At 37.9% G+C, this 228,269-nt stretch carries 157 protein-coding genes, 2 tRNA genes, 1 other RNA gene and 2 pseudogenes (1 of these 162 only partly in view); 103 read left to right on the forward strand and 59 right to left on the reverse strand.

Annotated elements, in window-relative coordinates; all coding sequences use genetic code 11:
- Positions 1-1,994, reverse strand: partial view of a ribonuclease E gene (rne, locus tag ABVT42_RS05890; protein ID WP_353896059.1) — the 5' portion only. 1,306 nt of this gene lie to the left of the window's left edge; 1,994 of the gene's 3,300 nt are visible here — the first part of the coding sequence; it begins with the start codon at positions 1,992-1,994; its stop codon lies off the left edge, out of view.
- Between the two features lie 1,203 nt (positions 1,995-3,197).
- On the opposite strand from rne, the gene ABVT42_RS05895 reads away from it, so the two are divergent.
- Both ABVT42_RS05895 and ABVT42_RS05900 read left to right on the forward strand, forming a co-directional pair.
- Positions 3,198-3,488: a DUF1315 family protein gene (locus ABVT42_RS05895; RefSeq protein ID WP_353896060.1), complete on the forward strand. Its 291-nt coding sequence runs from the start codon at positions 3,198-3,200 to the stop codon at positions 3,486-3,488.
- A 2-nt stretch (positions 3,489-3,490) separates the two neighbouring features.
- On the forward strand, positions 3,491-4,768 hold the full coding sequence (locus ABVT42_RS05900; protein ID WP_353896061.1) for a Rossmann-fold NAD(P)-binding domain-containing protein: 1,278 nt from the start codon (positions 3,491-3,493) through the stop codon (positions 4,766-4,768).
- 206 nt (positions 4,769-4,974) lie between these two features.
- Here the strand turns inward: ABVT42_RS05900 and ABVT42_RS05905 are convergent, their stop codons facing one another.
- Together ABVT42_RS05905 and ABVT42_RS05910 are read right to left on the reverse strand one after the other, a co-directional pair.
- A complete protein-coding gene (locus ABVT42_RS05905; protein ID WP_353896062.1) occupies positions 4,975-5,223 on the reverse strand; it encodes a hypothetical protein in 249 nt (82 codons plus the stop codon).
- 246 nt (positions 5,224-5,469) lie between these two features.
- Positions 5,470-6,114 carry a hypothetical protein gene (locus ABVT42_RS05910; RefSeq protein WP_353896063.1) on the reverse strand — a complete coding sequence of 215 codons (645 nt, stop codon included), beginning with the start codon at positions 6,112-6,114 and terminating at the stop codon, positions 5,470-5,472.
- A gap of 777 nt (positions 6,115-6,891) precedes the next feature.
- Between ABVT42_RS05910 and ABVT42_RS05915 the strand changes: the two genes are divergently transcribed.
- Positions 6,892-7,677: a hypothetical protein gene (locus ABVT42_RS05915; RefSeq protein WP_353896064.1), complete on the forward strand. Its 786-nt coding sequence runs from the start codon at positions 6,892-6,894 to the stop codon at positions 7,675-7,677.
- 125 nt (positions 7,678-7,802) lie between these two features.
- Here the strand turns inward: ABVT42_RS05915 and ABVT42_RS05920 are convergent, their stop codons facing one another.
- The 5 genes from ABVT42_RS05920 to ABVT42_RS05940 form a co-directional block, all read right to left on the reverse strand.
- Positions 7,803-8,093 (reverse strand): IS30 family transposase, encoded by a 291-nt coding sequence (locus ABVT42_RS05920; protein WP_353896065.1) that lies wholly within the window; start codon positions 8,091-8,093, stop codon positions 7,803-7,805.
- Positions 8,094-8,218: 125 nt separating this feature from the next.
- Positions 8,219-11,320: an error-prone DNA polymerase gene (locus ABVT42_RS05925; RefSeq protein ID WP_353896066.1), complete on the reverse strand. Its 3,102-nt coding sequence runs from the start codon at positions 11,318-11,320 to the stop codon at positions 8,219-8,221.
- A gap of 48 nt (positions 11,321-11,368) precedes the next feature.
- Entirely contained in the window at positions 11,369-12,811 is a 1,443-nt protein-coding gene (locus tag ABVT42_RS05930) for a Y-family DNA polymerase (protein ID WP_353896067.1), read from the reverse strand.
- 87 nt (positions 12,812-12,898) lie between these two features.
- Positions 12,899-13,789 (reverse strand): translesion DNA synthesis-associated protein ImuA, encoded by an 891-nt coding sequence (imuA, locus tag ABVT42_RS05935; protein WP_353896068.1) that lies wholly within the window; start codon positions 13,787-13,789, stop codon positions 12,899-12,901.
- Positions 13,790-13,938: 149 nt separating this feature from the next.
- A complete protein-coding gene (locus tag ABVT42_RS05940; protein WP_353896069.1) occupies positions 13,939-18,096 on the reverse strand; it encodes a two-component regulator propeller domain-containing protein in 4,158 nt (1,385 codons plus the stop codon).
- Between the two features lie 745 nt (positions 18,097-18,841).
- Here ABVT42_RS05940 and ABVT42_RS05945 point away from each other — a divergent pair.
- Positions 18,842-19,339 carry an NHL repeat-containing protein gene (locus ABVT42_RS05945; RefSeq protein ID WP_353896070.1) on the forward strand — a complete coding sequence of 166 codons (498 nt, stop codon included), beginning with the start codon at positions 18,842-18,844 and terminating at the stop codon, positions 19,337-19,339.
- A gap of 53 nt (positions 19,340-19,392) precedes the next feature.
- Complete coding sequence (locus ABVT42_RS05950; RefSeq protein ID WP_353896071.1) at positions 19,393-21,069, forward strand: NHL repeat-containing protein; 1,677 nt, start codon at positions 19,393-19,395, stop codon at positions 21,067-21,069.
- A 306-nt stretch (positions 21,070-21,375) separates the two neighbouring features.
- Here ABVT42_RS05950 and fdxA read toward each other — a convergent pair whose 3' ends face one another.
- A complete protein-coding gene (fdxA, locus tag ABVT42_RS05955) occupies positions 21,376-21,699 on the reverse strand; it encodes a ferredoxin FdxA (protein ID WP_353896072.1) in 324 nt (107 codons plus the stop codon).
- Positions 21,700-21,851: 152 nt separating this feature from the next.
- Positions 21,852-24,437: a DNA mismatch repair protein MutS gene (gene mutS, locus ABVT42_RS05960; RefSeq protein ID WP_353896073.1), complete on the reverse strand. Its 2,586-nt coding sequence runs from the start codon at positions 24,435-24,437 to the stop codon at positions 21,852-21,854.
- Positions 24,438-24,541: 104 nt separating this feature from the next.
- On the opposite strand from mutS, the gene ABVT42_RS05965 reads away from it, so the two are divergent.
- A complete protein-coding gene (locus tag ABVT42_RS05965) occupies positions 24,542-25,021 on the forward strand; it encodes a CinA family protein (protein ID WP_353896074.1) in 480 nt (159 codons plus the stop codon).
- Between the two features lie 12 nt (positions 25,022-25,033).
- Positions 25,034-25,585, forward strand: a complete 552-nt coding sequence (locus tag ABVT42_RS05970) for a lipid-binding SYLF domain-containing protein (RefSeq protein ID WP_353896075.1) — start codon at positions 25,034-25,036, stop codon at positions 25,583-25,585.
- A gap of 256 nt (positions 25,586-25,841) precedes the next feature.
- Here the strand turns inward: ABVT42_RS05970 and ABVT42_RS05975 are convergent, their stop codons facing one another.
- Together ABVT42_RS05975 and amaB are read right to left on the reverse strand one after the other, a co-directional pair.
- On the reverse strand, positions 25,842-26,882 hold the full coding sequence (locus ABVT42_RS05975; RefSeq protein WP_353896076.1) for a Leu/Phe/Val dehydrogenase: 1,041 nt from the start codon (positions 26,880-26,882) through the stop codon (positions 25,842-25,844).
- 107 nt (positions 26,883-26,989) lie between these two features.
- Positions 26,990-28,510: an L-piperidine-6-carboxylate dehydrogenase gene (amaB, locus tag ABVT42_RS05980; protein WP_353896077.1), complete on the reverse strand. Its 1,521-nt coding sequence runs from the start codon at positions 28,508-28,510 to the stop codon at positions 26,990-26,992.
- A gap of 650 nt (positions 28,511-29,160) precedes the next feature.
- Between amaB and ABVT42_RS05985 the strand changes: the two genes are divergently transcribed.
- Positions 29,161-29,643 carry a DUF4826 family protein gene (locus ABVT42_RS05985; protein WP_353896078.1) on the forward strand — a complete coding sequence of 161 codons (483 nt, stop codon included), beginning with the start codon at positions 29,161-29,163 and terminating at the stop codon, positions 29,641-29,643.
- Between the two features lie 116 nt (positions 29,644-29,759).
- On the opposite strand, the gene ABVT42_RS05990 is transcribed toward ABVT42_RS05985, so the two are convergent.
- From ABVT42_RS05990 to ABVT42_RS06010, 5 genes are all read right to left on the reverse strand, one after another.
- Positions 29,760-30,008 carry an EF-hand domain-containing protein gene (locus tag ABVT42_RS05990; RefSeq protein WP_353896079.1) on the reverse strand — a complete coding sequence of 83 codons (249 nt, stop codon included), beginning with the start codon at positions 30,006-30,008 and terminating at the stop codon, positions 29,760-29,762.
- 202 nt (positions 30,009-30,210) lie between these two features.
- Positions 30,211-31,347 carry a saccharopine dehydrogenase family protein gene (locus ABVT42_RS05995; RefSeq protein WP_353896080.1) on the reverse strand — a complete coding sequence of 379 codons (1,137 nt, stop codon included), beginning with the start codon at positions 31,345-31,347 and terminating at the stop codon, positions 30,211-30,213.
- Between the two features lie 38 nt (positions 31,348-31,385).
- The gene (locus ABVT42_RS06000; RefSeq protein ID WP_353896081.1) at positions 31,386-32,873 is read right to left on the reverse strand and encodes a CsiV family protein; all 1,488 of its coding nucleotides are present in this window, start codon (positions 32,871-32,873) and stop codon (positions 31,386-31,388) included.
- Between the two features lie 29 nt (positions 32,874-32,902).
- A complete protein-coding gene (gene mfd / locus ABVT42_RS06005; protein ID WP_353896082.1) occupies positions 32,903-36,358 on the reverse strand; it encodes a transcription-repair coupling factor in 3,456 nt (1,151 codons plus the stop codon).
- 505 nt (positions 36,359-36,863) lie between these two features.
- Positions 36,864-39,659, reverse strand: coding sequence for a LuxR C-terminal-related transcriptional regulator (locus ABVT42_RS06010; RefSeq protein ID WP_353896083.1), 2,796 nt, complete (start codon positions 39,657-39,659; stop codon positions 36,864-36,866).
- A 1,018-nt stretch (positions 39,660-40,677) separates the two neighbouring features.
- Between ABVT42_RS06010 and ABVT42_RS06015 the strand changes: the two genes are divergently transcribed.
- From ABVT42_RS06015 to ABVT42_RS06110, 20 genes are all read left to right on the forward strand, one after another.
- Positions 40,678-41,520, forward strand: coding sequence for a 3-hydroxyacyl-CoA dehydrogenase family protein (locus tag ABVT42_RS06015; protein ID WP_353896084.1), 843 nt, complete (start codon positions 40,678-40,680; stop codon positions 41,518-41,520).
- Between the two features lie 91 nt (positions 41,521-41,611).
- Positions 41,612-42,697, forward strand: a complete 1,086-nt coding sequence (locus ABVT42_RS06020) for an HAD-IIIC family phosphatase (protein WP_353896085.1) — start codon at positions 41,612-41,614, stop codon at positions 42,695-42,697.
- Between the two features lie 59 nt (positions 42,698-42,756).
- Positions 42,757-43,026 carry an acyl carrier protein gene (locus ABVT42_RS06025; protein WP_353896086.1) on the forward strand — a complete coding sequence of 90 codons (270 nt, stop codon included), beginning with the start codon at positions 42,757-42,759 and terminating at the stop codon, positions 43,024-43,026.
- Positions 43,026-44,174 (forward strand): acyl-CoA dehydrogenase family protein, encoded by a 1,149-nt coding sequence (locus tag ABVT42_RS06030; RefSeq protein ID WP_353896087.1) that lies wholly within the window; start codon positions 43,026-43,028, stop codon positions 44,172-44,174. Before ABVT42_RS06025 ends, ABVT42_RS06030 begins: the two co-directional genes overlap by 1 nt.
- A 75-nt stretch (positions 44,175-44,249) precedes the next feature.
- Positions 44,250-55,214, forward strand: a complete 10,965-nt coding sequence (locus ABVT42_RS06035; protein WP_353896088.1) for a non-ribosomal peptide synthetase/type I polyketide synthase — start codon at positions 44,250-44,252, stop codon at positions 55,212-55,214.
- 14 nt (positions 55,215-55,228) lie between these two features.
- The gene (fabD, locus tag ABVT42_RS06040; protein ID WP_353896089.1) at positions 55,229-56,500 is read left to right on the forward strand and encodes an ACP S-malonyltransferase; all 1,272 of its coding nucleotides are present in this window, start codon (positions 55,229-55,231) and stop codon (positions 56,498-56,500) included.
- 56 nt (positions 56,501-56,556) lie between these two features.
- Positions 56,557-61,446: an SDR family NAD(P)-dependent oxidoreductase gene (locus ABVT42_RS06045; protein ID WP_353896090.1), complete on the forward strand. Its 4,890-nt coding sequence runs from the start codon at positions 56,557-56,559 to the stop codon at positions 61,444-61,446.
- Between the two features lie 32 nt (positions 61,447-61,478).
- Positions 61,479-66,266: an SDR family NAD(P)-dependent oxidoreductase gene (locus ABVT42_RS06050; RefSeq protein WP_353896091.1), complete on the forward strand. Its 4,788-nt coding sequence runs from the start codon at positions 61,479-61,481 to the stop codon at positions 66,264-66,266.
- A 34-nt stretch (positions 66,267-66,300) separates the two neighbouring features.
- Complete coding sequence (locus ABVT42_RS06055) at positions 66,301-73,359, forward strand: amino acid adenylation domain-containing protein (protein WP_353896092.1); 7,059 nt, start codon at positions 66,301-66,303, stop codon at positions 73,357-73,359.
- Positions 73,360-73,460: 101 nt separating this feature from the next.
- Positions 73,461-76,715 carry a non-ribosomal peptide synthetase gene (locus tag ABVT42_RS06060; protein ID WP_353896093.1) on the forward strand — a complete coding sequence of 1,085 codons (3,255 nt, stop codon included), beginning with the start codon at positions 73,461-73,463 and terminating at the stop codon, positions 76,713-76,715.
- A complete protein-coding gene (locus ABVT42_RS06065) occupies positions 76,702-83,097 on the forward strand; it encodes a beta-ketoacyl synthase N-terminal-like domain-containing protein (RefSeq protein WP_353896094.1) in 6,396 nt (2,131 codons plus the stop codon). The genes ABVT42_RS06060 and ABVT42_RS06065 overlap by 14 nt, the downstream gene beginning before the upstream one ends.
- 49 nt (positions 83,098-83,146) lie before the next feature.
- Complete coding sequence (locus ABVT42_RS06070; RefSeq protein ID WP_353896095.1) at positions 83,147-84,415, forward strand: ABC transporter permease; 1,269 nt, start codon at positions 83,147-83,149, stop codon at positions 84,413-84,415.
- 18 nt (positions 84,416-84,433) lie between these two features.
- Positions 84,434-85,684 carry an ABC transporter permease gene (locus ABVT42_RS06075; protein WP_353896096.1) on the forward strand — a complete coding sequence of 417 codons (1,251 nt, stop codon included), beginning with the start codon at positions 84,434-84,436 and terminating at the stop codon, positions 85,682-85,684.
- 11 nt (positions 85,685-85,695) lie between these two features.
- Positions 85,696-86,622: an SDR family NAD(P)-dependent oxidoreductase gene (locus ABVT42_RS06080; protein ID WP_353896097.1), complete on the forward strand. Its 927-nt coding sequence runs from the start codon at positions 85,696-85,698 to the stop codon at positions 86,620-86,622.
- Between the two features lie 28 nt (positions 86,623-86,650).
- Entirely contained in the window at positions 86,651-87,397 is a 747-nt protein-coding gene (locus tag ABVT42_RS06085; protein ID WP_353896098.1) for an ABC transporter ATP-binding protein, read from the forward strand.
- Between the two features lie 123 nt (positions 87,398-87,520).
- Entirely contained in the window at positions 87,521-88,519 is a 999-nt protein-coding gene (locus ABVT42_RS06090; RefSeq protein WP_353896099.1) for an outer membrane lipoprotein-sorting protein, read from the forward strand.
- Between the two features lie 139 nt (positions 88,520-88,658).
- The gene (locus tag ABVT42_RS06095) at positions 88,659-89,969 is read left to right on the forward strand and encodes a hypothetical protein (protein WP_353896100.1); all 1,311 of its coding nucleotides are present in this window, start codon (positions 88,659-88,661) and stop codon (positions 89,967-89,969) included.
- Positions 89,970-90,097: 128 nt separating this feature from the next.
- A complete protein-coding gene (locus ABVT42_RS06100; RefSeq protein WP_353896101.1) occupies positions 90,098-90,823 on the forward strand; it encodes a thioesterase II family protein in 726 nt (241 codons plus the stop codon).
- Between the two features lie 90 nt (positions 90,824-90,913).
- The gene (locus ABVT42_RS06105; RefSeq protein WP_353896102.1) at positions 90,914-91,240 is read left to right on the forward strand and encodes a CZB domain-containing protein; all 327 of its coding nucleotides are present in this window, start codon (positions 90,914-90,916) and stop codon (positions 91,238-91,240) included.
- 170 nt (positions 91,241-91,410) lie between these two features.
- A complete protein-coding gene (locus tag ABVT42_RS06110; protein ID WP_353896103.1) occupies positions 91,411-91,857 on the forward strand; it encodes a hypothetical protein in 447 nt (148 codons plus the stop codon).
- A gap of 16 nt (positions 91,858-91,873) precedes the next feature.
- On the opposite strand, the gene katG is transcribed toward ABVT42_RS06110, so the two are convergent.
- Positions 91,874-94,060: a catalase/peroxidase HPI gene (katG, locus tag ABVT42_RS06115; protein WP_353896104.1), complete on the reverse strand. Its 2,187-nt coding sequence runs from the start codon at positions 94,058-94,060 to the stop codon at positions 91,874-91,876.
- Positions 94,061-94,752: 692 nt separating this feature from the next.
- On the opposite strand from katG, the gene ABVT42_RS06120 reads away from it, so the two are divergent.
- Positions 94,753-95,283, forward strand: coding sequence for a DUF6531 domain-containing protein (locus tag ABVT42_RS06120; protein WP_465251080.1), 531 nt, complete (start codon positions 94,753-94,755; stop codon positions 95,281-95,283).
- A 63-nt stretch (positions 95,284-95,346) separates the two neighbouring features.
- Here ABVT42_RS06120 and ABVT42_RS06125 read toward each other — a convergent pair whose 3' ends face one another.
- The 4 genes and pseudogenes from ABVT42_RS06125 to ABVT42_RS06140 all read right to left on the reverse strand — a co-directional run.
- Positions 95,347-96,405, reverse strand: coding sequence for a bifunctional transcriptional activator/DNA repair enzyme AdaA (locus tag ABVT42_RS06125; RefSeq protein WP_353896209.1), 1,059 nt, complete (start codon positions 96,403-96,405; stop codon positions 95,347-95,349).
- Between the two features lies 1 nt (position 96,406).
- The gene (locus ABVT42_RS06130; protein WP_353896208.1) at positions 96,407-97,162 is read right to left on the reverse strand and encodes an isocitrate lyase/PEP mutase family protein; all 756 of its coding nucleotides are present in this window, start codon (positions 97,160-97,162) and stop codon (positions 96,407-96,409) included.
- Between the two features lie 247 nt (positions 97,163-97,409).
- The gene (locus ABVT42_RS06135) at positions 97,410-97,919 is read right to left on the reverse strand and encodes a helix-turn-helix domain-containing protein (protein ID WP_367023524.1); all 510 of its coding nucleotides are present in this window, start codon (positions 97,917-97,919) and stop codon (positions 97,410-97,412) included.
- A 604-nt stretch (positions 97,920-98,523) separates the two neighbouring features.
- Positions 98,524-98,791, reverse strand: a pseudogene (locus tag ABVT42_RS06140) (transposase); the annotation flags it as partial.
- 8 nt (positions 98,792-98,799) lie between these two features.
- Between ABVT42_RS06140 and ABVT42_RS22450 the strand changes: the two are divergent.
- The gene (locus ABVT42_RS22450; protein ID WP_367023525.1) at positions 98,800-99,096 is read left to right on the forward strand and encodes an RHS repeat domain-containing protein; all 297 of its coding nucleotides are present in this window, start codon (positions 98,800-98,802) and stop codon (positions 99,094-99,096) included.
- 132 nt (positions 99,097-99,228) lie between these two features.
- On the opposite strand, the gene lon is transcribed toward ABVT42_RS22450, so the two are convergent.
- Entirely contained in the window at positions 99,229-101,595 is a 2,367-nt protein-coding gene (gene lon, locus ABVT42_RS06150; RefSeq protein WP_353896207.1) for an endopeptidase La, read from the reverse strand.
- 375 nt (positions 101,596-101,970) lie between these two features.
- Here lon and ABVT42_RS06155 point away from each other — a divergent pair, with 375 nt between their 5' ends.
- From ABVT42_RS06155 to ABVT42_RS06175, 5 genes are all read left to right on the forward strand, one after another.
- Positions 101,971-102,300: a hypothetical protein gene (locus ABVT42_RS06155; protein ID WP_353896206.1), complete on the forward strand. Its 330-nt coding sequence runs from the start codon at positions 101,971-101,973 to the stop codon at positions 102,298-102,300.
- A gap of 209 nt (positions 102,301-102,509) precedes the next feature.
- Positions 102,510-102,977 (forward strand): hypothetical protein, encoded by a 468-nt coding sequence (locus ABVT42_RS06160; RefSeq protein WP_353896205.1) that lies wholly within the window; start codon positions 102,510-102,512, stop codon positions 102,975-102,977.
- A complete protein-coding gene (locus tag ABVT42_RS06165) occupies positions 102,974-104,974 on the forward strand; it encodes an ATP-dependent DNA helicase (protein ID WP_353896204.1) in 2,001 nt (666 codons plus the stop codon). Before ABVT42_RS06160 ends, ABVT42_RS06165 begins: the two co-directional genes overlap by 4 nt.
- 24 nt (positions 104,975-104,998) lie before the next feature.
- Positions 104,999-105,760: a tRNA (adenosine(37)-N6)-threonylcarbamoyltransferase complex dimerization subunit type 1 TsaB gene (gene tsaB, locus ABVT42_RS06170; protein ID WP_353896203.1), complete on the forward strand. Its 762-nt coding sequence runs from the start codon at positions 104,999-105,001 to the stop codon at positions 105,758-105,760.
- Between the two features lie 159 nt (positions 105,761-105,919).
- Positions 105,920-106,213: a hypothetical protein gene (locus ABVT42_RS06175; RefSeq protein ID WP_353896202.1), complete on the forward strand. Its 294-nt coding sequence runs from the start codon at positions 105,920-105,922 to the stop codon at positions 106,211-106,213.
- Positions 106,214-106,359: 146 nt separating this feature from the next.
- Here the strand turns inward: ABVT42_RS06175 and ABVT42_RS06180 are convergent, their stop codons facing one another.
- The gene (locus ABVT42_RS06180; protein ID WP_353896201.1) at positions 106,360-106,779 is read right to left on the reverse strand and encodes a hypothetical protein; all 420 of its coding nucleotides are present in this window, start codon (positions 106,777-106,779) and stop codon (positions 106,360-106,362) included.
- 449 nt (positions 106,780-107,228) lie between these two features.
- Entirely contained in the window at positions 107,229-108,158 is a 930-nt protein-coding gene (locus tag ABVT42_RS06185) for an exopolyphosphatase (protein ID WP_353896200.1), read from the reverse strand.
- Between the two features lie 583 nt (positions 108,159-108,741).
- On the opposite strand from ABVT42_RS06185, the gene ABVT42_RS06190 reads away from it, so the two are divergent.
- The 14 genes and pseudogenes from ABVT42_RS06190 (at position 108,742) to ggt (ending at position 132,671) form a co-directional block, all read left to right on the forward strand.
- Positions 108,742-109,458 (forward strand): YceH family protein, encoded by a 717-nt coding sequence (locus tag ABVT42_RS06190; RefSeq protein ID WP_353896199.1) that lies wholly within the window; start codon positions 108,742-108,744, stop codon positions 109,456-109,458.
- Positions 109,455-111,995 (forward strand): DNA polymerase II, encoded by a 2,541-nt coding sequence (locus ABVT42_RS06195; RefSeq protein ID WP_353896198.1) that lies wholly within the window; start codon positions 109,455-109,457, stop codon positions 111,993-111,995. The genes ABVT42_RS06190 and ABVT42_RS06195 overlap by 4 nt, the downstream gene beginning before the upstream one ends.
- A 115-nt stretch (positions 111,996-112,110) precedes the next feature.
- Positions 112,111-112,944 carry an SDR family oxidoreductase gene (locus ABVT42_RS06200; RefSeq protein WP_353896197.1) on the forward strand — a complete coding sequence of 278 codons (834 nt, stop codon included), beginning with the start codon at positions 112,111-112,113 and terminating at the stop codon, positions 112,942-112,944.
- 605 nt (positions 112,945-113,549) lie between these two features.
- A complete protein-coding gene (locus tag ABVT42_RS06205) occupies positions 113,550-116,684 on the forward strand; it encodes a TonB-dependent receptor domain-containing protein (protein WP_353896196.1) in 3,135 nt (1,044 codons plus the stop codon).
- A gap of 383 nt (positions 116,685-117,067) precedes the next feature.
- Positions 117,068-119,689: a phosphoenolpyruvate carboxylase gene (gene ppc, locus ABVT42_RS06210; protein WP_353896195.1), complete on the forward strand. Its 2,622-nt coding sequence runs from the start codon at positions 117,068-117,070 to the stop codon at positions 119,687-119,689.
- 326 nt (positions 119,690-120,015) lie between these two features.
- On the forward strand, positions 120,016-122,601 hold the full coding sequence (gene acnB / locus ABVT42_RS06215) for a bifunctional aconitate hydratase 2/2-methylisocitrate dehydratase (protein WP_353896194.1): 2,586 nt from the start codon (positions 120,016-120,018) through the stop codon (positions 122,599-122,601).
- 164 nt (positions 122,602-122,765) lie between these two features.
- Positions 122,766-124,025, forward strand: coding sequence for a bifunctional folylpolyglutamate synthase/dihydrofolate synthase (locus tag ABVT42_RS06220; RefSeq protein WP_353896193.1), 1,260 nt, complete (start codon positions 122,766-122,768; stop codon positions 124,023-124,025).
- Between the two features lie 29 nt (positions 124,026-124,054).
- The gene (locus ABVT42_RS06225) at positions 124,055-124,831 is read left to right on the forward strand and encodes an SPOR domain-containing protein (protein ID WP_353896192.1); all 777 of its coding nucleotides are present in this window, start codon (positions 124,055-124,057) and stop codon (positions 124,829-124,831) included.
- A gap of 91 nt (positions 124,832-124,922) precedes the next feature.
- Positions 124,923-125,435, forward strand: a complete 513-nt coding sequence (locus ABVT42_RS06230; protein WP_353896191.1) for a CvpA family protein — start codon at positions 124,923-124,925, stop codon at positions 125,433-125,435.
- 24 nt (positions 125,436-125,459) lie between these two features.
- Positions 125,460-127,010, forward strand: a complete 1,551-nt coding sequence (gene purF / locus ABVT42_RS06235; RefSeq protein WP_353896190.1) for an amidophosphoribosyltransferase — start codon at positions 125,460-125,462, stop codon at positions 127,008-127,010.
- Positions 127,011-127,598 carry a lysophospholipid acyltransferase family protein gene (locus tag ABVT42_RS06240; RefSeq protein WP_353896189.1) on the forward strand — a complete coding sequence of 196 codons (588 nt, stop codon included), beginning with the start codon at positions 127,011-127,013 and terminating at the stop codon, positions 127,596-127,598.
- Positions 127,599-127,689: 91 nt separating this feature from the next.
- Positions 127,690-127,857: pseudogene (locus ABVT42_RS06245) on the forward strand (hypothetical protein); the annotation flags it as partial.
- A gap of 60 nt (positions 127,858-127,917) precedes the next feature.
- On the forward strand, positions 127,918-130,917 hold the full coding sequence (locus ABVT42_RS06250) for a ligand-binding sensor domain-containing protein (protein WP_367023541.1): 3,000 nt from the start codon (positions 127,918-127,920) through the stop codon (positions 130,915-130,917).
- A 14-nt stretch (positions 130,918-130,931) separates the two neighbouring features.
- Positions 130,932-132,671 carry a gamma-glutamyltransferase gene (ggt, locus tag ABVT42_RS06255; RefSeq protein ID WP_353896188.1) on the forward strand — a complete coding sequence of 580 codons (1,740 nt, stop codon included), beginning with the start codon at positions 130,932-130,934 and terminating at the stop codon, positions 132,669-132,671.
- Between the two features lie 53 nt (positions 132,672-132,724).
- Here the strand turns inward: ggt and ABVT42_RS06260 are convergent, their stop codons facing one another.
- From ABVT42_RS06260 to ABVT42_RS06285, 6 genes are all read right to left on the reverse strand, one after another.
- On the reverse strand, positions 132,725-133,363 hold the full coding sequence (locus ABVT42_RS06260) for a hypothetical protein (RefSeq protein ID WP_353896187.1): 639 nt from the start codon (positions 133,361-133,363) through the stop codon (positions 132,725-132,727).
- Between the two features lie 422 nt (positions 133,364-133,785).
- Positions 133,786-135,150, reverse strand: coding sequence for a sigma-54-dependent transcriptional regulator (locus ABVT42_RS06265; RefSeq protein WP_353896186.1), 1,365 nt, complete (start codon positions 135,148-135,150; stop codon positions 133,786-133,788).
- Positions 135,151-135,154: 4 nt separating this feature from the next.
- Positions 135,155-136,468 carry a HAMP domain-containing sensor histidine kinase gene (locus ABVT42_RS06270; protein ID WP_367023526.1) on the reverse strand — a complete coding sequence of 438 codons (1,314 nt, stop codon included), beginning with the start codon at positions 136,466-136,468 and terminating at the stop codon, positions 135,155-135,157.
- Between the two features lie 384 nt (positions 136,469-136,852).
- Positions 136,853-137,797 (reverse strand): ZIP family metal transporter, encoded by a 945-nt coding sequence (locus tag ABVT42_RS06275; protein ID WP_353896184.1) that lies wholly within the window; start codon positions 137,795-137,797, stop codon positions 136,853-136,855.
- Entirely contained in the window at positions 137,797-139,179 is a 1,383-nt protein-coding gene (locus ABVT42_RS06280; RefSeq protein WP_417281473.1) for an FAD-binding oxidoreductase, read from the reverse strand. The genes ABVT42_RS06275 and ABVT42_RS06280 overlap by 1 nt, the downstream gene beginning before the upstream one ends.
- Before the next feature lie 457 nt (positions 139,180-139,636).
- A tRNA-Val gene (locus ABVT42_RS06285) sits at positions 139,637-139,712 on the reverse strand.
- A 131-nt stretch (positions 139,713-139,843) separates the two neighbouring features.
- Between ABVT42_RS06285 and gltX the strand changes: the two genes are divergently transcribed.
- The 5 genes from gltX (at position 139,844) to ABVT42_RS06310 (ending at position 144,854) form a co-directional block, all read left to right on the forward strand.
- Positions 139,844-141,265 (forward strand): glutamate--tRNA ligase, encoded by a 1,422-nt coding sequence (gene gltX / locus ABVT42_RS06290; protein WP_353896183.1) that lies wholly within the window; start codon positions 139,844-139,846, stop codon positions 141,263-141,265.
- Positions 141,266-141,303: 38 nt separating this feature from the next.
- On the forward strand, positions 141,304-142,128 hold the full coding sequence (locus tag ABVT42_RS06295; RefSeq protein ID WP_353896182.1) for a M23 family metallopeptidase: 825 nt from the start codon (positions 141,304-141,306) through the stop codon (positions 142,126-142,128).
- A 14-nt stretch (positions 142,129-142,142) separates the two neighbouring features.
- A complete protein-coding gene (gene astE / locus ABVT42_RS06300) occupies positions 142,143-143,162 on the forward strand; it encodes a succinylglutamate desuccinylase (RefSeq protein WP_353896181.1) in 1,020 nt (339 codons plus the stop codon).
- Between the two features lie 92 nt (positions 143,163-143,254).
- Positions 143,255-144,445 (forward strand): hypothetical protein, encoded by a 1,191-nt coding sequence (locus ABVT42_RS06305; protein WP_353896180.1) that lies wholly within the window; start codon positions 143,255-143,257, stop codon positions 144,443-144,445.
- A 37-nt stretch (positions 144,446-144,482) separates the two neighbouring features.
- On the forward strand, positions 144,483-144,854 hold the full coding sequence (locus ABVT42_RS06310; RefSeq protein ID WP_353896179.1) for an MmcQ/YjbR family DNA-binding protein: 372 nt from the start codon (positions 144,483-144,485) through the stop codon (positions 144,852-144,854).
- A gap of 31 nt (positions 144,855-144,885) precedes the next feature.
- On the opposite strand, the gene lpxL is transcribed toward ABVT42_RS06310, so the two are convergent.
- The gene (lpxL, locus tag ABVT42_RS06315) at positions 144,886-145,830 is read right to left on the reverse strand and encodes an LpxL/LpxP family Kdo(2)-lipid IV(A) lauroyl/palmitoleoyl acyltransferase (RefSeq protein WP_353896178.1); all 945 of its coding nucleotides are present in this window, start codon (positions 145,828-145,830) and stop codon (positions 144,886-144,888) included.
- Between the two features lie 58 nt (positions 145,831-145,888).
- A complete protein-coding gene (locus tag ABVT42_RS06320; protein WP_353896177.1) occupies positions 145,889-147,445 on the reverse strand; it encodes a SulP family inorganic anion transporter in 1,557 nt (518 codons plus the stop codon).
- Positions 147,446-147,871: 426 nt separating this feature from the next.
- On the opposite strand from ABVT42_RS06320, the gene rmf reads away from it, so the two are divergent.
- Together rmf and nadA are read left to right on the forward strand one after the other, a co-directional pair.
- Entirely contained in the window at positions 147,872-148,045 is a 174-nt protein-coding gene (rmf, locus tag ABVT42_RS06325) for a ribosome modulation factor (RefSeq protein ID WP_353896176.1), read from the forward strand.
- Positions 148,046-148,241: 196 nt separating this feature from the next.
- Complete coding sequence (gene nadA, locus ABVT42_RS06330) at positions 148,242-149,264, forward strand: quinolinate synthase NadA (protein WP_353896175.1); 1,023 nt, start codon at positions 148,242-148,244, stop codon at positions 149,262-149,264.
- 127 nt (positions 149,265-149,391) lie between these two features.
- On the opposite strand, the gene ABVT42_RS06335 is transcribed toward nadA, so the two are convergent.
- Entirely contained in the window at positions 149,392-150,528 is a 1,137-nt protein-coding gene (locus ABVT42_RS06335; protein ID WP_353896174.1) for a PilT/PilU family type 4a pilus ATPase, read from the reverse strand.
- Between the two features lie 319 nt (positions 150,529-150,847).
- Here ABVT42_RS06335 and ABVT42_RS06340 point away from each other — a divergent pair.
- From ABVT42_RS06340 to recR, 5 genes are all read left to right on the forward strand, one after another.
- Positions 150,848-150,937, forward strand: a tRNA-Ser gene (locus ABVT42_RS06340).
- 179 nt (positions 150,938-151,116) lie between these two features.
- An RNA gene (gene ffs, locus ABVT42_RS06345) (signal recognition particle sRNA small type) lies at positions 151,117-151,213 on the forward strand.
- Positions 151,214-151,479: 266 nt separating this feature from the next.
- A complete protein-coding gene (dnaX, locus tag ABVT42_RS06350; RefSeq protein ID WP_353896173.1) occupies positions 151,480-153,579 on the forward strand; it encodes a DNA polymerase III subunit gamma/tau in 2,100 nt (699 codons plus the stop codon).
- A gap of 27 nt (positions 153,580-153,606) precedes the next feature.
- Positions 153,607-153,927: a YbaB/EbfC family nucleoid-associated protein gene (locus tag ABVT42_RS06355; RefSeq protein ID WP_353896172.1), complete on the forward strand. Its 321-nt coding sequence runs from the start codon at positions 153,607-153,609 to the stop codon at positions 153,925-153,927.
- 12 nt (positions 153,928-153,939) lie between these two features.
- Positions 153,940-154,548 carry a recombination mediator RecR gene (gene recR, locus ABVT42_RS06360; RefSeq protein WP_353896171.1) on the forward strand — a complete coding sequence of 203 codons (609 nt, stop codon included), beginning with the start codon at positions 153,940-153,942 and terminating at the stop codon, positions 154,546-154,548.
- Positions 154,549-154,559: 11 nt separating this feature from the next.
- Here the strand turns inward: recR and ansA are convergent, their stop codons facing one another.
- Both ansA and sppA read right to left on the reverse strand, forming a co-directional pair.
- Positions 154,560-155,591, reverse strand: coding sequence for an asparaginase (gene ansA / locus ABVT42_RS06365; protein WP_353896170.1), 1,032 nt, complete (start codon positions 155,589-155,591; stop codon positions 154,560-154,562).
- Positions 155,592-155,707: 116 nt separating this feature from the next.
- A complete protein-coding gene (gene sppA / locus ABVT42_RS06370) occupies positions 155,708-157,552 on the reverse strand; it encodes a signal peptide peptidase SppA (RefSeq protein ID WP_353896169.1) in 1,845 nt (614 codons plus the stop codon).
- A gap of 268 nt (positions 157,553-157,820) precedes the next feature.
- On the opposite strand from sppA, the gene ABVT42_RS06375 reads away from it, so the two are divergent.
- From ABVT42_RS06375 to ABVT42_RS06395, 5 genes are all read left to right on the forward strand, one after another.
- Entirely contained in the window at positions 157,821-159,866 is a 2,046-nt protein-coding gene (locus ABVT42_RS06375; protein ID WP_353896168.1) for an FAD-dependent oxidoreductase, read from the forward strand.
- A gap of 174 nt (positions 159,867-160,040) precedes the next feature.
- Positions 160,041-160,385, forward strand: a complete 345-nt coding sequence (locus tag ABVT42_RS06380) for a hypothetical protein (protein ID WP_353896167.1) — start codon at positions 160,041-160,043, stop codon at positions 160,383-160,385.
- A 277-nt stretch (positions 160,386-160,662) separates the two neighbouring features.
- Positions 160,663-161,616, forward strand: coding sequence for a 23S rRNA pseudouridine(955/2504/2580) synthase RluC (gene rluC / locus ABVT42_RS06385; RefSeq protein WP_353896166.1), 954 nt, complete (start codon positions 160,663-160,665; stop codon positions 161,614-161,616).
- Positions 161,617-161,626: 10 nt separating this feature from the next.
- Positions 161,627-162,289, forward strand: a complete 663-nt coding sequence (locus ABVT42_RS06390; RefSeq protein ID WP_353896165.1) for an HAD-IA family hydrolase — start codon at positions 161,627-161,629, stop codon at positions 162,287-162,289.
- 80 nt (positions 162,290-162,369) lie between these two features.
- Positions 162,370-163,263, forward strand: a complete 894-nt coding sequence (locus tag ABVT42_RS06395; RefSeq protein WP_353896164.1) for a DMT family transporter — start codon at positions 162,370-162,372, stop codon at positions 163,261-163,263.
- Here the strand turns inward: ABVT42_RS06395 and ABVT42_RS06400 are convergent.
- The gene (locus ABVT42_RS06400) at positions 163,244-163,852 is read right to left on the reverse strand and encodes a Maf family protein (protein ID WP_353896163.1); all 609 of its coding nucleotides are present in this window, start codon (positions 163,850-163,852) and stop codon (positions 163,244-163,246) included. The genes ABVT42_RS06395 and ABVT42_RS06400 overlap by 20 nt on opposite strands.
- Positions 163,849-165,747 (reverse strand): ABCB family ABC transporter ATP-binding protein/permease, encoded by a 1,899-nt coding sequence (locus tag ABVT42_RS06405; RefSeq protein ID WP_353896162.1) that lies wholly within the window; start codon positions 165,745-165,747, stop codon positions 163,849-163,851. The genes ABVT42_RS06400 and ABVT42_RS06405 overlap by 4 nt, the downstream gene beginning before the upstream one ends.
- 180 nt (positions 165,748-165,927) lie before the next feature.
- Between ABVT42_RS06405 and ABVT42_RS06410 the strand changes: the two genes are divergently transcribed.
- The 15 genes from ABVT42_RS06410 (at position 165,928) to ABVT42_RS06480 (ending at position 178,345) form a co-directional block, all read left to right on the forward strand.
- Entirely contained in the window at positions 165,928-166,284 is a 357-nt protein-coding gene (locus ABVT42_RS06410; RefSeq protein ID WP_353896161.1) for a DUF2750 domain-containing protein, read from the forward strand.
- A gap of 158 nt (positions 166,285-166,442) precedes the next feature.
- Positions 166,443-166,967 carry a YceD family protein gene (locus ABVT42_RS06415; RefSeq protein WP_353896160.1) on the forward strand — a complete coding sequence of 175 codons (525 nt, stop codon included), beginning with the start codon at positions 166,443-166,445 and terminating at the stop codon, positions 166,965-166,967.
- Positions 166,968-166,983: 16 nt separating this feature from the next.
- Positions 166,984-167,154, forward strand: a complete 171-nt coding sequence (gene rpmF, locus ABVT42_RS06420; protein ID WP_353896159.1) for a 50S ribosomal protein L32 — start codon at positions 166,984-166,986, stop codon at positions 167,152-167,154.
- Between the two features lie 76 nt (positions 167,155-167,230).
- Positions 167,231-168,256 (forward strand): phosphate acyltransferase PlsX, encoded by a 1,026-nt coding sequence (plsX, locus tag ABVT42_RS06425; RefSeq protein WP_353896158.1) that lies wholly within the window; start codon positions 167,231-167,233, stop codon positions 168,254-168,256.
- 37 nt (positions 168,257-168,293) lie between these two features.
- Entirely contained in the window at positions 168,294-169,229 is a 936-nt protein-coding gene (gene fabD, locus ABVT42_RS06430; RefSeq protein WP_353896157.1) for an ACP S-malonyltransferase, read from the forward strand.
- A 128-nt stretch (positions 169,230-169,357) separates the two neighbouring features.
- On the forward strand, positions 169,358-170,104 hold the full coding sequence (gene fabG, locus ABVT42_RS06435) for a 3-oxoacyl-ACP reductase FabG (protein WP_353896156.1): 747 nt from the start codon (positions 169,358-169,360) through the stop codon (positions 170,102-170,104).
- 267 nt (positions 170,105-170,371) lie between these two features.
- Positions 170,372-170,614, forward strand: coding sequence for an acyl carrier protein (gene acpP, locus ABVT42_RS06440; protein ID WP_353896155.1), 243 nt, complete (start codon positions 170,372-170,374; stop codon positions 170,612-170,614).
- 182 nt (positions 170,615-170,796) lie between these two features.
- The gene (gene fabF / locus ABVT42_RS06445) at positions 170,797-172,038 is read left to right on the forward strand and encodes a beta-ketoacyl-ACP synthase II (protein ID WP_353896154.1); all 1,242 of its coding nucleotides are present in this window, start codon (positions 170,797-170,799) and stop codon (positions 172,036-172,038) included.
- A 42-nt stretch (positions 172,039-172,080) separates the two neighbouring features.
- The gene (gene pabC / locus ABVT42_RS06450; protein WP_353896153.1) at positions 172,081-172,878 is read left to right on the forward strand and encodes an aminodeoxychorismate lyase; all 798 of its coding nucleotides are present in this window, start codon (positions 172,081-172,083) and stop codon (positions 172,876-172,878) included.
- A gap of 7 nt (positions 172,879-172,885) precedes the next feature.
- On the forward strand, positions 172,886-173,914 hold the full coding sequence (mltG, locus tag ABVT42_RS06455; protein WP_353896152.1) for an endolytic transglycosylase MltG: 1,029 nt from the start codon (positions 172,886-172,888) through the stop codon (positions 173,912-173,914).
- 119 nt (positions 173,915-174,033) lie between these two features.
- Complete coding sequence (tmk, locus tag ABVT42_RS06460) at positions 174,034-174,672, forward strand: dTMP kinase (protein WP_353896151.1); 639 nt, start codon at positions 174,034-174,036, stop codon at positions 174,670-174,672.
- 31 nt (positions 174,673-174,703) lie between these two features.
- A complete protein-coding gene (locus tag ABVT42_RS06465; protein WP_367023530.1) occupies positions 174,704-175,684 on the forward strand; it encodes a DNA polymerase III subunit in 981 nt (326 codons plus the stop codon).
- 116 nt (positions 175,685-175,800) lie between these two features.
- Complete coding sequence (locus ABVT42_RS06470; protein ID WP_353896149.1) at positions 175,801-176,154, forward strand: PilZ domain-containing protein; 354 nt, start codon at positions 175,801-175,803, stop codon at positions 176,152-176,154.
- 147 nt (positions 176,155-176,301) lie between these two features.
- Positions 176,302-177,084, forward strand: coding sequence for a TatD family hydrolase (locus ABVT42_RS06475; protein WP_353896210.1), 783 nt, complete (start codon positions 176,302-176,304; stop codon positions 177,082-177,084).
- Positions 177,085-177,400: 316 nt separating this feature from the next.
- On the forward strand, positions 177,401-178,345 hold the full coding sequence (locus tag ABVT42_RS06480; RefSeq protein ID WP_353896148.1) for a universal stress protein: 945 nt from the start codon (positions 177,401-177,403) through the stop codon (positions 178,343-178,345).
- Between the two features lie 548 nt (positions 178,346-178,893).
- Here ABVT42_RS06480 and ABVT42_RS06485 read toward each other — a convergent pair.
- On the reverse strand, positions 178,894-179,697 hold the full coding sequence (locus tag ABVT42_RS06485) for a YiiX/YebB-like N1pC/P60 family cysteine hydrolase (protein ID WP_353896147.1): 804 nt from the start codon (positions 179,695-179,697) through the stop codon (positions 178,894-178,896).
- Positions 179,698-179,882: 185 nt separating this feature from the next.
- Between ABVT42_RS06485 and ABVT42_RS06490 the strand changes: the two genes are divergently transcribed.
- The 7 genes from ABVT42_RS06490 (at position 179,883) to ABVT42_RS06520 (ending at position 189,331) form a co-directional block, all read left to right on the forward strand.
- Positions 179,883-181,052, forward strand: a complete 1,170-nt coding sequence (locus ABVT42_RS06490) for an acyl-CoA dehydrogenase (RefSeq protein WP_353896146.1) — start codon at positions 179,883-179,885, stop codon at positions 181,050-181,052.
- A 430-nt stretch (positions 181,053-181,482) separates the two neighbouring features.
- Positions 181,483-183,597: a carboxy terminal-processing peptidase gene (locus ABVT42_RS06495; protein WP_353896145.1), complete on the forward strand. Its 2,115-nt coding sequence runs from the start codon at positions 181,483-181,485 to the stop codon at positions 183,595-183,597.
- Positions 183,598-183,768: 171 nt separating this feature from the next.
- The gene (dapA, locus tag ABVT42_RS06500; protein ID WP_353896144.1) at positions 183,769-184,683 is read left to right on the forward strand and encodes a 4-hydroxy-tetrahydrodipicolinate synthase; all 915 of its coding nucleotides are present in this window, start codon (positions 183,769-183,771) and stop codon (positions 184,681-184,683) included.
- Between the two features lie 377 nt (positions 184,684-185,060).
- Positions 185,061-185,762: a 4'-phosphopantetheinyl transferase family protein gene (locus ABVT42_RS06505; protein ID WP_353896143.1), complete on the forward strand. Its 702-nt coding sequence runs from the start codon at positions 185,061-185,063 to the stop codon at positions 185,760-185,762.
- Between the two features lie 387 nt (positions 185,763-186,149).
- Positions 186,150-187,970 (forward strand): di-heme-cytochrome C peroxidase, encoded by a 1,821-nt coding sequence (locus ABVT42_RS06510; protein WP_353896142.1) that lies wholly within the window; start codon positions 186,150-186,152, stop codon positions 187,968-187,970.
- A gap of 525 nt (positions 187,971-188,495) precedes the next feature.
- On the forward strand, positions 188,496-188,900 hold the full coding sequence (locus tag ABVT42_RS06515; protein WP_353896141.1) for a hypothetical protein: 405 nt from the start codon (positions 188,496-188,498) through the stop codon (positions 188,898-188,900).
- Positions 188,900-189,331 carry a hypothetical protein gene (locus ABVT42_RS06520; RefSeq protein WP_353896140.1) on the forward strand — a complete coding sequence of 144 codons (432 nt, stop codon included), beginning with the start codon at positions 188,900-188,902 and terminating at the stop codon, positions 189,329-189,331. The genes ABVT42_RS06515 and ABVT42_RS06520 overlap by 1 nt, the downstream gene beginning before the upstream one ends.
- A 23-nt stretch (positions 189,332-189,354) precedes the next feature.
- Here the strand turns inward: ABVT42_RS06520 and ABVT42_RS06525 are convergent, their stop codons facing one another.
- Positions 189,355-189,528 (reverse strand): hypothetical protein, encoded by a 174-nt coding sequence (locus tag ABVT42_RS06525; protein WP_353896139.1) that lies wholly within the window; start codon positions 189,526-189,528, stop codon positions 189,355-189,357.
- Positions 189,529-189,735: 207 nt separating this feature from the next.
- Here ABVT42_RS06525 and ABVT42_RS06530 point away from each other — a divergent pair, with 207 nt between their 5' ends.
- Positions 189,736-190,032: a hypothetical protein gene (locus ABVT42_RS06530; RefSeq protein ID WP_353896138.1), complete on the forward strand. Its 297-nt coding sequence runs from the start codon at positions 189,736-189,738 to the stop codon at positions 190,030-190,032.
- A 111-nt stretch (positions 190,033-190,143) separates the two neighbouring features.
- On the opposite strand, the gene ABVT42_RS06535 is transcribed toward ABVT42_RS06530, so the two are convergent.
- The 3 genes from ABVT42_RS06535 to ABVT42_RS06545 form a co-directional block, all read right to left on the reverse strand.
- Entirely contained in the window at positions 190,144-191,046 is a 903-nt protein-coding gene (locus ABVT42_RS06535; RefSeq protein WP_353896137.1) for a DsbA family protein, read from the reverse strand.
- A gap of 1 nt (position 191,047) precedes the next feature.
- Positions 191,048-192,235 carry a pyridoxal phosphate-dependent aminotransferase gene (locus ABVT42_RS06540; protein WP_353896136.1) on the reverse strand — a complete coding sequence of 396 codons (1,188 nt, stop codon included), beginning with the start codon at positions 192,233-192,235 and terminating at the stop codon, positions 191,048-191,050.
- Positions 192,236-192,346: 111 nt separating this feature from the next.
- Positions 192,347-193,456, reverse strand: a complete 1,110-nt coding sequence (locus ABVT42_RS06545) for an FAD-dependent oxidoreductase (RefSeq protein WP_353896135.1) — start codon at positions 193,454-193,456, stop codon at positions 192,347-192,349.
- Positions 193,457-193,734: 278 nt separating this feature from the next.
- Here ABVT42_RS06545 and ABVT42_RS06550 point away from each other — a divergent pair, with 278 nt between their 5' ends.
- The 11 genes from ABVT42_RS06550 (at position 193,735) to ABVT42_RS06600 (ending at position 206,661) form a co-directional block, all read left to right on the forward strand.
- Complete coding sequence (locus ABVT42_RS06550; protein ID WP_353896134.1) at positions 193,735-194,622, forward strand: LysR family transcriptional regulator; 888 nt, start codon at positions 193,735-193,737, stop codon at positions 194,620-194,622.
- A 184-nt stretch (positions 194,623-194,806) separates the two neighbouring features.
- Positions 194,807-195,304, forward strand: a complete 498-nt coding sequence (locus ABVT42_RS06555) for a MarR family winged helix-turn-helix transcriptional regulator (RefSeq protein ID WP_353896133.1) — start codon at positions 194,807-194,809, stop codon at positions 195,302-195,304.
- A gap of 537 nt (positions 195,305-195,841) precedes the next feature.
- Positions 195,842-196,171: a hypothetical protein gene (locus ABVT42_RS06560; protein WP_353896132.1), complete on the forward strand. Its 330-nt coding sequence runs from the start codon at positions 195,842-195,844 to the stop codon at positions 196,169-196,171.
- A 4-nt stretch (positions 196,172-196,175) separates the two neighbouring features.
- A complete protein-coding gene (locus tag ABVT42_RS06565) occupies positions 196,176-197,633 on the forward strand; it encodes a sodium:solute symporter family protein (RefSeq protein ID WP_353896131.1) in 1,458 nt (485 codons plus the stop codon).
- 127 nt (positions 197,634-197,760) lie between these two features.
- Positions 197,761-198,831, forward strand: coding sequence for an aspartate/ornithine carbamoyltransferase family protein (locus tag ABVT42_RS06570; RefSeq protein WP_353896130.1), 1,071 nt, complete (start codon positions 197,761-197,763; stop codon positions 198,829-198,831).
- A 127-nt stretch (positions 198,832-198,958) separates the two neighbouring features.
- Positions 198,959-200,974, forward strand: a complete 2,016-nt coding sequence (gene asnB / locus ABVT42_RS06575; protein ID WP_353896129.1) for an asparagine synthase (glutamine-hydrolyzing) — start codon at positions 198,959-198,961, stop codon at positions 200,972-200,974.
- A gap of 96 nt (positions 200,975-201,070) precedes the next feature.
- Positions 201,071-202,315, forward strand: a complete 1,245-nt coding sequence (locus tag ABVT42_RS06580) for a Zn-dependent hydrolase (RefSeq protein ID WP_353896128.1) — start codon at positions 201,071-201,073, stop codon at positions 202,313-202,315.
- Positions 202,316-202,601: 286 nt separating this feature from the next.
- On the forward strand, positions 202,602-202,802 hold the full coding sequence (locus tag ABVT42_RS06585; RefSeq protein ID WP_353896127.1) for a CZB domain-containing protein: 201 nt from the start codon (positions 202,602-202,604) through the stop codon (positions 202,800-202,802).
- Between the two features lie 207 nt (positions 202,803-203,009).
- Positions 203,010-205,409 (forward strand): RHS repeat-associated core domain-containing protein, encoded by a 2,400-nt coding sequence (locus ABVT42_RS06590; RefSeq protein WP_353896126.1) that lies wholly within the window; start codon positions 203,010-203,012, stop codon positions 205,407-205,409.
- 19 nt (positions 205,410-205,428) lie between these two features.
- The gene (locus tag ABVT42_RS06595; RefSeq protein ID WP_353896125.1) at positions 205,429-206,226 is read left to right on the forward strand and encodes a response regulator; all 798 of its coding nucleotides are present in this window, start codon (positions 205,429-205,431) and stop codon (positions 206,224-206,226) included.
- A 171-nt stretch (positions 206,227-206,397) separates the two neighbouring features.
- The gene (locus ABVT42_RS06600) at positions 206,398-206,661 is read left to right on the forward strand and encodes a hypothetical protein (RefSeq protein WP_353896124.1); all 264 of its coding nucleotides are present in this window, start codon (positions 206,398-206,400) and stop codon (positions 206,659-206,661) included.
- Positions 206,662-206,719: 58 nt separating this feature from the next.
- Here ABVT42_RS06600 and ABVT42_RS06605 read toward each other — a convergent pair whose 3' ends face one another.
- The 9 genes from ABVT42_RS06605 to ABVT42_RS06645 form a co-directional block, all read right to left on the reverse strand.
- Positions 206,720-207,406 (reverse strand): Fe2+-dependent dioxygenase, encoded by a 687-nt coding sequence (locus tag ABVT42_RS06605; protein ID WP_353896123.1) that lies wholly within the window; start codon positions 207,404-207,406, stop codon positions 206,720-206,722.
- Positions 207,407-207,421: 15 nt separating this feature from the next.
- Positions 207,422-208,525: an alpha-hydroxy acid oxidase gene (locus ABVT42_RS06610; protein ID WP_353896122.1), complete on the reverse strand. Its 1,104-nt coding sequence runs from the start codon at positions 208,523-208,525 to the stop codon at positions 207,422-207,424.
- Between the two features lie 71 nt (positions 208,526-208,596).
- Positions 208,597-210,957 (reverse strand): TonB-dependent receptor, encoded by a 2,361-nt coding sequence (locus ABVT42_RS06615; protein ID WP_353896121.1) that lies wholly within the window; start codon positions 210,955-210,957, stop codon positions 208,597-208,599.
- Positions 210,958-210,982: 25 nt separating this feature from the next.
- On the reverse strand, positions 210,983-211,441 hold the full coding sequence (locus ABVT42_RS06620) for an energy transducer TonB (RefSeq protein WP_353896120.1): 459 nt from the start codon (positions 211,439-211,441) through the stop codon (positions 210,983-210,985).
- Positions 211,442-211,443: 2 nt separating this feature from the next.
- A complete protein-coding gene (locus ABVT42_RS06625) occupies positions 211,444-211,836 on the reverse strand; it encodes a hypothetical protein (RefSeq protein ID WP_353896119.1) in 393 nt (130 codons plus the stop codon).
- A 2-nt stretch (positions 211,837-211,838) separates the two neighbouring features.
- A complete protein-coding gene (locus ABVT42_RS06630; RefSeq protein WP_353896118.1) occupies positions 211,839-212,267 on the reverse strand; it encodes an ExbD/TolR family protein in 429 nt (142 codons plus the stop codon).
- A complete protein-coding gene (locus ABVT42_RS06635) occupies positions 212,257-212,691 on the reverse strand; it encodes an ExbD/TolR family protein (protein ID WP_353896117.1) in 435 nt (144 codons plus the stop codon). Before ABVT42_RS06635 ends, ABVT42_RS06630 begins: the two co-directional genes overlap by 11 nt.
- A 16-nt stretch (positions 212,692-212,707) precedes the next feature.
- A complete protein-coding gene (locus ABVT42_RS06640) occupies positions 212,708-213,340 on the reverse strand; it encodes a MotA/TolQ/ExbB proton channel family protein (protein ID WP_353896116.1) in 633 nt (210 codons plus the stop codon).
- Positions 213,341-213,610: 270 nt separating this feature from the next.
- Positions 213,611-214,159 carry a hypothetical protein gene (locus tag ABVT42_RS06645; RefSeq protein WP_353896115.1) on the reverse strand — a complete coding sequence of 183 codons (549 nt, stop codon included), beginning with the start codon at positions 214,157-214,159 and terminating at the stop codon, positions 213,611-213,613.
- A gap of 578 nt (positions 214,160-214,737) precedes the next feature.
- Here ABVT42_RS06645 and ABVT42_RS06650 point away from each other — a divergent pair.
- Positions 214,738-215,613 carry a hypothetical protein gene (locus ABVT42_RS06650; protein WP_353896114.1) on the forward strand — a complete coding sequence of 292 codons (876 nt, stop codon included), beginning with the start codon at positions 214,738-214,740 and terminating at the stop codon, positions 215,611-215,613.
- A 183-nt stretch (positions 215,614-215,796) separates the two neighbouring features.
- On the opposite strand, the gene ABVT42_RS06655 is transcribed toward ABVT42_RS06650, so the two are convergent.
- The 7 genes from ABVT42_RS06655 to ABVT42_RS06685 form a co-directional block, all read right to left on the reverse strand.
- Entirely contained in the window at positions 215,797-217,065 is a 1,269-nt protein-coding gene (locus tag ABVT42_RS06655) for a type III PLP-dependent enzyme (RefSeq protein ID WP_353896113.1), read from the reverse strand.
- A complete protein-coding gene (locus tag ABVT42_RS06660) occupies positions 217,065-218,891 on the reverse strand; it encodes an IucA/IucC family protein (protein WP_353896112.1) in 1,827 nt (608 codons plus the stop codon). Before ABVT42_RS06660 ends, ABVT42_RS06655 begins: the two co-directional genes overlap by 1 nt.
- Positions 218,888-220,057, reverse strand: coding sequence for an MFS transporter (locus ABVT42_RS06665; protein ID WP_353896111.1), 1,170 nt, complete (start codon positions 220,055-220,057; stop codon positions 218,888-218,890). Before ABVT42_RS06665 ends, ABVT42_RS06660 begins: the two co-directional genes overlap by 4 nt.
- Complete coding sequence (locus ABVT42_RS06670) at positions 220,054-221,901, reverse strand: IucA/IucC family protein (protein WP_353896110.1); 1,848 nt, start codon at positions 221,899-221,901, stop codon at positions 220,054-220,056. Before ABVT42_RS06670 ends, ABVT42_RS06665 begins: the two co-directional genes overlap by 4 nt.
- Positions 221,901-223,112: an ATP-grasp domain-containing protein gene (locus tag ABVT42_RS06675; protein ID WP_353896109.1), complete on the reverse strand. Its 1,212-nt coding sequence runs from the start codon at positions 223,110-223,112 to the stop codon at positions 221,901-221,903. Before ABVT42_RS06675 ends, ABVT42_RS06670 begins: the two co-directional genes overlap by 1 nt.
- Positions 223,113-223,194: 82 nt before the next feature.
- Complete coding sequence (locus ABVT42_RS06680) at positions 223,195-225,285, reverse strand: TonB-dependent receptor family protein (RefSeq protein ID WP_353896108.1); 2,091 nt, start codon at positions 225,283-225,285, stop codon at positions 223,195-223,197.
- Between the two features lie 25 nt (positions 225,286-225,310).
- The gene (locus ABVT42_RS06685) at positions 225,311-226,081 is read right to left on the reverse strand and encodes an HpcH/HpaI aldolase family protein (RefSeq protein WP_353896107.1); all 771 of its coding nucleotides are present in this window, start codon (positions 226,079-226,081) and stop codon (positions 225,311-225,313) included.
- A 234-nt stretch (positions 226,082-226,315) separates the two neighbouring features.
- Here ABVT42_RS06685 and ABVT42_RS06690 point away from each other — a divergent pair, with 234 nt between their 5' ends.
- A complete protein-coding gene (locus tag ABVT42_RS06690) occupies positions 226,316-227,395 on the forward strand; it encodes a PepSY-associated TM helix domain-containing protein (protein WP_353896106.1) in 1,080 nt (359 codons plus the stop codon).
- Positions 227,396-227,608: 213 nt separating this feature from the next.
- The gene (locus ABVT42_RS06695; RefSeq protein ID WP_353896105.1) at positions 227,609-227,824 is read left to right on the forward strand and encodes a BlaI/MecI/CopY family transcriptional regulator; all 216 of its coding nucleotides are present in this window, start codon (positions 227,609-227,611) and stop codon (positions 227,822-227,824) included.
- The last annotated feature ends 445 nt before the right edge of the window (positions 227,825-228,269 follow it).

Genomic DNA, 228,269 nt, shown 5'->3' on the forward strand with positions numbered 1-228,269 from the left:
GCCTGAACCGTTTGGCGCTCTTCGCGTGATTGTCTTGGTGGACGATCTTTTCGCTTACGCTGTGGTTTAGATTGTTGTTCATTTACCGCTGTCGATGTAGCATTCTGATTCTTTTGATTCTGTTGATTGCGTTTAGTATTCGACCGTTTCTCACCTTTAGGAGAACGTGTCGAATCATCTTTACTTTCTTTATTATCTTGTTTATTGCGTGGCTTACCTTTGCGATTATTACGCGAACGATTTTTGTCAAATCTCTGACCATTCCGGCGGTTATGCTTGCGACCTTTTTGGTTTTTCTTCGAATCTTGACCGTCTTTATCACCAAATAGTGCCTGCCATAGACGACTGAAAAAGCCTGGTTTCGACTCTGTCTTTTTCACATGTACTGGTGCTGGTTGTACACCAATATTATTCACTGTGACTGCCGCTTGCTCAGTGGTTTCAGTCTGTGTTGGTGCGGTTGGAGTATAGACTTCAAGCTGTGGTTTATTGACGACTTCATGCGTAGCCGTTTCTAGTTTTTCTTCACCACGCATACGGGTAATTTCATAACTGGGGGTGTCCATGTACGGGTTTGGAATAATATAGATTTTTACTTTTAAACGTTTTTCAATTGCATGAATGATTTTACGTTTTTCATTTAGTAAAAAGGTGGCAACTTTTACAGGCAGTAGTGCTTGAACGGCAGTCGTCAACTCTTTGGTTGCTTCTTCTTCAATTAACCTTAGTACCGATAAAGCTAATGACTCAATACCCCTAACTGTTCCTGTTCCGCTGCAACGTGGGCAAACATTATGAGCTGATTCTTCAAGTGAAGGTTTTAAGCGTTGGCGTGACATTTCCAGTAAGCCAAAGCGAGATATTTTACCTACCTGAACACGTGCTCTATCACGCGTTAGCGCATCCTTAAGTACAGACTCAACTTCTCGCTGATTTTTAGCAGGTGACATATCAATAAAGTCGATAACAATCAAACCTCCCATATCTCTCAAACGTAATTGCCGCGCAATTTCCTGAGCTGCTTCTTTGTTGGTTTGCAGCGCAGTTTCTTCAATATCTGCACCTTTGGTTGCTCTGGCTGAGTTGATATCGATTGAGACTAATGCTTCGGTTGGATCAATAACAATCGAACCACCCGAGGGGAGTCTGACTTCACGCTGATAGGCTGTTTCAATTTGTGATTCAATCTGGTAGCGGGTAAATAGTGGAATTTCGCGATCTTCGTTTAGCTTGATGCGATTTTCAAAAGTTGGGCGAATAAATAGGATTTGGCGCTTAACTTTGTCAAAAACTTCGCGTTTATCGACAATTATCTCACCAATATCTGATCGTAGATAATCTCTTAACGCGCGAATAATGACGTCACTTTCCTGATGAATGAGAAAGGGGGCGGGGCGCTCTTCTGCTGCATTTTGAATGGCAGACCAAAGGTTCTGTAAAACCGACATATCCCATTCGAGCTCTTCGGCATTACGGCCAACTCCAGCTGTTCTAACAATACAGCCCATACCTTTTGGGACTTGAATATTACGCATCGCATTACGCAACTCTTCGCGTTCTTCCCCTTCAATTCTTCTCGAAATTCCACCAGCCCGAGGATTATTTGGCATTAAGACAATGTAGCAACCGGCGAGACTGATAAAGGTAGTTAATGCTGCACCTTTACTGCCGCGTTCTTCTTTATCAATTTGTACGATGACTTCCTGGCCTTCATTTAATACATCTTTTATATTTGGACGGCCACGAAAGTTCTTTTTGGTGAAGTATTCTCTGGAGATTTCTTTGAGTGGTAAAAAGCCGTGTCGTTCGGCACCATAATCGACAAATGCAGCTTCAAGGCTAGGTTCAATTCGAGTAATTTTTCCTTTATAAATATTGGCTTTCTTTTGTTCTTTTCCAACCAGTTCAATATCTAAATCGAATAATTTTTGCCCATCAACTAAAGCAACGCGAATTTCTTCAGGTTGCGTTGCATTGATTAACATACGTTTCATATTTGCTTCTCTTATTGTTGTAATAAAGCAAAGCAAATCAGCGAAGAACTATATTGAGGGGTAATAAACTGAGTATGCAATAAACAGTTAACAGACTCGTACAACAATAGGAACCAATATTTTCTGGCTATTTATTTATCGTTTTAAAATGCAAAAAAGTATAATAAAAATTTCTTTTAAATCAATATGTTAACCGATTCTTGTGATGCTTCTATGAGCGTTTATCAGGTTTAACTAAGCCTAAAAGTGTTCTCAATTAATTGCTAGTCTATCGCTACAATATCTGTAGCCCATTGTATTACATAGTATGGATCTTTATTAAGGATCTTTTATTACCGTTCTTTATAACCTAATAATTCAAATTCTTTTGCTAATTTGGCCTTTGCCTAAATTTTATACTGAGCGTTATTTAAAAATTTTAATAAAGCTCTAAATATCATTGTTATTTATTTAACAATGGATTCATATTGATTCGTTAAGCAGGTTCTATAGAACCTGAGTCGTAGTCTATTTATTGTTTTCGATCTTACCCTGTTAACCGTTGGTAGTATGTCGAATGAAAACTTTTACTGAGTGAGGTTTTTAAAAAGTTAAATTGTCCTTTCAATAAAAGATTGTCTGGCGGGTTAATTGGTTTGAAATTTACCTGCTGTATAAAACAGCACTTAATTTAGCACTTTAAAATTTGGGTATCTTAAAGTGCTTATACTTAACTCTCATTGTGATATTTGTGCAATCTGCAATAAGCGTTCAGCATTACCCTGTAAATCACTTAACCTGTTGGACAATATTTTTGTCAATAAATAGTTCTACAAGTCCTGTACAGTATTATCTACAAGCCTGAATTCAATGGCCTTTTATATCAACTGTCAGTGGTTGAACTATAGCAATAAATATTAGTAGCAGCAATTTTTAACCGAATTTTGTTCAAAATATTAATGCTTTACAAGGTTTTTGATTCTTTTTTATACAAGTGATTCTTTTTTTATAATCATTATTGGATTTATTTGCCTAACACCATTATCAATATTTAAGAGTTTCTCTTGTTAAGCTTTGAGCGCCGATTGCTTGTCATTTTGAATTTACCTATAATTTTGCGGCCATTGAGATGAATTTTTGTCACTCATGGCATTAAATATTTCTCACTTTGTACTTAAGTATTAACTCGCGCCGATATGAATTGGCATTTTTGGAGTATTTTTCGTGGACTATTCACAAACCGTTGCAAACCTTAACCCTGAACTAATTTCTAAACTGAAAGAGGCGATAGAACTTGGTCGTTGGGAAAATGGTGACAAACTGACATCAGAACAGGTCGAGTCAGCTATGCAGGCGGTAATGCTCTGGGAATCCAAACATCGAAATAATGACGACGCTGAGCCCTTTGTTATTGGTACAGATGGTGAGTTATATACTGGAAAGGGGGAGAGTCATAAACTTCCTCAGTCTTCAAAATACGATGATGAACAGGTCATTATCAAAAATAAGGTTTAGATATGTTAACAACAGTCGTTCGTAAAGAACATAAAAATGACTGGGAAAGGCGAACTGCGCTTTCTCCGTCAGATGCTGCTGATTTGGTTGAAAAAGGTTTCCCAATCAGTGTCGAGTCAAGTGGAATTAGAGTTTTTCCCGATGCTGACTATCAGTCACTTAATGTGCCTATAGTTGACTCACCTTTAGCCAGTGAATTTGTTGTCGGTATTAAGGAGCCGCCAGTCAATTCAATTCAGCCAAATCAGGTTCATCTTGCTTTTTCACATACGTTTAAAGGGCAAGCTTATAACATGGGATTGTTACAAAAATTTATCGATCAAAAAGCAACGTTGATTGATTATGAACCAATTACTGATAGTCAGGGTAAACGACTCATTGCGTTTGGTCGATTTGCAGGAATAGCCGGAGCAATTGACAGCTTGCATATTGCTGGACAAAAATTTCAGGTGAGAGAACAAAAGAGTGCTTTGAGTCAAATTAAGCAAACTTGTCAGTATCACTCAATTGATGAAATTAAACAGCATTTTCAGCAAATTGACTTAAACTCGGGTGAACCTGTACGAGTTTTAATCGTTGGCTCTGGCAATGTTGGTCAGGGTAGCGAAGAGGTTTGTCAGTGGTTGGGACTACCTAAAATTGACATTCAACGTCTGCACAATCAACAAACACCTGAAGGAAGCTGGTATGCGGTTGCTAAAAGTGGGGATCTGCATCAGCATAAAAATGGTAAAGCATTTTCGATGTCAGAATTTATCGAAGCGGGAGCGACGACTTATGAGAGTACTTTCGATCGTTTGCTTGGTCAGTTTGACATTTTATTACAAACACCTTACTGGACTGAAAAATATCCAAAACATCTAACCATCGAAAGAATGCGTGAACACCTGGATAAATTACCGCTGGTGATTGCCGATATCAGCTGTGATATTAACGGTTCGCTAGAGTGTACGACCCAATTGTCTGATGTCGGCTCTCCGGCTTATACCTTTGATGTGGTATCTGCGACTTCCAGTGAAGGCGTTCAAGCTGAGGGAATTACTGTGATTGCAATTGATAACTTGCCTTGCGAATTGTCATATGATGCATCAATTCACTTTTCGAAGATATTAAAAAACTATTTGCATAACTTAATGTCAGTTGATTTAAGTCAGCCCTTTGAAAGTTGCGGTTTTTCACCTGAAATTATGAAAGCGGTTATTGTTTATCGAGGTGAACTAACACCTAATTTTACCTATTTACAAAAATTTCTTGATAAGCACGCGACGAGTCAAAAATAAATAAATGTTGTTCGCACCTGTTGATTGATAAAGATCAATTGATAGGTGCTGTGATTATCTGTAAATATGTTGTCTCTTTTTCCTGTATATAACTCACTTAAATAACTCGCTTAAATTACTTATATCGTTCATTTACATTACCCATTGATTTCGGCCTTGCGCTTTGGCTAAGTATAATTTTTCGTCGGCTCGTTTCAGTAACTGTTCTATAGACTGATCGTCTGTTGCTTTTTTTCTTTGTTTAATTTGGCTTGCTGGAGTGCATTTTCTTGAGTTAAAAGCTGTGCTTTCGCATTTTTTTCATCAATATCAAATTGTACTTTTAAAATATTTAAGGAACGTTTTCGGCGTGAAAAAATAAAGGCTTCATTAGCTTGGTAAAATTTCTTGTAATGATTTACTGACTTGGCATAATCAGCTTGTTTCTCATAAAATAGACTTAAGGTATATTCCATATCCAATTCAACATTTTTGACCTTATTTGAGAAATAACTTCCTTATCTGCTCAAATTTCCCTATTACTGAGAAGTAAGCCACCAATATTCTCAATAAAAGCCATTTTTGAACTATGTTACAGCCAGTTAAATCAAATTCTTTAGACCAAACTTGATGGTTGGTAGGTTCTCCCTGTCAGCTTGCCCTCTGAGTTTATTGGTGTCTAGAATCTCAATGAGGGCAAACATATTATAAAATTAAGTATCTTAAAAACCACCCATACCGGTTAAGACACAAACGGTTCTGCCAGAACTAGCACGATAGCAAGTAACTCTTGCTCCCTCCGGAACATCACCATTAACTGTAATGGGTGCTCCTGCTCGTCGTAGCGCGTCAATATAGCTTTGATAATTGTCCGAGCCTGTACCCCCAGCAAAATCAGCACCTCCACCACTAGGAGAAGGGCTGTCATTGATTATTATTACTAATTTGTTGCCCTCTCCATCTTTGGAATTTTCAAAGTCAACTTCATATACTCCTTGGACCCAACTATCATTTACTCTAGAAAGTTTAAATTTAAGAGAAATTGTTGAACCATCAGCTAAAGTCACTGTCAGTCTTATTGCGATATTAATATTGGTTAATCCTAGAGTATCCGATAAAACATTAAAAATATTCGCCCAATCCTGACCATTAGTAGGGTTATTATATACATATTCCAGTAATGCATTTTGGCAGGAGTTACAAGCGTATAAGTCCCAACCTGAATCAACAATATCTGAAGGAATTGTGCTCGAGTTTACATTTGATTGTAGAGTATTGACTAGGGCTTTTGTAGTGTAAAACTTCTGTTGTATGTAAGATGATGTTTGTATCTTTGTTGCTGTAATAGTGCCCATACCTGGCTGCATTCCACCCATACCTGTATTATTAGGGTCCCAATTAATAACTATCTACTTTTGAATATTCAAAATTAAATACGTGAATAACTGTCGAAGTACTTAGTATAGCATTAGCTAAAGCAGCATTTTTTGTTTGAAAATCTGTACATCCTTCGCAACGTATTAACTTATCCGCTTTGGAATGAAATGATAATAATAATAGCGCGATCATATAAAGCTTTTTCTTAAACATAAATAAAATCCATTAGTAAATTTTTTGTTAAAACTATTAGCTAGGTATAAATAAAATACCTATAATCTCGTCCCTTCATATATGAAAGAAACGTAGTTTGATGCTATCAAGAATAAGTATGTTAGAGAAATTATTTAAATTTATAACTTGCTTCATGACATTTTTATCGCTTTAGCTATAATAAAGAATCCTTGCAAAACGAGTTAAATTTTTATGTTTAGACTCTTAGTGGTTATATTTATTATTTTTATTGTCGTATTATTTATAACTCAAATAACATTTCAAATTTCATCAAATTTGGAAGATTCAAAGGCTCCTGTCTTAATCGATTCACATCAAAAAAATAAAGCAAGACCAAAAATTGGAAAGTTGTAAAAATCTAGAATTAAAGCTTAGAATCCAACGGCGAAACTGGCTAGATCAGTCAGAAACTAATTTATTCTTGAGTGATAATTTAAGCTTAGATAAAGCAACAGCTATTCTAAGTAAAAAAAATTTACGTTAAAGAAATAATGAGATGGAGAGCTAATCAGCTAAGAAAAAACACAGAATCAATGAATAAAAATATTCAAGCACAGGCTATACTAGATCAACTTATTGGCTACTTTAATAATAAAAATAACAACTCTTTCAAAGTAAGTATAAATTACCCTAGAGAAAAGTTTAGCAATATCCCCAACCTTACTTTTGAAGAAAAAATCAAATTGCTAGAGGTTCATTCTCCAAGTGTAGATGATGTAGCAGCTTTTATTAAATCAAAGCAGTTAAATGATTCAGACTTAATTTTATTAACCAAATATACAAAAAATATAGATAGCATAATCGGTTTTGATGAGATGTCTACTCACTTAAATCTTTTAGACTATGCTGTTGCATATGGGCATTATGATCTATTCGAACACTTAATATCACTTCAAGTATTCCCTGTTGACGATAATTATTTAAATAATACGCTTGAGTTAGCGTTAGGCAATCTTAAAACGCTTTTAAATATTAAAGAGTTCGATGAAGAATTAGAAATCCCCGATAAATTAATTAATATAATAAATAAACTAATAAGTTATGGGTATGGTGCAGATATTTACAATAGTGAAAAAAACTTAAATTTGTTAAAATTAAATTTAACGAATTGGACAGCAACTTTTAATAAAAAAGAAATAGATATGATTCTGCACAACCATAAACTAGACTTATACTCAATAAGTAGAAGAGATAAATTGGACACTTCAATAGTTGATAGTTCTGATATTGACTCGGTTGAAGGTGATTTTGAGCAATATTTAATTGAAAATAATTTGGAATATTTATTAGCAGCTAAAAATAACTGTAAAAAGGATTAATTGTTACGTGATTTTAGATAATAACCGCGAAATCAACCCATAAGTGCAATTTTTAAATAAGTGGCACAAATTGATTATTAAATATCTGGTTTGGTGTTAAATAGTTTCTTGTCTTTCTTGGTCGATTATTTAAATTTTCTATAGCCGCTTTTACTTGATGCCAGGTCACTTTTTTTAAAGTCAGTTTTTTTTGGAAAAAACTGCCTAATCAAACCATTCGTATTTTCATTAATTGGTCTCTCCCAGGAGGCATAGGGATGAGCAAAATAGGTTTCTGCTTCTAATATTCGACCCACTTTTTCATGCTCTACAAATTCAGTGCCATTATCAAAAGTTAGTGTCAGTACTTTATCTTGATAAGGCTTTAAAAGGCGAATATGGACAATATTAGAACAAATACCAGTTTTTAAATACAATTACCTTGATGAATCAATCATTTGTATTACTTACGGATTAATTTTTTTGAGAGTGCACAAGACTTTCACTGGCAGTTATATTTGATAATTGAGTTTAATATTACTTTTTAATGCCTCTTTAGTTATTAGTGAAAGTCTCGGGATTTTTTATTAAAGTTGGGTAAATAGTGACTGATATCTTCTAGATGACCAGCAATAATATGTACTACATTTTTTTTCCGCTCAATTTTACCTTTAATCTGAATAATCTGACTGTTTAAAATGGCCGCTCTGAAGTTTGCTAGTGTTGAATTCCAAATAATGATATTCATATTGCCTGTTTCATCTTCTACCGTCATAAAGATTACTCCAGTTGCTGTTCCGGGGCGTTGCCGTCCGGTTACCAAGCCGGCTACCTGCACAAATTGCCCGTGCCTGAGTTGATAAAGATCTTTGGCAAGGTGACAGCGAGCAAGTTTTTTTTGTTCACGTAATAGTGCAATAGGGTGAATATTTAGCGTCAGTCCCAGACTTTGATAGTCGGCAAGCAAATTATCAGTTGTTGTTGGGGGCGCTAATGCTGCGTGAGTGTATGGTGTTTCAATTGGAAGTAATGGTCTTATGGGTTCTATAGCTAGATTATTCCATTGTGCCTGATAACGATTTTTAGCCAGACGGGGGAGTGCGTTGGCCTGAATAAGTGCTTGTCTTTCCTGTTGGTTGAGGCCAGCTCTGTTGGTTAAATCTTGTAAGCAGGTAAATTTTTTTATTTGTCTTAGCTGGGTAATACGCTTGGCGGCTTGTTGATTAAAGCCTTTAATCAAATGCATGCCTAATCTTAAATGAAATATTTTTTGAGGTATGACTGTAACAAGGCTGGATTGCCAGTTACTTGAATCAATATCAACAGGCAAAACAACAATCTGATGTCGTCTGGCATCTTGTATTAATTGAGAGACAGAATAAAATCCCATCGGTTGACTGTTTAATAGGGCACAATAAAATGCCGCAGGGTGATGACGCTTAAACCAGGCAGAAAAATAAGCTAAAATAGCAAAGCTGGCAGAATGAGACTCAGGAAAACCATAACTGCCAAAGCCTTTCATTTGTTCAAATAGACGGTCTGAAAACTCATTTGAATAGCCTTTTTTAAACATACCGACAATTAGTTTTTCTTTAAACTGATATAAATCACCGTTACGCCCCCAAGTTGCCATTGCCCGACGAAGTTGATCGGCTTCGCCACCAGTAAAGCCTGCCGCAACCATAGCCAGTTTAATAACCTGTTCCTGAAAAATAGGCACACCAAGAGTTCGTTGTAATACGGCTTCAATTTCTTTATTAGGGTATTGGGGTAGTGTCTCTCCATTGCGTCTTTTTAAATAGGGATGCACCATATTTCCTTGAATTGGTCCAGGCCGAACGATGGCAATTTGGATGACTAAATCATAGAAACTTTGTGGACGCAATCTAGGGAGCATACTCATTTGTGCGCGTGATTCTATTTGAAAAACACCAATGGTATCTGCCTGGCAAATCATCTGATAAGTTGCGGGATCCTCTTTAGGAATATCCGCGAGCGATTGAATTGATGAATAATTTTTTACCATATGCAAACAGCGTTGAATCATACTCAGCATACCTAGTCCTAAAATATCCACTTTGAGTAGGCTTAAGGCTTCTATATCATATTTATCCCATTGAATAATGGTACGGTCCGGCATACTGGCATTTTCTACAGGTACAATTGAGGTGAGAGATGATTGAGTAATAATAAAACCTCCGACATGTTGTGATAGATGTCGTGGAAATCCCAGTATTTCTTTTACTAACTGATAAAAATGTTCAATGATTGTATTGTCTAATTGATGGTTTTGTTGAATATAACTTTTTAACGAGTCAACTTTATCCCACCAGGCTAAAGATTTTGTTAAATAATTTAAAATGGCCTGATCGATTCTTAGTGCTTTGCCAACATCACGAATTGCACTTTTTACCCGATAAGTTATCACTGTAGCCGTTAAAGCTGCTCGATCACGAGAATATTTTTTATAAATGTATTGAATGACTTCTTCGCGTCGTTGGTGCTCAAAGTCGATATCAATATCGGGTGGTTCGTTTCTTTCTTTGGAAATAAAACGTTCAAATAGCAGGCTGGCTTGCTCAGGGTTGACTTCGGTAATAAAAAGGCAATAACACACAATTGAATTAGCAGCTGAACCGCGCCCCTGACAAAGAATATTTTGTGCGCGTGCAAATTGTACAATATCGTATACGGTTAAAAAGTAATGTTCATAAGTTAAAGCGGCGATTGCATCTAATTCAACTTTAATTTGCTGAGTGAACTTCTCTGGAATACCATTGGGCCAACGCTTTTTTGCCCCCTGAAAGACCAGTTTTTTTAAATATTGGGTTGCTGAAATATTAGCTGGCAACACTTCGCTAGGGTATTCATAACGAATTTGATCCAAGGTAAATTGACAGAGTTCAGCAATGACTTGGGTTTCTGCTAATAGTTTGAGGGGGTAGAGCTGGTTAAGGCGTGTGAGCGTACGTAAATGCTGCTCGGCATTGCTATTCAGGGTTTGTCCAAGTGACTGAACCGGTTTGTTATGAGCAATGGCTGTTAAGCAATGTAGTAGTTTCAAACGTTTTTTATCGTGCATCAGAATATGATTTTGTGCAACTATGGGCAGTTCAAATTGCACACTTAATGCCAGTATCTGCATATAGCTGGCATAATCATTCTGCTGTAATAAACGTTGATAACCAATCCATATTCTTGATTTAAAATGCTGCTTTAGGGCTGTTAATTGCTGCTCATTTTGTTGCTGACTTTCGGTCGGAATAAATATTGCGAGACAGCGTGATAAATATAAAGAAAGATCATTAATTTTTACTTGATATTCTCCTTTGGCACTACGTCGCCTTGCTCGAGTAATCAACTGGCAGAGTTCGGCATAAGCTTGTTTGTCGGGGCACAGTAGTACCAGCTGTATTTTTTGATGATGATCATTTTGCTTAAAATCAACTTTTAAAGAACTACCGATAATTAATTTGAAATTATGAGCTTTTTGTTTTTTTAAGGCCACATAAGCTCTAACGATTCCTGCCATGGAGCATTCATCAGTTATTGCCAGACCGGAATATTTTAAGTCAATAGCTCGCTTAACCAGTTCTTCTGGATGTGATGCGCCTTGTAAAAAGGAAAAATTACTTTTTGCGTGAAGTTCAAAAAAATTAATCATCAAAATTTTACTGTTTGCTTTTGTCTTTAGCTTGCTGTTGTAATCGAGTTAACAAAAGATGCCATGCACAAACCATGACTTCTTTTTGTGGTCAAAAAAAACCCAGTAATAAACGCCGCTTTCATGGTAAGCGACATAGTAATCTCGACTTTCAGCCTGTTCCCACCAGTCACTGCTAATTCTTTCAACCGTTGAAATGATCGTCATTTTGCCGTGCCAGGCTAGTTGCTTCTGGATAATATAAGCCGCTTGTGGCTTTGCGAAAAGCCAGCTTGGTCTTGGCTTCTTAGGTGATGACAACTCGGATTTACTGGTGTTGGTTATGAGGTTTTCAGCAGTTTCAAGCGAGTTAATCAGTGGGGTGAGCGACTGTTTTTTTTCGGGTAAGTGTTGGTTGTTAATCTGCCAGTGATAACAGCTATTTTCTCCTAGTTTGGATTGTATTTTATTAATGAAATGATGACTTTTCAGAAAGCTTTCTTGTTGAAAAAATTCGTTTGATGAGCCATTCAATTCACAGAACTTTTCTACTTTTAACGCAATTGCTTCAATAGGTGAGTGTAAGGTGAAACGCTCTAGACTCAATTGAGTCAATTCAATATAACCAGGTTGATTAATTTGTGCATGAGTGAGTAATACTTGAAAACCTAAGGTTTGCTTTTCTGTATCAAAGAGTAGCCAGTTAAGTTGCTGAGCACTTTGTTGGTGTACTCTTAAAAAGCGACAAAGTTGTTTAATAAGTAGAACTATCGCTTGGGTTAAGCCATTTTTATAATAAATCACATCGCTAAACGCTTGTTTTTGGTAAAAGTGAAGTGGTGGTGAAAAGTAATTAATAGGCTGGCTTTTTTTTTGGTAAAGCTGTTTTAAATACTTGGCAACTTTAATACCAAATCGCTTGTTGATGGCATGATTTTCAATTTTTTTTAATTCACCTATTTTTTTTATGCCAACAGATAATATTTTTTCAATACAGTATTCCGGTAAATTTAAGTATTCAATGGAGAGTTGTTCAAGTTGTTTTAAACTGTGTTGATAAATAATGTTTTTATTATCGGTAATCGGATGATCAATTGCTTGCGGTAAAGTCTGTTGATATTGCGTATGAAATGATAAAACTTCTGCTGCCTCTATAGTACAGGCCAGGGCAAGTTGATATTGATAAGAATGTTGAGTCAGCTGGGATATAATTTGTGCTAATAGTGGTAATAGTCCGTTATACAAGGTTTGACTTTTACCAACTTCTGCAAAAATAACTTGCTCCGCTTGAATAACTACTTGACTGGAATATTGATAAATCATTAATGCAATTTTTTCTAGTGCTTGTAATTCGGTTTTGGTCTGCCGTTCGAAGATAGTTAAGTTTTCACAAAGCGAATAAGCACTACTGAGATTCATGCCTGATTGAATACCCACCTGTTGTGCGGTCAAATTGGCACACACGACTTGATTGGCTTGAATTACTATTGCTGCTGTTTGTGATAGTTGCATTGAACTATGCTGACTTTGTGTAAACAGCAGGCATTCATAGATAAGATAAGGAAATCGTATTGCAAGCCACATAGTGATAGTCAATATTTAATGATAAAACCGGAATTGTGGCGAAGGAGTGTCTGTAAGAGCTGATTGCTCTGCGTGTTGCTTTGCATGTTGTTCTGTGTGCAATGAGTCAGGTATTACCTGTGTTGCAGACTTATCAGATGCAGTATGCCCATCTTTGTGAGTTTTCTGTGTCTTATAAACCGTTGTGTGAATACTTTGTTGTTCTGTAACTTCGGCTTTAACTTCGGAATTATTGGTTACCACTGGCCACTGATTAACTGCCAATGCGCGCCAATAAATCTTTTCGGGAAATAAATTTAATTTTGCTTTTTGGCCACTCCAACCGCCAGGCTGCTTAATGATTTCAATAAGCTGCTGGTGTTGGCTCGTACTAAGTTTGAGTCTTAATGCTGATGGGCTCGGTTGCTCAGTAAATTGTTGTTGTCGAAAAACAATTCCCCAGCAGTGCCCAGCTTTAGTTGCCAGTGATAATTTACGCAACTGCTTATTGGTCGTTTGTTGTGACAACCAGATAAAAACGCCTGAACATTCTTGTGAAGCAAGTGCTTGTTGGGCAGCCCAGATAGTATCAACATGTTGTGTTGTCTGCACCATAATCTGCTTTTCCGGTGCAATATGTTGTTGCAGCAGAGCTGGCATATAAAGTGGGTAAGGGGGATTTATCCAGCAGATATGGGCATTTTGTTGAATTAATCGGTAAAGTAATGGTAATAAAAGGCGAATTTCACCAACACCATGATGGGGTAATAAAATTTCTGACAACTTGCCTTGTGGCCAACCACCGTAATGCAACTGCTGATCGAGTACTCGATAACCGGTACTGAGCGTCGGGCAAGTGTGAGATTGGCTCGATGCCTGCCAAACGCTGCTACTGTTGATTAATTGTTTAATAATAGGAGATGACATAATAACTAACCATTCAAATACTATTTACATAAGTAGCATTTTATTGGTTGAAATACCAGATTTTTTTTAATGGTTATTATTAAGTAATTGAATCATAAAATATTATTTTTTAGTCTAATAAATCGACAGTTTATGGGATAAGACTATTGTTAACGATTAATACAGTTACTGAGACAGTCTTTTAAGGAAGATAATGTGAAGGGTTTAATTAATACATCCTGTACAACATCGTGGTGGTTGGGCAAATCGGTTAAATCAACAACATTAGATGATGAAATGATAATTCTCAGCTCTTCTTTGCTCCATTGCTTGCGTAATTCAAGTGCCGCATCGAGTCCATTCATTTCGGGCATTTGTTGATCGGTCAGTAGCAGGTCATAACGCTTTAATTTTGTTGCATTAAGAATTTCTTTACCATTCGATACAATATCTGGTTGATAGCCCAGTTTTCGAAAGCTGTGCAGCAATATTTTTTGATTAACGGCATTATCTTCTGCTACCAGTATATTCATAGGGTTCGCTTTGGCGAATGCGTCGCTTAAATCATTCTCAAGTGTTTCTTGTGGTTCATTTTGGGATAAAAATAGTGAGGCCAGATTTTCGGTAAAATGAACCAGTTTTAGTGGCTTACTAATAATCAGGTTGTACAGTTCGGCCAGTTCACTTTTATACTGAATGGCCGTGAGTGGGGTACACACCAGTACTTTGGAAATATTACTCAGACGACAGTGATTATTGGCGTAAATTAAAAATGATTTCAGTTCGTCTAATGGAAAATTGGTATTAATGATAATCAAGTCTGGTTGGTAATCGAGCAGCTCATTTTTTGCGGTTGCCAGTCCGGTGACATTCTTATGTTTACCAAGCAACGGATTAAACAGTGTTTGATAAAAAAGTGTTAAATAGCGATCGCTATTAACGGTAAAGATTTTTTTCTTATTGAGAATGGATGAAGCCTGAAAGGTATTTATTTTAGTGGTTGATTCGGGTAAATCAACAGTAATGCAAAAGTGAAAGGTTGTACCTGAATGGCCGTCACTTTCAATAGTAATTTCACCGCCAAGGCTGTTAATAATCTTTTGACTAATCGTTAAGCCAAGCCCTGTTCCGCCAAAATTTTTGGCAATACTTTCATCAGCCTGCTTAAATGCTTTGAATATTAATGATTGTTTTTCTTTTGGAATGCCTACACCCGTATCTTCAACAGAAAATTTTAACTGGCATTGATGATGATTAACGGGTGTGCAATGAATAAAAATTGTAATATTGCCTTTTTCAGTAAATTTAATGGAGTTACCCACTAGATTAACAATAACCTGACGTAGTCGAGTAGCATCAGAAAGAATAGATTGGGGGACATTATCATCACAAATTAATAGTAACTCGACTTGTTTTTCATCAATCTCCTTAATGAAAATATCTAAAGCACTTTCAATACAATCACGTAAATTAAATTTCGCTTTTTCTAGAGAAAGCTCGCCAGCTTCAATTTTTGAGAGATCTAAAATATCGTTAACAATATATAGCAGGTTTTCTCCACAATCCTTAATAATATTGGCATAGCTCCGCTGTTCGTTAGTCAGCTTTAAATCGCTTAGTATACCGACTGTACCAATAACACCATTAATTGGTGTCCTAATTTCATGGCTCATCATAGCTAAAAAGTTTGATTTTGCCTGATTAGATTTTTCTGCCATTCTGCTTTTCTGTTCAGCAATACTTTGTTGTTGTCGAGCAAGTTCTGTTTTATGTTTTTGGATCAGAATTCTTTTTCGTTGATAATAAAATAAATAAATCAATGAAAGGCCACTAATGAGGTAAATGCTATAGGCCCACCATGACTTCCAGGGTGCAGGTTTGATTGTTAGCTGAATAGAGGCCGGAATGCTGCTCCAGACACCGTTTTTTTGGCTGGCCTTAATGTAAAACGTATAGTTTCCTGGATCGAGGTTGGTATAAGTAGCAAAGCGTTTGTTAGCAGGCGTATAAATCCAATTATCATTAAAGCCTTGCATTTTATAAGCGTATTGGTTTCTTTCCGGATCCAGATAATCGAGAGAAGTAAAACTGAAGCCAAAAATATTTTGATTATGATTAAGTGTAACTTGTTGGGTATAATGAATATTTTTTGATAAAATATTCTGGTTTTGTGTGGTAGGAAAAATATCTTCATTAAATAACGAAAAAGCATTCAGTCTGACCGATGGCTCAGTTCGGTTAACACTGATATCCTGTGGGTTAAAGTAGGTGATTCCTTGAAGTCCGGCAATGTATAAGTTGTTTTTTCCTTTAAATTGTGCGCCTAGTAAATACTCTGAAGGCATTGCCCCATCATATACATCAAATAAAAATATTTCTTTGTTTTGTGGATTAAATCGGCTTATCCCCTGAACTGTAGTGAACCAGAGGATATCGTTATCATCAATCAACAAGTTATCTATGGATAATGAAGGAAAACCATGAGAAATATTATAGTTAGTCAGCTTATATTGATTTTTTTGTGGACTAAGCTTGTCAATTCCACCTCCATAAGTTGCAACCCATATATTGCCTTGTTTATCTTTACTTAAAGCACCAATCATATTGTGAGAAATTTTATGGTGACTGGCCGCCTGAGTAAACTGTGTAATTTCGTCATTTTGTGTGTTTATGCGATTAACGCCAAAACCAATTGTACCAAACCAGATATTTAAATCGTCATCTAATAATATGGAGTTGGGAGCTAAAGTATTTGAAGTAATCGTTTTGGAGTCACCAGGGATATGTTGAAAGTGCCGATATTCATCTGTTTGAATATTTAAGTGTGATAAGCCTCCACCGCGTGTGGCTATCCACATATATCCTTTAGGGTACTCTAAAAAAGAAGCAATACTGTTATTTCGAATACTTTGAGTATTGTTTTTTTGATACTCATAGTGTTTAAAGGCGTGGGTATTTAAATTAAAAGTATAAGCGCCACTTTTTAAGGTGCCAATCCATAAACTGTTTTGCGAGTCGACGTAAATTGTAGCAATTAAAACTTGCTGGAGTTTTTTTTGTAACGGTTGAGGAAAGGCTATTGGAATAAATTGATTGGACTGTTTTTGCCAGCGATAAACACCTGCTTTTTCTGTACCAATTAATAACTGGTGTTGACTATCTTCGGCTAATGCTGCAACCATGCTATTTGGAAAACCATCATTAACTATCGGATTATGTTTTAGCCAGCCAAATTTTTGAGAGTTAAGAGAAAGTTTGTTGAGTCCATTCCACCAGGTACCAACCCAAAGATTATGTTCATCCTTTAGTAACGAAAAAACATAAGTATTATTGAGTCCGGTGTGATTTGATGGATTGTGTTTATAATCAGTAAAGGTTTTCTGTTGAATATCAAAATAACTAAGACGACCTTTTGCACCATCATTTGCTAGCCATAAGCCATTTTTATCTGCTTTGATAATTGCCGTAATCGTGCGATCGGTTTGTTGCTCTTGTTGATATTGTGGATCGGGGTAGTGAGTAAACTGTTGGGTTGCTTGATTAAAAAAATTCAGCCCGGCTAAATCGGTACCAATCCATAGATTATCCTGTTTATCAACATACAGACTTAATGCGTTGTCACTGGTAAGGCTATTGTTATTATTGGGATCATGTTTAAAGTTGGTAAACTTTTCTGTAGTCGGATTAAATTTTGAGATTCCGGCTGCTTTTTCAAATGAAATAGGATAGCCCGACAAAGCCAACCATATATGACCTTTACTATCTTCAACAATACTACGAATGGTATTGCTGCTAATGCTTTCTGGATTGTCAGGATTATGTGTAAAGTGTTTAAACTGCTGCTTTTTAGGATAAAAAAGGTTTAATCCGCCACTATTTGTACCAATCCAAAAGCGATTCTGTTTATCGATTAACAAGCTGGTCACATTATTGGAGCTGATTGAGTGAGGATTACTTTCGTCGTTTAAATAGCTGATGAATTGATTGGTTTGGGGATCCAAACGACTTAAACCGCCATTATGTGTTCCGACCCATATATAACCTTGGGCATCTTCGGTAATTGCTTGAATAAAATCGTTTTTTAGGCTGTTGGAATCATTGGCAATGGCCTTAAAGGTATGAAACTGATAACCATCAAACCAGCTTAAGCCAGCTTGTGTACCAACCCATATTCGCCCATCAGATGACTTATAAATACACAAAATGGTTGCTTGCGGGAGCCCTTGCTTAATTCCAAAATGTTTAAATTTTAATGAATTAGCAATCACTCCTGTAGCAAACACTAACAGACAAAGGAATAATAAATTTTTTAAAATTTCTCTTATCATAAGTTATTCAAGTAACACAATAACTGACAGGAGACCTATCTCAATTTGCTTTACATGAGTTAAGTATAGATGAGTTTTATATAAGTATTAGGAACTTAATCAATAAAATATATCATATTGAAATATATGGCATTTTTAAAATAATATAATTGAATATTTTGATTTGCCTAATATCTAAAGGTTTTCCCTTGCGGCAATAAGTATTATTTCAGGTTAATTCAGGCTTGTTGAGATTAATCATAAGATTAATGCAAGGTTTGGTTGTAACCTATGTTTGTTTGGCTGTTTTTGCAAATTACCGAGTCGGCTAGCGTACTTTGAAATAAATGACTGGTGGCTGATAAAAATTGGCCTGTGCTAATAAATACATTTTAGTCTTTAATGACTATGGATTTGGTAAAACCTATATAAGGTAATTTCCTCTAAAACCATTTCAGACATCTCTTTGATAGCTTCAAGTTATTTTATTAGAAAAATGATTAAATTATTTAGAAAAAATTAAAGCTCTATGTTTTGTCATCAAATTACTCAATAAAGTGTGATGAATACTTGTTTAATGGAAAGGTAAAATAGATGACTTCTTGCTATTGGAACAATCCCCTAATTTAAAAATTATTAAACCAAAAGTTTATCAGTACGATTTGATACGATTAATTGGTATACTAGCGCCTGTTTTCAAATTGGCAATATCACTTCTGTTTAAAATGCAACCAGCCAATCAAACTATATAAAAGTAAGTAAGAACATGGATTTAACGGAATATACCAAACGTACATTTTGGGTAAGTTTACTAGGGGCAGTAATACTGATGTTGAGTAGTCACTGTTTGATGGCTGATACTATAGCGCATTTAGAGCTAGATAAAAACTTTGGCGTTAATGGATTTGCATCACTGAATGTCTCTGAGTCAGATAATAAAAATCAAGGCGCTACAACTAGTTTTGAACAAGCCGATGGTAAGTTGCTCATTGCTGTTAATACCATAGGTGGGCAACTTGTATTAATGCGATTATTAGTCGATGGCTCACTAGATACTTCGTTTAATACTACCGGTAAACTTTACATGACTAATGCAGATGATGTGATAGCTTTTTCATTGCAAAAGTTGCAAGATGGAAAATTGTTATTGGGCTATTTAGATTATGATCAAAGTAAATATCGCTTACTATTTAACAGATTCAGCATGAATGGTGATTTTGATAAAATAGCTTTGGAATACAAGGTAGTGTCGAATTTGAGGTAGATGGTTCTAATTATTTTCCATTAGACATGTTTGTGCTCTCAGATGGGAAGATAATGTTTTCAACAGATTACTCTAATAAATGGATGCGCATAGATACAAATGGCGAGTTAGAGGCTAATTATGAATTAAAAAGTACAAACGGAATTATTGAATTTATTGAAGCCCCACAAAATAAATTACTTGCCATTACTAGAGGCGGTACTAACTCATTAGTCTCGATCGCTCAATATAATATTGAGGATGGTAAGTTAGATGCCGGTTTTGGTAATAATGGCCTCATTGTTGTTTCAAAAGATAAATATCTGGATGACTCCAGTTATATTGCAAATATAAATATTTTAGCGGATGGCAATATACTATTAACAGGCTCAATATACTCAAAAGAAGTACAAGAGGGAAAATTGGGAACAGGTGATTTATTAGCGGTTAAACTAAGTTTAAATGGAAGCTTGATCTATGGGTTCGGTGAGCAGGGATATATTAGGTATAGTGACAATAATTCACCGGATAAAATTATTGATATGTTTCAGCTTAAGAATGGTCAATTGCTCATATTGGGCATAAGTTATGACGAACTGATTGTCACTAAATTCGATGAAAAAGGCAATAAAGTAAATAGTTATGGTGATAATGGAATATTTCGCTATCAGATTTCTGCAGGAAAATATATAAAATCCGTTTATGGAGAAATACAAACAGATGAGAAGTTACTTGTAGGATTTGAAAGGGGTTATGACAAGGGAATTTTACGCTTAAATACTGATGGCAATTTAGATTATTCATTTGCAGAATTAGGCGTGAAGCTATTTACTGGATTAGAGGATAACTTTATTTATTTTGATTTTTCACTACAGTCAAACAATAAAGCTATTTTACTTGGTGTAATGAATCGATTTCCTTATAATTTTGCTGTTGATCGCTTGACTTTGGATGGTCACAAAGATCCCTCATTTCAAAGAGTCGAATTTGGTGAATATTTTGAACTTGATCGTTCAAAAATACTAATAGGTAATAACAACGAAGTCTTTATTTATGGTGGCGTTGTTACATTAGAAGAGGCGGTCATTAAAGTCACAAAAATACTGCCTGATGGAAATCTTGATCAATCTTTTGCGTCGAATGGTTTGGCAGAAATTGAATCACAAAATGACTGGCTATATTTGAGCTCAATGTATCAACAAGCAGATAATAAGTTAGTGTTAATTGGGTTTCGGGAAAATCAGCTTGAAGAGTCAAGAAGAAATAGAGATATATTTGTCAGTAGACTTAATTTAGATGGCTCATTAGATGAGAGCTTTGCGAATGCTGGTATGTTATTCATTGGAGAAAATGATAAGAACGAATTGGCAAAGAGTATTATTCAAATTGAAGATTCATTTTGGTTGCTTGGTAAGCGAATTGATGGGCAACGTAGTAAAGTTTCAATAACCCAGCTTGATCTAAATGGTAATATTGTTAGCGGCTTTGCAATCAACGGTGTTTATACATTACCTGATGAAGCAGATTTAGATTTTGCTCGACGAAGTTTAGCAATGACCTATGATGAAAGTGAGCCAGCATTTTATATACCACTTAATCGAAATATGGATATTACAGTGGCAAAATTAATATCATTTCAATCCAAACTCAACTCCGATAAAGAAGAATCAAAAAGCGGCGGCGGGGCATTTATCTTTTTGTTAGGTTTTATGCTGATGTTGAATCTGGTGAGTTTAAAACATCAGAGCTAATTTAAAGTGAAGATCCTTTCGTTATTTCTAAATAACAGGAAAGGTTTCAAAAAATAATTAATGATATCGTACCACACATTAGTTAATAAACTGATGTGTGGTAAAAGGCTTAAAAGTTTAAGGGTTTAATTATCAGTTATAAAAAGCCAATAAAAAGAGATTACTTAAAGGAGTAATGATAAGGAAATTTACCAAAATATAACCGCCCAAAATTGATAAAGCTATAATATTTGACGGTTATTTATAATAATGAAAATAGAGCGTAACTCAAAATAGATTTGAATAAATACAATAAAAAAAACAGGGTTACTTTTCGAGATACTTGAGCTTTTCTTTAACACCATCCCATTTTTCAGCTTCAGGCAACTGTTCTTTCTTTTCTGTAATATTATCCCATTCAGGCGCAAGCTCCGCATTTAATTCAATAAAATGTTTTTGATCGGCAGGGACATCATCTTCAGAAAAAATGGCTTCGGCAGGGCATTCTGGTTCACACAATGCACAATCTATACATTCGTCAGGATCAATGACCAAAAAGTTTGGGCCTTCGTAAAAACAGTCAACAGGACAGACTTCAACACAATCTGTGTATTTACATAAAATACAATTATCCGTTACGACAAATGCCATGAGATTCTCCAATAAATTTACAAATTTGGCTTGTATATTCTGCCCGATATTTTATCGAATAATGACAAAAGGGTGAACTGATTAATCAAAAATTTTAGACCTAATATCCAAAAAACAATAATAGTTTGTTTTGGTTAAAGGTTAGTTGATTGTTAGCCGCTAACTTTGTTTTCCTGGGTTAATTGATAAATCAAATCTAAAGCTTGCTTAGGAGTCAACTCGTCGGCATTAATTGAATCAAGTAACTCAATGCGACTATCAGTAATAGTTGTAGACGAAGCGGTAATCTGTTCAATATCTTCAATACTGGGTTTTTCACCCGTATCATGGTGTTTCCCTTGCTCTAAATGTTGTTGATAGGCGTTAGCCAAATCAATAACTTGCCGTGGGACACCAGCTAACTGTGCTACATGAATACCATAGCTTTTGCTTGTTGGGCCTTCATGTATTTGATGATCTAAAACCAGTTTATCGCCGTGCATAATAGCACCAAAATGCAGATTTTTAATTTGAGGGTTAGATTGGTTGATTTGTGTCAATTCAAAGTAGTGTGTTGCAAACAGTGTTAATGGGTTGATTTTTTTCGAAAGATAATCCAGAGTTGACCAAGCTAAGGCTAAACCATCGTAAGTGCTTGTTCCACGGCCAATTTCATCTAAAATCACTAGGCTGTTACTGGTTGCGTTATTCAATATGTTTGCCGTTTCGCTCATTTCAACCATAAAAGTTGAGCGTCCACCAGAAAGATCATCTGAAGCGCCAATTCGTGTAAAAATCGCATCAAGAATACCTATTTGTGCACTTTCTGCTGGAACATAACAACCTGCATGAGCCATTAACGCAATGATTGCGGTCATTCTCATGTAAGTTGATTTACCTCCCATATTGGGGCCAGTAATAATTAAACTTTTTTGCTGTGGATTAATAATGACGTCATTGGCAATAAAAGGATCACGTTGAAACGATTCTACAACCGGGTGACGACCGGCAGTAATATGTAAGCCGGGCTTATCGGTGATTTCAGGACGTATATAATTGGCTTGGCTGGCAATTTCAGCAAAACTTTGTAGTACATCAAGCTGAGCGACCTGAGTTGCCGTTAATTGTAGTGACTCGACTTCAGGTGAAAGCTTTTCAATAAGTGCCTGATAGAGCTGCTTTTCGAGTGCCAGCGCTTTAGACTGACTGGAGAGCACTTTTTCTTCCAGTGTTTTAAGTTCAGGGGTGATAAAACGTTCAGCATTTTTAAGTGTCTGCCGCCGAGTATAGGTTATGGGCGCATTATCTGATTGGGCCTTGGAAATTTCGATATAGAAGCCATGGATCTTGTTATAACCCACCTTTAGTGTCGAAATACCCGTCGCCGCTTTTTCTCTTTCTTCCATGTCAGCTAATAAATCCGTCGCGTTATTTGATAAATAACGCAACTCATCCAACTCTTGATGGTAGCCGTCACGAATTACATTGCCATCGCGAATAACAACTGGTGGATTATCAAATATTGCACTGTTTAATAAATCAAATATGGACTCATGTAAATTTAACTGTTGGGCAATATCGGTTAAGTAAGATGACTGTTGCGCAGATAGCCAGTTTTGTAAAGCAGGTAACACAGCCAGTGATTCCTTAATGCCAGTAAGGTCTCTGGGGCGCGCAGTACCCAGTGCGATACGGGTAAACATTCGTTGCATATCTTTAATAGGTGTAAATATCTCACGAAGCTCAGTTAAATCCTGTGAGTCGATTAGGGCAGTAACAATATCCAGTCGATAATTAATCGCCTGTGGGTCGATTAATGGTGCATGTAACCAGCTTCTCAGTAGACGACAACCCATTGCAGTTTTCGTACGGTTGATTACAGTAAAAAGTGACTTTTCCTGCTCACCAAACAAATTCTCACTGATTTCAAGATGTTTGCGGGTATGTGCATTTAGTTGCAAGATTTTTTGGTTATCAAACACCTTAATATGATTTAAATGGCCCAGCAAACTTTGTTGCGTTAGTCGGGCATAGTTTAATGCCGCGCCAGCGGTACAAATGGCTGCTCGCATTGATTCGCAGCCAAATCCGTCCAGGTTTTTTACTTGAAAGTGTTTGAGTAGTGTTTGATAGTTTTGTTGATAATCAAATTGCCAGTCTTCCAACAATTTAGTGACATATCCCAATTGCTGAAGGGTTTCTTGATAGTCTTGAGTTACCAGTGTTTCAGCTGGTTTTAACCGAGTCAGTTCACTAAATAATTCGCTCTCGCTAATAAATTGATTGCAGTAAAACTGGCCACCAGCAAGATCAATCCAAGCAATAGCATATTGAGCCTGCTGTTTAGATTTTTTTAAATGATACACAGCTGCAAGCAAATTTTCTTGATGTGATTCAAGCAAGCTTTCTTCACTGAGTGTGCCTGGGGTAATGACTCTGACTACCTTTCGTTCAACTGGCCCCTTGCTGGTTGCTGGATCGCCTATTTGTTCACAAATAGCAACCGATTTACCTTGTTTTACCAATCTTGCCAGGTAATTATCAACAGCATGAAAAGGAACGCCTGCCATAGGAATTGGTGCGCCATTGCTCTTGCCACGATGAGTCAGCGTTATACCAAGCCAGTCAGCCGCTTTTTGTGCATCTTCGAAAAACAGTTCGTAAAAATCGCCCATTCGATAAAACAGTAAAATATTGGGATATTCCTGCTTAATTTCCAAATATTGGCGCATCATTGGCGTATGTGTAGAATGACTCAAAATTACCCTGACGTTGATGTGTTTGATGTTAAAATGATTGGCAAGAGATTCTACAAGAAATATTGTATAAACTAAAATATAAATGTCTTTAAGCAGAGGATGTTATGCAGCAATTAATTGAACAATTAAGCGAAAAATTATTGGCATCGCAGCAAATGGCTGTCACCGTAGAGTCTTGTACGGGGGGGGGAATTGGTAAAGCGTTAACCGATGTCGCTGGTAGTTCTGCCTGGTTTGCGGGAGGATTAATTACCTACACTAACGAGAGTAAAACACAATTAGCTGGTGTTTCCGCTACACTTATTCAAGAAAATGGCGCAGTATCACAATTAGTCGCCGAAGCAATGGCGCAAGGTGCGCTTCAACATTTTCATAATACCGTCAGTGTCGCGGTGAGTGGTGTCGCAGGTCCGGGGGGGGGTACACCCGACAAACCAGTAGGCACTGTGTGTATAGCTACCTGCGCAAATCAACAGGTGTTTTCCAAACGATTTCTGTTTGATGGTGATCGACAGCAAATTCGTGAGCAAACGATAGAACAAGCTATTGTCATGTTAATAGAAGCGCTCTCTTCAACCAAATAAGGGGAATTCAAAATGCCAAAGTTATTGGTTTTTATATTTGCAGTATTCATGTCTGGTTGTGCCAGTATGGGGCAGTCAGATGCACAGCAGCGTCAAAACATTCTATCGATGAAAAATGAAGTGCTTACTGAACTATTTAAACAAAAGCCCAGTGTAAGAACACAAATAAAACAAGTCCCCGGATACGCCGTATTTAGTAATGTTAATGTGAATGTTATTTTAGCCAGCTTTGGTGGAGGACATGGCGTGGCGAAAAGTAATACCACGGGTAAACAAACATTTATGAAAATGGGTGAGGTGGGCATTGGACTGGGGGCAGGTGTTAAAGATTTTCGTGTAGTTATGCTCTTTCATACGCAACAAGCCTTTGATCGCTTTATTGAATATGGCTGGTCTTTTGGCGGGCAAGCCGATGCTGCCGCTAAAGCCAGTGAAAAAGGTGCTGCTGTCGGTGGCGAAGCGGTGATTGATAATGTTACGGTGTATCAGTTAACGGAAAGTGGATTAGCTTTACAAGCAACATTAAAAGGCACAAAGTACTGGAAAGATACGGATTTAAATTAAATGTGGTTATACACACGCATCAAAAATTAATTAAAGAAGTGATGGAAAGCTATCTGAGAAAATTAATTCAGAATTAATGATGTGAAAATATTAGATATTAAAAAGCGAGACTAAAAATATTCCGTCCCGCTTTTTTATGCTGTGATTTATAGCCTTTAAGCCAATATTATAAATTTGATATCGATAAATTTGATATCAAAAAAATCGACACCAAAAAATATTTAAATTTAATGATTGTCATTTTAATGTAAATTAATTATTTAGCTTCTTCAATGCGTTTTCTGGCTAGTTCATCGGCCACAACGTTTGTTGTTTTTTCTTCTTTATCTGCAGCTTGAAAAACTTCAGTGAGCGTACCATAAATTTCGCTAACTTTATCTAATGCTGTTTGTCGATTGTATTCACCGCCATCTTGCTCAAAAGACACATTGATAATACCGCCCGCATTTATAACATAGTCAGGCGAATATAAAATGCCTTTTTGTTTTAACACTTCACCATGACGATCTTCAGCCAGTTGATTATTGGCCGCGCCTGCTACCACTGAACATTGTAGTTTAGGAATGGTAGTATCATTAATGGTTGCACCCAATGCACAAGGTGCATAAACATCAACTGCTTGTGAATATATTTCATCTTTATCTACAGCTGTTGCATTAAAATCATTGACCACTCGTTCAATAGATTCGCGGTGAATGTCAGTAACAAAAAGTTCAGCGCCTTCTTCACTTAAATGCTGACACAAATAATAACCGACATGACCAAGCCCTTGAACAGCGACTTTGATTCCTGCCAGAGAGTCTCGTCCTAATCGATGTTTAACAGCTGCTTTCATCCCTTGATAAACACCAAATGCAGTAAGAGGAGAAGGGTCACCGCTTTTTCCTTCAAGACCCATAACGAAGTCTGTTTTACGATTTACAATGGCCATATCTGCAGTAGTAATACCGACATCTTCTGCAGAATAATAGGAACCATTCAGGTTATTTAAGAACTCACCAAATGCTTCAAATAATGCTTCAGACTTTTGCGTTTTAGGGTTACCGATAATAACCGACTTCCCACCTCCCATACGCAAACCTGCCATTGCATTTTTATAACTCATGCCCCTGGAAAGTCTTAACGCATCAATCAATGCGCCTTCATCTGAATTATATTCCCACATACGACAACCGCCCACAGCCGGGCCTAGTGCAGTGGAATGAACGCAGATAATTGCACTCAAGCCTGATTCTTTATCACGGCAAAAAACCACTTGCTCATGATCATCGTAAGCACGTAAATTAAATACAGCCATTCGTTTTCTCCTAATGAGCTTAAACCCCGCTATATATCCCATTAAGGATAATAGCGTATGCCATACTCATCTTATCAGTTATAACAAAGTTACATCGTCCAATAAGTCTAGCCGATGTTAAAGGTAATACCTTGGGCTAATGTTGGTTTATCACCCCAAAAGATAGTATTAGTCTGACGACGCATGTATGATTTCCATGAGTCAGAACCGGCTTCACGACCACCACCGGTATCTTTTTCACCACCAAAAGCTCCCCCAATTTCAGCACCAGAAGTACCAATATTGACGTTGGCAATGCCACAATCGCTACCTGCATAAGAAAGGAATTTTTCAGCATTGCTTAAGTTTTGAGTAAACATAGCAGACGATAACCCTTGACGAACGCCATTGTTAAGAGCAATCGCTTCTTCAATAGTTTTAAAGGTCATCACATATAAAATGGGGGCGAAAGTTTCGTGTTGTACCACTGGCCAGTCATTCTCAGCACGGATAATCGTTGGTTCGACATAAAAGCCAGGTCTGTCTAACTTATTACCACCAAACAAAATTTCACCACCTTGTTCCTTAGCATTCTGGATAGTTTGCTCAAAGTTGGCGACTGCGGTGGCATCAATAAGTGGACCCATTAAGTTATTGGTATCTAATGGATCACCAATTGTCACCTGCTTGTAGGCATTAACCAGTGAATCAATGACTTTATCGACAATAGATTCGTGCACAATAAGGCGTCGAGTGGTTGTACATCTTTGTCCTGCAGTACCTACGGCACCAAAAACGACAGCCGGGATTGCGTGTTCCAGTTTAGCACTTTCATCGAGAATCAGCGCATTGTTTCCAGCCAGCTCCAATAAACTTTTGCCCATTCTCTCGGCAACTTTTACACCAACCATTTTGCCTACTACCGATGAACCGGTAAAAGAGAGCTTTTTGACTCGCTTATCTTCAATAAAGCGATTAGCCAGCTGATTGGATTCTGAATCAACAAAGGTATAAAAAATCGGTTTATAACCCGCATCGGCCAATACTTCGTTACAAATATTTTGTACGGCTATCGCTGTTAAAGGGGTTTTAGGGCTGGGTTTCCAAATAGTGACGTTGCCACAAATCGCAGCAATAAAGGCATTCCATGACCATACGGCGACAGGAAAGTTAAATGCTGAAATAACACCTACCAGACCCAGTGGTTGCCATTGTTCGTACATTCGGTGTTGTGGGCGCTCAGAATGCATGGTTTTGCCGTATAACATGCGAGACTGACCAACTGAAAAATCAGCCATATCAATCATTTCCTGCACTTCACCATCGCCTTCGGCTTTGCTTTTACCCATTTCTAATGAAACAAGACTGCCGAGGGCATCTTTTTTCTGGCGTAAAGCATCACCAATTTTGCGAACTAGTTCGCCACGTAGTGGGGCTGGGACCGCGCGCCATTCTATGAAGGCTTCTTCAGCGGCGCTGATAATTGTTTCGTAATCTTGCTCCGATGCGGCATAGACTTTGGCAATTTCTTCGCCATTGGCTGGGCTAATAGAAGTGATCAGTTCTGACTGGTTTTTTGACCATTGGTCAACTCCCCAGCAAGCACCTGAATTTAAAGGGTTAATGCTAAGTTCAGCTAATATATCCATTGGGTTCCTCTCTTAAGTAATGGTAATCTAAGTTTGGAATGTTGGAAGTTGATTCTCGAAAACCTGTAGTCGAGCTAAATCAAACCAATATAAGATAGACAGAAAAACGCTAAATGGACTAATCAAGATCAGCGTTTTGTCTCATCTTAAGTATTCCTCACTCAAATATCTACGAATGCAGATGGAAAATGTGGCGCAAAGATACCACTGCTTCAAAGCAAATACCAGCTTATTTAGATTGTTTTCATATAAACTCGTTTGTCATTAAAAATTATTCACAAAATGTCAATAAATGCTTACAAAATAAGTGTATTGAGATTTTTTCACGGGATTAATTTATAGGATAAACCAAGACGTTACGGCAGTCGTATTTAGCAAAATAAACTGCTAACTGAGGTTATGAATAAATGGATTTAAAATCTCGAATTCTTAAACAATTCAGCCATGCGAATCCAATTTATCTTGAACAAAGACGAGAAATCCCTTAGTTTATGCGCTGTTTTTTTGAAGTAATCCTTAAAATAGACTAGCTTATGTTACTGCAATTGCTCAGTAAGCTTTGGAATGTGGTCTTACTGGATTAAATTAGTCTTAGCGGAATAATTAGTTGTTCCTGAAATAAAGAGTGGTTCAAATAGAAAAGGTTTAATATGACAGCACAAAGACAAGAAAATAACACTGCTGAAACAGAGAATAATCAACAGGAAAAAATTAATCAATGGAACCAGAGTGAACTGGTTAAAATTCAAAAATTTTGTTTTTCAAAGGGCATTCAAATAGCAGAGTTTAAACGCGAACGTTGTCTGTCTATTCCGCCAGTAATCGGCATTTGGTATATCAAATCAAAAAAGCAAAACGAAGACTTTTGGATCATAAGTGGTGAATTTCCAACGGACGTAGCTCCGGTCAATGTGGCAAAAGATGAAAGAGATGTTATTCGGTATTTTTCGATGTCATGGCATTTGAAAGCGGCAAGAATCGAAGAAGCCTTAGCCGAAGGAAAACAAATTGGTGATAGAGAAACCCAACAAAAATTTGTTAAAGAGTTGATTGAAAAAGCCGAGCAGCTTTCGTTAATTCACCGTGATGAAAAGCTTTGGGCAAACAGTGGATTAAATATATCAAACAAATAAAGCACTTGACTGTCGATTAAATCATTAAGTATAAAGTCAATATATTTTAGAAAGCCTGCAATAAGCAGGCTTTTTATTATCGAAATTTTGAAGGGGCTAACTGAAAAAAGCGCGGATTAAAACTCCCACCAGCAAGTTTGCCACCAGGCAATGAACTCTTCTAAATCAATATGCCCATCTCTGTTTTCATCAACAATAGCAAAGCCTTTTTCACCTTGCTCGACAGTCGATTGAGGTGAGATGACTTTTAAAAGCTTAACAAATTCAGCTTCATCAATTTGACCATTGTTGTCACTATCAAAAAAATCAAAGTTTTCTTTAATTTCAGCTAATTGCTCTACGGGAATTTGACGAATCTCTGACATATTGTTTAACCTGCTTGAATGAAATCGTTAGCGATAAATAAGTTAACGATTATGTTGATAAATATTTTGTTCTTAACTCTAATTTAATTTTAAAACGTTTAATTCTAATATTGTCAATTCTATTGTATCTGGTTTTAGAATCTTGGTTTATATGGTGTTTGTGGATATAAATTTCAACCCAGATGACTTCCTTATCCAGACATTACTCCAAAGTAAACTGTTCGATACGATACTCTACATTTCGTTGTTTTAAATAATCCAAAATAAATTGATAAGCATCTTCTATTGCACCAATCGATTCGGGGGCATAAACGCCAGGCTCTAATTTATTATTAACAATAAAGTTGACGATAGCTGTCGCTGTATAACCGGTTGTACGTGCCATTGATGTGGTTTTAGTCTGTTCGCAGGTTTTATCTAACATGCGGAAAATATAACGACGACGTTTGCCATTTTCTTCACCTTCAATGGTAATTCGAATGACGGTAAATTCTTCATCAGAGGTTTTCAACTTCCAGTTGCTCTCTAGTATTTTTGCTGTAATGTCGATTGGACGGAAAGAAATACCATCAATTTCCAACGGCTCTTCAGAGAAAAAGCCCGATTTTTGTAAGACTTTAATATATTCAGCATGTCCAGGATAACGCAAGGTTTTTTCCTTCATAAAAGGGATATGATCCATAGTATGAATTAAAGTTCGTAGTCCATCGGTGTTAAATGCTTCCAGTGTGCCAACACGTTGAATATCCATTAGCTCACAATCCGATAATGGTGCGCGGGTGACAACTTCGCCATTTTCAACATAGCGAGCAGGGCGGGTATATTCTTCCAGCACATCTACCGGTGAAAAAGGGGCTTTATAATTAAATGGCCACTCTCTTTTACTGGGTAGACCGCCAACCAAACACTCAAAACTTTTCACTTCAATTTTGGTATCCATATGGCCCAGAATAATATTCCCCATACCAGGTGCAACACCGCAATCAGTAATAGCAAAGACTTTGTTCTTTTTGGCTAGGTAATCTAAATCAAAACAATTCTCTGGAAAGAAAGAAATGTCGACAACATTTTTTTGTGCTAACAATATTTTTTTGAGCGTTTCAAATCCCATAAATCCAGGAACTGCGCAAACTATTAAATCAAAAGGCGCCAGAATTGTTTTGAAATCTTCTGTTTCTCTGAAGTCTAATGTTTGTATTTTTATATTATTATTTTGCTTATTGATTTTAGTTAATGCATGCTTGTTTTTATCAATAGCAGTTACTTGAAAGTTTGTTGCCAAATCGAGTGCAATGGCACTTCCAATCATTCCTGCACCTAAGACAGCTATCTTTTCCATTGTTCTACTCCGATTTCACTCACTGCTTAATTTTAATTTTATAAAGATGATGAAGTTAGTGCTGGGATTTCATCGGTATTTTGTTGTTCGCGAGAATAAGGTTTTATCATAATCAAAACACCCAATAATGGATGATCAAAAAAATGCAACTCACCACTTTTTACTCGACGTGATTGTCGTAATGAATAATTAAATAGTCGCTCAATATAAATTTTTTCAGATTCCGTTTCTAAAAAGTCATCGCCAATTTCCCAGCTAAACTGTGAACCTTGCTTAACCGAAAGTGTTGAGCTGAATTGATTTTCGAAATTGTTATTCGTTAAAACGTCACTGGATTGAGTGGTGGATTGGTTGTTCGACGTTAATAAGCTATCGAGTGGGTTATTATTAGCAGGCTCAAGTTGAAAATTAGTCGAAGAGGTAAACACATTATTGCTTTGTGCTAAAGTGTTTGCTTGATTACCTGGTATTTCGTTTCGATTAGTTTGAAACATATCTAAGTTAATGACTTCTACTTCTTCTTTGTCTGGTCGACGTAAATACAAGTTGGTCTTAATGTGTAAGTAACGTTGAACATGAATTGTAATATCACCATCAAGCTCTGGCACCCAAGGAACCGGTTTTAAAGGTGTTGTCGTTAAAGTGGATTGATTAACCGGGTTATTAAGGTCTGATTGAGTATTTGTGTTGGTATTAATTTCTGTCGGTTGCAGGACGTTATCACCGATATTTTGCTGTAAACCATTGATTGGATTATCTATCAAATTTTCTTGAGTATTTATGACTTCGTTAACTAAAGAATGATTTTCCTGCTTAAAATTTTCTAAAGATTCATTCTCACCTGTTGATGAAAGCTGATCAGCGATATCCATCTCACCTTGCTTTTTATTACCGTTATACCAGTAGTCGTGGCTGAAATTCTGTCCACCAGCAATCCGAATACTTGCCGCCTCGTCGGGTCCGTAAACAGGTTGTCGCCAGGCTAAATGGGTTAACACCTGATAGTCTGGATGGCGGGCAATGCTGCGCGCTTCGTTGGCAAGTTGTAATTGTTCTTCTGGGAGTAATTTAAATGGTTGTTCCTGTTCAGTTACAGCAATTGCCGTCACATTAGTAGTATCTTTACTTGAGTTGGTAGCGGCAGGATTTGCAGTATCTGAGTTTGACCCGTCTATGGTATTGCTGGCTGGTTCAGTATTGTTTATGGCGAGCTCAGTTAATTCAATTGGTTCGGCATCTTTTTCTTCTTGTGTATTTTGTATTGCTTCAAACGGTTGTAAAAAATCAACCAGGTTTTTCGCTGGCGTTAACTGAGTATCTTTTGCCCAGGATTCCGCGTATAGTCCTGTTGAACTGGTTGTTTTGTATACTATTATCTCAATTTCAAACCAACGAGGTTCTTCTACATCTGCCGCCCGGGCGATAGGATAAAAGCCCGTCAATAGTAGTGTGGTTGCCAATTTGCAGGCTATTTTTGTATATTTAATTGTCATTAATTTGCTTATCAATGCTTTTACTTCGACCATAAAAATAATCACTTTATAAATACTAACCCTTAGCAGGTGAGGGTTTCAATCAAAGAATCAATTTGTTGCTTGCGTTCGTGTATCGATTCACTTTTGTGGCTGACTTTTAGTCGAGTGCCGTGTTGTAACTGGTAACATTTGGGTTGCTGTTGTATCAATTCGATTAACTTTGCCGTATTAATATTAGGTTCAGCTCTAAAATCGATGGTAAAACCACTGTCGTTGGCATCCAGCTTGCTGATTCCAAGTGCTGATAACTGCTGTTTTAGTGCTGTCGATTCAAATAAGGCTTTGGCTTCATCCGGCAATAAACCGAAACGGTCAATCAATTCTACCTGTATATCCCTTAGCTGATTTTCATTTTTAGCATTGGCAATGCGTTTGTAGAGCGATAAGCGTATTGCTACATCGGGAATATAGCTCTCTGGCAGCAAGGCTGATTCTCCTAAGTTAACTTCGGTTTGTTCGTCAGGGGTTAATTCCAGTGCGGGTTCGTTACCTTCTTTCAGTGAGGCAACGGCTCTATCAAGGAGTTCCATATATAGACTAAAACCAATTGTCTGCATATGACCACTTTGTTCATCACCTAGTAGTTCACCCGCACCACGAATCTCTAAATCATGTGTCGCTAAAATAAAACCAGCGCCCAGATCTTCGAGATTTTCAATCGCTTCTAAACGCTTTTTGGCATCTTTAGTCATAGATTTTGGGGGTGGGGTGAGTAAATAGGCATATGCTTGATGATGCGAACGTCCTACGCGACCGCGTAATTGATGCAGTTGTGCCAAACCTAATTTATCGGCGCGCTCCATGATTATGGTATTGGCTGTGGGAATATCAATACCCGTTTCAATAATTGTGGTACACACCAGTACATGATAGCGCTGGTGGTAAAATTGACGCATAACTTCTTCTAACTCTCGCTCACGCATTTGTCCGTGGGCCACGGCAACCTGCAGCTCGGGCATCAGCTCTCGAATATCTTGCGCGGTTTTATCGATGGATTCTACCGCATTGTGTAAATAATAAACCTGTCCACCTCGACGGATTTCACGTTGTATTGCTTCTTTAATTAATGGCGTATTAAACTGACGAACAAAAGTTTTAATTGCTAAACGTTTAGCTGGTGGCGTTGCTATAATTGATAAATCACGCATTCCTGACATCGACATGTTCAAGGTACGCGGAATAGGGGTGGCCGTTAATGTCAGTATATCCACTTTTGCTTTAAAGGATTTTAAAATTTCTTTTTGTCTGACACCAAAACGATGCTCTTCATCGATCAACAACAATCCTAAATTTTTAAAATGCGGTTTTCCTGTTAACAGTCGATGGGTACCAATTACAATATCAACTTGTCCGTCGGCTAATTGAGCCAGTAAAGTTTCTTGTTCTTTCTTGCTCTGAAAGCGAGATAACACGCCAATATTAACTGGCCATTGTGAAAAGCGATCTTGAAATGAATTAAAGTGCTGTTGCGCCAATAAAGTTGTCGGGACTAACATGGCAACTTGCATTCCACTTTGAATAGCAATGTAAGCAGCGTGCATGGCAACTTCGGTTTTGCCAAAACCTACATCACCACACACCAGTCTATCCATTGGTGTTGATGCTTGCATATCTTTAACGACAGCATTAATTGCATTTTGTTGATCAGGGGTCGCTTCAAATGGAAACTCGGCAGCAAACTTATCATAGTCTAATTGATTTAATTGATGTTTGATTCCCTTGGCCGTCGCTCTGCGAGCATACAAATCTAATAGCTCTGCTGCGGTATCTCTGGCTTTTTTCAGCGCTTTGCTTTTGGCTTTGCTCCATGATTCGCTACCGAGTTTATGCCAAGGGGCCATTTCGGGATTGGTGCCCGAAAAGCGATGAATCAAATGCAGTGATTGAACAGGAACATAAAGTTTATCGCCGCCTGAATATTCGAGCGTTAAAAATTCACTGACAATACCGCCCGCATCAATCGTTTGTAAACCCAAGTACCGCCCAACACCCTGATCAACATGAACAACCGGATCACCCGTTTTTAATTCTGCCAAGCTATGAATTAATTGATCAGGTGAAACTTCTTTACTGTGACGACGTCTGGACTGCAATACCTGATGCCCAAACAAGTTGCTTTCACAAACTACCAAATAATTTTTTGCGGTGTAGCCTTGTTGAATTGGTGCTGTTGTTAAAGCAACCTGAGTTTTCGTCTGAGCGGAAGGTTGTATAAAGTCATTCCAATTACTTACCGCTTGCAATTTAATTTTATTTTTACTTAACAGATCTCTGAGCACTTCTTGTCGGCCAGAAGATTCAGCACAGATTAAAACCTTTTGATGAGTATTAATCTGTTCTATTAATTTATTTAAAGGTTGGTCGGCTTTATGATCGACAAACACCTCGGGGCAAGCAGCAAAGCCGAGCGAAATACTGTGGTCTTTTACCGCTTTGGCAGTTAAAGCAATGGTTGGAAACCGGTTGATATGCTGATTAAATTCAGCTGGATTGATAAACAGACTCTCTGGTTTCACAATTGGGCGCTCGATGTCATGTCCGTATTGTTCATATCGCTCATTTAGTTCGTGCCAGAAAGTCTCCACTGGTTGCTGTATATTTAACTGGTGAACCAGCGTCACCTTTTGAGCATCAATAAAATCAAACAGCGTCGATAATCCATCGAAAAATAACGGTAAATAATATTCGATACCTGCTGTAAAAATCTGATTGCTTACATCTCGGTATATGGTGGACTCACGCAAGTTACTATCAAAAGTTGCTCGCCAGTTCTGCCGAAAACGAGTAATCGCTTCATTGTCTGTTGGGTATTCTCTAGCAGGTAATAAATTGATTTCATTGACTTTCTCGGTCGTAAGCTGGGTTTCAGTATCAAAGTAGCGTAGCGATTCTATTTCATCATCAAATAGCTCAATACGAATTGGTTGTTCTGTACCCATCGGAAACAAATCAATAATCGAGCCTCGTACTGCATATTCTCCATGTTCCATCACATTGGTAACTAAAGCGTATCCATTATTAAAAAGGCGCTCTTTTAAAGTGGCTAATTCGATAGATTGACCTACAGTAAGCGATAGACATTGTAATTCGATGTATTTTCTTGCAGGCAAACGCTGCAAGGCCGAGGTCACTGGTAATAATAATATGCCCTGTTCAAGTCTGGGTAATTGATAAAGTGTTTGTAATCGCTCAGAAACAATATCTTGATGTGGTGAAAAATAGTCGTACGGCAGGGTTTCCCAATCAGGCAAAGTGACCACTGGAATTGATGAATTTTCACCCAAATAGAACAAAATTTCTTGTTTAACAGGCTGAGTTGTTGCGGCATCGGGGAGTAGGACTATTAAAATACCCGGATTACTCTTGGCTATTTCAGCAATACTCAGGGTAAATGAACCACCATAAATGCCGTCAAAATAATTGATAAATCCAGCTTTATCTGAGCTATGTTTGATGACTTGATTAAGACTATTCATGCCAACTTATCATTAATAATGTAAATGCAGCCAATTATACCTTAGCTGATAGAAAAATTGTCACTAAGTATCTCGAGTAATCGAGTATCTAAGGGCCTTAAGCATTCAAAAACTATACTTTTATCCATTTATGTATAAACAAACATATTTAACATCATCATTATTGTGCTGGTTGAATTTTAATCATTGATGACAATAAAAGCTAACAGGCGTAAAAATACTAACTAGATTTTATTAAAATTACTGACCTTTGGCATATACTGAGTGCTTATAAATTGAGATTAAAAATTATTCGATAAAGCTATCCATTGCGCAATTAATTGATCAAAAAGATGAAATGTATCAATTGGACTTTGAGGTTATATCAATGCTGTCTTAAGCAGTACTGTCCCGGTAAATCAGTTGGAAAGAATGCAAGCCTACTAAGCTGGAAATCGTAGGTTCGTATCTTGCTCGGGACACCATGTTAATTCTCTTATGGTTAATTTAAAAGTGATGTTGCGTGTTATTCATTTTGATTTTGATTTTCTGAAAAGAAAACTTGATGACTTTCCATCCATAATATCGCCTCAACCCGATTTTTGACATTAATTTTCGAAAAAATATTGTGAATATGTCGTTTAACGGTACCTTCTGAAATAAATATCTTTTTGGCAATCTTCTTGTTAGATAACCCTTGTTTAATTAATAATAAAACTTCTTTTTCTCGTTTGGTTAACGTATCGTTAGGTCCACCCCAGATATAATGAGAAGTAGTGTTTTCCATACCAATATTATTACCTTGACTTTCATGGTGTGGTTGAACGGAATTTTCAAATGTGATTACTTGCGATTGAGACTCTATTAAAATGGGAGCAGAGTAGGAGGCACAATCTTGCTGAATGTTAGTATCAAATTTATTACTAAAAATATGAAAGCCATGTTCATGACACAAGTCTTTTATTTGCGCGATATTTTCCTGAATGAATTCGCGAATTTTAGTGTTTTTAGAGGATTTGCAAAGCAGTAAAAATAATTTAATTCTTAGGAAAATACGTTTGTTTTGATAAGTGTGTCGTAAAACAAGCGAAGCTGTTTCAATTGCTTTGTTCATTTTTTCTTGAGATAAAAGAATGCTTAGATGAGCCAGCTTTTCTTGTTCATCAAGTTGATTTAATATGAGGTTATTATCGCTCTTTTTCTCATGCTTAAATGGTGGAGAAACCAAACGCTTTGGTGTATTTTCACGTTTAAAGTAAGTTTCATCTGAAGTGTTAAATGCATCAGATAAATATTTAAATTGAGTGATTGCTGCTTCTAAATAACGTTGTCCAGAAACAGATGCAACCTTATTTCTCAATAGGCAAAGTTGTTGAAAGGCTTTTTCAATTTTAATTTGATCTTGAGTAAAAAATTGAATTTCAAAATTAAGTATATAGGCTTTGATTAAAGTAATAATTTCAATATTCTTTTTGTCACCAAGTAAGAAAAAGTTAATATACCTTTCTGACTCGCTTAAATTACCTTCTAAATAGTTAACTTGCGCAAGAATAATATTTAAATAATTCGCATAAGAATGGTGTAGCAAATTAACCTGTTTGAGCTGTGAAAGTTTTTCTGAGCAGAGCTCGCCTGCTTCAGTTAATTTGCCTGAATCTATTAGGTTAAATGCCAGCTGACAAGTGGAAAGCGTTGCACCGTGGTAGAATCGGCATTTCTCAAAAATTTCTATACTTTTTTCAAGGTAAAGTGCGCCTTTTTCTTTTTCAAATAAATATAAATAAGCGTTTGCCAAATTATAATAATTTGCACCAATAATTAATAATTCAGAATTTTGTAAAAATTCGAGTGATTTTAAACTAAATTTAATGGCTTCATTGAAGTTACCTTGATCGGTTAAAAGATAACCGTTTATTGCGTATACATGTGCATGAATAATATGTTTATCTTCTTTATCGCGAAAACGATTTTGATAAATGTTAATTGCTGTATCGAGTTTTTTGCGAACATTAAAGTGATCATATTGGTGATTAAAAAGCATCACCCAGGCAGACCAGATACTTGCCATATAAGAGGCTGGATTTAATTGATTTACTTTTGCGCCCCATAATTGTAAATCTCGAAATTGCTCTCGTTGAATGATGTCGATAAAATACTTGTTGATTTGATTTTCATCACACTCTTTTAACGCCAGCTGAAAGGCTGTATTAACGCTCTTGCATTTTTCATAATAAGAGTAAATATAATGAAAGCACTCTTTCTTTTTATCGAGCCCCAAGTTATTACTAAACCAATAGCTTAAATAACTTGCTACTAAAGGTTGAATTTTGAACGTATCAGCAGCGCTGTTAGCACGCACCACAATTGCTCGATTGTTAATAAATTCACGTAGTTCATCACAAGGCAAATCACAGCCAATTAAGTCGGCACAGGTTGAAACGGTAAACTTTTTAACAATCGATAAATAGACGAGTAAATTCCAGTATTTCGATCCCTGTGCTGGTAAGACTTCTTCGGTAAGATACTGCTCAATGATAGAGTTGGTAAAATTAAAATGTTTAAGTTGAGTAATACTGAAACCTTCCTGGCGATAAAGAATTGTCAACATCTTAACCGCAGCAGGCCAACCCTGAGTATAATAATAAATCTGCTCAAGCTCTTCCTGATTTAAAAATATACCTTCATGTTGTTCAAAATAGTGTTTGATTTCATTAAAGTGAAACTTGAGTTGGTTTTCATTAATTTCTACAACTTGATCATAAATATAATACTTACCAAGTTTTAAATGGGTTTTCTTACGGCTGGAAATAATAACGGATAAATTTTTAGGGGCGTAATCAATCAGCGATTGAATGAATTGAATAATCTCCTTATTTTCAGCAACCAAATGAAAATTATCTAGAATAATACATATCTTTTTGCGAGTTGAAGAGAGACGGCTTAAAATAAAAGAAGGTGTTATCTTTTCGTCCAACTCACTTTCAGCATAATCTTTCGAGTCTTCACCAATTAAATTGGTTGCATATTTGAGTGACGCAACTAAATAGATTTTAAAGTAATGGAGTGAATTATCATCTTGAGCGATTCGATATACACAGTTCACATATTCATTATTAGAGGCAAGTTTCTCTATCAACGCACTTTTACCATAACCTGCTGGTGCATTAATAAACACCACTCGCTTAAGTTTTAAATTAATAAATTTGTCAGAATAAAAGTAATTCGCGGATTGACTACAAAAATTTTCGTTTTCGATCTTTTTGATTAATAAATCTTCTGCGACAAATTGTTTTTTATTATTATTTTCTTGAGAAAGAATCATTAATTATTTTATAACCTCGCCAAGACTTTCATTAATATTGTTTTGCATAAACTTTCTGCAATAGGTTGCTGTTCTATGAACTGTGTCACTTTTAGGATGTGAACATAATACAACAATTATATTATTAATATGTTAATAGATATACATAAAAATGCACAAAGGTGTACATCTTGAGTGATAAGCAGCGGTCTTTGCTTTTGACTTAAAACAACTAAATATATTAATGAGATTATTCGCATAAGTTGTTGACTTCTGCTGTAAAAAATTTAGCTTATTAATACAAAAAATCTCATATTAGATAAATTTAAATAACAGAATCATGTAGTTGATTGTGCCTTGCCGTTTAAAAACCAACCAGCTTGATTGAAATTTGATTTCTTTTCTAAATGATTTTTACTAAAAATAGTTGTTACTATGTATCTAAAGGTGTATCTATCACACGTTAAATTAATCGACAATAATTTTGGGATAAACAGTGAAGTTCGTCGCATTTTCAATTTAATAAAGTCTACATCGTCCTTTTTGAGTCCGAGTGTTATAAAAATTTACTTTTGTTATTAAGATTTTTCAATTCTTAACTACATCTTTTGCAGGCATAAAAATATAACTTACTACACATAGACGCGTTTAATAAAAATTGGTCAAATATATACATCTATTTTGAAGCGCTCATGTTGAACATTACGGTTGTTAAGCGAAAGACTTCTTTAGATAAAAACTATTGATGGCAATTGGCTTACATTTTTTAACAAATTGATCATTTGTTAAACGTTTGAAATATTTTTGTACAATCCTACTAATTTTAGTAGCTAATAAATTAGTCAAAAATAATTTAGATTTCCAATTTTTTTAATGGTTGCCTGAATAATAAAAATCGAATGAGTCTTTATAACTGATTTAAAAAATTGATGATTTTAAATCAGCTAAGTTCCAATAGTGAACAGAAGCTATCACCGATTGGGTGTACAAGCATGATGCATCTGACAATAAATAATAAATTGCTTAAAGGGGAATCACGTTGAAAATTGGAATTATCGGTGCTGGTGTTATGGGGGTTGATACAGCAATTTCATGTATTGCTGCTGGACACTCGGTTATATTAGTTGACCGTGATGAGTCAATTATTCAGAACGTTGAGAAAAATCTGCTTCGAAACTTGAGACCTTATAAAATGGTCTTACCAAGCTTGCGTGATCTTGATAACGATAAGCTATGTCAACAAATTCAATATACTACCGATCTAAAAGATCTAGCAGACACTCACTGGATTATTGAAAATGCCAGTGAAGAGTGGGAAACCAAAAAGCAAATTTATCAAAATTTAAGTACTATCTGTAGTGCTTCAACTTACATTGGTGTTAACACCAGTTGTATTTCTATTACAAAAATTGGCGCATTGCTTAAGCATCCTGAGAATATTATCGGTATGCATTTTATGAATCCGGTTCCCATTAAAACCTGTGTAGAACTGATTAAAGGATTCCATACTGCGGAAAATACCATTAATGCTGCAAACGAGTTGTTATCGACACTGAATAAAAAAGGTGTTCTTGTTGAAGACCTGCCTGGTTTTGTTTCAAACCGTTTATCCCATCTCTTTATGAACGAAGCAGCGTTTCTGGTCCAGGATGGTGTTGCCAGTGCAGCAAATATCGACAAGATATTTAAGGATGGATATGGCCACACTATGGGCCCATTGGAAACTGCTGACCTGATTGGTTTAGATACAGTAGTTAACTCGCTTAAAGTTCTCTACGAAAGTTATCAGGACTCCAAATTCAGATGTTGTCCATTACTTCAAAAGATGGTCGATGCTGGCTTATTAGGTCGTAAGAGTGGACAAGGTTTTTATCAATATTAATTGAGCTTTCAATAAGAAAACATACAGCAACATTAACAAACGTTTACTAGTAATACGATTTGAAAAGTTTTAATCCAGCTGAGGAATAAAAATGGAAACAGTAATAGAAAAAGCATCCCAGGCTCAGGACAAAATTGATCCAATGACGTCAACTAAGCCGGTTAAATGTGTTATTTGGGATCTGGATAACACGATGTGGGAAGGTATTTTAGTTGAAGGGGATGATGTTAAACTAAAACCTGGCATTGTTGACATTATAAAAGCACTGGATAGCAAAGGTATTTTGCAGTCAATTGCCAGTAAAAATAATGCCGAAGATGCAATTAAAAAGCTCGAGGAGTTTTCGATTGCAGAATACTTCCTTTATCCAGAAATTCACTGGAACTCAAAGTCTTATTCTGTTGGTAAAATAGCTGAATCACTCAATATTGCAACCGATACTTTTGTTTTTATTGACGACCAAATATTTGAACGAGATGAAGTGAACGACGTTCACCCAGAAGTACTGACTATCGATGCTCTGGAGTATCAAGGCCTGTTATCATTAGACCGTATTGGTAATATGGAAATTTCCGATGACGCAAGCAAGCGACGTGTACGTTATTTAGAAGATATGACTCGTAAACAGTCTGAAGAAGAGTTCAGTGGAACACCAGAAGAATTTCTCTCTAAACTTGATATGAAGTTTCAAATTAGCCGAGCAGAAGAAGCCGACTTATTAAGAGCTGAAGAATTAACTTTACGTACCAACCAACTTAACTCAACCGGTATCACTTACGACAGAGATGACTTGCAAAAATACATGAATTCCTCTGATCATGATTTATGGATTTGTGAGCTATCAGATACTTATGGTTCTTACGGAAAAATTGGCTTGGCCTTAGTTGAATACAAAGCAGATCACGACTTAATCAAATTATTATTGATGTCATGCCGCACGGTATCTCGAGGTGTGGGAGGTGTTTTATTAAGCTTTTTAATGAATGAAGCGGCCGCTAAAGGTAACACGCTAAGAGCTGATTTCCGCAGAACGGATCGTAATAGACAAATGTTTACTACTTATCAGTTTGCCAACTTTAAAGAGATTTCTAAAAACGACAATACTTATTTATTCGAAAATGATCTATCGCAAATAGCGCCTTATCCAAGCTATATCGATATTGTTATCAATAAATAATGAATGATTAACCAGATAGTGATGGGTAAAACCAACAGGAAGAATTTTAGGACAGTAATATGAACGTATCAGTTGATTCTCCAGCAGCACCAATTCGCAAGTTTCTCGAAGAAAATATTATGAACCTGGATGATGACGATATCATCCTGGAAGACGATACAGATATCTTTAAAAAAGGTCTTGTCAACTCGTTATTTGCCATGCGATTACTAAATTTTATTGAAGACAAATTTGGTGTAATGGTTCCTGATGAAGATATTGCCTTAAAAAACTTTCGCACAATTAATGCGATGGAATCTTTGGTTAATCGATTGAGAGACGCAGGATAATGGCTGAATTACACCCATTGGTTGAAAAAGCGACCGAGTTTAGCAACGAAGTTTTAAGACCCAATGCAACTACTTATGATCAACAAGGTGCAGTACCTCGTGAAATTATTGACCAAATGTCAACACTGGGTTTTACAGGTGCTATCTTGCCTAAAGAGTTTGGCGGTTCTGGTATTGATGCACTGTCATATGGATTGATCACACAAGAGATCAGTAAAGGGTGTAACTCGACAAGAGCGTTACTGACGGTACATTCTAGCCTGGTTGGCGAAACGCTGGTGAAGTTTGCTAATCAAGCACAAAAAGAAAAATACTTGCCCGACTTAGCTAGCGGCAAGCGTATTGCCTGTTTTTCTCTTTCTGAACCAAATATTGGTACTGATGCAAATTCATTAGAGACAACTTATCAAGAGTTTGATGATCATTTTATTTTAAATGGACATAAAAAGTGGATCACTTATGGTGGTATTGCCGACATATTTTTGGTTTTCGCCAACGGTGAAAATGGTATTACTGCTTTTATTATGGAAAGAGGAATGGAAGGCCTATCAACTGAAGCAATGACTGGTTTGATGGCAAATCGTGGTGCTTATATGGCTGAAATAAAATTTGAAAATGTTATTGTGCCTAAAACTCAGTTACTCGGTCGTATGGGACTTGGCTTTAATTTTGTCGCTAGTACCGCATTATTTTATGGTAGATACAGTATTGCCTGGGCAGGTGTTGGTATTATTCTAGCTGCACTTGAAGAAATGGTGACTTATGCCAGAAAGCGTCATCAATTTGGACAAAAGATAGCTCAGCACCAATTAATTCAAGGACTCATTGCCGAAGCTGCAACCGCATATTATATGGCTCGTTCACAATGTGAAAAAATTGGTTATTTACGTAATGACAATAATGAAGAAGCAGTTATGGAAACCAATATTGCCAAGTATTTTACTGCAACATCTGCAATGCAGGTTACCCAAAATGCCATTCAGGTATTAGGTGGAAATGGACTACACAGCAAGTATCCAACCGAAAGGTTATTTCGTGAAGCTAAAGTATTAGAAATAATCGAAGGAACTAACCAGATACAGCAAACCCTGATTGCTAACCATGCGCTGAGAAAACATTTTCGAAAAGCGTCTGTGGTTAGTAGCTAAATCGCAGTAAACAGCTGTTAAAAATTGGTTAGCAAGCTCATTTTGGATTAAACAATAACAAGCGCGGTAAGTACGGTGAATAAGAATCTCGTTCAATCTTTGGTACAGTGTTCTGAAACAGAAAAAGGTATTACTTTTGTTAAAGCACGTGCTGAAGATGAATTTTTATCCTATAAAGATTTATACCAGCAAGCCTGTCATACTTTGCAGTACCTTTCCGATAATGGTGTTGAGCAAGGTGATGAAGTTATTCTGCAATGCACGGATTTAAAAAAGCTCATTGTTACTTTTTGGGCATGTATTTTAGGCGGGTTTGTTCCTGTACCACTGGCGCTTGCTGATTATGGTGAAAAAGCCAAAAAGGTTTTTATTGTCTATGACATTTTGAAAAAGCCATTTCTTGTGGTTGATAATGAAAAAATTCTAGATAAATTAACCGCACACTTAAAAGATGATGACCCAATTATTTGGAATGCTGTTTCAAAACGAATTATTTCTTATCCGGAAAATACAGAATTCTTTACTCAAGCATTAGAAAATATCCCAGAGTTCTACGCGGCCAAACCCGATGATCTGGCTTTTATTCAATTTTCATCGGGTTCAACCGGTACACCTAAAGGTGTAAAAATCACCCATCAAAATTTATTATCTAATATTAACGATATATTTAAGTCAATTGAACTGACAGAAGACGATTCTTTTTTAAGCTGGAAACCCATATCCCATGATTTTGGTATGATTGCTTTTCACATAGCACCAATTGTCGGTCAGTCCAATCAATATCGTATTGATACCGATGCTTATATTTGGACGCCAGCTTTATGGATGGAAGCTGTCAATAAATATCGTGCAACAATATTGGGTTCGCCAAATTTTGGATATCGACATTTTCTAAAACTTTACAAGCGTGGTAACAAAAAAGGTTTTGCTTGGGATTTAAGTTGTATCAAAGTGATAATTAATGGTGCTGAACCTATATCTGTCTCACTGTGTCATGAATTTTATGATGAACTTAAATCATATGGTTTAAAACAAACGGCTATGAGATTAGGCTACGGATTAGCTGAAGGCACTTTAATTGTTTCCCTCATTGAGCCCGGTGATAAAATTAATCAATTAACGGTTGATCGACAAAATTTACAAGTCGGCGATGAAGTTAAAATGGTTGAACTATCTTCTCCTGATGCTGTGCAGTTTGCTGATTGTGGTCCTGCCTATCCTAATACTCAAGTTAGAATTACTAATCAAAACCGAAATAAACTCGGTGAGTTAAAGGTTGGTAATATTGAGATTCGTGGTAGTAGTGTTACCGCTGGTTACTATTTGAATCCAGAAGAAACGAATAAAATTATTACCAAATCGGGTTGGTTAAATACTGGTGACCTTGGTTTTCTCTACCAAGACCGAGTTTATGTTGTTGGAAGAACTAAAGAATTAATTATTATCAATGGATTAAACTATGTGCCGCACGATATTGAACAGGCCATTATTCATCGCTCAAATGATAATAACTTAAATCGATTTGTCGCTTGTGGAGTTAAAAATAAAGAAACCTCAAGTGAGTCGTTGGTTATTTTTGTATATCATAAAAAAGATATCGAAAGCTTTGTCGACATCGTTCCTTTTGTTAAGGATGCTGTGAATCAGGATATTGGTATTCCTGTTGCTTATGTTATACCAATTAAAAAAATCCCTAAAACCACCAGTGGGAAAATTCAGCGCGTTTCATTATCAAAACGTTTTGAAGCCGGTGAGTTTGATAAAGAAATTCAACAAATTGCTGAAATTTTAGATAAACAAGAGTTAGGTGAGCAGCAATTTGGTGAACAGAGAACAGTAGAAACCACGAACAAATTAACCAATGAGCAAGCAACCAATGAGCGTGCCGCTGTTACACAAGTTGTATCTGTAAGTAATCAGCAAAAATCATCTCTACAACAAGCGTCTACACAAAGACAACCTGGTCAACGTAAACTAATTCAATCTTTAGATAGTATTATTTTACAAGCAATTAAAAAGGTTGCTGGTAATAAAGTTATTGATAAGCAAAAGACTCTGTTTGATCAGGGGCTCGATTCAATGACTTTGGTCAATATTCAAGATGAAATTGAAACAGCGCTGAATATTGAATTACCCGGCACGACAATTCTTGATCATCCGACTGTTAATGCACTGGCAACTTACCTGAATGAACTGGTCAATGAAGTACCACAAGACTCATTGTTAACTTATACCAATGCAACGACTGATGATACCCGCAGCAATGCATCAGTCTCTACTAATGGCGAAATTGCCATTGTTAGTTTGGCGTGTCGTTTTCCAGGACAAGCAAACTCACCAGAAGCTTACTGGGATTTATTAGTCAATCAAGTCGACCCAGTGGATACCCAAGTAGAAAACCGTTGGCAACATGATCCGCAGTATAATGTGCCATTGACTACTTATGCTGGTGGCTATTTACAAGATGTTGATCAATTCGACCCTTACTTTTTTGCAATTCCACCTAAAGAAGCGACCTATATTGACCCTCAGCAGCGTTTATTATTAGAGGTCTGTCAGCAACTACTTGAAAACAGTTTGTTGAGTCGAACTGAAATAGAAGGTAGCAACACTGGCGTATTTTTAGGCATTTCTGGCAATGACTATTTAGGTGTTATTAAACAAAGTTCTGAGGAAACAGGACCCTATGATTTAACAGGGAATATGTTCAATACGGCAGCAGGTCGAATTGCTTTTACTTTTGATTTAAAAGGCCCTTGTATAGCGATTGATACCGCATGCTCATCATCTTTAATTGCAGTTCATCAGGCTTGTAATGAGTTAAAAAATAATATTTGTGACAACGCGATTGTCGCTGCCGTGAATTTAATGTTAAAACCCGATGGCCATATAAGTTTTTCAAAACTCGATGCTCTGGCACATTCTTCACGTTGCCGTAGTTTTGATGATGGTGCCGATGGTTATATTCGCAGTGAGGGTGCCGCGGCAGTTTTATTAAAACGCTTGGATGATGCGCTAGCTAATAATGATAATATTTATGCTATCGTTAAGGGTAGTGCAATTAATCATAATGGTCAAAGTGGCGGCTTAACTGTACCGAGTGGCATAGCGCAGGAGCGTTTAATTCGACGAGCACAGCAAGCAGCAGGAGTGACGCCCGATCAAATCAGTTATATTGAAGCGCATGGCTCGGGTACAAAGTTAGGTGATCCACAAGAGTTATCGGCAATTCATCGAGTCTTTGGCGATCGCCAAAAACCATTACTCATTGGCTCGGTGAAATCTAATATTGGTCATTTAGAAGCCGCGGCTGGCATGGCAAGTTTGCTAAAAGTTGTACTGTCTCTCAAAAATGAATATATTCCAGCTAACTTGCATTTTAACAAAGCAAACTCTCGTTTTAACTGGCATTCAAATCAAATCGAAGTAGTCAGTCGCTCGACTCGCTGGCCCCAAGCAGATAGTTTAATCGCTGGGATCACTTCACTTGGTATTAATGGGTCTAATGCTCATTTAATTTTACAGCGTTTTGATGAAAACCAATTTCGAAATAACACAGGAAATCAAAACGAACAAGCATTACCAAATACTGAAGCACCATATTTATTTACATTATCTTCGAGAACACCCGCAAGTTTAAATTTATCATTGCAGGCAATTCAATTGCAGTTAAACAGTAATGAGCCAATTTTCAATGATACACAATTACCAGAATTATGTAGAACTTTGCAATTAACCCGCAGTGACTATGTTAGTCGATTTGCTTGTCTTGCAAATAGTAGCGAACAGTTAAACAAGAAATTAACTAAATATCTTGAACAATCTTTAGCAGAAAAAAATAGCAATTTTCCTCAAGAATTATCTCTAACACAAAATCCTGATGTTATCTTTTTGTTTACAGGACAGGGCTCACAATACCGTGGAATGGGACAGTCTCTTTATCAAAACAGTAAATATTACAAAGAGGCGATTGATGCTTGTCATGAATTATTTTTGCAAGAATCGGGGCTCGATTTAATTGATGCGCTGTTTAGCGAAGAAGAATTATCGCTTGATAAAAATGATCAGGCTCAAGCAATGATTTTTGCGGTTGAGTATGCACTGGCGAAATTCTGGATCGCAATGGGAATTCAACCTGCTGGTGTATTAGGACATAGTATTGGTGAATATGCTGCTGCATGTATTGCCGGCGTGGTGAGTTTACAAAATGCAATAAAAATGGTGTCATTAAGAATACAAATTATGCGTGATAGCCAAATTGATGGTCGCATGATGAATGTATTTTGTAGCCGACAACGCATCGATGAAATTATTGCACAATATCCAGCTCAATTTAATCATGTTTATATTGCTGCTGAAAATAGTCCGGAAAATACCACTATTTGTGGACTTACTAACGAAATTGAAGCATTACTACCGATTATTAAAAAGCAGCGTGTATTTACCGAGCTTCTTCCTATACCTGGCGCTTATCATTCGCCGTTGATGCAACACAGTGCCTTACAACTTAGTGATGCTTTTAAAGCGATTGAATTTAATCAACCCAAGATTGCTTTTTATTCGAGTAAAACTGGCCGATTAATCGCCGATGCGGCACAAATTGATGCCGATTACTGGGCAGAACATTTATCTTGTTCGGTACTTTTCCAACAAGCTTTTGAAACTGCTTTAGCTGAAAATCCTGGTGCATTGATTGAAATTGGTGGTAATGCGACGTTACTCGGTTTTGCTGCACAAATTAATCAAAATACTACGGCGGTTTTAGTGCCGTCATTACGACCAGCCAGAGAAGCATGGGAGCAAATTAATCAGTCAATTAGCGCATTATATAAAGCTGGCGCAACAATTAATTGGCGTAATTATAACCATGCAAATACTCAACGTATGAATAATATTCCACATCTAGTTATGAATAAGAATCGTGTCTGGTGTGATATTCAACAACCAGCGATTACAAACTCTCAACATGGTGGCGCCGTGGTGAATCCAAATACAACACAAACGTTTGCAGCTGTATCAATAGATACTGCCGCTAAACAGGGTGTTTATCAAAATAATGGCTTAGTCCAACAGTCCGCAATTGTGAATCAAACCCATATGGTTACAGAAACCATCGAAAAAGATGTGTTAGCTGAAATTAAAGAAATGATCAGCGATATTGTTGGTGTTCCCCTTGAGCAACTGGAAGACGATGCGCATTTATTTTCATTAGGTATTGATTCGTTGATGTTTGTTCAGCTTGATAGAAAATTAAAGAAAAACTACGCGATTGAAATATCATTAAACGAATTCTTCCGCTCAATACATTCGCCACAAAAAATTGCCGATTATATTTATCAGCACGCACCTAAAGAAAACCTGGTAATTGAAACTGCTAAGAGTGTTTCAACTGAAACAGGGCAAGCATATACTGATACCGCAAATAACAATCCACACTTAAGCAACCAGAGTCTGCAACCCGGTAGTGAGCAACAAAATTCTCATTCCGTTAACCCAGTCATCAATCAGTCTGTAGTGAATACTACAGATAATGCTGTTGCGCTAATTATGCAGCAGCAACTTGAAGTAATGAAACAACAACTGCAAGTACTTGGTTCGGGTCAGGCTAATTCCTTGGCATCGCAGGCGGCATCCAGTTTAACGGCTAGCAATACGCCGCAGCCTGCATCATCAAGCAACACACAACCAGCTCCTCTAGCAAGTACACCAGAAGCAGCAAAGAAAGCACTATCTGGCAAGCAAGTGACTAAAAATATTCGTGATATTTCTCAATTTAAAGAATCACTGACGAACGAGCAAACGTTATTCTTAAAAGATTTGGCTCAACAGATTAATGCTAAAACACCTGCATCCAAACAATTTGCTAATGATTATCGCTATGGACTGGCAGACTGGATTGCGACGTTAAACTTTAGTCTAAATACCAAAGAAATGATGTATCCATTTGTTGCGGAACGTTCAAAAGGTGCTTATTTCTGGGACATTGATGGTAATGAATATTTAGATACCGCTATGGGGTATGGCGTCAACCTCTTTGGACACAATCCTGAATTTATTACTGATGAAATAAAAGCACAGCTCGATTCTGGTATGGCGCTTGGTCCACAATCAAAGGTGGCCGGAGAAGTTGCTGAATTAATTCGTGAACTGACTCATGTAGATAGGGTGGCTTTTGTTAACTCGGGAACAGAAGCTGTTATGGCATCACTGCGCTTGGCTAGAGCCTATACCAAGAGAGAAAAAATCGTTCGCTTCAATACCGCATACCACGGTTCATTTGATAGTATTTTAGCCGAGCAGGGTGTTGATGGTGTTGAACCTATGGCCGCGGGTGTGGTGCCTTCGATGGTAGAAGATACATTAGTACTAACCTATGCTAGTGAAGATTCGCTAAAACAAATTGAGCAAAATGCCCATCAGATTGCTGCGGTCTTAGTTGAACCGGTACAAAGTCGTAACCCGTCATTACAACCCAAAGTCTACCTCGAACGACTTAGAGAACTGACTAAACAACATGGTATCGTTTTAATCTTTGACGAAATGATAGTTGGATTTCGTTGCCATATCGGTGGTGGTCAAGCCTACTTTGATGTTAAAGCTGATTTAGTCACCTATGGTAAAGTTGTTGGTGGAGGCATGCCAATTGGTGTCGTCGGTGGCAATGAAGAAATAATGGATTACATCGATGGTGGTGCCTGGCAATTCGGTGATGAAAGCGGGCCATTTTCAGAAACCACCTTCTTTGCTGGTACATTCTGTAAGCATCCATTAGCGATGGCAGCCTCTAAAGCCGTACTGAGCAAATTAAAACAAGAAGGCAAACAAATTATTGACCACTGTTCAACGCTCACTGCTGATTTTGCGAAAAAGATTAACCAGTATTTTACAGAAAACCATGTTCCCATCAGCTTGAAATACTTTGCATCGATGTATCGATTTGAACCGATTGCTTCAACCAATATGCTGACGCTCGGTTTAGAAATGAATATTTTATTTAAATTGATGCAATTAAAAGGTGTATTTGTCTGGGAACGTCGGGTTTGCTTTTTCTGCTATGACCATACTCAACAAGATGCTGAAAGAATTATCGAAGTTGTTAAAAGTGCCGTTGAGCAAATGCGTGCAGGTGGCTTCGAGTTTAAGTCAGTTACTCAAATTCATCATTCAAGCAGTACCGAATCGACTGATAGTCATTTGCAAGTTTCAAAACAAACGGTAGCTCAGTCATTAACAAAATATACTGATGAAGATACGTTACCACTGACTTCAGAAGAGCGACGGATGTATATTTTAAGTCGCATGAAAGGTGGTGAGGAAGCCTATCGAATATCCGGTGCATTTTTAGTAAGTGGCCAGTTAAATAAAGAAAAACTGGTTGCGGCATTCGAAGAAATTGCCGCACAGCATACCAATTTAAGGAGTCAATATGTAGCGACTGATGATGGCGTTAAAAAACTAATCACTCCCGTTGACCAATTTAAGTTAGCGATAAAGTGGCATCAAAATAAAACGCTAGAAGAAGTCAAACAAAACACTGCGCAGCCTTATCAATTAGATCAGGCTCCATTATGGCAAGTAAATATTATTGAGCAAAACCATGAACAATGGATTATTTGGCTCGATTTACATCATTTAATTGCCGATGGTATTTCTGCTTCTATTATTATGGCGCATTTTTTATCGCTTTATATTGAGCAAACCCCAAAAATAGCAACTGATGAGTATGTTCGATTTATTGATAATGAAGAAGCATTTACCCAATCTCAAGATTTTTCACAGCAACAAAATTATTGGTTGAATAAATTTTCTATACTGCCCACACCGCTAGAATTACCCGGTGATGTGGCACGCCCTGATATCATCAATTATCAGGGTAGTGCGGTGCATTTTTATATTGAAGAAGAACAAACTACCAAAATTAGAGAAGCGGCAAAAACACTGCGTTGTACACCATTTAATTATTTATTTGCTTGTTACTATGTGTTTTTGTATCAGCTCTCGGGTAATACTAATATTTGTATAGGTACTCCATTTGATCGAAGAAAAAATGGTAACTTTGAATTTACTGTTGGCATGTTTGCACAGACCTTACCTATTTTAACGCCTTTGGATAAACAACAAAGTTTTGCCAGTTTTGTTGAAGCATTAACCTCAACATGTTTTGACGCTTATGAAAACAGTGACTATCCGCTAGAAACGCTCATTAATAGGCTAGAAATTTCTCGCGAGCTGAGTCGAGCACCGTTATTCGATACCATGTTTATCTATGAGAATGGAGATGGACGCCTATTTGAAAGCGATGCATTTAAGGTGACATCTGTGCCTTACCCATTATCCTCATCGGCATTCGATCTAACCCTGGAAATCACTCAGGAAAATAATCGCTTGCGTTGTGCATTTATTTATTCAACTCAGCTGTTTGACCAAGTCATTGTGAATCAATGGGCACAATGTTATCAAAATCTGCTAGCGCAAGTGGTTGTGAATAATCAGCAGCCTATCAGTGAAATTCCGTTAATTGGTCCTGCTGATAAACAACTATTAGTAGAAAAGTTTAATCAGACTCAACAAGATTATCAAATTAATCAAAGTATTAATCAGTTAATCGAAGAAGTCGCAAATAAAAATCCACAAAGTGTTGCGGTAACAGCCAGTAATGGACAATTGACTTATGCCCAATTAATCAATCAAGTTGATTGCTTGGCGGTTGAGTTAATCAAGCAAGGTGTGCAAAGACAGCAAGCGGTTGGCATTTTACTAAATCGCGATACTTCACTGATTGTCGCAGTTTTGGCTGTTCTCAAAGCGGGCGCTATCTATATTCCAATGGATGTGAGTTATCCCGTTCAACGCCTTAATCAAATGATAGATACGGGTGAAATTCATTGCTTAATTTCGCAGCAATCAATCATACAAAGTCTAAATACGACTGCTCAAGCTTCACCTGTACTCGAATTTGATGGTTTACTCATAGATGTTGAACAACTAGTCGATTCAACCACTCACAAAACGCTCACTGATGACGAACATCAACTGTTGAATATTGCTGATAATGCCTGGCAGGCTACTCAGTTGGCCTATATTACCTTTACTTCAGGCACAAGCGGTCAGCCGAAAGGCGTTATGATTGAACAGCGCAGTTTGCTTAACTTCATTTACGCCATAACAGATGCTGTTAAATTTCCCTCTGGCGTAGGCGTTTTAAGCTTAACCAATTTTACTTTTGATATCTTCGGTCTCGAACTATTTGTCACGTTAGCCAATGCCGGTAACATGGTTTTAGTGAGTGAATCAGAGCAACTGTCAGCCGAGCGTATTATCGACAAAATTAAACAATATCAGATTAAGTTAGTACAAATTACGCCTAGTCGATTACAAGTACTATTAATGCAACATACACCACAACAGGTGTTTGAATCTGTATCGCATTTATTGGTTGGTGGTGAGAGCTTTCCTGAACAAATGCTAAATACCTTACAACAGGTTACAACACTAAATATTTATAATGTGTATGGTCCAACCGAAACAACTATTTGGTCGGCAACTGCCGAATTAACTCAGGCCAATCATGTTCATCTTGGCTTACCTATTGGTAATACGCAAATCTATATTTTCAATGACAATATGCAATTACTACCCATAGGTATTGCTGGTCAGGTGTTTATTGGTGGAGATGGTTTGGCGCGAGGTTATTTACAAGATCCACAAAAAACGCAACAACAATTTATTGATAATCCTTTTGTCGCGGGTGAAAAGCTCTATGCAACGGGGGATATGGCAAAATGGAATTCTCATGGTGAACTTGTATATCTTGGTCGCAGTGATAACCAAATTAAATTGCGAGGATATCGAATTGAGTTACAAGAAATAGAGCATGCGCTTAATCAATCTGACTGGGTCGCTAATGCCGCAGCTTGCATACGTGAGTATCCAGAAAGTAATCCAGTGATTGTTGCATTTATTCAACTGAAATCTGATGTAAGCAAACAGCAATTTGATATGAACTTATGTAAGCGTGAGTTGGCACAAAAGATTCCTGAATATATGGTCCCATCCTATTTTATTGTATTACCTGAACTGCCCTTGTCGACCAGTGGTAAATTAGCACGTAAAGCTTTACCACAGTCGATAGCTGAGTATATTAACTTAACACAAGCAACTCAGTCTGATGTTCTGACGAATGATGCGGTTGTTGCCGACGAAATATTACAAGCAATCGTAATAATCTGGCAGAAAATACTTGGTCGAACAGATTTTAGCGTAAATACTAATTTCTTTGATGCAGGTGGAACTTCATACTCGTTGATAAAAATGCATGTTGCAATCGACAAGCAGTTTCCTGATTGCATTGATGTTACTGATATATTCTCTCATCCTACTGTTATTCAACTGGCACAATTAATTGAAGAAAGTCATCAGCAGGAAACTTCGGTTGAAGTGAAAGAGCTAATGTTTCCTGAGGAATTTTTTGAGAAAAATAATACATCGCAAAGTGTCGAATATCTGCAGGTAAGTTTGGATACCGAATATTCGAAAAAAGTGAACTTGCTGGCAGAGAAGTACTCCGCAACAGTTAACGATATTCTATTAGCTTTGCATGCCATTTATTTAAATAAAACCTTAGCGCAAGACCAAGTTTACTTATACAGCAGTCTTGGAGAGGTTGATGCAGGCTTTGCCATAATTACGCTTGATTTTAGCTCTCTAAAGCAAATTGGGGATGTTATAAAGTCAGTAAAGCAGCAACGCGAAACTATCGTTAAAAACTTGCAGCAAGGTAAATCAGATAGCAATCGAGTGAGTAACATGCCGTCTGTAATGAGAAAATCCAAGAATGGTCTTGTGTCATTGTTTAACTTTTCGGGTCTAGCTAATGATAAACAAGCTGACCATTTTGATATTGTTTATAACTTTGAGAATAAAAATTCTCAAGTGAGTTTAAAAATTGATGTTAACCGAGTTAAGTTGAAACAAGATAAAATGAAAAACTTTATTAATAACTATATCAACTTACTTAAGAAAGTCGTACAAGTTTGCTGAAATTGGAGAATGCAATGAAGCGTGTAGCAATATTATTTTCCGGACAAGGTTCCCAATATGTTGGCATGGGTAAAAGAATCTATGACAACTATTCAATTGTTAAAGACTGTTTTACACAGGCTAGTGATATTTTGGGGACCGACATGGCTCGGTTATGTTTCGAAAGTGACAAACATGAACTTAACAGTACTGAAAATACACAGCCAGCGCTGTTATTAACCAGTGTTGCTGCTTATCAGTTGTTACAGTCACAAACTGATATTCGTCCTGACTATATGGCGGGCCATAGTTTAGGTGAACTGTCAGCATTAGTTTGCAGTGGTGTTTTAACTTTTGAAGATGGGTTAAAACTTGCGCGAGCCAGAGGTTTGGCAATGGCAAATTGCGGTAACGACCAGGTAACTGGCATGTATGCAATCACCAAATTGAACAAAGAACAGGTTATCAGTGTGTGTAATCAGTCAGCTGAGTTTGGTAAAAAGTTTATTATTGCTAACTACAACGCGCCAGAACAACATATTTTGTCAGGTGATATAGGAACAATTGCTGAACTGACAGATAACGTAAAAGAATTAGGTGGTGCGTTAATTAAATTGAATGTGAGTGGTGCATTTCACTCGCCTTATATGCAGCAAGCAGCAGATGATTTTAAACAAGTATTAAGCGATATTCAATTAAGTGAAATGAATGTGCCGGTAATCGCTAATATTAAAGCCGCACCTTATTTTGATCTTAATGAAATCAAAGATTCATTAGTGCAGCAAATTATTAGTCCGGTTCGTTGGTCTGAATCGGTTAACTATTTATTGAATCATGGTATGACCGCATTTATCGAAGCAGGTCCAAAAGACGTATTGAAAAAAATCAACCAAACGATTGCACCAGAACTATCGGCTTATGCTCTCGATTCAGAAGAAGATAGTGAAAAGTTAACTCAAGAATTAGCCGATGAAATTGCTGCCTGGAAAAATAAGCCAGATTTAATCGGAAAATTAATGGCTACTGCGGTTAGCACGCGTAATAAAAATTGGGACGAAACTGAATATAACAATGGTGTGGTTGCCTCTTACCAACAAATGAAAGAAATTTATGAGCAAACAACTGAGCAAAATAAAGTGCCTAGTGATGCCCAGATTCAGCAAGCTTTCGAACTGCTGGTAAAAATAATGGATACGAAACAAGTCGATAAACAAGAACAATATCAACGAGTTCATCAAGTCATTCGTAGCGCTGGATTTGAGCAAAGCGTTGAACAGATCCTACCTCAATTGGCTAATGCTAAATAAGTAATTGTAAATAATGGCGAGGTTTTAATTGAGTAATCAACGAGCAAGGTAAACAAATGGACATAGATGATATTGACTTAAATTCACTTGTGATTGATAGCGCACAAGATGATAACCATATTGAAATAGTCACAGAGCGATCGCATGAAAATCAGATTGCCATTATTGGTATGTCTACTCAAATTGGTTCGGCTGAAAACAGTGATGCATTCTGGCAACAGCTAATTAGTCAGAAAACTGGTATTCGTCATTTCCCTAAAGTGCGTCAAAAGGATGTAGAGTCTTTAGTTAGCGCAAAGGGCATAGCATTTAATGATCTTTCTGAACAATTTTTGTCATCTAGTTACCTTTCGCAAATTGATGAATTCGATTACGCCTTTTTTGGGTTATCACGTTCTGAAGCTGATGTGATGGATCCCAATCAGCGTATATTGTTACAAACGGCTTGGAGTGCATTAGAAAATGCTGGTTATGCCTGCGAAGAAATAAAAGGTAGCAATACCGGCGTTTTTATTGGCTTTAGCCAGGATTTTGGTGATGGATATGACCAATTTATTAATACCCATGTTCCTCATGCCTCTGAAATTGCAGTGGTTGGAAATATTAAATCCATCATTGCGAGTCGTATTGCTTATCAATTGGATTTGGTTGGTCCATCTATGATGATCGATACGGCTTGCTCATCATCATTGGTTGCAGTTTATCAGGCAAGTCAGGCGATTCGCAGTGGACAATGCGACATGGCATTAGCTGGTGGTATCAAGATCGATTTTGTCCCATTACTTCATAGTAAGCACCTGGGTGATGTGGGCGTTAGAGACATTAAAGAAAATCTTGCGGCCGATGGCAAAAATAAAACCTTCGACAACGATTGTGACGGTATGACCATCGGTGAAGGAACTGGGATTTTTGTCTTGAAATCTTATGCAAAAGCCAAAGCGGATGGTGATTTTATTTATGCAACAATTTTGGGTGGTGCAATCAACCAAGATGGCAGCTCAGTTGGTATTACTGCCCCAAATAGTGCCGCTCAAGAAAAACTGATTTTAAAAGCTATGCAAGATGCAGGTATTACTGCTGAAGATTATCGCTATATTGAAGCGCATGGTACGGCAACAAAGTTGGGTGATCCGGTGGAGCTTAAAGGTCTCGAGAAAGCTTTTCAGCATTACACAAATAAAAACCAGTTTTGTGCAATAGGTAGCGTTAAAAGCAATGTAGGTCATCTCGATAATGCGGCTGGTATTTCTGGCTTGAGCAAAGTGATTTTAGCCATGCAGCATAATACTATTCCGGCCAGTTTACACTTTAATGTACCTAATCAAGCGATTAGTTTTATTGATTCGCCTTTTTATGTTGCCGCAAATGCTGAACCTTTAGATGCGGCGGCTAACGAATCTTGGATAGCCGGTATCAATTCATTTGGTTTGAGCGGTACCAATTGTCATTTGATTTTACGTTCAGAAAAAAACCTGTCACAGCATTATATTAGCAACAAAAGTGAATCGAATAATCCTGATGAATCATTTGAGAAGAGCGCCCATCAAGTATCTCATTGCTTGGTGATGTCGGCCAAAAATAATCGTAGTTTGGCTCAGTTAGTCCAGCTATATTACGAATATGTGTTACAACACGGGCAAACAATAGATACAACATTGATTAATCAATGGCTTGGTGATGTTTGCTATACGGCAGCAGTTGGCCGTTTTCATTTCGAAAAGCGTTTGGTTTTCACTTTTAAACAAGTCGATCAACTTCTCGATTTGCTGACTCAGGTGTCGCGTTGTTTTATTCTGCAAAATAAAGATCAATTCGAGCAGTTGCTTAAATCTGTTGAGGGTGTTTATTATTCTGCTGCTATATATCCTTCGTTAGAACAAAAATTACCAGCAAAAATAACTAACGAAAATTCGATTCTTGTCAGCTATCTTGAGCAGCAAGATGTTGATTGGCGACAATATTATAGTTCAAATAAAAATGCCCTTGATGCGAAATCTTTAAATCGCATACCTTTGCCTGTTTATCCATTCGATAAAACACGGTGTTGGGTTAAACATCAAGGTGATAATGTCATCCGTCATGGCTACCAACAAATATTGAGCAGTCCTTTACTACAAGGTCAATTATTAAACTCTCACCATATTCGTGTTTTCGAAAGTGTGTTATCTGTAGATACCCACTGGGAACTGGCCGATCATAAAGTTAAAGGCAGTCATATTTTACCGGGTACTTGTTATGTAGAAATGATGTTACAAGCATTTCAAGCTTGTCAGCTTGAGAGCTTTAAATCGCTCCATTTTAATAAAGTGCAGTTTTTTTCGCCGTTGGTTGTTGATTCAAAGGAGCAACGTCGCGTGCATGTTCAGTTAAAACTGAATCATCAAATTATTGAAGTTGAAATCAGTAGTCAGTTGATTAATCAGAATGCATCTACTGCGCAACTTAATCAGCTTCTTGAAAATGACGAGTGGATCACTCACGCCGCTGCAACTATCGATCTTAACTATGATGAGCATCAAGCAACATTAGCCAGTCAGATTAATATACAAAGAATAATGACCGGTGAAGCTTTCCATTTCGATGCAAATGAAGATAAGTCTCGAGGTTTGGAAATCGGTGATCGCTGGAATAAATGTGCAGAAATGGGGTGGTATGATGATACCCAAAATGCTGCTACTCGCTCAGTACTGGTAAAACTACATTTGCCTGAAGAATTTAAAAGTGATGAAGGGTTATATTTTTATCATCCTTCATTGTTTGATACTGCAGTTAACTCTGCTATTCATTTAATTAAAAGTGAAGGACTTTATTTACCATTATCTTATACTGATTTTGTTGTTTATGCACAACTGCCCAGTGTGTTTTATGTCTATATACAGCCGATTGAATCAAAAACCAATGATTTAGCAAAATTTTCGATACACTTTTTAGATAGTGAAGCCAATGTTGTTGCCTCGGTTGCAGAATATAATGTGAAATATGTTCCGGAAGCTGAAAAATTTACACAGCCAAAGACCAGAATTGATGCTTTTACTATAGGCTCTAAACCATTTAATCCGGACGCAGTAGACTTTGATTTGAACGCGTTTAATGAGCGTGTCTCTCCGGGGCAACTGAGTAATAAGCAGGTGTTGCTGGTTAGTAATCAACCGCAACTAAACGACGAAATACTCACTCAGTTACATGTTGCTGGTGTAAGTAGTCAGTTATTAAATCTGAATGATAAGTCGGTAGAAAAAATCGAAGCTGAACTCACTGAAATTCTGTCACAGCAAGTTAATAAGGGATTGGATGATATTATTATCCTCAGTGAGCTGGCATTGAATGAAACTAGTGTTGAGCAATCGAATCAATCACTTTATCAATTAGTGAGTTTAATTAATAACATTGTTAAATCGCGAATTGCATTGTCTGGGAGAATTTTGTTTGTCACTCAGAGTACATTACAGAATGATCATAAAGGAATGGTTAATCCAATTAATTTGGCCGCGCGCGAATTGATTCAGATTTTACAACTGGAAAATCCACAATTAAAAATTCAGATTATTGATTTTTATAAACAACTGGAAAGCCAAAGAATCCTTTCGGCGTTAGCTTCCGGTGTTGATTATCCGATGATTAGTTTAACCAGTAAAAAAGTTAATCGAGAAAGATTACGTTATACCCGTTTAGATCAGTTTGCAAAAAATGATGAAAGTTACTATCAACCGGGTGATGTGTATTTGATAACTGGCGGCGTCGGCGCTTTGGCGCTTGAACTGGCGGTACATATCGCCAAACAGGCGAAAGTTAAGTTTGCTTTATTAGTCCACCGTCAGTTACCAGCAGAATCAGACTGGAATCTGGCTATCGATAGCGATGCAACAGACGGAAAACTAAAAAGACAACTAGAAAAGTTGCTCGAGATTCGTCAATTAGGTAGTGAAGTAAGAATTTTTAGCGGTAACATTGCTGATGCAAATTTTGTTGCGCAATCAATTAATACAATCAAACAAGAGTTTCACCAAATCGATGGTATTGTTCATGCAGCGGGTCGAGCTGGCGACGGATTTGCGTTAACCAAAACCAGCGAAGTTTTTTCTCAAGTAGTTGACCCTAAAATAAAAGGTGGCTGGCATTTACACCAGTTAACCTTACAAGAACCATTGAAGTTTTTCATTTGCTATTCTTCGGTTGCGACTATTTTAAGAGCCGCAGGACAAAGTGATTACACTGCGGCAAATGCCTTTTTAGATGGTTTGGCACAGTATCGCCGAGAACAGGGTTTACCGGGTGTTTCGGTTGGTTGGCCCGCATGGCGTGAAGTAGGAATAGCGGTCGAATACAATGCGGTCGATGAAAATGAAATATTTAAACCTATTAATACTAAAGATGCTTTGGCAGCTATTGATCAGGTCTTATTTCACACCAATGAATTACCGTCGGCTATTGTTTTATCCGAGTTAAATACACAAGCTGACCCAGATGTATTTACTCGTCAAGGATTAACAATTTCTGATCAGCTTGGTAAACGATTTAAGCACCAGGCACTTAAAAATAAAGCGGCGGGCGAAGGTGAACAGTCATCTACGGTCACCAAGGTGACACTTGTTGATGGCGATGATGCAGATAAATATTTAACACAAGTCGCTGGTATCTGGGCAAAAGTTCTAGGTGTTGGTGAACTAAGTCGTGACTCTCAATTTAATGAACTTGGAGGCAACTCCGTATTGACTATCGAACTGTTTAGAGAATATGAAAGCCTATATCCCAATACTATTGATATGGCAGATCTGTTTACTCATACAACGGTAGATAGTCAAGCTGGTTTCTTTAGAAATAAATTTGAAGATAACCAAAAAGAGAGTCAACAACCTGATATTCAGGAAGATAAAAATATTGATGATATTTTAGAAAAAATTGCTCGCGGTGAAATATCAGTCGAAGCAGCTCAACAATATTTTTAATGAACCCAACCGTTTAAGTAGGAAATAATTAAATGGCTTCTCAACAGCAAGCATCGTTAAAAAGCTTTATATTAAAACAACTGGCAAGCAACACTATTTCTCAAAGTGAAGCAAAGCAGTATTTGGCAGAATTGACAACTCAGGCGAGCCAACAAAATCAGGAAATCGCAGTTATTGGTATGTCGGGGCAATTCCCGATGTCTGATAATGTTGACGAATTCTGGAACCTGGTTAGAAGTGGCGTAAATTGTATTCGAGATTTTCCTCTGGAACGTAAACGTGATTTTACAGACTTTGTGTGCAATCCTCATTTTATGGAGCTGTTGAAAGGCAAAGCGGTTGAACCTGATGAATATGATGAGCTTTACGCCAAGGCGGGTTATTTAAATAATATTGATAAATTTGATAACGAGTTTTTTGGTTTACCACCAACAGAAGCAACTTACATGGATCCGCAACAGCGGATCGCACTAGAAACAGCTTGGGCAACGATTGAAGATGCAGGATATGGGGCTGGACAATTAAATGGCACAAGTACCGGCGTATATATTGGTAAAGAGACCACTAACTTCTCTTTATATCGATATTATGCTGAACCCGATCCAATGCAGCTAACCGGGTCGTGGGAAAGTATTATAGCAAGCCGAATTTCTTATTTGTTTAATTTCCGCGGGCCGTGCATGATGGTCGACACCGCTTGCTCTGCAGGTTTGGTATCAATTCATATGGCCGCAACTGCGCTGAAAGATGGTGAGTGTGACCTGGCCATAGCTGGTGGAATTAATGTTGTGATGTCGGGTGAGTTCAGCTCGAGCCAACAAGTCATTATGAATATGGATTCTGTTGAATCTCACGATGGTATTGTGCGTACTTTTGATAATGCTGCCAACGGGACAGTTTGGGGTGAAGGTATCGGTTTTGTCATGTTAAAACCTTTATCTAAAGCGTTGCGCGATAGTGATAATATTCATGCGGTAATCAAAGGCAGCGCCATTAATAATGACGGTGCATCAAATGGTTTAACCGCGCCCAATGCTGATGCACAAGAAGAGGTTATTGTTAGAGCATGGAAAAATGCTGATATCAATCCAGAGACATTATCTTATATTGAGGCACATGGAACAGGTACTGTATTGGGTGACCCTATTGAAATTAAAGGATTGACCAGCGCATTTAGACAATTTACCGATAGGAAGCAATTTTGTGCGATAGGTACTTTAAAACCCAATATGGGGCATCTGGTAAGTGCTTCTGGTTCAGCCGGTTTATTTAAAATTATTTTGGCGATGAAGCACAAAGAATTACCGCCTATGATCAATTTTAATGCACCTAATCCGTATATTAATTTTATTTATTCGCCTTTATACGTATCTAATGATAGACAGCCCTGGGAAACTGGCGGCATACCAAGACGTGCTGGAATTAACTCATTCGGTTTTAGTCATACCAATTGTCATATGGTCGTTGAAGAAGCGCCGGTAAGAGAAACTTTAGCGTCTGCTCAAGCTCAATATTGTTTACCCGTTTCGGCCAAAAAACTTTCGCTATTAGGTGACTATATTGAACGCTATATCAGTTATTGTAATGAAAAAAGCTGGGAGCTGGCTGACTTATGTTATACCGCTGCAACAGGTCGAAGTCATTATGAATATCGAGTGGCAATTGTTGCTAGTACTCAAGCTGAAATTATCGATGGGTTAATGACTGCAAAACAACTGATCGAAAGTGGTGAAAGCCAATTGGTCGGAAATGTTGCTTTTGGCTTTCATCAAATTGTTAGCGATAAGAAAAAGCAACTTGACGCTGGTGAGATCACTGAAAAAAATAAAAAAGAACTCACCGATAAAGCAAACCAGTCGTTAACCAGCTTTTTGAATAGTCAAGATAAACAATTGTTAACTTCTATTGCAGAAAATTATGCAAATAGCGCTGAAGTTAACTGGCGTGATATCTATCAACAAGAAAAACGTCAGCGTATTTCTGTACCAACATACCCCTTTGAAAGAAAAAGATTCTGGGCGAAAGATAAGAAAAGCAGTTATGTTGATGTTATTCAAAAACTCCATCCGTTAATTGATCGGTGCACCGAGCAAGCAGAAAATAAGTGGACATATGAAGCGGTATTCCGCAGTGAAAAACTCTGGGTATTAACTGATCATAAAATCATGCATGACAGTGTAATACCTGGTACCACATATATTGAAATGACTCGTGCTTGTGTTGCGCTTGCTTTGGGTTGGAAAAATCAAGAATTATTTGACTTGTACTTCCTACAGCCAATGATTGTTAAAGATAAACACCCGAAAAAAGTTCGTATCAGTTTAACAAAACAAAAAGAATCGGGTGACTTAAATGTTCTGATTGAAAGTACCGAACAAAATGAAAAATCTGCCAATTGGCAAACCCATTTTGAAGGTAAAATCAAAGCGCTATCTGAAGCTCAACCAGATGCGCAACCGATTGACCCTATCAAACATAAAGCTGTTGATGGTGAACAGGTTTACGACGGTAGTAATGACACGGGAGTGTTCCAGTTTGGACCACATTGGGATACCATTCGATCAACTTGGCGATTTGATAATGACACCCTGGGTTCAATGGTATTGCCGTCTGAGTTTACTGGCGAACTCAATGAGTTCAAAGTGCATCCGTCTATGTTAGACAATGCAATGAATCTCACCAGCCAAGACTCTGGTGAAACTTATTTACCTTTCTTATATAAATCATTTAAGATTTTTGGTGATTTCCAGCCCAAAATGTATACGTTATTAACGCACTTAAATCCTTCCAAAGATCCGTCCGTTAATAACGAAACAAACCAATATGATGTGGTTTTATTAAGTGAAAGCGGCGAAGTTATAGCGGTTGCGGCAGGTTATTATACGAAAAAAGTTCACAGCTTTGATTTTGAAGCGAATACTCAAGTTGATTCTTTAGCGTCTCGCTGGGTTCCTTTTAATCAAGCTGAAGGCCAAAGTGAAAATGTTTCGCTTAAAAAACTCACCGTAATTGTTGATGAGCACACCGATACGAGCGTATTAACTCAGTGGCAAGTTGCTGATATTGATATTCAAGTCGTTCAATTGTGTGCTGGTGAAACTGATGCTTCATATCAATCAGGTCAATTACCAAATTCTACTGCTGGCTTTATCTCACTGTTCAAAAACGATGACTTTAAAGGTTCGCAAGGTATCTTGTTTTATGTAGATCATAAACAAACGGCTGTACAGTTAGCGTTTCATAATGCAATATTTCATTTAACCAAAGCCATTGCCGAAGAAAAGCCATTCTTGTCTGCGGGTATTAATTTAATCGGTAATCAGGCATTTTCGGTTAATGATAATCAGGCAAAAGAGAATGCTGAGTTCAATTCGCTGGCATTGCTAACAACAACAATGGGCATGGAAAATACCGCTATTCCTGTGCGTGTTTGCGATTTAGAACAGCCTTTATCACAACTCGACCATTCACAACTGACCCAGTTATTACATTTGGCAACCGGAAAAATTCTTGCCAGCAGAAATTCAACTTGGTTAATCAGAGAATTGTATCACCAGCCAGTGAAAGAAATTGAAGGTCATGCATTTAAAGAAAATGGTACTTATTTAATTACCGGCGGATTAGGTGGGTTAGGACTAAAACTGGCCGAATACATTACCCAACAAGTTAAGGCTAATATTCTGCTGGTAGGTCGTTCGCCGTTTGCTGCAGAATCAGAATGGCAGGCATTAGCAACAGCTTCTGATGCCAATGTGTCTATGAAACAAATTAATATTGCCAGACAATTAGTCGAACTAAGTCGTAAATCTTTATCAGTTCGCTATTTGCAATTAGATATTGCTAACTCTCAACAAGTTGTTGACATTGCCCAAACTATTCAACAAGAACTTGGTGCCATAGACGGAATTTTCCACGCCGCAGGGGTTGCTGGTGATGGCTATTTATTGCGTAAAAACTACGCTGACTTTGCAACTGTACTCCAACCTAAAATTACGGGTACTGAAAATTTACTGACACATTTTGTAAAACCTGAAACACAGTTTGCCATTTTATTTTCGTCAATTATGGCGGTAACTGGTGGTGAAGGGCAGGGGGATTACGCTGCAGCTAATGCCTATATGGATAGTATTGCAACTAACGATGAACGATTTATTGCGATTAACTGGCCAAGTTGGAACGATGTAGGTATGGCTGTTGATTTTGCGGTTGATGATTCAATGACACCATTTAAATCCATTGCATCCAAAGATGCTTTTGCGCAAATGGAAAAAATCATTAAAGCCAAAGCCAGTGGCATTATACCGACTGATATAAATCCTGAGTTTTTAAATTCAGTAATTGATGATTTACCCTTCGCTCTATCGACGGAATTGGCAGGGCGTGTACGTTTGGCTAAACAAGAAGAAGGTGGTGCTGAAATTGATTTTGATACTTTTGAAGTTGATATTCGAGGTAAGAGTGTCGATGAGCTTTCGCCAATTGAACTGGATTTAGCTAAAGTTTATGCAATGGTTCTTGGATTGCAGGAAATTGATGTCTTTAAGAGCTTTCAAGATATGGGTGGTAACTCAATGATTGCCGCGCAATTGTTAAAGGTACTGGAACAGCGCTTTAAAGGTCACGTTGATATTTCAGATATTTTTTCCTATCCATCGATTGATGAAATGGCGCAGTACCTGAACGAAAAACTTGGGTTTAGTGAAGAAGCGACTGAAAATACAGAGGTGGCTGAAACCAAGTCGGATCAGGATTGGGAAAATATTTTAGATAAAGCTGTCTCTGATGATGGCGATATTGAAGATATCTTAAAAAACTTATAAGCAAACAACCGCATTATTGATTGGAAAAGCGACTGTGACACAAACGAACGAGGAAATCAGAAAAGATCTTTATCGCTACCTGCTAACCCAGGTAAAAGATAATTTGTTGGACAAACAAAGTGCCATTCAATATCTAAAAGTGATAGAGGCAAGCAGTAAAACGGAACTACCGGCTATTGCCATTGTGGGCATAGCCTGTCGTTTTCCTTTTGCTGATAACAAAGATGAGTTCTGGTTAAATTTGGCACAGGGTAAGTCTTGTATTCGAGAATTTCCTGGTTCTCGACAAACCGATATGTCGCATAATGTGGTAGATGGCATGCCGCTTTTCCAAGGTGGCTTTTTAGAGCGGATCGATCAGTTTGATGCGGAATATTTTAATATTCCGCCGACTGTTGCCCTACATATGGATCCTTATCATCGCTTATTGTTGCAATCATTCATTGAAACTATCGAAGATGCCGGTTATGCAAAAACCGCATTTGCAAACAGTAATACTGGCGTCTATGTAGGTAACGATCATACGCACCGTTACATCAGTAATTATCTCGATTTTCTAGCACAACCTGATTTTACCAGTATTACTGGATCCTGGACTGCGGTTCTTGCCAGCCGAATTTCGTTTTTACTTAATTTACGAGGTCCGGCGGTTGTCGTTGATACCTCGTGCTCTTCGGGTTTAGCGGCATTAGATAGTGCAATAAAGGCAATACATAGTAAAGATTGCGATACAGCATTAGTGGGTGCCGCCAATTTATACTTAACACCCACCGCAAAAGTTGTTGATGAAATTGAAAATGAAGAAGCAAAAGTTAGAGCTTTTGATCAACAGGCCAGCGGTACTGTCTGGGGTGAAGCGGTTGTTAGTTTGATGATTAAATCAATCGATAAAGCGGTTGCTGATGGTGACTCAATTTATGCGGTTATCGATGCGCTGGCAATGAACAATGATGGTGCAACGAATGGAATTACCGCGCCCAATGCAAAAGCTCAACAAGAGGTAATACTCAAAGCATGGGCGAAAGCACAAGTCGAAGCGAGTGATATTTCTTATATCGAGTCTCACGGAACCGGAACTCACTTGGGTGACCCTATTGAAATTAAAGGACTAATTGGTGCATTTGCCAAAAAGACACAGAAAAAACAATTTTGTGGTATAGGTTCAGTTAAATCTAATATTGGACATACGGTTGGTGTTGCTGGCTTAGCATCATTGATGAAGGTACTACTCAGTCTTAAGCATCAACAGCTACCGCCCAGTATAAACTTTGAAGTGCCCAATCAGTTTATTGATTTTTGTAATAGCCCAGTTTATGTCAATAATCAATTAACTCCATGGTTGGTTGAGCCTGAACAAAAACGAATTGCGGGAATCAGCTCATTTGGTTTAAGCGGCACCAACTGTCATTTGATTCTGTCAGAATATCACTCATCTACAGTGGTATCTGAACAAACCTTATCTGAAGTGGAATTGTTTGTAATCTCTGCACGCAGTAACTTATTGATGGCTGAACAAATCAGACGCTATCGCGATTTTATTCAGCATAATTTATCAGTACCTTTAAAAGATATTTGTTTTACAGCAAATGTCGGACGAGAACATTATACTGAGCGCTTTGCCATTATTGCCAGTTCCCATCAAGAATTACTCAGTCAATTGAGCGAATTACTTGATCATATAGAAAATCAAAGCCGAGAAACAAACGAAAGTCTAATTAGCAATGATGACAACGGCATTATTGCTAATAATCAATTCAATCATTACCGTGGCAAAAAACCATCGGAATTGGATAAACTCAGCACTCAATTTTATTTAGCAGAACAGATTTTACCGGCGCAGCGTCGTGAAAATCTAATGAATCTCGCTAAGCTTTACTGTGCAGGAGCTCAGGTACAATGGGCAAAAGTTTATACCGATAAAACCTATCATCGAGTACATCTACCTGCACAACCATTTTTACTCACACGTTTCTGGGACGAATCGGTGATTGCTAGCGCTAAACAAAACCAGCAATCTTCCTCATCAACCAATAATTTTGTCACTGTTGAAAGTGACAATGGTCTAGATGCAGAAGCATCAGGTGGAATTGACAGACAGCATCTTTTAACTGAATTAAAGGCTCAATATACCCAGCTTGTAGAATCGATTCAGGTTAACAGCAGTATGGAACAATCCATACCATCGTTGCCTGTATTTATTTTTGAACGCCTTATTAGCGAAGTTACCGGATATCAAACGGTTGATTTAAGTAAAAATATATATTCGCTTGGTGCTGATTCCATTGGTGGTGCGAAAATTATTCAGTTAATTAATCTGTTATTTAACATTGAAGTGAATATTTCGGCATTACTTGCTGCTGAGAGCTTACATTCTTTTTATCAACAAATTGATGATAAGTTTAATTTATCTTCCAGTTTACAACACAACGAACATGCTGATTCTGCACTGGCCAATAAGACCAGTACGACTCGAATCGAGAGATTACCTCAACAACAATATTATCCGCTCTCCAGCGCACAAAAGCGTTTATATTTGTTAAATACCATTACTCCCGATTTAACTGTTTATAATGTCAATGCAACCGTTGAAGTTGATCAATTACCTGATAGTGAAAAGCTCTATCAGGCATTTGAAAAATTGATGCAACGTCATTGGATATTAAAAGCAGGGTTTGTCATGCAGGATCAGCAACCCTTACAATTTATCGCTGATAATCACCAGTTTGAAATACAACATTTTTCAATTAAAGATCAACAGACGAATAGTCAAAAGAGTAGTAATGCCTGGCTCATGGAAGAACTCAACCAGATTGCAATACAATTTATCAGACCTTTTGATTTAGCCAAACCACCATTAATTCGTGTAGCACTTATTAAGAGTGATGTCGGACGTCAATTTATGATTTTTGATATGCATCACTTAATTACCGATGGCTCGTCAATGGGCATCATCATTCAGGATTATATCCAATTGGCTCAGGGGAATATTCTGGCTCAATTACCTTTTCAATATCCTGATTTTGCTGTATGGCATAACACTTATATACAGTCGGAAAGCTATCATCAGCACCAGTCATATTGGCTGGCGCGTTATCAAGGTGATATACCCGTTACCAATTTGGCCTGCGACTACCCTCGGCCCAGTATGCAAAGCTTTGTGGGTAAGCGGCAATTTGCGCAATTGAACCAGACCGTGATGGGACAGTTGGAGCAATTGGCTACGCAAAACAACATTACCTTATTTTCATTACTGTTAGCTTGTACGCGAATCTTTTTGGCAAAACATGGTGCTGGCGAGGATATTGTTATAGGAACACCGGTGACAGGACGTAGTTTACTTGAAACACAAAACCAGGTTGGTATGTTCGTTAATACACTTGCGTTGCGGCATTCAATTGATACTAATGCGACTTTGGTGGATAATTTCAAACAGCATCATCATCAATTGTTGCAAGACTTTGACCATCAAGATTACACCTACGAAGATTTAGTTGATGCATTAAATCTAGAGCGATTGCCTGATAGAAATCCGTTATTTGATGTTTGCTTTGTACTCCAAAATGAAGATATGGGGCTTGATCATGATGATGTTATCAATACGATTGATATTGACCCAGGTACATCTAAATTTGATTTAACAATTTTATGTCGTAAAGACAAACATGGTTTAAAAATTGACTTTGAATATTGTCAGGCCCTTTGGAGTGATGTCACTATTGCTTATTGGCTTGGAAGGTTTGCTAATTTATTAGATAAGTTGGTTAGCCAGAATTTATTGCAGCAAAATGTCGATGACATTTCTTTACTATCACCAGATGAGAACGATTTGTTGCTTAACCAATGGGTTAATACACAGAATAATTATCCGGCTGAGCAAAGTTTAAGTACGCTTTTTGAGAAGCAAGCTGAAAAAAATCCCCAAAAAATTGCATTGATATTCGGTGAGCAACAGCTAAGTTATCAGACACTAAATATAAAAGCCAATCGTCTGGCTAATTATTTAATTCAGCAAGATGTTAAACCTAATGATTTGGTAGCTTTATTTTTTACACCCTCAGTAGAAATGATTGTCAGTATACTGGCGGTTTTAAAAACGGGTGCTGCTTATGTCCCATTGGATACCAATAATCCACAAGAGCGAAATCAGGCAATTATTGATGATTGTCAGGCAAAGCATATTATTTATCATGCTGAACAAACAGAATTGAGCGCAATCGAACCGGTACTGGCAACCACAATTCAGGCAATAGATCTGGCAACAAAATGTTTAGAGGATTGCGCAGAAAATAATCCCGCTCTGCCACTCAATGGTGAATTGACTGCTTATGTCATGTATACCTCAGGAACAACTGGTGTACCTAAAGGTGTTGTTGTTCCACAAAGAAGTGTTACCCGAGTTGTATGTGATACTAATTATCTACATTTAAATAGTAATGATACCTGTCTGTTGATTTCTAACTATGCTTTTGATGGCAGCATTTTGGACATCTATGGCGCATTACTGAACGGCGGACAGCTTGTTGTGATGCCGAAAGCGGAAATCACCAAATTAGATAGGCTATCTCAAGTAATAAAAAAACATCAAGTCACATCGTTATTTGCAACAACATCATTTTTTAATGTGATGGTTGATAATTTATTAGACCAACTGCAATCCGTCAGATATTTAATGTTTGGTGGAGAAGCTGCTTCGTTAAAGCATGTTACTAAAGCATTTAACCTGCTAGGTGCAGGAAAGCTTATCAATGGTTATGGACCAACAGAGTCGACCGTTTTCGCGATTACTCATACTGTTGATGAGATTGATCCAGAATTAACCAGTTTGCCAATTGGTAAACCGCTAAGCAATACTCACATTTATATATTAGATGATGCCTTAAAACCAGTTCCATTAAACACACCAGGACAAATCTATATTGGTGGTGCTGGCGTTGCCAAAGGTTACTTAAACCGGCAAGACTTAACGCAAGAGAAATTTATTGCTAATCCTTTTATAAAAGGAGATGTCATTTATAAGACGGGTGATCTTGCTAAGTGGACTTACCAAGGCGATGTCATTTATCTGGGGCGAGCCGATAATCAAATTAAAGTTAGAGGGTTTAGAATTGAGCTCGAAGAAATTCGAACTGCCATTCTTGCACTACCAGAAATTCAACAGTGTATTATCACCACTAATTCCGATACTGAGAATAACACATCTAAAAACATTACCAGCTTCGATGCTTATGTGGTGGTTGATGATGTAGATGGATTTAAACCAGGCAAGCTTAAGGAGCAGTTATTATCCCGATTACCGGCTTATATGATTCCTAGAGCGATTACGCCTGTTGAACAGTTTTATTTAAATCAAAACGCCAAAGTCGATACTAAACGCTTACCTGATCCACTAATCCAGGAAAGCGAAATTACCGAGGCAGAAACAGATAATGAGAAATTGCTGGTTAATGTGTGGCGAGAGGTACTTAATCGTGAAGAAATTAGTACTACCGATAATTTCTTTTCGTTAGGCGGCGATTCAATTAAGGGAATTCAGATAATTGCCAAGCTGCAAGAGCAGGGCTATACCATAGAGATGTCTGATATTTTTCAATATCCAACGATTGTTGATATCGCTTCACAGCTTAAGCAACAACAAAAGTTAGAAATTGACCAATCTCCGGTGACGGGTAATTTAGCGATCAATCCAATTCAGCAAGCATTTTTAAATGAGACAGATAGTTTTAGTTATCAACATTTCAATCAGTCTCTTTACTTAAAGCTGACAACATTACCGCAAGCAGAACAATTACAATTAGCATTTAGTCGATTAATAATACATCACGATGCATTACGCACACAATGGGTCATTCAAAATGGACAATGGCAAGCAAATATTTTACCCATTGACCAAGCATCAGTTGAGTTTTATCACTGCCAAAGTGATTCGGAAATTGAATCGTTTATTAAAAAATTGCAATCATCACTAGTAATAGAAGATGCGCGATTAATTAACGTTGGTTTAATTAATACACCCAATGAAAAAGCAATTTGTATTGCGATACATCATCTGGTTGTTGATGTAATATCATGGAATATATTAATTGAGGATTTACGTGAGTTGCTTGGTCAGATAGTTGACAAAGATGTCATCAATATTGATCAATTAACTCTTCCGCAAAAGACACATTCATTCCAGTTTTGGAATCAACAATTAGTTGAGCAGGCTCAACAAGTAACTAGAAATAATCTCAATCAATATTGGCTTGATTGTGAACAGATGTGTCAGCAAATTAAAGCGCCTTTTGCCATACAACCACAAGGCACCATTAGCGATGCGTTCGAAAAAACCTATCGCTTTAACTCGCAACAAACAAGCTTGTTACTCGACAAAGCTAATGAGAGTTTTTCAACAGAAACCCAGCATTTGATATTATTAGCATTGGCTTCAGCACTGAGTGATTGGAAGGAAACGCAACATTTAATTATTGAATTGGAAAGTCATGGTCGAGAGTTTATGGCAGATAATATTGATATCAGTCGTACAGTAGGTTGGTTTACTTGTGCTTTTCCGGTTTTACTGTCGGTTAACTCTCGAGGTGGCGATACATCAAATTTAGACGATGCCGTAGTCCAAATCAAAGAATCCATTCGTACGGCGCAAAAATATAACCGTCAATTTGGATTATATCAGTATTTAACTTGCAAAGATGGTTTAAATCAGCCGCTAGGAAAAAAGCTTCCATTGGCAATTAGTGGACAGATAGGTTTTAACTTCTTAGGCTTGCAGGAGTCAGCGGAATCAAATGCAAAAGAATCAGTGCAAGCGGTATCTCGTTTAATTACTTCCGCTCCCGATATGCCATTGAATAAAGCACTGGATATTGTTGCCAGTATCCAAAACGAACAGCTTGTTTTAGAAGTCTTGGCTGATGGTTGTCGATTAACAGGAAATGATGTTGATCTATTCTGGCAACATTTTTCCCAATCGCTAGATAATATTATTCACTATTGTGTCGAACACCAACAAGTTGAAAAAACTGCAAGTGATTTTAGTGCCAAAGACCTGGCACAAAGTGAACTAGAAGATATTTATGATGATTTAGATATCTTTTAATAATAATAAACGGTAACCCCACCGTAATAATGGGTGAGATGAAGAAAGTTTAGACAGCATATATCTGTCACTATTTAGGAAACACCAATTAGAGATCAATGATGAACAACAATAAAGCGAATATTGATAATGTTTTTGGCTTAACTCCCATGCAGGAAGGCATGGTATTACATTATGCTCAATCTCCTGATACCACAGCCTATGTTGAACAGTTTGATTTTATTTTGGCTGGCGAAATCAGTTACGAAAATCTAGAAAAGAGCTTAAATGCAATCGTTTATAAATATGGTGCTTTACGAACCAACTTTAGTTATCGTAAAACAGATAAACCTAGACAAGTCATTTACAAAGAACGAACTATTCAACTTAATCACCAAGATATCAGCGAGCAAGGTAACATTATAGGGCAATTAAACGAAATTAAACTGCAAGATAGAAAAGCCGGTTTCGATTTAAGTCGAGATTTATTATTAAGGGTGAACCTGGTAAAAACCGGGCGGTTAGAACACCATATGGTATTTACTTTTCACCATGTCATTATGGATGGGTGGTGTCTTGGCATGATATTTTCTGACTTGTTTCAATGTTACGAAAAATATTGTAAAGGTGAAAATGTGCCGTTGGAACGTGAAGCGGTAAGTTATGACCGTTATATTCAATGGCTAGACAAATATGACCAACAGAAGGCAACAGACTATTGGAAAGAATATTTATTCGATTATGCTAACGAAGTAGGTCCTCCTTACTTTGATTTACCATTTAAAGGTGAATATCAACATGCCAATCAAATATTTTATTTTGATGAACAATTGACTGAAAAAATTAATCAATTATGTCAATCCAATGGAATTACCTTTAATCATTTTCTGGTTTCTGCATGGGGTGTGCTATTACAAAAATATCAAAACACCAATGATGTGGTGTTCGGTTCCGTAGTGTCTGGTCGTCCTCCAGCATTGAATGGCGTTAACGATATGGTTGGATTGTTTATCAACACAATTCCTACTCGTGTTAAATCAGACGCCAATCAGACCTTTGCCCAGCTATGTCAACAAGTGAGTGAGCAAACGGTTGCCAGTAATCCGTATGAGTATTCTCCTCTTTTTGAGGTTCAAGCTAATACTAAACTAAAGAACAAACTGTTGGATCATGTGATTGTATTTGAAAACTATCCCATTTCTCAACAAATGCGGGCACTGGGTGAAACAGTAGGTGGATTGCGAGTGGTCGATGTTGAAGTTTATGAACAGACCAATTATGACTTTAATTTAATTGTTAATCCCGGCGAGCAAACAAAACTCACCTTTATTTATAATGAAAATCGTTATTCAAAAGCAATTATCGAAAGTTTACAGAGCAGTTTGCAGACCTTGGTTAGTCAATTAATCGAACAGTTCGATGCGACAACTGAGCAATTAACTTTATGTTCGACAAGTGATCATAAAAAAATTACTGAACAATTTAATGACGTGTTTCGTGAGTATCCAAAAGAATCCTCCATGGTGCAGCTGTTTGATAAAGTTGTTCAACAGTACCCCGAAAAAGTTGCATTAGTTTATTATCAGCAACAAATAACTTTTACTGAGTTACAGATACGAGCGACTCAGTTGGCTAATCAGCTTGATTCGCTTGGTATAAAAGCGGGTGACAAAGTAGGTTTATTATTGCCGCGTTCTCCTGAACTCATTATTGCAATGTTAGCCAGTTTGTATTGCAATGCTTGTTATGTGCCAATAGATATAAAAAGTCCACAACAACGAGTTGAAACGCTTATTCAAGAAGCAGAGCTTAAGCATTTGTGTACTTTGAATGATTGTCACTTTAATATTGCGAATGAAATCCAGCAGATTAAAGTTGACAGTAAAGCCGACATAGCGGGGCAAAATAATGTACTGAACAATTCTGGTAATGCACAAATCAACCCCGATAGCGCTGCTTATATTTTGTATACATCAGGCTCTACTGGCACACCAAAGGGCTGTGCAGTCAGTCATAAAAATGTGCTGAGATTAGTCATAAATAATGACTTTTATGACTATGCTGCCGAAAGGGTTCACTTGTTAACATCGGCACCCGTATTTGATGTTAGTACCTTTGAGATTTGGGGAGCCTTATTACATGGGGCACAACTGTGCGTTATCGATGAAAATGATATTCTAGATGGTGAGAAACTTAATATCATTATTGAAAACAACAAAGTCACTACCGCTTGGCTTAGTAGTGCTTTATTTAATCAACATGTAGAAAATAATTTAGAGTTATTTGCTCATCTACAATATTTATTAGTTGGTGGAGATATATTATCACCCCATCATATTAATAAAATTAAAGAACATTACCCGCACGTTCGACTAATCAATGGTTATGGTCCGACCGAAAACACAGTATTTACTTGTACCTATCCAATTGAGAGAACTCATCAATTCCGTATTCCAATTGGGTATCCAGTAAAAAACTCAACCATTTACATTGTTGATAAAAATCTAAATATGTTGCCTCCTGGAGCTTATGGAGAATTGGTTTCAGGTGCAGACGGCGTTGCGCTGGGTTATGTTAATCAACCTGAGCTAACACAAAAAGTATTTATTGATGATCCCTTTACCCCAAATCAACATCAATCAGAAAAAGGAAGACTTTATCGGACCGGTGATATTGCACGTTGGTTACCCGATGGCAGTCTGGATCTATTAGGTCGTGTTGACTTTCAGGTAAAAGTCAGAGGATATCGAATTGAACTGGGCGAAATAGAACGCTGTGCTAACCGACTTGAGTCAATTAAAGAAGCCGTTGTTGTCGCACAAGATCATAAGTCAGGTAAACAACTGGCATTGTATTATTCAGTTAAACAACCAACTACAGACGATGAATTATTAAAGCATCTGCGCGCAGCCTTACCTGGGTATATGGTACCTTCACTCATTTTGCAACTTCCTCAATTGCCGATTAATGTCAGTGGAAAAGTTGATCGCAAGGCATTACCGCCAATTACAGTTTCGATCAATCAAAATCGAGCGAAGCCCCGCAATGAAACTGAAGAAAAAATTGCCGCTATTTTCTGTGATGTATTGGGGTTAGATGAAATAGATATCTTCGATAACTTTTTTGATATTGGCGCTAATTCATTAAACTTAATGACCATTAACAATCGAATCAAAAAACAGTTTGCTAAAGAGATACCATTGACCACATTGTTTGAGCATACCACGATTGTTGCGGTTGCTGATTTTCTTTCACAATCAGAAAAACAGGCAGAGCTTGATAAAAAGCAAGCCGAAGATGAAAAACAGGCAATGAAAAGCAATGCGAATAAAATTCGCGGTATGATGCGTTCAGGGAAAAAACATGAATTTAGTTAATGAATCAACAGGCTTTGAAATTGCCATTATCGGTATTGCCTGTCAGCTTCCTGGCGCCAAAAATGTTGCTGAGTTTTGGGAGTTATTGGTCGCGGGTGAAAATGCAATTTCATATTTTGATGAGCAGGAGCTGATTAATCAGGGGATTGATGCGAATCAAGTTGCACAAAAGAATTATGTCAAAGCGAAAGGGGTTTTTCCTGAGATTGCCTGTTTTGATTGGCGCTTTTTTGGTTATACGCCAAAAGATGCCGCTATTATGGATCCACAGGTTAGAGCACTACATCAAGGCGTTTACCATGCACTTGAAGATGCAGGTTGCTTAGAAGCGCTTCAAGAGAGTGGTAAATCAAAAGGTCGTAATATTGGCCTGTTTGCCAGCGCATCAGGTAATTTCAATTGGGAACTAGATACGTATTTGCAAATTGCCACCGGCAGCGCAGCGCAATTTGCCGCATTACAATTAAATGACAAAGACTTTTTGGCAACGCGATTAGCTTATGCATTTGACTTACGAGGCCCTGCGTGTACATTACATACGGCTTGTTCCAGCTCGTTATATAGTGTCGATGTTGCCTGTCGTAATTTATATACTGGCGCATGTGAGGCAGCGGTAGTGGCTGCTAGTGGTTTGTCTTTACCTGTTAAAAATGGCTATGTTTTCGAAGAAGGCATGATCAAATCTCCAGAGGGAAAATGCCGCCCTTTTAGTGAAGGGGCAAACGGAACGGTTGAAGGTAATGGAATGGGGGTTGTCGTATTAAAACCTCTCGAAGATGCACAAGAGAATAATGATAATATTTATGCGGTAATACGTGGTATTAGTGCTAATAATGATGGCCAAAGAAAAGTGGGTTATGTGGCCCCCAGTATAGAAGGCCAGGTCGAAGTTATTCGCCGGGCAATGTACATGGCAGAAGTCAATGCAGAATCGATTGGTTATGTCGAAACTCATGGAACAGCGACTGAACTGGGCGACCCGATTGAAATTCAAGCTTTGATCAAAGCATTTGCAACCGATCAAAAGCAGTATTGTACATTAGGCGCACTTAAATCAAATATTGGTCACTTAGATACTGCGGCAGGTGTTGCTGCATTAATTAAAGCCTCATTAGTATTAAAACATCGTCAATTACCACCCAATGCTAATTTGACCGCGCCAAGTGAAAATATCAATTTTGCAGAATCACCTTTTAAGCTTTCTGACGAGTTAAGAGAGTGGCAACGTATACCTCACCCAGAACAATCAGACGCATTTTGGCCGTTGAGAGCAGGGGTCAGTTCATTTGGGATTGGTGGTACCAATGCACATGTTATTCTCGAAGAAAATATTCAAGAAGCACTCGCACAGGAATCTTTAGATCCAGTTGCTTTATTTGAACAAGAAAATTTAGCTAAAAACAAACCGCAACCAGATAATATTTTGTGTCTATCAGCGAAAACACAAAACGCATTAAATCGTATAAGAATAAATTTGCATCAATTTATTCAACAAAACCCAACTATTTCTGTTGCTGATCTATGCTTTAGCTATGCTATTGGACGTGAAAGCCATGAGTATCGTCATTTTTATCGTGTATCGACAATTGAACAACTTGAGCAACAATTAGCCGAAGATGTTACAGCTTTAAGTGATGAGGAAAACAATCTTGAGTCAACCGGATTAAAGACCTTAACAGCAGTCAAAGCGTTAACCAATTCGCCAAGAATTGCTTTTTTATTTCCTGGTCAGGGAACTCAGTACGCCGGCATGTCTCGCTCCTTATATGAACAGGATAAGACCTATCAAGGTATTCTCGATACACTATTAGCCATTTGTGATGCGCAACAATTATTTCACATTCGCCGAATGTTACTGCAACCCACCGATGCTGATGCAGAAGCAATTCATTTAACGGCAAACTCACAATTATGTCTATTTGTAACTGAATTAGCGCTTGCCCATTATTTAATGTCATTAGGCATTAAACCTGATGCAATGATTGGTCATAGCTTAGGCGAGATTGTTGCGGCTACTGTTGCAGAAGTACTCACCGTTGAAGATGCAATCCATCTGGTCAATCACCGTGGTCGTTTAATGCAATCAATGCAATCCGGTGCGATGTTAGTTGTATTATGTACTAAAGATGCACTACAAGAAGTCATGACCGAGCACGTCGAAATTGCTGCCATGAATACTCCTGAGCAATTTACGGTATCAGGCACCCATCAGGCTATTGAAGAGTTTTGCCAGCTACTCGATAAAAACGCAATCATTTATCGACCAATAAAAACATCACATGCATTTCATTCATCAATGATGGATGGTGTTTTGCCCGAATTAAAAAGTGTAATTCAAGGAATTACATTAAATGAAGCTAAAACGCCTTACTTATCTAACTTAACTGGCGATTGGATAAGCGGCGAGCAAAATCAGGATGAAACCTATTTTTTAAATCATTTGCGACAAGCGGTTAACTTTTTAGGTGGAATTGAAACACTATTAGCGGATCAGAATCAAATTTTAATCGAGGTTGGGCCCGGCAATGTTCTTGGTGCATTAGTAAAACAAATTGCTGATGCCAACCAAATTGTGATGGACAAACCGGTATCAGTATTGCGTCAAGCAAAAATTGACTGTACCGATGAAACTTATTTTATAGAAGCACTTGGAAAAATTTGGTCGCAAGGTGTTTCTATACATTGGCAGAGTTTTTACCAGCAAAAACAGATTGCGGCTCGCCGAATTTCAACTCCAGGTTATCCTTTTGAGAAGAGTGAACTACCTGTTGGTAATGGCGATGTCAATCATGTTTTTAATACCCATTTGGGTAACCTGGGCAATCTGACCACTGAGTCAAATGGTTTAACTGATAATCAAACGTCAGCGAAGCAACCAGTAAAAAGCGATGAAAATAAGCAAATCGTTCCTTACTATTGGGACTGGAAGACTGAGCTGTTGACAGACAATAAAGACAAGTTTTCAGTTAAGTCCTGTTTTTTATTTGCGCTCGATAAAAAAGGATTCCAATTATTTGCAACCATCGGTGGTTTGCGAATGACCACCATTAAAATTAATAATGTAACAAAGGTTAATCCATCAGAAAAATTATCTATCGCTGCCAATGAAAGTGATGCTTATCAAAAACTTTTAGCACAAAAATCAATTAATAGTGAATTACCTGAGTTATTTGTCTGGTTTTGTGCATCGGAAAAAAGTGAAGATATTGAAAAAACAAAATTGCAAATCAGTCGTGGTATTAAGACCATTACCAATCAATACCCCAATAAACATTTTGACTGTATTTTATGCATTGGTTATAGAACACCTATTGCGGGACAAATTAACCACGATATTAACCTTTGGTGTCGTAGTACTAATTTGCTTTATCCCAACATCAATGTAAAGTGCATTGAACTCGACTTATCATTTAATGATCCGCTTTTGCTACAAAATATTGAAGCAGAATTATTTAATCAATTCGAATATCAACCACTGGTTCGTTTAAGTCAAGGACGAAGACAAGTCTGGGGGATGAATGACTATCGAAGTGAACAGGTACAATCGATAAATAATACGTTACCGTCTGCACATCGTATATTGGTAATGGCATTAGAGCAGTTTCCATTAATTGATTTTATTTCACAACTTGATCATCTGACCAAAGCTAGAGTTACTGGTTTATCGCTGAGTGTTAATCAAGCAAAACAACAGCAAGTGATCGAAAATGTTATTGCTAAAGATCGACATTATGATCAAATTATAATTATTGATTCTTATTTGAGCTGTAACTATATTCAAGGCGAAAAAACACTAGCATCGATTAGCGATCTCGATAAAACATCGCTAGATGATGCACATCAGTTGTTTTATAAATCCTTATTACAAAAGATTAATAAATTTGATTGCCAAAGTTTTATTTACTTATCAACAGGTAGCGCCAGCTGGCTAGATGCTAACTCTATTGCTCACTATAAAGTGCGCAGCGATTTTGAGAAACGTTTAAGAACTCAAATTAAAGACAAGCATTTGTCGACGGTATTTTTACCTTTTGAAGAATCAGTAACTCATTGTGAATTCTATTTGCCCGATCAGCAAGCGCAGCGAGCTTTACTCAGCGTTATAAATAGTGGTTGGCATCAGGTTACGATCAAACCAGAAATGCAAGCGCTATTTGCCCCCGTGTCCTCGTTAATGCAACCTGGTTTGCTGCATGAGAAATCCCAAGATGAAGTTTCTAGTCATTCCCAGTTATCACAGGCTGAAGTAGAACAACCTGAGAGCTATCTAGATGATTTACAGAAGTATTGGTCACAAATACTGGGGATTACAGAATTCTCACCTCAGGATAACTTTTTTGAACTCGGTGGGGATTCACTGCGAGTAGCACAATTAACCGCAGAACTTGAAAAAAATAGCATTAGCGTTTCACCAAACGTTGTATTTAATTATCCCGATTTACAGTCTCTAGCCGATTATCTTGAGAGTAAGTTTCCAAGAAATCAACATCGAATCAAGACAATTGTGCAACTTACAGAAAAACTCAATGAAGCACTTCCATTGGCTTTTGGTTACCGGCTTTTCCCGTTGAACGAATCAATGGTAAATCATTCTCATACAGAGAAGGAAAAGCAGAGGGATTTTGATGATAAGTTATTGGATAAACAGTTATTAGATAAAGAGTTATTAGATAAACAGTCCAATTCATCAGAGCAAGTGTCGGTACTATATACCGAAAAACCTTTGACTGAAGCAGATTTGCTCGCAATGCAAGCAATCCTCAAAGAACAAACCGTAGAGTTTGCTGCTTTACCTAACTACATTTGCCAAAATGCCAATACTGAACTGTTTACAACTAACGATGAGTCAAATGTCACACAAGATATTTTCAGCGGTTCAGAGAAAAGTCTGAATGATGAGCTGTATCTGAAAGCGATAGATGAAGAGCAATTAGAAAGATTGTTAAATAACGTTCGCTTTCAGCAAAAACGTTTTGGGCGTAACCTGGTTAATGCGCCAATAGAAACTATTTATAAAGTAAGCCCATTTCAAAAGATGTATCTTAAAAGTGATACTCGCGTTTCACTTTACGAAATGTTTATCAATAAGTACTTTGACTTAGAGTTACTGAATAAATCAGTAACCAAAATAATTAATAATCAAGGGTTATTACGGAGTAGTCTGGCTCGCAACTACAATGGATTATATTGGGAACAACATGAAAGAACCTCGCGGGTCAACTTGCCTTATATTGATATTTCCCAATTTAATGAGGATAGTAAACAAGCAATTGTTGAAAAGCTAATGAGTCAAGAATATGAAACAGATTTTGATGCTGAAAATACGGTGTTATATCATGTTATAGTAATACGGCTTGACTATAAAAGGATCAATATTTTATTTAACCTGGATCATTCTATTTTTGACAATATGAGTGGCCAGGTAATGCAGCGGCATATTCTCGATGATTACGATGCTAGATTAATGGCCGAGTATCAGCCTAGTGCACAGTCTCATATCAAAAGCTATGATTTTTATCTGGAAAACTTGAATAAAGGACCACAAGGAATTACCGAAGAAAAATTAATTCAGTTGTTCGAGTTAAATCAATTTAATCAGGCCAAATTGGCGATTGAACAAAAAATCATACAATCTAAGAATGAAATAACGGCAAATACAAAACTCAAAAATAAAAATCAGTTTAAATACTGGCAGTACAAAATCACATTACCATCAATTAACGGATATGAAGAGGAAGATTTAGCCTGGCAAATTACAACTGCTGGCCTAAGCTATTCGTTAGCCAGATATTTTGGGCAAGCAGAAATCCCCATGAAATTACTTTACCAGGGGAGAAAATATCATGATATCTCTTTTTTCGATACATTAGGTTTGTTCATTGATGTTGTCCCATTATTAATTGATACCACCGAGAAAAATCCAACGTCATTAATCGGACGGCTCAGTGAGAAGCTTCAATATATTAATCGTTACAATATTAATTTTATGAACATGGTGATGAGTATTCCAATGTTGATAAAATGGCGTAACATATTGGGCTTAATCAGTGCTAAAAAGTTATCACAAAAAGATCCAATGATCTTGCTTAATCACACCGGAAAATCAGGAACCGAGTATCGTAAAATTATCGATTTTGCCACTAAAGAAATGTTAGATTCAGGCAAAATTGACTACGCCAGTTTTTATGTGATTAGCTCCGTAGTTGAAGGTGAATTAATACTCGATATTCTTTGTTGTTTTGAAAATGATATGGAAAAAATCGGAAATATTATAAAAGAGGAGTTCCAAAACGTCATTGACTACTTTAAAGCCGGTGAACAACTACCGCAAGAAAAGCAATCAAAACCACAACCAGTCGGTTTAAATAACAGTAACATTTAATTGCGTTTTAAAAGTAAAGGACGACTTTAAAATTTAGAGGAGAAAACGTGTGCTATTAAAGTTAGCCATTAGAAATACACTAAGATATCGCTTAAGGTTATTATTGAGCACCTTGGTGGTCGTCATTGCGAGTTTGGCATTGGTCAGCTCCATTGGAACGATTATAGGCACTAAACAAACATTGCAAGACAGTGTCATAAATACATTAACCGGTGATATTATTATTAAGCCAAAAGATTCGCCGGTTGACTTTTTCAAATTTACTTCCTCTCGCCGTTTACCCGTAATTGAATCGGCAATGGTCGAGCAGGTAATCAGCAAGTTAAATAGTGAACCTTCTGTAGAAGCTGCGTCGTCAAGAATTCGATTTGGATCGTTAATTGGTAATAATCAAAAGTCTGTACCAGCGATGGTTATGGGGGTCGACTTAACTGCCGAACCGAAAGTTACAACTGATACCCAAACCATTATTCAACCAATACTGGATAATCTTTCAAGTGAGATTAATCAATCAGTATTATCTGACTATATTTTAGGTCGGCTAAACTTGGCACATGGTGATGAAGTTATTTTGTTTACTGAAACACCTGATGAATCTTTCAACGCAATGAATTTTAACCTCGCAGGTTCAATTGCAACGCCGGTGCTGATAGATGAATATGTTAAGCAAGCCTTTTACATAGACATAAAAGCCGCTCGAGAATTGCTGTATTTAGACCAGTCGGCAGCCACCGAAATTGTAATTCGCATGTCAGGAGATGCGCATAATGATTTACCAAGCGCTAAAGCTAAAATTCAGGCATTGCTCAGTGATGAACAACAGCGACATTTAGGTGTTTATACTTATAACGAAGTTGAAAAATCTATCGAAGGGATATCCGCTATCGCAATTGGAATTGGTGCAATTAATATTGGGGTTATTTTCTTGATTATGATTGTAACTATTATGATTGTCACTACGATGACCCTGCACGAAAGACGATTTGAAATTGGTACCTTAATTTCATTGGGGATGTCGCCTAAATCATTGACCCAACTATTTATGTTGGAAGTTATTTTGAAAATTGTTATCGGCTACACCGTTGGTTTTATTTTAGCGATTCTCAATTTAACCAGAATTAATGAGAGTGGGGGCTATCAGGCAACGAATATGCTCGAACAGTATTGGTATGGCGGTAAAGTTATGTTTCCTGTAGTCGATTATCGAATTGTACTACTTGGGTTTGTTATTATCCTTTTTGTTGCGCTACTCAGCACCATTCGTTCATGTAGTAAAGCCGGTAAACAAGATGCCGTTGCTTTGTTATCGCATCAGTAATTGGGAGCCAAGAATCATATGAACACATTGCTTAAAATTGGGTTAAGAAACTTATTTCGTAATAAGCAGCGCTCGCTCCAGCTTGGATTACTGATCGCCTTTTCAGCTTTTATTATTTCTTTTTTTAGTCAGTTTCTAGCCGGTATTGTTAAAAACTTTAGTGGTACAGTGATTGAGCTGGCAACGGGAGATATTTATCTGGCAAGTCATCTAAATGATGATGATGAAAAAAATATTTTTGATAGAGATTATGAATATTTCAGTCTCGATCCAGCAATCAAGCAAAAGCTTGCCACCATGGACGAAGTCAAGTATTTGCATCCTCGACTGGAGGTGTTGGCACAGGTTTCAACTCACAATGATACCGTCAGTCAACAACTTTTGGCTTATGATTTATCGGTTGAGAAAAAACTCAACAATAACTTCAATTTTATTCAAGGAAGAATGTTACAAGCAGGCAAAAAAGAAATTATTTTGCCTAAAGATTTTGCAGAAAGGTATCAAGTTAAAGTTGATGACTCATTAGCGGTATTAGCTAAAACAACCAAAGGCAGAATTAATGTTATTCGCTTAAAAGTTGTTGGTATTTTTACCATTAGTAATTTGTCAATTTGGTTTGAAAACTATTTGTATACGGATATTGGCTCAGCACAAATTATTGCCAATGACCCGAACGTAGCGACACGTATTAATATTGGATTAAAAGAAAATACCAATATTGAACAGTTTATTGAGAAAGTGGCACCACTAATTGAAGAGGTTAAAACGCCTACTAAAAAATCAGTGGAATTTACAAATTGGCAAGTTGGCGCTGAAAACTTTAAAATTCAAATACAAATGTTTGAAACCAGCTTTTTTGTGTTAATTATGATTGTTTGTCTGGTATTGGCTGCTGCGATTACCTTTACTACAATTCTTGTGACTATGGAAAGAACTAAAGAAATTGCGACCTATGGCGGTCTTGGCGCTCGTCCTAAAAAGATTCGACGTATTCTAGTAACGGAAAATGTTATTTTATCTAATATTTTTTCAATTACGGGTATTTTGCTAGCAATAATTATCTATTTGATAACACAGCAGGTAGGCATTCCGGTTACTAGCGAATATGTTGCCAGTATTATTGGTTCATCACGTTTTTATCCTGCACTTGATATTGAAGGTTTTGTAGGTAGTTTTATTCTTACCTGGTTGGTCGCTTTTATCGCTAGTTATTTTGTTACACGTAGTGCAACTAAAAAGCCAATTGCTGATGCGATGGCTGATCGATAGGAATAACACAAATGACACGCTATCAAAATAAGATTATCTTGTTAACTGGTGCCACTTCAGGCATTGGTAAAGTATTACTTAAACAGTTTGCTTCAATGGGAGCGCATGTATTAGCTGTGGGACGCAGTGAAGAGCGCTTAAACTCGGTAATCAATGAGGTTAAACAACAAGCAGACAATGCGAATGTTACCGCCGTTGTCATGGATACTTCTCAACTCGAGTCAGTGCGTAATGCAGCCGCCATTATCAATGCGTCAATACCCAAAATTGATATATTGATTAATAATGCTGGCTATACCGACATGGGTAATCCTGCGGAGTATAAAACTAAAGAAGGGTTAGACTTAATCTATGCGACTAATTATTTTGGCCCCGTCCTGTTAACCGAGTTGTTATTACCATTACTTGAAAATACAGAGAAAGCACAGGTTCTCAATATTGCCAGTACGGCGATATTTAAATTTTATAACCCGAATAAAAAGCTCAGTATCATTGATGGAAATCCTAATCCAAAATATGCAACTTTAATGCGTTATGCCGAGTCTAAAATGGCATTGCTAATGTATTCGTTAGAGCGTGCCGAAGGGCTACGTCAAAAGAATATCTTTATGAATGGATTAATACTCAAGGATGTTGTTTTAGAAAAGGGTAAAACTGAGAACTGGTCAATGGCTGTTAAGTTGTTAAACACCATTATCGCCCCACTTAAGTTAACACGAGAACAAGCGGCGACACTTTATCTTGATGTATTAGCACTGCAAGATAAAGCTGAATTTTTAGGCGAAGCAATCTCATCGTCTGGCAAGGTGGCTCGTTTACCGAAGTATGCCCTTGATCAGGAAGAGCAGATTAAACTTTTGCAATGTACTGGTGAAATAATCGGGGTTAAAGCACTTACCGAATATCAACATGAACCATCATCAGTTGTAGCCGTATAAACTTTTATAAGCTGGAAAATTAACAATCATGAAAATACGTTTAGAAAATGTTTCCAAAGAATATAACCTGGGAAAAACTAAAGTCAGAGCATTAGACAATGTCAACTTTCAAGTGGATGAACAAGAGTTCATTACAATTGCGGGGCCTTCAGGAAGCGGTAAAACCACATTGCTCAATGTGCTAGGCTGTCTGGATACGCCATCAGAGGGTTCTGTTTATTTTGACGACAAAAAGATTTCTGATTTAAGTTTGGCTAAAAAAGCGGATTTAAGAAATGAAAAAATTGGATTTATCTTTCAATCTTTCAACCTGATTCCTGTACTTTCCGTTTATGAAAATATCGAATTACCAACATTGATTGGTCATAAAAAGACCAAGTCAAAAGAGACACGCGACTGGATTATGCACTTGATTTCAGCTGTTGGTCTGGAGAATCGTGTTAAACATCGTCCCGATGAATTGTCTGGTGGACAGCGTCAGCGGGTAGCTATTGCACGTGCATTAGTAAACAAGCCTGCTTGTATTTTGGCAGATGAACCAACGGCTAATCTTGACTCTGACACCTCGTTTATGATTTTAGAACTATTACAACAGCTCAATCGTGACGAAAAAACCAGCTTTGTATTTTGTACACATGATGTTGATATCATCAGTCAGTGTAGTTCGGTAGTGAGAATAAAAGATGGTCAGATTGTTAGTGATCCACGTACCCAACAATCCAATGGTCAACCTTCTGTAAAAGAAGGTGTAATCATTGCAGACGCTACTGTGTAATCATTATTAAAAGTAGTATTACCTTGAGCGGCGTTAATTTTTGATTAAAATTATCAACTAGATGGCTGGTTAGGTATATTGTTTTAATTAGGTTTCACTATTAGGTGAAATGAGGAAATTTATATGTCCATTTATTTAAAGACATCATCAGCGCTAATTACTGTGGCGGTAATTACTTTGCTAAATTTATCTTGTGTTAGTGCGCAGGAAAATAGCCAAAACATTAATGATTCGAGTAACAAAAATGTGGTTGAAGCGAGTCTGTCTGGTAAAGCAACACCGCCTCGCAATGGTGATAGTTCAGTTAGCGATGGTATAGTTAACACTGCTGATACGACAGAGGCTGCAGCAAAGATGGCCGGAACAAAAATAGAAGAAAGTTCAAGCAGTTCAGCCTTGACATCGGTAAGTGTCGATGAACTTGCTGTAAACGAAAATACTACTGTCACAACCGGTATCACTAAAACAGATTTACAACAAATTATTGCAATCAACAGCTACCCGGCAAGTTCAATAGCCAAAATTGAAGTGACCAGCTTTGTCGATGATAAAAAGAAAAAAACAATACAAATGAGCATTCAATCTCAGGGGAATAATGCACTGTTAGAAATTACTGCACCTAGAGTCGATAGAGGCAAGTTTGTTTTGAAAGCCGACAAAGATTTATGGATGTATTTTAGTAATATTATGCGCTCAATTCGAGTTGCTAATCGTGACAACTTTTTGGGAACAGATGCCAGCAACTATGATTTGTTAGAAATGAATCTCGCGAGAGATTACACTATCGAGTCTTTTCAGCCTGTTGCTGAAAACAACGCTATCTATCAAGTCACTTTATTAGCCAAAGAGGGGACAGAAGGGTATGCACAAATCAATAGTTTTGTTGATATAAAAAACAAAGTCATTGTAAAAAATGAGTGCTATTCAATTTCGGGTGAAAAAATCAAAGTCATGAATTATACCGAACATCATATGCTGGCTGATCAACGAATTCCTAAAGTCATTGAGTTTACTAATGAGCTTGATAAACGTCGCAAGAGCATTATGCATGTCACTGAAGTTACCGGCGTAGAAAAGATCGATGAGTCGATATTTAGTCTCGGTTATCTTGAATCCTTATAGATTCAACTTGTTTTAAATAGTAAAATCAGAGCTTTTAATCAATTTCAAAAGTTCAACTAAAGCGCCTGTTGGCGCTTTGTTTTGATTGGTGCTGCGCTTAACTTAACAGGCAATAACTGGAAGTAGAGATTAACTGATAATGTTCAACCCTAAGATTTTTTCAAATAAGGTTTCCTTTTTTACATTAATTATATTTGCGGTTGCAAGCTGCCAGGCTTACGCTACAGCTCAATACCAGTTGAATACGGCAATTGGATATGGCGAATTAAATCCGCAATCAATTTATTTGAATGATGTCAATACTCAAAACAATACCTACGACTCTCAACGAGAATTATCAACACAAATTGTTGGGTTTGAATTAAAGTATCGCAAGTCTAGAGACTTTACTTTTTATACTGATAGCTATGTCATTAATGAAAAAGTCTTTAAGTTTAATGATACTCAGTTCAATAGTGAGCATGAATCAAACTTCAAAGTAAATGAACTTTATGCAAGTTATCGATTTAATAATCAGACCAAGTTAACTGTTGGGCGTAAACGCTTTCTTTGGGGGCATGGATTTAGCTATATTCCATCAGATTTTGTTAATCCACCACTCGATCCAACCTCTCTGGATTTAACCAATAATAAAGGGGTTGACTCAATCTCTGCCGATTATTTTTCCGGCAATAGTGCATATAGTTTTATGTTAAACCTAGATGATGCAACAGAAAATGGTGGTTTTGGGCTGAAATACACGAATAGTGATATTTCTGATGTTGACTGGAATTTAATTTACTATTATTCCGATGAAACAGAACATGCACTAGGTTTTTCTTTTTCAAGTTTTCCGCTGAGCTGGATGGGATTAGAAAACAAATCTTTAACTTTAATGGCAAATCTGGCTTATAAAGGTGCATCACAATACCGAGTATTGACTCGCGAGACCTTTTCACAAACTGGCGATAATTTTGCTGGTATTTATGGTGTTAAAGGTGAAGGGGCTTATCAAAATCAGTTAGTGTCGTTATCCTACGATTTAAGCGATTACCGCATGATTATTCGCGCTGAATATTACAAAATAGACGAAGCTTATCGAGAAAATGAATTACAATATATTTATTCTTCGCTTGAATCACCAACTTCGTTACCTTATTTGCTTTCGGCAGAGTGGTTAAGTCATTTATCCTATGGACGTAATCAACGTTATTATTCAGCATTGTCTATCAGCCAAGATACTTTATTCGAAGCATCAGGTAACCGTTTTTTAGATACTTTTAGCTATAGTTTTGATATTCTTCGCGGCAAAGACAAATCAACAATGTATAACCTTCGGTTGACATCATTGTATTTCAATACCACCAATATTGGGGTAAATATACTTGTACCTAAGGGTGATGCAAATACTGAATTTGGTAGTATGCCTTACAAATGGAATTTAGACTTGGTGGTTGCTTATAATTTTTAATATTTCTCTTATACAGATAACTACGCTTGATTACTTTGATTTCGTCTCAGCGCGTAAAGTTAACTAATGACTGTTCTACAGTGACTTACTTTTTATTGAATTACTTTTTGAAATTGTATTTATAAATTATGTCAGATAAAAAATTAAAACTATTTTTAGTTCCTTTTGCTGGTAGTGCGGCTATGTCAGCATACAGTTCTTGGCAGCCTCATTTATCTAATTTTGATGTTAAGCTATATGACTATCCCGGTCATGGCAAACGCATGAATGAGCCGCTATCGGCTAATATTGCTGAAACTGCACAAGATTTGCTCGACTTTATTCAGAGTCAATTAACTGATGATAATGAGTCTTATATCATGTACGCCCATAGTATGGGCTGTCTGGTATTATTTGAAATGTTTAAACGGCTGAGCGATTCGGCATTAACACCACCGGCGCAGGTTTTTCTTTCAGGTCGTAATCCACCACATTATCAATACCGAGATAAGATTCTACATGTACTAGAAGATAAGGAATTTTTGCAGGAGATTAAGCGAATTGGTGGAACACCCAAAGAATTTTTTAATTGGCCTGAGCTAGTTAACTTGTTTTTACCCATTCTTAAAAATGATTATCGTATTTGCGAACAATATCAATTTGCGCCGGCTTCCGAAAAGTTAACCGATTTAACTTTTTTTTATAGCGATAATGACTATATGGTTACTAAAGCAAAGGTTAAAGAGTGGGGCGACTATGTTAAAGGTGATTTTCGTTTATTAGAATTTGAAGGTGATCATTTCTTTATTTATGAGTATGTTGAAGAGATCTGCAAATTGATTCGCCAAAGTGTTATTGCTTCATCAATCGAATAAATGGTAATGCGAATAATTGATAATATCTTTCTTCTTTAGAACCTTTCAATACCAAAGATAAGTATTGATCTTCACGGCATACTTATCTTTTTGGTTATCGTTTGGAAAGAGGAGGTCTATGCCATTGCTTTTGGTGTAATTCATAAGCCAGTTGATGAATTTGCCGATCATACGTTATGTCGTTTAGGAAAGTGGTATCAAACTGAAGGCAAACAAAAATACACTAATATTAATGTCTTTCGTTTACTTGACGATCCCCATCGAGCGGTACACCAAAATGGTATTCAAGCATTGCGTTTAATTCAAGATCAACAATTAGAAAGTGCCATTCATCATTTAAATGAGATGGAAAAAGCCAGTGTGAGAGTTATGGAGTTGTTAGATGAACTTAGCTTACAAATTGACGGGCGCACTTAAGTATCTTTCCGCGATGAATCATTGAATAATCTCACATTCAATCATAAAAACATTGATATAAGTAATATTTAGTGATTGGTGTTGGCTGCTAACCAAGTCATATTGATTTTACGGCCATTGCAACTTTATAATATTGACTATAAAAGTTGGATAATGAGAACAACCTCAGGATGACAATGTTATCTCCCTATAATTTGTTAAGATTGCTGTTACTTGGTGCTGGACTTGGTTGGGGGCTAACCGTTATTGGTGCCGTATTACCGTGGGAATTTGCGGTTGAACATTTACAAAAGTTTGGAGGAAGCGGACCAATACCTGATGATAAAATGTTAAATTACTGGTTAAGAATGGCATCAGGTGCATTTGGTATTATTGGTTTATTGTTTTTGTTGGCAGCTAAGAATCCACAAAAATACGCCAATATTATTCCAATATTAGGCTTTGCCAGTGTGTTCGAAGGAATTATCTTATTGTTCTACGGTATTATGTTTGACTTACGCTTTTTTCCATTTGTTGTTGATTTGTCAATTGCTTTTGTTCCTGGTATCGGTATATTAATGTTCAAAAATTCAATTCACCAGTCGGTTAATTCAACAACAAACGAATTAGCCGACTGACAGTTAATTGTTAAGATTAACGCATATCAAACCGATCGGCGTTCATCACTTTGGTCCATGCAGCAATAAAGTCATCGATCATTTTTTGCTGTCCATCATTGGCGGCATATACTTCTGCAACAGCTCTTAATTCGGTGTTTGAACCAACAATTAAGTCAACCGTTGTTGCAGTCCATTTTAATTTTCCAGTTTTTCGATCATAACCATTATAAATCCCGCTTTTTTTCGACTTGCTCCAACGAGTCGACATATCGAGTAAGTTAACAAAAAAGTCATTACTTAATGTGTCTTTTTTATTGGTAAAAACACCGTGTTTGGTATCTTTCCAGTTTGCGCCCAGCACACGTAATCCACCAATTAAAACAGTCATTTCTGGTACGGTTAAATTTAAAAGGTTTGCGCGATCAACCATTGCTTCTGCCGGAGTAAAATAACTTTCTTCATGATAATAATTACGAAACGGATCTGCTTTAGGTTCTAGCACTGCAAAAGATTTAGCGTCGGTTTGTTGCTGTGTCGCATCGGCACGTCCCGGCGTAAACGGAACTGAAATCGAATGGCCCGCTTTTTTAGCTGCTCGCTCAATGGCTGCTGCACCGCCTAAAACAATCACATCCGCCAGCGAAACCTGCTTACCCGAGGCAAGAGTTTTATTAAATTTTTGCTGAACTTTGGTTAGCTTTTTTAATGTTTTACTAAGATTCTTGGGATCATTTACTGCCCAGTCCTTTTGTGGTTCAAGTTGAATACGAGCGCCATTAGCCCCGCCGCGCATATCTGTTTCGCGGTAAGAAGCAGCGGCAGCCCAAGCCGTTTTAATCAATGCAGACTGTGAAATACCAGAATCTAAAATCTTCTCTTTCAGTGCTTTTATTTCGGCAGCATTTATCAATTGATAATCAATTGTTGGTATTGGATCTTGCCATAACATTATTTCCTGTGGCACTTCCGAACCTTGATAACGAGCTCTAGGTCCCATGTCTCTGTGCGTTAATTTAAACCAGGCTTTTGCAAATGCTAAATCAAACTCAGCCGGATTTTTTAAAAAACGTTCCGATATTTTTCTAAATCCAGCATCTTTTTTTAAGGCCATATCAGTAGTAAACATAATTGGCGCATGTCGCTTTCCTGCTATGTGGGCATCAGGGACCATCTGGGCAGCTTGCGGATCGGTGGGAATCCATTGAGTTGCACCAGCCGGACTTTTGACTTGTTTCCATTCAAACGCCATTAGGTTAGCCAAATACTGAATCGACCAAGTGGTAGGCGTTGCAGTCCATGCACCTTCTAAACCACTGGTTGTTGTATCTTCAGAATGTCCTTTACCACAACGATTTTTCCAACCAAAACCTTGTTCTTCAATAGGTGCCGCGCCGGGTTCTGGACCAACGCAGTCTTGTGGCTTTTTCGCACCATGAGCCTTTCCCAAGGTGTGTCCACCAGCAACCAGCGCAACAATTTCCTCATCATTCATCGCCATTAAACCAAAAGATAACCGCATGTCTTTAGCTGCGGCTAACGGATCGTGATTACCCCCTGGGCCTTCCGGATTGACATAAATCAACCCCATTTGTATCGCAGCTAAATCACCTTTTAAGCCACCTTTTTTGGTACGACGCTTTTGCTCCAGCATCTTCATTTCGGGCCCCCAATAAACAATATCAGGTTCCCAGTCATCACTGCGACCACCAGCAAAACCAAGGGTTTTAAAGCCTGCATCTTCAAGCGCGACATTACCTGCAAGTATCATTAAATCGGCCCATGAAAGATTGCGCCCATATTTTTGTTTTACCGGCCACAGCAAGCGACGTGCTTTATCGAGGTTAGCGTTATCGGGCCAACTATTCAAAGGGTTAAATCGTTGTTGTCCACCGCCGGCACCACCACGCCCGTCACCAACCCGATAAGTTCCGGCACTATGCCAGGCCATACGAATCATAAACGGTCCATAATTACCATAATCAGCAGGCCACCAATCTTGTGAGGTTGCCAACACTTTGCTGATATCTTGCTTAACTTCTTTTAAATTTAAAGTTGCAAAAGCTTTAGCATAATTAAAGTCGGCACCATAAGGATTTGATGCGGGAGCATGAGCGCGCAACGGAGATAGATTTAATTGATCTGGCCACCAAAACTGATTTGACTTAGCATTTTCAGCATTCAATAAATTTGAATGCCCTAATATTATTGGCCCCAGTATCATTACGTTGAATATTGCCAGTATGCGTGTTAATTGAGATTTTTTTTTCATTATAAAGGCCCTTAGTTTGAACATTAAAATTTAAAAAATAATTCTGGATATCCTCTTGTCATAACTTACTAAGTTGGTTGTCATACTTTTCAATATAGTTATAGTTGAATTCCTAAAAGACAAAAGTGCCTGACAAGAAACACAGAAAATTTACATAACTTTTCAGCAAAAAAATCTCAGTAATTTATTTAATTTCAGCTAATAACAAACTTGATTGCAAAAAATAAATTAGAGAAAGCAAAGTTATTTGATGTTTTATACGTAAAATCTTGGGGTTGATCACAGAACAATATGTGATTTAATTCACATTTTATTGGTATAATTAGTTTAATCAGTACTGAATCTATATTAAGATTGAAGTTGTCTAACCACTCAAATTCCCCCCAATATTACCAACCCAAGGGAGCGCTATGAAGAGGGATATTCTTATTTTGGAAGTTGGCTTTGGCAGCCGCAACCAAATCGTTTTTGTGCGTCAAGGTATTGCCTATGAGCAGGCCGATTCGAGTGCCCAGGTTACTCGCAGTCAGTTCTCAGGGCAGAGCAGTCTGATTCGCTTTTTAACGGAAGTGCATGAAATGCGCAGTAGTGAGGGCGAGGGTTTCATTCAGGTGTTAGGCTTGTTGGAAGACGGAAAAATCGATATGAATCATTTTATCCGTCGTCGTCAGCGGGTGTATGATGCCTTGCTCTCAGGAGAGATACAGGTTTATCGGGTGAACTATCCGGTGGTTGGTCGCTCCTCGGGCAGTGATTTATGGTCACTGGCTAATGGCGGCAATCAAGGCAGCGGCTCTCAGGCACAAAGTGAAAACCTGGAAGAGGCCCGCCAGCAACATCAACAGCAAAACGCTCAGGCACAAGCGGCAAAGTCCGGCTTCTCGCCTGAAGAGGCGACTATCACTTCTACCCAGGCAAGCACCAATGCCAGCGGTCAGCCTTGTCCGGCGCTTGATAACACACCGCAAAATGGCTGCCCTATTAGTATGATTACCGGTGAAGAGCTGTTAACCCATGTGGACGTCACTTTGCCAGCGCCACTGCCACTGGTTTGGCGGCGTTTATATCGGAGCAGTTTAAGTGGGCAAAACCGCGGGTTGGGTTATGGCTGGCGCAGTATCTATGACTTACGCTTGGTAGAGCGTGATGAGCAGATAATNGAGCAATTACAATAAGATAGACGGGGCATGGTATTTGCTATAAAAATATCATGCTAAATAAAGTAGTCGATTGTTTAATCAGGAACCAAGATTTTGGGTTTCATGGTCAATCAACCACTGTTTCCTTTCAATACCTCCACCATACCCGATTAGTTTTCCATTTTTACCGATCACTCTATGGCAAGGTATAATAATCGCGATTCGATTAAAGCCATTCGCCGACGCAACGGCTCTCACCGCTTTCGGTTTATTAATTTTCTCAGCCTGTTGTTGATAAGTCGTTGTTTCACCGTAGGGCACATCTTTTAATGATGACCAAACCCTATTTTGAAAATCGGTGCCAGGAGTACAAAGCTTAACATCAAAATGTTTTCTATGACCGTTGAAATATTCTGTTATTTCTTTTTGTGCTTGGATCGTATACTGATTTTCGCCAGCAATAATTTTAGCATCTAACAACTTTTGCAACTGCTTGAACTCAGTTTCCAACATTCTCCTATCAACAAACTCTAACAAGCAAATACCTTCGTCAGTAGCACAAACAAACATTGGTCCAAGCGGAGTGGTTAGTCGGCTAATCATAATAAGATTATTTCTTGCACTATTTTTGGGCGACTCCCCTATAAATTTTTTGTAGGTGTACCCAAATCCGCTCAACGATTCATAACCGGAATCAAAGGCTGTCTCGGTTGTCTTTTTTCCACTTCTAAGTTCTTGATAAGCACTATTAATACGATACATTCGTTGAAAAGCTTGATAAGTCATACCGTAATTTTTTTTGAACCAACGCCTCACCAATTCAGGGCTTATTTCATTTTCTCTCAACTGAAAATCAGATATTTTTTCTTTTGGATTCTTTTTGAATAATTGAACCGCTTTAACCACTTGTTCAGGCGCCTCATTAGCATTTTCTGTCGGTTTACAAACTTTGCATGGTCGATAACCTGCACTCAATGCTTCCTTAAAAGAGGTATAAAATACAACATTCTCTAGCTTAGGTTTTCTAGCTCGACAAGTTGCAATACAAAACACTGACGTCGTTTTCACACATACATAAAAAATTCCGACATAGTTAGAGTTCCTATCTAACAATGCCTGATAATAATCCTCTATCTTCTTTTTTTGTGTAATTAACATATTAAAAAATACTATCAAAGGATTGGTTAGCTGTAAGCGTTTTTAATATCGATTCATAGTTATGGTAGATATTATTAAATATAAAATCTCCCATACTGATACGCTTGACGCCTAGCTCTTGTAACCGATTAAAGCTTGGCAACTGTGGCATACACATCACATTAACAGGCAGTTTAGTGTGTTCTACAATAATCGCTATATCGTTTTCTTTTTCAATACACGGAACAAAGAGACCATCAGCGCCAGAGTTCTCAAAAATCAAAGAGCGCTTCTTTGTTTCCTCTAAAGCATCGCTCATATTTAATATAAAAGCATCTGTTCTTACATTTAAAAAGACTTCTATATTATCTTTAACTAGTTGATTTTTAATCGCTAAAATTATCTTTGCGAAGTGTTCAGCATCTAGTAGTTGACGTTTATCTCCTACCACACTATCCTCGATGTTTATGCCGACAACACCGACATCAGCTAGTCTTTTAATATATTCCGTAACCTTATCGGGATTTCGGTGATAACCAGACTCTAAATCAACAGATAAAGGTATTTTTGTATTTAATGCTATGCGCTTAATAAGATAGTCTAACTCATCAAAACTGATACTTTCACCATCTTGATAGCCTAATAAATTAGCAATTGCTGCACTTGACGTACCTATCGCTTTGAATCCGGCTTTTTCAGCTATTTTAGCACTGGTCACATCCCATACATTACAAATAACTAATGGCTCATCACAATAATGTAACTCTTTAAAATTCATACTTTGCCTCACAATTTAGATTTAGAGGCAAAGTACTATAAAGAAAGCTCGTACAACAACCGAAAAATGGATCAGTATTTTTATACCCGTTCTACTTGAAGATGCATGATTCAGCAAGCCAAGCCGCTATCAGATTTGCGGCGTGATAATGCAGGATGAGTCATTCTCATTCAAGTTATCACAACAAAGAAGATGCTAGCGGCTTGGCTTGCCCTTTGGGTGCTCAGCTAAAAAAGCTTGCACTGCGTTACAATTGACAATGTTCAAGGGTTTCATAACACATACTATCGGTCAGGTGCACAAACAAGGCTCGGCTATAACCCAGCACCGCGACAAAGGCATAAAGAGGAGATTTCCCTCCTCGCATTTGTCCCCAGTCGACTTGCATTTGTTTGCCGGCTGGCGTTTCAAAACGAATAACTGGTTTGCTATCAGGTTGGCCTCGATACATGAATAAATAGTGACGCAATAATGAAATACTGCCGGTATATCCCAGTTCTTGTATCTCTCGAAATAACACCTCGCCAGACAAATGTACGGGAGACGCTTGAGCTATACGCGAATGAAGATAAGGTTTAAACCTATCCAGTTTAGAATGTTGTTTTCCTCTGGGTTGATATTTCGGCTCAGAGACATCGAGTCTTAAATATCTTTTCACTGTATTCCTCGAGATCCCCAATTCTCGAGCGATTGCCCGCTGCGAATAACCTTGTTGATGTAAAATCTGTATTTTCATGAGTTCTTCTTTTGAAATCATGGTGCCTCATAAAAAAGCACCAGTGTGAACCAACTGGATCAGATTTCAATTGGTGAAGTGGATCATTTTTGCATTGGTGGNTTTATATTGACCATGAAGGTCAGCAGATTACCTTTGATACCCCGCAAATAAAACAAACCAGCTATCAGCAAACCGAAGGACTGGCCTTATACTGCTATGATGAGCAGGAATACCAACTGACTTTAAAAGGGAATATTCGCTGGCAATTTAAAAAGCTGGGCAATGATTGGCGACCGGTTGCACAATATGATGAATTAGGTAACCACCTATGGCTGCGCTATGATGAATCGCATCGGCTTTGCCGGATTGATGCGAGCAATCAGCGTTGCCTGATAATTCAGCGTGATGGCGTGGGCCATATTCTCTCGGTGACCCCAGGTCAATGGGTGAGAGCCACGGGTAAGGCCAATGCGCTGGGTGAGCCGGCTATCCGTTATCAATACAATGACAGCAGCGATTTAATCGCAGCGATTGATGCGGCTAATGGACGCGAAGAATACCTCTATCAAAATCACCTGTTTATTATGCGGACCTTAAAAAGTGGTTATAGCTATCACTTTGAATGGGATAGCAATGGCCCGNCATACATTTCTTCAAAGGATTTGACGATTTCTCGGGTACTTAAACCTTGTGAATACAGGTGGAGTATTTTGTCATCCATTGAGGTAAAGCGCGTTTGATGCTTCTTAACTAATTCCGGTTCAAAGTTACCTTGACGGTCTCGGGGGGGGGGTTAATTCAAACTGACCATCTTCCGTTCGAATCGTTTTGGAAGAATAGCCATTACGGCTATTGCTAGACTGGCTTTTACTATTTTTCTCATAACCAAGGTGTTCATCGAGCTCNAGATGCCCGCTGCGTGCATCAGTGGGGGGATGAGGGCTATTATGATTACCGATTTACCTACGACCATGCCAATCGCACGACGACGAGTATTAATGGCCGGGGTGGTAAAGAGATATTCCGCTATAACGCCAATGGCCGGTTGATTGATTACACTGACCCGGCAGGTGGGCGTACCCAGTATGACTATGACCGTCACAACCGCTTATGGTCTGTCACTAATGCTCAGGGAGACAAAGAGCGCTATGAGTATGATGTTAAAGGACGGTTAACCCGCCTGACTGATGTGACTGGTNCAGTCTCAAAATTTTAGTTAACTCTAAAACCCTGTTATTCTAAAATAAGATATCAGCACTACTCAAAAGCCACCTTAAAAAACTGTCGTGATTAAATTCAATTGTGACTCTAATTACCTGCCTAAAACACTAAATTCAAATCTCTATTATTAAAACAAGATCCGGTAAACTTCATCATAGTGTTCAACGAAATATACTTGTAATCCATTTTTTATATAATCAGGTAGAAGTGAATATCGGCCCTCAACAGATTTGGGTAATATTAATTGATTAATTCCTTCTCGCTTAGCTGCAATTACTTTTTCTCGAATGCCACCTACTGCCAGAACACTTCCACTTAATGTTAATTCACCTGTCATTGCAAATTTTGCTTTAGGCTTTTTGTTGAGTACCAGTGATAAAAGTGCCGTTGCCATGGTAATTCCAGCACTGGGACCATCTTTGGGTGTCGCTCCTTCAGGAACATGTAAATGAACATACTGTTTATGTAAAAAGTTAGGATCAGCCCCATAGTTTTTCAAGTGCGCAGCAATGTAACTATAAGCAATATCAGCTGATTCTTTCATTACATTACCGAGTTGTCCTGTTAATTTAAATCCTCGTGAGCTACCATGAATTCTAGCTGCTTCTATGTTAAGTGTTACGCCGCCTAATGATGTCCAGGCTAGACCGGTCGAAATACCAACACCTGCTAATTGTGATTCCTTGCTAAATACAGGCATACCTATATACTCAGCCAGATTTTTGTTAGTAATCGTCATTCGCTTTTTTTGACCAGTGACTATTTCAACGGCACATTTTCTGATTATTTTTGCGAGTAATTTGTCGAGATTTCTAACTCCTGCTTCACGCGCATAGCCATTGATTAATGCTTTTAATGCCGATTTAGACAACTGGATTTTTGATTTTCCAATACCGGCGTTTGCTAGCTTTTTAGGCCACAAATGATTTGTCGCAATCGCCATTTTCTCTTCGAGAATATATCCGCTCAGACGAATAACCTCCATGCGGTCAAGTAGCGGTTGTGGAATACTGTCAAGTTGGTTGGCTGTGCAAATAAATAATACTTTTGATAAGTCAAAGCGAGTGTCCAGATAGTGATCTAAAAACTGACTATTTTGCTCGGGATCTAAAACTTCCAGTAATGCAGAAGAAGGGTCGCCTTGATAACTGTTACCAATTTTATCAATTTCGTCGAGCATAATAACCGGGTTAGAACTGCCGGTTTCATTAAGCGCCTGAATAATTTTTCCAGGCATCGCACCAATATAGGTTCGCCGATGCCCTTTAATTTCAGCTTCATCGCGCATTCCGCCTACTGAAAAGCGAAAAAACTGTCGCTTGAGTGCGCCAGCAATAGAACGGCCAATTGATGTTTTACCTACACCAGGCGGACCAACTAATAACAGTATCGAGCCAGATAATTCATTTTTAATTGAAGCTAATGCTAAAAATTCAATAATGCGCTGCTTAACATCATCAAGACCAGTATGTTCGTTGTCGAGTGCTTCTCTGGCAGCTTTTAATTTTAAATTATCTTGAGTGGTAATTCCCCAGGGAAGTTTGGAAAACACCTCAAGATAGTTTCGGGTGACTGCGTATTCAGGTGAACCAGATTCAAGCACGCCTAACTTATCCCACTCTTCGTAGAATTTCTTTTTTGCTGTAGCTGGTAGGGTTTTGTGCAAAATATTTTTTTCAAATCGTTCTAAATCTGCTGTTTTGTCATCTTTAGCGATGCCCAGTTCTTTTTGAATAGCTTTTAATTGCTCTCGCAGAAAAAATCGTCGTTGATGTTCACTGAGCGTTTCTTCTACTTGATCTTGAATATCTTGCTGTAACTGAGCAACTTCAAGTTCTTTTTTAATCAAAACTAACACTTTTTCCATGCGTCGTTTTAAATGTACTGTTTCTAAAACATTTTGCAGGGCATCGCGAGTCGCGGTAGTGACGCTGGCAGCAAAATCGGTAAGTTGCGATGGTTCATTAGGATCAAAGCGATTTAAAAAAAACTTTAATTCTTCGCTATATAAAGGATTAAGTGGTACCAGTTCTTTTAAGGTGTTAATAATTGCTATAGCGTAGGCTTTTAATTCATCGGTTTCTTTATATTGTGGTTCATTGGGATACTCAACTCGAACAATATAAGGTGGCTCTTTTTTGATCCATTTTTTTATGCGGAAACGTTGTAAACCTTCGGCGATGAATTGAACTTTTCCCGAGGATAATACTGGGTGGTGTATTTTAACCAGCGTACCTACTTCAAAGAACTCTTCTGGCTTGGCATCTTCAGGCAAAGGATTTTTAACCAGTACTAGACCCGTTATGTCGTCATGTTCAAGATTTATGTATTCGATCGTTTCACGCCAACTTTCTTCATTCATTAAAATTGGCAGTGTTTGTGGTGGAAAAAAAGGTCGCTCGCTAATCGGTAATAAACAGATTTCTTCTGGAAGAAAATGACCGTCAGCATCAGTTGTTTTTATCTTTCTAATTGGTTGCTTGAAGGCTTCCATAATTGAGATAGATTCCTTATGAACCGTTTAGTTCAAATCGTTATTTGAGTTAACTTAGTTTGTAACATATTTCAAATTTAGCAAGTAATATTTTTATTTATCAAGTTTTCTTAATTGAGATAGGTCAAACTTTGTTTTACAATAAACTTGTTTGGATAAATATTATCCAGTTTAGTGTTATAGAGTTTTTGCTTTAGCACGTTTTCGATCTGGTTGTGACAAACGATATTGGCCGTATGCCAAAATTACAGTATTGAAATTGCCAAGTTAACTTTGAGCACCGAATAAAACTATTCAATGATAGACTGATTAGTTGCTTCTTTTAGATGATTAGCTATTAAGCCGGTTGTCGATTTTAAATAGGTTGAATAATTTATGGTAAATGTGGGTGACATCAGTAAACCGAGTGGCGGAGTGGTTGCCAATCCATCTTCGCGATCTACGGGGGGAGCCAATAAAGTCGAAGCGACTGAACAAGTGCAGGCGGTTCATTCATTGAAAGAGAAAAACAAAAATAAAAACAAGTCAGATAAAAAGAAGCTCAAAACGCAAACTTTAAAAAATGTTAATACCAGTGACAAAAACTATTCTGATAATCAATCAAGCAAATCACTGCAGGCACCTGAATTAAATGATGAACTTGATGCAACCTATGATGAACACGGTAAAAAAACAGTTTCTACTCATATCAATATTACGGTGTAAATTCGGTCGTTCATCAATTGGATGAGAATTTTTATCTGTTAGTTATTATTAATGTCAATTTATCGCTTTTTTGTCGGTAGATTATTTGATGAAAAACACACGGTTTGACAATACTGTCTTTTCTACAACTGACAAGTTATAATTTTTCTGGCATATTGACGAATTCGTATTGATCTCCCACTTAAACTAAGAGCTTTTGGTGATTTAACGTGTCTCATTCGGCATCGCATCATACTTACGATATATCGCTTTTAATGGAGCAGACGCGCCTTTTGGCTGCTGATTATCGGCGTTCAACTGGACAAGCCTTGCCTGTTACCGCAGAGTTGGCACGATTTGATGCAATTGATAAACTGAATTTAAAAAAGCTCGACGGTGAGTCTGGTGTTGATGCTGTTGACGTAAATGGCTCCAACGAAAAATATCTAGTGAAAGGTCGAGTGATTTTTAAAGGTGGCAAAGCTCGGCAAAAGCTTGGCCAGTTGAGCCTTGAAAGTGGGTGGGAGTTTTTGTTAATGGTGATATATGATGCAGATTATCAACCGACGCAAATATTCAAAGTTGATCGCCAGATCATAGAAAAAGAGATTGCAGATAGCCCAAAAGACAAACGAGGCTCGATGACTGTAGCAAAATATAAAGCTATCGGCGATTTAGTTTGGACCAGTGAAACTTGAACTTATCAGATAATGCGGTTGAAGAAATTCTTGGCGATACTGGCCCGTTTGCTTCCGTTAACCCCCATTTTAAAGTTCGCAAAGAACAACAGCAGATGGCTGTTGCCGTTAATCAGGCCATCTATGAATGTCACAATTTACTGGTAGAAGCTGGCACTGGTGTAGGTAAAACCTTTGCTTATTTGGTTCCTGCTTTACTATCGGGTAAGCAAGTGGTTATTTCGACCGGCACAAAGAATTTGCAGGATCAGCTTTATAAACGTGACTTGCCAGCAGTTTATAAAATACTCAATATATCCCCGCAAACAGCGCTTTTAAAAGGCCGAGCTAACTATTTGTGTGAATATCGCCTTGAATCAACTTTGGCGGCTGGGCGTCTACCAGATCCTACTGCGGTTAAACATTTAGGCATAGTTACTCAGTGGCGAGATAAAACTATCGCTGGAGACTTGAATGAGCTGTCAGATTTACCTGAGAATTCGCCATTAATCAGTTATATCACGAGCACTGCCGATAATTGTCTTGGACAGGATTGTCCTTTTTTCGAAAAATGTTATTTAGCTAAAGCCAGAGAAAAAGCTCGCCAGGCAAAAGTGCTAGTTGTTAACCACCATATATTACTTGCCGATTTAGTTTTAAAAGAAGACGGATTTGGCGAGTTACTGCCTGATACAGATATTTTTGTTATTGATGAGGCCCATCATCTGGTTAAAACTGCCTATCAATTTTATGGCAGTGTATTATCTAGTCGTCAATTGACTGAGCTTTGTCGTGAACTTGAACTGGAATATCGGACTCAGGTGACAGATTGTCGAGATTTAATGCTGGCTGCGCAAACGTTAGCCGTTGAAGTGAAGGCTTTTCGTTTGGCACTACCCGAATATGATATTAAAGATGATTGGCAACCAAACGCTGTGCTCAAGAAAAAATATAGAGAATTATATATAAAAATCAATGAGCTATACAATGTGGTTAAAGTTAATTCTACTCGAACAAAAGTCCTTGAGTCGTGTTTTGAACGCTTGCAGTACTTTATAGAGGTGATGCATTATTTTAATCATTTCGATGGATTACCAATTGAAAATATGGCGGTGATCTCTGCTGAAGGAGAAACAGAGTTCGCACCTAAAGACAATGAAGTGAGAATCAATTGGTTTGAAACAGCTAAAAGTGGTTTTCGATTGCATTCTACGCCGCTTGATGTGGCACGATTTTTTCAACAATCCAGACAACGTTATCGACATTCAAGTTGGATTTTAACTTCGGCAACCTTGACGGTTAACAATCAATTTAATCACTTTATTGATGCGCTGGGTTGGGAGTCAATAAAAACACTCATGTTGCCTTCTTCATTTGATTATCAGCGTCAGTCTTTGCTATATGTACCGAGAGGCTTACCATCCACTCGCGACACTAATCATACCTACTATTCGATGCAGGCAATCATGCCCATATTGGAAACGATACGAGGTCGTACCTTTATTTTATTTACCAGCCATCGGGCACTTAAAACAGGGGCGGAACTGTTGCGTGAGCATACCGAGTTTGAATGTCTGGTGCAGGGAGAAGGGAGTAAACAGGCTTTACTTGAACAGTTTGTAGCAATGCCCAATAGCTTACTGTTGGCAACAGGGAGTTTTTGGGAGGGGGTTGATGTCGCAGGAGATAGCCTGGTTTTAGTGATTATCGATAAGCTACCTTTTGCGCCACCAGATGATCCAATTTTGAATGCTAAAATGGTGCGTTGTCGGGAAATGGGCGGAAATCCTTTCTATGATTTGCAAATTCCAGAAGCGGTATTAACTCTAAAGCAGGGGGTGGGACGCTTAATACGCAGTGTTCGAGATAGGGGGGTTGTTTGTCTTTGTGATACACGATTGGTGGGTAAGTCATACGGAGAAGTCTTTGTGAACAGTTTGCCCAATATGCGTCGAACACGCGATCCTCAATTGGTGATTGAATTTTTGACTGATATAATGGACTCAATTGATTGTTAACTACCTGATTGTAACTAAACCTTTATGTCGCGCCTTATCAGTATAGATACCTCTACCGAAGCATTTTCAGTTGCCTTATATAATCAAGGCGAAGTATTAGAAGAATTTGCTGTCGCTCCTCGAGAACATGCCAGGCGCTTATTACCTGCCGTCGAATCGCTGTTAGCCAATGCACAATTATCGTTAAGTCAGCTTGATGGCATGGTATGTACTGTCGGACCTGGCGCATTTACAGGGATTCGAATAGGGGTTTCGGTGGCGCAAGGCTTAGCAGAAGGTGCTGATTTACCGGTTATTCCTGTTTCCAGTCTGGCAAACATGGCGCAACAGGTCATATTAGAGCAAGCCGCAGAAATGGTGTTTACGGCAATTGATGCGAGGATGCAGGAAGTGTATTTTGCGGTTTATCAAGCTGATGAAAATTCGTTACCACGTATTTATCATGACGAAGTAGTTATTTCTCCACAACAGATTGATATTAAAGAGTTGTTGTCAAAAATTTATTTGCAACAACAGAGTACAACAACGGCGACATTATATACAATTGGCAGTGGCTGGCAATCTTATGCTGAACTTTTTGATCGGCATGATTTAACGATAGGCCATTTAAATCAAGACAAAGTTACTTTTGCCTGGGCTCCGGCTAAATCTAATTTTCCGAAAGCAAGCGCTAGTTTTCCATTGGCACTAGAGGCTTTAAAACAACAAAATGAACTCGTTGCCGAACAACTTCAACCGGTATATTTGAGAAATAATGTCGCTATTAAAAAATCGGTTGAAAAATAAGCTATACTTAAGCAGTTAAACATTGGGTAAATTCATCTGTATATATTCAATATTTATTTATTTCGGTCCAGCTAAGTTAATATCCTTTTTTAACAAAGGTTTAGATACGTGATTAATTCGGTTAGCCAAACTTACGTGGATTCGCCTTCTAGGGGTAATTTGCGTAATAATTTGCAGGTAGAAGTCACCACTAAAAGTGAAGTGGTTAATCGAGCTGCGGTTAACGATGAGAGCAACGCACCTTCAAAAAATGATGCTTCGGATATTTACCAAAGAATTGAACGAGCCGGAAACTCACAGCAATACATTCAGACTATAGAAAATCGAAATCAGTTTGATACCCTCGAACGTGGTTTTGCCAGCCAGCCACCGATTCAACAATATCAAAATAATCAGCAAATTATTCAGCGGGATGAAGTCAACCAACTTTTCAGTATCAGTTTATTTGCTTGATAATACTATTGGGCGAGTCAGTTTATAGTGCCAGATAAACTGAATATTTAATGTAAATAATAGTATCCAATCAGTGAAATAAGTAATTTTAGCAAGTACGCTTTATTAGTAATTTCATCCTTACGATAGTAATAACTAGCGTGCGCTCAATTTAAATATTGTTCATAGTTTTGGGCTGGATGAGTGGCAAAACGAGTCCCAGATGTTGAGTCTTTTGGTTTGGGTAATGAATTGGTCTTTTTATGAGGAAAACGCTGATTTTCTTTTTTCGTCTCACTAGAAGATGTAGTATTGATATTTTGATTGAATGAATATTCTCGAAAGGTATTGCGTAGTTGATTGTCTGTAATAAATTCAAGTTGAAATTCTTCGATGCTTTTATTGCTTAAATTTAGTTGGTGGTGTTGTTTGTCTAATACCTGAAGAGTATTTTCAGCTTCTATACTGAGTGTTTCATTTTTTAACATGGGTTGCGATGTATTGATATAAAACAGACAGAAAAATAAAATGACTATCGTGACTCCTTGAATGGTGAAGATAATTTTTGAGATAATGGAGAATGGCATGGGCTTTCCCTGTCAGCTTAATTGAGTTAATCTTGCGCTAGATCAAAGAATAACAAACCTGATTAATTTACGGAAAATTATTTTAATTTTAATAAAGTTTTGAGATAGATTTTTTACTCTAAAGATTGAATTCATACTATTAATCGAATAATACTCACAAAATTCTAATAGTCTTAAAAAAGAGATGTTAAATTTTACCCGTATTTTGATAAATAGTTAGGGGTAAATAGTTGAGGTAAATATAAATTATATTCAATGCGGCTAGTCTAATTGATTTAAAAATTAAGTAAGAGCAATTTTATTGGATGATCTTAATTAGGCCTGTTTGAGTTAAGGCTTAAACATAAACTTAAAGGACCAGTCGTTGATTTTGGAGACTGATCCCATTAATATTCATATGAGATTTTATATTTATCTCGACGAGCTAATGATAAGTCTATAAGTGTAGATTACCCGTCGACAGTGATTTGCTGAATCAATTCATTCAACGTTTTTTCCGCATGCTCATGTGCAACCTGACAGGTGCCTGCGGCTTCATGACCACCACCGCCATACTTTAGCATTAATTCACCGACATTCGTTTGAGATGTTTTATTGAAAATAGATTTTCCTGTCGCAAAAACAGTATTTTGCTTTTGGAAACCCCACATTACATGAATAGAAATATTAACCTGTGGGTAGAGTGCATAAATAACAAATCGGTTACCGGCATGAATGACTTCTTCTTCGCGTAAATCGAGCACCACCAGATTATTATAAACGTGGGCACATCGTTTTAATTGTGCTTCAAATAGTGGTCGTTGTTGTTCATAGAGTTTTATTCGCTCGGCAACATCAGGTAGTTGCATAATTTCATCAATAGTGTGGTATTTACAATAGTCGATTAAATCCATCATCAAGTTATAGTTAGATATGCGAAACTCTCGAAATCGACCTAAGCCGGTACGGGCATCCATTAGAAAATTTAGTAAATCCCAACCTTTAGGTTCGAGTACTTGTTGTTGATTAAACTGTGCTGAATCACCGCGGTCAACCGCTTCCATCATTTCACGCCATACACTGGGAAAAGCTTTTAGTCCGCCATAATGTTGCCAAACTACTCTAGCTGCCGAAGGCGCATCGGGATCGATGATATGATTATCCATTTGTTCATTACGCAGCGTTTCAGAGAAATGATGATCGAATGCTAGATGAACACCAGGGACATAAGGTAGGTTTGTTGATATATCTTTTGCAGTTACTTCGACTTTTCCATCCTGCATATCTTTAGGGTGAACAAATAGTATATCATCGATCATGTCGAGGTGTTTCAGAAGAACAGCGCATACCAGGCCATCAAAATCGCTGCGTGTTATCAGGCGAAACTTATCACCACTCATTAAAATCTCCTTCAAGCCATTATTTTGTAAACGATATAATGTCTACAGACAAGTTATAGGGGTTGGGATTCATTGAGTTAAGTATAGTCAAAGTTCAAATGAGTCGTTCAGTGATTTAATATCACAATGAGAGAATTTTAGCTTTTTACTTGTTTTGTGAGAGGCTGGTCAATCGTTATGTCATTTCAAACGCCAGCTAGCGCATACTTTGGATACAAACACGAGAGTTGTTTTTGCTCGTATTGTGCTATTGATATGGATGCTCTTGCTTAAGTTCTAGAAAAAGTTGACGAATATTAAAAAATCAATGGCGATTAGTAATCTAAATCAACATTTTAAATAGCTAAAAAGAATAAAAAATATTATGCTGATTAATAAATATATCGAATTTTTTCTTAATTTTTTTGAATAAAAAATAGCCAGAAAATAAATTTCATTGTTATCAGCATATTGTTTTAGCTGTCTGCTAAATTATGCGATTTGATATTTTTACGGCGGTTTGCTCATGGGTGGTTTCTAGATACACCAAGTTGAGCTAAAATTTTCGATTAATATGCGCCTAATCTAAGAGTAAATGATAAACATGGTTAAAAGAGTTGAATTGACGGCAGTAGAACAAAGGGTAATTGGTTGCTTGATTGAAAAATCCATTACTACGCCTGATTTGTATCCTTTATCGCTTAATGCATTAACCAACGCCTGCAACCAAAAAAGTAATCGAGAGCCTGTAATGAGTTTGAGTGAAGCCCAGGTGCAAGATACGATAGAACAACTACTTGAAAAACGATTGGTCATAAAACAGGCTGGTGCATCCAGTCGAGTTGCAAAGTATCAGCATCGTTTTTGTAATACTGAATTTAGCGATTTGCAGTTGACCGCACAACAGTTAGGAATTATTTGCGTGTTACTGCTCAGAGGGCCTCAAACGCCAGGTGAGTTGCGAACACGTACGGCTAGACTTTGCCAATTTTCTCAAGTTAGCGAAGTTGAAGCGTTATTGACTCAATTAACAGAGCAGTCTGATCCCATTATTTGCCAGTTACCTAGAGAGCCTGGTCGACGTGAATCGCGCTATCAGCATTGTTTTAGTGATATGCCGGTACCAGCAACTAAGACTCAATCTGCGCTTTCCGATGGCCAATCGTTGTCGGTGAGTGTCAATGAAGTACAACCGGAATCTGCCGAATCAGCAACGACCAGTGCGGTATTAAACGCTCGTATAAGTCAGCTCGAAGAACAAGTTGAATTATTGACTTTAATGGTAGAAGAGTTACAAGAAAAACTTTCTTCTTTTGAATGACTCAGGGTAATTTACAGCCGTTTTCGGGCAAAGGTTTTATCATAAGTCGGCATAGTTTTGATCAGGCTCAGCAAGCTATTATTGAACTATGGGTGGTAACTGACACACAGCGGGTAAAACTAAAAATCACAGATGAACAGCCTGTCTTTTTTATTGAGCAAAGTAATTTTTTAGCGGTTAAACAGTTATTTAAAACCCAAAATTTCTGGTATAGCATTCGTCCACTTAGCATGTATAATTTTGCTGAGCAACAGATTGCCGGTATTTATTTTAAAAATATCAGTGACAGTTTTAAAGCGAGAGATTTACTAAGCGAAAATTCAATTCAATTATATGAAGCCAACATTCGTTTAACCGAGCGCTTCTTAATGGAGCGCTTTATAAATGCCGGAATTGAATTTATCGGTTATGAAAGTTTGCATAACGATGTCGTTACCATCGAAAATGCGAAAATAAAACCGACAGATTACCAGCCAGAATTACGTGTATTATCGCTTGATATTGAATGTTCACCGTCAGGTGAGTTATACAGTGTTGGATTATATGCTGGCAGTAAAGTTGGTATTACCCAATCTGTCGATAATCCGACTGATATGCTTAATGAGGCCATTTCTAACTCGTTGACTTATAAAAAAGTCATCATGCGTGGTGAACAAGAAACAGCAGAGTTTCAATTAAATCTTCAACCAAAATCTAAAACTGATATTCGAGCAAACAATCAACAAAAAGATCCGCTAGATGAATGTTTAAAAGAAATTAACTATATTGACTGGGTTACTAGCGAAAAAGATATTCTTTTAACGCTCGAAGCAACGATACAGCAAATTGATCCTGACATTATTATTGGCTGGAATGTTATAGACTTTGACTTTCGTTTATTAGCCCGAAGGGCAAAACATCACAATTTACAGTTGCGCATTGGTCGAGGTAAGTGTCATTTTCAATGGATTGAAAGTCGGGTTGATAAAGGACAGGGTTATATTCAGCTACCTGGCAGAAAAGTTATTGATGGAATTACTGCTTTGAAAGCAGAGGCCTATTTTTTTCCAAGCTTTTCTCTTGAATCAATGGCACAACACTTTTTAGGTGTTGGTAAAAAAACTGAAAATGCCAATGATCGACTTGATGAAATTGTTTATAACTTTAAGTTTAATAAAATAAAACTAGCTGAATATAATTTACAGGATTGTATTTTAGTTTGGGAGATTTTTGCGCAAACAAGGCTGTTAGAGTTTTTGATTTTTAGAAGCCAATTGACTGGGCTTGAACTTGATCGTGCTGGTGGCTCTGTCGCTGCATTCACTCATTTATATTTGCCTCGTTTACATCGTTATGGTTATGTTTCTCCAAACCTACCTGACAGTGGTGGACTAATGAGTCCTGGTGGTTATGTAATGGACTCTAAGCCGGGGCTTTATCAACAAGTATTGGTTTTAGACTATAAAAGTCTATATCCATCAATTATTCGCACATTTAAAATTGATCCGCTTGGTTTGATTGCTGGTCTTAAAGAACCAGCAGATGCGATTGAAGGATTTCGAGGTGCCTGTTTTTCACGAGATAAAAATATTTTACCAAAGTTGATCGAACACCTTTGGTCGCAACGTGATATTGCCAAAGCTGAGAAAGATTTGGCGCGATCACAAGCTATTAAAATTTTAATGAATTCTTTTTATGGCGTGCTTGGATCGGGTGGATGTGCTTTTTATGATAGTCGACTAGCCAGTTCAATTACTTTACGCGGGCATGCCATCATGAAGCAAACCGCACAATGGATTCGTGATTTAGGATTTGCTGTGATTTATGGGGATACTGATTCAACCTTTGTATTGTTAGGTAACACAGTCAGTAATCAACAGGCACAGGATATTGGTCACCAAATAGCGCAAACTATCAACCAACTCTGGCGGCAACATCTTGCTGAAGATTATCAGTTGGCTTGTTATCTTGAGATAGAATTTGAATCACACTTTACGCGATTTTTAATGCCAACCATTCGTGGATCTGAGAAAGGGAGCAAAAAACGTTACGCAGGTTTAAAAAATATAGCCAATAAGACTGAACTGGTTTTTAAAGGTTTAGAAAATGTCAGAAGTGATTGGACTGAGTTAGCCAAAATGTTTCAACGCGAACTTTATCAACTCTTATTTTCAGATAAAGATCCTTGTGAATTTATCCGTCGGCGGGTAGAGGAAATATTGAATGGTCAATATGACGAACAACTGGTTTATCGCAAACGACTGGGGAGGCCGCTGGCTGCCTATCAAAAGAATATTCCACCTCATGTGAAAGCGGCGCGCATGGCGGATGCTGAAAACAAACGACTGAACAAGCCGCTAAATTATCAAAACCGTGGGATAATTGCTTATGTGATGACACTTAACGGCCCTGAGCCAGTTGAGTATCAAAAGTCCTCAATTGACTATCAGCATTATATCGATAAACAAATCGAACCAGTCGCTGATGGTATTTTACCATTTACAGGATTATCTTTTGCACAGATTATAAAATCTCAATTAGGGTTGTTTGATGAGTAAGTTCATATCAACACGCTATTTAACAGCTTATTTTTCCTTTTACTGCGTAGCGTCATTGGGATTTTAAATTTTTCTTTAACAATTATTATTTACTAATCGATTAAGAATTAACTTTATGAGTCAACAAAAGAAAACAATTTTAATTACCGGTTGTTCAACTGGTATTGGTTTTTGTGCAGCAAAAATTTTACATGAAAGAGGTTATCAGGTGTTTGCATCAGTTAAACAACTTAAAGATAAACCTCTACTTGAATCATTGGGGATCACTTGTGTACATTTGGATTTAAGTCAGCAAAATAGTATTGAACAAGGTTTAACTGAGGTGCTTAATATTACCGGAGGTAGACTGGACTATTTGTTTAACAATGGTGCGTATGGTCAACCCGGTGCTATCGAAGATTTACCAACGGAAATATTACGGGAACAGTTTGAAGCGAATTTTTTTGGATGGCATCATTTGACTCGCTTAGTACTAAAAGTTATGCGCGAACAGGGATATGGGCGAATTGTGCAAAACAGTTCTGTGTTGGGATTTATATGTATGCCATATCGCGGAGCTTACAATGCTTCAAAATATGCGTTGGAAGGATTAACCGACACGCTGCGTCTTGAGTTAAAAGATACACCAATCAAAATTTCGATTTTAGAGCCAGGACCTATTCGTTCCGCATTTAGAAAAAATGGCGCATTTAAATTTAAATCTAATATTGATTGGCAATCTAGTATTCATTATGAGAATTATTTGCAGCAACTGGCGCGACTTGAAGATACAGAAAAAGTACACCGGTTTTGTTTAGAGCCCGAAGCGGTCGTTACGTCTTTAATTCATGCATTAGAAAGTGACCGTCCTAAAGTAAGATACCGAATAACTTTTCCGACACATTTATTTAATGTCTTAAAAAGAATTATTCCTGCCAAATGGCTCGATAGCATATTAGCAAAAGGTTAAAAGCAAGGTAGCGATGCTACCTTATTATTCAAATATTGCATTTTGATATAAAAAGTAAAACAAGTTATTTTAATGTTCCTTCCAAACGCTTTAACAAGAAAATTGATATTCTAAAATCGTTTTAAAATGATTGTTGGATCAATATTTTTGGTTTAAAAGTTCATCAATAAAATTCTAAAGGTGTTTTAATAATTATCTTAAAATAAAATAGTCTTTAACGAAAAAACTGTTTTATTTTTTGAAAAATATACTCAAATGAAATTTTTTTTCCATTTCGAGCTTGTTTATTTTATTTAGATGAGGCTATTATTGCCTTGCAAAAACATCACACGCTACTAAAAAATAATAATGTTTGTGACGCAATATAGAACAATAAGGATCAAATCCAAGATCACGGGGACTTAAAAAATTTGCTTAAATCTATGTTATTAATCTTTTAAACCAATATGCTTTTTAACGCATGAAATGCAGGCTTCCGTAGGGATTCTTGTGTGTGTTTGGTTTGTTTTTTTTAGTAGTGTGCTTTGCAATCGAACTGTTAATTTTTATTAATAGAATTATATTTGTGTACAAAACAATAATATAAATATGGAGATGTACCGACTATGAAAAAGCACTCTAAATTTTTATTTACGCTCTCTGCACTTTCGCTCGCAATGTCGCAAGCGGCTTTTGCTGCTGAAAATTCAGATACAGAAGATTCAGCCGAAGATGAGCAGCGAGTTACCATTACGGGATCAAGACTGCAAAAAGCAGAGTTTGATCAGGCTGCACCGGTTCAGGTCTTAAATATTTCTGATGCGGTTAAGTCTGGTATTAACAGTGTTGCTGATTTGTTGCAGCGCACCTCAATGGCTGGTGGACAACAACTCGATGGCACTTATAACTCAAACGCAGGTAACTCAAACGCCTCCGAAGCACCGCCAGTAGGTGGGGTTGGATCTTCCAATATCGGTTTACGTGGACTTGGACCAGAAAGAACACTGATTCTGGTCAATGGTCGACGACTAGGTGCATCGGGAGTAAGAGGCGCACCATCACAACCAGACTTAAATCTTTTACCATTAAACATGGTTGAAAGAATTGAAATTATTACTGAAGGCGCATCTTCGGTTTATGGTGCCGATGCGGTAGCTGGTGTTGTTAACGTTATTATGAAACGTGGTTATGACGGCGCAGAAATCGCAGCAAATGTTACCAGTACCAAAGATGGCGGCGGTGGTGTCAAACAAATTTCATTTGTCACTGGACATGAAAGTGAGAAATCAAATTTTGTCTTCTCTATGTCTTATTATGACCGTGAAAAAGTTACTGTCGGACAACGTGCAGAAGAATGTATTAAAATGCGTGTCAGAGACGAAGACGGCAATATTTATGATCCATGTCGTAACCGTTTTTTTAATAACGTAGTATTAAACTTCTCTGATAATCCTCACGATATTTTCTCATTCTATACGCCAGGTTCAACTGATATAGGTGTAACCGATTTTAGTTCTGGATTTGGATTACCTGTACCACCTTATGATGAGGTACTGATTGAAGGGTCTATGCGTAATCGGTTCGTTTATAATCCAGATTATCATGACCAATGGGATCGATATAATGCAGATTTGGTTCAGCCTGTAAAACGTTTTACTGTCGCTGCGAATGGCACTTATGCGCTCGATCTATTCGGTGGCAATGAAGAAATGTTTTATGAGGCTTATTATTTTCATCGCCATTTAACTAACCAAGCTGCCTCAGAGCAACAAATCCCGACTGTCGCGGGAATGATTCCCCATGAAGATGCCGATGGCAATCTGGTACGTAATCCTGATGGTAGTTTAGATTTAGTGGATAACCCGCTAAATCCATTTACCGCTGATGCAATGCCTATTGTCACCATTGACGATTTGAGTCAACGCCGAAAAGTAGAGCTAGATCATGTGCGTTTTGTCGTAGGCTTACGTGGCGATCTTCCATTTGCTAGCGAGAATAATTGGAATTATGAAATGTTTGCTTCTTACGACCGTGGTATGGGGCATCAGTCTCAACCAGTTTTGCATGAAGAACATTTATTCCTTTCTCAAGAAACGCTGCGTTTAGATGTTGATGGTAATCCTGTGTGTGGTATTAACGGACAAACAGCTGACTTTGGCGGGATTCTGTCGCTAATGCAGTGTGTTCCCGTTAACTGGTTTGCACCAAGTATTTTTAATGTTGGGCAACGCAATGGTGGCACATTTGCCACTCAGGCCGAAAGAGATTATTTGGTTGCCACGCGAACTAACCGCACCGTTGTTGAACAAGCCATGTTTAATGCTTACATGACCGGTGACTTGTTTGATTTCTCTTCGGGTGGAACCGCAGTTTCAGCATTTGGTATCGAATATCGTAAAGACGATATTTGGTCCGCAGTAGATTATTTGGGCGCTACTGGTGGTAACGCAGCCGAAAATCCACTAACAGAAGGACCTACCTTTGGTAGCCGTGATGTGAGCAGTGCTTATGCTGAAATTTCATTACCAATTATCACTAATAGTGACTGGGCTGATTTATTAGAGTTTGAAGCCGCAGTGCGTTATACCGATGAATCTAATTTTGGGAGTGAACTGACTGAGCGTGCTCGTATAACTTACAAACCAGTTGATTGGGTGATGGTATCCGCATCGTTTGGTTCGTCATTCCGTGCGCCAAACTTACGTGAGCAATTCCTTGCAGATCAATTTCAAGGTGTAAGTGGAGCAAGCGATCCTTGCGCTGTTCCTGGTGATGCAAGTGCTGGGGGAGTCTATAATGAAGCCTTAGATAATCGCCCACAGATTGTGAAAGATAACTGTACCGCAAGTGGCGCTGATTTTACCTCTTTAGGTTTAAATGGTATTCTGAATATTCCAGTTGAAGTCGGTGGTAATAGTGAATTACAAGCAGAAACATCCGATAACTTTAACTATTCGATTAAATTGACTCCCGACTGGGATGGCGACTTCAAATTAAACTTTGCGGTTACTTTCTTTGATATTGAAGTTAAGGACACTGTTCGTATTCCTGATGCTGCTCAAATTATGACGCGTTGTTATAACGATGCGCCAAATTTAACAAGTCCATTTTGTGATCGCGTGACTAGAAATAACCCCGGGAGATTGCCTTCACTGAATTTCATCACCGTTGTTGATTCTTCATATTTGAATCTTGGACTAGAAACCTCAAAAGGGTTTGATATTAATATTGACTATGCCAAAGATTTCGAAGATGTACTGGGATTACCTGTTTCATTAAATTGGACAAATCAGTATACGCAAATGACGGATAGAGAAGTTACTTTGCTGGGTGTAAAAGAAGATTTACTGGAAGACTTTGGAAATCCTAAGCATCGACTGGTTTCAAATCTACAATTAACTTCGGGTGATTGGTCTGTGTTATTAACTGGTCGATATTTATCTGCCACTCATGCCAATGATACGATTTCGACAACTATTCGCTGTGACGAGTTTGTTGAGAGTGCAGAATTAGTTTTATCTGATGGTTCACGTCCACGCGTACAACCTATTTGTGAAGCGGGTTCTGCTTTTTATCTTGATGCATCGGTGACTTGGACTCAGGAAGATCTGCGTTTAAGTTTCGGGGTTAATAACCTGCTCGACAAACAACCACCATTGATTAACATGGGGGCTGGTTCTAACCGAGCTAATCGAGTGACTTCTTCAGGCTACGATCAGTTTGGCCAAACCTATTTCTTAAATGCATCTTACCATTTTTAATCAGTGGTATTTGATAAGGGGATATTAACTCAGATTTAATATTCACTTAATCATCTTCACAAGGTCGGTGTTTTTACACTGACCTTGTTGCTACCACACTTATTAACATTGCTTATCTTTTTATACTTACCTTACTTGATGATTTTTCTGTTTGAATTTTAGTCAGGTTAAAAATTGATAACTTGCTTCACTTGGATTCGGTTGCTTTTAACCGATTAAGAGTAAGTTGTTTCTAACGATGCCCTTCGAGCAAGCTTAAAAGCTAAATTTCCGTAAGAGTTAGTTTGAATTACTGACCAAATTGGCATAATTTATAACTTAAAGACGTTAGACAAACCTCACCTGAGCAAGTAAGGTGGACGCCTTTCAATCAGGAGGAAGCCATGCCATCACATTACGATGCCGAATTAAAAGACACCGTTCGCTACCTCGGAAAAGTGCTGGGTCAAACGATAAAATCTCAGCTTGGTCAAGAATGGTTGGACCGTATCGAAACGATTCGTAAGGACGGTCGATCTTCTTATCGCGGGGACGAGTCAAGCAGCAAAAATTTAAAAAGAATTTTCACCGAAATGTCTGATAGTGATTTACTTACTGTTGGGCGGGCATTTGCTCAGTTTCTCAATCTTGGTAATATCGCAGAACAAGAATACAACAGTGTTATGAACACTGACGCAACAATCGATGCATTATTTACGCATTTAGATAAGGCCCAACTCACTGCGGATAAAGTGCAAGAGGCGGTTGCAAAACTTAATATTGATCTGGTATTGACTGCGCATCCAACAGAAGTGACGCGGCGTACTCTGATTCATAAACATAAAGAGCTGGCTTTATGTTTGCAATCAATGAATCAGCGATTACTGAGTGATATTGAAAAGGAGCAGTTGGCCACGCGTATTGCTGATTTAATCAGTCAAGCCTGGCATACCGAAGAAATTCGCTCAATCAGACCGACGCCTGTCGATGAGGCGCGCTGGGGATTTTCAGTTATTGAAAACTCACTCTGGGAAGCTGTACCAGACTTTCTGCGTGAGTTAGACAGTCGGCTCGTGCAGGATTATCAGATTAATTTACCTCTTAGCGCCGCTCCAATTCAGTTTAGCTCTTGGATGGGCGGAGATAGAGATGGCAATCCATTTGTAACGGCTAAAGTGACCGAACAGGTGTTGTTACGTGCACGCAAGCGAGCGGCAAAATTATTTGCAATTGATCTTGATAAACTACAAGTTGAACTTTCGATGTTTGACTGTAATGCCGAACTTCGAGCCAAAGTTGGGGATGCACTTGAGCCATATCGGGCAATGCTTCGACCATTGGCAAACCGCTGCGCGATTACACGAGATGGTATCGCAGAATATTTAGCGGGAAATCCGGTAGATCAGAGTGTATGGTTGAGTGACAACGAAGAATTACTTGAGCCATTAATCCTGTGTTATAAGTCATTGTGTGATTGTGGTATGCAGGTCACTGCAAATGGTTTATTACTCGATACTATCCGTCGAGCGCAATGCTTTGGAGTGCATTTATTGCGTCTCGATGTACGTCAAGACTCGGAGCGCCATGCTGATGTTTTCTCTGAATTAACTCGTTATCTAGGTTTAGGTGACTACGCACAATGGAGTGAAGCCGATAAACAAGCCTTTTTATTGCGTGAATTAAATTCTAAGCGACCGTTGTTTCCGCTGCACTGGGAAGCTTCGGCTGAAATTCTGGAAGTTTTAGATACATGCAAAGTTGTCGCGCAACACAGCCGTCATGGATTTGGTATATATATTATTTCAATGGCGAGTGAGCCATCTGATGTACTGGCTGTACAATTATTGCTCAAAGAGTGTGGTGTAGACTGGCCAATGCCAGTGGCGCCGTTATTTGAAACACTGGATGATTTAAATAATTCTCCAGCAGTAATGCGTAAATTGCTATCCATTGACTGGTATCGTGGTTATATCAAAGGTCATCAATATGTGATGATTGGTTATTCTGATTCAGCCAAGGATGCCGGCGCACTTGCGGCTGGTTGGGCGCAATATGAATCTCAAGAGGCCTTAGTTGAGTTGGCGAGCGAGTTTGATTGTACCTTAACCTTGTTTCATGGTCGTGGCGGAACAATAGGGCGTGGTGGACTACCAACTCATGCTGCGATTCATTCTCAACCACCTGGATCTCTCGATGGAGGTTTTAGAGTGACAGAGCAAGGTGAAACTATACGCTATAAATTTGGTATGCCGCTTCTGGCCAAACGCAGTCTAGGTGTTTATGCTAGCGCCATAATTGGTGCGATATTATTTCCTCCACCAAAGCCAAAGCCCGAGTGGCGTGAAATGATTACTAAAATGGCGGCGTTAGGGCGAGATAATTATCGAAATATTGTGCGTAATACCCCTGATTTTGTCCCTTATTTTCGTGTAGCTACCCCTGAACAAGAACTGGGCAAGTTACCGTTGGGCAGTCGTCCTTCCAAACGCAAACCCAGTGGCGGAATTGAAAGTTTACGTGCTATACCCTGGATTTTTGCCTGGGCTCAAACTCGATTGGTTTTACCTTCCTGGTTAGGTGTCATGCAAGCGATAGACCAAGTCAATGATGAGAGTGACCCTCATATTGTTGAGGAGATGTATAAAAACTGGCCATTTTACAATTCGCGTTTATCAATGCTTGATATGGTGTTTCATAAAGCCGATTATCGTATCAGCGAAGCATATGACGCAAGGTTGGTTCCTGATTCATTGAAGCATTTTGGTGAGACTTTACGAGAGGAGCTTAAGAAAAGTATTGCTTCATTGCTGCGTCTAACGGGGCAGCAAAGTATTATGGATAAAGATCCACAAGGGCGGAACTCGATGAATATTCGAGCAGCTTATTTGCAACCCCTTCATTATTTGCAAATAGAACTGCTTGATAGAATTCGTCAAACTGATGAGCAAACTCCTAATGCGACCTTGGAACGAGCAATGATGGTGACCATTACTGGTATCGCAATTGGAATGCGCAATACCGGGTAGATCAGCGAAAATCTGTTTAATTTGGCGAGATTTTCTAATTGATAAAAATGCTGCGATTATTTGGGCAGCATTTTTATTTTAACGAATCAATAACAATTAAAATGTTGAACAAAAGAAAATAATTATATAGAGCCAATATAATGCATTAAATTTGTTAACTTATTGATAGCTTTTGGCGATTTATTATTTGTTCAAAAATCTGTATAATCCGCGCCAATTCAACTAGTCTTTAATTGTAAATCCGAAGTCGTCAGTTGATTGCGTCACAATTAACTTTATTAACCACTTCTGTTATTACAATTTCATCAATTACGAGGATTGATAGAGTGTTAAAAGCATACCGAGAACATGTGCAAGAAAGAGCCGAATTAGGCATTGTCCCAAAACCCTTATCAGCCGAGCAAATGGCTGAATTAGTCGAACTAATCAAAAATCCTCCTGCTGACGAAGAAGCATTTTTGCTTGATTTGTTAGCTAATCGAGTCCCTGCCGGTGTTGATGAAGCAGCCTACGTTAAAGCAGCATTTTTAAGTGCAATCGCAAAAGGCGAAACCAGTTCTCCAATTGTTGACAAAAAAGAAGCGGTGCGATTACTGGGTACTATGTTAGGTGGTTATAACATTGCAACATTAGTTGAGTTGCTAGATTCTGATGAACTTGCTGAAAGTGCAGGGGCCGAATTAAAACATACGCTGCTCATGTTTGATGCATTTCATGATGTTGCCGATAAGGCCAAAGCTGGCAATCAACAAGCACAAGAAGTTATTCAAAGCTGGGCTGATGCTGAATGGTTTAAACAAAAACAGCCTCTGTCAGAAAAAATTACTCTGACTGTTTTCAAAGTGCCTGGTGAGACCAATACTGATGATTTATCACCCGCACAAGATGCATGGTCAAGACCTGACATTCCTTTACACGCACTTGCAATGTTAAAAAATCCGCGCGAAGGTTTGGCAGGTAATCCGCTGGAAACTATCGAAGAGTTGAAAAAGAAAGGCCATCCTGTGGCATATGTTGGAGATGTAGTAGGAACTGGTTCATCTCGAAAATCAGCGACCAACTCGGTTCTTTGGTTAACGGGAGATGATATTCCTCATATTCCAAATAAACGTGGTGGTGGTTTTTGCTTAGGTGGAAAAATAGCGCCAATATTTTTTAATACCATGGAAGATGCGGGAGCTTTACCAATCGAAGTTGACGTATCTGACTTAGAAATGGGTGATGTGATTGATATTTTTCCCTATGCAGGCAAAATTGAAAAAGCGGGCAAAACCATCGCAGAGTTTGAATTAAAAACAGATGTTATTTTGGATGAAGTTCAAGCTGGCGGGCGTATTGCTATGATTATTGGACGTGGGTTGACCGCTAAAGCCAGAGAGTTTTTAAATCTGCCAGCAGCTGATTTCTTCCGTCAACCAGCGGTTGTTAATGATTCAGGTAAAGGCTTTACTTTAGCGCAAAAAATGCTTGGTAAAGCATGTAATTTGCCAGGGGTACGTCCGGGACAGTATTGTGAGCCAATGATGACAACGGTTGGATCGCAAGATACCACCGGTCCTATGACTCGAGATGAGTTAAAAGATTTAGCCTGTTTAGGTTTCTCAGCGGATTTAACCATGCAGTCTTTCTGTCATACCGCCGCTTATCCAAAACCTATCGATATTGACACTCAGCATACACTGCCTGATTTTATCATGAGTCGTGGTGGGGTTTCTCTGCGTCCTGGTGATGGTATCATTCATAGCTGGTTAAACCGTATGTTACTACCTGATACTGTCGGAACAGGTGGTGATTCGCATACTCGATTCCCAATTGGTATTTCTTTTCCTGCCGGATCAGGGTTGGTGGCGTTTGCTGCGGCAACAGGTGTTATGCCATTAGATGTTCCCGAGTCTGTTTTGGTTCGTTTTAAAGGAAAGATGCAGCCTGGAGTGACTCTGCGTGACTTGGTTAATGCTATTCCTTATGCTGCGATTCAAGAGGGCTTGTTGACTGTTGAGAAAAAAGGCAAAAAGAATATTTTCTCTGGTCGAATTCTGGAAATTGAAGGACTACCTCACTTAAAAGTTGAACAGGCATTTGAGTTATCTGATGCGTCAGCAGAAAGAAGTGCTGCGGGTTGTACAATCAAGTTAGATAAAGAGCCAATTATTGAATATATTACTTCTAATATCACCATGTTGAAGTGGATGATAAAAGAAGGGTATGGCGATCCGCGTACCATTAGCCGACGTATTGAAAATATGGAAAAATGGCTGGCCAATCCAGAGTTAATGGAGGCTGATGCTGACGCTGAATACGCTAAAATTATCGAAATCGATCTTAACGAAATTAAAGAGCCGTTGTTAGCTTGTCCAAATGATCCTGATGATATTAAGCCATTATCTGAAGTGCAGGGCGATAAAATTGATGAAGTATTTATTGGTAGCTGTATGACTAACATTGGTCACTATCGTGCTGCAGGTAAACTATTACAAAAAACAGATTCAATTCCGACTCGTTTATGGATTGCACCGCCGACTAAAATGGATGAATACCAATTAATGCAAGAAGGCTATTATAATATTTTTGCGACAGCTGGAGCGCGTACAGAAATGCCTGGTTGTTCATTATGTATGGGTAATCAAGCTCGAGTAGCGGCTAATTCAACGGTGGTATCAACTTCGACCCGTAACTTCCCTAATCGATTAGGTAACGGTGCAAACGTGTATTTGGCATCAGCAGAGTTAGCAGCTGTATCGTCAATTTTGGGCAAATTACCTTCGGTTGAAGAATATATGAGCTTTGCTAAAGATCTCGATACAATGGCTGACGAAGTTTATCGTTATTTGAACTTCCATGAAATTGAAGAATTTAAAAAATCAGCTTCGCAAGTGACAATTCCTGTAGAGAATAAAGTTTACGTGAAGTGATATTCTGTTTTGTAATTTGAATTGTATCACTCTCCCAAAAAAGCACTCAGTAGAGTGCTTTTTTATTGGTTCAATTTTGATTATCATATGCTATTCAATTAAAGCCTAAATAAAATTAAGCTTGAATTATCATCTCTAAATTCTTTTTAAATTTGGTCTAAAAAATGTCCCAGCGCAGTTTACAACAATGGCTTACCCACATTGAGAGTTTTCATCCAGAGGAAATAGAGCTGGGGCTTGAAAGAATTAATCTAGTTGCAGAAAAACTCGACGTTAAGCAACAACAGGCTAAAGTGATTATTGTTGGTGGCACTAATGGTAAAGGTAGTGTTGTCGCAGCATTAGAAGCACTTGCCAGAATTAATCATTTAGCGGTTGCTTGTTATACTTCGCCGCATTTAATCAGATTTAATGAGCGCATTAGAATCGACGGTGATGACGTCAGTGATGAACAATTAGTCACTGCATTTGAGAAAATTGAATTAGTTCGGCAATCGCTGAATGTCGCGCTAACTTTTTTTGAATTCACCACACTTGCTGCATTGTGGATTGTTAAATTTCAGTATCCGCAAACAGCGTTACTGGTTTTAGAAGTCGGTCTTGGTGGTCGATTAGATGCAGTTAATTTGGTTTCTTCTAATGTATCGGTAATAACCACGGTTGCTAAAGATCATACTGCTTGGCTAGGAAGTACTTTATTTGAAATTGCGACCGAAAAAGCCGGAATTATTAAACACAATTGCCAAGCGTTAATTGGTGATCAGCCAACCTTCGACTTGGTAAGGCAGGTGTGTCACATTAAAGAAAGCCAATATCAGCAGTTACAACTTGTTTCTACGCCGAACGAACAAGAGCAGTTGCAGATTGATAATTCGCAATTCAATCCTTTTCAATTACTCGCGCAAAATGTTATGTTAGCTAAGCAGGCTTTTGAGTTGTTATTTGCCGATAAAAATAGCAGTCTTAGTGACTTTTTACCTAAAATAAAAATTCAAGGGCGTTTTCAAAGAATTTCTAATGGAATTACAACTCTTGTCGACGTAGCACATAATCCACAGGCGGTAACCAGGCTACTGAGTCAATTGAATTTAAGCCGTCAATCAGGTGAACTACCGGCGGGCAGAATTTTCGCAATTTGTGGAATGATGGCTGACAAGGCTATCGCCGAAGTTTTGCAGGTCTTAGATCCTTTTATTCATCAATGGATTTTTTGTGATTTAAATTTACCAAGAGCTATTTCATCAAAAGATTTATATGCGCTTTACGTAAAGCACCATATGCAAGAGCGTGCTAATCGTGCCCAAAGTGTGGCCGAAGCCTATCAGATGGTTTTAACTCAGGCAGATAAAAACGATTTAGTTCTGGTATTTGGTTCATTCATTACTGTTGCAGATATGATAAAATATTTTAGCAAGGTTGAATAAAATCAGATTAAAAAAGCATTGTGGCCTGATTGAATGAAAGACACCAGAATGGTATTGAGGGTAATGTGGAAAATAGTCTAAAACAACGAATTATTGGCGCTATAGTATTAATTGCCTTGGCCGTCATTTTTTTACCGTCCATTCTGAAAGAAAAAGAAAAGCAGGCGCCATTCCAGTCTCAAATTCCACCGAAGCCCGTAAAAATTGTTGAATATCAATTGACTGAACAAGCTAAACAGCAAAATCTGCAAGTAAAACAGCAACTTGATAGTTTAGTTAATCGAGAGGGACAAATTGCTAAACTTAAGCAAGAAGAGTTAGCTTCTGGTGATGATGGTACTTTATTGTCGACAGAACAAACCGCAACCTCGACCTCAACAAGTGAGCCACAAACAGAAAGCATCGGGGAGTCTAGGAAAAAGCCCATTTCTGACTCATCAGCTGATACCAACACAAGCCTGGCAGAAAAGATTCCAGCGACTACCGCGAATTTAAATTCAGCTTCAAGTAAACCGACTAGTCAGCAAAGTGCGCCTAAATCCAATAATTTTCAGCAATCTGGTTGGGTAATTCAGGTTGCAAGCTTTACCAGTGAGACAAACGCCAAGAATTTGGTGACAAAATTAAAAGCAGCAGAATTTAAAGCTTATCGACGAGTTTTTACCAATGCACAAGGAAAGTCTGTATATCGTGTATATACAGGCCCTTATGCTGAACAGGAACAAGCTAGCGGGCACTTGAAAACAATTGAAAAAATTACTCGAACAAAAGGATTAGTCAAAAGTTATGATCCACTAAAGCATTAGCGCGCCAAATTCACCCGATTTTTACATCGAGACTATTATGGCTGTCATATTTTTGTTAAAATCCACACAATTATTGAGGTGAGAGTATTCTATGCAGTGGGTTGACTGGGCAATCCTGATTATTATATGTATTTCCGCAGGTGTAAGTTTACTGCGAGGATTTGTCAGAGAAGCGCTCTCTTTAGCGGGTTGGATAGTGGCATTTTTTATAGCTAAAGGCTTTTATCAAGATGTCGCTTTATTACTCGAAGATCAAATTGATACACCAAGCCTTCGTTATGGTGTTGCCTGGGCAGCTTTATTTTTTATTACTCTGACCGTTACCGGATTGATTAATTATATCATCGGCAAATTGGTGGAAAAAGCTGGACTAAGTGGTATGGACCGTATTATGGGTATGGCATTTGGCGCACTACGTGGTATTTTAGTCGTTTCAGTTGCCGTCATTACCTTAAATGCCTTTACTTTGGTCCAGCAAGATCCTTGGTGGAAAAAATCTCGTTTAATTCCTCATGTTGAAATGATTGGTAATTGGTTCTACGATCATTTTAAAGACTCAATTCCAGATGTTAATCGAAAACTGACATCTGAACAGAATTCCTGACTTTTAACAAAGGCTATTTGAAATATGTGTGGTATTGTCGGTATCTATGGAACTACTCCTGTTAATCAAGGATTGTATGATGCGTTAACCGTGCTACAACACCGAGGCCAGGATGCCGCAGGTATCGTAACACTCAAAGACGGAAAAATGTTTTTACGCAAAGCCAATGGCTTGGTCAAAGATGTTTTTCATACACGTCATATGCGTCGTCTACAGGGAAATATTGGTGTTGGACATGTTCGTTATCCCACCGCAGGTTGTGCTAGCTCAGCAGAGGCGCAGCCGCTTTATGTTAATTCTCCTTATGGAATTGTATTAGCGCATAATGGAAATTTAACCAATCAGGATGATCTGAAAAAAGCACTCTATGAAACCGATAAGCGACATATTAATACCAGTTCTGATTCGGAAGTTTTATTAAATATATTTGCTCACGAATTGCAAAATTGCGCCGATGAACCTCTTTCGCCTGAAGCTATTTTTACCGCAGTTACTAACGTTTATAAACGTTGTCGTGGCGGTTATGTTGCGGTTGCCATGATTAATGATCACGGCATGATTTGTTTTAGAGATCCACACGGAATTCGCCCGGTTGTTTTTGGTAAGCGAGAAATTAATGGTAAAACTGAATACATGTTCGCCTCGGAAAGTGTCGCATTAGATGCGCTTGAGTTTCAACTCGTGCGTGATGTTTTGCCCGGCGAAGTGATTTATATTGATGCTCAAGGTGAATTACACACCAAGCGCTGTGTTACAGTTGATAATCCAGCCCCCTGTATTTTTGAATATGTCTATCTTGCGCGACCGGATTCGTTGATGGATGATATTTCTGTCTATCGTGCAAGGCTGCGAATGGGGGAAAAATTGGCTGATAAGATATTGCGCATTTGGCCTGATCACGATATCGATGTTGTTATTCCAATTCCAGATACATCGACCACCAGTGCAATGGAACTTGCTTTAAAACTTAATGTGAAACTACGCCATGGCTTTGTTAAAAATCGTTATATCGGTCGTACATTTATTATGCCTGGACAACAAATGCGTAAGAAATCGGTGAAACAAAAGCTTAATGCAATCGATCTTGAATTTAAGGACAAAAATGTTTTGTTGGTGGATGATTCTGTAGTGAGAGGCACTACCAGCCAACAAATTGTTGATATGGCACGTGAAGCAGGGGCGAAAAAGGTTTATTTTGCGTCGGCTGCACCTGCGGTGCGCTTTCCTAATGTATATGGTATTGATATGCCATCTGCACATGAACTTATTGCACATGGGCGGACGGATAAAGAAGTTGAAAAGTTAATCGGAGCCGATCGTTTAATTTATCAGGATTTGGATGATTTAGTTGAAACCTGCCGAGAGGGTAACCCACAAATTACTCAGTTTGATACTTCGGTATTTGATGGTAATTATATTACTGGTGATATTGATGAGGATTATTTACAAGCACTGGATAACAAACGCAATGATTTGGCGAAAAGTGCTAAGGTTATTGATGTCAATGAAGATGAAGACGAATCTGAACCGGCTGATGATATGATTATGGAATTACATAATGTTGGCGGGGCGTAGGTGCTTGCCAGGTTTGCAAAATGGATTTTAAATATTCGAGGCTGGCAAATCGTTGGTCAGCCTCCACAAGTTAATCATTACGTGATTATTGGTGCTCCCCATACCTCAAACTGGGATTTTTACTACTTTATTTTACTCAAATTTTATTTTCGTCTTAAAGTTAGCTTTTTTGGTAAACGCTCAATTTTCTTTTGGCCACTGGGTCCCCTGTTAGTAAGGTTAGGTGGGATACCAGTTGACCGTTCTAAAAGCCATAATTTAGTTGATGCTATCGTCAGTGAGTTTCAAAATAGTCAGCAATTGATCGTTGCTATAGCGCCAGAAGGGACGCGTGCCTATCGTGAGTATTGGAAGTCAGGGTTTTATCATATTGCGGTGCAAGCAGATGTGCCGGTTCAAATTTGTTTTATCGATAGTGCTAGGCAAGAAGTTGGATTTGGGCCGCTGATTCAATTATCAGGGAATATTGAGCAGGACTTAACAAAATTTAAAGCATTTTATCAAGACAAAAAAGGCATTAACCCTGCCTTTTTTGGTAAAATAGTATTCAAATCTGAAACTAATGAATTTCAAAGTCCTTGTGATTGACTTCACTTAGTTATTAACAGAATCATTCTAAAATACCGAAAATGTCAGGAATAGAGTTTTGCGTGTGGGTCTATATACAATAATCAGCATTATGCTATCCCTTTTATGCATCCTGTTTACGGGTAAAGTACATTCTAATGTACTCGATCACCGTTATGAAAAGGCTTATAAAGTACAGCATTTATCAATTGAGGATGGACTTTCACAAAGTGTTGTATGGGATACAATTCAAGATCAACAGGGTCACATATGGATTGCAACGGAAGATGGATTGAATCGTTTTAATGGTTACGACTTTACCATATTTGATAATCAGCAATTGAATAAACAATCTCTACACGAAAATCATATTTATAAGATTGTAGAGTTAGCAGGGCAAGGGCTTTGGCTTGGTACAAATAAAGGATTAAGCTTTTTTAATTTTCATGATGAGACATTTACAAGTTATCAACATATTCATGAAAATCTAAATATCCCTGTTATCTCTCTAAAATTAATGACTTCTGGTGATTTGGCAATTGGAACGGAAAATGGTTTATACATTTATAGCGCTGTTCGTAATTCTGCTGGACGTTTTGAAGGTTCAGTAAAAAAAATATTGGACGGAGTAGTTAATGGTATTGAACTCTATAAAGATTTAATGTGGGTTGCTACAAAAGAATGTGTGTATTCTTACGATGAGAAAAGCAACAAATTACAAGATATTTGTGACGAAGAATTTCTTCAGTATATAGATAATGAAAGGATCACAACATTGGAAGTTAAGTTTGATAATATTTGGATAGGCACGATTTCAGGACTTATTCGCTACGATATTACTAAAGATAACTTCGAAAAGTACACTCACCAAAAAGATAATCCGAACTCTTTAACTGCTGATTGGGTTCAGACAATGGATTTTGATTCAAATGGAAATCTTTGGATCGGAACAATTGACGGTTTAACGGTATATAATTTCTATGATGATACTTTCTTTCAATATAAAAGAAAGACTTTCAATATCGAAGGATTGGTTTCCAACGATATTTTGAGTTTATTTGTTGATAATAATAATTTAATCTGGCTCGGCACATATGGTTCAGGTTTAGACATTTTTAACACAGAAGAAACCTTGTTTAAGCGCCTGATAAGCAAGTCTGACGTAGCTACCTATAATATTTCTAATTCAATATTTTCAATGGTTAAAGATCAGGAAGATTTTCTTTGGTTAACGACATATGGTGGGAATATTATCAAATTGGACATGATGACGGGTAATATTTCGCGCCCAGTAATTGATATATTGGGAGAATCATATGCCGACACTGATTTTAGTCAAGCATTAAATATTGATACGCAAAATCGACTATGGATAGGAACAAATAAAGGAATTAATATTATTGATTTAAATACTGAATCAGAAGTTTCTCTTAAGTTGTATAGAAATGAAATACCAGTTGATTTCAGAGATATGGTGGAGACTATTTATTTTGATCACAGTAATCAGTTATGGATCGGCACTATGGAGGGAGGGGCTTTTCAATTAACACCAATTATTTCCTTACAGAATGAGTTGTCTTATGAGATTAAAAATTTAAATCCTGAACTTCCATACATTTATCGAGATTTACCATTACAAATAAAGTCAATCTTAGAAACGCGAGATGGTAATCTTTGGTTCGGTTCCTTGAATGGACTATTAATGTATTCTAAAGCACAAGAAAAATGGTTTCATTTTGAAAATCAACCGAATAATCCACAATCAATATCTAATAGTGAAATTTTAACCATATTTGAAGATAGCCGCGGTATATTATGGGTAGGTACATCAAATGGACTGAACAAAGTTAATCGTGATAATGAAGAGGAAATTTATTTTGATAGAATCACCAAAGAAGATGGCCTGCCAAACAATGTTATCTATAGCATTCTCGAAGATGAAGCGAAACAATTGTGGTTATCGACAAATCTGGGGATAGTCAAATTTTCAAGCTTTACTGAAACCATGAAGTCTTTTAGAGCTAATGATGGGCTTTCAAGTGATGAGTTTAATCTTTTCAGTAGTTATATTGATGAATATGGTATTTTATATTTTGGAAGTATTAATGGTGTAACCGTTATTGATCCAACAGTAAAAAGAAAGAGTGCTCAAGGACGAAAACTTATGTTAACGAATGTTGTTGTTGGCAATAATAATATTAATGTTTATCCCTTAAATGAATCTGATTTGCCTGAGTTGATCAAGACGCAAGATGACGCAGTCATAAAAATTTCGGTGGCAAACCTTTATTACCGAAGTCTGAATTTACCACAATATCGCTATCGTGTGCTTGGTCTTGACGATAATTGGATATATTTAAATAAGGATCGAACAATTACTTTTGCGGGCTTGCAAGAAGGTGAATACTTTATTGATGTTCAATCACGTGTTGGTGACTCTCCGTGGAGCGAAGCGTCTTTGAGAATAAAGTTAAATGTTCACTTTGACTTCTTTTATAGTAGAAGTTTTGTTTATCTGGTTTTATTACTAATAATGTGCATATTTTTAACCGCGATTTATTGGGTTAGAAAATATTATGAAAATAAAATTCACCGATACCAGGGGCTTGTTAAGGTGGAAGGTATACGTCTAAAAGAGGCTAAAAAACAAAACTCGGCATTGAAAGTTGAGTTAGAAAATAAATTAGATGAAATTGGCTTAATGAGTGCCCAGATTTCTGATACTGCGCTGAAATTGCAAAGCCATCAGTTTAGAGATGGACTAAGTGGTTTTTATCGATACCAGAATATCGCAAGAATGTTAGGTAATCATAAAGAAGAAAATATAAAAATTAATTTGATTCTCATATTTCATTTATCTGATCTTAAGGTAATTGAACAAGAACTAGGTAAAATTGCAGGCGCTGAAATTATTAGCCATATTGCTATTCAGTTGAGACAGAAATGTCCCTCTAATGTTCATATCTGTGCGCTTGATGATGAGAGCTTTATTATTTTAGGTTATTCAACTCGAGACAACCAACTGGTTGAAACCCTAACTAATTTACGAAAAAAATTACTCTATAGTAAAATTCCAGTTGCAAATGATCGACGAGTGCAAATTAATATTAATATTACTTATTTAGAAATTTATGAAGATGAGATTAAAAATATTGTTTTGCTTAACAATATTGCTGACGCAGTGATTTATATTCATCAACATGAGTCGGATAAGTCACTATCGAATATTATTCGCATTGAATTAGCACAAATGGTCGACACACTTCAAGATGTTGATATGACTAATCAAATTGAACATTTTGTAGAAAATCATATTATCAGTATTAATCACATAGAATAGGTTTGTCTTTCTCGATGAAATTACATAATTCCACACGGGTTTTATTCATATTTGGATTTTGGATTGGTTGGATAAACACTCTGGCCGCTAATCAGCCTGATCAGGCATTAATTGAATTTGAATCAATCATTTCACCTGAAGTTGCTAATGCGGGTATGGTAGTTACTCAGGAATCAAGAGCTACTGATATAGGAGTAGAAATACTATCACAAGGTGGTAATGCGGTTGATGCTGCGGTTGCGGTAGGTTTTGCTTTAGCTGTTACGTTACCGCGAGCGGGAAATATTGGTGGTGGTGGATTTATGTTAATTTATGATAGTAAACAGCGGAAGGTTGACGCACTGGATTATCGGGAAATGGCACCTCTTCGAGCAACACGGGATATGTTTTTAAATAAAAATTCACAGGCTGATAATAAAAAATCTCGTTACTCTACGCTATCTGCCGGTGTACCTGGCACAGTAGCCGGACTAGTCGCTGCCCATAAAAAATATGGCCGTTTACCATTTAAGCAATTGGTTGCTCCTGCGATCAAACTGGCAAATTCATTACCAATGAGCTTTGCAATGGCTCAGTCTTTAAACATGAAGCACGATCGATTATCGAGTGATGTTGAAAGTCGAAAAATTTTTATTAAATCTGATGGCTCAAACTGGAAACTGGGTGATAGCATTCGACAACAAGACTTAGCTAAAACGCTGACACGCATAGCGGACTCAAATGGCAAAGATTTTTATCAAGGAAAAATTGCACAACAAATAGCAAATTATTTTGCTGCTAATGATGGAATAATTACAACTAAAGATCTTGCAAATTACCATGTAGTATGGCGTCAACCTGTTACGACTCAATTGGATGACATGCAGATATTTTCAATGCCACCACCCAGTTCTGGTGGAATCCATTTGATCCAATTGCTCAATATTGTACGCCATTTTCCGTTGGCTCAATACGGTATGAACTCTGCCAATGAAGTACATGTTAAAGCTGAGGCTTTGAAGTATGCTTATGCTGATCGCAGCAAGTATCTCGGCGATCCCGACTTTGTTAATGTACCCGTTAACAGACTGACAAGTGAAAAATATGCAAAACTGATTGCTCAAAAGATCTCACTTCAAAAGGTAACACCATCGGTACAAATTAAGCCTGGTCAATATTTTGATCAAGAAAGTCCGCAAACTACTCACTTTTCAATTATTGATAAAGATGGCAATATTGTCTCCAATACATACACGCTTAACTTTAGTTTTGGTTCTGGAAAAACAATTGCTAATACTGGCATATTGCTCAATAATCAAATGGATGACTTTTCAGCTAAACCGGGATCGCCTAATGGTTATGGGCTGATTGGCGGGAATGCAAACGCTATAGAAGCTGGTAAGCGCCCTTTAAGTTCTATGACGCCTGTAATTGTTACCAAAAATAATAAGCCCTGGTTAGTGACTGGTAGCCCAGGCGGCAGTCGCATTATTTCTACCGTTTTTAATTTTTTACTTAACCGAATTATCCATCAAAAAAATATTGCTGAGGCGACAATAGCGCCGAGGCTACATCATCAGTGGTTTCCTGACAAATTACAACTTGAATCAGGTTTTTCAATTGATACAATTGAAAGATTAAAGCAAAAGGGATTACCCGTTTCCATTAGAAATCCTTGGGGGAGTTTGCAAAGTATTGAATACGATGGAAAATACTTTTATGGATTCAGTGATACTAGACGCCCAGGTGCATTAGCAAAAGGTCTCAATCAATAGCGATTTTATTGTAAAAAAGCGACTTGACCGTCGCTTTTTTACGTTCAACATGGTTAGTCTTTTTTTATCACTGTTTGCTCTGAATCAATTATCACTTGTTCGTGCTTATCAAGTTTTTTAATGAAAACTTTGACATCTTCATGTTCGCCACTCTTAAGCAATTTCGTATTTTTAGCATCTGATAAGTCACCTGTCATTATCTCTTTGCTGATAAATACGAGTTGTTTATCACTAAAATTAATTGGCTTATTTATACCTGCTGCACGAAATGCATCGCGAATAATTTGCTGTTGGTTTTCATCCAGCTTTACACCGCTGATATTGACTGAATCACTAAGTTTTTCAATTAGCGGCGCCGTTCGCTGGATTCGCGCACTTAAATCGGCACCAATTGCAGGAATGCTGATAGTTTCTCCATCAATAGATATCTGGTATTCGCCGTTTGATTGATTAATCGTGATGTTTTTCCCGGACTGTGTCTGCAAAGTTTTTGAATCGCCATCAGCTAACTCTGGGAGTGAAAAGCTTTCTACCTGACCATCGAGTTTTAACTCAACATCACGACTGTTTTCTGTTGATTTTTCTATTTTTATAACAACATGCTGTTCTTTTTCATCAGCAATTGTTGAGAAGCTAGTAGCGAATAATGCTGCCATCAGAATAGAGAGTGGCGTTTGGAATATTTTTTTCATTGTGGCTCCTAAATGAATACCTAAAATTTATACGTTTAGCGTTATAGTGCCTAATACGATAAAGCTCAAATATAAAAACAAAAATTACTTTAAACGGCAGCGCCATGGGGAAGGGCTTTTATGAGATCAAAATGAATAGTTTCGATAATAAAAGCTAAGCTGCCGATAATATCTATTCAAAGTTAATGCCAATTTTGGCTAAATTTTTTATTGCTGATGTTCTCTGTAAAATAAGGCTTGTTTGGCCTATATATTCTCGCTAACCCTTTTAAAATTCTCGTACATCTAAATAGATAGTGTTATTTAAGATTAATGCCTTTTAATATTGACACTTTTTAAAATGGATATATTCCCTATATAAGGATGTTGGTCCCGATTTAAGGAGTTCGATTTAATAAACTCGATTTAGAATCCGTCTTATATCAACAGATACTATATTTTTCGAGGCGATACAAAAATGCTTTGTAGTTCAATCCAAGTAATTTAGCAGCTTGAGTTTTATTGTTGTTACAGTAAGCCAGCGACTGGAGTAAGCAGTCTTTCTCATGATCTTCCCAGTTAAGTCCGTTTTCAGGTAATAGATAGGAAGATGATTGATTAGGTTTCTCAAATTCAAGGCCGCTGATTTCTTCGACTGAAATTATTTCTTCGCTGGATAATAATACGCTCCTTTCTATTATATTTTTTAGCTCTCTAACATTTCCAGGCCAGTGATAAGACAATAATAATTTAATGGCCGGTTTGGATAATTGTCTGATTAGAATGTTGTTCTCGTCACAACACTGCTGAATAAAATGCTCGATTAAAGGTAAAATATCTTCAGGTCGATTTCGCAATGGAGGAATAGTCACGGGAATTACATTTAAGCGATAATAAAGATCTTCGCGAAAATTACCTTTTTCAATTTCAAGTATTAAATTTCGATTAGTTGCTGATACAACTCTAACATCGAGCTTTTGTTGTGCTGTGGAGCCGACTCGATTAATGGTGCCTTCTTGCAAAAAGCGTAATAATTTACTTTGCATCAATAAAGGCAATTCACCGATTTCATCTAGAAAAATTGTCCCGCCATTAGCCGCTTCTAACACCCCTGGTCGGTTGCGGGTTGCACCAGTAAAGGCACCTTTTTCCACACCGAACAATTCTGATTCAGCTAAAGATTCAGGGATAGCTGCACAGTTGACAGGGATAAACGCACTATTACTCCGACTAGATAATTGGTGGATAGCTCGGGCAGCAAGTTCTTTACCTGTGCCACTTTCACCATTAATCATAATGGTTGCGTTAGTTGGTGCCGCCTTTTCTATACGCTGAAATAATTGATTCATTAGTGGGGATCGTCCAATAATATCAACCAGTTGTTTGCGTTGCTTGAGCTGCTGCTTGAGTGTCTGGTTTTCTCGTTCGACTGATTGGGCATATAGTTGCTTTTTAATAGTGAAAAGTAGGGTGGTCTTATCGAAGGGCTTTAGTAAGTAATCATCGGCGCCTGCCCTGATGGTTGCAATAGCATGAGAGGCATCGCCATGAGCGGTGATTAAAATGAAACTACTCAGTGGACTGTATTGTTTCAACGTATTTAAAACATCTACACCGTCAACGCCGGGTAATTTCCAATCTGAAATAACAATATCGAATGTTTGCTGCTGAATTAATTTGATGCCTTGTTCACCATTACCGACATCACTGACCTGATAGTGCTGTTCAATTAAAATGGATTTGAGTATTTGACGTTGTTCCGTTTCATCTTCAATGAGTAAAATATTGATCTTTTGTGTGGAGTTCACTCATTTAACCTCGATTATTTAAGGTGACAGTTAATATACAGCCTTTGGGGCTTAGGTTGTTGATAGTAATTTCCCCCTGATATTGATTACGAATTATTTTTTGTGCTAAATATAATCCCATTCCTGCACCGTAAGTTTTATTGGTATTATGAGGGGTAAATAAATTATCGAGTATAGGTTTGGAAAAACCAGGACCTTGGTCTGTGATGGTAATAATTGCTTGATTATTATTCATTTTCAGAGCAATTGCAATTTCACCACTATCCGGTGATGCTTCAATAGCGTTGACAATTAAACTCTGAAATAAGCTTTTTAATTCGGTTTGAATTGCCTGGATTTTATAATCAGTTTGCTGATCTAAATTTAACTGAATTTGAACCCGTTTAGTATTATTGGTTAATTGTTCTTGGATAATATCGGCTAATAGTTGATTTAATTGAACGGTGGTAATTGGCGAAGCATCATTATTCATCATATCCATTAATGAACGAATCCAATTGTCAATACGACGAATCTGATTTTTAGCGAGCTTGGCTAATTTAGTTCGATCTGCTTGTAGTGTTGCGTTTTCTAGTTGATCAATTGCCAGATTTAGTGTGTTAAGTGGGTTGCGAATTGTATGTGCCAGGCTTTTTGATATTTCTGATAGTTCTGCTAGGTAGGCTTGATTTTGTAAGTGAGTATTTTGAATTTGCAAGGATTCTATTTGTTTTGACATTTGATTAAATGAATCGATTGTTTGTAAAATCTCTTTGCTATGCCAGTAGGGTTCTTTTTTGATTTGAATACCAAAATTTCCTTTTCCTATTTTGGTTGAAGCGCTCTGTAGACCCTTTAATGGGCGTGCAATCTTTTGGGTAAAATAGATAGATAAAATAATACCAATTAAAAGCAAAATGACGGTTGAATAAAAAACTTTCTGAGAAAATTTATCTAAAGCGATATCGATTCCTGTTCTTGGTATGGGAATTTTATAATCGAAACCATCGGCATTAAATAAAAGATAATTATCTTCTTGTTCGTTTTTTAATTGAATCGTAACATCTTCACGCACTTGAGTAAGAATTTGTTGTAATTGTTGGCTTGCTAATTGATTGTGCTCGACTGAGTTTGTTGATTTTAATTCAATAGAATGAATTTCGATTTTTGGCTGTTTAAATATAAGTGTTTCCGCGGTAGAGCGACTTACCTCAAATGCAGACTTTCCAATTTTACTTGAAATGTCATGTGTAAAATTAGTAATAGACCACCATTGAATTAATAGAATAGAAGTTAACAACAAAGTTATAAAGATTAAGCTGGCTTTTCTAAATGACATCATAATATTTTAATTAATTGCTAATATTGTGCATAAAGCAGAAATTATGCCAATGTGGGCAGGTTTGATTATTTCTTGGATTATCAGCTAGTTTTATTGGTGTTAACTTTTAATTTAGCATAGCAGAATAACCTATGGTTAAAAAGATAACAAAATTGCGCAAAATATCTTATCAAACTAGCGAAATAACAGTTGCATTGATTCTATTCGTGCCAACCATTGATGCATACAATGCTAGTCTCAAATCCATCGGCTCACATGCGCTTAAAGTCAGATTAAAATCGACTAAAGTGTCTGATAAAACAGCTCCCGTCTGGGTAATCTAATTTACAGTAGAAGGAATTGTAAGCTCAAAAGCGTGGCTAGTGCTGAAGCACTTATATATTACCCTTGATGCCAGTGAACAATCAGCAAGGTAATTAAGCCAATACACAAGCCTAATGATTCCCAGCGAAAGATAATCTGATTAAAAGTAACTTTTAATTTATCGATAAAGCTCGACCGGTTAATTTGAATGTGTTGATGCTGAGTGGAGTTGTGTTGGTGACTTTGCGAATGTGTGTGATTGTGGCTATTATTATTACTATGGCTATGAGCACCTTTAGAATCATGATTATCATTGTGGCTGTGCTTATAATCAAGCGCATGATTAGATTGCTCAGTCTCATTATTATCGTGATTTTGATTTGGTATAGGCTCGTGATCATTGTGTAGTTCACTGGTGTGCATACAGCCGTCCGCATGTGGCTTATAAATGACGACATGCAGCAACGAACCACTGACAAATGATTGAATAATTGCAAATAGCTGAAACTCCTGCAAAACAACAATATATTGAGCAAGAAAATAACCCGCAAAGGTTGTTAAGCCCATCATTAAAATAGTCAGTAATGCATATCTTTCCCCTAATAAAGGGCGAAGTAGCCACCAGATAGTCAGCCCCACCGGAAGGCGGTGCAGTATAATGGCCAGTGACATGCCTTTAGTTGGGGTTGTGCTCAACCCTTGAAGTACTGCACCCTCAATGAGTGCATGTATTAACAACCCACCAATTCCCAAATAAATAGTTAGCTTATGGGTCGTATCGGCTGCATTTTGAAAGGTTCGCTCAATTAGGGTGGGGCCTGCGAAACCGATAATCGCTAAGAGAAGTGAATACAACCCTATATCATAATAGGCGTTGGGCAAAATCTCTAACAGTATAGTACCTGCAACGACCGATAGAATTATGCCGCTGACAATTTTATCGGTACGTCTTAAAGGACCGAATGTCTGATAGACCAGCGGGCCGACACATAATGAGAAAAAACTGGCAAATAATGCGATCATTAAATTAATTTACCTGGATTTAACAGGTTTTTGGGATCCAGAGATTGTTTAATTGAGCGCATTAACCGAATTTCAGATTCAGAGCGAGAAAAATTTAAATAGTCTCGTTTTAATAATCCAACGCCATGTTCTGCAGAAATACTACCATTAAATGAAGCTAAAATTTTAAAAATATCAGGGTTAGCTTCTGCACAGGTTTGCTTGAATTGTTCAAGTGCCATGGCTGCTGGTTTTAAAATATTTAAATGCAAATTACCATCACCAATGTGACCAAACCAAATGGTCTCAAATTCAGGGTAGTGGGACTTTACAAAATCATCAACCGCAGTTAAAAACTCACCGACTTTTGATGGCGTAACTGCAATATCGTTTTTATAGGGCGGATAATGAGAAATGGACTCTGAAATACCTTCGCGGTATTGCCATAACTCTTCTGCCTGCTGGTTTGATTGACTAATCAATCCATCATCTAGCCAACCATTTTCGGCCGCATATTCAAATGCCATTAGCGCTTCATCGGTGGTCGCTTCAGAAACGGTTTCAAATTCGATAAGAACATAGTATTCGCTGGCGGCTTCAAACGGTGCTTTTAATTGCCGATGTTCAAGCACTTTATCGAGTGCAGCTTGCGAAAAAAACTCGAACGCCATAAGATCAATTTTTGATTGAAAATATTCCAGTATATTTGACACATTGGCCAGTTCGCTAACGGCTAATAACATAACTGAAGGTTCTTTGGGAGGCGTCGTTAAGCGCATTATTGCTTCTGTTATGATACCTAACGTACCTTCACTGCCAATGAAAAGGTGTCTTAAATCGTACCCCGTGGCGTTTTTAATTAGCCCATGATTTAACCGCATAATTTCACCTGTTGCAGTAACCACTGTTAACCCGGTGACCCAGTCGCGGGTTAATCCATATCTTAAAACTTTTATGCCACCCGCATTCGTTGCAATGTTGCCTCCAATCTGACTGGAACCACTGGAAGCAAAATCGACAGGGTAATAGAGGTTTTGCTCAGTAGCAAAATTTTGTAATTGCTCGGTAATAACACCTGCACCGCAAGTTACGGTGCGGTCTACTGCATTAAAATGTGAAATCTGATTTATCCGCTCTAATGATAATACCAGCTCTTTATTGGTGGCAACGGCTCCGCCGCTCAATCCCGTTCTGCCGCCAGAAGGAACCACCGCAATACTATTTTGGGCGCATAATTTGACAACAGCGGCAACTTCTTCCGTTGAGGCTGGTCTGACAACTATTAGCGGATCCGCTTGGTAGAGTTTGCTCCAATCTTGTCCATAAGTGAGTAAATCTTCTTGTTCCGTTAAAACGTATTGTTCGCCAACAATTACTTTTAACTGTTCGGTGAAATCTGACATGGAAAGATCGCCTTTAATGGTTGCTGATAAATAATTTTAATACAGTTTAAACTGAGCTTTTATCGCTACAGAATAAAATGTGTCTATAGCCAGAGGAGGTTGCGTATTTTGAACGGGTTCACCGTAAGGTTCAAGTCCGGCAATCAGATTTTGTCACTTTAAAGGCATAATGTCAGTTTTGAAAATGATGATTGACTTGTTAACTAAGCAAAAAATTAAATTGCGGTTATAGATGCTGATTTATTTTGTAAAGATTACGGCCCACTTACCATTAACGAAAATCAAAATTGCTTCTTAATTATAAACACACCGATTTGATCATATAAAAGTAAGACTGACTTAAGGAGTAGATTATTAATAATATATTAAATTGATATTCTAAGAATAATAAAGGTTTTGTTGATAAGATTTATTGTAATGATAAGAAGTTTTCAGAGATAAATTGATAGTAACGACATGGTGGGCGCTAGTGGGCTCGAACCACTGACCCTCGCCTTGTAAGGGCGATGCTCTCCCAACTGAGCTAAGCGCCCATGTCGTCAACAGGGGCGCATTCTAGTGACAAAATTATTACTCGTCAACTATTAAATTAATTATTTTTTTAAACAGACAATTTGATAAACTATTCAGCTATGAAGATAAACCTGAAAAGTGAAAATTTTAAATGTCAGTAAAAACCAGATTTGCACCATCTCCAACCGGGTATCTCCATGTGGGAGGCGCGCGCACAGCTTTGTATTCCTGGTTACATGCAAAAGCCAATAGTGGTCAGTTTGTATTACGAATCGAAGATACCGATTTAGAACGTTCCACACCTGAAGCTGTTCAGGCAATTATGGATGGAATGGAATGGCTTTCGCTAGACTGGAATGAAGGTCCCTATTTTCAAACCAAGCGCTTTGATCGTTATGCTGAAGTGATTGAGCAATTGATAGCCCAGGGAGATGCTTATCCTTGCTTTTGTAGTAAACAGCGCTTAGATGATTTGCGAGAACAACAAATGGCAAATAAGGAAAAGCCTCGATATGACGGAAAATGTCGACATTTAGCGCCAGAGTCTATTGATTTATCTCAAGACCATGTCATCCGCTTTAAAAATCCGCAGGAGGGAGCTGTGACCTTTGATGATGTGGTGAAGGGACCTATCACTATCGCAAATGCCGAACTGGATGATTTGATTATTGCCAGAACAGATGGTTCTCCCACTTATAATTTTACGGTGGTAGTTGATGATATGGATATGCAGATTACCCAGGTTATTCGAGGTGATGACCATATTAATAACACGCCCCGGCAAATCAATATTTTCAAAGCGTTGAATGCGAATATCCCACAATATGGGCACGTACCGATGATACTTGGTGATGACGGTAAAAAATTATCTAAAAGGCATGGTGCTGTGAGCGTGATGCAGTATCGAGATGATGGATATTTACCTCAAGCGGTATTGAACTATCTCGTTCGATTGGGTTGGTCACACGGTGATCAGGAAATATTCAGCGTTGCTCAAATGATAGAACTATTTGATATTAATAATATCAATAAAGCCCCTTCGGCTTTTAACACCCAAAAATTAAACTGGTTGAATCAAACCTATATCAAGCAGTTACCACTTGATGTACTGTTACCACATTTGCAATGGCATTTAAACAAAGCCAATTTAAATTTACAGGATGGTCCTGCAATAGGTGAATTAATTCCAGAATTTGCCGAAAGAATACAAACACTGGTTGAATTAGTTGAAGTGATACGACCTTACTATAGTGACTTTGATAAGTTTGATGAAGGCGCTGCCAAAAAACATTTGCGTCCCGTTGCTCTGGAAGCGTTGGTTTGCGTAAAACAGAAATTTGAAGCGTTAGCAGATTGGCAGCCAGAATTAATTCAACAAGCAATTGATGCAACAGTCAGTGAGTTAGAAATCGGTATGGGAAAAGTGGGTATGCCATTGCGCGTTGCCGTAACAGGGGCTGGTATGTCGCCGGCTTTAGATCTAACGCTTAAGTGGATTGGTAAAGACCGTGCGTTGCAGCGAATTGAATTTGCAATTAAATTTATACAAGAAAGATCGAAAACTAGTGGGTAAATCGTACAGGTATTGTCTATGCTTGGAGTAGGACAAATATGAATTTGGTTAGGAATTTATTATATATTTGTTTGAGTATGTTTGCGCCGTTTTTAATAGGCGCAAATCATATTCAAATACTAACATCTAAGCCACAGCAAGGTAGTATGATTGTTGGTAAGCTGATATCGGGCGAACGCGTTTATTTTGATAAACGAGAGTTGGTTTTAAACGATAAAAAGCTTTTTGTCTTTGGAGTGGGTCGAGAAGCTCCCGAAGAGATCAGTCTGACGATTATCGCAAATAACCAGCAAGTTAACATTCCAATAAAAATCAAACAACGACAGTGGAAAATTGAGCGGGTAGATGGATTACCCCCCGCAAAAGTCAATCCAAAGTCTGCGGAAACGATACAAAGAATTCGCCAGGAAGCAGGTTTAGTGCGCCAGGCTCGCAGTCAAATGAGTCGCTTAGAACTATTTGATGATGCCTTCATTTTGCCTGCGAAAGGGCGTATTTCTGGATACTATGGTAGTCAAAGAGTACTCAACGGAGAACCTAAGCGCCCGCATTACGGGTTAGATATTGCAAATAAAACCGGCACACCGGTTTTAGCTGCGCTTGGTGGTAAAATTACTCTGGTGCATCATGATATGTTCTATTCGGGGGGGACTTTGATAATCGATCATGGGTATGGTATCAGTTCAACTTATATCCACCTCAATTCAATCGATGTGCAAGAAGGCGATATAGTTAAACAAGGGCAACAGGTTGGTACAATTGGGGCAACGGGGAGGGCTACCGGACCACACTTGGATTGGCGAGTAAACTGGTTTGATACCAGACTCGATCCACAATTACTCATTAACGAATTGAACAATTAACTGGTAGGTTTAAAGTGCTAAGTTATTTAGAAGTTTCTGATGGTTTTATACAACTTTCAAAACAAGCGCATTTGGCTGAGTACGAGCAGTGGCAGCAATTGCCCAATCAAGTTCAGTTAAAAATGCATGATGTTGGTGTGTTAGAAGTCAAGCCGCGCCTGAAATCAAATAAAGCTTTGATTATATCGTGTGGCGTACACGGTAATGAAACCGCACCAATTGAAATTGTGTCGTCTCAAATTAGTGATATTGTTCGCGGTGTTATTGAGCCTAGAGTGAACCTGTTATATGTTTTAGGTAATCCAGAATCAATGAAACTTGGAAAGCGGTTTGTTGCGATTAACATGAATCGGTTATTCGCTGGTGCGTATAATAATTATCCACTAGATGAAGAAAATGAGTATGAACTTAACCGCGCACAGCAGTTAGAAAATTATGTGAGTGACTTTTTCACTCAGTCTCATGTTGAGTCAAGAACTCATCTTGATTTGCACACAGCTATTAAACCTTCTTATCACCAAACTTTTGCGATAAGACCGCTCAAGGAAAATAAAAGTCGGCTAAATGATAAAAATCGACGCTTTTTATTAGCGATGGGAATGGAGGCTGTATTACAACATAATAAACCATCGACCACTTTTTCATATTATTCAAGTCAAGCATTTGCCGCAGAGGCTTACACGTTGGAATTGGGTAAAGTTAAACCCTTTGGCGAAAATAATCCGCAAGATTTTGCTGACGCCATTTATTGCTTAAACTGTATCGTTCAACAAAATGATATTGTTGCACATGATCCGCAAAAGTTAATCGAATATAAAGTTGTTGCCGAAATTATTCGGCACAGTGAGTTTTTTAAGTTTTATATCAATGAAGAAGTTGAAAACTTTACCCCATACCCTCAAGGTTATTTAATTGCTGAAGATTTTGATTATAACTATCGCGTGGCATATTCTGAAGAATCGGTGGTTTTTCCTAATCCTGATATACCTATTGGCCAACGTGCTGCGGTCATGGTCACTAAAGTTACTGAATAGCTAACCGGCTAATCTGTGAAACTGGTCGGGTTTGTTAGCGGGAATTAAATTAATATAACAGGGATGTAGGCGAATAATAATGATGGATACTTATGAAACGATATTATTGGTGGTTGTTAGTCGGGGCAATCACCTTAAGCACCCATTTGCAAAGTGCTCAACTTGACAAGAATGATACATCTGATGCACGTGAACTAAATGATAACAAATCAGTTGATATTAATTTTGATAGTATTGCAGTATTTGGTATAGATAGTAACCCATTGGGGTTATCTGATGAACTTGAATTTGAAGACGAAACCTTTGCGCTGGCTGGGTTTTATTCAAACAGCCAGCTATTTGATTGGGTATTTTGGGACATTAGTGTTGAAAAGGCCCAATACTTTGATGATGCTCGTATAGATTGGTTTACCTATTGGGCCGATGTGAAATTGGCACATGATTTTTCTATCAAAACGGTTCCATTTGCCTTCGAGTTAGGCGGAAAAACTCAGCATTTTGATGAGACTTATGTGGATACTCGAACGGGAAGGATTGCGGTTTATCAAGAACAATCCATTGCTGATCGTTTTGACAGAGACGTTGAAGCATACTACTTTCAGCTGTCTTATCCAATGAGCACTCGTGGCCATATTGGACTCACTTATTCTGAACAAAAAAATGATTACCAAGATTACGCAATTGATGAACTTGATAATCTTGATAATGATGAAGTAACGACGCAACTGAGTTTCGTTTTCTATCCGGCTCAATTCAGTGAGTTTTATCTAAATTTCAGTGAAACGAAGCGGGAATATTTAATGAGACAAGATAGGGATTTAGCTGGCGAATTAATAGCCGAAACCGTATTACAATTTCATGATTATATAACAGATATTGGATTTAGGTATTTACCCAGTGAGCGAAATCAATGGCAATTTGGATTTAGTTATACCAACCGTTCATCACAAGGTACGCAATATTATGATTCTCAGCGAGGGCAATTATTTATTGAAGGCGAGTTTAATCTTGCTGACTTTCATCGACTCAAAACTCGACTTGATTATCAGACCTTTTTCTATGATGAAAGTTTAGGCCAGACGATGGCTTATTTTGAAAAAGATGATATCGATCGTCATGGTGCGACATTATCAATAGAATACACACTAACCCTTGCGACGTTACTTGATTCACATTTATCATTTTATGGTCGTTTGAGTGCGAGCCAGTTTGAAAGTAACGATAGACGCTATGCTTTCGAGCGCCAGCAAATAATGGCAGGCTTTCGTTGGTACTTAAAATAGTTCGATTCGGATAGTTCGACTAAAATAGAAGGTGACAATGACGCTGCGACAATTAATTGAATATCTATCAGCCAAGCCTGGCGCAAAAGATAGTTTTCCATTTGGTCCTAAAGTTCGGGTTTTTAAAGTTTGCCATAAAATGTTTGGGTTAATTGCTGAAGATGAAAACCCACCAAGGATTAATTTAAAATGCGATCCCGATCAAGCTGTCGCTCTGCGTGATATGTTTGATGCCGTATTACCCGGATACCACATGAACAAGAAACACTGGAATACAGTTATTCTGGATGACAGTATTCCACAAGGCGAGATTGAAAGTATGATTGACCATTCCTACCAATTAATTGTTGATAATTTCACTAAACAACAAAAGCTTGAGTTACAAAAGGAAATAGAAGACGCCGAGTAGATATTTTTTAACTTGGTATTTCTCTAGAGTACTATTTTTTATGTGGATAAATACGGGCTTCGCCTTGTGGTCGTGTTCTAAATCTTTGGTGAAGCCACATGTAATCTTCCGGATTTTCTCGTAAATAGTTTTCTAGATATTGATTGATTCGAGTTGCATCCTCAATCTCATTTTCTCCAGGAAAATTTTCCAGAGGGGGATGAATTTCGATCGAAATATTGTGTCCATCCTGGCTTCTTTTTTGCGTCATTGGAATGACCATTGCACCGCTTAATTTAGCGAATTTAGTGGTTGCCGTAATCGTTGATGCCGCAGTCCCAAAGAATGGGACAAAGACTGAAGATTTTTTTGAGCCATAATTTTGGTCAGTGGCATACCATACGATTTTATTATTTTTTAGTGCTTTAACTGTAGCACGTATATCACTTTGTTTGAGCAGCTGCCGCACATGTTTTAATCTACCTCGGCACATTAGTTTTTCAGTTAGTGGGCTTTTATTGGGTTTATACATGGCGCAAATCGGGTAATGTTTTGCCAGTAGTGAACCACCAATTTCTAAGCTGGTTAAATGGAAGCTAAGTAAAATAATTCCTCGTTGCTCAGCTATCGCATCATCCAGATACTGTTGTCCAGAAATAGTGTAATGCTGTTGATATTGTTGTAACGAAGTAAACCAACAGGTTGCTGTTTCCAGCATGCCTAACGCCGTTAAATAAAAATTTTCTTTAAGTAACTTTTCTCGCGCTTCTTCAGATTTCTCTGGAAAGCAGAGTTTTAGATTAATTTGTGCAATATTTCGACGGCGCTTACCAAAACGCAACATAAATGAAGCAATCACTCTTGCAAGTTGATTTTTTAAGCGGAATGGTAGCTGGGCGATTAGCCAGGTTAAGGCAAAACCAATCAATGGCAACCAATATTTTGGCCTAAGTACAAAATAACTAAAACTTAAACTTGATGGTTCACTTGTTTTCATACGTTTGTGTAGCGTTACCAAATTATAAGTTAAATTAGTTGCTGAATTAGCGCCGTGATTAAGCTAGCTTACTGTCAGCAACGTGATAATCCGGATCTTCAATAACATTGACTTCAACTAAGTCACCTGCATTTTTCAATAGCTGTTTGCACTCTGGACTTAAATGGCGATAGTGGAGTGTTTTACCACGTCGCTGATACCGCTCTGCCAGCGTATCGAGTGCTTCAATGGCAGAGTGGTCATAAACTCTCGCTTGCGCAAAATCAACAATAATATCCTCTGGGTCGGTTTGCGGCGAAAAGATATCCTGAAAGTTTTGAATTGAACCAAAAAATAATGGACCATGCATCAAATAAATTTTCGAACCATTTTCGTTCACTGATTTTTTTGCATAGATATTTTTCGCTTGTTTCCAAGCAAAGACTAAAGCTGAAACAATAACACCAACAACAACAGCAATTGCCAAATCAGCTAATACGGTAACGCCTGATACCAATATAATCACGATAGCATCAGATTTAGGTACCTTATTAATCATGTTGATACTCGCCCATTCAAAAGTACCTAAAACTACCATAAACATTACGCCAACCAGTGCTGCCAGTGGAATTTGCTCTATTAAACTTGAGCCAACCAATATAAAGAAAAGTAATGACAATGCTGCCGTAATACCAGAGAGTCGGCCACGTCCACCAGCATTAATATTGATCATACTCTGACCAATCATTGCGCAACCGCCCATCGCACCGAAAAATCCACATACAAAGTTGGCAGAACCTTGTCCGATGCATTCTCGGTTTCCCTGACCACGGGTTTCGGTCATTTCATCGATGAGTGACAAGGTCAATAAAGATTCAATCAGGCCAATTGCAGCTAATATTAACGCATAAGGAAAGATAATACTCAAGGTCTCGAGAGTCATGGGAACTTGTGGTATTGAAAAACTCGGTAACCCAGCCGCGAGGGTGGCATCTGGATTACCTGATTCGCCACGTACAAAATCAATGACATTTGGTATAGGGGCATCTAACCAGATAACCAGTCCCGAAACAATCAGAATAGCAGCTAATGAAGCCGGGATTGCTTTAGTTATTTTCGGCAAAAAGTGAATAATAGCCATAGTCAGGGCGACCATGCCGATCATCCAGTAGAGCATTTCACCACTCATCCACTGCTTCTCACCAAGCTGATTAACGACTTCAAACTGTCCCAGTTGAGCAAGAAAAATAACGATTGCCAAGCCATTTACAAACCCTAACATTACGGGGTAGGGTACCATTCTGATAAACATACCCAGTTTAAATACGCCTGCGAGTATTTGCAAAATGCCGGTAAGTACCACTGCAGCAAATAAATACTGCGCGCCATGCTCGGCTACCAAACCAACCATAACTACCGCCATAGCGCCTGTTGCGCCCGAGATCATACCAGGACGACCGCCAATGGTGGCCGTTAATAAACCAACAAAAAAAGCGGCATATAAGCCAACCATTGGGTCCACACCCGCTACAAAAGCGAAGGCTACAGCTTCAGGTACTAATGCTAATGCAACAGTTAATCCGGAAAGCAGATCATTCTTGATACTATAATTTGAGCGAGAGATTAAATTAAACACGGAATTACTTCTGGCTGGTTAAGGCAAAGCCGCGAATACTACACGACCAGAACTGTCTGTCAATCGATATCCAGAAATTATATTTTGGGTAGCTAAGCTATTTTGTTGAATAAATAGTAAACAGTTATTTAATTCGATTAATTTGATATTTATTTAATGAGGTAAATGAATTTTTGAATATCTCATAACGAGAAATAAGAAAAATTCTTATATCTTAATAAGTTATATTCAAAACTTATAAATTACTTTAATCCTAAAATGAAATTGCAATTGATTATTTTATTTTAATAGCAAAATTTTATTGGCATAAACTAATCTATCATTCTAAGGTCTAATTAGGGCGCTTACAGGAAACTGTGAGTACCCCGAGATACCAACAGTGACGTTGGTACTTTTGTAACATTCAAGACAGAGGTAACTGCATATATGAAAAGACAGAAACGCGATCGATTTGAAAGAGCCCATAGTAAAGGTTATTATGCAGCGATAAACGGCAAATCTAGTGAAGAATGTCCGTTTACATCGCTTGAAGCAAGGGAGCATTGGCTCGGCGGATGGCGGGAAGCTAAAACAGAAATGGGAAAAGGATATTTCACTTAGTCAGCAGAAAGACCGTAATCGTCTAAAATATTATGTAATAGATAATCTCACTTAAGAAGTTAAGAATCCCCGAAAAACCCGCGAAAGCGGGTTTTTTGGTTATTAATAGGGATTAACTACAATATTGAATAAGACTATAACCTGATGGCTGACAACTGTTATAATAACCGGACCTTTAACCATATGTGCATTCATCATGTTTTCACCCACAGATTTAGTCATTCCGTTTCCAAAACCGCCGAAAGTCCTCAATGATCAAGAAACTGCTTACTATAACGATCTTTGCACACAGCGTTTTAAAGAAAATGATGCTGTTTTAATCGCACATTATTATACCGACCCAGCAATCCAACGCTTGGCAGAGGCAACTGGTGGATTTGTTGGTGATTCGCTTGAAATGGCAAAATTTGGTGCCGCACATCAAGCTTCTACGCTGGTGGTTGCTGGCGTAAGATTTATGGGGGAAACCTCAAAAATGTTAAGCCCCGATAAGCGAGTATTAATGCCAACGCTAGATGCAACTTGTTCTTTAGATATAGGCTGTCCAGCAGATGAGTTCAAAAAGTTTATTGATCAATATCCGGACCGTACGGTGGTTGTTTACGCCAACACCTCAGCTGAGGTAAAGGCGCTTGCTGACTGGGTGATTACCAGTAGTATTGCTGTTGATGTGATTGAGCATCTAGATGCAAAAGGTGAAAAAATACTTTGGGCACCCGATAGACATTTGGGGAGTTACATACAAAAGAAAACCGGTGCTGATATGGTCCTTTGGCAAGGACACTGTATCGTGCATGACGAATTTAAACATATTGCACTAGAGAAAACGATTAAACTTTACCCCGAAGCCGCCGTACTGGTTCATCCTGAGTCACCTGATTCAGTGATACAATTAGCTGATCATGTTGGCTCTACATCGCAATTAATCAAAGCAGCGAAAGAATTGCCTAATCAGCAAATCATTGTCGCCACTGACAAAGGTATATTTCATAAAATGCAGCAAGCTGCGCCTGATAAAGAATTAATTATCGCACCGACGGCTGGTGAGGGCGCTACATGTCAGAGTTGTGCGCAATGTCCTTGGATGAAAATGAATGAACTTGCACTATTATCAGAAGTATTCGAAAAGCAGGATAATGAAATTTTGGTATCACCGGAAATTATCAAAAAAGCCCTGATTCCGCTGGAAAGAATGGTAAATTTTAAGCGTGGTCAGTAAAACTTATTGTTAAGCTAAAACTGATTTTAATGAACAATAAATGTGATTTATTTGAAGTGTAAAACACACCTGAAGAAGTCAAACTCCAGGTGTGATTTATTTGATAATCGACAAGGATACTAACGAATTATAATTTTGTTGAGAAATTTGGACCGCCACTCTTGCGTGGTTTACTGACTGGATCCATATTCGCCGTTTTGCCGCCACTCTCTGCTAATCGCATTTGCAGGTTAAGGTCAGTTCTTGATTCGGCAAATTTAAGAGCATCTTCGCGTGTAATGGTTTGATCTTTATACAGTTTAAATAAAGATTGATCAAAAGATGTCATACCATCCATATGGTGTTTTTCTATCGCTTTTTTCAATTCTTCGAGGCTATTCTTTTGGATAATCTCCTGAATATCTGGGGCTTTCATTAAAATTTCCAGTGCTGCAACTCGTTTTCCTTTTTGGCTCATCACCAATCGCTGGGAAATAATACCATTAAGAACACTCGACAGTTCTTTCATTACGCTGTCTCTCTGTTCACTGGGAATCATATTTCGAATTCGCTCGAGTACCTGCTTAGAGTTATTACCGTGGATTGTGGCCAAACACAAATGGCCTGTTTGCGCGTAACTTAATGCATATCGCATGGCTTCCTGATCACGAATTTCACCGATTAAAATCACATCAGGGGCTTCGCGCATCGCATTTTTTAAGCCATTGTGATAACTCTTGGTGTCAACGCCAATTTCACGCTGATCAATGATAGAGAGTTTATGCTCATGTAAAAATTCAATCGGATCTTCAATGGTTAAAATATGACTGGTATCACGTCGATTACGGTAATCAATCATTGCGGCAAGCGTTGTTGATTTTCCGCTACCGGTAGGTCCGCACACTAAAACAAGACCTGAACGCCCCATCACCAGACTAGAGACCGCTTTCGGAAGTTTTAGTTCTTCAAGACTGGGAATATCTGACTTGATATGGCGCATTACCATACCAACTTCGCCTCGTTGCAAAAATACATTAACACGAAATCGGCCAATGTCTCCTACCGAAATGGCGAAGTTTTGCTCCCAATCTTCTTCAAATTCCTTTATTTGCGCATCATTCATTAATTCATAGGCGATATCTTTGATCGCACCAGGTGGCATAGCACCTTGACCCATTGGTGTAGCGACACCTTCTATTTTCATGTGAGGCGGTGCACCGGTACTGAAAAACAAATCTGAAGCATTTTTTTCGGCCATCAGGCGAAGTAACAATTTGATATCCATCGATAATCCCGTGTTTGTTGAATATTCAGTCAATTAATCGAGAAAGCTTAAGATTTTCAACTCAAGTTTTATGATAGTCGCAAAATAATCTTTTATAAAGCATTGCCATTTAAAAGGATATTGTATAATCTACGCGCCTCATTTGGACTTGTAAAAGTACAAATGGTTGAGGAAAAATACAATCCTGAACAAACAAAATGATCTGCTAAATATGGATTATTGCATGTCGGGTCGAAAATCATTGTTAACATTATAGCGCTTTAAATTTTGATATATAATCAAAATTAATTAAAATTGTAATTTTAATGATGTCAGTATAGGTGAGGTGTCCGAGTGGCTGAAGGAGCACGCCTGGAAAGTGTGTATAGGTTAACACCTATCGAGGGTTCGAATCCCTCTCTCACCGCCAGATTCAAATTGTCTTAATAGAAAACAGATCGAAGTATTTGAATCGACAAGTTTAAAGATAATTCACTGGTTCTTTTGAATAAAGCCTGAATTATGAGCCAATTGAAAAAATATTACCAATAAAAGACTGGTAAAAATATTTTTAACAGATAAAATACGGCACTCACAAAATGGTAGTCCTATTGGTCCTCTCGCAACGATAGGTTGTAAACCCCGCCAGGCCCGGAAGGGAGCAACGGTAGCAACTGATTCGTGTGCCGGGATGTGGCTGGTAGGATTGCCTCCAGTCTTCATTACTGAGCTCCCAAGCAAAAAATTGCTGGCAGCGCTAATCGCCATAGTTCTTATATCTTAAATACCTTTTTTCCACTGAATCAAAGTATTAATCTAACTTTATAATTTGTCACGCAAGCTGATTAATAGATTTGATGCTAATACTGAACTACTCAATATGACCAGTTGATAATTAAGGGTATGACAGGGCAAATTCATCGATTATAATGCTACTTATGCATTTAAAACGACATATCTAAACGGTGATTAATGAGTTATCAGGTATTAGCGAGAAAGTGGCGTCCTCAGAACTTCAGTGAACTGGTAGGACAGCATCAGACTGCAACTGCTTTAAGTAATGCCTTAACTAATCAGCGCTTACACCACGCCTATTTATTTACGGGAACTCGAGGTGTCGGCAAAACTACAATAGCCCGAATTTTATCCAAAAGTTTAAATTGTGAAAAAGGTATAACGCCTGAGCCATGTGGTGAATGCAGCAGCTGTGTAGAAATCAGTCAAGGAAACTTTGTTGATTTACTGGAGATTGACGCGGCCTCAAAAACTAAAGTTGAAGATACTCGTGAATTATTAGATAACGTTCAATATCGTCCAACGCGCGGTCGTTACAAAGTTTATTTGATTGACGAAGTGCACATGCTGAGTGGACATAGTTTTAATGCGCTTTTAAAAACCCTCGAAGAACCACCGCCGCATGTTATATTTTTATTGGCAACCACCGATCCTCAAAAAATGCCAGTTACCGTGCTATCCCGTTGTTTACAATTTCATTTGCGCCGGATGGAAGAACCAGAAATAGTTACTCATTTACAAAAGATACTATTAGCTGAAAATATCGAGTTAGAGGCTGGGGCGCTGGAGCCAATTGCTAAAGGTGCTGATGGCAGTATGCGTGATGCATTAAGTTTGCTCGATCAGGCAATCGCTTATTGTGGCGGATTTAAAGTTGAAAAACAGACCGTATTAGATATGCTAGGCACTATCGATCGAGATTATGCTTTTAAAATAATGGCTGCGATTAATCAGCAAGATGCGTCAGCACTTATGGATGAAATTAATACAATCAGTCAATTCTCACCTGATTATCATGAACTGCTATCCGACTGGTTAACTTTATTACATCAAATTGCGGTCTCACAGGCTGTTGGTGGTTGTGGTGACCCTGCCATCGATGAGTTAGCACAAAATATGCGCGAAGCGGATATCCAACTTTATTACCAGCTTTCACTTCATGCCAAACGGGATTTGCCTTATGCCCCTCATCCACGGCAAGGTTTTGAAATGGTCATGCTTCGTATACTGGCATTTAAACCACAGACCGCACCTCATAATCCGACACAAAAAAAAACTGAAAGATCGGTTCAGCCTGCATTAGATACGAGCAGTGTATCGACACCTGCAAAAATGTCGACATCGCCAGCTCAAAGTCAAATTGAACGTAGTGAAAAAGTTGAATCGAACAGTTTAGCTGAAAATGGGTATGAGAGAGATAATCAAACACCATATAATTCGCAACAAGATTTGTCAGTAATGCATTCACAATCTTTTTCTCAACCTGTCAATCAATCTAAGATAGTTGATGAAGCGGCCAATCAACAGATACCAACATTACAAAACGTTGAGCAGAATAATTTACAAGTGGCAAAAGTCGATTCATTAATACATGATTATGCTTCTGTCGATCCACAGCCAGACAATGCACTATTTAACAAGAGTGATTTGCATCAAGACTCTGCTCCAGTTATTACCGAGCTGAGTACTGAACAACCAGCGCAGCGACCAACGCCAAATATTTCTCAACAAAATTTTTCTCAAGACGCGGCTGAATTTTTTAGACCTGAAAACACCCAATCGGTTAAAAAGCCTAGCTTGAGCGTTGTGGTTAATAATAAAAATATACAACCGATACAAAGTGACGACAGAATTACTGATAAAGAGATCTATCAAACTGTTCAGTTGCAAGATGTTAATGCGGATAATTGGTTTAATGTAGTTGGCGGATTGACTATTGAAGGTCATGGTTTACAAGTGTTATTAAATTCTACGGCAAACTATACTGGCACTGGATTGTTAATTAATTACTTAGCAAAAGTCGATACATTATTAACTGAAAACGCCAAAAGATCGATTCACCAAGATTTGGCAACATACTTTAATCAGACCAAAATTAATTTAGAATTTGTGCCAGTTAAGGAAACTACTGAAACACCGAAAGAACGGTTGCTAAAAAATCATGAGTTGGCTATTGATAAAGCTAATCAAAAATTGATTGCTGACGGACAAGTGAGTTATTTACTGGAAAAGCTTGAAGCATCGATTCCTCGAGAGTCGATACGTTTAATAGAATAAAATATTTGTTTAATTGATGAGGTTTTTATGAAAGGTTTAGGTGGCTTGATGAAGCAAGCCCAGGAAATGCAAGAAAAAATGCAAAAGGCCCAGGAAGAAGTCGCTAATCTTGAAGTGACCGGTCAATCGGGGGCAGGTTTGGTTAAAATTTTAATGACTGGGCGTCATGATGTAAGAAAAGTAGAAATCGATGATGAACTTTTAAAGGATGATAAAGAAATTCTCGAAGACTTAATTGCCGCGGCTATTAATGATGCCGTTCGTAAAGTAGAAGAAGAGAGTAAAGATAAAATGTCCTCTGTAACTTCTGGCATACCGTTGCCTCCTGGCTTTAAAATGCCATTTTGATTGGTTGATTCAATGCACGATAAACCACTGTTAATGCAATTGATTGAAGCATTTCAATGTTTGCCTGGGGTAGGTAAGAAATCTGCACAACGCATGGCATATCATTTGTTAAATGCCAATCGTCAAAATGCATTAAAGTTGGCAGATCTACTTGAACGTTCGATGCAATCAATTCAACACTGCCAACAGTGTCGAGATTACACTGAACAAACACTTTGCGCGTTATGTCGTAATGAGCGACGGGACCAAAGTGTTTTGTGTATTGTTGAAACGCCTGCTGATATTGTTGCTATTGAAGCGACTGGCACTTACGCAGGGCGTTATTTTGTATTAATGGGACATTTGTCCCCTTTAGACGGTATTGGTCCTGAAGAGATTGGTTTAAATGATTTGCGAGAGCTGGTGGTGAATAATCAGTGCCGAGAAGTTATCATCGCAACTTCTGCAACGATCGAAGGTGAAACAACTTCGCATTTTATTGTTTCTATGCTTCAACAGATACCTGATTTAACCATTAAAATTTCTCGCCTGGCGCAAGGGGTTCCTGTTGGTGGTGAGCTGGAATACCTTGATTCCTCGACGCTGGCCTTGTCGCTGGCTAATCGACAAAATATCAATTAGCCATTACTAAACTATCGGGTTTTGGTTTTTTGAATGGTTAGTTCACCACGTAAATTTGTTTGCATTTTTTGTTTGATTTGTTCAACAGTACAATCACTACTCAACAAATAGCTTAACTTAGTTAACGTTGCTTCTGGTGTCATGTCATACCCAGATATAACGCCAGCATCCAGTAATCCATGTCCGGTTTCATATCCGTGCATATCAACACTGCCTTGATAGCATTGGGTACAATTAACTATCACAATACCTTGATCTGATGCGGCCTTTAAAAGGTCGAGCAAACGACGATCATTACAGGGGGCATTTCCCATCCCATAAGTCATGAGTACTAACCCTTTAATTGGCGACTGCAAAACATGTTCCAGCAAATCAGTAGGAAAGCCCGGAAATAGCGTTAAAATAATAACTTTTGGGGGAGAGATCTTTTGAATCTTTAGTCGCTCTGCGGGCTCTTTAAGTAGAAGATCTTGGTGGACTGTAATTTTTGTACCCACCTCAGCAATTGCTGGAAAGTTAGGTGACTGAAAAGCATGAAATCCTGTTGCATCGAATTTACGCGAGCGATTGCCTCGATATAGTTTATTATGAAAATAAAGACCTACTTCGGGAATATCATAGTTTCCAGCTAGTAATAATGAGGTTATCAAGTTATCTCGTGCATCAGTGCGCATTTGTGACCAAGGTATTTGTGAACCAGTGACAATGACTGGCTTTGATAAATCTTCGAGCATAAATGATAAAGCCGATGCGGTGTAGGCCATTGTATCTGTACCATGCAATACCACAAATCCGTCGAAATCATCAAATCTTGATTCAATGTCACTTGATATCTGAAACCAGTCTTCAGGTGTGATATTGGAGGAGTCGATAAGATTATCATATTCCCGCATTTCAACCTGTGGCATGTCGGGAGAGGCAAATTCAGGCAAAGAAGCAATTTGTTCGGTGAAATACCCGGATTCAGGAATAAATCCCTTGTCACTGGGTTTCATTCCAATAGTACCGCCCGTGTAGGCAACGTAAACGCGTTTATGGTTCATAATATAGTGAGTTTGGTGGGGCAAGGGTTAAAGAATAATTGATTAAGGCAATTAAAACAAAAAAAGCGATGAAGTTATCATCGCTTTTTTCTATTTGATTATTTCATTCAAATCTATTATTGAACTTCACAAAAGCAGGATGCATAAGCATGATTAGGATCATTCCACTTGGTCAATTCATCCAGACTTTGATTAAACTGATTCATCAATGCATTTTTAAGATTTGGCTTTTGTGGTTGAGCTTTTATGTCCAGTTTGTCTTTAACAACCGATGTATCGAGTAACTGTTTTAAAAATAATTCTTTTTCACTTAGTTCCCGTTTGACGTACCAAGTATCATAATTCTCAAGGTTAGCTAGTTTAGCTGCTGATGCTATTGCGTCATTTAGTGAACCTAGCTGGTCAATCAGGCCAAACTCATGAGCTTGTTTACCTGACCATACACGGCCTTGCGCGATTTTATCGACTTCATCGCGTGTCATTCCACGACCTTTGGCAACTAAGGCTAAAAACTCTTCGTAACCTGCTTCAATACTGGTTTGAATAATTTCTGCGACTTCCGGTTTTAAAGGTTGTCCAATATCTACAGGATTGGCGTAGCGTGTGGTGCCAACACCATCTCGGAAAACCCCGTATTTATTCAAAGTTTTCTCAAAAGTAGGAATCATTCCAAAAATACCAATAGAGCCGGTAATTGTTGTGGGCATGGCCCAGATTTCATCAGCAGTTGCTGAAATCCAGTAACCACCTGAAGCGGCTACATCACCCATTGAAGCAACGACCTTTATGCCATCTTCTTGTGCTTTAACTAATTCCTCACGAATTAATTCAGAGGCAAATGCGCTGCCACCACCACTATCAACGCGTAAAACAATGGCTTTAACTTTATCATTAGACCGTGTTTTGCGAATCAATCGAGCTACGGTTTCACCGCCGATAACACCTTCTTTATGCTCTCCATCGAGGATTTCTCCTTTAGCAGTAATAACAGCAACCTTTTGGCTATGTGGGTTAACATAAGGTATTGGGCTTCGAATAGCTTTTAAATAAGCTTGATGAGATATCTGCTTAAAGCTTTTGTGTTTGTCATCTTGACCAACCAGTGCAATCATCTTTTCTCTAAATTCAATACGAGTGGTTAGTTGGTCAATCAGTCCTTTATCAACAGCTAATTTCGCCGCATCACCCTGATATTGAGTTAAAGCGTCTTTATAATTATCAATGTAGGCCAACAAATCATCTTTGGTCATTGAGCGTCGGGCAGCAACATCTTGAGTAAACCCTTCCCATAAGTCTGCTAACCATGCGCGGTTCGCTTCTTTGGCTTCTTCTGACATATTGTCGCGAATAAAAGGTTCTACTGCAGATTTATAAGTGCCCACCTTAAAAACATGCATATTGACATCTAAATTATCTAATAGTGATTTAAAATAGGTGCCGACGCGAGAAAAACCGGTTAAAAATACCATTCCGTTCGGACTCATATAAATTTCATCAGCCTGACTAGCAAGATAATATTGGTGTTGTGAAAAGTTATCGTCAAATGCTATGACCTTTTTCCCACTTTTCTTAAAGTCTTCAATTGCGACAGCCAGGTCTTGCAACTTGGTGACACCTGAGCCCCAAAAGTATTTGGTTGATATCACCATAGCAGTGATTCGATTATCATCTTTTGCGTTTTGGATGGCTTCAATTAAATCATACAGTAAGGTTTCCGGATTATCGTTATTGCCAGTTGCTTCCTGCATGGCTTGATCTACAGGATCTTTATAGGTGAGCTGTTCAACAATATTGCCTTCTGGTTTAAGCACTAGTGCAATACCTTTTTCAACACCTTGCTTATCTCCAGATGAAATGATTGCAGAAATAATTGCAAACAGGATTAAGAAAAACACCAGGTTCAAAATAATCTTTCTGGTTAAGTCTAATCCATACCATAGATTTTTAAGTAATTTAGCCATAAGACCCCTAACGGTAAATTCAGTAAAATTAGATATTTAGATAACCAATCTATTCTAAACCATGCATTACACTGAGTGTTAGTGTAAATCCGGATTATCCCCTGTTAGGCACGTCTTTTTGGTGTAAGATATTGATTAATATATAATAATTTGAATAATTAAAGTGTTAATATATTTTTCACGAGTGCTGGATTGCATTATTTTAATGTTACGTTTAGTCTGCAACAATAACATGACTACCAAAATTGCTTGCTAAGGAACGATTTAAATGCGTGTTGAAAAAGATAATGGTGGATTATATCCGGCGCTGTTTTCTCCCATAAAAATTCATGATCATTATATTAAAAACCGGGCAATTATGGGGTCGATGCATACTGGATTAGAAGAACTAAAGGGGGGATTTGATAAGCTTGCCCGATATTATCAGGAAAGAGCAGAAGGTGGCGTAGGCTTAATTGTTACGGGTGGGATTGCACCAAATTTTGCAGGCCGAATTTCGCCAATGGGTAGCCAGTTGAGTTTTTTTTGGCAAGTCAAAAAGCATCGTAAGATTACCGATGCTGTTCACCAGGCTGGTGGTAAAATCGCAATGCAAATATTACATACTGGTCGTTATGCTTATCATCCGTTTGCGGTTGCGCCATCATCAATTAAAGCGCCTATTACCCCTTTCAAACCCAGAGCGCTGAGCTTACGCGGAATTCGCAAAACGATAAAAGACTTTGTTAATTGTGCAAAAAAAGCGCAGCAAGCCGGTTACGATGGGGTTGAAGTGATGGGCTCGGAAGGTTATTTAATCAACCAGTTTATAGTGAGTAAAACCAATAAACGCAAAGATGATTGGGGAGGGAGTTTTGAAAATCGAATGCGTTTTCCAGTAGAAATTGTTAAGGCTATCCGTGAAGCAACTGGGCATAACTTTATCATTATTTATCGCTTGTCAATGCTCGATTTAGTTGACCAAGGGAGCAACTGGGAAGAAGTTGTGAGTTTGGGTAAGGCAATTGAAAGTGCGGGTGCATCGATGATTAATACGGGGATAGGTTGGCATGAAGCAAGAGTTCCAACCATTGCAACCTCAGTACCGCGTGCTAATTTTACCTGGGTAACAGAAAAACTAAAGCCGCATATATCGATTCCTCTGGTAACAACAAATCGAATAAATACTCCCGAGATGGCAGAACAAGTATTACAAGCCGGACACAGTGATTTTGTGTCAATGGCCAGGCCCTTTTTGGCCGATCCTGACTTTATGCAAAAAGCAAAAGCAGGTAAACCAGAATCAATTAATACGTGTATTGCTTGTAACCAAGCTTGTCTGGATCACATTTTTGAGCACAAACGAGTCACTTGTCTGGTTAACCCTCGTGCGTGTTATGAAACGGAATTGTTTTTTAATAAAGCTCAAAAGGCCAAAACTATCGCGGTAGTCGGTGCGGGACCAGCAGGATTATCATTTGCGACTTATGCTGCACAGAGAGGACATCAGGTGACTTTGTATGAAGCGGCAGATAAGATTGGTGGCCAGCTTAATATTGCTAATCAAATCCCCGGTAAAGAGGAATTTTACGAAACGATTCGTTATTATAACCAGCGAATAAAGGAAACCGGCGTTAAGCTTAAATTAAACCAAACTGTCGATAGTGAGTTTTTAATTCAGCAATCATTTGATGAGATTATCATTGCAACCGGGGTTGAACCACGCATTCCTGATATTCCTGGCGTTACTCACAGTAAGGTGCTCAACTATCTAGATGTCTTAAAATATAAAAAAGACGTTGGTCAAACGGTTGCCGTGATAGGTGCCGGTGGGATCGGATTCGATGTTGCTGAATACTTAACTCACACTGGCGAGTCATTAACCCTCAATCCTGATAAATGGGCAAAGGAATGGCGAGTTGATAAAGATTATACCCAACGTGGCGGTTTATTGAAAAAACCTGAAATTGAAGCTTCTCCTCGCAAAGTGTATTTACTACAGCGTAAAGAGACTAAATTGGGTAAAGACTTAGGTAAAACCACTGGCTGGATTCATCGAATGAGCTTAAAAAACAAACAAGTAACTCAGATAGCCGGTGCCGAATATTTAAAGATTGATGATCAAGGTCTGCATATTAACCATGAAAACCAAACACAATGCCTAGTAGTTGACCATGTGATTATTTGTGCCGGTCAAAATTCTCTAAAACAGATATATATTGAATTAAAGGAAAAAAATATCAGCGCACATATTATTGGTGGTGCAGATTTTGCCGCTGAGCTTGATGCGAAAAGAGCGATTCGTCAAGGCGCAGAGTTAGCATCAATGATTTAATGTAAAAATTTAATTAATTCGCTGAATAAATGTATTTTACAATGAATGGTGAATTGTATTTAAAGTGTCATTTTAATAAAAAATTGTTTTTAGATTTTTGTGTGAATTAAGAGGGTTACTGCTATATTTACAACAAACGTAATGGGTTTACGTCTGTTTTAATGGTACTTTAGCATGTTGATTTACAAAGGCTTTATCGGCCAGATTGAATATGACAATGAAACCGGCAAGCTGGTTGGTGAGGTGATAAATTGTATTGATGTTTTAGAATTTGAAGGCGTCAGTGCAGATGAAATCAAAGCTGGCTTTAAACAGTGTATCGAAGATTATATCGCTTGCCAAAAAGAGTTAACTGGGGTTTATCCAACGCCTTTTGTTGGCAATTTTACGGTTTGTCTTTCAACCGATAAGCAAAATAAAATCATTAAAGCTGCTCACGCGAAAGGGCAAAGTGTTAGTCACTGGCTCAATCAACGAATTGAACGACATTTAACCAGTTACTTTAAAGATATCGCTTGAACATTCATAAGACTATTCCGTTTTGTTATTTCAATTGAATAATCTCCAGAACCATAGTCAATAGTTATTGAGCTTTTTTTCTATCTCTTTAGGATTTTATCCTGCCTGATATTTAATCCTGTTTCGCAAATAAGACAACAGCTAACATTAAAATGTCAATTTAAGTTGCTAACCTACAAAGGGCGGTTGAAATACCATCACTTTTGGTAACAATTATCGCCATTTTTTAATTTCTGGTATAATTTCGCGAAATTTCATTAACCTGTAAGAAAAGCCTGTGTCTGATTTCGATAAAGTGCAAATCCGTAAAATTGATGAAAACCATCATGGCCAAAGAATTGATAATTATCTATTCAACCAACTAAAAGGCGTGCCAAAAAGTCGGGTTTATCGAATTTTGCGTAAAGGCGAAATCAGGGTAAATAAAAAGCGAGTAAAAGCAGAATACAAGCTACAATCAGGTGACTCATTAAGAATTCCCCCCATTCGTTTAGAAGAAAAAGCCGAAACACCCAAAATCCATAATTTAGACCGCGTTCAGCAGTTAGAATCTTTAATTATTGATGAAACACCGCAATACTTAATTTTAAACAAGCCATCGGGTATGGCTGTACATGGTGGTAGTGGGGTGTCATTTGGTGTCATTGAAGCTTTGCGGGCATTGCGCCCCCGCGAAAAATTTTTAGAACTGGTCCACCGACTTGATCGGGATACTTCAGGCTGTCTTTTAGTTGCTAAGCGGCGCACCTATTTGACCCATTTTCATGAGCTATTACGTAGCAAAACGATGCAAAAAGAATATCTGGCACTGGTAATTGGCGAATGGGATAATGAAAAAAACTTGATCAATGCGCCTTTGAAAAAAAATCAGCTTCGTTCGGGCGAACGTTTTGTCAGCGTTGATAAAACGGGTAAACCTTCCGAAACTCGATTCAAGTGCTTAAAGCGTTTAGGTCAATTCAGCTTGATTAAAGCCATGCCGATGACTGGACGTACGCATCAGATAAGAGTACATGCACAATATGCTGGATATCCGTTGTTGGGAGACGATAAATATGTGCTTAATGATGAACAACGACAATTGGCCGAAGAATTGAATGTGAAAACCTTTTGTCTGCATGCCAGCAAATTAACTTTTTCTTTGCCAGACAGCACGCAAAAGATATTTTATGAGGCACCAATGCCTCAGTTAATGAATCAGTTAATTGAAAAATTAAAAGTATCGAATTAGAGAAATTAGCATGAGTATTTTAAAGAACAAGTATTCTTTTGTCATTTTTGACTGGGATGGCACATTAATGGACTCAACGGGTCGAATTATTTCAGCAATGCAGGCCACGGCTCGAAATTTAGAAATTCCAGTACCCGACGTTGAAAGTGTTCGTGGCATAATTGGGTTAAGTATGACCGAAGTGATTCCAAAATTGTTTCCAACTTTGACATCGTCGCGAACGGATGAGCTATTGTCGGAGTATCGCTATCAGTATGTTGAATCGGATCAAACACCATCGCCATTATTTGATGGTGTGAAAGAACATCTGGATTGGTTAAAACAACAAGATGTTAAAATCGCAATTGCAACAGGTAAAGCTCGAGCCGGATTAGATCGGGTTTTACATGAAGTTGATTTGCATAGTTATTTTGACTTTACGATTTGTGCCGATGAGTCAGAGTCTAAACCGAATCCCAAAATGGTATTTGAGTTACTTGAATCTGCCAATAAATCGGCTACCGAGTCACTATTAATTGGCGATAGTGTGCATGATATTTCGATGGCAAATAATGCCAATGTCGATTCGGTTGCGGTTACCAGCGGCGCAAGTGATTTTCATCAGTTAGATGTATTGGCTCCTAAAGCAATCTTAGAAAATGTTATTGCGATTGAAAAATGGTTTGCTGAATAAAAGGTTTGTTTTACCGAGAATGATAAATTGATATATCAAAAGTACCATGATAGTAAAGCCGTACAGTTGGAATTGGCTCGTTGAAAAGTTTACGTGCTAAATCTGCGCTGCAATTAATTATAACAATATTTTTTGCGGCGCTGGTCACGGTCTTGGCCAAGCAAACACTAGCCGAAGTTGATTCGTTTACTTTTGTTTGGTTGCAAATGATTTTCGGAATTATGACAATGTTTGGTTATACTTTTTTAATTAAAAAAGAAAAGTTACCTAAACAGTTAAACTTATCTGTATGGACAATTGTGTTTGCTATAGGGATATGTAACTTTACGCTGGTGAGAACATTATTTATTTTCGCTCTTGATATTTTGCCTGCAACCACTCACGCCTATCTAATTAATTTTGTCGGCATCGTTACCATGCTACTAAGTGGACTGTTACTGAAAGAGAGTCCTTCTCGTTTTCAAATATTAGGTGCAGTAATAGCATTAATCGGCGTGCAGATTTATTTTTACTTATGGCCCTCAGGTGAAGCTTGGCTTGGAATTTTTTATGCGGGGGCTGCCGTATTTTTCCTAGCGTTAACTAATATTTTTATTAGATTACTCCACTTAAAACATCCCCAGCAATTATCAGCTAATATTGTGTCGACCGGCACCGTTGTGCTAGGTGGGGTGCCGCTGATTATTTGGGGGCTGGTAAGTCAAGTTAGTGTGCAGCAAATATCTTTAACTAACTGGCTCATTATTATATTAAACGGCATATTCTCTATTGCACTGACAATGACCGTTTTTAATATTGTGATGCGTCATTTAAAAGCCTTTGAAGCGAGTATTCTGGCATCAAGTGGTTTAGTTTTTACAGCAATGTTTTCTATACCTTTATTGGGTGAGTTTTTGAGTTTGCATCAGGCAGCAGGTATTGTCATGTTAATTATTGGTATTTTATTGGTACAATTTAATTATCGTCAAAATTAAAGATATCAATTTTTGCCAGAGAAAATAACTTACAAAGAGCAATCAGCGGTAATCCCTCAAGGCTGGTTGGATCGTCGCTAATAACGCGATTAAACAAGATTGGTCCCATCGATTCTATTTTAAAACTGCCGGCGCAGTTGTAAGGTTTTTCTGTCTGTAAATAGTGCTCAATTAATAAGGGGGAAAGTTTTTTAAAATAAACATCCGTAGTAGAGGTCAGATAAAACTGCTCAATTGATTGATCAGACGTTTGGCGAACAAGTGCTACGCCGGTAATAAATTGAACCAGGTTCCCTGAAAACTGATTGAGTTGTTTAACTGCAGAGGTGTGGTTACCCGGCTTGCCAATAATATTTTCATTAAATAAAGCGGTTTGATCAGCGCCAATGACCCAGGCGCTTTGAAAGCTTTTGGCGATCTTAAATGCCTTTTGTTTTGCCATCCTTTCAACATAGGTCATGGCTTTTTCATCATCTAGTGGTGTTTCATCAATGTCAGGTGAGATTGATTTAAAAGCCAGGTTCAATCGTTGCAATAATTTTTGACGATAAGGCGAGCTTGAAGCCAGTATTAGTTTGCTATTGTTCATTGCTGTTCGCTCTTTTGTTGGGCTCGCCAAAGCTCGGTGTATAGTCCGTTATTTTGTAATAAAGTCTGATGTGTGCCCGTTTCTACTATTTCGCCTTTATCCATAACGAGAATAGTATCAGCATGTATAATTGTTGATAATCGGTGAGCTATCATAATGCTGGTAAATTGCTGAGAAATTTCTCGGATAGCATCTAAAATTGCGGTTTCTGAGCGACTGTCTAATGATGAAGTTGCCTCATCGAAAATCATAATTGGTGGTTTTTTAATAAGTGCTCGTGCAATGGCAATGCGTTGCTTTTCACCGCCAGATATTTTTAACCCTCGTTCACCAACAACGGTTTGAATACCTTCGGGTAGCTGCGCAATAAATTGCGTTAAGTGAGCCATTTGAATAACTTGTTCTATTTCTTGCTGGCTTGCCTCTGGATTACCATAACGAATATTTTCAAGAATAGTATCATTAAATAAAATGCTGTCTTGTGGAACAATGCCAATATGCTTTCTGAGAGATTGCTGGGTAAATTGTGTTAGTGGTAAATCGTTGATCAATATTTGTCCCTCTGTTGGGTCATAAAAGCGCATCAATAGTTTAACTAAGGTTGATTTACCGGAGCCACTGCTGCCAACGATAGCGACTGATTGCCGCGCTAAAACCTGAAACGAGATATTTTTAATAATTGGCCTATTGGCCTGATAAGCAAAAGATACCTGATTAAAGACAAGTTGTTCTAATGGCTGACTTTGTGGAATTGATTGACTTTTTGATGGCAAATTGTTTGTTACGACAGACTTTGTTGAAACATTCTCAGTTATTGAGTTAAGTATTAACGGCTGAGCATTATCTGCATCTATAATTTTCGGCGTGGTTGCTAATAATTCAAACATTTTTTCAATATTTACCGCGGCTACTTTTATTTCACGGTATATAAAACCAAGAAAATTAAGTGGCATAAATAGCTGCATCATAAATGCATTGATTAATACAAAATCGCCTACAGTAATTTGTTGATTGGCTACTTGAGTAACTGCTAAATAGAGCAGGGCGGTCACTGCTGAACTAATTATAAAGGCTTGCCCTGCATTTAGCGCAAATAAACTTAAACGACTGCGGTTTTTTGCCTCTTCCCAGGCGAGTAAATCTTTGTCATATCGTTGGCTCTCAAACCGCTCGTTTGTAAAAGACTTAACGATTTCGAAATTAAGCAAGCTATCGATTGCGCGTGATCCACTATTTGAGTCAGCTTCATTCATGGCTCTGACAAATTGATTACGCCAATTGGTAACCACCACGGAAAAAACAATATAAATAATGATAGAAAGGGCCGTGATTAGACCAAAAGCAGTGCCATAATTGGTAAGCAAAATGCCAATGACCAGAGAAATTTCAATTAATGTCGGGATGATATTAAAAACCATAAAACGCATAATAAAGCTGATCCCATGTGTGCCACGTTCGATATCTCTGGCAAGACCACCAGTACGCCTCGATAAATGAAAGTCTACATCAAGATTATGCAAGTGGTTAAATACGGTTAGACTGACACGTCTAACCGTGCGTTCGGTTACTCGACTAAATAAAGTATCTCTGATTTCACCAAAGGCCACATTAGCAAATCGAAAAAAGCCATAGGCAAAAACCAAGGCAATAGGTGCAAGCAATACAGCGGGTAATTGGTTGAAAATAGAGTCCTGTGCTGGCGGTGTGTCAGACAGGTTATCGACAATTAATTTAAGGATAAATGGCATCGCAATTGTCGCAATTTTTGCCAAAACCATAAAAACTAATGCAAAGAATACGCGCCCTTTAAATTCTGCAAAATAGGGTAAGAGTTGTTTGAGTACTGTCCAGTTGATTTGTGTGTTGGGCTCAATGGCTTGTCGGCTATGTCGCATTAAATAGCATTCCCGCGATATAAGATAGTCCAATTGTATCAAGCCACAGTCTATGATGCGATTAGCAAAGTGATTAATCAGCCACTAATATGAATAATGTTAAAAAGAGTTAAGTGATTTAGCTTCACCAAGTTTTCAACTATAATTCGGTAAATTTAAAAACTGAAGAAGTTCATTCCTTTGAATACAGAAATTTCGCTACGTGATTATTACGAAGAATTTATCGAAGAAATCCAGATGACTGAAATAGTCTGGGGATTGCAAAATGCGGATGGTTGGGCCGTTTGTGAGTCGAATGATTTTGATGGTCAGGAAACGATTCCATTTTGGTCAAGTGAGAAACGAGCGAAATTACTGTGTGTTGAAGAGTGGCAAGATTACCAACCGGCACCAATTGCTTTTGATGATTTTATTGATGCCTGGTTACACGGAATGCATGAAGATGGTGTGCTAGCTGGAATTAATTGGAATAGTGAACTGGTTGGCCCAGAAATAGAACCCGTGATGTTAATTGAAGATTTGTTAGCTGAAGAATAAAGAGAGTTGTATTTAGGTCAAATTAACGTAGACTTTCTATCATATTGATTTATTTCAGGAAAAAATTAGCTATTCTTGATGTTTTTGAATAAAAAACAACCATTGAATAGTCAATATACTTTGCGTTTTTAAAGAGATTTGGGTAGAATCGCGCGCCTATGCAAGAATCCCAGCAAAATAGCTGTATACAGCCTCGAAAATTAGCGAATAAAAATGGTGAAGTCAGGTTTAAATGGCCTGTTTCACAATTGAGTCGGCTTTGTGGCTTGTTATACCAAGATACCGGTGAAGTGCAGGTTATCATCACGGGAAGTATTGACTATCAGGATCGCTGCTTATTAAAAACTGTGATAAAAGCAGATTTGGTTTTGCAATGCCAAACGACATTTGAAGGCTTTCGTCATTCAGTTGACAAGAGTATTACAATTTGTCCTGTTGTTGCAGAAAGCCAGTTTGCTGAAGTTGATGATGCATATGAGCCCGTTTTACTCGATGATGGTTTTCTCGATATAAAACAGGCGGTGGAAGATGAACTGATTTTATCTTTACCATTGGTTGCTAACAAACCGGTAGAACAGATTGATCAGAAAATGAGTTTTGGTGAGCTGGATGAGGCAAAAATCGCCGAAGAAGCTCAAAAGAGTAACCCATTTTCTGTATTAGAGAATTTAAAGAAAACTTAAAGTTTAGGAGAATACCATGGCCGTACAACAAAATCGCAAAACTCGCTCAAAGCGAGATATGAGACGTTCTCACGATGCATTAGTTGATAACACTTCTTCATTATCAGAAGATCAGACAACTGGTGAAATTCATCGTCGTCATCATATGACTGAAGATGGTTACTATCGAGGTCGTAAAGTCCTTTAAGCCTTTAGTAATACACTGATAGCTTTTGACTTTATCAAATAAAATATAGTATCTAAAAACAGTTTATTTAAGCATTATGACTGATGTCATCATTGCTATAGATTGTATGGGGGGCGATTTTGGCCCCTCTGTTACAATTCCATCCGTAAAAAAAATTCTTAAAGGCTATTCTAACGTCGCTTTTCATCTGTTTGGTGATATCACACAAATTACTCATCACTTAAAAGTAAATAAAATTCTCGGACATTCGCGAATTAGAATTACTGGTTCAATAGATGATGTGACGATGAATGATCAACCGGCAGTTGCATTAAAGTCCAAAAAGACTTCATCAATGCGGCTGGCATTAGAGGCGGTTCGAGATGGACAAGCCAATGCTTGTGTGAGCGCCGGTAATACTGGCGCTTTGATGGCTATCTCTCGATTTGTGCTAAAAATGTTACCTGGAATTGATCGACCAGCCATTATTTCTGCCATTCCTACCCTTAAGAATGACCATGTTTATTTGCTCGATTTAGGGGCTAACGTGGTCTGTGATGAAAAACGTCTGACTCAGTTTGCCATTATGGGCAACGAGTTAGCTAAATGTGTCGATAAGGTGGACTCACCAAAAGTTGGGTTGCTCAATGTTGGTGAAGAAGATAATAAAGGCTCAGAAAAGTTACGTCGGGCTGCAGAGCTAATTGGTTCAATTGAATCAATTAATTATGCAGGCTTTGTTGAAGGTAATCAGATTTTCAGTGGTGATTATCAAGTCATTGTTACTGATGGTTTTACAGGAAACAATGTGCTTAAAGCGACCGAAGGATTAACTCACTATCTGGCAAATAAAATTAAATTGGCCTTTGAAAGAAATTGGTGGGCTAAATTTTGTGGAATTCTAGCCAAGCCGGTTATTCATGCCTTCAAAGCTGAAGTTAACCCAGAAAAATATAATGGTGCATGTTTAGTGGGTCTACGCGGAATTGTAATAAAAAGCCATGGCAGTGCAAATGTACACGCAACTTGCTGTGCGATCGAAGAGGCGATATTGCAATCTTATCAAAAGATACCACAGGTTATCCGAGAGAGTCTGCAACAAGCTAGCGAAAAATTAGTTTAAATGATTTCAATAAGTAAAAGTAAGAGCAGGTAAATCTATGTCAAATCAGCAAATTGCATTTGTATTTCCAGGTCAAGGTTCACAGTCATTGGGAATGTTAGGTGAATTTAAAGAGCAAGCCGTTGTACAACAAACCTTTCAAGAAGCCAGTGAAGTACTTGGTTACGATTTATGGCAATTAATCGCTGAAGGACCTGCCGAACAATTAAATGAAACTCATCGTACTCAACCTGCCTTACTGGCTGCAAGTATTGCGATGTGGCGTTTATGGCAAACGCAAAGTAAACATCTACCAGTGTATGTGGCAGGTCATAGCCTTGGTGAATATTCCGCATTGGTTGCGGCAAATGCACTTGACTTTAAAATTGCGGTTAAATTGGTAGAGAAACGTGGTCAATTGATGCAACAAGCTGTTCCTGCTGGTGTGGGCAAAATGGCAGCAATTATTGGTGTTGAAGATGATGTTATTAAACAGGCTTGTGTGCAGGCTAGTCAGGGAGAGGTAGTTGCACCGGTTAATTTCAATTCCCCTGGACAAGTTGTTATAGCGGGTAATGCAGATGGTGTCACTCGCGCAATGGAAGCTTTAAAAGATGGGGGAGCAAGAGTACTGCCTCTCTCGGTAAGCGTTCCTTCACATTGCCAACTCATGCAGCCCGCAGCCGATGCCATGCGACAAGAATTAGATAATATTGAAATTAGAACACCTCAAATATCATTAATCAATAATGTTGATGTAGCGATAGAAACCGCTGCTGATGCAATAAAAGATGCATTGGTTAGACAACTTTATAATCCTGTACGTTGGACAGAAACGGTTGAACTATTAGCAGCTAAAGGAATTAACCAAGTGGTGGAATGTGGTCCAGGCAATGTTTTGTGTGGTTTGATAAAGCGCATTGATAAAACCATAGACGCCCATAGAGTTGCTAAAAAAGCTTTTTTTAATCAAGCAGTTGAAGCGCTTTCTTAATGTTTTACTTTAGTTGATTGAATTAACATTCCGTTTTAGTTTAATTTAATTGATTGTTTTTATTATCGATTTTTTACCTTGCAGGTAGAAGAAAAACACAAATACTCAAGATTCAATTGGAGATAACCATGAGCGAAGCTAAATTAGCTTTAGTCACCGGCGCATCACGCGGCATTGGTAAAGCAATTGCCGAAAATTTAGGTAAAGCTGGATTTACTGTTGTTGGGACCGCAACTTCACAATCTGGTGCAGACAATATTTCTCAAGCATTTAAAGAGGCAAATATCGATGGTCAAGGAATGGTCGTTGATGTCGCTAACAGTGAGTCAATCGAAGCATTAATGGGGGCAATAAAAGAAGCCTATGGTAGAACCCCTGAAGTATTGGTAAATAATGCGGGTATTACGCGTGATAATTTGCTGATGAGAATGAAAGATGAAGAGTGGGACAGCATTTTACAAACTAACCTGACTTCTATATTCAAGCTATCAAAAGCTTGCATGCGCGGAATGATGAAAGCCAAATGGGGACGAATTATCAACGTTGGATCTGTAGTTGGTACAACGGGTAATCCGGGCCAAGCTAATTATGCGGCAGCAAAAGCGGCGGTTATTGGGTTTAGTAAATCATTAGCCAAAGAAATAGGAGCCCGCGGTATTACTGTAAATGTTGTTGCTCCTGGTTTTATTGATACAGATATGACTCAGGCATTGGAAGACGGTCAACGTGAAGAACTTTTCAAAAATATTCCGCTGGCACGACTTGGAAAACCTGAAGATATTGCCGCTGCAGTTGGCTTTTTAGCGTCAAGTGGGGCCGATTATATTACTGGTGAAACCATTCATGTGAATGGTGGCATGTACATGAGTTGCTAAAATTCCCATTAATTATTTAAGTTTAATCTGACACAACGGATTAATTCTTTATTTTTGGGTAATTTTTGTGTTTAATATGGCACTCGCAGATAGGGTGTGGGACGACTAAAGTGAGTAATAGTTATTGGACAAAAGGTTAATATTAATATTGACTTTGGTGGTCAGACCTTTGAAAAACATCCGGTAGCAACTTGCAACTTTACATAAAATCAATAAACTACACGCCTCAGCGTTTGCTGGTTTAATTTTTAGAGGAAAATACATATCATGAGCACAATCGAAGATCGCGTAAAGAAGATCGTTGTCGAGCAATTAGGCGTTTCAGAAGATGCTGTTAAACTAGAAGCGTCGTTTGTAGATGACCTTGGAGCAGATTCTCTGGATACAGTTGAATTGGTAATGCTTCTAGAAGAAGAGTTCGATACTGAGATTCCAGATGACGAAGCTGAAAAAATCAATACTGTTCAGGCAGCCGTTGATTATATTAAAGCGAACGTAGAAGGCGCCTAATCAGCAAACTGATTGAAAAGTTTTTAAAAAGCTGCGAGAGTTAACTGACTGTCGCAGCTTTTTTCGTTTATATCAAAAGAAAATATAATAAGAACAAGCAAGGTTACCCTATCGTTGGTAGAAATTTATATTTGAGAATAATTGAGATAATTTTCTATCTTCATTTTTACTAGGATAATAATATGAAAAATCGGGTTGTTGTTACGGGGTTAGGTATGCTATCCCCAGTTGGTAATTGTGTAGAGTCCTCATGGGAAGCCATTTTAGCCGGTAAGAGTGGTGTTACCCACATTTCAAGTTTCGATACCGAAGGGCTGTCAACCAAAATTGCTGCTAGTGTAAAAAACTTTGATCCTGAAAAATATATGAATAAAAAAGATATTCGTATATATGACCCATTTGTTCAATACGGCATTGCAGCGGCAGTACAGGCAATTGAAGACTCAGGCATTGTGGTGAACGATGAAAATCGACAGCGTATTGGTGTTTGTGTTTCATCTGGTTTGGGTGGTGTAAGTACCAACGAGAATAATCATATTCAGATGCTTAATAAAGGGGCGAGACGAGTTTCTCCATTTTTAATTCCTGGTTCGATTATCAACATGGCTGCGGGTCAACTGTCTATTATGTACGGTATGCAAGGTCCTAATATTGCAATCACTACTGCTTGTACAACCGGCGTGCATAATATTGGTCATGCAGCCAGAATTATTGCATATGGTGATGCAGATATTATGATTGCCGGTGGTACCGAAATGGCAACGACAAAACTGATCATGGCTGGGTTCGCTTCAGCAAAAGCATTATCCAGCCGTAATGATTCACCAGAACAAGCCAGTCGTCCTTGGGATAAAGATAGAGATGGTTTTGTTTTAGGGGATGGGGCTGGTATTGTGGTGTTAGAATCACTCGAAAGTGCCGTACGTCGTGGTGCCAAAATTTATGCCGAATTAACAGGCTTTGGGATGAGTGGAGATGCTTATCATATGACTTCGCCACCTGAAGATGGTGCTGGTGCAGCACTAGCCATGAAAAACGCGTTAAATGATGCCCAAGTCAATGCGGAAGATGTTAGCTACGTCAATGCACATGGTACATCAACACCAACAGGTGACAGAGCTGAAACACAAGCGGTTAAATCTATTTTTGGCCCACAATCAGCTCAGGTAAAAGTGAGTTCAACTAAATCAATGACCGGGCACTTGTTAGGTGCTGCTGGTAGTGTTGAATCAATTTTTACGATTCTTGCCATGCGAGATCAAGTCGCACCACCGACAATTAATTTAGACAATCCCGATGAAGGTTGTGATTTAAATTATGTGCCACATCAACCACAGGAAACTAAAATTGAACATGCTTTGTGCAACTCATTTGGTTTTGGCGGCACAAATGGCTCGCTGCTTTTTTCGCGCTTTAAATCATAACCAAGCAGATAAAATTATTTAACTTTGTATAAAGGCTGTCGATTGAATATTAAATTGATTAATCAAATAACCAAACCCAAAGAAAATTTTATCTTTGATCGGGGGCGGTTATTTGGTGATGGCTTTTTTACAACTGGATTAATTGATTCGGGTGAGCTCAGACACCAAGTAGAACATTTTGAGCGGTTAAAGTTGTCCGCTGAAAAGCTGGGATTTTCGGATCTGGACTTTGATGAAATTGCAAAGTTTTTAAAAAAAGCGATTCGAAAGGTAGCAAAAGCCGTTATCAGAATTAGTGTGACACGTGGACAAACCCAACGTGGCTATGCTATTGGTGCCGATCAGTCATCTAACATAGAAATAATTATTTCTCCTTGGATCGACAAGCCCAGTATTTTTTGCGAAGTCTTTGTTGCCAATACCCCTGTGTCCATAAATGCCTACTTGGCTGGGCTAAAACATTTAAACCGATTAGACAGTGTACTCGCCGCTTCTGAATGTAAACAGAGTAATCAAGAAGCTTTGCTGACCTTCGATAATAGAGTGATTTGTGGTAGTCGAAGTAATTTATTTATTTTTCAAGATGGTTGTTGGAAGACGCCGCGACTTAATGATGCTGGTGTTTCTGGCATTACGCGCAAACGTATTTTGGCTTTGATGGCAGAAAAACAAATACCTTGTGAAGTTGAAAAAATTTCTCTAGAGCAACTGGAAAGTTGTCAGTCGGCATTTATTACCAATTGTCTTGTTGGCATTTGGCCAGTTGCAAAAATTAACGACAAGGCTATTGCAACTAAACTGAGCTGCGATTTGCAGGCCGACCTTAATTTTATTCGTTAGAGTTCGAATGAGTAAACGTTCTTTTATTTCTTTAAGATTAATATTTGGGCTTTGTGTACTAGGTCTGGTTTTGTTTTTATCTTGGCATGGATATGCATATAAAGCATTTATTAATTCGCCACTAAATATTTCTCAGCAACAGGTTATTGAGGTACGAACAGGAGATAATATTAATCAACTTTCCCGTCAGTGGTACTCGCGTGGAATCATTTCAAATAGTTTGTATTTGAAAGTTTTAGCAAGACTGAATCCTCAATTACAAAAAATTAAAGTTGGTGAATATCTTGTTGAAGTTGGCGATACACCATTAACTCTGTTGGTGCGATTGTCTCAAGGAAAAGTCATTCAATATTCAGTGACCATTGTAGAAGGAATTAATGCCCATCAACTGATTCAGCAATTCAAACAACAGGAAAACCTTGTGTTTGATTTACCTGAACCTATTGAAAAACTCCATCAGATTCTTGATTTGTCATACGCCGGTGGACAGTCAAATCATATTGAAGGTTGGTTTTATCCAGATACCTATTATTTTTCCCGTGCTTCAAGTGTGTTAGCTATTTTGAAACGTGCGAATCAAAAAATGCAGCAAGTTCTTGAAGAAGAGTGGCAAGCTCGTCAACCTGGGTTACCTTATAATAATCCTTATGAAGCATTGATAATGGCATCTATTATTGAAAAAGAAACTGGGATTGCTGTTGAAAGGGGAAAAATTGCCGGTGTATTTGTGCGCCGATTACAAAAAAATATGCGATTACAAACTGATCCAACGGTTATTTACGGTATTGGCCCAGATTTTAATGGTGATATAACGTATAAAGATTTAAAAACTAGAACGTCTTACAACACCTACCAGATAAAAGGACTTCCTCCCACACCTATTGCGATGCCTGGACGTGCTGCAATTCATGCGGCGCTGCATCCTGAAGAAGGTAATGAACTGTATTTTGTTGCCACTGGTGATGGTGGTCATTATTTCAGCGAAACACTTGAGCAGCACAATGCGGCGGTGCGACGTTATCAGCTCAAAAGGTAGCTATTTTCTCGCCGTTGCTTGCAAAATGGTGGAGATAATTAACTATCGAGACTCGACAAATTCTTGCTGGGTGTCGTACACTTGCAAGACGATCCAGATGCGAGAAAAAATTAAATTAAATGAGTGATATTCCGGGTAAATTTATATCTTTAGAAGGCAGCGAAGGTGTTGGAAAAACCACCAGCTTGAATTTCATCAGAGATCTAATCGAGAGTAAAGGACATAAAGTGCTCGTTACTCGTGAGCCTGGAGGAACCCCACTTGCTGAAGATTTGCGTGCAACATTATTGGCTAACCGTAAAGAAATTATTGAACCTGATGCTGAATTATTAATGATGTTTGCTGCGCGTAGCCAACATGTTAAACAGGCGATAATGCCTGCCTTAGAAAGTGGTACCTGGGTACTTTCTGATCGTTTTATTGATGCCAGTTATGCTTATCAGGGTGGTGGTCGTGGTATTCCGTTTGAAAGGATTGCAGAGCTTGAGAATTGGACATTGGACGGATTTAAACCTGATTTAACTATTTTACTGGATATGTCAGTGGAAGAGGGAATGACACGAACTCGTCAACGAGGTAAGCCAGATCGCTTCGAAACTGAAAAAATGGCATTTTATGAAGAAGTACGTAATGCTTACTTACTCCGAGCTAGACGAGACCCAGAGAGAATTCACCTCATTGATGCATCACCTGATATTGAAACGGTTCAACGCTCACTTCAATCACTGTTGCAAACCATATGCTTTGCTAAAAATTAGTACGCTATATTATTAACTAATAATGACTAATATGGATTACCCCTGGTTCGCTGAGCTTGCCCAAAAACTGATTACTGCACATGAAAATCAGCGTTTACCACATGGCTTGCTCATCGCCGCGCCGAAATTATCAGGAAAATCAAATTTTGCCCGTCTATTGGCCAAACGACTTTTGTGTCAAGCTACCGCCAAAATTCAATCGGCTTGTGAGCAGTGTAAGTCCTGTTTGCTGTTTAACGCCGCAACACATCCAGACTTTTATTTAATCGATAAGCTGGTTGATAATAAAGGTGTTCAAAAAAAATCAATTGGAATAGAGCAAATTCGCGAATTAAGCGATAAGTTAAACGACACCCCGCAAATGGGCGGATGGCGAGTTGCAATTGTGCAGTCAGTTAGTGCTATGACTAGAGCTTCCTTTAACGCACTTTTAAAGACATTGGAAGAACCCAAAAAGCAAACACTGCTAATTTTGTTAGCAGATAACGCGCAAATCGTACCGGCGACTATTCGTAGTCGGTGTCAATTGATGTCTCCAGTGTTGAATGAGTCACTTATCCTACCCTGGCTTATTGATACAACGGGAGTTGACAAAAATACAGCAGAAATCGCATTAAGTGCTTGTTATATGGCACCTTTGGCTGCTTTGGCATACATCGAAAACGACGGAGCGAAACAAAGAGCGTCGGTATTTAAATTATTAGATGACATATTGGTAAATTCGTTAACACCACAGGATTTTATTCAGCAAGTAAATGAGCTAGCGGAAACAGAGATAGTCGAACTGATTGCTGAATATCTGCACCAAATAAGTAAACATAAAGTTTCGGCGCTGCACACTAAATATGACGCTATACCCGATAAGTCTCTGCACCAGATTTACGCTAAAGTGTTAGAGTTTAACCGTGCACTTTTATTCAGTAGTAATCTGCAATTTCAAATACAGATTGAAGCCATTTTACTTTTATGGTTTGAGTTAGGAAGAAAAATAAAAGGCCAATCAAAGGTTTAGCGTGTATACTTAAAGTTACTTAAAGTAAGTTCCAGGTTAGTAAATAGCATAAGATGAGTGCTACAATTACCTGACAAAGCGAATTTAACCCTTTACAACACAGGTTATCAGTATATATGGCAAATGCAGGCTCTCCAAAACATGGCATCATGCAATTGACTATTAAAGACAAAGGTGCATTGTATGCCGCTTATATGCCATTTGTTAAAAATGGTGGTTTGTTCATTCCAACGAATAAGCAGTGTCATATTGGTGATGAAGTTTTTATGCTGCTAACACTAATGGATGAGAAAGAACGACTGCCAGTTGCCGGAAAGATCATCTGGATTACCCCAAAAGGTGCGCAAGGTAATAAAGCTCGGGGCATTGGTGTTCAATTCAGTGAACAGGATAAAGGGGTTACACGTGGCAAAATTGAAACCCATTTGGCAGGTATCCTCGAGTCCGAGCGTATTACACACACGATGTAGTGTAAACAATTTACCCTAGTTGGCTTAGTAGACGATTTAAACTGCTTATCTATCGGGCTTTCACCGTTAAGTGACATCCACTCTCAGTTGCATCTTCATCCATCTGGTTTACAATACCTCGCCCAAACTCAATAAATTTTAGTGAATATGTTAGTAGACTCACATTGCCATTTAGATAGATTAGACTTATCGCCGTTTGATGGCTCATTAGACTTAGCACTTGATGCCGCACGACAGGTCGGTGTGAAACAGTTTTTATGTGTTGCCATCAATGTAGACAATCAAGCGGCAGTGACAAAACTGGCCGAAAATCATCCAGATATTTATGCTTCTGTTGGTATTCATCCGTTATATACCCAAGGACAAATGGTCGATAACAATTATTTAGTTAACCAAGCAGCGCATGAGAAAGTGATTGCCATTGGTGAAACAGGATTAGACTACTATTATGCTAAAGAAAGCAAGCCAGAGCAGCAAATGCTATTTCGGACACATGTACAAGCTGCCGTAGAAGCTGAATTGCCTCTTATTATTCATACTAGAGATGCTAGGCAAGATACTCTTGATATGTTAAAAGCCGAAGGCGCTGAAAAACACGGTGGTGTATTGCATTGCTTTACTGAGTCTTTAGCAATGGCTGAAGAAGCAATGGCTATGGGGTTTTATATTTCTTTTTCAGGTATTGTGACTTTCAAAAATGCGCAAGAGTTACAGCAGGTTGCCAAGGAAATCCCTGCTGATCGCATATTAGTTGAAACAGATAGTCCCTATTTGACGCCAGTTCCATTTAGAGGAAAGCCGAATTCACCACGTCATGTAGTCGATGTGGCGCGTTTTGTGGCATCCCTGCGAGAAGAAAACTTTGAGCAGTTTTGTTTACAAACAACGCAAAATTTCAATCGGTTGTTTCCAACTGGACTTAAAACTTAAAGCAATAACCAGCGCGCTAAAATTTACTGGAGTAGCGGGGTTACTGAGTAATCTCAACTATTTAATGCTTTATTGCTTCAAATCAATATTCTCATCTTAAAGCAAAGTTACCTTATGAATTGAACACGATGCTAGAGCTCAGTGCCGAAACTCAGTGCTGTGGCTCTGTTTAAGTTTATCATCTTATTGTGAGTTGGTTTAAGGTGAAAGTAGCCTTAAGGCAAAAACTAGACACTGTTAACTGAACGTTGTAGGCTATAAAGCCAAAGTGTTGGTAATGATTATTTAATAAATCATCTTTAACGAGGGCTATTTTATGCAGTCAATTAAATTGATTTTAACCGTATTGGCTCCCCATTCAGATAATCAATTTTTGCTTAACAAAGCAATTTATCTGGCAAAGCAATACGATGCAAAAATAGAGCTTGTGCTAGTTGTTTATAATTCGGGTTTAGTCACCAGTTTATTTTTTTCTCCAACTGAATTAGACGCAGCGAAAGAGGGCTATTTAAATTCACTCAAGAAAAAACTTTCTCGATATAGCCAATCAATTGACAAAGAAAATATTCCAGTGGCAAGTGATGCCATTTGGCATAAACCACATTACGAAGGAATTATAGAATATGCCAAAAAAGTCGGTGCCGATTTAATTTTAAAAGGTACCCATAAGCATAAAGTTTTAGATAAAGTTTTTTTTACACCTAATGATTGGCAACTTCTTAAATCAAGTTCGATTCCATTAATTTTAGCTAAAGAAACAACAGCGGCACAATATCAGACCGTACTTGCGGGTATTGATCCGACTCATGCTCATAGTAAACCAGAATCGTTAGATAATCTGGTTATCGATAGTGCAATGCGCTTTGCTGGTAAAATGAATGCAACCTGTCATGTCACCCATTGTTATTCTCCAATTGAGTATCAGGTTTGGAATGACATAGGGTTGGGTATGGGCATCGGAATTGGGCCTGCTGATTTTACCATGGGCGAAGAAAATTACTCTGAATATATCAATCAGCTCAAAGAAAATCAGGAGAGTCAATTTAACGAAGTTGTTGGACCATTTAAGTTACCGCAAGAAAATTTGCATTTAGTCGAAGGTTATCCAGAACAAAAATTACCTGAGATGGTTGAAGAGATGAAGGTCGATTTACTGGTGTTGGGCACTGCATACCACAGTGGGTTAGTTGGTAGTACCGCAGAAAAAATTCTAGATGAAGTGAATTGTGATGTTTTATCGGTGCAAATTCAGCGAGATTAGTCTTTAATCTTTGTTCAATTAAATGACCATAAACTAAATTAGTAAAAGGGCATGATAAACTAATCTGATTAATGGCATTGTAGCAACGATATAATTTGATTAATTTTGACTGATTGACTTCGATCGGTTAATTTTAAGTACTATTCGCAAGTTTTATTAGTCGAGAGAACAAAAAAATCCCAGGCTCTGATTTAGATGACCTGGGGTAGGGGAAGTAGAAGTTAAACATGGAACAAAAAGCTTAAGGAGTACACTTAAAAGTTTGTTCACCGTTTCTATTATTAAATTTAGTTGATATTTATTGCTTTGCCAGTGATTTTTACTGCATTTTTAGAATGGTTTTAACTAAAACAAGAGCGTTAAAGTCGTTATTATTTATAAAGCGATTAATTTAGCAAAATGTGACAGGTTTTATTCCTGTTTTTAATCTGTTTTAATCGATATGTTCAATATCTAACAATCTAAATGCTAAATGCTAAATGCCTAAATGTTAAATGCCTAAATGTTAAATGTTAAATGTTAAATGTTTGGAATGGTACACAGACGCGTCAGTAGATTTCGAAATCTTTTTCACCATGACCAACAACCCCGTCTTTATTCCAAGGTAAATCACGATAAGGGCTGTCGTTGGTACTTCCCATAAATGGAAATTTTTTGACATCAAAATAAGGGGAGTAATCAAAATCTGCCGGTGTATATAATCGTGTATTGCGCGGAATCAGTTCAATACCATCTCTACCTTGTCTGCGAAACAGGGGTAAAATAGGGTATTTTACGGAGTAAAAGGCATCGGCAATTAATGATGAACAAACTGTTTTGGTGACTTCGTCTGGTCGTCGAGTAAATAAGCTTGATCGCCATTTGCGTGGTAAAATTCGCCAGGGAAAAATAAATCGCGCCAAATCGAAAAGTTGACGAATATTATAACCAACCCCCAATTTGCCAATGGCAAAGTTAATGACATTTTGTGCATCTCTTGCTGATAATGTTGATGGCCGGCACACACGTAAATTATCTTTTGCGTATTCTTCAAGTGGTGAAACAATCATACCTTTACCAAGAATACCTTCAATGAGTAATTGTTGATCGGGCGTAGCGGGATAAAAGTCGAGTAATTTTTGTCTAAACTCTATATCCTGAATATCGTGCAAGCGACCAATATATAGTGCAGAGTGGGTCCAGCGACTTTGCGTAACCACGCGAATAACGTCCGAAATCCGAGTTCGCCCTTCAACTAAAATGACATCACCAGGCCTGATTCCATAGCTAAGTTTCTCAAAATTACAGATTGGAAAGCCTGAACTTTCTGTTTCTCTATTTAACCACTTCTCAACTTTTTCTTTTAATGACATTTTTTGTGAAACTCAAATTAGGTAAAACATCCATTTATAAAAATAAAAGATTGAACGCAAAAACATTAACTTAATGATAAATAATTATACAATGTTTAAAATGAAATTGCGTACTGGTTTATTGTCCCGAATTTGGCTAGACTAGGTCTAAATTAAACGAATATTGTAACAGGTATAGAGAGTATATGACTTTGGAAATTTGGGATGATTTGTTCTTGATCGATCAGCAGCTTAGTGAAGATGAGCGAATGATCAAAAATATGGCCCGTGAATATGCGCAAGAAAAATTATTGCCGCGAGTACAAAAGGCTAATAGAGAAGAATACTTTGATACAACCATTATGCAAGAAATGGGCGAGCTAGGGTTACTGGGTTCAACGATTGATGGTTATGGATGTGCAGGTGTCAGCTACGTTGCTTACGGATTGGTGGCACGTGAAGTGGAAAGAGTCGATAGTGGTTATCGCTCCGCTTTAAGTGTTCAATCAAGCCTGGTAATGCATCCTATTAATGCCTATGGTACCGAACAACAAAAGCAAAAATATTTGCCTAAATTGGCTACCGGTGAATACATTGGTTGTTTTGGCTTGACTGAACCAGATAGCGGCTCAGATCCTGCCAGTATGAAATCGAGAGCTAAAAAGGTCGATGGCGGTTATAACCTTTCTGGTACAAAAATGTGGATCACAAATTCTCCGGTGGCAGATGTTTTTGTTGTGTGGGCTAAAAATGAAGAAGACAAAATTTGTGGTTTCATTTTGGAAAAGGGAATGCAGGGATTAAGTGCACCTAAAATTGAAGGTAAATTTTCATTACGCGCTTCAATTACTGGGGAAATCGTAATGGATGATGTTTTTGTACCTGAAGAAAATATGTTTCCTGAAATTCGTGGATTAGGTGGGCCTTTTGGGTGTTTAAATATGGCTCGATACGGAATAGCCTGGGGAGCAATGGGAGCCGCAGAGTTTTGTTGGCATGCTGCGCGTGATTACGGGTTAAATCGTAAGCAGTTTGGTCGCCCTTTAGCGGCTACTCAGCTTTATCAGAAAAAGCTGGCTGATATGCAAACAGAGATAACATTAGGCTTACAAGGTGCTTTACGGGTTGGACAATTAATCGATGCTAAAGCATTTAAACCCGAGATGATCTCGCTAGTCAAAAGAAACTCTTGTGGTAAAGCACTGGAAATTGCAAGAATTGCTCGTGATATGCATGGCGGCAACGGTATTAGCGATGAATTTCATATTATTCGACATATGTTAAATCTTGAAGCAGTTAATACATACGAAGGTACTCATGACATTCATGCATTAATTCTTGGTCGTGCACAAACTGGTATTCAAGCTTTCTGTTAATATTAACAAAATTCTAAAAACATAACTCAGGTTAACCTTAGGCATTGTATAACTGTCGCGTTTTGATTCCGCGTGGGTTAACCTGATGAAATAATGAGTTTACAAACTCACAGTCATTTAAGAGTAGATGAGATTTTTCGTAAATTAATGGCAAAAACTAATTATAAATTCAATTGTTAAGCACTTCCCAAAGTTCAATTAATTCGTCTATTATCATATCGACTAAATGAATTAACTTTTAGAACTGATTACACATATTTTTACAAAGGGATTAATGAATTTGCTGGTTTCACTTGAGTTTTGGCTGGATAAAGGTTATTTATTTAATAATCATAGGTATTTGGATATGTAGTATTCGGACATGATTTAGCATTATTCTGGAATCAAGCTACTTAAGCGGTAAATCTCTTGTTTTAAGGAAATTGAATTGATGACTTCAATTAAAGCACTATTTAAAACCACAGCAATTGCACTGTTAATTTCAACTTCACTGGGAGCGGCGGTTTCCTCATCAAAAAGTGTCGATTTAGCATCGGTAGAGCAGCCAGAAATGCTCGATTTATCGCCAAATCCTGTTCATCACAAAGCGAGTCGCTATATCGCTAAATTTATTACTGACTATCATTATGCCAAACCTAGACTCGATAACGAACAGTCGGTCAGGATTCTAGATGAATATATTGAACTGCTTGACAGCAACAAAGCCTATTTTCTAGCAGAGGATATTAAAGAGTTTCAACAGTATCGTTACAATATGGATAACTCCATACTAACTGGTTGGTTAAAGCCTTCTTTTCATATTTATAGCGTATTTCAAAAACGATGGTCTGAGAGAAACGAATACGCATTGTCGCTATTAAAAAACAAGATGGAATTTACCAAAGATGAAGAGTTTTTGTTCGATCGTGAAGAATCGCCCTGGGCGGTTTCGAAAGATGAACTCAACGAATTTTGGCGTAAACGTGTTAAAAGTGACGCATTAAATTTAATTTTGGCTGATAAAAGTTGGGATGAAGCCAAAGAAATCCTCGAAAAGCGCTATAAAGCAGCCATGCGCAGGGTTTCGCAGATTAACAGTGAAGATGTTTTCAGTTACTTTATGAATGCCTATACTCGAACTGTCGATCCGCATACCTCTTACTTTTCACCTAGAACGGCTGAAAATTTTGATATAGATATGAAGCTTTCACTAGAAGGAATTGGTGCCGTATTACAGTCTGATGATGTCTATACCAAAATCAACCGAATCGTTGAAGCCGGACCTGCCGACAAATCAGGTGAATTGGCGGTCGATGATAAAATTATTGCGGTTGCTCAAGGTAACGAACCAATGGTTGATGTTGTTGGCTGGCGATTAGATGATGTTGTTGATTTAATCCGTGGCGATGCTGGCAGTGTCGTCAGACTCGAAATTGAACCTGCAAACAGCAGTGTTGCGGGTAAAACCAAAATAATTTCAATTGTCAGAGAGCAGGTTAAGCTTGAAGAGCAGGCAGCAAAATCTGAAGTACTCGAAATTATGTCAAATGGTAAACAACAGCGAGTAGGTGTAATCGACTTGCCAAAGTTTTACGTGGACTTTCGTGCCAAATATGAAGGAAAGCAAGACTATCGAAGTACCACTCGTGATGTACGCAATTTAATCGATAAAATGCGCCAAGAAGGTGGGTTAGATGCATTAATTATTGATTTGCGCTCCAACGGCGGTGGTGCGCTAGATGAAGCGGTTGATTTAACCGGCCTGTTTATTGATAAAGGACCGGTTGTTCAAGACCGAAGTGGTCGAGGTAGTGTTGAATTATTGTCAGATAATGACGCAGGAACCGCATGGGATGGTCCACTAGCTGTATTGGTAAATGGATCAAGTGCATCGGCTTCAGAGATTTTTGCGGGGGCAATTCAGGATTATGGGCGTGGATTAATCGTTGGTGAGCAAACTTTTGGTAAAGGGACTGTGCAACGAGTGATGGATTTAAACCAGACATTCCGTTCAGAAGGCAATACTTTTGGTGCGTTAAAATTAACCATTAACAAGTTCTATCGGATTACTGGTGAAAGCACGCAGATGAAAGGTGTTGTGCCTGATATTGCATATCCAGATCCTTATTCGAGAGAAGATTTTGGGGAGCAGAGCTATGATTCAGCGCTTAAATGGGATGTGATTGAGGCTGTCGAATATAAACCAGCAGGCAATTTTAGTCATTATTTAGGTAAGCTGACTCAAAGTCATTTGCAAAGAATTAAAGATGATGTGGAATTTCAGTATTTGATTGATGATATTGAGGAAATTAATAAACGTCGTCAGGAAAAAACTATCAGTTTAAATATTGAAACGCGCAAGATGAAACGTAAACAAGATAAACAAAAGCAACTTGATCGTGAAAATCAGCGTCGCCAGGCAATTGGTAAAAAGCCTATTTTGCAAATTGATGAAAATACTGAACTGACTGAAACGCCTGATTCGAAGTTAAAAGAAACAGCTAATATTCTGGTCGATCTAATTTCACTGCAAACTTCCCAAAAACTCGCTGATCTAACTAAATGATCTTAATAATCTTATTTAAACCGTTGAAAAAGGGCTAATGGCCCTTTTTTTATTTGGTTTTAGTTGCGATAATGCCGTTTAAATTTAATCATAACCTTTTGTTATTTTGTCACTTCAGGTCTCAAAATTAAAATCAACCAAACCAACTACACCAAAGAAAAGAATCTCATTATGTTAGTATCAGAAATACAACAGAAAAGTCTATTTACCGCGATTAAAACGCCTTTTAATGCAAAAGGACAAATTGATATCGAGAAATATGATTATCTTATTCAACAACAGATCAAGTTTGGTGTTGATGGCGTGATTGTTGGTGGGACTACAGGTGAAGGCCATTTATTAGACTGGGAGGAGCATTTGATGTTGATCTCTCATACGGTCAATAACTATGGCAACCAATTAGTCGTTGTCGGTAATACAGGCAGCAATAATACGCGCGAAGCGGTAAAGGCAACACAATACGGCTTTGCCTCGGGTATGCATGCTTCATTATTGATTAATCCTTATTATGGTAAAACCACCAACGAAGGCGTTTATCAGCATATCATTGCTGCGCTAGAATTAGGTCCTGCTTTTATCTATAACGTACCAGGAAGAACTGGTCAGGATATTCCATCAGAAGTCATTGTTAAATTGGCAAAACATCCAAATTTTATTGGTGTTAAAGAGTGTGCTGGTAATGAACGAATCGCACAATACGAGAAACAGTCAATTGCATGTTGGTCAGGTAATGATGACGAATGTTTTAAGGGGCGTCATGAATTTGGTAGCCACGGTGTTATTTCTGTTACTTCAAACGTTGTTCCTGGAATGATGCGTGACCTGATGGATAATCCTAACAGTGAGTATGACGATCAATTAAAAGATTTATATCAATGGTTGTTCGATGAACCTAACCCAGCGCCATTGAATACGGCTTTGGCATTAACTGGTGCAGTCAACCCAGTTGTTCGTTTACCTTATCTCCCATTAAGTCAGGCAAAACGTCAAGCTTTCCTAGCAATAATTGAAAAGCTCGATGCTACTCTGGTTGTCGGCGGGCAACGATTAAATTTGACCGATGAGGAATTTGTTTCCTTAAACTAAGTATTTCTAATACCAAAGAAGCATTGATTTTTGTCTGGTATTAATATCCATTTTTCTAGTTGATAAACAAAAAAGCACAAGCCATTAAATTTTGCTTGTGCTTTTTTGTTTTAATTTAAAATTTAACTAATTCACCTAATACAATAATTTAGTGTGTTAGGCAATATTAATGTGACAAAAAGATTTCAACAGAAATTGTGGATAAGTTTGTTTATAAATATTGTAAAGACTGATAAGTCCCTATTTTTTAGCGGGATTTTTTGATTGAGGGAAAAATAAACAGGTAAAAAATAATTAACAAAAGATAAATAATGAGTTTAAATTTACCTGATAAATAGTTAACTTTTAGTCCATTTAAAATTGATTGGTTGTTAGTAGTGAATATTGATAATTTTTTAACCTGGGAAAAATTTGAGCAATGGCAAGCGTTATCTGGGCAAACAACCATTCGTTGTCGTTACCAAAAAGAAGTATATGATGACAGCTACTTCACGCAATTAAATATTTGCATGCCTGAAACTTTGCAAAGTGCGGTTACCAAACGCAAAGCTGAATATTTAGCCGGTCGCTTTGCGGCAAAAAAAGCGCTGGCATGTCATTCAATATTTGAACAGCAAATTCTCACCGGAAAAGATCGTAGCCCGATTTGGCCAACTCAACTTATTGGATCAATCACCCATACCAATTCAAATGCGTTTTGTATTGTTGCACCCAAGGAAAATTATCATTTGGTAGGTATTGATACTGAAGATTGGATAGCGGAAAAAACCTATAGCAATATTAAAAAAAGTATAATCACCGAACAAGAGCATTGGCAGTTAGAGCAGTTATCATTCACCACGACACAAGCATTTACATTAGCTTTTTCAGCAAAGGAAAGTTTATTTAAGGCTCTTTATCCAAGCGTGCAAAAATATTTTGATTTTATGGCAGCTAAAATTATTCGAGTTGATGAGTCAAATGCAACATTTGTAATTGAGTTGACGAAGGACTTAAATGGGTTACATTGTCAGCAACGCCAGTATCAAGGGCAATATCAGTTACTCGAAGGCTCTATTGTTACTTTAATCATTGAATAAGTTTACTCATAGAATGATTTGATTGTTGAATAAATATGCTGTTAGTTTGACTTGGAAATTAAGCGAAGTTAAAACTAAAAAATTTCAGGTCAGACTTTAACGAAGCGGAATCTACTACATCATTTAGCATTGACCTAAATAATTCAACCAACACTAAATAAATGAAGAATGAGCCAAGCACATAAATCATTCGATAAGTCACTCATTTCATTGGTTAACTCATTCATCTCACTTTAGTATTTTAATTTTCTGAATTCTCATCTATTGTTTAGTAGGTGGGACTATGTCTACATCAGCACTCACTAGAATAAGACTCATTAATCATTATTCAACCAGATTTTTCGCACCTCAAATATTATCTCTGGTTGTCAGCAAAAAGGACTCAATATGAATAAACTTTCCTTCAGGCAAATTGCCTTTTTCTGTTCTGGTATACTGTTAATGTCTGCTTGTAGTACGCAGCAGCAAGGTCCTGAACTCACTACCGGAGAGAAAACCCAGGGAGCAGTTGGTAATGTTTTTCAGCTCGAACAAGGCTGGACAAATGATACACAACAATTATTTTATTTTACCAATCAAGGATCACGAATTCTCCCATATGACTGGTACCTTAACCTTGAACAAGCTAATACGAAAGTACTATTCCGTGATAACAAACATATGGAAAGTTTAAAATATTTGCCTGCCAAACCTTCTCGTTGGAATCCAGATGGACTCGCGGTAGGATTTGTCAAAGATGTCGATCAATCTAATCAATCTTGGGTTGGGTTTAACTGTGCTGCTTGTCACACTGGACAAATTCGCTATCAAAATGTCGAAATGAGGATTGATGGTGGTCCAACACTGGCAGACTTTGAAACATTCAACATCAATCTAGTTAAGGCACTGGAGCAAACTTACCAAAATAAACAAAAATTTAATCGGTTTGCCGATGCTGTTTTGGGTAAAAATACATCGAATGAAAAACGTGAGAGTTTAAAGCAGGATTTAGCCAAGCAAACCAAAAAGCTAGCGCAAAGAAATCTGGTTAACCATCCTGATCCTGATCAACCTCAATATGGTTATGGTCGAGTTGATGCCATAGGTGCGATATTTAACCAGATATTATCCCGTTTTAATGACATGCCTAATAATGGTCGCGCATCCGATGCACCAGTTAGTTATCCGTTTTTGTGGGGTACTCACCAGTCTGATGTGGTTCAATGGCCTGGCTTTGCGCCAAACGGCCCAATGAGTGTTGGTGCCTTAATACGAAATGGTGGTGAGGTTTTAGGAGTCTATGGTGAGGTTGATATTCCTGAAGATAAAAACAAAAAATCTTATGCATCATCATTAGCAATTAAAAACCTCGGGTTATTAGAACAGTGGGTTGCTGAACTCAGATCGCCACAATGGCCAGAAAAATTTCTACCAGCCATTAATCACAATTTAGTACCTAGAGGACAAGAGCTCTATCAAGCGCACTGTGTTGACTGTCATAGTATTATTAAGCGAGAAGATGAAGGTAAACCTTACCAATCTGTACTCACGCCACTGTCTGAAGTTAAAACTGATCCACAAGAATTGATTAATATGTTTGCAACTCGCCCAGCAGGAAAATTTGATGGGCGTAAAGAATTAGTCGTAGCTGGTCCGGTAATTAATGCACAAACTTCGGGATTAGAACCTTTAGTCAATGCGGTTGTTGGTTCTTTGTTGCGTCATCCATTACAAACAGTTGCAGCTGCATTTGAAGAGTTTGAAGGTGGTGTAGCTGGCGCATCTGCGGGAGATGGAATTGATATAAAAAACATGAGTGGTGATAAACTAGAACAATTAATTCAACGCTTTGTTACAGCACGCCAACTTGTAGAAAAAGAGCAAAAGCGCCAAAAAACAACAGCTGAGCCGACGGAAATAATGGTGTACAAGGCCAGACCGCTCAATGGTATCTGGGCAACTGCACCTTATCTGCATAATGGTTCGGTACCCAATTTATATGAGTTATTGTTAAAGCCTGAAGAGCGTACCAAAAAATTCTATGTGGGCAGCCGTCATTTTGATCCAGCCAAGGTTGGGTTTATAACCAATAATGCACCTGGCACAGATAATGAATTTCTATTCGATACGCAATTGCTTGGTAATTCTAACGAGGGTCACAATTATGGTGCTGACACTATGAATGAGCAAGATCGACTTGCGTTGGTTGAGTATTTAAAAACACTTTAATTAATTTTAAAAAGCGCGTTAACATTTTTTAGTTGTTAACGCGCATAATCAACTAATTAAATTATTTAAGCTAACTAAAAAATCAAAACGAACGGATGAATGAGGGCATCCGTACTTATTTTTCTTGTTGTTTGGATTTGGTTGAATTGATTTAAGAGTATGTAAGGCAAAGAGTAATAGAATTGTAAATTATTTGGCTAATTTTATTTTAAACTTTGAGTTGGTTTTTATTGAAAATTAAAATTTAAAATGCAGGTAGTTCTCAGCAAAAGTTAATGCTTGTAATGATTTTGTGAGTCTTATTGTTTGAGTTAACTAAAAAACTGCTTACTTAAATTAATTCCTTTAATAAAATTATTTTATGCATTTTCTAAATAGAGGATTAGTGAAGCGGGCGAGCCAATAATGGTGAGTTTTGATAAGTCATCTTTGGCTCTGATTAATTCGATAAAACTGTCATTAGCGATATTGATCTTTCGTAAAATGGGTGTCCCGATTTTTAGTATTTAAACTTAGGGGAATAATGTGAGACTATTTATATTGGTGTTATCTTTATATGTTTATTCATTTTTTATTGAAGCTTGCAGTTGTGCTCCGTTAGCACCCAAAAAATTAATAGAGCAAGCAACTTATATATATACAGGAAAAGTCATTAAGGCAGAGCTGACTGAAAATAAAGGAATTAAAACAACCTTTAAGGTTATTGATAAGTTTAAAGGGGAATTAAATGATGTTGAATCAGTGTTAGTAGACCCTGCTGGTTGTCAAATAGAATATACCGTAGGACATTCGTACGTTATTTTAGCAGATGAAAATAAGCTGGTGTCATTGTGCTCTGGATATGATTATTACTTTAAAAATGAAATAGATAAACATTCACATATTCCATATACTGGAATTTTGGATAAACTAAGGAAAGAGAGTAACTAATGAAAAGTTTAGTTGTGATAATATTGAAAGTGTCATTTTTTACGTTCGTTTCTACACTTACTACTGGTTGTATAGCTTTAGATTGTGATAAAGAATTAGCAAAAAACTTGATTGAGAATTCAGAACGTATTTTTGCAGGAAAAGCAATTAAATCTGAGTTGATGGATGACGATAATGTTAAAACAACATTTGAAGTTATTGAAGTTTTTAAAGGAGAAGCTGATAGTTTAGAATATGCTTATTCAAAAGTTTCTTCTTTATCATGTGATATAAATTATATTGCAGGCTTACCTCATATAGTTATGGTTGATAAAAATAATAAAGTTTCAAGTTGTTGCAGTTATGATGAGTACTATTCTGAAAATTTAAGCTATAGAAAAGATATTTCTTATAGAGGTATTTTGGAAGAGTTGAGAAGAAATAAAAAATAAAATTAAAAGAAGATAAACGCATTTTAATGGGATATCCATAACTTATTTTTCTTAACTATCCAGTCTCTGAGATGCCCATGGTTTTGATCAGATAATTTATCTTCACCGTATAAAAATGTACGTCGAACGCAGCGAGCAATGCAATAGTAGTAGGGCGTGGTATTTAAATCGATTTGAGTTTTTCGTGTACGAGTCATGATGAATATCCATATTTATTGAATCCTAACCTTTAATCTAGCGAAAATAGTGATTGTTTGTCTAGTGGGAATTTTAGAGGATTAGTTTTGAGTATGGTGTATCCCCTATCGTTAGCTAGAGCAAATAACGTATATGTACCTATAGCCTTTAAAACGTTAGATCAACAGGCAATAAAATATTTACAATCCAATTTTTAATGGTGAACCATGAATGTTAAGTTTTTTACAATAATGATTTTTAGTTGTACTATTTTGCTTTTACTATTCAAAAATATCCAAGCAGAAACATCAGAAAGTAGCGAGCTTGTTCAAAAAAACTCAAACGATATCTATGAGTTCATAGTTCAGGTACAGTACCTTTATGAATTGTGTGTGGTTATTGTCCCAGATAAAAAGGAGCAGCTCAATAACATGTACGCTAACTCAGGTATTTCAACCTTTGATGAAATAATGCCGAAAAAATATAATCGGCTTATTAAGTTGATTGATACGCCTAAAAAATAAAAAGAGTTCATGGATGTGTTGCCAATCTCTAAGAAAAAACTCTGGAAGTAGAATGCAATGAGCAACTGCCATAATTTCCTTTCAGTAAATACTTTATGGATAAATTAATGATTATTCTGATAATATCCAAACATCTTCACCAGCAAAGTCTGATTTAACAAAACCACAATCAATCAGTCTTGGCTTTGCAGCTGTTTTATTAACTTGCAATACCTCGGCTGCTTCTGTTAATGTCCAGCAATCAAAGCTTTGAAGCTTTTGTTTGTCAGATAAATTACGACTAACCAACTTGTTCTTTTTATGTGACAACAATCGATTAGCTAAATGTTCAAAACTCTGCATTCCCACTAACTTATCAACAGTCTTTCCTAAAAATATAAAAGAAGGAAATCCTCTGGCACCCAGATTTAACATTTCCTGACGTTCTTGCAGAAAAATGGTTTCAACTTTTATGCTTTGTAATGCTTCGCTAAAAAGTTCAGCGGATATGCCAGCTTGTTCAGCAAGTGATTTTAAAATTTCAGGTCGAGTTGCATTTTGTGCTTTAAGAAGAACGGCTTCTCGCATTTTTCTTAAAAATAAACTTTCACTTTCAGGTTTAATGCAACGTACGGCAATTGCTGCACGACAAAGTATATAAGAGTTATCGATAGGATCATCTGCCCACATGCCGGGATCAATCGGCTGACCAGAAACTTTGGTGACATGTTGCCAGTGTGGAATAACATCGATAGGTTTAGAAATGCCGTTTGCCGCATCACTGAAACCTTGCCAACCTGGTAGTAATCCTCCATGAATATATCGTGTTTTGAATTCAAAAGTTAATTGTAGTCGACGCCAAGCTGGTTCGATAGCCCAGCAGTGAGAACAGATGGGATCGGTAACAAAAACGATATCCACTTGATTAAGACTTTCTCTATTGACTTGACTAGATATATCACTGTTCGATTCGTTCGAAATATTATTGGGTGAGTCAGGTAATGCACAACCGGTTTGCGTGTCACATTGTTTCATGTTATTGATTCTCCAGTTTATCTAAAGCAATGGCCATTCTATCAAGACCTTGTGCTAAAATTTTATGGCTAGTCGCAAAGCAAATTCTAAAATGGTGGGCGGCGCCTGGTCCAAAAAACTTTTCATCTCCGGAAACAACCAGCACTTTTTCTTTTTGAAAGGCATTAAGAATTTGTTCGACAGAATATTTTTCTTTATCAATGCTCGGAAATAACAAATACGTTGCTTGAGGTGAGTGACAGCTGATTCCTGGCATTTTGTTTAAACGTTCGACCGCATAGTCACGTTGCTCAGTTAAGTGTGTTTTAAAGGCATCTACCCAATACCAACAATGATTTAAGGCCGTGGTTGCGGCAACTTGTGAGATGGTTGCGACACCACCAGCGGTTGTCATAACATGTGAGGCATCCACTAGTAATTCATAGACTGACTGATTTGGCGCAATGATTGTACCGACTCTTAATCCTGCCAACCCAAAAGATTTAGAAAAACCATAGATACTAATGACGCGATTGCAAAGCGTTTTATCTAAATGATGAAAGCTACAGAAATTTTCTCTCGGGTAAACAATATCAGACCAAATTTCATCATTCATGATCCATAAATCATGCTGCTGACTTAATGTTGCAATTTGAGTTAACTCAGCTTCGCTCATTAATCGTCCTAATGGGTTGTGAGGATTGCAAACACCTATTATTTTAGTTTTACTGGTGACCAAGTTGGGGAGTTTTTCTAATTCAAATTGCCCTGTTTTATAATTAAATGGACAACGAATCACCTTGCCGCCAGCAGCAAGAATTGATTGTTCAAACAAAAAATCGACCGGATCAAAAATTATTGCTTCATCACCCGGGTTTAAAAAAGTACGAGCGATAATATACATGCCGCTGGCAACGCTATCGATAGGTAATATGTGGGCTGGATTTAAATCATAACCGCGACGGTTAGACATTGCTATTGCCAGCGCTTGTTTAAACTCCGCGAGACCTTGATGAGGACCGTAAGAAAAAACGCCACTGGCGGCATATTCGGTCATTGCCGTCCTAATTTCTTGAGCAACTGCAAAATCTGGGTCCGCAGCCGTTAATGGAATGACATCGGTTTCAGTTTCTGCCCAGCGATAATTAAAAGCACGTTGCTTTAATATTTCTAAAGGCACATTCTCATGAGCGAATAAATCAGTACTCATTATTTCTCCAATTGGTTTAATACAAATTGTTCAGAAAACTAAAAGAAAGATTTAGCAGCTGAGCTAAAGATTAAGGGTTTATAAACGCATCAAAGCTAAATGGCTAAATAATTAGAACGCAAAAGGAATTTTTTGATCTGCTTGATGTGGCGCCAAAAACTCTTCTTGTAACGCAATACCTTGCGCTAAATACTGGTTAACAATATTTCGCCTTACCGAGCTATAGTGTGCTAGTGCAACTGCACTGTAGCCGGCTTTGGTATTTTGTAGTGTGCGAGCCAATTCAATTGCATCTTCAATTGCTGAGTTAACACCTTGGCTGGTAAAAGGTAATAAAGCATGAGCAGCATCGCCCATCAATACGACATTGCCTGCGAAAAATTGTTCGATCGGATTAAGATGGGCACTCAGTGCTAAATAAGATTGATTAAAGTCAGTTTGTCTAATCAGTGATTGAATTAAAGGTGGCCAGTCGCCCACTAAAGTTTCAGCAAAAGACTGTTTGTCTAATTGTGCTAACTGCTCATCATATTTTTCGGTACTGAATTGAATAAACCAGACGATTGTATCTTCACTGGTTGCTACGGTGCCAACCGCTAAACCACCATCGAGCGATTTATATTTGGTAAAGGTTTGATTCATTTGGCTGACTAAATCGGGTGCTTTTACCACGGATACCAGTTCTTTACATTTAACACTTGAGCGGGTGGCCTGAGGAAAGATTTGTTTACGCACAGGTGAGCCTGCACCATCGCTACCAATAAATAAATCTGCAGAAACCTTTTTACCATTGGTGAAAACAGCACAACGTGCTTCAGATGATTGGTTAGTGCTATTTGAATTATCACCTTGCCATTCAAAGTGACTAAACTCGTAATCAAAGTGAATACGGTCTTGTGGCAACTTTTCTAATAATATATCAACAAAAGCTTTGCGTGTTATGCCGTAACTACCTGGTAAAGATTGATTAATTAACAGATTGTTAAAGTTATCTCGAATGTGGCAGTGTTCGACGGGAAAACCGTTGTGTTTTACGTGATTGCGCAATCCAAGGCCTTGCATAGCATTAAGTCCATTTTCAAGCATAATAAATCCAAGTCCTTCGCGGCCCGATTTACTGCTGCGTTCATAAATATCAACCTCGCCACCGAGGGATTGATAATAAACTGCAAACGCAAGTCCGGCGATACCGCCCCCAATAATTGCAATCTTTTGTGCCATTTTCATACTCCTGCTTAATCAAGATGACCCACAGCTAAATTCAATAAATTCGACGCGAGATTGGTCATAAATCAATAAATATCATTGAAACTTGATCATAACTGAGAGAAAATCTATGCAATATTGCAATGCGTGCATAATAGTTATGCAAATTTGCATAGTAGTTTGTACCTTATAATGGTTTGCTCCTATAGTCATTTTGCTGCTTAGAATATATCGTTGAGCAGTTAAATTGGTGTGTATTTTGATTTGGGCTAAATTGACATGGATAATTTCATTTGAAAAATATTAATTGGGAAGACCTAAAGCTGGTTTACTATGTTGCGCTAGCAGGTTCACTAACCAAAGCTGCGAGCAATTTGAATATCAATTATTCCACCGTGATTCGTCATATCAATCGAGTGGAAACTAAACTTGGCTGTAAATTATTTATTCGTCATCAGCGGGGATACCAGCTCACTGATGCTGGTCGAGTATTGCTAAGTGAAATGCCTTCGATAGAAGGGGCGTTTCGTCGTTTACATGAAAAACTATTACCCGACCAGGAAACTCTCGAAGGAACGATTAAAATCAGCACTTTATCCGAATATTCATCAATTCTGCATCCGTTACTACAGCGTAGCCTAGAGTTATATCCTCAACTAAAAATAATGGTTGATGTGAATGATGAAGTTGATTATATCGAATCAGGTCTGGCTCATATTTCAATACGAGCAGGTAAGGTACCTGAAACCGGCGATTTGGTATTCAAACAAATTTATCCTTTGGCGTTTTCTTATTATGCCAGTCAAGAATATATTGCACGCAAAGGGCTACCCGAAAATGAAACACAATTTAATCACCACCTTTGGGTAATGCCCAGCGGACGTAAACGAAAAATTTCATTTGTTAAGCCGCTTCTCAATTTCATAGATGATAAAATGATAAGTTATCAGAGTAATAATTTTATTGATATTCAATCTGCGATTTGTCATGGTTTAGGTATCGGCCCTGTCGATGTCAGTAAGGCGAAAACGCTACCGCAACTTACGCGATTAAACGCCATTAAAGAAGTTGCTGATAATTCTTTGTGGTTTGTGTTTCATAAAGATTTGCGTGATGACCGAAAAGTTCGGGCGCTATGGGATTTGTTTAAGCAGTTTAATGTTGCCGTTAAAACAACGTAAAATACCTATAAACAAGGAATTTACACAACGGACAGATAAAAATATCAGATCGAGAAATAAAAACGTAATATTCAGGTTAACATCAATCTAGGGCGTAACGATTTTCGCCGATTTATATTATTTAACAAATAGGGTAAACTGCCGCGCACTCATTGATTGTCGATTCACTAAGGTTTTCTGCTTGATGGAAAAATATGATGAACTACTAGTCTCGCTTAGAAAAATCATTCGTTCTATTGACTTGCATTCAAAAAAATTAAATAAAAATTCTGGTCTCACGGGACCGCAGCTATTAGTTTTACAGAGCATTAATCGCACTAATGGCATTACAGCAAAAGCAATTGCAGAAAATGTCAATTTAAGTCAAGGCACAATCACGTCGATATTAGATCGTCTAGCGGCTAAAGGTGCCATTAGTCGAGTTAGGAGTGAAACAGATAGACGTCGTATTTCTGTCTATTTAACTGCAGAAGGCGAAAATTTACTCAATCAATCACCCAAACCGTTGCAGGATCATTTTATTGAACGTTTTCAGTCGTTAGAAATATGGGAACAAAACCAGTTGCTCGCTTCTGCAGGTAAAATAGCCGCCATGATGGATGCCAGTGAGTTAGATGCGGCACCATTACTCGAAATAGGTGCAATCGTTGAGCATGAGCAGGACGATACCGATATTTCGTAAGAGAAAAAAAGATTGCTTAACTAATATTGCTTAACTAGAGATTAGCTAACAATATTGGTTATTAGTCCCACACTTCATTATTCCTTAAGATTACTCAGGTTTGCGTTATTTGATTCAAATTTAGTTGAAGTGAAACTTATTCGTACTATTTTATTAGTGCTATTTTAAATCAGTACTATTTTTGAACAGCCATCTGTAAAGAGAAAGTTAGATTAGTCTCAAAATTAAAATCAAAACATTCTTTGGTAAAGCTGAATAATTCGATAGCTTTGTTGTTTTTTAAAGTACTTTTTCATGTTGTAGTTGAATGCTTTCAAATACTTGCAGGGAATATAAAAGGCAAGCAATATAATTTGAATACAAAGTATATTTGTTATAGTATTACGGAAACTCTCAAAAATCAGCTGAGTGATGAAGCTTATAAAAAATATAATATTCACATGTATATTATTGTATTCATTGAATATTATCGCAAAAGACACTCAAGAATTAATGCTATATCCTTCACTACAAAATAGCAGTGAGGGATATTTTAGTTTGAGTTGGAATAAATCTCAGCGTGATTTGCTGGACTCTAAGAGTCGTTTACAACTTAGCCATACTCCTGAATTTGTAAAAATAGAACGCACACTTAGCTTGACTGGTAATCAAAAGATATCATTAAGTGGTTTTAACGATGGGCAATACTATTTTCGTCTGGTCGATTCGCTTGGTAACCCGTTGAGTAATGTTGCAACCGTCACTGTAAATCATCGTGACTTTTATCAGGCACTATCAATTTTTGCACTTGGAGCGTGCTTATTTATTGTTTTAGTCTTATCAATTTTTTTACCTCGCCAATTAAATCAACCTACAACCAATCGGTAATTACATGAACGCAATGACTATCCCTGTGGAATGGGCCATTACCATTTTATTACTGTTTGGCTGTATTTGGGTTATTTTTGGCTGGTGGCTTGGGCGTAACAAATCAACCCTTGATGATTTTATGCTGGCAGGTAGAAATGTGGGACTTGCTTTTGCGTGTGCGACAGCCATGGCAACCTGGATTACCAGTAACACTACTTTAGTGGCGCCACAATTAACTTATCAATTTGGTATTTGGGGCATGATAGGTTATTCAATGGCTGCCTTAGGACTCATTTTGTTTGCACCATTAGCCAAACGAATCAAACAACTAATGCCTCAAGGATATACTTGTGGCGATTTTATCCGGTTGCGTTATGGCCGCTTTGCTTGGTATGTTTTTCTTTTAATTTCGCTATTTTATTCATTAGGTTGGCTGGTCAGTTTGGGTATGGCAGGTGGCATACTCTTATCGGCTCTGAGTGGGCTCGACTATCATGTTGGGATGACCGCTATTTTAATAATTTGTGTTTTGTATACCTTATTGGGAGGATTAAGAGCAGTAATTGCTACCGATTTTGTGCAAACCGTGATTATCTTATTAGGTATATTAGTTATCGGTTTTGTCTGTATTCGCGATGTAGGGCTAGAAAATATTTATATGTCTGTCAAGCAAGATAGCCCACAGTTACTCGATTTGTTTTTTCCTGCAGCAATTATGTTTTTATTTAATAATATTTTCTTTGGAATAGGAGAAATATTTCATTCTAATGTCTGGTGGTCACGTGCTTTTGCCTTTAAAAAAGATATCGGTAAAAAAGCCTTTTTAGTCTCGGGTTTGTTGTGGTTGCCCATTCCCATCGTTACCGGATTTATTGCTCTTTCTGCGCCAGCCATTGGCCTGTATCCACCTAGTGCAGACATGATTGGGCCAATGATTGCTGCCAAATTATTGGGCGGGATAGGCGCTGTTTTTGTCTTTATCGTTGTGTTTTCAGCACTTGCGTCAAGTCTTGATTCTTTACTAGCGGCAACCAGTGATTTACTGACCAAAGATATCTATAAAGGGATTATTAATCCACAAGTATCCGACAAAATGCTATTGCAAAAAAGTAAAATAATTATTGTACTTTTAGGTGTGGTTACCTGGTTATTGTGTTTACCGAAAATTACCACTTTAGGTGAGTTACTCAATTTTACCGGTGCATTTGTTGCAAGTACCATTTGGCCAATTGTTTTTGGCTTATTTTATCAAAGACTTAATGGTTTCTTTGCAGCAATCGCCATGTTGTCAGGTGCTGTATGTGGGTTAATCGGATACTTTGTTATTGGCTTTTATGTTGCGGCACTAATTTCTTGTGCTGTGTCGCTAATTGTTTGCTTGTTGGGAATCAGTATTAAAAATGCAAATTTTCAATGGCAGCAGCTCGACGATAAGCCGCTAAAAGAAATTCCGCTCCAAGATAATCAACTTATAAGTTAACGAGTCAATCAATGATTATTAATTTTGAATGGTTTGAAATACTGGTTTATCTGGCATGGGGTATAACCTGTTTTTCACCCGTGATACTCCTGGCACTTTTTATTTATGATTTCAACAAGGATCAATTATGGTAGATTCGCAATTGGAAGAAAAAGTCTCTTTTTCACGAGAGTCTCTGGATGTTTATGGCGATGCTCATCCGAAAGCATTACTTCGCAGCATACAAGAGGAAGGTGATTATTTAAAATCACTCGAATCACAGCACATAGTTTCCAGTGATCAGTTTAATCGTAATACTTTGCTTCAATTATTTCGATTGGCAGCTAAGTATGAAAGCAATCCAGAAAGATACAGTACACCGCTAAAAGGTAAAATTCTGATCAGTGCATTTTACGAGCCAAGTACACGCACTCGACTATCGTTTGAAAGTGCGTGGCATCGATTAGGCGGTGATATCATGTCGATTACTGACAGAGCAACCACAGGAATTGCTAAAGGTGAATCTTTAGGTGATGTTGCTGAAATGTTTAATAATTATGGTGACTGTGTTGTATTGCGCGATTCTAATGAAAATTCAGTGCAGGAAATGATGCATAGTTTGCGGATTCCTATTATTAATGCAGGCAATGGCATTGATGAGCATCCAACTCAGTCACTTGCCGATTTGTATACCATATTTAAATGGAAGCCAGAGTTATTAGTATCAGCAGAGAAAAAAATCACTTTGGGTATTGTTGGTATACCAAACAAAATGCGTACTGTAAGAAGTTTTTTAAAGTTATTAAGTTTTTTCCCTGAAATATTTGAAGAAGTCTTAATTATTCATGATGGCAGTAATGAAGCAATTTTTGATGAAAACCAATTAGAGCAACTTCAACAGCGAGGCTTAAATGTCACTGTGACTACTCGGTTTAATGATTCGTTACCCAATTTAGATGTGGTTTATATCAATGCCATTGCCTGGGTCGGTAACGATTATGAATCGTTCGGTGAAAGTTTTATTCTTAACAGTCAGTCGCCTTTAAAAAAAGATGCCATTATTTTGCATCCATTAGCACGAGGTGAAGAACTGGATACAGATTTGGATAGTACCGCTCACAATTGGTACTTTGCTCAAGCCAGAGGTGCGGTATTTTTACGCATGGCGTTGCTAACTTGTATGTCTCAACGCATGGAACGAGTGATGGATGTTATTTAAATTAGGTTAGCAATCATGTCATCCTAAACCTGTTAATTAACTTTAATACTATTGAGTTATCAGGTTTTAATTCTGCATAAGTAAACGGGTAACAATAAAATTTAAACTTAATCAATTGGAGTAATTTATGTGTGGTATTGCTGGTGTTTTTCACCATGCAAAAAATAAGTCGGTCGATCCGCAATTGCTGGTAAATATGGCTGCAATTCAATATCATCGCGGACCTGATGATTTTGGCTATGTCAGTCCTGATGAACTGGGAATGGGTATGAGTCATGCGCGCTTATCTATTATTGACCTTAATAAAGAACGAGGTCGACAGCCGCATATTTCTCACGATAACAATCTATTTCTGGTCCATAATGGTGAGTTTTATGACTTTCAACGAATTCGTGCACAATTAACCAGTCTTGGAGACCAATTTAACAGTAAAAGTGACTCAGAAATTATTCTGCATTTATTCCCACGCTATGGCATAGAAAAAACAATTGAGTATTTGCGGGGAGAATTCGCGTTTGCCTTATTTGATAAAAAAGATGATTGCCTCTATCTGGTGAGAGACCGTTTTGGAATTAAGCCACTTTACTGGACTGAAACTGAAGATGGAATAGTCTACGGGTCCGAACTCAAGGTGTTATTTGCTCATCCGAAAGTGAAGCGCGAATTATCTGCAGAAGGAACTTATCATCAATTAATTCAAGTGATGGTTCCGGGTACTACTGCGTTTAAAGGTATTCATCAGGTTAAACCTGGACATATTATTAAAGTTAAACGTAGTAACGGACAATTGAATATTTCAGAACACAAATACTGGGATATTAATTTTCCGGTTGCTGGTGAATATGTTGATCATCAGGATGAACACTATTACATTGATGGCGTACGCGAAAACCTTTTAGAAGCTGTACAGCATCGATTACAAGCTGATGTTCCTGTTGGGTGTTACTTATCGGGTGGTATTGATTCGTGCTCAATTTTGGGATTATCCGCCGCTGTTCGCCAAGATCCCGTCAAAGCATTTACAATTGGTTTTGATAGCAAAGAATATGATGAAACACCTATTGCTACCGAAATGGCGCAGCAAACAAATGCCGAGCAAATTATTTTAAAACTCTCGGCGGAAGAGCTGTACCAAAATTTCTCACGTACTATCTGGCATACAGAAAGAACAATATACAATACCCTGGCTGTTGCAAAATTATTAATGAGCGAAACTGTTCGTAAAAACCATTATAAAGTGGTGTTAACTGGCGAAGGTTCTGATGAATTATTTGCTGGTTATCCGGCCTTTCGTAAAGATATGTTCTTATATGGTCTTGATGATCTCCCCGCCAGTTTAAAAAAGCAATGGCAGCAAAGCCTGGAAGATAGTAATCAGCTTTTTAAGGGAGCCATGTTACCTCGAGAAGAGTTTTCTTCATCCGCAATGGAAGAAGTCGTTGGCTTTACCCCAACTTGTCTGCAAAGTTGGTTGCATTGTCATGATTTTGGCATGCAATTGTTAAGACCAGAACTGAGAAATCAATTACATGATTATGATGCAGGCAGAGCAATTGCCGATACCTTTGATATTAATCAGCTGGATGGACGGCACCCACTGGATAAGGCGCAATACGTATGGATTAAAACCATGCTCGAAGGGCAAATATTAACTTGGGGTGGGGATCGAGTTGATATGGCTAACTCAATGGAAGCCAGACCTGCATTTCTTGATCATCATCTTGCGAAATTTGCGACTGAAATTCCACCACAATTTCGTATTAAAGGTGCGACCGAAAAATATGTATTGCGTGAAGCCATGAAAGGTTTGTTACCTGAAACACTATACAAGCGACAAAAATTTGCATTTATGGCTCCACCAGCTCATACCGATAATTCTAAATGGAAAATGATGATGAATTTGATGAATGAGTTTGCCAGTCAATCAAAAGTAGAAAGTGCTGGCGTACTAGATTATTCAGCTATTAATCATTTGATTCAAAGTCATGACGATCCCGCTATGTCGCGAGACCAGAAAGTTCAATTAGATGCGGTGTTGAATCATGTTTTAGGTGTGCAATTACTTCATGAGCATTTTATCGCAACTGATGTGCCCAAATTAGCTCAGCAACGTGCCGATGAGCTAGGTTGGCGGGTGACTTAAATTATTTCGACAGGTAGGTTAGTCAAATATGAGTTGTTTTGTTTATCGATAAAGCAGTCAATCAAGCATTCGAAAACCTTCAGAGGTGAATAATTTATGACATTAAAAGTCGATATTAAACGCATAGAAAAAGATCTGTATGAACTGGCTAAGTTCGGTTTTAACCCTGAAGATAAAGGTATCTATCGACAAGGTTTAACCGAGATAGATATGGCCGCACGGCAATGGCTCATCCAGCAAATGGAATGTGCTGGCGCGTCAGTGCATATGGATGGTGTCGGTAATGTGCGCGCACGTTATGGAAAAAGTGAACAACCGGCAATTATTATAGCTTCGCATTTGGATTCTGTACCCGCTGGCGGGATGTTTGATGGCACATTAGGCGTCATAGCCGGATTAGAAGTCATACGCCAATTGAATGAAAATAAAATTCAACTAGATTGTCCGATTGAGGTGATTGCAACCAGCGAAGAAGAAGGTCGATTTGGTGGTATGCTCGGTGCCCAGGCGCTATCTGGTCAAATTACCAAAGACTGGATAGAAAGTGCTAAAGATGCCAGTGGACAAACATTAGTTAGCGCTATGCAAAATTGTGGCTTAAATCCGTTAGACGCCTTTCACGCACGCATTGATCCTAAAACAATTAAAGCCTTTTTAGAGTTACACATTGAACAAGGACCGGTACTGGAAGCTAAACAAAAGCAAATTGGCGTAGTCAATGGTATTTCTGGTGTTTTTAAATGGTTGGTTCGACTTATTGGTAAAGCTGATCATGCGGGTACAGCGCCCATGAATATGCGCAGTGATGCTTTTATGGGCGTTGCAGATTTTGCTCATGAAATTTCACGCATTATTGATGAGGAGGGCAGCGAATCCTCTCGTTTAACAATTGGTAAAGTGGAGCTTAAGCCGGGTTACGCACATACGATTCCGGGGGAAGCTGATTTTACCCTGGTTGGAAGAGATTTAGATGCGAATGTCATGGAGCAAATCGCATTATCATGTCGTAAAGTTCTTTCTGCAATAGCGCGTAAACATAATCTTATGTTTGAATATGAACAAATGAGCTGGTTAGAACCGAAAAAGTTCAGTAGTCAAATTGTTTCGCAAATTGAGTCAATAGCGCAATCACAAAATATTGATTATCTGGTTATGCCAAGCGGCGCTGGACACGATTGCCAGTTCTTTGCCGATATTGTACCAACCGGATTAATTTTTATTCCTAGCGTTGGCGGGGTCAGTCATGCACCAGATGAATGGTCTCATTGGAACGATGTGCAAAGAGGATGTGACTTGCTGTTGGCAACTGTACTGAAGCTAGCAGAATATTCAGAATTGTAAAGTAGTTTAGCTAACACTAATAACTGTCGCTAAGAATAACTAATTTATCCTAACACTTTAAAGCCTCTTAACCTCACTAAAGCCATCCGCTCAAGTTAAACAGGAAAGCTCATCTCTAGAAGAATTTGACTACTTATTAGAGACTATAAATTTTGTTGACTACAATTTTACAAAACACATGTAAATAGATTTTCATTGATTGGTCATTTTGATCAATCGATGCAATTAATTTAAGTGATTGGTCTATATGCCTAATTTACGCAATAGTAATATAAAGAGGTAAAATATGAGTACCTATGATGAAATCAGTAAAGCGATAGCTGCGCATGGGCAATGGAAGCAAAAGCTCAGAACCGCAATAGACACGGGAGAGTGTGAATCAACCCCCGAAAGAGTTAAACAGGATAATAACTGTTCTTTTGGTAAATGGTTGCATGAGCGAATCGATCTGGCGGCAAAAGAGTCACCACATCTTGACACGTTATAAATCCTTTATAAGCATCGGTCCGATTAATCATCGGGCCATATTCATTCATTATTCCAGGTGAACGAAACCTTATACATATTGAAGTTTTACCGATATACCTCGCCGCCTCACATTCGTTATTCTGCACTGAATCAAAGACGATTTAAATCGAATGAATATCTTTAATAGCAGCGAAAGATGATGACTCAAATAAGATCCATATTAAGTATGAGTGTACTCATTGCAATGAATGCGAGTGCAAATATTTTTACCACTGAAATACAATATAATCAATATGGCGAAATAGCCGATATTAGCTATCAATCGCTCGGTGAAACACAAACTTATCACTACGATTACGAACTGGCTGGTGCAATACGCCGTGTACAAAGAAACAATACTGATGTCTATTGTGTTGAGCAATTTAATGCCGCTAATCAGCCTCTAATAAGTCAGTATGAATGTGATAATACCAATCTCGTAAGCTATCAATATGACAACTGGGGCAGACTCAAAAATTCTCATCTTAAACATCAAAACAATACTTGGTATTTGTCTGCAATTGATGGGTATGATGTTAATGATTTCGTCATTGGCATGAGTAAAACTGCACCACAAATTGATGGAGAGTTTATTAGAACTAAGTCAATTCAATATTATTATAACAATCAAGGCCAGTTAACTGCTTATCACTATGGTACAGCGATAGTTAATTACCAATATGATGGACAGGGAAATTTAATTAGCCACAATGCGATTAAAGGCATGTCGCCTTTACTAAAACAAAACTATACCAATGGATATCATCAAGATAAATTTTCTTACGACGAAGCAGGAAGATTAATCAAAGATGATAAGTATCGCTATCATTATGATTATACTGGGCGATTAAAAATGATTCGCGATGTGGATTCACAACAAATTGTTGAAGCTTATCGCTACGATGCACAAGGAAAACGAGTCAGTCTATACCAAGCGGCTGAACAGTCGGTTACCTTTAATCAACTCGGCCCAAGTGGGGAAATATTAAAACAGGAAAAACACAGTTTTGACGCAACTAATAGTCAGCAAAATCAACCAGAAAAAGTAGTCCATTACACGCCGATGAATGGCTCAAGCCAACATTCAATCACCTATACTTATGATTCACAATCAAACAATTATCAAGTACAAACTGAATGGTCATTTAAAGATCGTTTAGGTAATCCAGTCTTAAATTGGAAAGAAGACGACACACTACCAAGACATACTGAGTATTCACCTTACGGTCAACAGTTAGCAGAAAATAGCGAAAATAAACACAGTGGAGCTTATGGCTTTACTGGCGTACACAGCGATGAAGCAACAGGACTAATCTACATGCAAGCGCGCTATCAAAATCCACTATATGGTCGATTTTTAACACCCGACCCTGCAAAGGATGCCAATCCTTATCGGCCACACAGTTATAACTTATATCATTACACGGCAAATAATCCGATCAATGCCTGGGACCCAACCGGGTTAAATTCTAATTATTGCGAACTATCCTCCTGTACGGGTGAGGATAAGCCAGAAACAATTGAAAGTGCGAATAAAATCTTAGAAGATGCAGAAAAACTTGAATATGAATTATTGTCAACATACCATGAAACTGTCGCAATGATGGCTAAAGAAGATGTCGAAAGTGGTGATATCATTCGTCCTGTCTATTCTGAAAATTCAGAAACTGGTGAAATTACCGTAGCTAATCGTGAAGATGTTCTTAGTACAGGTTCAAATACTGTCTGGTTAAAGTTTGATATAAAACATGATGACATTGAGCAGGAAAATTTGATTTTGCAGTTTTATTTTCCTGGAAAATATCGCTTATATTTTACGTCGAAAAAAAATCAACTGGAAAGCCTGATTTTTGGTCGAGGTGTGAATGAATTTTATACTAGAAAATCTGAATATGCTAATCAACAATTGAAAGTTCTTGAACTTCGGTCAGCTGTTTTGTTGACGCCACAAATGGATTTGACTCGTCCTATTTATATTAAGTTAGAACATCAAGGTATTCAGCCTATAGGTCATCGCTTGTACCCTGAAAGCCAAGCCCGCCAAATAAATACAATTGAAAATTACTTTTGGGGAGCCATTTTTGGGTTAATCTTTTTGGCTATTGCCGTGGGTTGTGCCGCTTATTTATTAACGCGACTGCCATCATTTATTTATTTTGGCCTAATCAATTTATGTGCGCTGCTGATTTGTCTATTACAACTACAAATTTTTCCGGAAATTTATCAATTGTTTGATAGTGATTTACAATTGAATCGCTTTTGCTGCTTATTGATTTGTTTACTAGGCTATTCATCAATCAAGTTCATTTACTACTATGTTAATTTTGAAAAAATCAGTCAGGTTAGCGGCTATATCTTAGTCATTGCCAGATATTTTTATTTGAAATTGACGATATTTATTATGCTGGAATCAATGATTTTTCAATCATTAAGTTTAACGTCTTATGTGCTTAGCGCAGTTGTATTTTTGTCAGGTGTCAGTCTACTATCTGGATTAATTAAAGGGGTTTGGTTAAAAGACCGAGCTTCTATGTTGACGGCTCTAGCCTGGATTCCCGGTAGTAGAGCCGCCCACTTATACCAGTGAAACACTATCAACTGAAACATTGGCGTTAAAGCCGTTAGCAAATGATTATCTTATTTATTGTATCGATGACAATCAGGAAATATTAGATTTGTTACAAGAACAATTAGGTGACCGCTACAATATACAAACGTTTATCGAACCACAATCGGCTATAGACCGTGCGATTCTTGACATTCCTGACTTAATTATATGTGACTTAATGATGCCAACATTAAGTGGTTATGATGTCCTTGAACAAATTCGCCGTCATCAGGCCACTTCTCATATCCCCATTGTTATGCTATCTGCGCGTAGCGATAATAAGAGCAAATTAAAAAGCTTATCGTTAATGGCCGATGACTTTATTACAAAGCCCATTGATCGGCATACTTTGTGTTTTCGTATCGATAGTCTCTTGTCTATCAGGCAGTTAGTAAAAGCGCGTTTTGCCGTTCATGCCAGTAGCCCTAGATTGAGTGAGCCGCTAACTGAGCAGGCGCAGCCAATAACAGAGCGGCTCAATATCCCGAAGTGTACAAGAGCAACCACTAATCAAATTGATTTTATTATTCAGCGATGTGCGCCAGAACAAAAGCCATTTTTACAAAAATTCGTTACTTGTATTCAATCGCAATTAGGTAATAGCCACTTTAATCTTGGTCAATTAAGCCAGGTATTACATTTATCTGATTCACAAATTTGTCGAAAAGTGAAAGCGATAAGTGGATTCTCTCCACAGGAGATTCTTAAAATAATACAATTAGAAACGGCAGCTAATTTGGTTAGTCAAGGTGAAAGTTTAAAATCCATTGCAATTGATTGTGGATTTTCTAGTTAATCTCATATGGGGGAAATTTTCAAAGTTTATACCGGTTTTACGCCTGCGGAATTTCGTGAAAGATTCGAGTCGTAATTGAGTTCGACAAGAACTTTATAAACGATGAAGGATATATGATAGGCCATTGTACTTCTAATTTATATAATGACGCATAATGACTAAGGAGAAAATATGATGAAAATGAAATCTTTTTTAAAAATCGTTTTGTTAATGTTGAGTTGTAGTACTTTTAGTGCTTATGCAGAAAATTTAAAATTTACAAAGTTATTTATTCAGCCTACATTTTTTAATTATCTATTATGTCGTATCAATGTGTGCGACAGTAAAATTATTGTTAATGATAAAGATAAAAAAATTAACGATAGTGAGCTCGTCCAAGTAAGAAGTCCGAGTTCTCACGCAATGACAACTGAAGATGAAACCAGTCTAGACTAATTATTAGCAAGGCCTGCTTTTGATTTTATTAAAGGCAGGCGGTTAAACTTTTATGGCTTCATACCTGTGACCAACGGCGAACAAGATTATGATAAATACCGGTTAATTGATTGATTTCTGCGTCAACCATTTGATTTTTTTCTATTAGACTCAAGTTTTGGATGCTTTGGTCTAAGTCAAATAGTAGTGAACGATCTTGGGTACTAGCAATGAGACTTTGCACCCAAAAAAAAGCAGCTAGTCTTACCCCACTGGTTACCGGCATGACTTGGTGTAAACTGCTGGCGGGATAGAGTACCATATCGCCAGCTTTTAGCTTGATTTCCTGAGCAGCAAATTCGCTCTCAATCACAAGTTCGCCACCTTGATAACTTTCAGGTGGTGATAAAAAAATTGTTGCCGACAAATCTGTTCTCATGGTTTCGCCATTTGCCAGAGACAAAATAGCATTATCGACATGCGTACCATAGTGTCCACCATCTTGATAGCAGTTAAATTTAGGTGGATAAATTTTATTGGGTATTGCTGCCGATAAAAATTCAGTATTGCAAGTGAGCGTTTCTAGGATAGATTGCCGCATCAATTGCGCTAATTGATCCTCATCACTCAACTGTTGATTCTGTTTAACCTTTGCAGCTTGAAAACCGGCTGTTATTTTGCCGGGTATCCAACTTGCCTGTTCCCAGTTATCCTGAAAGTATTGAATTAGCTTTTCAGGTATCATATTTTCTATTACAAGTAACATCTGTATTAATTGACCTCATCGTGGATGAACTAAACAAGTTTGATCGATATCCGCTAAGGTTGCGCATCCTGCCAGCGCCATCGTGACTTCTAGTTCTTGTCGTAACAGTTTTATAATATGTGCAACGCCAAGTGCACCGGCGACGATTAATCCAAAAAGCTGTGGCCGTCCGATTAAAACGGCATTGGCGCCCAAGGCGATGGCTTTAAATATATCACTGCCTTGACGAATACCACTATCTAATAAAACAGGGAAATCTTTGCCGGTTTGCTGACGAATCAGTGGTAAAACGCTTAGAGGACTAGGAGCACAGTCAAGCGCTCGTCCTCCATGATTAGAAACAATGATACCGGTTGCTCCTATCTCTTGTGCCATTTTTGCATCATGTGGATGTAAAATGCCCTTAATATAAACGGGCAATTGGCTTTGACTGATTAACCAGGCAATATCATCCCATTGTGGAGCATTAGCCATCCAACCTTGAAAAATTTCGCTTTGCCAGTCAGCATAAATATTCGGTTGTGGTGGTGTTTGAATATTCGCTGCGCTCGCTTCTAAAGGCATTGAAAATCCACTGCGTTGTATGCGTCGGCGTAACCCATTAACGGGCACATCAACAGTAATGACAACGGCTTGATAATTAGCATTAATTGCTCTTTGTAGTAATGCTAAAGTATTTTGGCGATTACCTTGCCAATACAATTGAAACCAATTGTACTGAGAGGAACACTCGGCAATCTTTTCAAGCGAATAAGATGCTAATGTACTCACGACCATAATACTGTCAGTTGCTGCTGCCGCTTGAGAGGTTGCTAATTCACCATCAGGGTCGGTAAGTTTTTGGTGGGCAACAGGTCCCAAAATAATCGGATGAGGCAGGGTAACATCCGCAAATGTACATCGTGTATTGCCTTGACTTAAATTACGTAAAACTCTATTCCATATTTGGTATGAACTAAAAGCATTTAAATTATTATTTTTGCAAATTTCGTCACCTGAACCTGAGTCAATATACGCCCAGATATCTTTTTCAACCATATCTTTGGCCTGTCGTTCATAATCGCTGACAGAACATATTTCGGGCGGAATGTTACTAAGTTTTTGGGTATATTGATTCATTTTTTTCTCCTGAATTAATAGCGAGCTGTTATCTATAACAACTCGCTTTTAGCAGGTTATTTTATCATTTATTAAAATTCATAAGATACGCTTAACTGAGTATTGCGCGCATCACCTTTGTAAGTAAAAGCGCCACTTCGGTAGCCCGCAAGATAATAATCTTTATTGGTCAAGTTACCTACATTTAACCTTAGTTTTAGGTGTTCATTGACTTGGTAGTTAGCAAATAAGTCATAGGTTGTGTAGCTAGGTACTTTATAACTTGAGCCAGCTGCGGTATCAGGTTGTCCAGTATACTGTTCGCTGGAATAAGTCGCACTAGCGCCAATCGCAAAGTTGTCTGTGGCTTGGTAGCGTAACTGTAAATAAGCACTATCATCAGCAAAATTACTGAGGCGTTTATTGAGCTTCTCTGGGTTGTTGGATTCTGTCACTGCTGAATCCATGAGTGTTAAACCTGCCATTGTGCTCCATTTGTCGGTCAAGTTGCCGACCAAAGAAATTTCAAATCCTTTAACTTGATTTTCGCCGGTATTAATTGAACCAGCATCTTCATAGCTGGTGCCATTGGGCAAACTTTCCATCACATCAGACTTAGTCATTTGAAAAACGGCTGCGGTTAACAGTAATTTTTCATTATTCAGACTCCATTTGGTTCCTAACTCTAAATTTGTTGTTGTTTCGGGATCTGGATTACCAATATTTTCAGCGTCAGTACAAATACCGCCGTATCCACAGTTAGCACCAACATCTGATTCGCCGCCATTAATATTTGTTGAGGTTCCAAAGGTAAAATAAACATTTGCGGTTTTTGCAAAATGATAAACAAAGCCAACATGACCATTGAATAACTCGTCAGAATAGTTATACGCTGTCGGCTCTGATGCACCTCGACCATAAGCCGAATTACTATAATCAAACGCATCAACTCGTAGCCCCGCATGTACCGTCCATTGTTCATTAATGTCAACCGTATCCATAACCGATAGCGACGTTGTGCTGATACTGTAATCAGAATCCCAATTACCACGTTCAATTTCACGCGCTAAGAGATTTTGATTATCTGTAATATATTCACCGCCAGCATCAACAATACAAAATCCGGGACGTGTACCACCTCGCCCTGAAAGTACACAGTTAGTTGTACCTTTATTGCTGACGCTATAGACGCCATTGAGTACATTTAAATCTGAATACTCTAAACTAAAAATCCAATTGTGTTTGGTTTGACCAGCTTTTGTTGTAAAAAACAAATTGGTTTGATTGACTAAATAATCGACATCCTGCCAACCTTGATGTGTACTTAAACTCACCGTAGCTGCGCCGGGTGCAACAGGATCGCCGGGTATCGTATTACCATCGCCATCTGTATTATCTTCGGCACGTCGTGTACCACGTGCGCCAGTAACAACATAACCATTTTCAGTTGTTCCATAACGTAATTTGTTTTGTAAAACCCAAGCATCACTAATATCGTAATTTAATTGAAAGGTTGCTGTTTTTACCGTTGACTCAAGAAAGTCTTCTGCTTGAGTATAAACCGGTAAATTATCAACTGGCGCACCATTAGGTATGATATAAACGCCAAGATCGGGTTTGTCTTTAGCATCAAGAAAATACAGATCACCAGTTAAGCTGAGTTTGTCACTTGCTGCGTGGGTAATTGATAACGCCAGTCCATTGCGCTCACGATCGGCCGGACCACGCTCAGGGACTTCTTCATAGGCGTGTAAAATATTCGCACGAAATGCTGTTTTATCAGAAATTTTTGTATTACTGTCCAGTGTTAAACGTCTATAGTCATCAGTGCCTAACCCAACTTCAATTTGGTTGAAATCATATTCACTACTGGCTTGTTTAGTAATACTGTTAACCGCACCTCCGGTTGAGCCTCTTCCTGCAAATGTTGCGCTAGGACCTTTGGTTATTTCAATTTGCTCAACGGCAAAGCTTTCTCGAGTTGTCATTCCTGGGTCACGTAATCCATCAACAAACACATCACTACGCGCTTCATGTCCTCGAATAATATAGCGGTCACCAAAAGCATTACCGTTTTCTCCGGTACCCAAAGTAATACCCGGTTGCGCCGCCAACACCTCGCGCAAATCGGCTTTTCCTGAATCTTTAATTTGCGTTTGAGTTAATACGTTAACTGTTTGCGGTGTTTCTGCCAGTGGTTTTATACGACGGGTATCACCAGAATGTTTGGCTTTATAAGGTGCTCCAGGTTCTGCATAAGGATTGGTGTCTAAAGTACGGTCTTCAATTTGTAACTTATCAAGATTAATTTCCTCTTCACTATTTTGTGCCAATACAGGCCAACTGGCTGCACTGGCTAAAGTAAGACCTGCTGCAAGCATATACCGATTTGATGTCAAGTGCGATAATCGCTTTTGTCTGAGAGAAATGGGTTGTTTAATTTTCTTATTCATTGGAGCTCCAAAAATTTAAGTTGAATTATTCATCAATCAGTGAATATTCAATTGGGATTGCAATAGTAAGCTTATCGCGGTTGAAAAAATCGGGAATTGCAGGCATTGGACTTGCATTTTTTAGCAGTATTAAAGCTGACTCATCGAGTTGGCTATAGCCTGAACTTTGCTTAATTGATGATGCCTCTAACAGTCCCTGTTGGTTAATGGTAAATCTTACTGTTACCACACCTTGTATTTTGGCTTTCTTCAAGTCTGCAGGATATTCTTTGTAATTATTGAGCCAGCTTTTTAGCTCACTAAAATAGCGATTGGCATTACCTTTACTGCCACCATGTGCGTAATTATTTTTTAGCCCCGTCGCTTTAATTGAACTTACTGCATTGGGTGTTAGCTTGTTGTGTTCAACAGAATTTTTACGCTCAGTATTGTTTTTTAATGGCGTTTGAATGATATTTTTTTCTACGACTATCGTTTTACTCACTTTCACATGACGGATTTTTTTTCTGTTGTTTGATTGTGAGTGAGCGATCCTCTATTTTTTGTCGATGGAATCGGTGGAGGAGTAGGTACAGACTTAGCTGTCTTCGGAGCTATCTTTGGAGTAGCCACTGCCTCTATTGGTTTTTCTTTATTAATAGGTAGCTTTTCAACTGGTGGTATTTGTTTTTTTGTTTTGGTTTCAAGGTTTCTTTTTTCTCTTGCGTTTTTATAATTAGCTAATTGACCAAGTCCCACTTCAACACCATTTTTACCTTGCTCTCGAGATGTATTAATATTGGGAGATTGCTGCTTGAAAAAACACATTGCAATACCAATATGAATGGTGATAGAAATAACTAATACGCTTAACCAAGGCTTAAGTTTTGTTAAGTACATACTCAATCCTTACCAATAACTACAAAACGAACTTTAAAAGAACCTGTGTTTAATTCTCGCAATAAAGGCGCTAGCTTTTGTGCAGTAATTTTTTTGTCTGCTTTAATAATTACTTCATGATTAATTGCTGTTTGTTTTTTTAAGATATGTTGAATATTTGCTTTATTGATTAATTTGTCGTTGTAATATAGTTCGCCTTGCAAGGTCATTAAAAAATAGTTATCTAGTTGCTGCGTGTGATGTTGGTTTTTTAATGTCGGCAGTTCGATTTCATGTTTAGACTGTGGTTCTATTTGTCCGGCAAATATAAAAAATATTAATAAAAGGAAAACAATATTAATAAGCGGCGTTAGTTGATCATCAATATTTTTTGGATTGGCTCGACGAAAACCCGATAGTTGAAAGTTATGGTGGAAAAGGTTATTCATCATGCATAGCCACTGGTTCTGAGAGATTAACAGAAAGCCCTGTTTTCTTAAGGTATTCAGCGGTTGTTATCATTGTTTGTAAGCTGGTTGAATACTCTGGTATTAATAAAAAATCTTTTCGCTGATTCTTTACGTTAGTAACTAACAAATCAGTCGGTTTGATTTGCCCAAAACTATTCCAGCTTGTACCTTCAGGCCATAAAACAATTTTGCCAGAGCTATAAAGTAGTAAATAAATCGGCTCAACTTCACTTGCCGATATTGCTTGCGAAGACGATGCGGCATGAGGTATATCGAAGCTAGACCATCGCTGGAAGGAAGAGGTCAGCATAAAAAATAATAACAAAATAAAAACAACATCAATGAGTGGTGTCAGCGTCATTCGCTTGGATTTTCGAGACGCTGAAATTAAAATTGGCTTGTTCATGATCAACCTAAAAGAATTAAGTAGCTTGCTGTAATGTAATTTTGTTCAGAAACTGCTGCAAATCATCCTCAATCTTTGTAGTAATCACCTCAATTTTTCTTTCAAACCAGGCATGAATGATTGAGACGGGAATGGCTACCACTAAACCAACGGCGGTAGTCAGTAGTGCTTTCCAGATACCACCAGATAAAATCGAAGGATCAATATTTCTGCCCGCATTTTCCATTGCCTGAAATGCTTCTATCATTCCTAACACCGTTCCTAACAGGCCGAGGAGTGGGGCAGTATTAGCGATGATTTCTAGTGGTCTTAAATAAGACGACATATCAAGAACCTTGCGCTTAGCCAATCGCCAGAGTTCGGGTTCAAACTGCTCACGGCTCAGTTCGTCTTGCACTAAATTTTCCAGTCCGAATTTTAATAATTGTAAGCGCGTTGATTTAGCCGGTTCGACATAACTTATTGCCTGGGCAAACGCACCTTTTGAAATACAAGCAAGTATTTGCGCTATGTCATTTTGATTATTTAGATCGTATTTAAGTAACCAGAATTTGAGCAGGGATAGTGCCATAGCAGTTATCGATAGAATGATTAACAACCAGACTATGGGACCACCATTGGTGTTTATGAGTTGGATTATTGTGTCCATAAGTTCATCTTAATTCGGTTTGGGGGCTGGCAGATATATTGCCCTATTCATTTCACAGCGCGATAATAATTCTCATTTACCCTAATGTCAATGATAATAATTATCATTTAGCTTTGCATTGAAATATCTCAAATAAGATTTAAGTTTCACATAATGATTTGAATTATGTGAATTGAGTGTTTTGGGTAGGGATTTTGAGGCGAATGAGGAATATTAAATCAATCCATCGCCAAAATGATTTGACGACGGATTGATTATTTGATTGATAGTTTAACCGATAACTAAGATGATAATTTGCTCGCTAAATTTATCGTTCAATAGTCGATTAATATAAATAACTGGAAACACTAGAAACCAAGCAGCAGTACTTTCAGCTAACCATAGTTTTTCCGCATAAGGTGCATCTACATATTGTCTATCTAAAGTAGGAATAGATGATAAATCAAAATAAAGTTTTCCATTGGCAATGTTTTGTGTCACCCAAAAGGCGTTACCAATCTTACTGACATTTAATGTTGGTAAAGTACTAGAATAATAGGTTTCCAGGTAGGTCGAACCGGTTTTTAGACTACTACTGGTTATAAATGCTTTATTTAAGGCATTATTAGTTTCGTTAATTTGGATTTTATAATCCATCGACTTATCCCATACGACAGAGTGACTCAGGCTTTTTCTGGCATAAACGCGCATATAAAAAATTTTACTGTCAATGAGCTGTCCATCAGTAACTTCTACTGTAAAATTATAATCGCGATAGGTACTTTTGTTACGATTAACTGCGGACGTATCAATTTTTAAAGCTTGTCCCAGTTGCAACATGGTTACACCTGTTGGCGCATTTTCTAATGAATAGGTCAGTTTATCGTACCCATTATAGTTGGTGCTTAATGGAAAAGTATAAGAAATTTCTTCACTTAAATACTTTGTACCAGAAGGAATGATAATTGAAAGCTTTTTTTTTCAATGGATTCTCCTTAATGATTAGGTTTTAAAATTTGGGTTTTAATGGTAAGGAGAGACAGCCAGGGAAACAATGGAGAAGCAAGTACTAAAGTGCCAAAATTATCTCTAGAATTAAGAAGGTAAAACATAATATTTCTATATGTTTTTTTCGGTATACATTTGTGGGTAGCTATATGTTTCGGCTTACTTCTGTTAGTTGTTTATTTCAATCCGTTGCCTGATTTTTTCGTGACCTGTTTTTATCAGTGGTCTATTATTTAGCGCGGTAACTTGCTAATCAACGCTCTGTTATATAATGGCGGCTTTCGGTTTCCAAAAAAATGAAACTTTAATTGTTGGATATGATTAGTTGGTTAGTAAAATAAATTAATCTTAAATAGAAATGTTTTAATCTTTAAAGCTAAATCTATATGATGAGTCTAATAGGAAAATTTATGAAAACAATTATCTCCGTTTTAATGGTGTGTAATCTTGCTGCTATAGCTGCTAATGTCAAGGCTAATCCTGATGTGACTTCAAGAGAATACAAATTGATGCTAAAAGCTAACTCCTTTAGCTATACTAATGAGGCTCTTAATGTTCTTGAGTTGCTCGACAATATTGAAACAACAGTTGAGTCAGCAATTAGTCGCAATGTTACTGGCACAGCTAAATTAAGCAAAGTTCGGGATATTAAGTTTTACGATGTTGAGAAAACTTGCGTTCTTAAGCATATTGGCTATTCCTTTCGAGAAAGAATGACAGGTGGTAACTCAGAAGTTACCTTAAAATTCAGGAGCGCTGACCGTTATATTTCTAATTTTGAAAATTTATCAGCTATTAGCAACCAGGCTGAAAGTAAACTCGAGGCCGATATTGGCATATCTTCTACATCAACATTTAATGTAGTCTATGGTCATTCAACCAAGGTGCCAAATAGCCGTACAATTAATAAAATGGACGACATTAACGAGCAATTTCCGGGTTTTCAACAGAATTATGCTTTTAGCAATAGTTTAGACTTGAATTTAGTTGGCAACCTGACAATACGCGAGCATGTATACAAAGGTGTGGTGATCGATTTGGGAAAATTTGATGCAGAAATTTCGGTAACCTTATGGTACAACGCTGTGCCTTCTGGCAATCAAATGCCAGTTGTGGCAGAAGTTTCGTTTAAGTATGAAGATAACTCCGCAGACTACACTAAAAAAGTTGTGAATCGAGCTAAACAATCGTTTGAAGCTATTCAAGGATTAACGAATTGGATTGATCCCAATTCAAAAACAAAAACTAAGTTTATTTATGATTATAATAGTAGCTTTTGTCAGTAGATGAATTGAATGTGCAATGAATAATTATAATTAATGATTTATTAATAGTGTTAATTTCATTGCACGCTAATATATTTTAAGCCGTATAAATTTTAATCTATTAGACTATAATCTATTAGACTATAATCTATATAAATTTCAAAGGAAATTATCGATTAGTCGTTATTGAACAGTGGTTGTTAATTAGTCGTTGTTGATTGTTTCCTGTGTGCTCTCAGCTAAAAATATCATCTGTGGTTTATCATGCATTAAAAAGTTTTGATGTGAAATATTCCAGGCATAAGCACCTGCGTAAGTAAAAACCACCAAATCACCCACTGACAACTGTGCCACTTCTTGATCACTACACAGCACATCTTTGGGTGTACAGAGTTGCCCAACAATCGTCACTTTTTGTTGGGTTACTGTCGGCAGTTTGTGTTGGTTGTTATTGTTTTGTCTGACTATTGTAAACGGGTGATTATGGTTTTGTGCGGCGGGTGTTCTAAAATGATGTGTTCCACCTCGTGCAACAACAAAGTTTTTACCATAGCTTTGTTTAATATCTAAAACCTGCATACAATAGTAACCACAAGATGCAGAAATATAGCGTCCACATTCAAAGCGTATGGTGATATCTTGCATTTCATAGGTTTGAATTAATTGATTAAGTTCTTCACAAAACTGTGGCCAGTTAAAAGGTGTTTGCGGCGAAGAATAATTAATGCCAATGCCGCCGCCAACATTTAAGTGTTTCAAGTCTAACTGGTAGTCTTTGCACCATTGCTTGAAAGTCTTAAAATAAAGCGACATCAATTGAATATGATTTTGATAATCTAATTGATGTGACATTAAGTGAAAATGAAAACCTTTTAGCTCAATATTAGAACAGCTATTTATTAAGGTCAGTGCTTCACCCAGTTGTGCTGCTTCAATGCCAAATGGCGTTGGTTTTCCGCCCATTGATAACCGAGTTTGGCTAATTTCGCCAATAGCAATATTCATGCGCAACAAAATAGCAACTTTTCTCTCTTTATTTTGCGCAATCTGTTGTAGTCGATGTAATTCATAAAGACTTTCTACATGTAGTAACTCTACTGCCAAATCAATGGCTGCTGATAGTTCAGAGTCAAGCTTTCCTGGTCCACCAAAAATGAGTTTCTGTTGAGGTAATTGCTGGCGAAGCCAATATAGTTCACCGCCAGATGCCGCCTCAAAGCCATCAACAATAGAGCTTAATGCTTGAAGAATAGGCGCTTCGGGGTTTGCTTTGGCAGCATAAAATAATTCACAGTTATTAGGTAATTGAGAGCGCATCTGTTTTGCATGTATTTTCAGCGCATTAATATCATAAATATAGGCGCAAACAGGATCGGATTGCTGCTCGGTGAATGAGTTATCCGATGAACAATCCGATTGCAATGGGGTATTGATTAATTGCTCGGCCTTATGTGCAATATTAACTGGTAGCATTATAATTCTCGCATGGGGTTGGATAAATAAATATACTCAGCTTGACGATCAGCTTGTTTAAGTAAGCGAGTCATTAAATTACATTTGCATGGGATATCATCACCATCGACTAACGCTTCAAGTTCTGGCTCATGACCAAAATCATTTTGGTACTGTATGATTTGTTGTCTTACCATTAGCCAAAGCTGGTTTTCCAATTGCCAGTTGCTACCACTTAAATAGTGAATTGCTTCGCTGATATTATTAATTAGGGTGCAATAGGCAATACGCCGATAGCCTTGCTCCCTACAATATATTACCGATTCACGAGCTCTATCACTTAATTCAGCCAGATCCGCTTCTGACCATTTTTCAGCAACCAATTTGGTGCCCTCCAAATCACGTAATTGGATACGTGAGGGTAAGTGCTCGGTAAATCCAATAACCGTGTTTTGCAGATGGGGTTCAAATATAATCCCCAACTTGAAAAAATAATAGAAAACTGGAGGAAGTAGGTTTTTTAAATAGTGTTCAAACCAGAGATGACAGGCGTCGATATAAGACAGGCTTTGGTGGGTAGCCAATGCTTGTATACCACTTAGTGCAACGCTACTAAAATTTTCATCATCAGCAAACAAGGCGGCAGCGACGCGTGGTTGAAACTGATTCACTTCATTTTGTGTATATGCGGAGCGAAAGAGTAAGCCAAAAGCTTCACTAAGCTGGTTAATTTGTTCGGCTTGATTGTTTAAACTTTGCTGAATTGACAAGTGAGACAAATCAATCGTAACAGATGCGGGTTCTTCCATTAGTTCAAAGGCAGGAAAAAATTGCTTAACTTGCGCATTAAACTTGCGTATTAATTCGGTGATAAAAATAGCACTTTCCAATTCATACCAGGCATTTTTGCGAACACAGTTAGTTAGTCTAATGTGTAGAGAAAACTTGAGAAAATAATCGGTTTCTGGTGCATAGAGTGTACGCACCGACGAGGTTGGAAACCAATCGATTTGACTTTCGCCAAGCCATTTAATTTTGCCTAAAGCTAAAGCAGCTTTAAACAAAGCGGTTGATTGAAAACGAGCCAGTTGATAAGGGTGACAAGGTAATACTTGAAATTCAGCAGGAATATTTTGTGTGGTTAATTTTCGTAATGCGACTAAAGGTTCATATCCTTCGCAGTTTAACACTTTAAGTAACGTATTATGTACCGCCAGTAAAGGTAGTTTAAATTTAGCACCGGATTCTGGCGATATTGATAGCAACATGGTGTCATCAATACCTTCACGACTTTTAGGGGTTGGGTGCCAGGCATGCCCCCAGATAAGACTTTGTTCGGAGCGAATAAAACCGTCATATTGTAATCTATCAGGAGCGCCGTTGGCAGGATAGGTTAAAAATAGACAGCTATTGGCAACACTATTTTCAATTTGTGTTAACAGTTCATGATTAAATGGCTGGTTTAATTCGAGTGCTAAGTTTTGTAGCAATACACTCGATAACTCTTGATAATTTAAGCGTTGCCATCCCGAGCCTTGTGATTTTAGATAGGGCGCACTCAAATAACGACATTGCCCCAACTTTTTCAAGTCAGCAATGCGAACCAGAATCCAGGCTCGACTTTTAGTGAGGGTAATAAGCATTAAGTGTTCGTGCTTGTTTCTGTTGCCATATTTAATTGCTTGTGGCCAATCTGTCACACCAAATTGTGGATTGATTTGTACTTCGCCGCGTAAACTGGCAAACTCTCGACAATAACAATTTAATAGTCCGCTAATACTGCGTTGAGCGGCTTTTTCTTTAATGAGTGATTGTTGATAATATTGTGAAGTAGATTGAGCGATCATGAGTCTTCCTCATTAGTTAAATATCGCGGTTGTGGGAAATAGATAACACCAATAGCAATGACTGCGGCAATTGCGCTGAGTAAAAAAGGCGCATTTAATCCAGCCAGCTTAACCAGAAATCCTGAGCATAACCCAGCGGTAACTCCAGCCCATTTGCCTGCACTATCAAAGCGTCCAAAAATCAAGCCGGCGTTATCGGCATTTTTTAATGCAGCAAAACATTGATGAAGTGATATAAAAGTGAGTGTGATGCCTAACCCCATAGTTAAACGAGCAAGCCATAACCATAGACTAGTGTTTATTTGCATTTGAATGAGTGCGGCAATGATTAGCGCAAGTAGTCCGTATAAACAGACAGAAACGGCACTCGATGTCTCAATTTTTATCAATCCGCATGAAGTAATAATCAAATAGACCAAATGAGGCAAGCTAAAATAAAAACCGATAATCGATGTTTCAATGATGCCTAGCTGCTCAGCAAAAGGTAAAAAGTAAGGAAAGCTCACCACCATTGAAAAACTAAATAAAAATTGAATGAGTAAAATTTGTAGAAAACTCAATGGCGCACTTTTTAAGCCAGATTGCTTTTGCCGCTTAATTGATGATTGCAGCTCATCTTTTGGTAAATGGTAAACTAAGATTGCGGCGAATAAGGGTAAAATTGCCAAATAACAGTAGAGTTGACGAGGATTGTCGCTGGTAATGAGTAATCCAAAAATAATCGGTGCTACCAAGAGTGACAGCCTGGCTGAAAATTGAGTCCAGTTAAGAACGGTTGGAAGTCTTTCGCGATTGACTTGGGTTGCTAAATAGGCATTTGATGCCGCATAAGTGCCACCACAAACCCCCTGAATTAATAAACCCAAGGTGAATAAGGTTAGATTATTGGCGAAACCTGCGATTAAAAAACCCACGGCCAAACCAGCCTGCGCTCTGAGTAGCGACAAACGTCTACCGTAGCGATCGGCAAAAACACCCCACCAGCTGGCAGCAAATGCCATACAAATTGTGGGTAATATGTAATACCAACCAATTAAATAGTTGCTTTCGCTATTAATTAAGTCAGCCATGATTTTAGGTAAAAATAAAGGCATTCCCAGTGCAGTAAACGACGCTAGAAAATGACAGAATAGCACCGTACCGATCAGCTTTTTATTATCTTTCATTGTTGAGTTGACCAAAGCGGGTTAGGGGCACTTAAACCATAATATTTGTTAATATCGGTTGCCTGACTTTGCTGTTTGCTCATCAAACTGGCTGCACTTAATAAATATTTGGCGTAATGAAAAGGGGCATCTAAAATAGCTGATTTAAATGCTTCTATATAACGTTCTGTCGTAATATCTGTTGTATTATTTGCATTGTTAGCCGTATGGCATTGCTGTATTTTTGCCAATTCTTGATGAATAATTTGTTTGACCACTACATAAGTTTGTTGTGAGCTAATCAGTCCCCGACTGGCTAGTCCATCAATAATACAACCAATATTCAGCTGCAAATTGATGGTAGTAAACATTTGTATTAATGGCGATTCATTTTCAACCAGAATACGCTGATCGATAAACTGTTCGATGAACTGATTAGTTGGTTGATCGCTGTTGGGTAAAGCTTGACGTAATTTTTGCGGATCGATTCGACCAGCATCATTATCTCTGAATAATAGTTGTAAAGGTGCGTTCGCTCGAAATAACACCAGTGTGTTTTGCTGATTAGATTCCAGAGCAATACCATATATTAATAGTAATCGCATATGTACTGATAAAATTAAAGTAAAATAGTCATTGAGCAATGCGTTTAAATCATTGTGATAGTATCGTTTTGCAAGTTGCTCAATTACAGTTTCACCTTGACTGGTTTCTGCTAAAAACGCGGCAACACAAACCGGTGATGTTGACGAAACATCAGCCGGGTAGTGTCGAATTAACCAGGCAAGGTCTGCACGTTGATCGACGCAACCACCATGTTGTTCGTGACAATGGATATAACGTTGATTAAATTGTTGGTCGGTTTTAACCAGATGTTCTAGCAATTGTTGAAAGACATAACCATCATTAATAGTACTTGGTTTAATTGTTCTAATGTTTTTACTGCCAAGTGTTCGCATGGGTAATGGTAACTTGATATGAATTGATGGCCTGTCGACTAAACAAACTGTTCTAACCGATAAGGTCGGCCTTACCGTTAAGAATGGCTTGGGCGCAAAGTGTACTGAATCTTTATGGAGCCAAGATTTTAATGTTTCTGGTAAATAGGTCTTTAACGTTTGTGGGTGAATAGGTACCAAAATAAAATCAGATCCCAAGTCTTCTGATAAGCCAACCTGGGAGAAGGTTGGCCAGAAATCTTCATCAATCGTTGCACTTGGTGTGCACAGATTTTGGGGAATAGCAACCCAGTTCAAGATAAACTGCGGCATCGTTTCAGGACAGTAATGAATAATAGCTTCATTGGGTAATCCCGATTTGGCGCGTGCCGTGGGATAAAGAGGATGATCGCAATGTGCAGCTAACTGTTCGATTAGTTGCATTTGCTGCCAACCATTTAAATCAGGCTGATTAATATTTTTCAGTTGTTGCTGTTGTTCAGTAAATAATTGAATAGCCAAGTCTTTATGGGCCACTGCGCAGTCGCATTCTTGTTCAAAGTCAGCATAATATGTGCGTTGCTCCTGGGTTAAATGGGTGGCTAATTGATTTAACCAGAGTGAATAGTGATTACCAATTTGCCATTTATTGTCTTGTTTAATTAACCACTGTGCATGCGCTATTCGCCAACTTTGGATAAACTCGGATCTTTGCAAAGGTAAATATAAACTGAAGTTGCCAAGATGTGTTGCTTTTAACCAATGCTGAGGTAGGGGAGCATCCCATATTGGCGTCAGCGGTTGGCCGTTAATTATTTCACCTTTAGAAATTAACTCGCCAATATTTTCACGTAAAAAAGCATCTATTACTCGCTGTGTTATATAGGCAATGGACGATGAGATTGAACTTTGTCTTGAGGGTTGCATTAAACAATCTCCCAGAATAATGACGCACTTAAGCAATCAATTTCATTAATTAATTCATCTGACTCTGCTTGCAGGCTAATTCCGCTCATTACACTTAAGTAATCTTTATTGGAATGACTTAAGCGGATTTTATCTCCCACCTTTTTTAAATTTTTAAAACGAATTTGACTGTTTGATTGCAAACTAAACGCTTCAGGTTGCTGTTTGAGTTCACCATTTTTTTCAGCACAAAAATAACGAATAATTGCCTGACCATCGAGTGGCTTTAGTGCTGGCAATTTTTCACCTAAATGTAAGCGGATAATTTGTTGAAACCAATCAAACGGAGCGAGATCATTTAATAAAAACTCTCGATTATCGCCAATACTGCGATAATTGATCTCGATTAATATGGGACCATTCTCGGTGAGAACAAATTCGCTATGACAGACACCAAAGTTAACGCCAAATTGTTGAATTTGAGAAAGTGCGACTTGGCGATGAGATGATTGTACAGTTGACTGCCATTGTGCTTGCAATTCAATAAAGCAGGGCGGTTCCGATAAAGTGACATCAAATCCACCTAGCGCTATCATGCGCTCACCATCGCCTAAAGTCTCTAGGGTAAATAGTGGGCCTTGTAAGAGCTCTTCAATTAATAATGCGCGATCGGGGTGTCTTTGCCAATACTGCTGACAAAATTGCGTTAGCTGTTGTTGATTATCACAACGTTCTACATCAAGACTGGCGACGCCTTGCTGCGGTTTGACAACACATGGAAAAGGAATCGTTAATGTATTAAGAGCTTCAATATTTTGTACTGATTTAAACCATGCACTGGGTAGATTTTTGGCTTGTAAAAACTCTCGCATCGCGGTTTTATTTTTAGCGCGATAGCAGACTCGCCAATTTTTTGCTGGTAGATTAAAAAAGTCCGCCGCTTGTGCGCATGGTGTTTGTAAATGATCGCTATTAGTAAACAGTGCTACGGGACAGAGCTGACGCTGTTGCAAAAGGTCAATAATTGCCTGACTATTAAAGACATCACAACCGATAATATCAAGCGGATAGCCTGGTAGTTCATCTTGAGAAAAAAATTGCTGATGTTCAAGTGGGTGATCGGTTAATAAAATAACCGGATAGCCAAGTGATACCGCTGCGGGCAAGAAACCTTCCAACGCGGCGGTATTTAACACATGAGTTAACATCACAATAGGTTTACTGTTTGTCACGATAATATCCTTAGTCGTCCCGGCAAACTTGCCGGGATAAGTCAAAGTGAAATTTGAAAAAGAGCTTTAATTAGCGTTCGAATTAGAATTGGTAATCGAGTTGTATTGAAAAAGAACGGCTTGGCGCGGGTTGGCGTCCCCATGGACTTACATCGACACCGCGAAAATAATATTCTTCGTCTAATAAGTTATTGATAATTAAACTGACAGCCAAAGACTGTTGATTATGCTGATAAAACCGATGCTGGATCATGCCGTTTAATAACCAGTAGTCTGGCAATAGTCCTTTTGAACCCAGTTCATCTTCTTCTAGCGTATTAGCTGCATCGCTAAAAGCTTCGCTAAAATGTGTTGCTGAGATTGCGAAGTCTGTATTTTGATAAGCATAGCGAGCCTCAAAAATCCATTGCTTATCAGATGCAAAAGGAAGCGTTTTCCCTTGATTGTCACCGCTTAGCTGTACAGCATCGAGATAGGTATAACCTGCGTGAAGAAATAGCCCATCTAGACTAGATGGCTCCCATGTTGCTTCTAGTTCGTAACCTTTATGGCGAGTTTCACCAAGGTTTTTAAAACTTAAACTGGGTCGGTCGAATTGAATTTGATCATCAAAATCGATCTGATAGAAGTTAGCGGTGAAGGTTAATCCATCTTGTGGTGTATAACGAAATCCAGCTTCAAAGTTATTGGCTAATTCCGATTCGACGTCACCTTCGCGTGTAATTTGAGTCACTTGCGGTGGACGCAGGGATTTTTGAGTATTGGCAAATATAAACCACTGTTCACTGTATTCAAAGCCAAGCGTTAACCCTGGTAGAATTTCTGAAATATCATTTTCACGCGCTATTGCGGTTATACCATCACGATAATCCATGGCCACATTTTCATAGCGTACGCCAGGAGTAATGGAAAGTCGATCGTCAGCTAATGACAGGGTATAACTGGTGTATAATGCATAAGCATTAGTTTTAAAATACCAATCTCTAAGTGTATTAACTGTATCGTCAGTAAAAATATTTTGTGTTACGGCATAGTCAATATCTTCTGTGACATAACGAGCGCCAAGTGTAAATTGGTGCGTAACTGTTTCATTATCAATTAAAAAGCTAAGTCTTGGCTCACTGCCATACACTTCAAAAGAACGTGGTGATGCACGAAGCTCAGCGGCTTCTTCGCGCGCGTCAAACGGATAGCCGAAATCAAAACGGCGATTGCTTTTTTGATAAAAATTAATCCAGTTTAATTCAGCAAAACTGTCAAAACCTTTATTAAAGGTTGCTGAAAAACGTGTTGTGTCGGCATCAAAATAATCATAAGGGCGTTTTGATTGAGTAGGGTCTTGAGCATAATCATTCAAAGGCAGCGCGCCTGGTAATTCTGAGGTTACGTTGTAGTATTGGGCCAGCAGTTTTACATAACTGTCATCACTTAAACTAATTCTTGAATTGAAAATAGCATTATCTACTTCGGTATTAGAATGTTCGCGAAAGGATTCTCCTCGCGCTGTGTTGAGTTGTAATTGCAGCGCCACATCTTTATTTACGTGACCACCTGTTCGCACATAAAAATCATTTAAATGGCGGCCTTTTTCAAACAATGTGTAGCGGTTTCGAATTTGGGTTGAAAACTCATCACTAATGGCTTTGGGAATAAAATTAATAACGCCGCCAACATTATTAGGACCGTAATGTACTGCTGCGCCACCACGAACGACATCGATTTGGGCAACTGACTCCATGGTAAAAGGAAATAAAGAAAGTCCAAGATGTCCATAAGGTGCCAGACTGTAGGGTACACCATCAAGCAAAATCTGAACCTGGCCACTACGACCTGGGTTTAAACCTCGTATAGAAATATTTGGTAAAATACCTGTACCTGTTTCATCTTGCACTTTAAAGCCGGGCACACTGCGAAAGGCATCTTCAAGATTTCGAACACCACCTAGTTGCAATTTATCTTCGCTAATAATGTTTCTACCGCCGGGATAAGTTAGCACTTCAGCTTGCTCGGAATTCCCGAGCCACTCTCCATAAACGCGAATGATTTTGCTCTCATCTTGTTTGTTATTTTCTCCTTTGTCTGTTGATTGTTCAGCCATTGCATAACTATTTGCCATGAGCGTTGTAATCGCAAAAACCATAGGTTTAGGAGAAAAAATTGTTTTTATGTTCACTTGATTTGACCTGTTAATAAATTGATTAGAGTTCGTTTTTAAACTGGGCTAAGTTTGCTTGAAGTGCGCGAAATAAAATGCCACGGTCTTCACCAACAACAAAGGCGTTGATGTTTCGTTTGCGCCATTGAGTTAATTGACCTTCTGTTCGCGGTATTGCGCAAAAGGGAATATGAAATTGCTTGCAGGTGAGGGCAATATCAGCGATTGCTTGCTGTACCTCAATATGTTGCGCATTAGCGGCATGTCCCATGCTAAATGCTAAATCCATAGCGCCTTCGAGAATCATATCGATACCTGGAACAGCCAATATTTCAGGCAGATTTTTCACACCCGTCACCGATTCAATCATCAATACCAGCATGACTTGCTGATTGGCTAACTGGGTATATTCAGCTAAAGGAATTTGGCCAAACCCAGTATTGCGGCCACCCGTTATGCCTCGGTTTCCCTCACCAGGATAGCGACATGCCTGAGTGACTTGTTGTGCTTGTTCAACATGCTCAATTCGAGGTACAACAATACCTTGTGCACCAGCATCGAGTGCTTGTTGAATAAGGTGGGGGAAAGGGCCTGGCACTCTGACAAATGCACTCATGTTGGCGCATTCGGCAGCACGAATGGCATGTTCCAGTTCCACTGGATGACGCAGCAAATGCTCTTGATCGAGAATAATAAAGTCGTAACCGGCATAACCGATCATTTCTACCAACAAAGGTAAGGGGGTAGAGTTGAGTATGCCAAACACGACTTCATTATTGGCTATTTTCTGTTTAACCGAATTTTTTTGTAACATTATCGAGACGCTATCTAATTGATTGTTAAGCGATTGATTGGAATATCTCGCTTCATTTAAATCGGATCCTAAATGAAAATGATTCGCATTACAATTATTATTTGTTAAAAGATAGTGACGAATAGCCCCTTGGTTTTTGGATGAGAACTGTTACAATTACGATTAATAAGGTAAATGATAATTATTTATATTCTATGTACCATCTTAATATGATCAACACGTTAACTGGCAATAATGAATAGTCGTCAATTACACCGTTGGCTTGGTTTTTCTATCGGTTTAGTACTGAGTTTAGTGTGTCTTTCTGGCAGTATATTACTGCATAAGCAAAATTTACTGCCGCTGGTCTATCCAGAATTAGCTCAAGCGATAAAACAACCCGTTAAAACAGCAGCTATTGATCCTTTGCTTGTTGAACAATTGATTGCTTCACAGTATTCACAACCTATTGCTGTCGTATTGCCCAGTCAAGACTGGCCTGTTTATACGTTGGCTTATAACAAATCAACGAAAGCCTATTTTAATCAGGCAGGGCAGTTTTTGATAGCGATCGATAGTCAGAATGACTGGTTTGCCTGGTTGTTTGAATTGCACCAGAACCTTTTGCTTGGCAAGTCGGGTAAACAAGTTAACGGCTGGTTACAGTTATTCACTTTGACGCTGTTGATAACCGGAGTCATCTTGTGGTGGCCAAAACGTAGTGTATTAAAATCGATATCGATTAATATTAAAGCCCCCCCACATAAACTCTGGTATCAGATTCATCGCACTTTGGGAGTGCTGGCACTTCCTGCATTAATATTAATGATATTAAGCGGTGTTTCATTATTATTTTATACGCAAACCAAAGGCATTCTTACGAGTTTATTTAATGATAAACCTCATCAACAAGTTCAACAATCTCAGCCTGTTAATCAACTAAAAGATGTCATCAAGCAAGCGCAACTCACCTGGCCTGACATTCAGTGGCGTGCCATTTATTTACCCCGATCGACAAGACCACATTGGAAAATGCGAGGTAAATTTGCCACTGAATGGCACCGCAATGGTCGTTCTTTTATCACATTTAAGGGTGCTGAAAATAATGAGTTGTTATTAGAAGATGCGCGCAAAGCAGATACTGGACTGGCTATTTTACAAAAGTTGTATCCGTTACATAGTGGTGCAATTGGTAGTGTATTTTATCGTTGGTTTTTGACTTTTATTGGTATTGTTCCATTGATTTTGTGGGTTAGTGGTGTTTACCTTTATATTTTAAAACCGCGTAAAAAGCGCGCTCGAGCACTTTTTACGACTGCTAGCCATCCACTTTAGCTACCCATTTTACCACCTTACTTTTTGTCAGTTGATTAATCTTGAAAATATTGTCGAATAAAACGGTTATCCATAGAACCGATTAACTATCGGTTTTTAGTGGGAGAATATCTGCGTCGAATTAACTTGTGAAAGATGTTCTGTTTCAAATGAACATTGATTTAAAATCGATTTAATATTGAATGAGTATTATATTAAATGAGTCTTTAATATATGCGCTTGGGTGAACTTGAAAAATTACTTTTAAATTATTTTTGGGATAATCATCAAGCTGATGCCAAGGCAGTGCATGCTTATTTCGAAAAGCAACGTGGTGGGACATTAAACATCATACAAAGTACGCTTGATCGGCTTTATCGCAAAGGATTGCTTAAACGCCAGAAGGTCACGCATTTTAATATTATGCAGCCAAACCGCGCACTTCGTTGATTTTATTTAATTATTTAGTCTCGTTACGTCAGTATAAACGAACTTGCATATCATTCAAGATTAGTAGAATTTGGAAGATCTAGATATCTTTTTTAGATTCAATCACTTAGACCTGACAGTGGTAAATTTTCCCTGAATATACACGGACAGCCAACGTATGTCATCTTTAAACATCCTCTAATAGTTCTATGTTCGCATAATGTATATTATGTTAAATTAAATAATAATAGATGACTAACACAAATACGCCAATACGCTTAATCTTGGCTATTTCCTTCAATAAACTCATAATTATCCTCCACTGTTAAAGGATTAAAAGAATTAACTAAATCTTTTGTGATTTCCCACATTAATGTCGAACCATTCAATCCTTTTCAGCCAAATTAACATCATCACTCAATTCTTCTTTATAACGTGAATTCGGGAAACTTAATTTTTCTGTAGA

The sequence above is a fragment of the Aliikangiella maris genome (assembly GCF_040719265.1).
Taxonomy (GTDB): Bacteria; Pseudomonadota; Gammaproteobacteria; order Enterobacterales; family Kangiellaceae; genus Aliikangiella; species Aliikangiella maris.

Coding starts and splice junctions, on each gene's coding strand:
- ABVT42_RS05900 (WP_353896061.1), top strand. CDS start 3,491: ATGTTAACAACAGTCGTTCGTAAAGAACATAAAAATGACTGGGAAAGG.
- ABVT42_RS05905 (WP_353896062.1), bottom strand. CDS start 5,223: ATGGAATATACCTTAAGTCTATTTTATGAGAAACAAGCTGATTATGCC.
- ABVT42_RS05910 (WP_353896063.1), bottom strand. CDS start 6,114: ATGCAGCCAGGTATGGGCACTATTACAGCAACAAAGATACAAACATCA.
- ABVT42_RS05915 (WP_353896064.1), top strand. CDS start 6,892: ATGAATAAAAATATTCAAGCACAGGCTATACTAGATCAACTTATTGGC.
- ABVT42_RS05925 (WP_353896066.1), bottom strand. CDS start 11,320: ATGATTAATTTTTTTGAACTTCACGCAAAAAGTAATTTTTCCTTTTTA.
- ABVT42_RS05930 (WP_353896067.1), bottom strand. CDS start 12,811: ATGCAACTATCACAAACAGCAGCAATAGTAATTCAAGCCAATCAAGTC.
- imuA (WP_353896068.1), bottom strand. CDS start 13,789: ATGTCATCTCCTATTATTAAACAATTAATCAACAGTAGCAGCGTTTGG.
- ABVT42_RS05940 (WP_353896069.1), bottom strand. CDS start 18,096: ATGATAAGAGAAATTTTAAAAAATTTATTATTCCTTTGTCTGTTAGTG.
- ABVT42_RS05945 (WP_353896070.1), top strand. CDS start 18,842: ATGGATTTAACGGAATATACCAAACGTACATTTTGGGTAAGTTTACTA.
- ABVT42_RS05950 (WP_353896071.1), top strand. CDS start 19,393: ATGTTTTCAACAGATTACTCTAATAAATGGATGCGCATAGATACAAAT.
- fdxA (WP_353896072.1), bottom strand. CDS start 21,699: ATGGCATTTGTCGTAACGGATAATTGTATTTTATGTAAATACACAGAT.
- ABVT42_RS05965 (WP_353896074.1), top strand. CDS start 24,542: ATGCAGCAATTAATTGAACAATTAAGCGAAAAATTATTGGCATCGCAG.
- ABVT42_RS05970 (WP_353896075.1), top strand. CDS start 25,034: ATGCCAAAGTTATTGGTTTTTATATTTGCAGTATTCATGTCTGGTTGT.
- ABVT42_RS05975 (WP_353896076.1), bottom strand. CDS start 26,882: ATGGCTGTATTTAATTTACGTGCTTACGATGATCATGAGCAAGTGGTT.
- amaB (WP_353896077.1), bottom strand. CDS start 28,510: ATGGATATATTAGCTGAACTTAGCATTAACCCTTTAAATTCAGGTGCT.
- ABVT42_RS05985 (WP_353896078.1), top strand. CDS start 29,161: ATGACAGCACAAAGACAAGAAAATAACACTGCTGAAACAGAGAATAAT.
- ABVT42_RS05990 (WP_353896079.1), bottom strand. CDS start 30,008: ATGTCAGAGATTCGTCAAATTCCCGTAGAGCAATTAGCTGAAATTAAA.
- ABVT42_RS05995 (WP_353896080.1), bottom strand. CDS start 31,347: ATGGAAAAGATAGCTGTCTTAGGTGCAGGAATGATTGGAAGTGCCATT.
- ABVT42_RS06000 (WP_353896081.1), bottom strand. CDS start 32,873: ATGGTCGAAGTAAAAGCATTGATAAGCAAATTAATGACAATTAAATAT.
- mfd (WP_353896082.1), bottom strand. CDS start 36,358: ATGAATAGTCTTAATCAAGTCATCAAACATAGCTCAGATAAAGCTGGA.
- ABVT42_RS06010 (WP_353896083.1), bottom strand. CDS start 39,659: ATGATTCTTTCTCAAGAAAATAATAATAAAAAACAATTTGTCGCAGAA.
- ABVT42_RS06020 (WP_353896085.1), top strand. CDS start 41,612: ATGGAAACAGTAATAGAAAAAGCATCCCAGGCTCAGGACAAAATTGAT.
- ABVT42_RS06025 (WP_353896086.1), top strand. CDS start 42,757: ATGAACGTATCAGTTGATTCTCCAGCAGCACCAATTCGCAAGTTTCTC.
- ABVT42_RS06030 (WP_353896087.1), top strand. CDS start 43,026: ATGGCTGAATTACACCCATTGGTTGAAAAAGCGACCGAGTTTAGCAAC.
- fabD (WP_353896089.1), top strand. CDS start 55,229: ATGAAGCGTGTAGCAATATTATTTTCCGGACAAGGTTCCCAATATGTT.
- ABVT42_RS06045 (WP_353896090.1), top strand. CDS start 56,557: ATGGACATAGATGATATTGACTTAAATTCACTTGTGATTGATAGCGCA.
- ABVT42_RS06050 (WP_353896091.1), top strand. CDS start 61,479: ATGGCTTCTCAACAGCAAGCATCGTTAAAAAGCTTTATATTAAAACAA.
- ABVT42_RS06060 (WP_353896093.1), top strand. CDS start 73,461: ATGAACAACAATAAAGCGAATATTGATAATGTTTTTGGCTTAACTCCC.
- ABVT42_RS06065 (WP_353896094.1), top strand. CDS start 76,702: ATGAATTTAGTTAATGAATCAACAGGCTTTGAAATTGCCATTATCGGT.
- ABVT42_RS06075 (WP_353896096.1), top strand. CDS start 84,434: ATGAACACATTGCTTAAAATTGGGTTAAGAAACTTATTTCGTAATAAG.
- ABVT42_RS06080 (WP_353896097.1), top strand. CDS start 85,696: ATGACACGCTATCAAAATAAGATTATCTTGTTAACTGGTGCCACTTCA.
- ABVT42_RS06085 (WP_353896098.1), top strand. CDS start 86,651: ATGAAAATACGTTTAGAAAATGTTTCCAAAGAATATAACCTGGGAAAA.
- ABVT42_RS06090 (WP_353896099.1), top strand. CDS start 87,521: ATGTCCATTTATTTAAAGACATCATCAGCGCTAATTACTGTGGCGGTA.
- ABVT42_RS06095 (WP_353896100.1), top strand. CDS start 88,659: ATGTTCAACCCTAAGATTTTTTCAAATAAGGTTTCCTTTTTTACATTA.
- ABVT42_RS06100 (WP_353896101.1), top strand. CDS start 90,098: ATGTCAGATAAAAAATTAAAACTATTTTTAGTTCCTTTTGCTGGTAGT.
- ABVT42_RS06110 (WP_353896103.1), top strand. CDS start 91,411: ATGACAATGTTATCTCCCTATAATTTGTTAAGATTGCTGTTACTTGGT.
- katG (WP_353896104.1), bottom strand. CDS start 94,060: ATGATACTGGGGCCAATAATATTAGGGCATTCAAATTTATTGAATGCT.
- ABVT42_RS06125 (WP_353896209.1), bottom strand. CDS start 96,405: ATGTTAATTACACAAAAAAAGAAGATAGAGGATTATTATCAGGCATTG.
- ABVT42_RS06130 (WP_353896208.1), bottom strand. CDS start 97,162: ATGAATTTTAAAGAGTTACATTATTGTGATGAGCCATTAGTTATTTGT.
- ABVT42_RS06135 (WP_367023524.1), bottom strand. CDS start 97,919: ATGATTTCAAAAGAAGAACTCATGAAAATACAGATTTTACATCAACAA.
- lon (WP_353896207.1), bottom strand. CDS start 101,595: ATGGAAGCCTTCAAGCAACCAATTAGAAAGATAAAAACAACTGATGCT.
- ABVT42_RS06155 (WP_353896206.1), top strand. CDS start 101,971: ATGGTAAATGTGGGTGACATCAGTAAACCGAGTGGCGGAGTGGTTGCC.
- tsaB (WP_353896203.1), top strand. CDS start 104,999: ATGTCGCGCCTTATCAGTATAGATACCTCTACCGAAGCATTTTCAGTT.
- ABVT42_RS06180 (WP_353896201.1), bottom strand. CDS start 106,779: ATGCCATTCTCCATTATCTCAAAAATTATCTTCACCATTCAAGGAGTC.
- ABVT42_RS06185 (WP_353896200.1), bottom strand. CDS start 108,158: ATGAGTGGTGATAAGTTTCGCCTGATAACACGCAGCGATTTTGATGGC.
- ABVT42_RS06190 (WP_353896199.1), top strand. CDS start 108,742: ATGGTTAAAAGAGTTGAATTGACGGCAGTAGAACAAAGGGTAATTGGT.
- ABVT42_RS06195 (WP_353896198.1), top strand. CDS start 109,455: ATGACTCAGGGTAATTTACAGCCGTTTTCGGGCAAAGGTTTTATCATA.
- ABVT42_RS06200 (WP_353896197.1), top strand. CDS start 112,111: ATGAGTCAACAAAAGAAAACAATTTTAATTACCGGTTGTTCAACTGGT.
- ABVT42_RS06205 (WP_353896196.1), top strand. CDS start 113,550: ATGAAAAAGCACTCTAAATTTTTATTTACGCTCTCTGCACTTTCGCTC.
- ppc (WP_353896195.1), top strand. CDS start 117,068: ATGCCATCACATTACGATGCCGAATTAAAAGACACCGTTCGCTACCTC.
- ABVT42_RS06220 (WP_353896193.1), top strand. CDS start 122,766: ATGTCCCAGCGCAGTTTACAACAATGGCTTACCCACATTGAGAGTTTT.
- ABVT42_RS06230 (WP_353896191.1), top strand. CDS start 124,923: ATGCAGTGGGTTGACTGGGCAATCCTGATTATTATATGTATTTCCGCA.
- purF (WP_353896190.1), top strand. CDS start 125,460: ATGTGTGGTATTGTCGGTATCTATGGAACTACTCCTGTTAATCAAGGA.
- ggt (WP_353896188.1), top strand. CDS start 130,932: ATGAAATTACATAATTCCACACGGGTTTTATTCATATTTGGATTTTGG.
- ABVT42_RS06260 (WP_353896187.1), bottom strand. CDS start 133,363: ATGAAAAAAATATTCCAAACGCCACTCTCTATTCTGATGGCAGCATTA.
- ABVT42_RS06270 (WP_367023526.1), bottom strand. CDS start 136,468: ATGTCATTTAGAAAAGCCAGCTTAATCTTTATAACTTTGTTGTTAACT.
- ABVT42_RS06275 (WP_353896184.1), bottom strand. CDS start 137,797: ATGATCGCATTATTTGCCAGTTTTTTCTCATTATGTGTCGGCCCGCTG.
- ABVT42_RS06280 (WP_417281473.1), bottom strand. CDS start 139,179: ATGTCAGATTTCACCGAACAGTTAAAAGTAATTGTTGGCGAACAATAC.
- gltX (WP_353896183.1), top strand. CDS start 139,844: ATGTCAGTAAAAACCAGATTTGCACCATCTCCAACCGGGTATCTCCAT.
- ABVT42_RS06295 (WP_353896182.1), top strand. CDS start 141,304: ATGAATTTGGTTAGGAATTTATTATATATTTGTTTGAGTATGTTTGCG.
- ABVT42_RS06305 (WP_353896180.1), top strand. CDS start 143,255: ATGAAACGATATTATTGGTGGTTGTTAGTCGGGGCAATCACCTTAAGC.
- ABVT42_RS06310 (WP_353896179.1), top strand. CDS start 144,483: ATGACGCTGCGACAATTAATTGAATATCTATCAGCCAAGCCTGGCGCA.
- lpxL (WP_353896178.1), bottom strand. CDS start 145,830: ATGAAAACAAGTGAACCATCAAGTTTAAGTTTTAGTTATTTTGTACTT.
- rmf (WP_353896176.1), top strand. CDS start 147,872: ATGAAAAGACAGAAACGCGATCGATTTGAAAGAGCCCATAGTAAAGGT.
- nadA (WP_353896175.1), top strand. CDS start 148,242: ATGTTTTCACCCACAGATTTAGTCATTCCGTTTCCAAAACCGCCGAAA.
- ABVT42_RS06335 (WP_353896174.1), bottom strand. CDS start 150,528: ATGGATATCAAATTGTTACTTCGCCTGATGGCCGAAAAAAATGCTTCA.
- dnaX (WP_353896173.1), top strand. CDS start 151,480: ATGAGTTATCAGGTATTAGCGAGAAAGTGGCGTCCTCAGAACTTCAGT.
- ABVT42_RS06355 (WP_353896172.1), top strand. CDS start 153,607: ATGAAAGGTTTAGGTGGCTTGATGAAGCAAGCCCAGGAAATGCAAGAA.
- recR (WP_353896171.1), top strand. CDS start 153,940: ATGCACGATAAACCACTGTTAATGCAATTGATTGAAGCATTTCAATGT.
- ansA (WP_353896170.1), bottom strand. CDS start 155,591: ATGAACCATAAACGCGTTTACGTTGCCTACACGGGCGGTACTATTGGA.
- sppA (WP_353896169.1), bottom strand. CDS start 157,552: ATGGCTAAATTACTTAAAAATCTATGGTATGGATTAGACTTAACCAGA.
- ABVT42_RS06375 (WP_353896168.1), top strand. CDS start 157,821: ATGCGTGTTGAAAAAGATAATGGTGGATTATATCCGGCGCTGTTTTCT.
- ABVT42_RS06380 (WP_353896167.1), top strand. CDS start 160,041: ATGTTGATTTACAAAGGCTTTATCGGCCAGATTGAATATGACAATGAA.
- ABVT42_RS06390 (WP_353896165.1), top strand. CDS start 161,627: ATGAGTATTTTAAAGAACAAGTATTCTTTTGTCATTTTTGACTGGGAT.
- ABVT42_RS06400 (WP_353896163.1), bottom strand. CDS start 163,852: ATGAACAATAGCAAACTAATACTGGCTTCAAGCTCGCCTTATCGTCAA.
- ABVT42_RS06405 (WP_353896162.1), bottom strand. CDS start 165,747: ATGCGACATAGCCGACAAGCCATTGAGCCCAACACACAAATCAACTGG.
- ABVT42_RS06415 (WP_353896160.1), top strand. CDS start 166,443: ATGCAAGAATCCCAGCAAAATAGCTGTATACAGCCTCGAAAATTAGCG.
- rpmF (WP_353896159.1), top strand. CDS start 166,984: ATGGCCGTACAACAAAATCGCAAAACTCGCTCAAAGCGAGATATGAGA.
- plsX (WP_353896158.1), top strand. CDS start 167,231: ATGACTGATGTCATCATTGCTATAGATTGTATGGGGGGCGATTTTGGC.
- fabD (WP_353896157.1), top strand. CDS start 168,294: ATGTCAAATCAGCAAATTGCATTTGTATTTCCAGGTCAAGGTTCACAG.
- fabG (WP_353896156.1), top strand. CDS start 169,358: ATGAGCGAAGCTAAATTAGCTTTAGTCACCGGCGCATCACGCGGCATT.
- acpP (WP_353896155.1), top strand. CDS start 170,372: ATGAGCACAATCGAAGATCGCGTAAAGAAGATCGTTGTCGAGCAATTA.
- fabF (WP_353896154.1), top strand. CDS start 170,797: ATGAAAAATCGGGTTGTTGTTACGGGGTTAGGTATGCTATCCCCAGTT.
- mltG (WP_353896152.1), top strand. CDS start 172,886: ATGAGTAAACGTTCTTTTATTTCTTTAAGATTAATATTTGGGCTTTGT.
- tmk (WP_353896151.1), top strand. CDS start 174,034: ATGAGTGATATTCCGGGTAAATTTATATCTTTAGAAGGCAGCGAAGGT.
- ABVT42_RS06465 (WP_367023530.1), top strand. CDS start 174,704: ATGGATTACCCCTGGTTCGCTGAGCTTGCCCAAAAACTGATTACTGCA.
- ABVT42_RS06470 (WP_353896149.1), top strand. CDS start 175,801: ATGGCAAATGCAGGCTCTCCAAAACATGGCATCATGCAATTGACTATT.
- ABVT42_RS06475 (WP_353896210.1), top strand. CDS start 176,302: ATGTTAGTAGACTCACATTGCCATTTAGATAGATTAGACTTATCGCCG.
- ABVT42_RS06480 (WP_353896148.1), top strand. CDS start 177,401: ATGCAGTCAATTAAATTGATTTTAACCGTATTGGCTCCCCATTCAGAT.
- ABVT42_RS06485 (WP_353896147.1), bottom strand. CDS start 179,697: ATGTCATTAAAAGAAAAAGTTGAGAAGTGGTTAAATAGAGAAACAGAA.
- ABVT42_RS06490 (WP_353896146.1), top strand. CDS start 179,883: ATGACTTTGGAAATTTGGGATGATTTGTTCTTGATCGATCAGCAGCTT.
- ABVT42_RS06495 (WP_353896145.1), top strand. CDS start 181,483: ATGACTTCAATTAAAGCACTATTTAAAACCACAGCAATTGCACTGTTA.
- dapA (WP_353896144.1), top strand. CDS start 183,769: ATGTTAGTATCAGAAATACAACAGAAAAGTCTATTTACCGCGATTAAA.
- ABVT42_RS06510 (WP_353896142.1), top strand. CDS start 186,150: ATGAATAAACTTTCCTTCAGGCAAATTGCCTTTTTCTGTTCTGGTATA.
- ABVT42_RS06520 (WP_353896140.1), top strand. CDS start 188,900: ATGAAAAGTTTAGTTGTGATAATATTGAAAGTGTCATTTTTTACGTTC.
- ABVT42_RS06525 (WP_353896139.1), bottom strand. CDS start 189,528: ATGACTCGTACACGAAAAACTCAAATCGATTTAAATACCACGCCCTAC.
- ABVT42_RS06530 (WP_353896138.1), top strand. CDS start 189,736: ATGAATGTTAAGTTTTTTACAATAATGATTTTTAGTTGTACTATTTTG.
- ABVT42_RS06535 (WP_353896137.1), bottom strand. CDS start 191,046: ATGAAACAATGTGACACGCAAACCGGTTGTGCATTACCTGACTCACCC.
- ABVT42_RS06540 (WP_353896136.1), bottom strand. CDS start 192,235: ATGAGTACTGATTTATTCGCTCATGAGAATGTGCCTTTAGAAATATTA.
- ABVT42_RS06545 (WP_353896135.1), bottom strand. CDS start 193,456: ATGGCACAAAAGATTGCAATTATTGGGGGCGGTATCGCCGGACTTGCG.
- ABVT42_RS06555 (WP_353896133.1), top strand. CDS start 194,807: ATGGAAAAATATGATGAACTACTAGTCTCGCTTAGAAAAATCATTCGT.
- ABVT42_RS06565 (WP_353896131.1), top strand. CDS start 196,176: ATGAACGCAATGACTATCCCTGTGGAATGGGCCATTACCATTTTATTA.
- ABVT42_RS06570 (WP_353896130.1), top strand. CDS start 197,761: ATGGTAGATTCGCAATTGGAAGAAAAAGTCTCTTTTTCACGAGAGTCT.
- asnB (WP_353896129.1), top strand. CDS start 198,959: ATGTGTGGTATTGCTGGTGTTTTTCACCATGCAAAAAATAAGTCGGTC.
- ABVT42_RS06580 (WP_353896128.1), top strand. CDS start 201,071: ATGACATTAAAAGTCGATATTAAACGCATAGAAAAAGATCTGTATGAA.
- ABVT42_RS06585 (WP_353896127.1), top strand. CDS start 202,602: ATGAGTACCTATGATGAAATCAGTAAAGCGATAGCTGCGCATGGGCAA.
- ABVT42_RS06590 (WP_353896126.1), top strand. CDS start 203,010: ATGAGTGTACTCATTGCAATGAATGCGAGTGCAAATATTTTTACCACT.
- ABVT42_RS06600 (WP_353896124.1), top strand. CDS start 206,398: ATGATGAAAATGAAATCTTTTTTAAAAATCGTTTTGTTAATGTTGAGT.
- ABVT42_RS06605 (WP_353896123.1), bottom strand. CDS start 207,406: ATGTTACTTGTAATAGAAAATATGATACCTGAAAAGCTAATTCAATAC.
- ABVT42_RS06610 (WP_353896122.1), bottom strand. CDS start 208,525: ATGAATCAATATACCCAAAAACTTAGTAACATTCCGCCCGAAATATGT.
- ABVT42_RS06615 (WP_353896121.1), bottom strand. CDS start 210,957: ATGAATAAGAAAATTAAACAACCCATTTCTCTCAGACAAAAGCGATTA.
- ABVT42_RS06625 (WP_353896119.1), bottom strand. CDS start 211,836: ATGTACTTAACAAAACTTAAGCCTTGGTTAAGCGTATTAGTTATTTCT.
- ABVT42_RS06630 (WP_353896118.1), bottom strand. CDS start 212,267: ATGATGAATAACCTTTTCCACCATAACTTTCAACTATCGGGTTTTCGT.
- ABVT42_RS06635 (WP_353896117.1), bottom strand. CDS start 212,691: ATGAACAAGCCAATTTTAATTTCAGCGTCTCGAAAATCCAAGCGAATG.
- ABVT42_RS06640 (WP_353896116.1), bottom strand. CDS start 213,340: ATGGACACAATAATCCAACTCATAAACACCAATGGTGGTCCCATAGTC.
- ABVT42_RS06645 (WP_353896115.1), bottom strand. CDS start 214,159: ATGTTGCAACTGGGACAAGCTTTAAAAATTGATACGTCCGCAGTTAAT.
- ABVT42_RS06650 (WP_353896114.1), top strand. CDS start 214,738: ATGAAAACAATTATCTCCGTTTTAATGGTGTGTAATCTTGCTGCTATA.
- ABVT42_RS06655 (WP_353896113.1), bottom strand. CDS start 217,065: ATGCTACCAGTTAATATTGCACATAAGGCCGAGCAATTAATCAATACC.
- ABVT42_RS06660 (WP_353896112.1), bottom strand. CDS start 218,891: ATGATCGCTCAATCTACTTCACAATATTATCAACAATCACTCATTAAA.
- ABVT42_RS06665 (WP_353896111.1), bottom strand. CDS start 220,057: ATGAAAGATAATAAAAAGCTGATCGGTACGGTGCTATTCTGTCATTTT.
- ABVT42_RS06670 (WP_353896110.1), bottom strand. CDS start 221,901: ATGCAACCCTCAAGACAAAGTTCAATCTCATCGTCCATTGCCTATATA.
- ABVT42_RS06685 (WP_353896107.1), bottom strand. CDS start 226,081: ATGTTACAAAAAAATTCGGTTAAACAGAAAATAGCCAATAATGAAGTC.
- ABVT42_RS06690 (WP_353896106.1), top strand. CDS start 226,316: ATGAATAGTCGTCAATTACACCGTTGGCTTGGTTTTTCTATCGGTTTA.
- ABVT42_RS06695 (WP_353896105.1), top strand. CDS start 227,609: ATGCGCTTGGGTGAACTTGAAAAATTACTTTTAAATTATTTTTGGGAT.